Origin of the sequence: Sphingobacterium prati (assembly GCF_013167215.1) — a bacterium.
GTDB classification, from domain to species: domain Bacteria; phylum Bacteroidota; class Bacteroidia; order Sphingobacteriales; family Sphingobacteriaceae; genus Sphingobacterium; species Sphingobacterium prati.
This window is the reverse complement of sequence record NZ_JABJWY010000009.1, coordinates 1-230,686: the sequence shown is the minus strand read 5'-3', so window position 1 is coordinate 230,686 and position 230,686 is coordinate 1. Positions and strand designations below refer to the sequence as shown.

Genomic DNA, 230,686 nt, shown 5'->3' with positions numbered 1-230,686 from the left:
AGAAATGTTGGTGGGCAACAAGGCGGCAGAAAAGATGGAAACCTAAATAACTATAAATACAGATGAAAACAATTCTTATGATCTTATGTTCTTTGATTTCGCTTGTAAAAGCGCAAGAAGTTATCAATCTTTACCAAGATACTATTCCAAATGCAACTGACAAAAGCCGGGCTTTCTTGGAAAAGAATATGCCCAAATTATTTGTTTATACTCCGGACGAAAATATAGCTAAAAATATTGGCGTGCTGGTTATTCCGGGTGGCGGATACTCACATATTGCAATGGATCATGAGGGGCATGCAGTTGCTAAGGAACTGGTGAGTAATGGATACTCGGCTTATGTATTGCAGTATAGATTGCCCTCGCCTAATATTATGCGGGATAAGAGTATCGGACCGCTTCAAGACGCCCAACAGGCAGTTCAACTGATACGGACTCTTAATCCTCAGATTAAGAAAGTAGGTGTTATCGGTTTTTCCGCGGGCGGTCACCTGGCATCAACCTTAATTACCAAATTTAAGAAAGATTATATCCCAAATCCCACTCACATATCCCTGAGACCAGACTTTGCAGGATTGATATATCCGGTCATATCTATGCAGAATGATGTGACGCATAAAGGATCAAAAAATAATCTTATTGGAGAAAGTCCATCAAATGAGCTCGTTCAATTATTTTCTTCTGAGCAACAGGTATCACCTGAGGTATGTCCCGTTTTCTTTGTACATGCCAAAGATGATACAGCTGTCCCAATTGAAAATAGTTACAGAATGATGGCTGCACTGGATAAAGTCAAAGTCCCAAATACGCTCTATGTCTTTGAGAAAGGAGGACATGGTTTTGGGTTAATTAATAAAACTTCGGACAAAAAGTGGTTTGATGCCTTTCTGTCCTGGATGTCTACCTTAAATTAATCAATCGAAAGGGATCCAATTGGAAATTGTTAAATCAACAGCTTGATTTTTTTTTGGGATTAACTGTGAAATGGTCGTGCAATGCAGGTCGATCTCATTATTGGAAATAACGATCTCATAATAGAAACCTCTGAATTTAGTGTCCTTTATAAAAAAAGGTGATTTCTCCGCGGACGTAATAGAAATCCATTCTTGATGGATAGCAATAGCCTTGTCACTTGCTATGCCTAAATTTTGTGCTTGCTCGGGGCGTAAAATATTACTTTTTGCCAGTAGTTGGGCCGTATAAGGATGTGATGGTCGGCTATACAGCAAATGGGGGTTGTTTTGATCCAATATTTTGCCCGACTTCATGACAATAAGATTATCGGCCAAGGCGAGTACTTCGGTGGGATCATGTGACACCAGAATTATCGTAAGACCTGTTTCTTTGACAATGTCTTTTATATCTTGTTGTAGTGTATCTCGGAAAGATGCGTCGACTTGGTTAAAAGGTTCATCCATTAACAATACTTCGGGTTCATTGATCAATGCACGGCAGATGGCAACGCGTTGTTTTTCGCCACCACTGATATCAGCGACTCTTTTTTTTGCCAAATGGTCTATCCGCAAGCGTTGTAAAATCTCTGCTGTTTTATCCTGTTTACGTTTAATATCCGTATTCGGTAATTGTGAAGCCACATTATCCCATACATTAGCATAGGTGTTTAGATCATCGAATCCTTGAGAAACAAGTTTCATGGCATCGTGTCCAGGTATTAATTTGTCTTTACGTGTGGGAACCCGCCAACCTTTGTACCGCACTGCACCAGCTGTAGGTTCCAAAAGTCCATAAATTAATCTAAGTAGCGTACTTTTACCACTTCCAGACTCGCCAATAATAGCGGTTATCCTTCCATTTTCGATATCAAAGGAAGCGTTTTCAACGGCAAACTGTACATTGTTTTCATGAAAGGAAAAACTTAAATGTTCAGCGTGAATCGCTGCTAGCCCTGGTACATGAGTATCGGATGGAAGATATTGACAAGACGATGAATTAGCCATAATGGACTGTGATATGGGTAGATTAATGGATGGATATTTTACGGGTATGCGCATCTATGATGCTGATCTGTATTTCCTTTGCTTCTTCGGGCAATAAATTTGGAATTTTCTCGGGCCATTCGATGAAGCAGTACGCTCCTGAATAGAAATATTCCTCGTAGCCAAAATCGAATGCTTCCTGTTCATCTTTAATGCGGTAAAAATCAAAATGATAGAGTGTTCCATTGTCGGAGTCATATTCATTGACAATGGAAAAGGTAGGACTTGACGTACTATCTTTTACGCCCAGTTGTTCACACAAGTATTTTATAAAAGTTGTTTTTCCTGCGCCCATTGGGCCATATAGTAGAAAAATACGATCCTTTGGAAACCTATGCAAGAGAGTTTGGGCCGCAACAGAAAGATCTGCCGTTGTATTTACGATAATTTCCATGTTGCAAAATTACTATTTCGGGAGGTATGTCGCAAAGGGGATGATCATTTCTTCCAATGAAATTCCTCCATGTTGGAATGTTCCGTTAAAATAATTAACAAATTGATTGTAATTGTTGGGATAAACAAAATAAGAATCTTCTTTCGCAAATACATACGTAGAGCTAACATGGAGTTTGGGCAGTTGCGCATCGTGGGGATTCTTGATTGTAAACACATCTTTTTCAATGTAGTTTAAATTTTTTCCTTGTTTATATCTAAGGTTTGTATTTGTGTTTCTATCTCCAACGATTTTACTTGGTTTTTTGACCCGAATAGTCCCGTGGTCAGTTGTGATAATTACGCGTACTTTTTTCTGTGAAAGCCATTTTAAAGCTTCTAAAAGAGGAGAATGCTCAAACCAGGATAATGTAAGCGAACGATACGCCGCTTCATCATTAGCCAGCTCACGAATCATGGAGCTATCTGTTCGTGCATGGGACAACATGTCTACAAAATTGTAAACTAGGATATTGAGCTGGTTATGCATCATATTTCCCAGATTATCTAAAACGTCCTTTCCTTGTTCGAGGGTTAAAACTTTTGTGTAGGAATGTTTTATCGGTTTACGGTATAATCGTTTAATCTGATCATCCAGAAACTTGTCTTCATACAAGTTCTTCCCCCCTTCATCTTCGTCATTCTGCCATAATTTAGGGAATCGTTTTTCCATTTCCAACGGTGTTAAGCCGCTGAAAATCGCATTTCTTGCATATTGAGTTGCAGTAGGCAAAATCGAGAAATAATTTATCTCCTCTTCCAGTCTAAAATAATCCGTGATTACCTCGTTGATGATTTTCCATTGATCAAAGCGTAAATTGTCTATCAAGACGAAAAAAGTAGCAACATCCTCGTCGAGTACTGGAAATACTTTCTTTTTAAACAGCTGATGGGATAGAATAGGTGCATTTTCGGGATGGTTGATCCAATTGATATAGTTGTTTTCAACAAATTTTGAGAACTGCATATTTGCCTCGGACTTTTGCATCGTCAATATTTCATGCATGTTGTTGTCTTCGAGTTTTTCGAGCGACAGTTCCCAATAAACTAGTTTTTTATAAACTTCTGACCATTGCTTGAAATCTAAGTTGTCGTTTAATATCATGCCTAGATTGCGAAAATCTTGCTGATACGCCATGGAAGTCTTTTCGTTGACAATACGTTTATTTTCAGTAAGTTTTTTTATTGTCATCAAAATCTGCTTGGGATTTACCGGTTTGATTAGATAATCATCTATTTTAGAACCAATGGCATCTTCCATGACATGTTCCTCTTCGTTTTTGGTTACAAGTACGATCGGAACAGTAGGATTGATGGATTTGATGATAGCAAGGGTTTCAAGGCCAGTTAGCCCGGGCATGTTTTCATCTAGAAATATTAAATGAAAAAAACCATTTTTAAAGGCTTCTACCGCATCATTTCCATTATTGACGGTATCGACTTTATACCCCTTACTTTCTAGAAATAAAATATGAGGTTTTAAAAAGTCAATTTCGTCATCAGCCCAGAGAATATGTGTTTTTTGCATCTTGTTATATATGTCTATTATTTAAGAGAGGTTGATAGTGTTACTCAGATTAAATTGTAACAAAAGAAAATACCTCGGTTATTGAATGGATTTCAATATTGCTAACATAAGCAAATATCGTGCTTCAGATTTATTTTTAACATTTCTTAACGATGAACTAACTATCTTTGTCTTAAGTTTATATTAGTGATAACCATGAGTTTGTGTTTTAAAAACTAGGTTTTCAATTTAATATGTTGAAAAGTAGCATTAATTTATCGCCGCATTGAACAAGAATAAAATCATCAATGATCCTGTATATGGGTTTGTTGCCATTCCTACAGGGTTGGTCTTTGACCTTGTACAGCATCCCTATTTTCAGCGCCTTCGTTATATTAAGCAAGTGAGTATGACTCACTTAGTTTATCCAGGAGCACTGCATACGCGCTTTCAGCATGCGATTGGAGCGATGCATCTAATGGCAATGGCATTGGAAACCCTTCGTAGTAAGGGAATAGAAATTTCAGCGCTTGAGGAAGAGGCAGTCTTGGCGGCTATTTTGTTGCATGATATAGGGCATGGCCCTTTTTCTCATTCTTTAGAGCATAGTTTGATTGCTGGCGTTTCTCATGAATTGCTTTCTTCGTTACTGATGGATCGTATGAATCGAGATCTAGACGGAAGATTGAGCCTCGCCATTGCTATTTTTAATAATCAATATGAGCGGAAATTTCTCCATCAACTTGTGTCTAGCCAATTAGACGTTGACCGAATGGACTATTTGAACAGAGATAGTTTTTTTACAGGCGTTTCTGAGGGAGTCATTTCATTTGACCGGATTATCAAGATGTTAAATGTTGTTGGTGACGAAATCGTCGTTGAATATAAAGGCCTTTATTCCGTGGAAAAATTTCTTATCGCACGGAGGCTGATGTATTGGCAAGTGTATTTACATAAAACAGTTATCGGAGCGGAGCAATTATTGATTAAAATTTTACAAAGGGCGAAATATTTGACAGCAGCTGGCGTAAAACTTTTTTCTACCCCAGCGTTCCATTGGTTTTTGAGTCAGCAGATTGATCGGACAAATTTTTTGGATGACCCGTTGCATTTAGACTGGTTTACTCGTTTAGATGATACGGATATTATGTCAGCAATAAAAACATGGGAACAACATGAAGATGAGATTTTGAGTAAAATGTGCCAGCGAATTATGAAAAGGGACCTATATCGCTCAATTATGAGTAATAAACCTTTTTCAGCAGACTATCTTGATCTAGTAAAAAATACGGTCCAACAGTCTTTGGGTATAAGAAGTGAAGATATCCATTATTATGTATTTACGCAAGAAATTCAAAATCGCGCATATAATCCCTCAAACGATCAGATCAAGATATTATTGAAGTCGGGCGAGCTTATTGATATTACCGAAGCATCCGATCTTGGAAATTTAGAAGCATTGTCTAAAAATGTATCCAAATACGCATTATGTTATCCAAAAGAGGTAGGATATATTGCAATTCCTTCTATCGGATAGTTATTTTTTAATAAAAAAACATAGATTTGTACCATGCAATTTACTGCTCAACAAATAGGGACATTATTAGAAGGACGGATTGAGGGGAATCCAGAAGTTACCGTAGGTAACCTTGCCAAAATTGAGGAAGGTAAAAAAGGCGATCTTTCTTTTTTGTCAAATCCAAAATATGAGCATTTTATTTACACAACAGATGCTTCTATTGTCATTGTGAATGAAGATTTGCAATTGGCGCAAGCACCCAAGCCTACATTGACCATTATTCGTGTAAAGAATGCTTATGCGGCTTTCTCTACGATATTGAATATGTATAATGAATTTCGTCTTGATAAAAGCGGACGTGAAGAGCCTTGCTTTATACATCCCGAAGCAACAATAGGGGCTGGAGGCTATATTGGCGCATTTGCTTATATAGGTAGAGGCGCAAAGATCGGAGATAATGTGAAGATCTATCCACAAGTATTTATAGGGGACAAAGTCACTATAGATGACAATACTACGCTTTATCCAGGAGTGAAGGTATATCATGATTGTAAAGTGGGTAAAAATGTGGTTGTTCATTCGGGCGTTGTGATTGGATCGGATGGTTTTGGTTTTGCCCCGCAGGAAGATGGTACTTATAAGAAGGTTCCACAAATAGGTTACGTTCAGATAGAAGACAATGTCGAGATTGGTGCTAATACGGTGATTGATAGAGCTACAATGGGAGCTACTATTGTGCGTGACGGTGTCAAATTGGATAACTTAATTCAGATAGCACACAACGTAGATATTGGTAAAAACACCGTTATTGCCGCACAGACAGGAATTTCGGGAAGTTCAAAAATTGGAGAACATGTGGTTTTAGGTGGACAGGTTGGTGTCGTAGGACATATTGTTGTCGCTAAGGGCTCCCAGATCCAGGCTCAATCGGGGGTTAATAGGTCAATTAAAGAAGAAGGAAAGAAATGGGGCGGAACACCGGTAATGCCCTATCAGCCTCAGTTGCGCTCCAATGTAATATTTGCACGTCTTCCAGAATTGGAGAAAAGGATCCAGGAATTGGAGAAATTAGTAGAATCGAAGTTAAAATAATCTTTTTTCATTGAAATAAACTGTTATTTAATTGTAATGAAGCTATCATGAGCAGTCTTAGATTGCTACTATTTCGATATATTATTATAATCTCATGATGGTTTTGTCAAAAGAAGTTTTGATTTAAAAATATGTTATTAGAAATGAATGTGAAACAGAGAACCATCAAAAACGAGGTTGAAATTTCAGGGGTAGGTCTTCATACAGGAAAGATTGTATCGATGACGATCAAACCAGCCCCGGAAAATCACTGGTTTAAGTTCAGACGTATAGATTTAGAAGGTCAGCCTGAGATTTTGGTTGATGCAGATAATGTCACAGACACTTCCAGAGGAACCACTATTTCTCAAAATGGAGCAAGTGTTAGTACAATTGAACATTTAATGGCATCATTAATTGGTCTGCAAATCGACAACGTTCTAATTGATATCGATGGTCCTGAAATTCCAATATTGGATGGAAGTGCAGCAATTTTTGTGAAATTATTGGAGGAAGCGGGGTTTGAAGAACAGGATGCAGATAGAGATTATTATGAAATTTCTAATAATATTCATTATGCAGAGCCAGAACGTAAAGTTGAGATCTTAGGAATGCCTATGGATGGTTACCGTTTGACTTGTATGATAGATTTTAACTCACCTGTTTTGGGTAGTCAACACGCTGCGATTACATCTATTGAAGATTTCAAAGCAGAAATTGCTTCGTCACGTACGTTTTGTTTTCTGCATGAATTGGAGATGCTTGTGGATCACGGGCTCATCAAAGGGGGAGATCTTAGTAATGCAATTGTCATTGTTGATAAGGAAACTTCTCCCGAGGAACTGCAAAAACTGGCCCATCTTTTTCATAAGGAGACTGTTGCCGTTGCAAAAGAAGGTATCCTGAATAATAATCAACTGCGTCATCAGAATGAACCTGCTCGACATAAATTATTGGACATGGTAGGCGATCTGGCTTTAGTTGGAAGACCTTTGAAGGGCCATATTATGGCTGCCCGTCCGGGACATGCTGCAAATGTTGCGTTTGCAAAGAAAATAAAAGAGCAGATCAAGAAAGATAAAACACGTAAAAAAATTAAAGTTTACGATCCGAATATGCCAGCATTGTATGATACGGTGGAGATTATGAAAATCCTTCCACATCGTCAACCAATGCTCATGGTCGATAAAATTCTGGAATTAACTGAGACACATGTTGTGGGATTAAAGAATGTGACCATGAATGAAGATTTATTTATGGGACATTTTCCTGGAGCACCTTTATTTCCTGGCGTACTGCAAATAGAAGCGATGGCACAGACTGGTGGTATCCTCGTATTAAAGACTGTCCCAGATCCAGAAAACTGGTTGACGTTATTTCTCAAAATCGAGAATGCGCGTTTTAAAGCACAAGTCACTCCAGGGGATTCTGTTATTTTTAGATGCGATTTAATGGAACCGATCCGGAGAGGCATTGCTAAAATGAAGGGTGTGGCCATGGTGGGAGAAAAAATTGTCTGCGAGGCAGAGCTTATGGCACAGATCGTAAGAGTAAATAACAACTAAAGAAGTATAGATGATACAGCCATTAGCTTATATTCATCCAGAAGCAAAGATTGCTAAAAATGTGGTCATTGAACCATTTGTAACCATTTACAAAGACGTTGTCATTGGAGAAGGTACTTGGATTGGCTCAAACGTGACCATTATGGATGGAGCTCGGATTGGAAAGAACTGTAAGATATATCCCGGTGCCGTAATTTCTGGTGAACCGCAAGACTTGAAATTTGATGGTGAGGTTACAACTGCAGAAATTGGTGATAATACTACTATTCGCGAATGCGTGACAATCAATCGAGGTACAAAGGATCGATATAAAACTGTCATTGGTAAAAATTGTTTGATTCAAGCTTATAGCCACGTTGCACACGATTGTGAAGTGGGTGATAATTGTGTTTTTTCCAATAATAGTACACTAGCTGGGCATATTACCGTTGGAGATTATGTTGTTTTAGCCGGAATGGTGGCCGTGCATCAATTTGTGAAAATTGGTTCACATGCATTTGTTACCGGTGGATCCTTAGTACGTAAAGATATCCCTCCTTTTGTGAAAGCAGCTCGTGAGCCGATTTCATACGCCGGAATTAATTCCGTAGGATTGCGTAGAAGAGGCTTTTCTGAAGAACAGATTGCCGAAATTCAAAATCTTTACCGCATTCTATTTGTTCAGAATCGAAATCTAGCTAAGGCAATAGAAATTATTGAAGCTGAATATCAGGCAACGGAAATCCGTGATGAAATTTTAGATTTCATCCGTAATTCTGGTAGGGGTATCATGAAGGGATTCAATAATAGAGCAATGTAATAGCATTACCGAATCGTATAGCTTTGGAAATAACTTTAAAGGATATAGGTCGAAGATATAACAGCGAATGGATTTTCAGGCATATTAATTATCGTTTTGAGTCCGGGAAGAGCTATGCTGTCCTCGGTCAAAACGGTTCTGGAAAATCGACCTTGTTGAAGGTTCTTTCTGGCAGCTTATCACCTTCGCAGGGGGAGTTGCTTTATACCATGGAGACGAATACCATTGGTATAGATGCGGTTTATCAAGAGCTGTCCATTGCAGCACCATATATCGAGTTGATTGAAGAATTTACCTTACGTGAATTGATCGATTTTCATTTTCGGTTTAAAAGTTACCTCCAAGGTTTTGATAAAGAACGTGTTTTGAATTTGCTAGGATTAGCAAGCGCCTTAGATAAAGAAATAAAACATTTTTCATCGGGTATGCGTCAACGGGTTAAATTAGTTTTAGCCTGCTGTTCCGATTCAAAGTTAGTCTTATTGGATGAACCTACAAGCAACCTGGACAGTGAAGGAGAGGAATGGTATCTGGATTTAATAGATCGTACCAAGCTCGATTTTAGATTGTTTATTATTTGCTCAAATCAAAAAAAAGAATACGAATTCTGTGACGAAACTATTTCAATTGCCGACTTCAAAAAGTAACGAATGAAATTTTTATAACACAATTAGTTTTTGTATTTTTGACGACTCAATAATGAGATAACCGTTTAAAGTTCAATTCAAAAAATGGCTAAGGCATCAGAGGTAAAATCAGGAAATATTTTAAGATTTAATGGAGAGCTAGTCTCTGTAGAAGAATATATACACCGTACACCAGGTAACTTGCGCGCATTCTATCAAGCAAGAATGCGTAATGTGAAGACTGGAAAATTAGTTGAATATCGTTTTAGAGTTGATGAGAGTGTAGAGATAGCACGTGTTGAAACGAATGATTATCAATACCTTTACGAAGATGGCGAATTCTTCGTTGTCATGGACAATAATACGTATGAGCAATTCAATATTCCCAAATTTTTATTTGGTGATTCAGCACGTTTCTTGAAAGAAGGAATGACTGTTATTATTGCTTTTGAAAGTGATGAGCCTATTATGGCGGAGGCACCTAAAAGTGTTGAATTGGAAATTACATATACTGAGCCTGCCGTGAAGGGCGATACATCTACAAATGCCTTGAAAAAAGCTACTGTAGAAACAGGAGTAGAGATTATGGTGCCTTTATTCATTAACCAGGGAGAGAAAGTAAGAGTCGATACGCAGACAGGTAATTATATCGAGCGTGTAAAGTAATATAAGATTTTAGGTTTAGGTTGATTATTCGGTCTTGATAGCGCTCGCTACAAGGCCGTTTTTTTTGCTAGTTTCAATTATCTACATTATTATAAACGATAAGGAAAAAGTTAATTCATTTGCTGCTCGCTTTATTGATGAAATAAAAGATATATATTTAGGCATGAAATCTAAAAAGGAATTAAGACAGGAATTTAAAGTGAAAAGATGCCAGCTTTCCAAGGCAGAGGAGGAAAGTCTTAATCGTAAATTACTGTCGCAATTTCAGAAAATTGAACTAGCGAGCGTCAAATATATGCATGTTTTTCTACCTATTGAAAAATATCATGAGCCAGACACCTATTCCATCATAAATTATGTGAAGGAATTTTTTCCGAAAATCACCTTAGTTGTTTCCCGTTCAAACTTTGTGGACTATTCCATGCAGCATTATATTCTTAATCATCAAACGGTATTTGAGAAGAATGAATGGGGAATTCCGGAGCCTGTTTCGGGAACTGCAGTATTGCCATCGCTTATTGATTTTATTGTGGTCCCTTTGCTTGTATTTGATACCGATGGTTATAGAGTTGGTTATGGGAAAGGATTTTATGATCGTTTTTTTGCACAATGTGCTACTAAAGTACAACGTGTAGGACTATCTTTTTTTGACCCGATTGAAAAAATATCTGATAGGAATGAATACGACGTAATACTGACTAAAGCAATTACTCCATCTCATATTTATTGTTTTGATTCCGATGAAAGCAATAGCTCACATGGTGTTTGGTGAAATCAGCACAATGTTTATTTTGTAGATTCAAGGTGTATTTAAAATTATTTTTTATTTTTAGGCTAAAATTCGACTTCCATGCCATTATGCTGAGACTATTTTTTATACTTTTTTTTGCAATTATAATATCCGGTCGTGCTGCTTTTGGGATGGATCTGATGGATTCGAATTCCTCTGAAGAAGAAAAGAATTTTTACGAGACACTTATCCGGGAGTCGCATAAATATCAGACATCAAGTTCAGCGCTGAGCAGATACCTAACACCATATTTCAATCAGGCAATCCGAAAAAACGACAATGCACTGCTTGCAATTTATTATTGCCTGCTAGCGGATCAATCTTTTGATACCGAAGGTGGAAGAAATAGCTTTAGTGACAAATATTATTTAAAGGCGCTCGATCTTGAAAAAGAATATAATTACCAAAATGTCAAATCTTGGGTAAAAGTGATGTACGGGTTTTATCTGTATAGATGTTTAAAGGCATCGGAGGCACTTCCTTTACTATTGGAGGGGGAAAAAGGCTTAGAAGATATACCAAAGGAACTCGTTTTGGAGCTGACGCAGACGTACAAAAAGCTAGGCTATTTCTTTGGATCTTTAGGGGATTATCGGTCGGGAATCAAGTATTTAGAACTCGGCAAGCAGCAGCAGGGGATTTCTCCAAAATTGAAAGCAGAGATCTTAGATAATTTGGGCTTATTAACTTTAAAAAGTGGTGGGGATACTGCGCAGGCAATGCAAAGTTTTGAACTTGCCCAGAAATTGGCACTTTCTGAAAAAGATTCCCTCCGCTACGCGAAGACGTTGGGCAATCAAGCGCTGATTCACGAAGGAAAGAAAGATTATCAAAAGGCACTGTCGCTTTTAGATAAAGATCTAGAAATTTCAAAATCGCTTGGGAATAATAAAAATACCATTTTTGCTTTAATGCTGCGGATTCGCTTAAGTATTAACATGGGATCAAATCGAGCGGTACATCAAATGATCCGGGAAACCGAACGCTTATTGGAAGGTGCCGACGATAAGAAAACTATACTTGAGTTAGAGGGGCATAAGTTGAATCTTGCCATTCAAAATCATGATTTAAAGCAAGAGCTAAATGCACGGCGGCGAATTGAGCAGCTCCAAGATTCATTACGATTCTTAGATGGGGATCCTGTTTTGTCGCAATTAAAATTTATGGCTGACAAGCAAAAATATGTAGATAAGCTCTCATTGGCGCAAGCATTAATTAAGAAGAAACAGGCAGAGACCAGATTGTGGGTGACACTAAGTGTATTTGTATTGATATTATCTTTTTTTATTTATAATACTTTTCGATACCGTGCGAAGAAACGTATACGGGAGTACGAATACCAGTTGTTGAATCTCAAGTATACAAAAGCTGAATTGGATAAGGAATTAACGAGCTCTAAAAGCCAGATAGAAGAGTATATGGTATATCTGAAGCGTAATAATGAACAAATTAATCTTCTTTCTTCTATGCTCGACGAAATGGGTGAGACAAGCGCGAAAGACAGAGATGAACTTAAAACACTTTTGCATTCCCATCTTATAACGGACGAGAAATGGCAGGAATTCAAATTTTTGCTAGCAAAGGAATTTCCAAACGTGCTGCAACATATTCAGACTAAGTTTCCTGATATTACCGAATCTAATCTGCGGGTGATTGTGCTTATGAAGATGGGGCTAAATAATAGGGAAGTCGCTAATGTTTTGGGTGTTACTCCTGATGCTATCAAAAAATCAATGCAACGCTTGAAAAAGAAATTGGGTGGGCAGGCCGAAATGTTGATGGACTATATTTCTGATAAAGAGCTTGTCTAAAGGGTAATTTCTTACTTATCTGGACGCTAAGAATGCTTTGCAGAAAGATCGCGATGCTTGTTTTCGTTTTTTATTACGCAATGACCCTACCAAAGGCACTCGAATCAAACTGGCGCTGATTTTCCCAAAAAATTAATCCATCGATATCAAGCACATATTTTGTCAAGTCGCTTCTTGGGGATGTCTACTGTCGCCCTTCGGCTGTCAAAGGGATCCCATGGGGACCAAGTTAAGACCAGGTTATTACCGAGTTCGCCCTGTAGGCAGGTTCAGTGCACAGTGCGTGCTCGTTGAGTCCACCTTTTAAGGTGCTTTCACTGTGCGTGCACGTTTTTTACAAGTGGGGGGCAGGGCGAGCGTGGGACGAACTTGCCCATAAGCTGTTTACAACAAAGTCCCTTGAAAATTGCAAGATTTACAATTGTCATTTTACCCGAATTTGGACATCCTTAAAAATCAATAAGATGCTTGATAACAGGTCTTTACTGTGGTGTCTTTAGGTATGGGAATAAATGATAATGGATTTATCAGGGGCCTAATCGGTCCGCTGGTAAATAGAAAAGTTGGCAATAAAAACTACCTGCAAAGCAGGCCGTATCGTGTTAAACAGACAGATGATACCAAAAGAGCAGGTAAAGATTATGACCGTTTCAGTTACGAAGACGGTCATATCATATAAAGTATTTAAAATGCTTTTTTGGCACTCAACGAGCTCCTATTTAATCCAAAGGATTTTCTTTCAGATTTTTTTCCCATGCCCAAGCCGAGGCCATCATTTCATCGATGCCCAGTGCGGCTTTCCAATCCAATTGTTCAGCGGATTTGGTCACATCACCGTAAACCTTGATGATATCACCATCCCGACGTGGGCCTATTTCATAATTCAATTTTTGGCCGGAAGCTTTTTCAAAAGCTTTGATGGCTTCAAGTACGGAGTAGCCATTGCCGGTACCCACATTGAATACATCATATTTACCGTTAGGGTTACCTTTTTCCAATAATTTGATTGCAGCGACGTGTGCTTTTGCTAAATCAACCACATGGATATAGTCACGGACACAAGAACCATCAGGCGTATCATAATCGTCTCCAAACACTGTTAGTTTCTCTCTTTTCCCGATAGCGGTCTGCGTAATGAATGGCAGCAGGTTTTGTGGTACACCATTTGGCAACTCGCCTATTAGTGCAGATTCATGTGCACCCACAGGATTGAAGTAGCGTAATGCGATAATGTTATAGTTATCGTATGCAATAGCTGTTTCTTCCAAAATCTCTTCGGCGATCTGTTTTGTATTACCATAAGGTGAAGCCGCTTTTTTAACCGGAGCACTTTCATTAACAGGAAGTGAGTCTGGCTCGCCGTAAACTGTACAGCTTGAAGAGAATACAAAATTAATCGGTTTATTCCGATAAGATTCCAAGATGTTGATCAAGGAGAAAAAATTATTGTGATAGTATTTTAAAGGGTTTTGAACGGATTCACCTACAGCTTTGGATGCCGCAAAATGAATAATCCCTGAAATATCACTATTATTTTTCACGAATTCATTTACTTTATCCGTGTTACAAAGATCGAATTGGTGAAATTCAGGTTTAATCCCGATGATCTTTTCGATTTGATCCAAAATCTTAATATTCGAATTGGAAAGATCATCAATGATTACGGGAATATATCCTGCCTGATGTAGTTCGACAACTGTGTGAGAACCAATATAGCCTGTTCCGCCTGTGACTAATATTTTTTTGTTCATTATTTTTTATTATAGTATGTAAAGTCTTTATGTGATAGGGTTTCCAATGGAACCTCCCTGTAAAAATCTATGGTTTTTTCTAAACCGAGTTTCCGGTCTATTTGAGGCTGCCAATTTAACTTTGCCTTTGCCATACCAATATCTGGTTTACGTTGTTTCGGGTCGTCTATAGGTAATGGTCGGTGGCTGATCTTGCTTGAGCTGCCTGTTAGATGTACGATCTCCTGAGCAAGCTGTAATAACGATATTTCGTCGGGGTTGCCTATGTTTATCGGTTGTATACAATTGGAATGCAACAACCGATAAATGCCCTCGATTTGATCATCGATATAACAGAATGATCGTGTCTGAGTGCCATCGCCAAAAATGGTAATGTCTTCACCACGAATAGCCTGGGCTATAAAAGTGGGAATAGCACGTCCGTCATTGAGGCGCATTCTTGAACCAAAGGTGTTAAATATCCTTACAATGCGTGTATCAAGCCCATGCGCATTGTGATAGGCCATGGTAATCGCTTCCTGAAATCGTTTGGCTTCATCATAAACCCCTCTTGGACCGACAGGATTGACATTGCCCCAATAGTCTTCAGACTGTGGCGAAATCAAGGGGTCACCATACACTTCTGAGGTCGATGCTACTAATATGCGGGCTTGCTTTGCCCTTGCCAGGCCTAGGAGATTATGGGTGCCTAACGAACCAACTTTGAGTGTTTGGATCGGGATTTTGAGATAGTCAACGGGACTGGCCGGAGAGGCAAAATGTAAAATGTAATCCAGGTGTCCCGGCACATATACGAATTTTGAAACATCGTGATGGTAAAAGTCAAAATTTTCGAGTTTGAACAAATGTGCGATATTCTTTAAGTCTCCGGTGATCAGATTATCCATCCCGATAACAGCGTAATCTTCGGCAATAAACCGATCGCAAAGATGGGAACCAAGGAAGCCGGCTGCTCCTGTGATCAAAATCCGTTTGCGATGCTTATTTTCCACTCAATGGTTCCTTATTAATGAAATGGGTTTGATATCTTTGACTAAGATAAACATTATTTTAACAACATGCGTTTGCTTTATTCAATTGGAATCTTTCTTTATGGACTCTTATTGCGTATTTTGGCCCCTTTTCACGCCAAAGCACGCCTCATGGTAACTGGACGAAAAGATTGGTATTTACGGATGAAACAATCGGTTGACTCTAGCCAAAAACATATCTGGTTTCACTTCGCTTCATTGGGCGAATTTGAGCAGGGTAGACCTGTTTTGGAGGCCGTAAAAAATAATTATTTAGATCACAAAATAATTGTAACATTTTATTCTCCTTCGGGCTATGAGATCAGAAAGAATACCAATCTGGCAGATCATGTTTTCTATTTACCTTATGACACGGCTCAGAATGCACGACTGTTTTTAGACCTGATCAATCCCTCATTTACAGTCTTTACAAAATATGAATATTGGTATTATTATTTTGAAGGCTTACACAGCAGGTCTATTCCATTATTTCTTGTTTCGGCAATTTTTAGACCGGAACAGATTTTCTTTCAGGCTTATGGTACTTTTTTTCTGAAAATTCTGGGCTTTGTGACTTATTTCTTTGTTCAGAATGAGGAAAGTGTGCGTCTATTGAAGGAATATGGAATTCGAAATGCGGGATTAGCAGGTGATACACGTTTTGATCGTGTGATTGACCTGCCTAAGGTTCGAAAAGAAATACCGTTGATAGCGGCTTTTGTGGAAACAGCTCCTGTTTTGGTGGCTGGAAGTACGTGGCCTGAGGATGAGAAATTATTGAAAGATCTGCTCCAACGGTTTCAAGAATATAAGCTGATCTTAGCGCCACACGAGATTAATGAGGGCCATATTGTCAGCATATTAAATTTGTGGCCTGCAGCGCTTCGTTTTTCAAAAATGTCGGAATATGACAGGGCGACTTTAACGGAAGCAAAGGTATTGATCATAGACAATATTGGACTTTTGTCTTCTTTGTACGGTTATGGTCAGCTCGCCTATATCGGCGGCGGATTTGGTGTAGGTATACATAATACACTGGAAGCGGCAACCTATGGAATGCCTGTGCTGTTTGGTCCCAATTTTAAGAAATTTCAGGAAGCGAAAGATCTGATAGAACAGGGAGGAGGCTTTTCATTTGCTGATAGTAAGGGACTTATGGATGTCTTTGAACGATTGCAGGATCAATCAAAACGTATAGAGGCCGCGAAATCCGCCCGCCAATATGTACAGCAAAAAGCGGGAGCAACACCTATTATCATGAAATATTTGAAGAATGCCAATTTATAAAAATATAAAGAAAGCTGCTTCAAAAGTAAAAGCAAACTATCCGGGAATTGAATAGCTGAAAAGGAGACGCTAAGAGTGGACGAACGAAAGTAAAGAAAAATAGGGTGTCCGATCCTTTTGGATACCCTATTTTAATAAAGAAAATGGGATTTTAATAGTACGTATATCTTCTTACACCTGCAATATGCCGCGATAAACGCATAACTTGATGGGAATAGCCATACTCATTATCATACCATACATAGAGTACAATATTTTTACCATCAGCTGAAACAATAGTGGCTGGTCCATCAATGACAGCGGCTGCTGTTGTACCTATAATATCTGTAGAGACAAGCTCATCATTACTTGAGAATTTAATCTGTTCTACGAGATTGCCTTCCAATGCACTCGTTTTTAAGAGTGTGTTTATTTGTTCCAAAGATATGGCTGATGTCAACTCTAAATTCAATATGGCCAGTGATCCATTAGGTACCGGAACCCGGATAGCGTTGGACGTCAATTTATCGGTTAATGTTGGAAGGACTTTTGAAACAGCACTTCCTGCACCGGTCTCAGTAATGACCATATTCAGCGCCGCAGCACGGCCTCTTCTGGATTTTTTGTGCATATTATCAACCAGATTTTGATCGTTCGTATAGGAGTGTATGGTTTCTATATGACCTTTGATGACGCCTATTTTTTCTTCGATAACAGACAAAACCGGGGCAATTGCATTCGTCGTACAGGAGGCTGCTGAAAAATAGCATGTTTTTCCAGATCTATCGTGCTTTCGTTTACGCCGTAAACAATGTTGGGTACCCCTTTGCCAGGTGCCGTCAACAATACTTGAGAAGCGCCTTTAGAGGCTAAATGGCGTGCAAGTTCGTTTTCATCACGAAAGGCACCTGTATTATCGATAACCAATGCATTATTGATGCCGTATGCTGTATAATCAATATCTTCAGGTTGCTTAGCAGAGATGACGTTGACCGTGATACCATTAATAAGTAGCGCATTTTTTTCAGGGTCTGTATAAACTTCACCCTCAAATTCGCCGTGTATAGAATCGCTTTTTAGGAGAGCAGCCCTTTTTAACAATGATTTGACATCGTTGGGATCCCTAGTGACTATTGCACGTAGACGAAGTTGCTTGCCAGAACCCGATTTACTAATAAGTTCGCGTGCCAGCAGACGGCCGATCCGACCGAAGCCATAAAGCACAACATCCCGGGGCTTTAGTTCCTGATAATCATGAATTCCTTTTAATTCATTAAAAATAAAGGCAGATAATTCCCGTCCATTGACACCCTGTTTGATGCTTTCTGCAGTAAGTTTGCCAATATCAATTCGAGCGGGAGGGAGGTTTGAATTTGCTAATACCCGGGCAGTGTTTAAAACGTCAGATATGCTCAGTGTATGGCTGGTAAGGATCCTAGTTTCCCGAATGTGGTTGAGAATCACACTGATCTTTTCATCAACGAGCTGCTCTCTAAATAAAACGAGTTCAACAGCTTGATTATACCAAAGGCTACTAACAATTTGAACGAGTTCTACGGCAGCATTCTGCTGTTCTTTGTACCTTTTGATTTCTACATCAAAAGAAGGACTATGTAACATAATATTTTATAATAGATTATGGTACAAACATAGTATAAACGGAACTATAAAAACGATTTGATTTTCATTTTGGTAATTATTTAAATAATTATAGGCTAAGTTTTGTTATTTTTATAATTTTTAACGCATTTTTTCTAATTATTTTCAATTATAAATAATTCGGACATAATATGATCCGCCATCAATTTTCCCGTATCAGTCAATTTTAATTTATTGTTGTCTAAACTTACTTGCTGCTTCTCGACAAATACGGCGGCATCCTCCACAATTTTATTTTTGACAGAATAGCCAAAACTCTTTTCTAGAAGATCAAGATCAAGCCCCCACATGGTGCGCAGTGAGGTCATAATACACTCGTTAATCTGATCGCGGACGGATAGATGCTCAATTTCCAAGGGAAGCTGGTTGGTCTGTATGGAGCCGATATACTTGGCGTTATTGGCGATATTCCAAGATCTGGAATGACCATCGAATGAATGGGCCGAAGGGCCGATACCTAGGTAATGTTTGCCTTTCCAATAGTTTGTATTGTGACGTGCATATAAACCCTTTTTAGCAAAATTGGAAATTTCATATTGTTCATAGCCCGCACCTTTCAATGTTTCGATCAGCATATTCATCTGATCGGCCGCCTGATCTGAATCAATGGCCGGACTCATGCCCTTCTTAATGAAATGATCTAGTGCTGTTTTGGCTTCCACAGTCATTGAGTAAGAAGAAATATGGGGGATTGCAAAATCGATCAGTTGTTGCATATTGTAACGCCATTTTTCATCCGTCAACAAGGGGTAGCCATAAATAAGATCACAGGTGATATTCTCAAATCCTGCATCCTGTACACGCATGATTGCTGCGGATGCTTCCTGTCTGGTATGCGCCCGATTCATCCATTTCAGATCTTCCTCAAAAAAAGACTGTACCCCTATACTGAACCTATTCACGGGAGTTGATCTTAATGCATTCACTTTTTCGGCATTAAGATCATCTGGATTAGCTTCCAGCGTAATTTCAGCGTGATCACTTATATCAAATTGTTTGGCAACAGCATCAATGATCTTTGAGATTTCGTCCGCCTCCAACAGCGAGGGAGTCCCACCACCAAAATAAATGGATTCAACTTTTTTGTCTTCCAAATACGGAGACCTAAGTTCGATTTCTCGCAAAAGGGCATTTACCATTTCAGCCTTATATTGCAGTGAAGTACTAAAATGGAAATCACAATAATGGCAAGCCTGTTTGCAGAATGGGATATGGATGTAAATCATGGGCACAAATATACCAAGACTGGTCCAACTTCGGCGTTTATTCACATTTTTTCTTCCATTTGAGGGTCGTTTCCCCCATCCTTGGATATTTTTATTGGCGGGCAAAACCCCGTGTTATGTCACGTCGATGTTGAATGGGGGTTATTTTTAGAATTGGTCTTTTAAAAATAGGAGATAAAGAGTTTGACAACAAAGGAGTTATTTTCTATCTTGATGGTCAGATTCATTTTACATAATCAAAAACCAATCTTATGAAAATATCTTCCCGTCGTGATTTTCTGAAAAATGTCATTGGCGCATCGAGTATGCTACTGCTTTCACAGCAAGGGTTTGCGGTGAATAATCGGTATGAAGAAGCATTTATCGATAAGTTGCTCCCAGCACCAAAGGGAGGCGGATTTGCGATGGCAGATTATTGGATATGGGATCCTTCAGTCATTAAGGGGGAAGATGGTAGATATCATATGTTTGCATCACGTTGGAGCAAAAAATATGGCTTTGGTAATTGGGTGACCAATTCCGAAGTCGTGCGAGCGATTGCTGATACACCGGAGGGACCCTATGAATTTGTCGAAGTGGTATTGCCTGCCCGTGGGAAAAAGTATTTTGATGGTTGTACAACCCACAATCCTCGGATTGTTAAAAATGGTGACTATTATGTGCTTTATTATTTTGGAAACAGTTATGAGGAGCCCAATCCTAGTTATTCTGAGAATGTTTGGGAATCGGGCTTGGGACAGAAGGCCTGGATGCATAAACGTATTGGAATGGCTTATTCAAAGTCGATATCAGGCCCTTGGAAGCGCGTCTATCAACCGATATTGAATCCGAGGCTCGGCGAATGGGATAATTCCATAACATCCAATCCTTCTCCGGTAGTTTTGCCCGATGGCAGCGTATATCTGATCTATAAATCATCACCTGTGAATTATAATCCCCCTTTGCTATTGGGGGCAGCGCAAGCAGATTCGTTCTTGGGACCATATCTTCGTTTGTCTGATAAACCTATTTTTTCTTTCCATAGCGATCAAAATCATGAAAATGATGTGGAAGATCCTTTCGTATGGCATAATGGTCAGCATTTTGAATTGATTATGAAAGACCGCTATGGCAAAATCTGTGGGGAAGAGGGTGGCGGCATCCATGCATATTCGAAAGATGGAATCGATTGGCATTTGTCAAAAGCCGTCAAAGCCTATTCCAAGACGATCCGTTGGAATGATGGTTCTATCAGCCATCAAGCTAATTTTGAACGGCCGTTTTTACTATTTGAAAATGGAAAACCGACACATCTTTTTGCGGCTACAGGAGATGGAACGGAGTCTTATCAGTTTGAACGGACCTGGAATATGGTCATTCCTTTGAAGGTATCTTAGCATGAGATCACAGAATATTCTTTAATCAATGGTAATGAACTAAAAAGCTTCAATAAATTGAAATTTATTGAAGCTTTTTAGTTCATTACAATATCATTCACAGCAATCTGCTTATAGATGCTTATTTTTTAGTGTTTAAATTAGTGTGTAAGGCTATTGTTCGTCGATTCCACATCCGCAAGCCGAAGCGATGGATCTATTGTGATTGTTTTTGGTGCCTTATTGACTGAAATTTTATATTCAGGGTTCGTCCAGAACCAATCCTTCAGTACTGTGCGTTTTATACCCTTGTAGATCTCAAAATTTTCCTCCGGTTTTTCACCTCGCATTTCACGTAAAGGTATGTAAAATAGCTCTTTACTTCCATCTTTATATTCAACAAGGATATCAAGTGGCATGGCAAAGTTTGATTTATTGAGCAGTTGTATTTCTGTATCAGTAACATTGCCAATCGCATAGTCAATTTGCCGTGTTGTATTGATAAATAAATTGAAATACCACTTCAGGTTTATTCCGGAGACATCTTCTGCAACACGTTTAAAATCATTTGGCGTCGGGTGTTTGAATTTCCAGATGTCATAGAATTTCAGAAAGGTTTTCTCCAGATTTTCCTGGCCGATAATGTAACCTAATTGTTCGGCCAGCACAGCGCCTTTGTTATAAGCTTCATTACTATACCCATAGTTCGTATTGTAATAGTCGGCAAGTAGGCTCATCGGTTCTTCTTTACCCGAAAGTGCGAGTTTATAATAAGCCCTATAAGCATCTATCAGTGGGTTTGATGCAATGGCTCCCCTTTTTTCGAAGAGATGCTGCATGGCTAGTTCTTCCACATAGGACGTAAATCCTTCATCAAACCATTCGTCTACGGTTTCATTGATTCCGAACAAATGCTGATACCAAGAGTGGGCAGATTCGTGGAAGATGACACCAACAAGGCTTTTGAGATTACGGCCTCCAGTAATCAGGGTTGCAGTTCCATATTCCATACCACCGTCACCGCCTTGGATAATGGTATACGTAGGCCAAGGATAGGTACCGAACTTAGTGCTGCAGAAATCGAAGAATTCGGTTGATAAGCCCAGAGCTGTCTTCCAATTTGAAATGACCTCTTTGTCAGTAGGAAGGTAAACTGTATAAACTTTGATTCCATTTTTGCTAGCAGCCGAGTCTACAACAAATTTCGGGTCAGCTGCCCATACAAAATCATGGATATTTTGGGCCTTGTAATGCCAGGTTGCTTTGTCCTTATTGGTTTTTATTTTGGCTTTTGCTTGATATCCTTTTACTTCTTTCGGATTTTGAAGAACACCCGAAGCACCCACCACATAGTTTTTGTTAAGGTGTATGGTAACGTCAAAGTTGCCGAAAGGAGCGATAAACTCGCGGCCGATATATTCATCGAGATGCCAGCCGAATTCATCGAACTGTGCCATCTTCGGATACCATTGAGCCATGGAAAGGGCTACACCTTCTGCCGAATTGCGGCCTGATCTCCGGATCTGTTCGGGCACCTGCGCCGTCCATTCCATATTAAAATTTGCTGTTTCGCCATCTGCAATCGCGGTGGGTAGGGTGACTTCTAAGATCGTACCATCAATCTTATAGCTTGTATTGACCCCATTCATGCTGAGACTTTTGATTTTTTGGTAACCGATTTGATTGGGTCGCAGGGTTTCGATACGGCTCTGCAATATTGGTTTTTCTTTGGTGCCAATGTTTGACACCATTCGTTTATCCGGGTCACTGATATTTTTCAACCTGTAATCCATCATTGATCCTGGCTGAAATGCATTAAAATACAAATGAAAATAAACTTTTTTTAAGGATTGGCCTGAATTGTTGCTATACTTCAAGGTCATTTTCCCATCATATTGATAAGCCTTTTCATCCACGTTGACGTCCATTGTATAGTCAACTTTCTGCTTCCAGAATCCTTTTCTCTGGGCCTTTAGCTCTTGTCCCCAAATATTTATTACACATAAAAGTGCAAAAAAGGATAATATTTTGATTTTCATGTTCCAAACTTACAAAATTGTCCCAAGAAATGGCGATTAATCGCTCCAATCGAACTAATTGTCATCAAATCTTGACGAAATGTGATTTGGCAGGTGATAATTGGCGTGGTTTTGGCTAAGAAAATTTATCTGTTAAGTTAACAAATATTTACACATAAATTTATGGAAAATCTGTATTATAAGCCTTCGGGGAAGGTGCCTGCTTTAGCATTAATCGGTTCACTTGTATTAGGTATTGTCGGGGCAGTTGTCCTGGCCATTCTCTACATCGCCTTACAATGGTTTATTCCAATCGTCTATTTCAATGTATTTATTACGCTAGGCTTTGGAGCGGGACTGTTTTATCTGCTTAATTTTTGTTTTAAACAATGGAAATTGAGAAATAAAGGCGTTGCTATTATTATTACGCTGATCGTTGCCATCGTTGGTTTTTATGCACAATGGGCGCTGTTCGTTTCACTGATGTATAATGCTGAGGGTACCATGGGCGGTGATACCTGGGTCAAATCTTCTTTTAGCCTCGAAGGTTTTAAAGCATTTTTTCTGCACCCATCTTTTATCTGGGAGGCGCTGCAGGGCTTAAATGAGGTCGGTACGTTCACATTGAAGAAATCGCCTGTTTCCGGAGCAATGCTCTGGGCCGTATGGGCTATTGAAATGGCAATCATACTTATTACACCCATCATCATGGCTTTTCGCGGTATTACCATTTATCCTTTTTCTGAGAAAGACGAAGTTTGGATGAATAAGCGAATTTTGCCTGGAAGATTAAAATTTATTGAGGACAAAGATACCATGGCGAATACACTGGCAAATCATGATTTTGCGTACGTTTATGATCACCTCTCCGATGAGGAGGAACATTTCTCGTTTGCGACTGCGGAAGTGTACGAGTCGGATACCGATGACCATCAATATCTGACCATCTATAATCATCAATTTATCGAGAAGAAAGGGAAAATGGAGGAGAAAAAGGATGAGGTTATTGAATTCCTGCGAATTAACAGAAACAGCCTATAAAAGCTCCTTATGACGACGATAATATAAAGACAAAATAGCTCCAGCGATAAATTCTGGAGCTATTTTGTTCAGCAGTCTATTTAACCAATATGCCACCTCTTGCTTTCCAGTCATTGACCGATGCGCTGTATATTTTAACGTCTTTAATTCCATGTTTAGCTAAGATCGAAGCTGCAATTGTCGCCCGGTCCCCAGATTGGCAATGCAGGTATAATTCTTTGTTTTGATCAATCTTGTCCAAATTGTTTTCAATTGTTCCTACGAAGAGATGTGTGGCATTGGGCAAGTGTCCTTCGGAGAATTCTGTAGCGTTCCTTACATCTAGGATTTGAACGTCGGGATTTTTAAGTTCCTTATTCATTTCCTGGAATCCAATGAGCTGCTGTTGTTCCAGAGGAATTCTGAGTTGAGGAATGGTTTCCACCGAAATATAACCCACAACATGATCAAGACCAATGCGCATTAACTTACGCGCAATTTCATCCTTATCCTTTTCATCTATGATAAGGACAAAAGGCTGCTTGTAATCCAATATCCAGCCAGCCCAGGTATTGAATGTTCGGTTATGCTGAATGTTGATGCTGCCCGGGAGAAAACCTTTTGCAAAATCAAATTTATGTCGTGTATCGATGACGGTGGTCCCTGACTGATACAGTCTGGTAAACTCTTCCATCGAAAGCTTGGGATACTGAGGTACGCTTGTCTGTAGCGGACGCATGATTTTGTTGAGTTTCTTCATCATGGCAAAATAGCGCGGCGGCTCAGGCTGTCCTTCTAAAAGTTCCGCAACAAAATCACTTTCATTATTTTGATATTGAAACGCCCAGTTGCGTATCCGTTCATAACCAACGGTTGAGCTAGGTACAGCACCCAATGCTTTACCACATGCTGATCCAGCGCCATGGGCAGGCCACACCTGGATATAATCTGGTAAAGTCAAAAAATGCTGTAAAGACTTAAACATCTGCTGTGCACCAACTTCCTTGGTACCAATGAGGCCAGCGGCATTCTCCAAAAGATCTGGACGGCCAATATCTCCAACAAATACAAAATCACCTGTAAATATCATCACCGGATCCATTGTTGCTGGCGTATCAATTAAAACAAAACTAAGACTCTCAGGAGTATGTCCAGGGGTATGGAGCACCTTAAAAATTAGATTTCCAAGATGAATCTGATCACCGTCTTTTAATCCGATATGGGGAAATTCATATTGCCAATCCTCGCCTCCTTCGTCGGAAAGGTAACATTGGGCGCCTGTTAGTTCGGCTAATTCCAATGTCCCGGAAAGATAATCAGCATGGATATGTGTTTCGGCAATATGTGTAATTTTTAAATTGTTTTTTGCTGCAATCTCTAAGTACGTGTCGACATCTCTTTTGGGGTCAATTACCATGGCAACACCCTTGGCCTGACAGCCAATTAAATAACTTGAATGTGCTAAAGATGACTCAAAAATGTGTTGAAAAAACATAATATATGATTTTTTAGTGATTTACAAATTGAATGATTTCGAAAGTAAAAATTAGGATACCGATACTGATCAGGAAATAACCAAAGATCCCCTGTAGTCGTACCACCTCCAATCTATCTTTCCATTTTGAACCGATCTGGAGACCTATTAACGTGATTAACGTAAAGATAAGCAATATAGGCCAATTCATGTGGTTCAAGAGTTGGTAGTTTGCAACCAGACCAAAGGAGGCGTTTAACCCAATGATGAATAGCGATGTTGCGATAGCCTGTTTTAATGGAATTCCCAAAAGGAGCACCAACGACGGTACAATAATAAAGCCGCCGCCGGCACCGACAAGTCCTGTCATGACACCCACCAGCAGACCCGCGATAATTATTTTGAGGACTTGACCAATATGCAGCGTGACAGCTGGTATTTCGACCTGTTTCCTTCTGCGGATCATTGCCAGTGCGGAAACGAGGATAACAAACGAAAACAACAACATAATGACGTGGTTCCTTGAAATCGATAGCTCCGCAATATGGAATTGAGCTGGTATGGCGGTCAAAAGGTGGCGCTTGGTCAGGTAGACTGACACTAAGGAAGGGATCAGGAAGATTGCTGTGGTTTTTAGATCTACCTTACCTTTGGTCACTGGCTCGACCGAACCTATCAGGGCCAGTACGCCAATGGAGAACAGGGAATAGTCAAGCGCATATTGTGGTTCAATATGAAATAGATACACGAAGATCGGTAGTGTTAAAATACTGCCGCCACTGCCCATCAAACCCATGGATAGCCCGACCAAAATGGCCAACAGAAAGCCTGTTATAAATAGTAATTCCATTCGCTCTAAATCAAATGCTTTCTTTAAAATGGACCTTTGAAGGGGATTATCAGCTTTTCCCGATTCAAGTACAGCGCTGTTAGGAGTAAATCAAAACTCAATGGGGTAATTTGTTTCTCAGCAGACCATAGATCCATGTTCCCAAGATGGCAAAGAGCAATACAATCCCCAATGTCCAATAGCCAGAACCGATCAACGCAAACATAGGGCCCGGGCAGGCTCCAGTCAATGCCCAGCCCAGTCCGAAGATGGTCCCCCCCGCCAAATAGCGTGTGATACTTTTGTCCTTGTCCAGAAAGGTAATCAGCATGCCATTGCTGTCTGTGACCTGTTTGCGCTTTATAATTTGTACAAGGATAATCGCTGTTGCAAGTGCAGTGCCGATCATACCATACATATGAAAGGAGCGGAACTGAAACATTTCATAAATCCGATACCAGGAGGCCGCCTCTGATTTGTATAAAATAATCCCAAATAAGATGCCGATCAATATAAATTTTATTGCTTTCATTTATGCGAAGATTAAAGGAAATAAGAAATGAACCATGATGATACCTCCGAGGAAAAAGCCAATGACAGCAATTAAAGAGGGGAGCTGGAAATTACTGAGCCCTGAGATAGCATGTCCGGAGGAGCAGCCTCCGGCATATCTTGTCCCAAAACCTATCAATAATCCACCAATGCTCAGTATTAAAAGCTGAAACCAGGATCCATTAAAAATGAAAATAGATTCGGGAAGGTAGCCCTGTAGCTGATCAAGTATCCCAAGTTGCTTTAGATCGGCAATACTCTCCGCATTGATCTGCGCAGCAGAGCCGTCACTTAAAAAATTATGAGCAATAAATCCTCCGATGGCCGTTCCAAGTACGACAAGGAGATTCCAGGATTGTGTCTTCCAGTCGAAGCGGAAAAAAGAGGATGACTTGCCCGCTCCTAATATCGTGCACATCGTCCGCAGATTGTTGGACATGCCAAAATCTTTTCCCTGTTTTAGCAATAGGTACATGACTAGCGCAATTAAAGGCCCTGAAACATACCAAGGCCAGGGTTGTTTGATGTATTCCAATATCATAGCTTATTATCCTTAAGTTATAAAACAAAGGTACGTACTGTTCTTGCAAAAGCCTGTAACAAATGTTACCGTAGGATGTAAGCCATTACATATCGTAATACTCAATGTTGGCGTCCTTGAGAGCCTCGACTAATAATGGTAGGTCATCTTCTTTTTGGAATAATTTATTGCGCCAGGTGCGAAAAGCGGAACCTTTATTTTGGTTTATAATAATCAGATTCCCGCCAGAGCGTCTGAGATTTCGGATATGTGAAATGTTGCTCAGGGGGAATTCAATAGTTTTCTTTGAATTGCTGATGTGGAGTGCATCCGCCTCTAATCGCCATGTTGATTCGAGCGTGGAACACTTGATCGCCAAATAAAGCGCCAAGGGAACCATCAGAAGAGCTATAATGATTTTATATATTTCCTGAATCGGGACTTTAGACATTCCTATCCCTATCAGTAAGATCGAGGTTAATAGAATAAACATGTATTTCCCGCGGTGCAATGTTGAAAGATAGAATGTTTGTGGATTACTCTGCATACTTTTTTATAAACTTTCCTTTTGCATTAATATAATAAAAATTCTCAAGGTCTTCGCTGACCAGCGCTAAACCATTTTCAAAGGCCTGTGCATTCTGGAATTTAAATGGAATGACGACTTTTCCATTGTAGTCGATATACCCATATACGTTGTCTTTAAAAGACAATAGTAATTTTTCACCAGCAAATGATAAGAACTCCTGATCTCCAGGAAGTAGCTTTTTGCCCGATTTGTCAATAAGCTGATAGGCTTGGTCTTCAATAATCAGTGCCAGGTTGTCACTGTATTCAGCTATTGTTTCATATTTTGCGGGGATCAATATATTGCCTTTCAGATCGAGCACGCCGGTATAATCCCCTTCGGTGTACAGCGCGTGGCTTAAGCTGGGAATGGTGATAAAATCATATTTTGCAGCGAGCAGTAGTTTTCCTGTATTGTGCAATAGGCCATACTTCTGGTCTTTCATAAAGACTAACGGTGCGCCTTCAGTATCTAAACTTAACGATTCATATTGACATGGGATAACTTCTTTACCTTGCAGGTCGATCAGGCCAAACATCTGGGCCGCATCGGTGACGATTGCGTAATCACCCACATAGGCGTAGATGGATCCATATTTTGCAGGAGTGAGTTTATTGCCTAAGCTATCCTGTACGCCAAAATATTCAGTAGTGGGGTCCTGATACCAAGATAAATGGTCATTTAATGCAGAGTCAGCTGCGGCTTCTTCGGATTCCCCTTCTTCATAACCTTCTGGAATTTCGAATAATGCCGTATCGTAAGGGACTTCTTCAACTATGGTCGCCTGAATGCCTAAACCTTCTGCGCCAATATAAAGAGCTGCTCCGGGCACCTTTTCGAGATAGTCATAAGTCCCCCAGTATAATTTGGGCAATTGTTCTGCATACCAGACCGTGATTTCAGTTGTTTTATCTTTACTGCCAGCCAGGTTGAATATCGCCTTTTTGCAGGGCAAGCCTGCGATAATTTTCTTTTCATTCGGGACTAGACTGATTTCAAAATCACTTGAGTAAGCGTAATCTCCACCCGCTGATGTTTCAATAAGCTTACCGGAAGCAAGATCCGTTGAAGTATATGTTTTGCTATTTTCGTCGATCAGATAGGAAGTCTCTTCTTTTATATTACTAATCTGTACTGATTTTCCAAAAAGTAGCGTTTCTACGCGCATCTGATCGTTGCAGATATAGGCATGCATCAATGCCTCACTGTTGCTAGTCAATATTTTGATAAATTCAGAACTTGATGTGTCTGTACCTGTTTCGGGATCTGCAAACTGATAGGTTATTTTGAATAGTTTTTGTTGCGCCGAACCGGTTTTAACAAAAATTAATGTGAAAAACGCTATGCAAAGGAAAAAATGTTTCATTAGGAATATAAATTAAAATACGAATGTATTGAAATTTGACTGGTTTGTGAAATAATCTTTTGTCATTTGAGAAAAATCATGCAAAAATTTTGATATTATTGTACGCAAATGCCATTTTGTAAAATAGGTAATTAAAAATGACATCAGAGGTAACTCTGCTGCTTATATCATCATAAAAAATATCATATAAAAGTCAAGAAAAAGCGAATTTCATGATAGACAGCCGTTTATCTAAGACCTATGCTGATATTTTTGTATTTTACAAACCTTAAATTTACTTTTTAAAACAATATCTGTGGAACTATTGCTTATAGAAGACGAACCGTCGGTCATATCATTAATAGAAAGAGGGCTAAAGGAAGAAGGCTATAACATTAGCATTGCAATGGATGGCTATACTGGGTTGAAAATGGCCGGATTAAATCATTATGATCTCATTTTGCTCGATGTAATGCTGCCTGGGATGAATGGTCTTGATGTTTGCAAAAACATCCGTATGTCCAATAATGAAATTCCGATAATTATTCTAACGGCATTAAACCAAACAGAAGATATTGTTGCTGCTTTTGAACGTGATGCTGACGATTATCTCACCAAGCCGTTTCGTCTGGAAGAACTAAGGGCTAGGATCAATCGCTACAGCCGTAAGTCCAAAACCGTTAGTGAACAAAAGAATGTGCTGACGTTCGACGATCTGCAACTGGATCGGGACAGTAAATCGGTACAACGAGAAAATACGCCCATCATACTCACAGCTACAGAATTCCGTTTGTTGGAATTTTTGATGCTCAATCGCAATAAGGTATTGACACGGATAGATATTCTGGAGGAAGTATGGGGGATGGACGTCGATCTAAGTACGAATGTTGTGGATGTGTATGTCAATTATCTTCGGAAAAAAATTGACAAACAATTTGCACGTAAATTAATCCATACGGTTATCGGTATGGGCTACGTCATCCGTCATGAAAATTAGGACCAAGATTGTACTCTTATTTTCAATTATCAGCACGCTTTTGCTTGTTGTCTTTGCCTTCTATGTCTCTTATTTTACCTACGATAGTTTGCAGACTAAGTTTTTTCACCGACTAGAAGAAAATGCAGTTATCGTCGGCGATCATATTGTCCACCAAAAGGAAGAAAACAAAGAATTATATATTCAGGTAAAACGCAAATACCTCAAGCAGCTGTCCGAAGGGACGGACCATTTGCTACGGGTGGTGAAAGGCAGCGACAGTATTCGGTTTAAACCTAACTTGCCTATGCCCATGAGCTTCTATAAGGATGTCATTAAGAATGGCAAAGGTAGGTATATGGACAACGAAACTGCCTTTGTTGCGGTATTCTTTAACGACAATCTCCATCATGACAATCTCATCGTCGTATCCGAAGGCATAGATGAGTATGGGCATGACGAGCAGCGTCATTTAGATCGTACCCTGATTACAGGTGGGTTTTTAGCCATTTTACTGATTATCCTCATGTCATTTTATTTTGCGGACCGACTGCTCAAGCCAATAAAGGATATCAACCGTGATTTAGGGAAGGTGGATATTTCAAATCTGGACTACAGACTTTTCAGTAAATTCAGTAATGCCAAAGATGAACTGGGGATACTGATCGCGAACCTGAATTCTATGCTTAATCGCCTGGATATTTCCGTGCAGTCCCAACAGAGTTTTATCGGTAATGCGTCCCATTCGCTAAAAACCCCTTTGACAATCATTGGCGGTGAAGCAGAGCTGGCGCGGAATCTTATCCCTAGAGAACACGAAGCGTATTACTCGTTAGAGACAATTGCAAAATATGCCGATAAAATGGAACTTATTATTAATAATTTGCTCCAATTGTCCCGTATGGGCTTTAAAGGGGAAGTAGATAATAAAGTATTCATCCGTATTGATGAATTGCTCTATGAAATTTATAAAGCCGAACGAAGCATCTATAAGGATTTTCGGCTGTCTTTTGATCTTACCCAGATCCCCGAGGATAGTGATGAACTAACTGTCTTTGCTAATCCTGATTTATTTTATATTGCTTTTAGCAATATCATCTCCAATGCATATAAATATGGTAAAGGGGAGCAGATACAGATTGCCATCAGCTGTGATGACCAAAATATTACAGTTAAAATATTTGACAAAGGCATCGGAATTCCTCAGAAAGATCAACCCCATATTTTTACTTCTTTTTATCGTGCTTCCAATGTTGGGGATATCTATGGAAATGGCCTTGGACTTGTTTTAGCCAAAAATATCTTTGATCTACATGGTGCGGAGCTAATCCTAATCTCAGCCGAAGGACAAGGTACCCAAGTGCTTGTCAAGTTGCCAAAAATTGTGTTCTAATCTGATTTTAATCTCATCCTTATTCCATTTTTAAGTTGCTGTGATATACTTGTACACGAATTAGGTATATCATATGAACCATCATGATTTATTCAAACATATAAACGAATAAATCTGATCGCTTCATCACGAATAAAAAGCGATTTAAACGGATGAAAAAAACACTTTCACTTATTACAACCTTTGGTTTGGGCGTTGTGACATTAAATGCACAAACTCAGGCCCCAGTGGATTCTATTCCCGCAGAAAGAAATAGCTTATTATCCAGAAGTAGTTTATTGTCAAAAGAACCTGTTAGGGCAAAATCATTCCAATTGGATGTTATGTTGCGCGCTGGTCTGCAATCTGATAATGGGGATGGCTCCGGCCAGGCAAAGGCAAATTTGGATGATGCCCGTATTTTGATGAGCGGTGACTACAACGAGCAGCTTTCCTATAAAGTACGCTTTCGGTTGAATAGATCATTTGCACCGACCAGTCAGGACAATGGTTCAAGGGCATTGGATATGGCCTACATCAAATATAGGTTCGGTAAAGATCTCAGATGGTCGGTCACAGCAGGTAAACAGAGTGCTATTGTAGGGAGCTACGAGTTTGAAAACAATCCAATTTACGAGTATAAATTCACGGATTATGTCGATCGCATCCTGAATTTATTTGTAGTCGGTGGAACATTGTCCTACGAAGTTAATCCCAATCATTCCTTACATGCGCAAGTATATAATACCACAAACGACAGCTTTATGGATGTGCACAGCAAAAATGGTTTTGCAATAGGTGATCTGGAGCGTTCTGACGTACCAATGGGGGCTTATTTTACTTGGATAGGTGCCTTTATGGATAAAAAAATAAACACAAAATGGTCCTATAACATCTCTCAGTTTGCAAAAGGACATACCAATCATTCCGTTTCCTTGGCAAACAAGCTTAAAACTCCGAAACAGATGCTCTATTTAGACTTGCAGTACTCCTATCTGGGTGTTGACCATGCGTTGATCGCATCATCCGCCATCAATGACTTTTACGGACGTACGGGTACGGGACGCGTTTTGGCAAAGGATGTCAGCTATACCTCCGCAATCCTGCGGTATGATCAATTTTTGAGTAAAAAATGGGAGGTAGCGCTGAAAGGTGGTTATGAGACAGCGGGAGCAAAAGATGATGATGAAGTTGGCAAAAATTTCCGCCAGAACTGGACCTACTTTGCAGCCCTGCAACATAAGCCTTTTCATAATCAGGATCTGCGATTTTACCTTGGTTACGTAGTTAATACAGTGGACTACAAAGGATACATGAAAATCGACAAGAGCCAATATAACCGTGTTGCTTTTGGAGCATATTTTACGATCCCAGTTTTGTAATAATCCTTTAACAAAAATAACAAACAAATATTTTTTATGCGTTTAACACCGAGAGAAACCGAAAAGCTGCTATTGCATTTAGCAGGAGAATTGGCTGCAAAGCGACTAAAGCGTGGGGTAAAATTGAATTACCCCGAATGTATTGCCTATATCAGTGCGCAGATTATGGAGGAAGCAAGAGATGGAAGATCCGTTGCGGACTTAATGTCTTACGGTACGACCTTATTGAAAAGAAGCCAGGTGATGGAAGGTGTCCCTGAGATGATCCATGATGTGCAGATTGAGGTTACTTTTCCGGATGGTACCAAGTTGGTCACTGTTCATGATCCTATTCGTTAATAAATCTTAATCATATGATTCCAGGAGAATACATTTTAAAAAAAGAAGAAATCAAAGCTAACGTGGGACGTAGAACCACTAGCGTTGTTGTAAAAAATGAAGGCGATAGACCGATTCAGGTGGGTTCGCACTACCATTTTTTTGAAGCGAACAAATTGCTTTCGTTTGACCGCGAAAAAGCATTTGGTATGCGCTTGAATATTCCTGCAAGTACGGCGGTACGGTTTGAACCGGGTGAACAGAAGTCTGTTGTACTGGTTGAATTTGGAGGAAGCAAAGAAATTCACGGTTTCAATGGATTGACAAATGGTAAGTATACTGATCAAAATGTCAAATCGAAAGCCGTTGAGAAAATGAAAAAATTAAAATTCAGACAATCTAAATAATATAGAATGGGAGGATGGAATAGACGCGAATGGATTAAGGTTGTAGGACTCACGACATTGGGATCTACCGTTGGTCTACATGCGCTTGGTTTAGATAAACTAGGTTTAGACAAATCATCTGTTAAATATATTGATGGGGAGCTTTACATCCCTAGAGAAAAATATGCTGCTCTTTTTGGCCCGACAACGGGTGACAAGGTGCGTTTAGCTGATACGGAACTGTTTATAGAAATTGAAAAAGATTTCAATGTATATGGCGAAGAAAATAAATTTGGTGGCGGTAAGACGATCCGTGATGGCATGGGGCAATCTGCCCGTGCCCTGCGTGATGAAGGCGTTTTAGACTTCTGTATTACCAATGTGATCATTATCGACCACTGGGGTATTGTGAAAGCTGATGTTGGTATTAAGGATGGTAAAATTGTTGGTATCGGAAAAGCGGGTAACCCTGACGTGCAGGATGGTGTAACCGAAGGCATGATTATCGGAGCTTCTACGGAAGTACACGGTGGTGCAGGTTATATCCTTACTGCTGGCGGTATCGATACACACATTCACTTTATCTCTCCACAGCAGATCGAGACCGCATTGTACTCAGGTGTTACTACATTTATTGGCGGTGGTGCCGGTCCAGCAGATGGTACACTTGCGACAACTGTTACATCGGGTAAATGGTATATCGAGCGTATGTTTGAAGCGTTTGAAAATCTACCGATCAACGTTGGTTTCTTCGGTAAAGGTAACGTTTCGACAACCAAGCCGATTGAAGAGCAAATTGAAGCTGGTGCATTAGGGGTGAAAATCCATGAGGACTGGGGTGCTACACCTGCGACGATCGATGCAGCATTAAAAGTTGCTGATAAATATGATGTACAGGTGGCTATACACACAGATACGTTGAATGAAGCTGGTTTCTTGGAAGATACAGTTGCTGCCATCGATGGTCGTGTTATTCACACCTTCCATACCGAAGGAGCTGGTGGTGGACACGCACCTGATATCATTAAAATCGCTATGTATCCAAACATTCTCCCTGCGTCGACAAATCCAACGAAACCGTTTACGGTGAATACTGCAGAAGAGCATCTTGATATGTTGATGGTCTGCCATCACTTGGATAGAAATGTAAAAGAAGACGTAGCCTTTGCAGATTCCCGTATCCGTCCGCAGACAATTGCCGCTGAAGATATCCTTCAGGACATGGGTGTATTCTCCATTATGAGTTCGGATAGTCAGGCCATGGGTCGTGTGGGAGAGGTGATCTCGCGTACGTTCCAGACCGCACATAAAATGAAAATACAGCGTGGACCGTTGGCTGAGGATAAGGGTAAAGATAATGACAACTTCCGCGTAAAACGTTATGTGTCTAAATTTACAATCAACCCTGCAAAAGCGCATGGTGTTGATAAATATATCGGATCTATTGAGACAGGTAAATATGCCGATCTGATCTTGTGGAAACCAGAGCTGTTCGGGGTGAAGCCAGAGTTGATTATCAAAGGCGGTATGATTTTAGGTGCTAAAATGGGGGATGCAAATGCTTCTATTCCTACACCACAACCGATCATTTACAGACCGATGTTTGGAAACTACGGTAAAGCGGTATCAAAATTGTGTTTCAACTTCGTTTCCAAAATATCCATAGAGAATGGAAATATCCAGAAATTGAATTTATCACGTAAATGTTTGCCGGTAGAAGGTTGTCGTACAGTGATGAAAAAGGATATGGTACATAATCATGCCACACCAAATATCGTGGTCAATCCAGAAACGTATGAAGTAACAGTGGATGGTGTTTTAGCTACTTGTGAGCCATTAAAAGAGCTTCCAATGGCACAACGTTACTTCCTGTTCTGATTCAGAATATATGATTTTAGCAAGAGACATTAAAGGCAATATTTGGGCATATGGCAAAGAGCAGGATGCTGCTGAGCTTGATTTTTTAGAACTTGAATGGTTCGATACCGAAAGACGTATTATCCGCGGATTTACCGTTCAAGGCCGAGAGATCGGATTTAAAAATCTGGGTGAAGACTCTTTGTTCGATGGTGATATCCTATTTGAAACAGAGGAACTCCGTATCGTTGTCCGAATATTGCCCTGTCCTTGTTTGGTTGTACGACCAAAAAATGCATTGGATATGGCAAGAATATGTTTAGAAATAGGCAATAAGCATATCCCTGTTTTTATCAACGCAGCTCATGAAATCATAGCGGCCTACGAAAATCCGCTGTGGGAACAATTACAGCGGGCGGGATTTACACCAACGAAAGAGTCACGGGTAATCGAACGCACGCATACATTGCGCATACATCAGTATGCCGTAGTGCAAAATAAAATCACACTAGCAAAGGGGGTATAATATGAATCCATTGTTGACATTGATGCAGATCAATGATTCCGTTTTTCCGATTGGAGGATTCACACATTCCTATGGATTGGAAACCTATATAACCAAAGGGTTGGTACATGACTCAAAAACAGCCAAGGAATATGCACAGACCCTGTTGGAGCATAGCTTCTATTACAATGATGCTGCTTTTTTTCATAAGACCTGGCAATTGTGCGAAACAAAGGCAACGAAGAAGAGGGTGGCTGAATTAGATGCCTTGATCACAGCCTTTAAAGCACCTTATGAAATTCGGGATGCGAGTAAAAAATTGGGCATACGCTTCCTGAAGCTGACTGAAAAATTGCAGCCAGTTAAGCGGTGTTCAGCTTATTTAAAAGCAATAAATACACAAGAATTGCATGGGCATTACGCTATGGCATTTGCCATGTTTGCTCATGCGCAAGGGATTAGCTATACAGATGCATTGAGTGCTTTTTATTATAATTCACTCAATGGTATTATGACCAACTGCGCGAAATTGGTCCCTATCAGTCAAATGGATGCACAACAGATTCTGTTTAAGTTACAGCCATTAATCAATAAGTTGGTTATCGCGCAACCAGCGTTGGAAGAGGATTTAATCGGTAATTGTTGTATCGCGCAAGATATCCGTTGTATGCAACATGAAAAGTTATATACACGTATCTATATATCGTAAATGCAAGATTACTGCTATACTTAAAATTTATTTTATCAGTCCCCATCTCATCGATGGAAAAAATAAATAAGGATGAAACCGCCGAAGGCAGCATGAACCGAGTGAAACGAGCTCATGAATACCATTGAGAATAAGTACTTATGAATAATGCCTTAAAGAGAAAATTGGCGACATGAATAAACAAATTGATACAGATGAAAAAGACGTCAAAAAGAAATTATGTAAAAATTGGTGTTGCCGGACCTGTTGGATCGGGTAAGACTGCATTGATCGAACGATTGACACGTTCGATGTCCGCAGATTACAGCATCTGTGTTGTTACAAATGATATTTACACACGTGAAGATGCGATGTATCTACAGCAAAATTCGGCACTGCCGGCTGAACGTATCATTGGTGTAGAGACTGGCGGATGCCCACATACCGCAATCCGTGAGGATGCATCGATGAATATTGAAGCCGTAGAAGAATTGGCTAACCGTTTTGAGGATGTAGAGCTTATTTTCGTTGAAAGTGGGGGAGATAACCTGACAGCAACGTTCAGCCCAGATCTAGCGGATTTAACCATCTTTGTCCTTGATGTTGCCGAAGGAGAAAAAATGCCGCGTAAAGGTGGTCCCGGTATCACACGCTCAGATTTGTTATTGATCAATAAAATTGATTTGGCGCCCTATGTACATGCAGATTTGGAGGTTATGCGCCGAGATACATTGCGCATGCGTGGAGAACGTCCTTTTATTTTTACGAATCTGATGACATTAGAAGGGTTGGAAGATGTAAAGAAATGGATCAAGGAATATGCTCTATTAGAACAAGTAGGCTAAAAACAATAGATATGGATAGTAAGATAGTATTAAATGTAGCCAAAGAGGACGGTAGAAGCAGGCTGAAAGAAAGCTACCATAATGCACCTTATAAATTGACCCATTATGGAGCAGCGAATCTAACTGACCATCTGGAAATGATTATCATGAGTGCATCACCTGGTATTATGGATACAGATCATCTTCATATTGATGTCCATGTAAAGGAAGAGGCCCAATTAAAGCTGTTTACGCAGTCTTTTAATAAATTGCACCCGATGAAAACTGGTGCCAGCCAGCATACAGATGTACAGGTTGCTTCGGGCGGTATATTGCATTATATTCCGCATCCCGTCACGCCTTTTAAAGATTCCATATTCAAGGCGACCAATCATATTCATTTGGCAGAAGATGCGGTTTTGATGTGGGGTGATATTATCAGTGTCGGGCGGATCTATATGAAAGAAGCATTTGAATTTGATCGTTTGCATACCCAGACTAAGATTTTCAGATCAGGAAAACTGGCCTTTATTGATAATCAGCTGTTGCAACCCAAAAAGCAGCCCATCCAGAAGATGCTCTTCTTTGAAGGCTACACCCATCAAGCGACCTTTATATTCTCTGCTGTTTTTGCGCAGGAATTAAAGAACGAGCTTGACGAAATATTGACGGTAGAATATAATGACATCTCCTATGGATTTACACGGGCTTCATCAGATGTCATTATTCTACGAGCGCTAGGTTCCGATGGTGAATTGCTCTATGATTTTCTGCAAATGTTGGGGCAATTATGCTGGGACTTTACCATGCATAAGCTGTCGGAGTCAAAAGCAGCTGAAGTCATCGAAAATGAAGGGGCTGAGTCTTCATCAGTTGTGGTAGAAACGGTTTTGGCAGAATCGATTGCGACAGAAATTGTGACAGGGGCAGTTGCCGCTAAAAAGAAAAGAACAGCCAGTCCACTGAAAAAGAGGGTAGTCAAAAGTAAAACGGAGGAAGGACTGAAATATGCGTAAATCGAAAGAACCTACCGAAATCCTCATTGAATCCATTCACAATTTTGAGCAGATCAAATTCAATCGAGAATCGGACATCTTGGATCTTTCCTATTTTGAAGTGAACAAGCGGGTCATCCATCGAAAAACGCGAAAGGGTAATACCGTAAAAATACAACGGGATGACAGCATCTCACTGCAGTCTGGACAATGCATTTATCACAGCGAGGATCTATTTATCCAGGTGAATATCTTGCCTTGCCTATGTGTATTGCTCGACAGTCAGGACCTTTCCGTGGTTGGGGAATTTTGTTTTGATGTAGGCAATCGGCACCTACCTGTGTATCTGAAATCGGATGGGCGCTTTGCGGTATCCTATGACGGGCGGCTATATCAGGCGTTAAAAGAAAAATATAATGGTTCTATTAGTTTAGAGAATGCCATTCTGGAACCGGATGAACAGATTACTTCTATTCGCAACACAAAAAAATAACACTTACTATGAGTACAGAGGATGATTCTTCAAATTTAATCCTGGCCGCCTGTCTTTTTTTGGCTGCTTGAAAATGCTGAAAAATTGTGCATTTTTGTTGCTATGATATTTGGTGCGGAATTGCAGGCGTGGTATCAACAACATAAGCGTGATTTACCATGGCGGGAAACAAAAGATGCCTATAAGATTTGGCTTTCGGAGATTATCTTGCAACAGACTCGTGTAGAGCAAGGTTTACCTTACTATTTGCGGTTTGTCGAGCGGTTTGAAACGGTCGTTGACTTTGCTGATGCCGAGGAGGATGATATTTTACACCTTTGGCAGGGGCTGGGTTATTACTCAAGGGGACGAAACATGCATAAGGCTGCACGGATCGTCCGCGACGAATATAATGGTGTTTTTCCAGTAGATTATAAAACTCTTCTAAGGCTTCCTGGAGTTGGAGAATATACCGCTGCTGCAATATCATCTTTTGCCAATAACGAAGCACAGGCCGTATTGGACGGAAATGTATTCCGTGTGCTGTCGAGATACTATGGAATAGATACGCCAATTAATTCCAGTGAAGGGAAGAAAATTTTTTCGGCGCTTGCCCAAGAAAATTTGGATCAGGATCATCCCGCATTGTATAATCAGGCCATTATGGACTTTGGTGCGATTCATTGTAAGCCAAAACAACCGCTGTGTATCACATGCGTATTTAATACGTCCTGTTACGCTGTCCTTCAAGGCGACGTGGATCGGCTGCCGGTTAAGCTTAAAGGTAAAGCAAGTAAGGAGCGGTATTTTAATTATTTTATCGTTAGGGACGATACACAAATTTTGATGTCAAAGCGTGGGGAAGGAGATGTCTGGCAGAATTTATACGAGTTTCCTTTAATTGAATCCGATCGATCCTTAAATATTCCAGAGATTCTCATAAATGCGCAATTTGTTCAATATTTTGGAGAAAACGCGGAGGTGAAGATCTTGCAGAAGCAGACAAAACATATTCTCAGCCATCAAAATATCTATGCGACATTCTTTGAAGTGCGGTTAAAGGGCAATCTAAATCAAAAAAAATCCAATTGGGATTATGTATTTTTAAAAGATTTAGATAAATTAGCTAAACACAAGTTGATCTTTACCTTTTTGGAAAGATCAAATTTTTAACCATTTATGCTTTTAAATTATGTCAGGAGTTAACAAAGTTATTTTAGTGGGGCACCTTGGAAAAGATCCCGAAATTCGCTATTTAGAAGGTAATGTTTCCGTTGCCAGTTTCCCATTGGCAACTTCAGAAACGTATAACAAGGACGGAAAACGAGTCGAACAAACTGAGTGGCACAATATTGTCATGTGGCGCGGTTTGGCGGATGTGGCGGTAAAATATCTTACTAAAGGCAAATTGGTCTATATAGAAGGTCGATTACGTACACGCACGTACGAAGACAAAGAGGGTATCAGACGTTATGCTACTGAAGTAGTTGCCGAGACATTTACTCTTTTAGGACGAAAATCAGACTTTGAACCAAGTGGAGCTACTAATGCAGGAAATGCTGCAAATCCCCAAGCGCAGAAAGCCGAGGATAAAGAAATCGAAGTTGATTTTACCGAAAACGACCAAGAAGATAATCCGCTTCCATTTTAATTGAACTTAACATAATTTTGAATATTGGGCAGATATTATTTTACAAGAATATAGTTATGGGCAAAGAGCAGATGAATTTCTGCTCTTTTTGTTTTTGGTATATTCTTGCTTTCCTTTGACACGGATGCCAAAATCATTACTATCAACGTAAAGAGTTAACTGAAAACAGCTTTCCGTCTCATTTTTATTGAAATTTTATTAATAGGAGCGCTTTCGACACCGTTTGAGAGATCGCTGAAATTTCTTTTTAGCGGAAATTTTGGCTATGTTTGTCGTAATTATGTTGCAAGATAAAATTACGCAGTATACTGAAGAAATTAAGGCGTTTGTGCCATCTTCTTCAGCCGATGTAGAAAATTTCAGATTGAAGTTTTTGGTTTCCAAGGGAATCGTAAAAAACCTTTTTGATGAATTCAAAACAGTTACTCCTGAAGAAAAGCGGACTTTAGGAAAAGTATTGAATGAATTTAAACAATTGGCAGAGCATACATTCAAAGAATTTCAAGAGAAATTTGGTGCTGGTGAGAAGCAGAAATCCCAACAAATTGAAGGTGATTTAACATTGCCGGGTAATGGGTTTCAATTAGGGTCCAGACATCCAATCTCATTAGTCCGTAAAGAAATCGTTGAGATCTTTAAGAAATTGGGATTTGTCGTTTCGGAAGGACCGGAGATTGAAAACGACTGGCACAATTTCTCCGCGTTGAATTTTCCCCCTGAGCATCCGGCGCGTGATATGCAAGATACATTTTTTATCAAAAAGCAAGAAGGTAACGATATTACGCTGCGGACACATACATCTTCTGTTCAGGTTCGGCTTATGGAAGCTGGCAAACCACCTTTCCGGTCGATCATGCCTGGGCGCGTGTACCGGAATGAAGCAATCTCTGCACGTGCACATTGTTTCTTTCACCAGGTGGAGGGGTTATATGTTGATGAAAATGTGTCATTTGCTGATTTAAAGCAGACCTTATATCACTTTGTTCAAGAAATGTATGGCGAGGGTACTAAGGTACGTTTCCGTCCTTCTTATTTCCCATTTACAGAACCTTCTGCAGAGATGGATATTTCTTGTACGATCTGTAAAGGCGCTGGCTGTAATCTTTGTAAATATTCGGGTTGGGTAGAGATTTTGGGTTGTGGTATGGTGGATCCGAATGTGCTTGAAAATTGTGGCATTGATAGTGAAAAATATTCGGGTTTTGCTTTCGGTATGGGTATCGAACGGATCACAAACCTTAAATATGTGATTAAGGATTTGCGCCTGTTTTCCGAAAATGATACGCGTTTCTTGTCTCAATTTGAGACTGAATTAATATAAATCTATGCGAATAAAGGCTGTAAAAACCATCACATTATTGTCATTCGCCATGCAAAATTTATCTTGCCTGAAGATTGTCGGTAATGTGATGTGTGGTAGTCTTATCTGAAGAATAATGGAACCAGATCATATCATTGAATCCATAAAAAGAACAGCACGGGAACTCTTTCGTCAAAATGGTTATCATAAAACCAGTGTAAACACATTAGCTAAAAAAGCCAAGCTTGCCAAAGCAACTGTTTATAAATATTTTGATAGTAAAGAGATGATCTTGCACGCCATCTTGATGGATTATCTTCGGGCAAGTTTGCAAGATATTTTAACAACGGCAAAATATGAGGATGATATGGCTTCTTTTTTGGCGTTCACCATTCTTCGTGTCAGCCGATTGACTTATACAGCTTGCAATGAGTTGATTGGCTGGGAGTTTATTCGTGAGTCTGCAAATGCGCAGGAGTATCTAAAAACTCTTTCTGAAGATCTTGAGTTTTTGCTCTTGAGTACATTTATTCAGAATGAAAAAATTAATGAGGCGATCAGTGAGGAAAAACTGACATTTTTGATCAAATCAAGTAAGAGCATAGTGTTTTCCTTTGCTTTTACTGCAGTTTCGGATGCTGACGTTCGTAAAAACTTTATTTCTTTTCAAAAAGAGATTCTTCCGTATCTCGTGCAAGCAACGATGTTATAGATAACTATACATTTTATTTGTTATTACCTGCCGATTTTTAAATAAACTTTTATTTTTTTGGTGTTTACTTATGGTCTCTTCCTTAATTAAGGAGAGTGTGCAGCAGCATAATACATAGTGCCCTAGTAGTAGTTCTATATACCTGAATAATTTTAGATTTTTCTAAGACAATCTAGCCCAGTGAGAAATGATTATAAAAAATTGTATTTTTGCGAACTATGAGTAGAAGAATTCCGCAAGAAAAGAAGTTCTTGAAAGATATCGCAATCATTGATATTGCCGAAGAAGGTAGAGGTGTAGGGAAGACCGATGATTTGGTTTTGTTTGTAGAAAAAGCTGTCCCTGGTGATGTTGTAGATGTAGAGTTAATGCGCAAGAAGAAGAATTTTGCTGAAGCTCGGGTGACGAGTTTAAAAGAAGCTTCTACATATCGCGTAGATCCTTTTTGTGCGCATTTTGGCGTCTGCGGAGGCTGTAAATGGCAACATATGAGCTATGAGGCTCAGTTAAAATTCAAACAACAATCTGTTGATAACGCCTTATCGCGTATTGGGAAAGTAGATACATCTTCGATGGAAGATATTTTGGGGTCAGTACAAACGGAATATTATAGAAACAAACTAGAGTATACCTTTTCGAATAAGAAATGGTTAACCTCTGTTGATGAGGATGCATCGCAATTGGAGATGAATGCATTGGGTTTCCATGTGCCGGGACGTTTTGATAAAATTTTGGACGTAGACCATTGTTTTCTTCAGGAAGACCCTTCCAACGAAGTTCGGAATACCATACGGGATTTTGCGCTAAGCAAGGGAATGACTTTTTATGATCTGCGCGAACATACCGGAGTATTACGCAATCTGATCATCCGTATTTCGTCTACTGGTGAAATGATGGTGATTGTGGTGTTTGCTTATCCGGAGGAAGGCCAGGTGGAATTATTGATGAATTTCATCAATGAAAAGTTTCCCCAAATTGCTTCGCTCCTGTATATCGTGAATCAAAAGCGTAATGATACCATCTTTGATCAGGATATTCACGTGTATGCAGGTCGTGATTTTATTTATGAGGAGATGGAAGGTCTTCGATACAAGGTTGGACCAAAATCATTTTATCAGACCAATTCAGCACAGGCATATGAACTTTATAAGATTACACGTGATTTTGCGGGTCTAAAAGGAAACGAGCTGGTGTACGATTTATATACGGGTGCGGGTACAATTGCAAATTTTGTTGCTAAGAAAGCAAAAGAAGTAATTGGGGTGGAGTATGTACCTACTGCCATTGAAGACGCGAAGGTCAATTCAGCGATTAATGATATTCACAATACAAAATTCTACGCTGGGGATATGAAAGATGTGTTGACACCCTCATTTATTGCGGAACATGGTAAACCAGATGTGGTGATTACTGATCCTCCAAGGGCAGGTATGCATGCAGATGTTGTGGCTCGTTTATTGGAGATGGAGTCTCCAAGAATTGTTTACGTCAGTTGTAATGCTTCGACGCAGGCGAGAGATTTAGTCCTATTGGCAGAAAAGTATGATGTGAAGCGTATTAAGCCGGTGGATATGTTCCCGCATACGCAACACGTTGAAAATGTTGTTCTATTAGAACTAAAAAAATCATAATATTATGGAAGTAGAGGATTTATTTTCGGGCAGTGCAAGAGAGGAATCAGCGCAATCTACTGGACCGAGCCCATTGAAAAGTTTGCAGATTGATCTTGATTTTTATAGTGAGTCGATCCGTGAAGTTGCGATGCAGATCATTGAGGAAGGTTATTCTTCCTATCCGATTTTTGTGGCACATCAACATGAGGTTTCCGTGGGAGAAGTGATTTTGGACCGTGTAGAGCTGGACACCAATTGGACAATCAATGCATCCACCGTGGAAGAGTTTATAGAAATGGATATCATTCAGGAGGATCGTAAAGCTACTTTTATTCAAAATTATAAATCCGCTAAGGAATATATGTGTTTGTTTGTCGTTGTTGCTGAAGGGGCCAATTTTGTTTTTTATCCTTATAAGTAGACAAGGAATATTTAAACTTTTTTAACAATACAATTGTCAAACTATTACTATTTTTAGCGAAATGGGCTTGGAGGCGTGATGGATTCAAAGGAGCTGATTTATTTTATCGCCCTCAAAAACGCTAATGGCAATACTAGATGTCCAATAAATTGGCGTGACAATAAGAATATATTCCAATGAAGAGAATACACATACATATAGCAGGGCTATTAGGCATATTGATGTTGCTTTTGACAGCATTCGGAGCAAAGGCGCAACATATACAGAAAGTGTCAGGTATGGTGATGCAGAAGGGGACTGCCAATAGAATTGGAGATGTTGTGGTACTGAATTTACGTACGAGTAGATCGGCGTTGACAAATTCTTTTGGTGTCTTTACGATCGATGCTTCTGTAGGAGATTCTCTTTCGTTCACTAAGGTGGGTTTTTCACCTGTAAAGACTGTTTTGACAAACCTGAACGAGTTTTACATTGAGATGCAGGAAGGCATTAAGCTCGAAACAGTGATCGTAGAGCGGAAGTCGAAAGAGGCTGAACTGAATGAGGCGATGGGAAATTATTCCAAGAAAGGAGTTTATAACGGCGGGAAAAATAAATTTGGAACCTATTTGGGGAGTCCTGCTACTGCACTTTATAATCTATTTGGACGGGAAGCAAAAAATGCGAAACGTTTTGGACGTTTTATGGATCGGGAGAAGGAGGAATTGCAGGTAGATCGTATTTTCTCACGCGCGGCGGTCCAGAAGTTAACAAAATTAGATAGTGCAGATCTAGATGCCTTTATGGTACGTTATCGCCCCTCATTTGATTTAGCTGAACATTGGGGTCAATATGATTTAATGCACTATGTGCAACAGTCGTTGGAGGATTTCGAGGCAAAGGGGCGCCCAAAAGGTTCATTGTTGCCAGATATTGAGGTGAAGACCCAAGAGAAATAAAAACAATTTCCTTTCCTTGCTGTTACTTCTTGTGAACAGTGACTATCGGTATTATTTGTAGTAGATCGTCCTCATTTCTACCGGGCGTAATGCTTTTTTTTGAGTATCGTAACAAAAAAGTTGAAAAAGAATGCTTTTGGCACTTTGTTTGATTTTAACATGAACAGTATTTAGTTTGAATTTTAAAAGTCTTAGATAGATATGAAAATGAATAGAAAATTAGCTGTATTTGGTTTGACTGTTGCGACCTCAGCTATGTTATTTGGAAGTTGTTCTACAATCCAAAATACAAATAATACGACCAAAGGCGGCGTAATCGGTGGTGTTGCCGGCGGTGCCTTGGGTGCTTTAATTGGAGGTAAAGCTGGTAATACAGCTATTGGTACATTAGCAGGCGCGGCAATTGGTGGCGCAGCGGGTGTATTGATTGGTAAGAAAATGGATAAACAAGCTGCAGAGATCTCTAAAACCGTAGAAGGTGCCGAAGTAACACAATCTGCAGAAGGTATTGTTGTGAAATTTGATTCAGGTATTTTATTCGATTTCAATAAATCTGATTTGAAAGCCACTGCAAAAGATAATATTGCCAACTTGGTGACAACCTTAAACAAGGAACAAGGAACTGAAATTTTGGTCATTGGACACACGGATAACGTAGGTACTTTAGCTGCGAATGACAAAGTTTCGTTGGACCGTGCTAATTCGGTACGCGCATTTGCTGTATCTAAAGGCTTAGCTTCTTCACGCATTAAGACTGAAGGAAGAAACTTCTCTGAACCAATTGCAAGTAATGATACTGAAGCTGGACGTGCACAAAACCGTCGTGTGGAGATCGTTATTGTTGCTGGTGATCAAATGAAGAAAGAAGCAAAACAACAAGCTGGTCAATAAGGAAGCTGAACAGTTTGTTCCTTTGGGATGCGATACTGTTAACGCTTGGTAGAAAGTTTTGTTGAATTTCAAAATAATATAGGCACGGAAACTCATCCGTGCCTTTTTAATATCCGTGATAAGGGAATGCGAATGATTGCTAAGCATCTAGCAGCAGCCATAAATCAACAATGACAAGCGGACCAAATAAGCTGGGAATTCCTTGGGACTTTTAAAAGACGAAATGTTTAAGCAACATAAATCTTATTGCGAACACACATAAACGAATAGGTTAATTGCTTATAAAATTTGACAAAGTATAAACCATATTTCTGGCTGACAAACTGTCATTATATGGATTTTAATTTCTAACTTTGTAGTCTTTGAAAATTGAGCTATGCTAGATTTAACACATACAACTAAGGAACACGACGAATCTCGTCAGGGTGAGGCATTGTTATTGGAACAGGATCCAAAGATCAGTAATGGACGCAAATTGTATATTGAAAGTTATGGTTGCCAAATGAACTTCTCGGATAGCGAGATCGTTGCTTCGATTTTGTTGGATAAAGGTTTTGAGACGACAAAGAATTATCAGGAAGCGGATGTTGTCTTTATTAATACTTGTTCAATTCGTGAAAATGCAGAGCAGCGTGTTCGCAATCGACTGAAAGAATTTGAGGCAGCGAAGTCCAAAAATCCTGGAATGATCGTTGGGGTGCTAGGCTGTATGGCTGAGCGTTTAAAGTCCAAATTTCTTGAGGAAGAAAAATTAGTTGATGTTGTGGTAGGTCCCGATGCGTATCGTGATCTTCCTAATTTAATTGATAAGGTAGATGACGGTGCAAAAGCAGTGAATGTATTGCTGTCACGTGAGGAAACTTATGCAGACATTAACCCGGTGCGATTAAATTCAAATGGCGTAACGGCTTTTATTTCGATCATGCGTGGTTGTGACAATATGTGTTCGTTCTGTGTGGTTCCATTTACCCGGGGACGTGAACGTAGCCGCGATCCACATTCTATTGTCAAAGAAGCGCAAGATCTATTCAATGCGGGCTACAAGGAAGTAACATTGCTAGGGCAAAATGTGGATTCCTACAAGCATACAGTAACGGTTGCAGAAGGTGAAGCTCCTGCTGAGACGGTAACTTTTGCTAAATTGTTGGCTATGGTGGCGGAAGTCAGCCCGCTTTTACGGGTTCGTTTCTCCACATCACACCCAAAAGATATTACGGATGAGGTCTTACATACGATCGCGTCATATGAAAATATTTGCAATTATATCCATCTCCCAGTGCAATCTGGTAACTCTAGGGTATTAGAGCTCATGAATCGTACTTATGATCGGGAGTGGTATATGGAGCGTGTAGACGCTATCCGTAAAATTATTCCGGATTGTGCAATTTCTACTGATGTTATCACAGGATTCTGTACAGAAACCGAAGCAGAACATCAGGAAACATTATCGATGATGGATTACGTGAAATATGATTTTGCTTATATGTTTGCTTATTCTGAAAGACCGGGCACATTGGCCGCAAAGCGCTATGAAGATGATATCCCAGAGGATGTTAAAAAACGCCGTTTGACGGAAGTAATCAATAAACAGCGTGACCATAGCTTATATCGTTACCAGCATTTTGTTGGAAAGGTATGTAAGGTACTTATAGAAGGTTTTTCAAAAAGATCTGAATTTGATTTTTGCGGTCGTAATGATCAAAATGCCTTGGTTGTATTTCCGATAGACCCTCGTTATAAACAGGGAGATTACGTCAATGTACGTGTCGAATCATGTACCTCAGCAACCTTGTTAGGTAAAATTGTCGATTAAGAAAACTTAATATAAATTTATTTCCAACTGGAAATTTATGGATAATCAAGATATTAAAAATAGGTTTGGAATCATCGGTAACTCACCGTTGCTAAATCGGGCGATTGATATTGCCCGGCAGGTGGCTCCAACTGATATTTCTGTATTAATACAAGGTGAGAGCGGTAGTGGTAAAGAAGTTTTTTCGCATATTATCCATCAATTGAGTTCCCGCAAGCATGGGCCATTTATAGCGGTCAATTGTGGCGCAATACCAGAGGGGACAATAGATTCTGAATTATTCGGGCATGAGAAAGGTTCCTTTACCGGTGCTCACGAAGCGCGCAAGGGCTATTTTGAAGTGGTGGATGGTGGAACAATTTTTTTGGATGAAGTAGGAGAATTGCCTTTAGGTACGCAAGCCAGATTATTACGTGTTTTGGAATCTGGAGAGTACATTCGTGTAGGGTCATCAAAGGTCCAAAAAACTAATGTACGCGTGGTGGCCGCGACAAATGTCAATATGTTTGAAGCGGTCCAAAAGAGTAAATTTCGCGAAGATCTGTATTATCGTCTGAACACTGTTCCTTTACGGGTTCCCTCACTTAGAGAACGACCTGAAGATATTAATTTATTATTTCGGAAGTTTATTGTAGATTTTTCAGAAAAATATCGCTCTCCGGGTGTTCAATTGACAGAGGATGCGCAAAATATGCTGCGTAATTACAGCTGGCCAGGAAATGTACGCCAGTTAAAAAATGTTGCTGAGCAAATTGCTGTTTTAGAGAAAGAGCGTATTGTTAACGCACATACGTTACAAAACTATTTGCCAAATGAATCACGTACCAGTTTACCGGCCATTGTTTCATCGACTAATAGTGCAAAAGAAGATTTTTCTGAAAGAGACCTGCTTTACAAGGTTTTGTTTGATATGAAGAAGGATATGGTGGATCTGAAAAAGCTTGTCGTGGAGCTGATTCAGAAAGGTGTAGACTCTTCTACATTTGATCAAAACTCTCCTTATATCAATCAACTCTATCAGGAGATTGAACCACAAATGAAATCGGAGTCCGAGGGCTACGGTGTTGCCCCGACATTGACAATACATTCACCTAACAATACAGCAAATGTTTTGAAGAATCCTGTTAAAGAGGATGATTATTTACAAGATGCACAGGAAGTAGAAGAATCCTTATCTTTGGTAGATAAGGAATCAGATCTGATCAAGAAAGCCTTAAAAAAACATCGTGGTAAACGTAAGGCTGCGGCGCAAGAACTGGGAATTTCCGAAAGAACTTTGTATAGGAAAATTAAAGACTTAAATTTAGACTAAGGTTTCGCACATGTCGTCAAGAAGAATTTTATATACCTTTCTCACAACCGCTTTTCTATTCATTATGAATAGTTGTGGCGTGAAATATGGATTTACAGGAGGGTCCATTCCAGAGGGGATGAAAACAGTTAATATTCAATATTTTGAAAATATAGCCCCTTTAGTTTATCCGACTTTAAGTCAAAACTTTACAGAGGCTTTAAAGGAACGTATTCGAAATCAATCCCGATTAAGTCAGGTCAACCAGGATGGTGATGCTACTTTTGAAGGGTTTATTACAGATTATACAATCAGTCCAGCCGCTGTTGAGGCGGGAACAGATCGCGCGGCGATGAATAGAATGACCATTACCATTAAAGTGTCCTATCATAATAAGATTAATCCAAAAGACGACTTTGAACAGCCTTTTACGCGTTTCAAAGAATTTGCTGGGAATCTTCAGAGTGTACAGGAAGAGACCTTGGGTAAGGAAATTATTCAGATGTTGACAGAGGACATTTATAATAAGGCATTTGCCAATTGGTAATCCTATTCCAAAATGAATATTACTATGCCATTATCGAATAGCGAGCTTTTTTTTCAAGCAATCAATCATTCAGAATCTGTCGATGAAGATATGATTTTGGCTTTGATCGAAAAGTATCCATATGCGCAAAGTTTACGATTTATATACGAACGTAAAATCTTTGACGAAAGTAAGCCTGTTCAGAATCTATCGGCGACATTACTTTATGCACCTTCTCCGAACTGGTTATATGAATTTATGCATAGCAAGGGGACAGTGGCGGTAAACGAGATAGAATTGGATGATATATTGGTGAGTGAAGAGGCAACTGAGGTAACTGTAGCGACAGAATCTGAAGTTGAGGAAGTAGGGAAGACGGATGAATTGGATCGTTTGATTCAGGCAGGGGTAGCCCAGGATTATTTTCGTTCAAGTGAAGTGCAGTCACAGGTAACCCTTGTTGAGGAATCCGAAATAGAGGAGCCTCTTTCTGCTGAAATTGCTATTCAGCCGCTAAAGGACGGACATGAGCGTGTTACGGTCTATGATGATGATACAATGCCCTATAGCTTCTTATGGTGGCTACACAAGACAAGACTTGAGTATGCTGAAACATACCAGCCTTACGTTAAATCCCCGTTAGGGCCAATGGCGCCATCAAACGATGATATCGCAAAGATTCACGAAAAACTGGATAGTCAGCTATTGGATCAACAAATCCGGGAAAATATTTTCCATTTGCAATCACCGGAAGCGAAGCTCAGCGATGAAGTAAAAACAACAATTTCTTTCCAGATTCCACGTAAGACAGATGAGGTGATTGAAAAATTTATCCGCGAGGAACCTGTGATCCAGCCTTTGCAGGCTGAAAAATTAGATTTGGAAAATAAGGCGCGAAAAAGCTCGGAAGATCAATACTCACTGGTTACGGAAACCCTTGCAAGAATATATACCGAACAAGGTTTATATCCTAAAGCAATAGACGTTTACAAAAAATTAGTTTTGAAATATCCAGAAAAAAATGCTTACTTTGCGGCACGCATAACAGAATTAGAAAAGAAATTAAATTAATTATATAAAGAGATGCAAGGATTATTAATTGGTCTTATCATATTAGCTAGTATTATTTTAGCATTTTTGGTTTTAATCCAAAATCCGAAAGGTGGCGGTTTATCATCTGGTTTTTCTGGAGGAACAAACCTTATGGGGGTCAAACGCACCGGAGACTTTTTGGAAAAAGGTACATGGATCATGGTTATTGCCATTATGATCTTTAGTTTAGGTGTTAATATTATGGGGACATCGCCAAGTACATCAAAAGGTGGACTGGGAGGTCAAATTGAAGCACCTGCACAACCACAGGGCCCCTTGAACTTAGGGACACCGGCACAGCAACCTTCTGGTACTCCAGCAGGGAAAGAACAAGCTACTCCAGCAAAAGCAGAGCAAAAAGCTCCTGCTACAGCGCCAGTAACTAAACCAGCTGAAGAGGCTAAAAAATAGTAGCCAACAAAGAAATTCAAGAGGCCTCGTCTACGTATTAGACGAGGCCTCTTTTTTGTTATGCGCAGTTTGTCAGTTTGCTTTTTACAAGGTAGGATTGGAATGACGGGCGAGGGATTGTAAGGTTGTCAGACAACAATGACAGTGTGACAGCAAAATGTGATTTTATTTATTGAAATATTAAGTTTTTGGTGAAAAATTGTCTTATACTTCTGCTTATTTACAATTGGCATAAAAGATGATGTGTCTATAACGATTATAACATAAAAATAAATTCAATAACAGATAAAAAGTAAAATTAATTATGGCATTAAGTATCAAACCTATCGGAGACAGAGTAGTCGTAGAAGCTGCTCCAGCAGAAGAAAAAACAGCTTCAGGGTTATATATTCCTGATACAGCAAAAGAGAAACCATCTCAAGGTACAGTGGTTGCTGTAGGTACTGGTAAAGTTGACGAGCCGTTGACTGTAAAAGTAGGGGACAAAGTATTATACGGAAAATATGCAGGTACTGAAATTACTTATGAAGGAAAAGAGTACTTAATTATGCGTGAGTCTGATATTTACGCTGTTATCTAATTAAAGGTCAGAAATTTCAAATGAGCTCACTGTAGCTCGAATCAAAAATCAACAAGTTATTGTATTATTGAGTTGGTAATGTTATTTAAGCTCGATACTAAACACTAAAATAAAATGGCAAAACAAGTAAAATATAACGTTGAGGCTCGTGAGGCCCTTAAAAAAGGTGTAGACACGTTAGCAAATGCGGTTAAGGTAACATTGGGTCCAAAAGGACGTAACGTAATTATTGAAAAGAAATTCGGTGCACCAGTAATTACTAAAGATGGTGTTTCAGTTGCGAAAGAAATTGATTTGAAAGACGCCTTAGAAAATATGGGTGCTCAAATGGTGAAAGAAGTTGCTTCCAAAACTGCTGATCAAGCAGGTGACGGTACAACTACTGCTACTGTATTGGCACAAGCAATCGTTGCTCCAGGTATCAAATCTGTAGCTGCTGGTGCTAACCCAATGGACTTAAAGCGTGGTATTGACAAGGCTGTTGCAGCTGTCGTTGCCAACTTGAAATCTCAATCTCAAGAAGTTGGTCAAGACAATAACAAAATCAAACAGGTCGCATCAATCTCTGCGAATAACGATGAAGTAATCGGTTCATTGATCGCGCAAGCGATGGAAAAAGTTGGTAATGATGGTGTTATCACTGTTGAAGAAGCAAAAGGTACTGAAACAGAAGTAAAAACTGTAGAGGGTATGCAATTTGACCGTGGGTACTTATCTCCATACTTTGTTACAAATTCTGACAAGATGGAAGCGGAATTGGATAGCCCTTACATTTTGATCTATGACAAGAAAATCAGCAACATGAAAGAGTTGTTGCCTATCTTAGAAAAACAAGTTCAAACTGGCAAACCATTATTGATCATTGCAGAAGACTTAGATGGCGAAGCGCTTGCAACATTAGTTGTTAATAAAATCCGTGGTTCACTGAAAGTAGCAGCGGTAAAAGCACCAGGTTTTGGTGACCGTCGTAAAGCGATGTTAGAAGATATCGCTATCTTAACTGGTGGTACTGTAATCTCCGAAGAAAGAGGTTTCAAATTAGAGAATGCTGAATTATCTTACTTAGGTCAAGCGGAAAAAGTTCAAGTTGACAAAGATAATACAACGATCATCAACGGTGGTGGTAATGTAGAGGACATTAAAGCTCGCGTTGCTCAAATCCGTTCACAAATCGAGACAACTACTTCAGATTACGATCGTGAGAAATTGCAAGAGCGTTTGGCAAAATTGTCAGGTGGTGTTGCTGTATTATACGTAGGTGCGACTACCGAGGTAGAAATGAAAGAGAAAAAAGACCGTGTTGATGATGCTTTACATGCAACGCGTGCTGCAGTTGAAGAAGGTATCGTTGCTGGGGGTGGTGTTGCTTTCATCCGTGCTACAGAAGCTTTGTTAAATCTTAAAGGTGAAAACGAAGATGAGCAAATCGGTATCGATATTATCAAACGTGCAATCGAAGAGCCTTTACGTCAGATCTGTAATAACGCAGGTATTGAGGGTGCAGTTATCGTTCAAAAAGTGAAAGAAGGTACAGGTGACTTTGGTTACAACGCTCGTACTGACCGTTACGAGAACTTAATTGCAGCAGGTGTAATCGATCCAACTAAAGTATCCCGTGTTGCTTTGGAAAATGCAGCTTCAGTTGCTTCTATGTTATTGACAACAGAATGTGTATTAGCTGACGAAGCTGAAGAAAACCCTGTAGGTGCTGGTGCTCCTCCAATGGGTGGCGGTATGGGCGGAATGATGTAAGATCATCCAAACTATCTGATATAAAAAAGCTCATTTGGTATTCCAGATGAGCTTTTTATTTGAGGTCTAATATCCTTTTGCCGTATCATCTCCACGTGGATCGGCGCCGGTCTGCAATTTGCCGTTTGGAAGGATAAGGATGTTTTCTACACGCCCGATATTTCCTCTTGGGTTTATTATATAGCCATCCTTTATTAATTTGTCCCGAAGCGTCATATCAATAGCATCCTTTTCAACATCAATATGGTCCGGGAGCCATTGATGGTGAAACCGGGGTGAACTCACGGCGGATTGTGCATTTTGACCAAAATCGATCACATTCAGTATTGTCTGGAAAACAGAGGTAATAATAGTCGAACCTCCCGGAGTCCCCACAACCATAAATAGTTTACCATTCTTTTCCAGAATAGTTGGAGTCATTGAACTTAACATTCTTTTCCCTGGTTGGATTTCATTCGCCCTTTCTCCTGTCAGCCCATACATATTCGGAACACCAGTTTTTATCGAAAAATCGTCCATTTCATTATTCAGGAGAAATCCTGCCCCATTCACGAAGACACCCGATCCATAAGAGTCATTTAGTGTCGTGGTAATAGATACAGCATTTCCTTCTTCATCAACAATGTTGAAATGTGTTGTTTGTTCGCTTTCATAGCCCGGAATGACATCAGCATTGACATTTTTACTTAATGTCGCCTGACGGAAATTAAAAGGGTTAAGTTTAGCCGCGTTTGTAGTGGAATCCACCAGTTGCTGTACAGGAACATTGATAAAATCAGGATCCCCTAAATACTTTGCCCTATTTGCATACACATGACGTTCCGCTTCTACGATAACACGTATTGCCGAGTCTGTCTGGAATCCCCAACGCTGCAGAGGGAACTGTTCGACTGACTTTAACAAAGCGATTAAAGATGTACCTCCGCTCGATGGCGGGGGCATCGAAACGACTTTGTGTCCTCTATAGCTTGATGCAATCGGGGCACGCCAGAGTGCCCGATAGCTCGTTAGATCCTCATGTGTAATAATGCCTTTGTCCTTATTCATTTCGGCAACGAGAAAATCAGCAGTTTTTCCTTTATAAAAACCATCCCGGCCTTCATTGGCGATTCTTTCGATGGTGCTGGCTAGATCTACCTGGATAAATAGATCGCCTGTTTTCCATGTTGTATTTTTTATAATTGCTGCGCCGGTGGGGTTTAACCTTACAAATCTTTCTTTGTGACTCTCAAATTCCTTAGCTTGTCTTTCGCTGATCTCAAAACCTTTTCTTGCAAGGTCAATTGCTGGGGTCAGCAGATCTTTCCAGGCCAGCTTTCCATATTTCTGATGTGCTTCCCACATTCCGGCAACAGAACCTGGAATACCTGACGCCAACCGGCTGTATAAGCTCAGATTAGGAATAACATTCTTTTGTGCGTCCAGATACATGTCCCGATGAGCCTTTTTGGGGGCAGTCTCCCGAAAATCCAATGCATCGTATTGACCTTGGTTATTGCGATATAGCATAAATCCACCTCCACCAATATTGCCTGCATTGGGATAGACAACAGCAAGGGCAAATTGTACTGCAACAGCCGCATCAATAGCATTTCCGCCCTTTTTCAAGATCATTACCCCGACTTCGGAAGCCAAGGGATGGGCAGTGACCACAGCTGCTTTGTTAAATGTATCCGGATTGGTCTTATAAGCCCCCAATTGCCTACGTGTAGTGGAACAAGAGGTGAATAGGAAACCTGTTATTAGCGAATAAATAAATAGTTTATTCATCATGTCTACTTTAAAATGGTGCGTCACCTTGTTATTAAACCGTTAACGCAAATAAAATATAATGGTATTATTTTAGCTTCTGGTTGTTTTTATGACGCTCTGCATCCCGGATGGATTTTTTTTGAAGGTTCTTTTCCAATGCTTCAGTAAGGTCTATACCGGTTTGATTCGCGAGGCACATTAAGACAAACAATACATCGGCCATTTCGTCAGCCAGATTAACTTCTTTATCTGATTTTTTGAATGATTGCTCACCGTATTGTCTGGCCATGATCCGTGCAACTTCGCCAACCTCCTCCATAAGCATCGCCGTATTTGTCAGCTCGTTAAAATAGCGTATGCCTGTTGTATTGATCCATTTATCAATTACTTCCTGTGCTTCTTTGATTGTCATTTTTTTGGATTAAGTAGTTTAAAAATTGTCCTTATCTTTTGTATCCATCATTATGGTGACGGGGCCATCGTTCAATAAATTGATTTTCATATCGGCTCCAAATACGCCGAGCTGAATAGGCTTATTGATCAGCTGGGAAAGCAGTTTGGCCATTTCCTCATAAAGCGGCTTGGCAGTGTCAGGTTTGGCTGCCCGAATGAATGATGGTCTATTTCCTTTTTTTGTCTGAGCAAATAAGGTGAACTGAGAAATTAATAAAATATTGCCGTCGATATCCTGTATGGATTTATTCATTAGTCCTTGCTCATCTTCAAAAATCCGGAGGTTAACAAATTTTTGTCCCAACCATTTTAGGTCTTCCAATGTATCGGCTTCTTCTATTCCCAATAGTATCATTAAACCTTTTTCAATTTGTCCAGTGATCTGTTCGTCAACTGTGCAGGATGCATGTTTTACCCGTTGTATTACTGCGCGCATAATGAAATTTATAAAACCAAAGTTAAAAATTCCAATCGTGAATCACGATCCAATGTAGCATTTACCTATATCAAATAAAAAGCCCCCTTATCTTAAGTAGAAAAGGAGGCTTTTATATGAATATTTTGTTAACTGTTAAAATTTGATATTTAAGCCCAACATAAAATTTGTAGGTGCCTGTGGAAAGTAAAAATTGTAATATTTTCTGGCATCACCTTCCATCCAGCCAAAGGTATAGCCGTTGGTTTCATATTTTTCATTCAGTAAGTTATTAACCTGTAAACTTAGGTTAATGTCTTTGACGCCGAGCGCTGAAAAGTTGTAATTCGCTAATAGATTGTTAACAAAGTAGGAAGAGATGCTTCTTTCCTTGGCAGAGGAATTATCGAGATATTGTTGACCGACATACTTTGATAGCAATGAAAATGTGATCGACTCAATAGGGCTATAGGAGAAATTGCTGGATATAATAGTATTTGGAGACAGGGCGATATCGGTCTTTGGATAGAAAATTTTGGTATCTGGGCTGACTCCGTCTATATCTTTCACAATTTCTTCAAAATTGTTAATTCTGTTTTTACTGAAGCTGGCAGTCGCCTTCCAGTTCAATTGCTTATTGATATTCCATGCCCCATCAAATTCCACCCCGATTCGATAGCTGTCTTTCACATTTTGTCGGATAGGAGCGCCGGTATCACTGATTTCACCTGTTGGAATCAATTGATCTCTATAAAACATCCCATATCCATTCAATCCGATAGTGAACTTCGTATCGGTGAATCTATAGCCAAGTTCAATGTCCTGCATTTTTTCTGGCGTTGGATCTGGCAGCTTGCTATTTTTCTCTATAAAATCTTTCCGTACAGGCTCTTTTTGTGCAAAGGCGTAGGAAGCATAGATATTTGCATAATCATTTAGCAGAAAGGTTGCACCAACTTTGGGATTCAGAAAATTGAATTTTGGATGGTAGTTGTAGTTTTTAACTTTATCATCATCACCGTACATATGGTAGTCTACATTTCGGTATTGTACATCGGCCATCAAGATCCATTTGTCCAATTTGTAATCTACCTTTAGGAAATTGCTGAAGTCATTTTTCTGGGATTTTCCAAAGTAATATTTGTCATCCAAAAATCCCGTTGATGCGTATTGTGCCCAGATTACTTCGCCATAATGCTTTCCGCTATATTGGTTGTACGCACCACCCCATATAAGTTCAAGTTGATCATTGGGTTTGTAGTTTAATGAATAAGTCATTCCATAAAAATAATTATCAAGCCATCTCCGTCTGACTAAGTCTGTTGTCTTTATGGTATCTTTTCCTATCGTCACATTTGGCAGTCCGTATTTACTCAATTTGTCAGCCTGCCTAAATTCTTCATAGTAACCGTAACCTCTTGTATAATGTAAGGCAGTGTTCAACGTCAGTTTATCACTGAGGATATTTGTGTAATGAATCTGGTGATGTTTTTGCGTGTAGTTGTCCGTTTGGTTTTTGTAGGTATATAGATTGTAGTTCCTTCCTGCATTCATAAAGCGGTCTTTCTCTGTTCCGGATACAGCGAGTCCATAATCCGCATAGTCATCCATACGAGATCTATCACCTGTGATCAGTGGTTCCGGCACCCCATTCCAAGCTTGGTAAGTCTTTTCTTTTCCCCAGAATACGATTCCTTTTAAAGTATGCTTCTTACCATAGTAGCCCCCGTCGATATAAAAGGACTGCAAGTCAGAAGCACCTCTTTCGATATAACCATCACTACTGATCCGGGATAATCGGGCATTGAAAGCAAATTTATCGTTGATCAATCCCGAGCCGAACTTTACGGTATTCTTCCATGTATTATAAGATCCGAATGAATTATTGAGCTCGGCATAGGGTTTTTCGGCCAGTGTATTTGATTGAATATTCAAAGAAGCACCGAAGGATCCAGCTCCATTTGTGGATGTTCCAATTCCACGTTGCACTTGGATGCTTTCTGTGGATGACGCAAAATCTGGGAGATTGACAAAGAATGAGCCCATGCTTTCAGCATCATTTAGCGGGATGCCGTTTAGTGTCACATTGATGCGCTGATTATCCGAACCCCGGATCGTCATATTTGTATATCCTATACCAGCGCCAGCATCGGAGCTTATCTGTACAGAGGGAGTCTGATTCAGGAGGTAGGGGATATCTTGTCCTAAATTATTCCGGGTGATCTCATCTTTTGAAATGTTCTTGAATGTAGTTGGTGCATTCTTTTTTGCTCTGGTAGATACCACAAGCACCTCTTCCGTACGAATTGTTTTTGGATCAAGTTGAACGGTCAATTCCATATCTCGCTGAATGTTTAGATGTTGAGTCGAGGTTTGATATCCCACAAATGAGACCTGGACGGTATGCCTTCCATCCTCGATATTATATAATTTGATCAGACCATCTTTGTCCGATTTAGTTGTAAAAGAAGTTTGGCCGTCAATGGATATGGATGCATTTTGTAGGGGGCTTTGTGTATCCCTGTCTACAGTTTTAATCGTCAAATTGTGCTGGGCAACAGCAATTTGTACAGAAGTAGTAGCTAAAGCGCTACAAATCAAAAATTTGATCATGTTGATGTATTTTGTTTAAGTTAAACAAATCATAGAAAGGGGTAACTATGATCGTTCTATTTAACTAACCTTTCCCTCCGCCAGCATTACCTGGATCAGGTGCACAGAACTTAATCTGTTGGGTATGATCTCAGCCTTTATTTGTGTTTCTGACAAAACAAGGCACCCCTAATCGATGGCGCTAATATATAAATTAAAATCGGAATGATCTATAGTGATGTTATTTTTGACAAAAAATAAGCTTAGTGAAAAATATGTTAAAATTTCTTTTTGATTTAAAATATTGCATTTAAGGTTGTTTTTGGTATTTATTGTTCTTTTTAGGTACCTTGGCATAGAATTTTCTACTGTTAGTATGTATTCATATTGGTCAAAAATTTTTTAGTTACTAATTTGAGAGTGAGGAGATAAAATGTTAAAGTATTTAAGCGCAAACTATGTTCTACCGATGACTTCAATGCCAATAAAAGATGGCATTGTAGCGATCGATGAGGAGGGGATAATTCAAGGAGTCTATGACCCTGCTACGTTTACACAAACTGATAAAACCAAAATCGAAAGGTATGAAGGAGTGATTATACCAGGTTTTATCAATGCCCATTGCCATATTGAATTGTCACATATGAAAGGAGTCGTGCCCAAAGGCACGGGGCTTCCGAACTTCTTGAGCCAAGTGATGACCTCACGTGGGGCGTCGATGAAAAAAATGGATGATGCGATGGCAAAAGCGGATAGAGAGATGTATGAAAATGGTATCGTGGCCGTGGGGGACCATGCGAATACGGATAATTCTTCTAAACTGAAGGAGGACTCTAAGATACTTTATCATACGTTTGTGGAGGTGATGGGTGTCGAACCTGAAGAAGCTGATTTTAAATTAAAAGAAGCCAAATCTTTAACACAAGAGTTTAGAAATGGACATGTGTCTATTACGCCACATGCCCCTTATTCCTGTTCGAAAGTTCTTTTTAAGAAATTTAAAAAATCAGTACCCGAATCTAATATCATTAGTATTCATAATCAAGAGAGTGACGAGGAGAATAAGTTATTCCGATATAAAATAGGAGCTTTCCTGGATTTCTATGCGAGCATTGGGAAAAATGCAGATTCTATTAAAGCGCAAGCCCGGAATTCTATCCAGTCTTATTTACCTTATTTACCTTATCCAAATAAGTTGTTGTTAGTTCATAATACTTATACTTCATTAAAAGATTTGGATTTTGTGGAGCGTATGGATCGGGATGTTGTGTGGTGTTTGTGTCCAAAAGCAAATTTATATATCGAAGGTACCTTACCTAAGGTTCATAATTTTATAAACGCCGGACAACGTTTAGTTATCGGAACGGATAGTCTCGCGTCGAATGATACACTTTCCGTATTGGAAGAGTTGAAGGTATTGCATGCACATTTTGATGATTTAGACTTTTTGCAAACAATTCAATGGGCAACGATCAACGGAGCTATTGCATTGAATATCCAGGACGAATATGGATCTTTGGAAATCGGTAAAAAACCGGGGATTATTCTGCTAGAAGGAATGGAACATATGCGTCTAACAGATAAAGTTAAAATCAAACGTTTAGCATAGTATTTAATTCCACAAAAACTTCTGTACTTTTGCTCTTATGAACCTACCGTGACTATAGTAATGAAACTATAGTCACGGTAAGCGCCATCAGTCAGATGGAAGAAAAAATAAAATACAGATGAAACATTTGAATATTTCAATAAGAGGTAAAGTACAAGGCGTTTTTTTTCGATTGACAGCCAAAGCCGTTGCGGATCAGGTTGGTGTAAAGGGCTTTGTGCTCAATCAAAAGGATGGGTCTGTCTATATTGAGGCCGAAGGGGACGATTTTGCACTTGATTCACTGCTGGACTTCTGCCAGGAAGGTCCGGATGAGGCAAATGTTGAAGCTGTTGAAGTTAAGGAAGGCGAGTTGAAAGGCTTTTCTAATTTTGAAGTGATTAAAAGAGTTCAATCCTAAGCCTTTCCGTTTTGTCAGTACTAAAGAAATTCGCCGGGCAGACCATGATTTATGGCCTGAGTACGATTATAGCACGCATGCTGTATTTCGTCATGACGCCATTGTATGTCCTCAAATATCCACCGGCATCCTACGGAATATTTACCAATATGTATGCCTGGGCGTCCATGATCAATGCTGTTCTGGCATTTGGAATGGAAACTACTTTTTTTCGGTTTCTTCAAAAAGTAGAAGAAAAAGATAAAAAACAGGTTTTCAACAATAGTTTTATCGTTATAGCCTCATTGGCGACATTATTTTTTATAACGGCCATTGTCTTTGCAGGTACAATAGGCAGTTGGTTAAATAAAGGTGTTTATAATGCGGATTATGAGAGCTATGTGAAGTATTTTGCGCTGATATTGGCATTGGATGCGTTAGCTATCGTTCCTTTTGCAAAATTAAGATCTGAGGGAAGACCTATCCGATTTGGAGCTATTAAATTAGCTAATATCGGTATTATGGTTATTCTGAATTTATTCTTTATTGCTTTTGTTCCCTATTTAATCAACGAAGGGGGGGCTTTGGGAGTTTGGTGTACCAGTTGGTACAGAAATGAATGGATCGGTTATGTTTTTATTTCCAATATTGTGGCAAGCGCAATGACTTTTCTATTACTGCTACCTGAAATGAGAGGATTCTATTTTAAACCAGAAAAACAGCTGATTTTAAAGATGCTATCCTATAGTTTTCCAATTTTAATTGCCAATATTTCCTATATTATTAATGAAAACTTAGACAAGATTGTACTGCCGATCTATCTGCCGAAAGACATTGGGGATCGCGATTTGGGTATATATGGGGCGGTTGGAAAACTAGCTATGTTTCTGAGTATTTTTGTTCAGGCTTTCAGACTGGGGGCCGAACCATTTTTCTTTTCTTACGCAAAGAATGCAAATGCAAAGAGGACCTATGCGTTGATCATGGAGTATTTTGTGATAGCCATGATGTTGGTCATGCTTGGTATTACAGCGAATATTGACTGGTTGAAATATTTTATTAAAGGAAATATGGAAACGCGTGATTTATATTGGTCTGGACTTTTCATTGTTCCTTTACTACTGTTCAACTATGTCCTGCTAGGGATCTATATGAATCTTTCGGTTTGGTATAAGCTTTCTGACCAAACGCGGTACGCTTTGTATATTTCACTTGTAGGCGCAGGAATAACCATTTTGGCGAACTACTATCTGATTCCTAAATATAGTTATGTGGGGGCATCGATCGTCACATTTATGGCCTATTTTTCTATGGTTGTCCTATCTTATGTTTGGGGACAAAAACATTATCCTATACCCTATAAACTGGGAAAAATATTAACATATATTTTAGTGGGGATCGTATTTTCTTATTTATCCTACTTTGTCTTCCAGCACAATGTGTTCATTGGAAACGGTTTGCTGATTATCTATATAGGTGGCGTATTTCTGATGGAACGCAATCAGCTAAAGCAATTCATTAAAAAGGGTGCTTAATGAAAAAGGAGCTATTCAAAAAATAAAAACAAACCCGTTTAGCATTGCAAATCCTTGGAGAAGCTATAAGGCAGATACGAATGAGATAAAAGAACAAGGTCGCATTGAATTTGTATCAATGTGACCTTGTTTATCGTTGAATCTTACACCATTTCGGCTGTAAAGTTGTGTTCAATATCATGTAGGACATCTAAAATTTCATCTTGTGTCTGCAAGCTGACCAGTTTCATTCTACATTCTTTGAAGTTTGGAATTCCTTTGAAATAATTTGCATAATGTCTACGCATTTCAAAGATTCCCAATTTATCCCCTTTCCATTCAATGGATTTATTTAAGTGTGTCCGGCAGACTTCCACACGTTCGGCAATAGTAGGTCCTTCCAAGCGCTCCCCAGTATGGAAGAAATGCTTGATTTCTCGAAAGATCCAAGGGTAGCCAATCGCGGCACGGCCGATCATAATGCCATCCACCTCATATTCTTGTCTCCAGGCCGCTGCTTTTTCGACAGAATCCACATCACCATTACCAAAAATTGGAATCTGAATGCGTGGATTGCGTTTGATATCACGGATCATAGACCAGTCTGCCTCGCCTTTGTACAGTTGTGCACGGGTACGTCCGTGAATCGCCAATGCTTTGATACCGACATCTTGCAGTCGCTCCGCTACCTCGTAAACATTTTTGGTATTGTCGTCCCATCCAAGACGTGTTTTTACCGTCACAGGTAGATGTGTTGCTTCGACAACAGCTTTGGTCATTGCAACCATTTTATCAATGTCCTGTAACAAAGAAGAGCCAGCGCCCTTACATACCACTTTCTTAACCGGACAGCCATAATTGATATCAATCAGATTCGGATTCGCTTTCGTACAGATTTCAGCTGATTGACGCATACTTTCAATATCTCCACCAAAGATCTGGATACCAATGGGGCGTTCATATTCAAAAATATCAAGTTTTTGAACAGATTTGGCCGCATCACGAATCAATCCTTCCGAAGAAATGAATTCAGTATACATTAAATCAACACCATTTTGTTTGCAAACATACCGAAATGGAGGATCGCTGACGTCCTCCATCGGAGCAAGTAGCAAAGGGAATTCACCCAAATCAATATTTTCACCAATCTTGACCGACATCTCAATTTTTTTTACAAAGGTACAAAATTGATATTAAAACAAATATTGTGAAACAGCTCTCTATATCAACCTATTCCGCTAATTGAATTTATAATGCCCTAACAAAATCTTTGATTGCTTTACCCGGATCCGCAGTTCTCATAAAGTTTTCACCGATTAAAAAGCTTTGAAAACCTGCAGATTTTAGCGCTTTAATAGTTTTGGGGTCTGAGATGCCACTTTCGGAGACTTTAATATATTCGGATGGAATCTTATCCAAGAGATCATAGGAATGTTGTAGATCTACTGTGAAATCTTTTAGGTTTCTATTATTGACACCAATGGCATCAATGTCGTCAAAAAGATTATCTAAAAGTTCCTGTTCATTATGTACTTCAAGTAATACATTGAGTCCGATCTGATGGGCATATGCCGCAAATTCCTGAACTTCTTCCCTTGTGAGGCAAGCTGCTATCAAGAGAATCACATCGGCACCATAGGCTTTAGCCTCAGTTATCTGATATTTGTCGACAATAAATTCTTTGCGCAAAATAGGGATATTAATTGCTTCCCTTGCTTTGGAAAGATCTTGAAGATTGCCCTTGAAGAAATCAGCGTCCGTTAGAACAGAGACTGCTGAAGCACCAGCTTCTTCATAGGCCCTGACGACATCTTCGACTTTTGCTGTACTGTTGATATTTCCTTTTGATGGTGATGCACGTTTATATTCAGCAATAATTCCTGTCTTTTCAGGATCTAATATCGATTCGCGCAAGGAGAGACAAGCTACGCTAAAATAGGGGTAGTTCAATAGATCTTCGGAAGGAACCAAAGCTTTGGCCTTTTCAACCTCTATTCTTTTTCGTTCAATGATTTTATCGAGTATAGTCATTTGTAGTATTAAGATATTAGTATTGAGTATTGAGATTTTAGTACTTTAAGCCTTCGGCTGACAGATTTTCTCTATTTTAATTTTTTAGTATTGCAGTTTAAGTCTTGAGATACTAAACTAGCCAGTTTTCAATTAATTTTTTTCCATTTGTTGTGAGTACTGATTCCGGATGGAACTGCATTCCACGCACATCATATTCCCTATGCGTCAGTGCCATGATGATGCCATTTTCATCCACAGCCGTAACTTTAAGTGTATTCGGCAATGTATCTTTATTCACCGCCCATGAATGGTAGCGACCAATTTTGGAGTCTTTTGGGAAATCCCGAAATAACTTTTCGGATTCATCCGTTACAATAATGCTTGTTGCGACGCCATGCAAAGGCTTTTCCATATTAAATAAGGTGCCGCCAAATACTTCGGCGATCGCCTGTTGGCCTAAACAGATCCCCAATATACTTTTGTGCGGAGCATAGGTACGGATCACATCAAGCAATAAACCAGCCTCCTCAGGAATTCCGGGGCCAGGGGAAAGAAGGATCTTATCAAAAGCTTCCAGCTCTTCCAGTTTGAATTTATCATTTCTCAACACCACGTAGTCTTGTCCCAACTCCTGGAGCAAATGAACCAAATTATAGGTGAATGAATCGTAATTGTCGATGACAACGATTTTATTGTTGCTCATAACCTCTTGTTGTATAGTCCTGATTAAAGTAATTATCTATTTCCTGAAATATAGCTTGTACAAATTCAACCGGCAGATCGAATTTCTTGGCTAGTGTCGCCTGATTGCTGCCGATATTTTTAACAATATGTTGCTCAGTATCTGTATGATCATCCAATGTTTTCGCCTTATTGAGATATGTTTTCCGTAAGGCCAACAGTTCAACGATGCGGTTGTCGATGGTGTCGATCGAAACATTGATATGTTGGGTATTGACACAGTATTCTAATGGTCTTATCATAACGTTTCTGCTAATTGTAATGCTTTTCGCAAAGCAGCTATTTTATTATTGACTTCCTGAAGTTCCATTTCCGGATCGGAGTCCAGTACAATTCCGCCACCCGCCTGATAATGCAGGGTATTTTGTTTGCTCAGGAAGGAGCGGATCATGATGGCATGATTGAAATCTCCATTGAAACCCATAAAACCGATTGCTCCCGAGTAGAAAGAACGTTGTAATCCTTCATAACGATCAATGAGCGTCAGGGCCATATGTTTTGGTGCTCCGGACAATGTTCCGGCAGGATAAGTATCCCCTACAATGTCGAAGGGGTTGATATTGTCCTTCAGGACGCCAGTTACCTTCGATACCAGATGGATGATATGGGAATAATATTGTGGTTCCATATAGGATTCAACCTTTACCTGGGTGCAGTGTCTGCTCAGATCATTCCGGGCAAGGTCTACCAACATCACATGTTCGGATGTCTCTTTTGGATCTTGCTTCAATCTTGAGGCAATTTTTTGATCTTCTTCCATGTTTCCGGTTCTTTTGAACGTTCCGGCAATAGGGAAGATAGTCGCCTGTTTGCCGTGGATGCGCAACTGCGCCTCGGGCGATGATCCGAATAATTTAAAATCACCATAATCAAAATAGAATAGGTAAGGCGAGGGGTTGATGGAACGCAATGCACGATAGACATTAAATTCGTCTCCCGAGAAAGGTGTTCTGAACCCACGGGAAGGAACAATCTGAAATACGTCACCACGTTGGATATGTTCCTTCATTTTTTTTACCAATTGACGGTGCTCCTCATCTGTCCGATTGGAACGTTCTTCACCAGCTAATTTAAATGTATACTCCGGAAAGTTTTTGTTCTGGATCAGGAATTGTATACGTTCCAGTTCCGACTCTTCATCTTCCAAAAGGTGTTCAAAGATATAAAGCTGGTTACGAAAATGGTCAATGGCAATCACGTACTTGTAGACGTGATATTGCATAAATGGAATTTTCCGCGCCGGATCGGCAGCTGTGGTCAGCTTGATATCCTCAAAATGCTCAATGCAGTCAAATGTAAAGTAACCGAATAGACCATTGGAGGTTAAATTCAGTTCGGCGATCGTTGAATCTTCAAAAGAATTCCGAAAATCTGAAACCTCCTGGCGCAAGTCAATTTCATATGCATTTTTGACAATCCGTTCTTTTCCGGGATAGGTTAAGGTCAGTTCCCGCTCGTCGAGCTGAATACCTGCGATAGGCTGGCAACAGATATAACTGATGTTATTGTCACGACTGTGGTAGTCCGAACTTTCCAATAGCAGTGAATTTGGAAAGATATCCCGTAACCGAAGATAAATACTCACCGGTGTTGTTGTATCGGCGAGCAACTTTCTGCTCTGTGTTTTGAATTTATACTTCATTTTATTCTTTTCTTCGCTGTGCTAATTTTATACATAAAAAAACCCGATACTGTCTAGCATCGGGTTTGGAATTTCCATAAATGGTTTTGGTTGATTATGAAATATTTTGACAATACCAATTAGTTCCCGATGCTTATTGCTTCAGGCCACCACCAATTTGTATTTGTATATCTTCGTGTCATTATTACACAAATTTATAAAAAAAAATAAATAAGCAAACTTTTTGTGATAAAAAAACAAAAATTCCCCATATTTCTTAATCATTTAATAAATCTGGGCGTCTTTCCTGCGTTCTTTTCAACTGTTGTTCATGCTTCCAGGTGGCGATATTTGCTTCGTGTCCGCTGAGCAGAATATCGGGTACTTTGTGCCCTTTCCAGTCTGCGGGGCGCGTATAGATCGGTGCATCCAATAAACCATCTTGAAAAGAATCCGAAAGTGCAGAGGTCTCATCGGATAAAACTCCGGGGATCAGGCGGATGATTGCGTCTGTAACAATTGCTGCTGGAAGTTCACCCCCAGATAGCACATAATCACCTACCGAGATTTCCTTTGTCACGTAGATATCCCTGATGCGCTGGTCTATGCCTTTGTAGTGACCGCAGAGAATCATCATGTTACCCTTTGTCGAGAGCCTATTTGCGATATCCTGATTGAAAGTTTCACCATCGGGAGTCATATAGATGATTTCATCGTATGCCCGTTCAGCCTGCAATTGTTCAATGCACTTGGCAAAGGGCTCGATCTGGAGTACCATGCCGGAGCCACCGCCATAGGGGTAATCGTCTACACTTTTGTGCTTATTAGTTGAGTAATCTCTTAAATTGTGTACATATATCTCCGCGAGGCCTTTATTTTTTGCACGTTGCAAAATAGAGTGTGCAAATGGACTTTCCAAAAGGTCTGGTAAGACCGTAATAATATCAAAACGCATGGCACAAAGATACACAAAAATGCTCCATTGTCTATTTATAAGATTGATTCGCTTATCTTTGTGGCAAATTTAAGTGTACATACAGTGATTGACGTAAATAATATTTCTGTTTCCTTTGGGGGAACAACTCTTTTTTCGGATGTATCATTCTCCATCAATGAGAATGATAAGATTGCATTGATGGGTAAGAACGGTGCGGGTAAATCTACCTTGCTGAAAATTATCGCCGGGGTGGGTAAGCCTACGACGGGGAATGTCGCTGGCCCTAAAGATGCGGTCATTGCATACCTACCACAACATTTGTTGACACAGGACCATGTAACGGTTTTTGAGGAAACATCCAAAGCTTTTGAGGAGGTGTATGGGATGCGGGATGAATTGGAGCGTCTGAACGAGCAATTGAATATCCGTACAGATTATGAATCGGATGATTACATGCTGTTGATCGAACGGGTGTCGGAACTGAGTGAGAAATTTTATTCGATCGAAGAGGTCAATTACGACGCGGAAGTAGAAAAGGTATTGAAGGGGCTTGGTTTCGAACGTTCTGACTTTACCCGACAGACCTCGGAGTTCTCAGGAGGATGGCGCATGCGTATCGAGCTGGCCAAGATATTATTGAAAAAGCCCGATCTGATTTTGCTTGATGAGCCTACCAACCACATGGATATCGAGAGTATCCAATGGCTGGAGGATTTCCTGGTAAATTCAGCCAAGGCAGTTATTGTTATTTCACACGATAGGGCATTTGTTGATAATATCACCAACCGTACCATTGAGGTGACGATGGGTCGTATTTATGACTATCGAGCTAAATATAGCCACTATTTGGAACTGCGTCAGGAAAGACGTCAGCATCAATTGAAAGCTTATGAGGAACAGCAGCGTTTTATTGCTGACAATCAGGAATTCATTGATCGCTTCAGAGGCACTTATTCCAAGACCTTACAGGTACAATCGCGCGTAAAGATGTTGGAGAAATTAGAGGTTATCGAAATTGACGAAGTGGATACTTCGGCCTTGCGCCTAAAATTTCCACCTTCACCTCGGTCGGGGCAATATCCAGTCATTGTCGAGGACCTTACTAAAGCTTATGATGAGCATGTGGTATTCCAAAAAGCCAATATGGTGATTGAACGTGGAGAAAAGGTTGCTTTTGTCGGTAAAAATGGAGAGGGTAAATCGACCATGATCAAAGCCATTATGGGCGAGATAGATTTTGAAGGAACGCTAAAGGTAGGTCATAATGCCAAGATTGGTTATTTTGCTCAGAATCAAGCGGCCTTGCTGGATGGTGAACTGACTGTTTTTGATACCATTGACCAAATCGCGGTAGGCGATGTGCGTGTAAAAATGAAAGATCTTTTGGGCGCTTTCATGTTCAGTGGAGACGACACGACCAAAAAAGTTAAGGTATTATCCGGGGGTGAGCGTACGCGTCTAGCGATGATAAAACTTCTTTTGGAGCCTGTGAATGTGCTGATTCTGGATGAGCCTACAAACCATTTGGATATGAAGACCAAGGATATTATAAAGGATGCCTTAAAAGATTTTGATGGTACATTGATCCTCGTTTCACATGACCGTGACTTTTTGGACGGTTTAGCGGAGAAAGTATTCGAATTTGGCAATAAACGTGTCCGTGAACATTTTGAGGACATCAAAGGATTCCTGGAATATAAGAAAATGAGCAATTTGAAGGATATTGAGCGATAGCATCTAAATCAACGGAGTGTAATGTATGCTGTTAGTCTATCACATATAATCATACATTACAATTTTTTGCTCGAATCCCGATATTTGCAGTACAGAAATCATGAACTTTATCTGTAAACGAAACCTTTTTAGCTCAGCTGGTAGAGCAACTGACTTGTAATCAGCAGGTCATTGGTTCATCCCGATAGGAGGCTCAGTTATAAAAAGCGGCTTTATATAAAAAAGCCGCTTTTTTGCGTTTTAAACGAAGATTAAATCGAATCTTCAAGCTTTTGTCCCTTAATGCCAAAGTGTGTGAAAGATACCTTCCTGATCAATACGTTCATAGGTATGTGCGCCAAAATAGTCTCGTTGTGCTTGTATTATATTTGTAGGTAATTTTTCCGATCGGTAGGCATCAAAATAAGAGAGTGCGTTTACGTATCCGGGTACGGGTATCCCGTTTGCGATAGCATCTTTCAATACCTCGCGAAGGCTGGCCTGCGTGCTCAGCAACTTGTGTGCAATGGCGCTATCGAGTAGGATATTACGCAAGTCCGGATTGGCCGCATAGGCTTTTCTAAAGTCCTCGAGCAAAGCCGCGCGAATAATGCAGCCGCCACGCCAAACTTTGGTTACCACCTGTAAATCTAGCTCATAGCTGTAGCTTTCAGATGCAACAGTAAGCTGTGCCAAACCTTGCGCATAGGTCGTGATGATCACAAAGTACAATGCATCTTTTAAGCGAGCGATGAGCTGTTGTGGGGAGATCAACAGCTCATCGCTCCCAATGAAGTAATTTTGCTGCCTCCAAACGCTCGGGCTTGTATTTGGACATATCGCGCATATTGACCGCTGCGTCAATCACCGGCACCGGCCGACCCGTTGCCTAAAAATTCCGCACAGGGCTCGCCTATTACCTTGGCCGAAACCGCCTCAAATATTGGCCTTAGCCTTTCGTATGCCTTTCTGTCGCCACCGGGCATCAAACTCGGCCCACGACGAGCACCATTTTCTCCTCCAGATATGCCCATTCCGAAGAAATGTATACCCATCCCGGAAAGCTCATTAAATCTTCTGTCTGTATCCGCAAAGTACGTGTTTCCGCCGTCGATGATTATATCTCCTTTATCCAAAAGCGGAACAAGACTGGCAATTGCCATATCAACCGGCTTTCCGGCTGGCACCAAAAGTATAATTGCTCTGGGTTGTTGCAAAACTCCTATAAACTCTTTTACTTGGGTCGTCACTTTGATGCGGTGTCCTTCACTTGCTTCAGCTTCCAATGACTCAGTTTTCTGTGGATCAAGGTCTAATCCTGCTACCGCGAAACCGTTGTCGGCGATATTCAGCAATAAATTACGTCCCATTACGCCAAGTCCAACAATTCCAAAATCGTAGTTATTTATTTTATCTATACTCATTCGTTTAATACCGTTTTTCTAAGATGAAATTTACCATTTTTGTTGATACTATGTGAGACAATTATCAGCAGATCGGTATGAGACGCTTTTCTCGCTCCAATTACTTCGCTGGTATTGAATCTTTTGTTGTAAACCAACAGATAATCCGTATATTGAACTCTCCTAAACATCAATTTTATTTATGATTATTGGATTAGACATTGGGACATCATCTGCGAAAGCTGTTGCATTTGACTACGAAGGTAACATCTTGTCGCAGTATAGTATACCTTATCCCATATTAAACCCGTCGGAAGGCTGGTATGAGCAAGATCCGGAGATTGTTTATGGGGCATGTATTGAGTCTATTATGCATGTAATGATTAGCTTAAAGCAATCTAGTGCCGAGATACCGAAACCCGTATGTATTTCGGTGAGCAGTGCTATGCACGGACTAATAGCTGTTGACTCGGCGGGCAAGCCACTTAGCAATTGCATGATATGGGCAGATCGCAGAAGCGAGGATATTGCGGTTGCCTTGGAGGCAAGTGAGGCAGGCAGGCTGCTTTATCAGCAGACGGGCACACCCATACATCCCATGTCTTTGCTCTGCAAATTAATGTGGATAAAGTCGAACGATCAAAAATTATTTGCGCAGTCGCACAAGTTTATCGGTATCAAAGAATTTCTTTTTTACCGGCTCTTTGGCGTTTATGTGGTCGATCATTCCATTGCATCTGCAACAGGGCTTTTCGACATACATCAGCTAACATGGTCTGATCAGGCGTTAAGATTGACGGGCATATCGGAAGAGCAACTAGCATCACCAGTTCCGGTCGATTATATTTTAAATATGCCTAGCCGAGAAATTGCGGCTTTGATGCACATCCCTGAAGATACCCCTTTTGTTATAGGTGGCAGCGATGGATGTTTGGCTAATCTCGGGGTAGGGGCTATAAGCCCTGGGGTGGCTTCGGTAACTGTCGGTACCAGTGGAGCTATTCGCGTAGCAAGTGCGCAGGCAAATCAAGAAAAAAAACAAAGGCTATTTACTTACCTACTGAGACCCAATGAATATATAATTGGTGGCGCGGTTAACAATGGCGGTGTATTACGGAACTGGTTTCGGGATAACTTTTTGCATGAATTTATCCAAATGGAAGCGGGTGGCGATCCTTCCGCGTTGTTAGATGATTTGGTCGACTCCGTCGTTCCCGGGGCAGAGGGCTTGATATTCTTGCCCTATCTAACCGGCGAACGTGCACCTCATTGGAATTCCAATGCAAAAGGCGTTTATTTTGGAATACAACTACATCATGGCAGGGCGCACTTTGCACGGGCCATGATGGAAGGGATGTTGTTTGCAATTTACAGTGTAGGAATCGCATTAGAGGAGAACACCGGCCCCATTCATACGATCTTTGCAAGCGGCGGCTTAGCGCGTTCATCGTTGTTGGTGCAAATGCTTGCAGACATTTTCAATAAACCTGTATTCACCAAAAATACGGTAGAAAGCTCTGCATGGGGAGCAGCATTGATAGGCTTGGAAGCATTGGGTATACACAGGGGAGAGCCTACCGTAAAAAACAAGCAAACGGAGGGAACGCAAGATACAGAGCACTATTACAAGCCGAGTGCCGAGAATCACGCCGTATATATTAAAAACTTCCAGAAATTTGAACACCTGTACCACATATTGGAAGGTGAGTTTTAACTAGATATAAATTACTAATGCCTCTAATCATCGTTATTTTAGGAGTAGCTTTACTACTTCTTTTAGTCACTGTCGTCAGGTTAAACACGATCTTTTCCTTACTGATAACCTCTGTTGCGGTCGGTTTTGCTATGAATATGAATGCCGCCGATATCCTTAAATCTGTTGAAACCGGAGTGAGTGGTACCATGGGCCAGTTGGCACTTTTGTTGGCTTTCGGATCTTTACTGGGTAAATTGATGGCGGAGGGTGGTGCTGCAGAAAAGATTACAACGGTGTTAACGTCTGTTTTTGGCAGAAAGAACTTGCCTTGGGCAATGGTTCTCACGGGCTTTTTAGTAGGAATTCCCTTATTTTACAATGTCGGTTTTATCGTCTTAGTACCATTTGTTTTTATGGTATGTGCTTCCAATAAAATGCCTTTGCTTTACGTAGCCATTCCGCTGCTGGCAGCCCTATCCGTGACGCACGGTTATTTGCCGCCGCATCCAGGAGCTACGGCCATAGCGGTTACCTACAATGCGGACATAGGTTTGACAATGGCCTATGGCATTGTTGTGGCAATTCCTGCCATAATTATCGGTGGACCACTCTTTGGCAGGACCCTTAAGCGTATTCCGACGAACCCACCGGCCGAGTTTTTTCCTGAACGCAATCAAGCAGATAGGAAAGAGCTTCCCGGATTTGCAATTAGTATATTTACGGGATTGTTTCCAATAATTTTAATTGCTTTTGGTTCATTTGCACATCTAATATTCCCAGAAGGCTCCTCTTGGCTGTCGGCACTACGTTTCTTGGGCGACCCGGTGATGGCTTTAATGATAGCATCGCTAGTGGCGATGTACACGATGGGTATCCGCCAAGGTAAAAGTTTGCGGGAGCAGTCAGAAAGTGTGGAAGAAGCAATCCGCGGGATAATGATGATCCTTTTTATCATTGCAGCATCAGGCGTCTTCAAGCAAATTTTGGTAGATAGTGGTGTAGCGAACTACATCGCTGACATAACCGCAAACTTGAGCTTGTCTCCTATTGTGCTTGCATGGTTAATAGCCGGTATCATTCGCCTAGTTATCGGTTCGGCTAGTGTTGCTGGGCTGACAGCAGCGGGCATTATGCTTCCCATTGTGCAAGCGGGAAATGTTACTCCTGAATTAATGGTGCTAGCGACGGGAGCAGGCAGTCTCATGTTCTCACACGTCAACGATCCAGGGTTTTGGATGTTTAAATCTTATTTTGGAGTGAGCATGAAGGATACGTTTCGCTCATGGACGGTGATGGAAACGCTCGTTTCTGTTATTGGATTGATCGGCGTCCTGATTTTACACTGGCTTGGTCATTGACAGCGATAAACAGGCCCGCGTACTGTGGCTGTAGCTCAACAAAACGATTATATAAAGTAATTGCTAGGATACATTAATGGACGGAGAGTCTGAAACGAATATTGAATTATATAAGCCCATAATCGGTTGATTATGGGCTTTTTTTTGATGAAAACCTTTGTTTGATTTTTTTTTCTTAATATCGTGAGAATGAACCAAATTTTGTTGGTTGAGTTATTCTAGAAAAATATGCATAGATCACATCAACTCTATATCTTCCTTTTATTTTGGCTAGGCTGCTGTTTAAATGCTGTTCCGGTATTGGCTCAGTATACTGTGGATAATGTAGTTAGTCCGAAGCAGAAAGGGCAAGACTATTTTGTCTCCAATCCCGATGGGATCTTATCCCCGGGTACTGTAGCTGAACTGGATGGTTTATCCACACAGATCGAAGCGGCTACCAAATGTGAGTATGCCATTGTATTGCTCAATGATTATGTCGGTGACAGCGATTTCGAATTTGCACTTAAACTATTTAACAATTGGGGTATCGGTAAGAAGGAGAGTAACAATGGTCTATTATTGTTTATTGCCAAAGACCGGCGGGAGTATCGTTTTATTACGGGATATGGGATGGAAAGTACCTTGCCTGATGCCTATTTAAAGCGGATAGGTGAGAAGTATCTGGTACCTAATTTTCGAAATGGAAATTATGACCAAGGAGTTCTTGAGGCCTCACAGTTTATCAAAACCATTCTAATGTCGCCCGACAGCAGGGCTGAGCTGGAACGCTTAATGCCTGAGGCAACTCCTATCTGGAACTTTCGGAGTCCTATCATGCGAAATTCTCTGTTGGTGTTGGCGTTATTTACCATCTGTTATATCTGGCTGAATGAGGTAACCCGGGCGATCAAGGGAAAGCTGACCAGAAAAAGTAAATATTTTCCGCCACTGGTCAGCGGCTGCGGTTGTATGGGATTGTTGCTATTTGCGAGTGTATTTATATGTGCTTTTGCGTTGAACAACTTCGAAGTCGTCTATCAATGGAAAAATCTGCCCTACTTTATCTTTATATTTGGGAGTATTACGCTAGCGATGAAATACAATGCTAGCCGGACGCAGATTGTCAATTCCTATCGGGATGAGGAGAATATCCAGCAAGCCTTGCGTAAGTTTCGTGTATGGGGACTAGTTCCTTTATTTTTAAGCCCTTTAGCGCTGTTTGATCTCTTTGGAATAAATAAACGTATCCGAAGGAACGAACTTCGGCTAACTCCCCCGAATGGCTCAGGGCGTTGGTTGCGCATGAATAAAGATGATGCCGCTACCCGGGAAAGCGCATACTTGGATCAAGGACAGCTGTTGGAAGAAAAAATTGGCAGCCGATCATATGAAATTTGGGTAGATGAGGCAAGCAATGAAACGAAGTTAGTTCCCTGGGATGAAAATGTGGGCTATGTTGACTGCCCCCAATGTCATTACCGTACGTTTGAAACAGGGCTTTCGCGGACGATCCGCTCTGCAACATACAGTTCACAGGGTTTGGAGGAACGGTTTGACAAATGTAAAAATTGTGGACACCGTGTATCCCATGGTGAACATACTATACCTGTTAAGGTACGATCCTCATCGAGCAGCTCTGGGGGTGGTGGGTCAAGCAGTAGTGGCGGAGGCAGCTTTGGCGGCGGATCTTCAGGTGGTGGTGGTGCTGGCGGAAGATGGTAACATGTGATTTAGGAGCAAAAAAAAAGGTTTTCAAACGGGGAGAATGAAAACCTTAAATAACCAATTATAAACCTAAATTATGATGACACAAATATAGTGTATTTATTACACTATGCAAAATTTTTTTTTAAAAAAATCAAAAAAATAAGTTACATAGTGCATATATGATTTCTGTTTATAAATTAAAACCAAAGTTTCAGCAGTTATTGATGCCGATTCTGACATTCTTACATCGGAGGAAGATAACGGCCAATCAGATTACCATAGGCTCGGTGGTCTTGTCTTTGCTGATCGCGGTGATGTTCTGGTATGCGGACCGGATGCCAATTTTATTTTTGGCACTACCGATCGGTTTATTCATGCGAATGGCTTTCAATGCGCTGGATGGCATGATGGCGCGTCTTTTTAATCAAATGAGCAAAAAAGGGGAAGTCCTGAATGAAGTCGGCGATATCCTGTCAGATGTGGTGATCTTTTTCCCATTGCTGAAATTTCATTCTGAGAGTTTATATCTGGTGGTTGGCTTTATTGTTTTAAGTGTGATCAATGAATTCTGTGGGCTGATTGGAAAGGTTGTCGCCAACGATCGCCGTTATGATGGGCCGATGGGGAAAAGTGACCGCGCGCTGCTGCTTGGTTTATATGGGATTTTGAGCTTATTACATATTTCGATAACGGCGATTTCGGTCTATCTGTTTGCTGTGTTATGTTTATTATTGGTGTTGAGTTCAATAACGCGATTGAGAAAGGCATTGGTGGTATATGAATGAAGTCAGTAATCCAAATGGTAAGTTTGCCGATGTGCCTGTCCGCGTCAGAAGCTGGGGGTATATTGTACTTGTACTGGCGCTTGCTTTCGTCCCTCAGACAACATCTTTGCTATTTGTGTCCTGGCTCACATTTCAGGGGATGCGCGAATTTATGAAGATGTTTGTCCCTAAATTTAATGAGGCGCTGCCTGTTGCCGTCGTTGTTAGCCTCGTACAGCTTGTTCTTTTATACAGCTGTTCATATGGCGCTTATTTATCGTCAGCCGGACTGCTGTGCATTGGAATTGGGCTTTTTTTTGGGTTGATACAGAAAACAGCGAAAGTAGCTACGATCGGAATGACTTTTGGAGCAGCAGCCTGCCTGCTTGCTTTCAGCCAGCTCGCTTTTATCAGGGCAGTAGAGATCAATATCGAGGCGCTGATGGGGCTGAAGCTTGTGGCTTATATTGTTGTTTTAACGGAGTTAAATGATGTATTTCAATACCTGATGGGTAAATTTTTTGGTAGGCGGAAGATCGTTCCCCGCATCAGTCCAAACAAAACTGTGGCTGGATGTGTGGGCGGTATTGGGCTGACGATAATGCTGAGCAATATCTTGGGGTATTTGTTCTTGCCATTCGGGGATTTTATCTGCTTTTCGGCCCTTGGTCTGCTCTTTGGTATTTTGGGCTTCTGTGGTGATGTGCTATTCTCCTTTCTAAAACGCAAGACAGGGGTCAAGGATACAGGTACATTAATTCCAGGGCATGGTGGACTACTGGACCGCATAGATAGCTTGCTGTTCAATGCACCTGTTTTCTATGGAGTGATCTGCCTGGTGTCGCAAAACCAGCATCTCATGGCTCAAATCTCTTATCTCAAATCTCATTAAATGAATTATCAACGGGCAGCATTGTTTTCAGGAGGGGGGACACGTTTTGGTCTGTATTTGGGCATGTATGCTGCTTTGGACGAACTGGGATTAAAACCCGATTTGCTGATTGCTACCTGTGGCGGATCGTTGGCGACAGCGATTATTCAGGCTTTTGCAACGGACGCGGAACGGAAATCTTATCTTCAATCCGAAGAGTTTTATCGCTTTTTCTGTAGGCATCAGCTGACCGGGCAACGTCACTTGAATAAATTGGGATGGCATGTGCTAAAAAAGCAATGGGACAAAAGACCGGCTCCCTTTCTCGAAGATGTTTTTGATCGTTATCTGGTTCATATGGAACATGATCTGTCATCCTTGTTACCGGCTTTGAATCTCTCTTTTTCGGAGGAAATCCCGTCGATTATCATTGGGTCGAGAATACTATTTGAACGCTCGGCGGCTGGAGAGCGACGAGGGGAGAGGAAGCTCTATCAGAAAGTACTGATGGGAAGTGCAACTGCACTATCGAAAGTAGATCTGGATAGCATCCAGATTCAAGGTGAAAATTATAGACAAAGTGCGGTTGCCGAAACTATCGGGATAAACCCAGAGATAACCTTATTGGACGCCGTCCGTATTTCCATGTCCGATATGTTTTATATTGAGCCAATACAGCGGAAGGGGGAATATTATGCCGGTGGGGCCATCGATCTGGTACCTGTGGAGCTAGCGCAGTCTTTGGCGGCGGAAGTTATCTGTGAGCGCAAGCAGACGTATAAACTGCAGGAAGAGGGGTTGGTCAGGGCCGTATTGGGCTTTAGCGGAAATCAACGCCTGCGGGATATTGATCAGCAATATCAGGGGATTCGATGGATCGATACGGCTGATGCTGCTGAACAATTAAAAGGAAACTATTGCAAAAAAGACATAGATTGGCGTAGATTTGAAATAACATTGTCCCTTCCGGCAAGTCTGGATGAATTTGCGAACGCTATGGAAGCACAGTGGAATTACGGATATTGGAAGACATTGGAGCTCCGTATAAGGTAATAAAGATGCATCGGGATAATGGTAGTTAAGAGGCCTAGCGCTGGCTAATAGATCATATATGGGACACCTTATATGGCAAAGTTTAGAAGAGTTTGGAACCGTATATATGGTTTATTCAGGTTTTTTTGGAGAGTGAAGTGGGAGAAATTGAAGTTTTATTTGTTTGATAAGATAAACCGATCGACGGATAACATAATCGCTTTATTTTTTTATAGATGAAAGTATTTATTGCAGGTGGAACAAGCGGAATAGGTCTAGCATTAGCGCAATGCTACCTCCGGCAGGGGGCTGAAGTTGCTGTATGTGGCCGGGATCTTTCAAAGTTGACCAATCAGCCAGAGTATAATGGGCTCATCAAGTTTGAAGTAGATGTATGTGATCAGGATGCTTTGGCTGACGCCGTTGGATCTTTCTGTCATCATCTGGCTCTGGATCTTTTTATCAATTGTACGGGAAGCTATGCCGATGATGTGGCCCAGCCGGTCAGTTATGAACGGGCAAGTGCCATGCTCCGGACAAATATGCTGGGCACCCTAAATTGTTTTGAAGTAGCCTGCGAGACCATGCGTGGACAATCTGCGGGGCAGATCGCCACAATAGCATCCGTCTCTGGGACTTTAGATTTTCCGAATTCAAGTTTGTACAGTAAAACAAAGCGGGCGGCAATCCAGGTGGCTGATGCCTACCGGAGGGCATTACTTCCGTATGGGATTGCCGTGACAGTCATTGCGCCGGGCTATGTGGATACAACCAAATTGCGTGAACTTAATCAGCAGGATCTTTCGAAAAAACCTTTTTTGATCAGTGTGGATGAGGCGGCACAGCGAATCTTAAAAGCGATACAGCAAAAGAAAGAAATCATGGTTTTTCCGAAGCGTATGAAATGGCTGATGGGATTTTTGGGCATGCTTCCCCATGTATTGTTAAGTAAAATCATGTTTAGGAAAGCCAAATGGATGAAAAGCGATTAAAAGGGGTGGGCAGGAAGCTCCTTGTTGCTATCTACTGCCTGTTACTTTTTCAATTTACCTATCCCTTGACCGCAGCCTATGCCTCCACTTTAGCTGCAGTGACTTCCGTTGTGTTTGATTTTGAACAGCACATTCCGTTTATCCCATGGATGATCCTGCCCTATATGAGCAGTGGGTTGTTTTTTTGTATTATACCGTTTTACTGCCAGCAAGAGGGGCAGCTCTTGCGTTATGCGAAGCGATTTACGTTTATTACACTTTTTGCGGCACTGTGTTTTCTTCTTTTTCCACTGCGGTTTTCTTTCGAGAGGCCGATTGTCGAAAATCAATTGCTGGCGATTTTCTTTTCTTTCCTAAAGCAATATGATTCGCCTTTTAACCAGGCGCCATCTCTACATGTGGCTTATGCCTGTCTTTTTTGGTCTGTGTTACGCGGACAGTTCAGCGGATGGAAGAAAAGAGCCTTAGGTGTCTGGCTCCTATTGTTGGGTGTAGGAACACTGACCGTATATCAGCACCATGTTATCGATGTCCTTACGGCGCTAATACTGGTTCAGGTAAGTTTTATGCTCTTTCCGAATAGGGAGGAAATTGGGAATCATCAACAGAGGGGATTTGGAGAAACGTTTGGCCCGTTGAACGCTAGCGATGATGAAAGTAAGAATCGTAAACAGACGCAGTCAGCACTAAAGTTTGGCTGTAAAGAAACGAAAAGAAATCTGCAGCTAGCGAATAGCTATTACCTCATTGGATGGCTATGTGTACTAGTGGCATTATGCTGTGAAAGATACGTATTGCCTGTGATTGTTTGTGCTTGGGTAGCCTTCGTCTGCTTTGCTGTTGGTTACAACTACCAGCGCGGCAATGCGCTATTTTTAAAGGATAGATCGGGAAAGATACCATTGATAAAGAAAGTATTTTATGCGCCTTACCAATTTGCTTACTGGTTGATCTGGCGTTTTTTTAGCAAGCGAAACAATCCGCCGATGATGGAAGTATTACCGCGCTGTTATGTGGGACCGAGGTTGAAAACTTCGGAACTTGTAGCCTTGGGACTAGATCGTAATTTAGTTGTTTTTGACCTCGCAGCTGAGCTCGAAGAAGTAAAACTGCTAGGTTCCATGCAAAAATATCATTCTTTTCCTTTACTGGATATTGCTGAAATAGATGTGCAAGATGCGCGCGTTACCGTAGCCGCCCTTGTATCTGCTTACCGCGCATTGGAAGCGCCGGAAAATATGATCATTCATTGTACAATGGGTTATAGCCGGAGCATGATTTTTGCTGTTCTGATGATACAGGAATTATTATCTTTAGATTTAAATAAAGCTATTGATCGGGTGAGGTCGATCAATAGGCATTTGCGGTTACATGATCATGCGATGCGGCTGATGAAAATTATCGACGGTGGCAAACAGGGATAGTAGTCGGTGGCCTGGTCTTTGCCTTATGGCATAGCTAAATAGAAACTAAAAATTACATACGCCATTGTATTGATGGAATAATTATAAAAAGATGAAATCAGGTTATTTTAAGAGTTTCGATCAAGGGGAACTGCTCTATCGTGTTTGGAATTATCAAAAAGGACAAAAGGCCTTAATTGTATTGCATCGTGGACATGAACATTCGGAACGCCTACAGGAGATGGCTACTGATCCGCAGTTTGCTGGTTATTCCATCTTTGCATTTGATTTGCGTGGTCATGGTTATACAAAACTGGCTGTATCACCGATTTTTATGGATAATGTGCGCGATCTGGATTGTTTTGTAACTTATATCCGCGCCGAATATTCTGTTGACACGAAGGATGTCTTCGTTATTGCTAATAGTATTGCAGGGGTGATTGTGAGTGCTTGGGTACATGATTTTGCGCCTCCAATCGCAGGAATGGCCTTATTGGCGCCCGCATTTGAAATCAAACTATATGTGCCCTTGGCTAATCAGATGATTGCCCTAGGAACAAAATTGAAAAAGGATCTTGTTATCCAAAGTTATGTCAAGGCGAAGGTATTGACGCATGATGTCGAACAACAGCAGGCTTATGATGCTGATCCATTGATCTCAAAATCCATTAACGGTGCCTTATTGGTTGATTTATTGAAAGCTGGAGTGCGTATCGTTGACGATGCTGCAGCGATTGATATTCCTGTGATCGTGCTATCCGCTGAAAAAGACTATGTGGTTAAAAACTCGGTGCAAAAGCAGTTCTTCGTATCCATCGCCTCCAAGCTAAAGACATTTATTACCCTGCGCAACTTTTATCATGGTATCCTGTTTGAATCCAATAGACAGAAAGTTTATACCTATTTAAACGATTTTATTACAAAGGCCTATGCACGGCAAAAGCCTGACCAAGGGCTGGAACCTGACGAGTTTTCAGTAAAGGAATATGAGAAACTGTACCATAAGGTGATGCCTGCAGCCGAGAAGCTAAATTATGCATTCCAGAAATGGACATTGGGTAAGGTAGGATCATTGAGTCATGGGATGAACCTGGGTCTCCAGTTTGGTTTTGATTCAGGAATCTCGTTGGATTATGTATACCGCAATGAGCCAAAAGGAAAGAATCGTTTTGGCCGTATCCTTGATCGTGGTTATCTAGATGCGATTGGCTGGAAAGGGATTCGTATTCGAAAGCAACACCTGTTGCAGCTGTTGGAGGAGAATATTGAGCAGGTTAAGTCTACTGGTCGGCCTGTCAAAATTCTTGATATCGCTGGCGGGACAGGAAACTATTTGTTTGACATTAAGGAAAAATATCCGGAGGTGGAGATTGTGATTAACGAGTTCTTATTGCCCAATATTGCGGTAGGGGAGAAAATTATCAAGAAGAAGGGATTCAAAGGAATAAGGTTTAGCAATTACGATTGTTTTGATCCGGCTACGTACAGCAAACTGGAATTTGAACCTAATATTGTCGTGATCTCTGGTATTTTCGAATTGTTTGGCGACAATAAAATGGCCAGTAGAGCGGTTCATGGGGCGACTTCTATCTGTGAACAAAATAGTCATCTGGTCTATACCGGACAACCATGGCATCCACAGTTAAAGATGATCGCTTATGTGCTGAACAGCCACCAGAAGAAAGACTGGGTCATGCGCCGGCGGTCGCAGCAGGAACTGGATCGGATTATGGCCTATAATGGTGTGGTGAAGGAGCGGATGCTTATTGACGATTATGGGATATTCACCGTTTCATCAGGTTCGTTAAAGGCAGGATAAGCATATTCCAAATGTTTTACCGTCAGAATTGTAGCCAAGTAAGCTTTTAAATTATTTTCACGTGCTTGGTCAATAGGATTATACGTATGGAATAGAGTAGGGGGTCAAATCGCGCCAAATAGATAGTGTTTAAGCTATGAATTTGGCGCAATTTGACCCCCTGTTTAACCAAAACGCCCAATTTTTACGCTCCATTGCTCAGAAATGCAGATCTAATCCGTTTAACAAAAATACTTTTTGGTTTAACAAATTGTTCTTATTGCAGACATAAGGTCGTCATGGTATAACAAAAAGGTGTTTTGGTTTTACTAATCGTCTTTATTGCAGGCATAGTGAAATCATGGTTTAAAAAAAAGACTTTCCGGTTTAAGAAATTGTCCTTATTGCAGACGTATCAGCGTTATGGTAAAACAAAAGTTTTTTTTTGCTTTATAAATTGTTTTTATTGTAGGCATAAGGCCGTTATGGTATCACAACAAAGCGTTTTGGTTTAGGGAATCATTCTTATTGCAGATATGATGATAATACTGGCTGCTTAGTTGTTTAAGGAATCGAGATTATCTCAGATATGCGCACATAATGATAGCATAAAATAACCGGATGCCGGGAGAATGGCTCTTTCGTCTAATAGAAGACATCCTAAATATTAGAAGATAGGTTCCTGCCGATTGTCCCAAAAACATAGAACAACAACTTGTTCGCCCATTAACTTATACAATAAGGAACAGTTTTTATGTAATAAGCACTTTCTGATTTCTGTTGTTTCAACTACAATGGGATACAATTCAGGATTCTCCGTGAGTGTATTGAGAACTTTTTCTAACCGATTTTGCAACTTAAATACGTATTTTTCGCCCCATTTGTTAAACAATTGTTCGATTACAGACGTATAAGTGTCTTCTGCTTCGGGAGTAAATCGTAATTCAAATTTCATTTTCGGCGGAAATGTTTTTCTTTGAAAGCCTCCAAAGAAATGGAATTTCCTGCGCTGAATTGATCCATACTTCGTTCAATACTTTTTTCGATATGGTTTGGAATACTAGTTTCCTTAGATTCGAAAGGCACCTTTAAAGCTTTTAAAATTGCTTTGACTGTTTCAAGTTGTTCCTGAGATTCAGGATGTATCGTAAGAGCTCCCATAATTATGATATTGACTCTAACAAAGATAATGCTATTATCTATCCATTCAAAGTATTGAGTTGTAGTTTAGAGAAGAGGAGGCAAAAGAATGGTGGAATTCGGCTTTTTTGACCAAGAACATCAGCAAGATCATTCTGTGTAAAATTAAACTGCTCCACTCTGAATTTGATTGCCTCAACAGGATCACTCTCAATATTTTTATGCTTATAACAAATTCAATAAATAATTCCCAATTCGGGAACTTTTATTGAAATAACTTTGATTTCGCTTACCTCAGTTTTTTTGAAAACCAAGATAAGCAAAATGGATATTTAATTCTTATACTCGCGGATTGCCTGAATAATGCCTTCCAGATTTTCATTGAAGTCCAGTAGCTGGCCGAAGACTTTATCATCTTTGGCTAGTCCACCGTGTTTGTTGTTCTTGAGGAAGATTTCCTTGATGGTTTCCCAACGCTCCTGTTCAACAGGGTTCAGCAGTCCGGCAAGCTCTTTTAGTTTTAATAGGTTGCTTTCGGTATCCGCTGTCAGTGTTTGTGATTCGCTCTCATAATGGGCGAGAAGAATCTGGTCAATTTCCTTTTCATTCATCATCGGTACCACCTGCGCTACAAGCTTACTCATGTTCCGATACGATCCCTGCATTTTGAATGGTGGTTCGGTGCGGTAATTGTCTTGCATTGCGGCACTTTGGATATAGTTCTGATTAACCTTGATCACCACATTCCTGATTTTCAGTACATGGCGCAGCACGGCGATAAAGTCATCAATATCCTGTTTCAGGTAGTTGCCCTCTAAATCGGGCAGTTGATCCATAACAGACTGTGCATAATTGACTAGGGTGTAGAAGTCGTTGAACGATTTGCTTGCAATTTTTTCGAGGTAACTGTTTTCAATAGCCGCATTTTCAATCAGACTGAGGTTGAATAATGCTTCGGTATCACCGATCACATCGCCGAGATTGTACACATCGGCACGGTTGGCAAGCATGTCGGGGATCTGGAACTTCGAACCGCTCTCTGTGTAGGGGTTCCCTGCCATCACGATGCAGAAGCGTTTGCCACGGAGGTCATAGGTCTTACTCTCGCCCTCAAAAATACCATCAATCTTACGTTGGCCATCGGCAAGGGAGATGAACTTCTGTAAGAACTCTGAATTTAAGTGCTGGATGTCGTCCAGATACAGCATGACGTTGTCTGCCATCTCAAATGCAAGATTGATCTTCTTGAGCTCTTCCCGTTCTCCGGATGTTTTGGCTTCGATCGGGTCAATGGAGGTGATCGAATGGCCAATGGTTGGTCCATTGATTTTGACGAAATGTAAGCCCATTGTCTTGGCCAGATATTCCATTAAGGTGGTCTTACCGTAACCCGGCGGCGAGATCAAGAGGAGCATTCCCATGCGGGCGGTGCGTTTGTTGTCTCCAGCAGCTCCCAGTTGTTTGGCGAGGTTGTTTCCGATCAGTGGAAAATAAACTTCATTGATCAGTTTGTTACGTACAAACGAGGTCAGTACTTTTGGCTCGAATTCACCAATCTTTAATTCTTTGGCATAGGATTTCGCAAGCTGTTCTTTCAATGTGGAGAAAGCCACAAAACGAGGTACATTATGATTGCTGAACTGTGCCAGACGTGCTAAAAACTCATGATATTGGATGTGTTCCTCCCCGTTGTTGAGGATAGTATGGTTGCCTTTTAATCCGCTGATATGTGCTTGGTCTTTGGCTATAATTAGGTGATATCCCTGCGTCGGATAGAGCAACATGATCGCTGTTTCCTCGATGTACTTGCGTAGTGTCAGATATTCCGTATGCTCGTCGACAAACGCATTGAGCCAATTTAAAGTCAGGTAAAAGCGATCTACCACGCTAAATTGTTCGTTCTGAATATCTGCTTCAAAAAGCTTATGGCTTTTCTTGGATTCCAACAATCGAATAAATGCCTTTTTCAGTTCATCGGACTGTTCACTGACGACAAAGGTATTGTAACACGTAAAGGTCTGGAAAAGGTAAGTTGCCAAATCACGGTCATGAAGGGCGGCGCGATCCAAATGTGTCTCCCAGGCATTGAACAACTTGCTGAGTTCATCAATGACGGACTGGTAGCGATTTGAATTTGGAAACGTTTTCAATATCGTGTAAGTCGAGTGTATCAGCGCTAGCTGTTTTGTACGCTGATCATCAGAAAGTGATTGCCAAAATAGTTGAGCCATTGTACGCAAAGAGGGATTATAGCGTAGCAGATCCAATTTGGTGTCCAACTGTTTGACCGTGTCATAGATCAATAGCGCATCCGCATTGTGAACCCCTTTGACATAGCCTTCCGAATAACTTTGCTCCACGGTCTGCGTGATGAACAGTGCAGCATCAAAATCTTGTTGTCCTTTCGAAGCCAGGAATGCTTTGTATGCAAGATATTCTGCACGATAGACCTCCTTATTTTCGGATACAAGCTCCTGATCCCAGATATCCTGAAACCTGTTGATCTCCTCGACCTGCACTTTTTGATAGAAGCTTGTACCTGTCAGGTGGAAATAGAGCTCGTCGTTTCTGCGCAACAGGGTTAAACTGAGGGATTGGTTATTGACGGCAAACTTATGCTTGCCCAACGCAATGATATTCTCGCCATCTACAAAAAGATCGTTTTTGTCCCGTAATACCCGTAAGGCATCTTCCTGTGATTTCTTTAACAGATTTTCAAGATTTTCTGCTTTTGAAACATCTTGTAGCGTCTTTAACTCCTGTACGAGCTGTCTGATTTTGTCGATCATCAGATCCGAGGCAAAGAAGCTGAGGATCTCTTCCCGGCTTGCGAAAGTCTTGGATTTATTTTCAATATTCTTTAATACACGAAGACCGATCTGTTCAAGCGAGGAAGTCCGCTTGTTGATCTGTTCAACGATTTGCTCCCTGCGGGAATTAAATGCCTTAATGACTTCGTCACGCTTGTCTGCGATCTTGAGCGCAAAATCTTCGAATTCGGAAAACTTACTTTCGAGTTCTTCCAGCTGAACGATGACTTTAGTGTAATATTCGTCTACTTTTTCGGTTGTCGTTGACAGTTCGAGGTAGTTGGTGACGGATTGCTCCAACAGAGTCAGCTGTGCCGAAAACTCGGCAATTGCTTCAGTACTCTTCAACGAATTGAGTTTTCGTGTGAGCTGTGCACGAACTTCATTTAAAGAGGAGAAAATAACCGAAATTTTCTCGATAATTCTGGTCGTCTGCGTGGAGTCGTCAATTTTTAAGCTATTGAGGATATCTATCAATAGTTCCAGTTCGCTTGAAATGGCCGAATTGGCCTCCTCGATCGCTTTGGCATCGTATACTTTCGCAATGGCCTCCACATTCTTTTTCTGCTGTTCTACCTTTTGTTCGTAAGGAAGCAAGGCTTCATCGCGTAGGAGAAAAGCAATTGTTTTTTCGGCCAGCTCGGAGGTGATGCCCTGTAATTTTTCCAACAGGTTATCTATGCTGACCGTATCAATATATTTTACATTTTTAAGGTCGATGATTTCACCCTGAAGACGACGGGCATCGGCCAATTGGTGGACGAGCTGATCGAGTTTCTCCACAACGGTGCTATTGATGGAAAAGCTGAGTTCTTCCATCTTCTTTTTTGCAGCCAGATTTAATTCCGCCGCATGCTTGCGCTGCGCCTGTACTTTGACAAATTCGTCAATAGCGGTGTTGGCGACTTCCTTAATCTGTGTTAAGGGCTGTCCAAGATTTAACAAGGCCTCATCTTTGATCCAAAAATACGAATCGATTAAAACCGTAGACTTTTTGAGGATATCTTCGTATAAACCCTCGTAACTGTCCTCTTTGTTGATGAGCTGTATGACCTCCTGTGCTTCGGCCATCGCCTGCACGATCTGTTTATTGCCTACCTTATAAAGGGGATCATCTTTCTTTTGCTCATTTTCTTTGAGCATGGCCATATAGGGTGTTTCCCAGATCTGAACCTGATGATGTCTGGTGGCTTCTGCCTCAGTGCGGAAATAAATTAAGCTACCATCTTTGAATAGGGTAAATCCGTTGCAGATAATCGGGGTCTCGACATGCTGCTGAATGATGTTATATGACAGTAGGATATAGGTATTGGTTTCTTCCTGACAAAAGATATACAGAAAATCTTCGCCATTGGGGGAAGCTATCCTGCGTAGGAAGGATACCTTCTCAAACTGGGCATCAAAAACTTTGTGTGTGCCATTTTGTAAATAGTACCCATTGGAGAAAATAATCCCCTGATTGTCAGGTAATAATATTGCTGATTCATTCAGTGATTTGAGATTGACCACTTCCTTCGTCCGCTGGTTGTAGACAAAAGCCCTGAAATCTTCCTGGTAAGGTTTGATACGTACCGCAATAAGGTTGCCGAGATCCGCAAAGTAATAATCAGCATCGTCCAATTGCTGGTCTGCATTGACCACTTTTTCGGAATAGATCCCTTTGCCGCTGTCTGTATTGTTCTCGATCTTGAAAGTGATGTCGCCATTGATCGCCTCAATAAAAATCTTATCCATGATGGATATATGCGGGTATTTTCCCAAACGACGGTCTTCGAGTGTCGTTTTCGTCCAGTCAAATTCAAATTGATTGGGCAATTTGACTTCATGGATGCTGCGGTCATCCTGATACTGTAACTTACCGTCTTTGATTAACCATTTGAATGCTTTGAGATCAGCCGGATTTTTGCTGGTCTGAAAGATCATGTACAAGTAGTTCTCTGTACGGCGGAATTTGGAGAAGATGGAATCTCTGTAATACTTATACAGGTTTTGGTAATCTGAGACGAAATTTTGATCGTTGATCAGATCGAGGGACTGCGGAATAAATTGATTATTCTCAAATGCATAAACACTGAAAACATCTTCCAGCTTGATCTCGGTACGCAGTCCAAAATGCACATTATATCCAAAAATACATTGATTATCCAAGGCCAGGATGCCACGGGCAACACAGTTGTTTTCTGTGGTAATCCGTTGATTGGCTTTGAGGACAAAGCTCGTGGAATTGAAGACTTCTTTACGGGCTTCATTCAAACTTTGAAGCCTTGTTGCTAATTCATCTTTTTGTGTAAGAAGTCGCTTTCGGATAATCTCATATGCACCTTGGTCAAGGCTGTCGTTCTGATTTATTACGTTTTCTTCTGGCATAAAATGAGCGTTCTCTACTGGATTGTTGTGACAAAATCAATTTTAACTACCCGCAAGGACCGTTTTGAAATGGTCTTGCGGGTAATATAGTAAGCTTAAGATGTCTTAAGACAGCTTTTTGTTGGAAATGCCTAAGTTTTTTGCTAATCCAAATAAGGAATTGATAAAACCGGCATCTTCACCGTTCTCGGCATCTGTGGCTGCCTGTTGCAGTTTGATCAACGCCGCAGAAACTGTTAGGTTTTTGATGTCATTAGACGAGATACCATATTTATCTGCTAGCCCGCGTACTTTTTCGGCGAGATCACCTTTCCCGTCTGGACCCAATAGTGAATTTTTGATATCAGTGGCATGTTTCGAATTGTCGATCAAATGGTCAAAACCCTTGGAATTGGACACCTGGCGTACAATGTTTTCGAAGAACATGGTTTCACCACCGACGATATCAATTTTCGCTGTTTTAAGTGCTTCGGACAATACACTTGCCTGCGCTTGGGCAATATCTTTTTGGATGTTGATCTGTGCAAGTTCGATGTCACGTTCTTTTTGCAATTGTAATTTGAACTCTTCGTGATCCTTGCCCACACCATCCAGTTTTTTCATGGCTTCGGCTTTCTCTTCGATACCTTTTGCTTCGGCAAGAGCTTTCTCACGGACAACCTCGGCCTGTGCCAGACCTTCTTTGCGCATGGCTTCGGCTTTTTTCTCAATAACGTTAGCCGCAACAGTACCCTGCTTCTCTTCCGCTTCGGCTTTTGCGACCATTACTTCGGCTTCTGACAAACCTAATGCGGCTTCCTCTTTCGCTTGTGCTTCCGCTATGATCTTGCGGCTTTCGGCTTCTTTGAGTGATGCTTCTTTTTTCGCTTCGGCATCTATCAATAATTCCTGTGCACGTTTTTCTGCAATCTTACGCGCTGCTTCGGCGTCGATTACTTTTTTCTCTGCCTCTTGTTCTGCCGCAATTTTTGCTGCTTCAGCGGCTTTAACTGTAGAAATTAATTTCTCTTCCGCTTCTTGTGATGCTGCAATAACGCCAGCCTGTTTCTTCCGCTCTACTTCACGGAATACTTCAATATCTCTGACACCTTGTTGCTCTTCGATAACGCCTTTTTCCAATTGGACACGCTCTTTGATGACCCCTTGGATACTTTTCTTTTCGGTCTCGATCGAACGCTCTTTGTCAATCTGGGCTAAGGTAACAATACGCTCACGTTCGGTTTGTTCCAATGCGCGGTCTTTCTCTACGCGTTCGGCTTCCACAGCATCTGTACGTTGTTTGTTTTTCTCGGCAATAATAATCTGACGCAGCTTATTTTCTTCTTGTACGGCCAATTGCTCTTCGGTCGAAATGCGGACGCTTTCATATTTTAAGCGTTCTTCTTCACGTACTTTTGCGATCTCTGCTTCTTCACGGGCTTTGATATTATCAATTTCACGCTTTTGCTTTTCTTCTTTTTCAGCAAGCTGACGATCCAATTCTAAAATCGCTTCGCGAGCTTCGACGTTTTGCTTTTTGATCAATTTCTCTTCGTCGCGACGGATGAAGTTGGCATTGATGTTTTGTTTTGCTGTCAGCTCTGTGATTTTTTTGATCCCTTCACTATCTAGGATATTGCTGGGGTTTAGATGCTCGATATCTGTCTGCTCCAGATAATCAATCGCACAGTCATCCAAAATATACCCATTTAAGTCTGTACCAATGATATCGAGGATCTCATCGCGAAATTCACGGCGTGCTTCATAGAGTTCGATAAAGTCGAATTTCTTACCTACGGTTTTTAGCGCTTCAGAAAATTTGGATTCAAAGATGCTCTTTAATGTTTCGGGTTCGCTAGCACGGTCACAACCCAGGTTTTGGGCAACGTTGATCACATCGTCCACATTTTTGTTGACACGGACAAAGAATGCTACTTTGATATCAGCACGGATATTGTCTTTACAGATCAGTCCTTCGCCCTGCATACGGGCTATCTCAATTTTTTTGATGGAGATGTCCATGATCTCCATCTTGTGGAATACAGGGACGACGTACATCCCCTTGTTGAAGGCGACTTTTGTTCCGCCGACTCCTGTCCGGACAATCGCTTTTCCCTGTGGGATTTTTTTATAGAAAGCACTCAGTACAACGAAGAATGCAAAGATTAGAAAGACAGCTAAACCGACAATCAGCAATATAATTCCGTTTAAGCCACTTAAAAATAAAAGAGGTTGATATAGCATATTGATTAGTATTTATTTAGATTTTAGTATTTATATATGAGTATTTGGAATTTAGTTGAGCAAAACTACGGCTTACCTATCAAGTCTTTAACCCTTGCTCCTTGTTCTTTTTTATTTTTCGATTAAATATTGTCAATGGTGATTTCCTTGGTGACATAATAATATTTTTTGTCCTTGGATTCATCCACAATGATGACATCATCGCCATAGCTGATCTTCTCGCCGTTATGACTTACAACATTAAGACGAATTGGGTCTTGTTGGACAATAAATTCAGCAGAACCTATTTTTTTGCCATCAATACTTGCGCGCATTTTGCCCATGCGGCCGAGGAAATCATGGCTTTCTTCGCCATTGTAGCCAATATTTTTGAACATTCTTACTAAGGGTTTGGTCAGAAAATGCATTAAAAAGAACGTAACGATAAAAACAGGAATTAGGATCAATACCGATTTTATACCCCAGGAAGCGATATTAATAAACAACGAGGATACGATGGTGATCGCCCAGCCAACGAATTTAAACATGGTTACAATAAGCATAATCGGTACTTTACCAACATTGATATAATCCATTGCTTTCGCAAAAAAGCCCGGTTCGGAATGCGTATCGGAATCTGTATGATGATGCGGATGATCTGATCCATCGGCATCAATGTCATGCGAGCCATCTACGTCACTGACGTCGGGAGTAGGGTGTAAGTCCACATCGGTATCCGCATCAAATAGATGCAGGCCATCGCCCATTAAAAACATAAATAACCAATACAACACAGACAGGCCTGTCAGGACGGTCATAATGCCATTTGACAATGGGTTGAATAAGATATTGATTAATTCTGTCATCGTATTTTCTTTTAAATTTTTTCTCTTTTGAAGGTGTAATGAAATGACCAGGAATTACCGTTCATTTCAAGGTCCTGCATAGCGACCAACTCCCAGCCCTGATTACCGAGATCGTTCAGAATCTTGTCGATTTTGTCCGAGTCCAATTTGGTACCCCAGAAGCCTTGGGGTTCAATTTTGACTGTTTTATACTCAAATTTCCGCATCGCCATTCAATTTTCGTTTTAATTCTTCCAGTTCACTGTTGACGGAATCTGAACCACCGATGGATTCATTGATTTCATCTACCTTGCTTTTGTTGCCCGTTGCGATTTCACCATACGCTTTCGCCAGTGCCTCGTCCTCTTCGACCTTTTCTTTCATGCGCTCCAACATGGAAATCGTGCTGTTAGAATCAATGTTGGCCAGTTGCCGGTTGACCATTTTAGCTGCATTGGAAACCTTGACCCGTGCTTTCAAAGTTGACAATTCACTTTCCCATTTAGCTATATTGAATTTAAGTATATCCACATTTTTATGTAATTCCTCTGCTGAGCTCTGATGAATCGTCGCTTGTTTTTCCAATTCAGTCGCCTCGATCAATAATTGTTTTTTCAGTAATAGGGCCTCTTTGGCTAAGCTTTCTGCCTTTTCGGTAGAAAGTTCTCCTTTTTGAGCCTTTTGCAACAATAAAATAGCTTTGTTCTCAAATTCATTGGCTTCTTCTTTTTTCTTTTCACAGTTATTCTGCGTGCGTATGGCTAACGCTTTTACTTTTGCATAAGCCTCTAACGATTGCTCCAGGTCTTCTTTCATCTCACGGATACCTTGCTCCGTCATTTTGATGGGGTCCTCCATTTTGTCCACTACAGCGTGGATTTCTGCTTGACCGATTCTGAAAATTCTCTTAAAAATATTCATTATTCTATAATTTTGAAAAACTTATTAACTGATTATAATATTCACTGATCAAAAGACTAAGTGAATTGATGGCTGCATCAAATTCATTCTGATCCAGATTATGTATCTGCAAAGTATATCGGAATATGACCTTTCTGCCATCCTCCGTTAAGGCAAATCCGCCATGTATGATATCTCTATTTTTTATGAGCAACGATCTGAGCATGTCCATGTTCTCGTTGTTTATGGTAAATAGATACTGCTCGAAAATTACGATGGGTTGTGCTATACCCACAATGAGATTGCGAATACCATCATCTTCGTTTTCAATTACAAAGACACCTTCTTTTTCATCCTTATGGGTAATATTATAACCGATGTTGGCGATATAATTTTCAATTTTTGAGAAGTACATAATCAAGTTTTTTATATATTGCACATATTCTTTGCATAAAGATAGTAAATTGCAAAAATATTTTGCAAGAAAAAATTAATTTTTTTTTAAAATGAGTAACGTCGGGAATAATATAAAAAAGCTGAGAAAGGTGAAAGGATTGAGTCAGCAGGCTTTTGGAGATGTTTTTAATCTTACCAGGGGGAATATTTCATCTTACGAAGAGATGCGTGCCGAACCAAAAATAGAGATTGTTCTAAAAATTGCAAATTATTTTGGCATTCCTGTGCAGCATTTGATTGAAAAAAATCTTTCCGTTAATGAGATTCTCAATTTTAACGATTATTTTCAGCCCGATACGCCTGCGGTGGAGGGCAAGCGATTGGCACAGGTTCCGTTATTGGAACGGGAGGCCTTGCTCGATGCCTGTACTTATGTATCAAAATTGAATGAGCTTCCAGTCATTGAGTTTCCGTTGCAGAGCCGCAACCGTTTTATTGCGATGGAATATATGGATGCTATACCCGCACCGGGTGATTTCATTGTAGCACCGCGCTCAATTCTGTTTTTTGAAGAAATTGATATTGAAAGTTTACATACGTTAAATAACGCCTTTGGATTGTGTTTTTCAGCGGAGGAATTCTTTATTGGAAAATATGTGACGGAGGAGCGGGAAATAAGTCTGGTGTTAAACGCCTGGAAAAAAGTCGACTTTATATTGTCCGAGAAAGGGAATTTTTGGAAATTGTATGGTAAATTCGAGCGAATATAGGCAATTACCCAGATCTATGTTTTTGTTACAATCATATTTTTATATGGTGGTGATTTCCGATGTTTAAATGCAAATGGAACAGTCAAATTGCAGATTTTTACAATTTACTTGTTTTTTATGAAAAAAAATATTTGGATTATGAATTAAAATAATTCAATTTTAAGTAGGTAAATAATTTTAATTTATTATAAACTTATTCGTTTCATGAACCCTTCATAATTTATTCAATCCTTTTTGGAGTGAATAAATCTGATCGCTTCATTACAATTTAAAAAACAAATTTATACAGATGAAAAAAATGGCATTATCTGCGGCAATTGCTGCACTTTTCTTTGCTTCTTGCAATAATGCGGACAGCAAAAAAGTAGAAACAAAAGATACAGTCACAACGGCTGATACACAAGGTGGTGTGGCGCAAACAACAACTACGGAAACAACAACAACGACAGCAGTTCCAAAATTTAGTTCTCCAGAAGCGCAACAGTTGGCAGACGATTATACAAAATATGTAAATGAGTATGTAGCTGCAGCAAAAAGTGGAGATGCAACCAAACTGCAGGAATTGGTTGGAAAACAACAAGAATGGGCTACAAAAACAGCAACAGCTGCTTCTAAATTAACACCGGAAGATGCCAAGCTATGGTCAGAGTATGCTCAAAAGTTGGCAGCAGAGTTAACTGCTAATGCAACAAAATAATTTAGATATAAGGGTATTTAAAAGAAAGTAGGGCAACAAGAGATGTCCTACTTTCTTTTAAATCTTTGAATCAGAACGGTAAATCGTCCTCCTCCTCTTCTGGTAATGCTGGGACATCATCTTTTGATCCACTTGGATCTGATAGAATCAAAAAGCTTTCGACTTTAATCTCCGTAATATATCTTTTCACGCCGTCAGCACTTTCGTAGTTGCGATAGGTGAGCTTTCCTTCGACCATCAACTTGGTTCCGCGGCTACATTTCTTTTCAATGGTATTGTTTTGGTTTCCCCAAATGACAAGTGTATGCCATTGCACTTCTTCGACCCACTCACCAGCCTTGTTTTTGAAAAGATCATTTGTAGCAAGACGTAAAACAGAATAGCTAGTTCCTGTTGATGTGGTTTTGATGACCGGATCATTCCCTAAATGACCGATTAATTGTACTTTGTTTCGTAATGTACTCATTTTGTGTAATTTTTAAATGTTTCTAATAATTCTTATTTTAGTCATTGGTCATAGCCTTTAATCGCGTTGAATGACCTTGAGCAAAGATGAAAAGGAGATGAGGTTATAATCGTCTGTTTACCATTTGTATTCGACTATAGTCGGTTGTAACCGTTTGTTGTCGCTTAACTTAGATTAAATACCATGGAAAAAGTCTGTTTGGAATGTGGGCAAAATATACGGGGGAGATCGGATAAGCGTTTTTGTGACGATTCTTGTCGAAATGCTTATAACAATAAACTGAATAGCGATCAGACCAATTTGATCCGTAATGTGAATAATATCCTGCGAAAAAACCGTCGTATTTTGTTGGACCTATTAGAAGGCGAGGGGATGATAAAAGTGCCGCGGGAGAAACTAAAAAGACAGGGTTTTGATTTCAAATTCCATACCCATACATTTGCCAATAGTAAGGGGCAGGTCTATAGTTTTATTTATGAGATGGGTTACCTTGTTCTGGAAAATGACTGGATATTGATTGTTCAAAAAAAGCCGCTTTAATCCATATTAATAACGTATTCCTTCGATGAATGCCTTTCTTCTCATATCAATAATTCTTTGTAGAAATGAATGCTACTGAATTTTGGAAAAAAGACTATTGACGTAACGGATTTTCCAGTATGCTCTTTCCGGGAAACTTCGGTCTGAGCAAACTGAATACTAGTTATTCTCAACTTACATCGGATCCTTTTATTCTAAAATAGTTTACTATTGTGAAGATGATAATCGCGGCATAATAGCACATTGGGATGAGTAGAAAAAGCCAGCTTTTAAAGATGTAATGTAAAGGCGAAGGTAGTCGGAAATGAAAAAAATCTGCTGCAAGGAGATAGCCTATAAAAGCTCCGAGAAATAAAAGACCGGTGGCATGTATGATGATAATCTTTTTTAGATGCCTGCTGTATTGTGCATCTTTATTTTGCTTGGTGTAGCCCATAATGGCCGGCACCAATAGGCCTAATAGTGGGTTGACCAGAAAAGTTAGGGAAGCTAGATAAAGGGCCTTTATGCTTCCGCTTTGGTTTTTGTCGATACTGATTTGATTTACATTTGGCATAATTAGTTGTTCTAAAGGAATTTCTAAAATCTGACTGATTTGTCTTAAACTAAAACCACTGATCTCTTCCGTTCCTTTTTCTATGCGTTGTACCGTTCTTAAAGATAGACCGGCTTGATTAGCAAGATCTTGTTGTGTCAGTCCTTTGCGCTTTCTCGATTGTTTGATAAGTTGATTTACTGTTTGACTTTCCATGAAACGAAAATGGTTAAAAGGTTGATGATTTTAAAAAAAACAATATGACAATAATATGCCAATGATATTTCAGATTCGTAAGTTATTAATAATCAAATATTTTGTATTATGAAAAATATTTTGAATCTTTGTAATCAATAAAATAATAATATAAATTAAAAAAACGGAAGAATATGTTTGCAACAATAAAAAACCCAGCTTCGTCCTCAAAGAAGAGCCTTGGGCATATTCTTCGGAATACCGCACTCTCCTAATCTTCTTTTCCAGACAATTTACTGGCGCTTGGACAGGACATCGTATTGTGATGTTTAACTCAACGACCATTTTGAAATGGTCTAGCCGATAAAAAGAAATGGTATCCTAGTGTGACTGGAGTTAGTCACCGGGAGCCTAATACAGATCATGTTTAAAAAAATTTATGAATTCAGTGAATAAATATGTCCTTCAGGCCCTGGATAATTATCCATATTATCTGGAGGATACGTTAGAATCCCTGTCTTATGCCTTGTCATACGACGAATCCAATACCATGGCATTGTGCTTAATGGGCCGGGTTTATTCGGAACAACTATTGGATTATGAGCAGGCAAGGAAATATTTCCAGGAAGCTTTAACTCACAATGTGAATGCCTTGGAAGTTTACCCTTATTTTATACAGACCTTGATTGACATGGGTGATTATGAGGCGGCAAAGAAGACTATAAAATATGCATTGACATTGCCCGGGATAGCCCTGACAGTAATCTTGATTAAGAAAGTACTGTTGCTTGAGAAATTAAAGAAGTATAAAAAGGCTTTAAAAGTTCTCAAAATGGCCAAGTTGGATAATATGTGCAGCGAATTATCCTCAACCTTAAAATCCATCGAAGATCGGATCAAGGGAAAAAAGGAAATGAGCAAGACAAGTAAAAAGCGAAGTAATTAATGATAATATACTTATTTCGGTTAAAAGGTCAAAAAATAAGCCCAAGATGAAATCTCATCTTGGGCTTTTATCAATATAGTTTAAGAATTATTCTGCTCTTAAGATTTTCGCAGCATCAACCATTGATTCTAAAGCGGCTTTAGTTTCAGGCCAAGCGCGTGTCTTCAAGCCACAGTCTGGGTTAACCCAAAGCTGCTCCGCAGGAACTACTGCTTTTGCTTTGCGCAATAGGTCTACCATCTCATCTTTACTTGGTACACGTGGGGAGTGAATATCATATACACCCGGACCGATATCGTTCGGGTATTTGAAATCACCGGCGAATGCATTTAATAATTTCATCTGAGAACGTGAAGTCTCAATTGTGATTACGTCTGCATCCATTGCTGCGATATCTTCGATCACATTGTTGAACTCAGAGTAACACATGTGTGTGTGGATCTGTGTGTCATCTTCTACATTGGATGAAGATACACGGAAAGCACGAACTGCCCAGTTCAGGTAATCTTTTTGATCAGCTTTGCGTAATGGTAAGCCTTCACGGATTGCTGGTTCATCAATCTGGATGATTTTGATTCCTGCTTTTTCCAAAGCTTGTACTTCATCCAGGATTGCCAATGCGATTTGGTAAGTTGTTGTCGAACGTGGTTGATCGTTACGTACGAAAGACCATTGTAAGATTGTTACAGGACCAGTCAACATCCCTTTAACCGGGCGGTTTGTCAAGGATTGTGCGTAAGAAGACCAGCGTACAGTCATATCTTGTGGACGGTATACATCTCCGTAGATAATTGGAGGTTTCACACAACGGGAACCGTAGGATTGTACCCAACCGTTTTGAGTGAATGCATATCCCGCCAATTGCTCGCCAAAATATTCAACCATATCATTACGTTCGAATTCACCGTGAACCAATACGTCGATATCCAATTGTTCTTGAAGACGTATTGTGTTTTCAGTTTCTTCAGCAATTGCTTTATCGTATTCTTCTTGTGTGATCGCTCCTTTTTTCAAATCAGCTCTCCATTTACGCACATCTTTAGTTTGTGGGAACGAACCGATCGTTGTTGTAGGGAATGCTGGCAAGTTGAACTTCGCTTGTTGTGCTGCTTTACGGTCAGCAAATACCGATGTACGCTTAGCATCGTCATCAGTAATATTGCTTGTACGTGTTTTAACTTCTGGTTTGTGGATCAATGGAGAAGTACGACGGCTTTCGGCGGCAGCTTTGTTTGCTTCAAAACGTTTTGCTGTTTCGGCATCAACTTCACCTTCAGCTAAGATCGCTAGATCTTTTACCTCTGCTAATTTTTGTTTTGCGAACGCTAACCAGTTTTTTACTTCTGCAGGTAATGATTGCTCATTGTGCTCATTGTCCAAATCAAAAGGAACATGCAACAAAGATGAGGAAGGGGCAACCCAAATACGGTCTTTTCCCAATGCATCAACCGCTTGTTTGATTTTAACCAATGATTTTTCATAATCATTTTTCCAGATGTTACGGCCCTCAACAATACCCAAAGATAATGTCAACGAAGCAGGAACTTTAGCTAAAACTGTATCCAATTGGTTTTCACCACGTACTAAATCCAAATGCAAAGCATGGATCGGTAAGTTAACCGCGATATCTTCGTTGTCTTTTAAAGCTTCGAAGTAAGTAGTAGCGATTAATTTGATATTTTTTGCAGCAGCAGCTAATTTCTCAAAAGTAGGTTGGTATAATGCTTTTACTTTTGCATCCAGATCCAAGGCCAAGAAAGGTTCGTCAATCTGAACATATTGTGCACCAGCTTCTGCCAATTTAGACAGGATTTGCTCATACACCGGAACCAATTTGTCCAATAGGTCGATACGGTCGAAACCAGCTTCTTTTTCTTTACCGATCAAAAGGTAAGTGATTGGGCCAAGTAAAACTGGTTTTGTCTCAATACCTAATGATTTCGCTTCGTTGTATTCGTTCAAGAATTTCTCGGAAGTCAATTTGAATTCTTGGTCCTTTGTGAATTCGGGAACCATATAGTGGTAATTGGTATCCAACCACTTGGTCATTTCCATTGCAGTCACGTCAATTCCTTCTTGCTGGAAACCGCGGGCCATAGCAAAATATAAGTCTAAGCTGTAGTTGTTGTCAACTTTATTCAATAAAGAATGATAACGAGCAGGAATAGCACCAACAGTAAGGGTTAAATCCAATACTTGATCATAAAAAGAGAAGTCATTGGAAGGGATCAAATCTATTCCAGCATCTTTTTGTGTTTTCCAATTGCCTTCACGAATCTTTTTTGCTGTGTCCAATAATTCCTCAACAGAAGATTTTTTAGCCCAATAGGCCTCATTGGCTTTTTTCAATTCGCGGAACGCGCCCACACGAGGGTAACCTAAATTGTTAGTCAATAACATAATAATGTTTTTAATATTTCTTTTTCAACTATATTTCTTGCTAGAGAGAAGGACACACTAGAATTCGGTGACTTCGGCTTATCATTCCCTATCGTGTAGGGTAGAATTTAGCACCTTGTCAAGGGACAGGTTGCTAAGGCTTCATCGGGTCTATTCCCTCTGCCTTTCTCTATAAGCGACGCTAAGTTAGCACATTTTTTTTTGATATGCAAATTTTATATAAAAGTGCATTTATTTTTTATATTCTACTAAGGATAGAAATGTTTTATTTCTTTCTTTTCATTGGAAAGCAGGGTGAAATCGATAATTAGTATTCCACCCCATCGCCTTTAGCTCACCAAGAGTTTGTAACCTTTTCCATGGACGTTGACGATTTCGACCTTGCTATCTTCTTTTAAATATTTCCGAAGTTTGCTAAGAAATACGTCCATACTTCTTCCCGTGAAATAATTGTCGTCATGCCATATTTTCAATAAAGCTTCTTCACGGGTCAATACATCATTCTTTTTTAAACAGAGCAAACGAAGTAACTCGGCCTCTTTGGTTGATAGTTTTTGCATCTGACCCTTATAGGAAATTTGTTGGCTTGTATAGTCAAAGAAGTAATCTCCAATTTCAAACTTATCTGCAACTACTTCGTCTTCTTTATCTCTGACACTTCGTTTCAATAAAGCATTTATCCGAAGAAGTAGCTCCTCAACACGGAATGGTTTAGTAATATAATCATCCCCACCTAATTCAAATGCTTCAGTCTTGTCTTCCATCATGCCCTTTGCAGTGGCAAAGATAATCGGTACTGTGCTATTTGTTTTTCTGATTTCACGGCCTACGGTAAAACCGTCTTTTTTAGGCATCATGACATCAAAAATGCATAAGTCATAATCATTTTTTTTGAACTGGGAAACGGCTTCTTCACCATCTGTACAGAGTGTAACGTCAAATTTTCCCTTTAATTCGAGATAATCCTTTAAAAGATCCCCCAAATTGGGATCATCTTCTGCTAATAATATCTTTTGCATAATGAATCTATTAATTTTCACTAATGTTCCTTGAATATACAAAAAAGGAACGTGTTATTTTTTTACGGGCAAAATTACTTCGAAGGTTGTGCCCTTATCTTTTTCACTTTTTACAGTGATCCTTCCATTAAGTCTTCTCAATATATCCTGGACATAACTGAGGCCCAGGCCAAAGCCTTTAACATTGTGGACATTTCCGGTAGGAATGCGATAAAATTGATCGAATATCTTTTGTAGGTGATCCCGGCTCATTCCGATTCCGTTGTCAGCAATGGTGATAACAATATTATCGCCAACATTTTTGGAATTAATATTCACATGTAGATCTCCTTTACTATACTTAATCGCATTATCCAATAGGTTGTAAAACACGTTTGAAAAATGCAGTTCATCCCCCACAACGATATCTTTTGTTGCTGCAAGGTCAACACTGAATTGCCCGCCTATATTCTGCATACGTAATTGCATACTGTCTGTCACTGCTGAAACGAGGTCATTAATATGTACATCGTCACGGTCAAGTTTTAGGGTTTCTTTCTCAAGTTTTGCTAGATCTAATACACGTTCGATATGATTTCCAAGGCGAACATTCTCATCGTAGATGATATTGGCGAGTTTCTGCACACGATTGTGGTCCGCATTGATATCAGGGTCCTTGAGCGATTCACTGGCAATCATGATCGTAGCCACTGGGGTTTTAAACTCATGTGTCATGTTGTTGATGAAATCGGTTTTCATTTCAGACACTTTCTTTTGTCTGAAGATAATAATAAGTGTATAGGCAAAACATCCGACCAAAAGGAACAGTAGCGCTAGCATAGGGAGTAACAAATAGCCCATGTTGTCCGCTATGATTGCTTTTTTATTTGGAAAGTATATGGTTAACTTTCCCGGAGCAGCGCCAATATCGCCTTTAAATAGCGCTGTGGAATATTTTGTGGTGTTTTTAGGAGTGTTTAATTCCGCTTCGTTGAGAATATTATTTAGCAAAATATTGCTTGTGCTCCATATTTCAATATTAAACGGTACTTTGATATCACGTTGAGCCAATTCTTCCTTCAGGAGTTCTTGAACGATAATAACGTTTAATCGATCCTTTAATGGTCTTTTGGCAAGTTCCATTCCGATGGCGACGTCTTCGATGTAGTCGGCTTTTTTGCCGCCAAGCATCGCGACGGAGTCATAAACATTGAAACCATAGCCTGCATTTTTTTTGGAAAGCCTGTTTAATTTGGTTTCTAGTTCAAAAATTCGTTTGGATAGCTTAGGATTGGATCTTGGCGGGAGTGCTACGATACTCTTGCCAAGTAGCCGCTTAAAATCATCGATATGTACGATCAAAAATCGCGTGCTGTCGTCTTTAGCTTCGATACGAGGAATTGTTTTTGTCGCTGAAACAATAACATCCTCTTGATAATATAGCCCATTTGTTGGCGTTTTGACAATATTGATTTCAACGAGATCCTGATATTGGGTTCTTTTGACGTAAGTCTCGTAGAACCAATTTTCAATGTTAATAATGTTTGGATAGGTTGCCTTTAATCTATCTTCTTCAAGTTTGTACTTTTGATAGATTTGATCCAGCTTGGCCCTAAGATTTTCAATTTGGGTTTGAAGCTGGAGCTGCTCTGTCAATTGCTGTTGTTTAGCTTGCTCGCGTTTGGACTTTTCGATATTACGTTCTTGTTGTACCTTGGCGAAATCTACGACCTCACGACGCTCGAGCTTCCCCGCAACAGCTGTAAGTGCAGCATTGACTGATTCATCAAAAAGCTGGGATTTTTGACGATAGGAATCCCGCAGAAAATAGAATTGCATGGCCAATACCCCAATCAACGCCAAAGACATCAGTCCAATGATTAATACAATACTATTTTTCTTCATTTAAGTTATGTTTTGCAAATGAATATTCTCAAGGGCATCAGCCCATAAACACTGAATTGCAGGGCTATTCTCTTAACCAATATCGTTGTTTACTTGAACTGTTACAAATATAAAGATGCTAACTTGTTTTGAAGCTGTTTTAACAATGTTTAACAGCAATTGCTTTAAATCTTGGTTATGTTATTGTAAATTAGGAGTTAAAATAGATTATGTTATGAAAACTTATGTATTATCATTGGCATTATCTTTTACAGTGGGAATTGCCATTGGTCAAATTAAGCAAAAAGAGTACCGTCCTTTATTACAGGATAAACACTCCAAGATGCCCGTTCTGGGATTAGATACGGCCTCAGCAAAGTATAATATGCCCGTTCAGAAATTCAAAAAGCTGGATAGTCTAGCGCCTATGCCGGGGACAGAGAAAATACCCAAGAGAAAAAAATCACAGCGTGACTCATTAAGGTTTAAGCTATTGGAAGATAGTTTAAAAAAAGAAAGGCATTCGCGTTAAGAGAATGCCTTCCTTATTATGATCCTATTTCTTATAGCTGAGAAACGCGGATTGTATTTGTTTTGCCTTTTTCAATTAACGGTGTAGAGGCTGTGTTAATGATAATTGATCCTGGTGTAACGTAGTTGTTTTTTACGATAAATCTATTGACATCATGGATAGAGCCATCTGTACTTTCGAATTTGTCGTAAATGAATGTTTTTACGCCCCAAAGCAAACTCAACTGTTTCAGAAGTGTCTGCGTGCCTGTAAACACCAAAATATCTACATTTGGTCTATAACTTGTAATTTCAAATGCCGTTGCTCCCGAAGAGGTTAATACAGCGATTGCCGAAGCATTAGTTTTTTGAGCAAGATATACTGAAGAAGCGCAAATAGCGTCTGGAATAAGGGTTCCATCGTGAATTTCACTAACTTTCTCATTATAATAAGGATAAGAAGTTTGTTCCACGTGGATAATAATCTTGCTCATTGTTTCGATCACGATCTCTGGGAATTCACCTACCGAAGTCTCTCCACTTAACATCACTGCATCTGCACCATCCAATACTGAGTTGGCAACATCGTTTACTTCCGCACGTGTAGGGCGGGGTGTAGTAATCATGCTTTCCAGCATTTGTGTAGCGATAATGACAGGTTTTGAAAGGTCTCTACATTTTTGTACAATGATCTTTTGAAGTCCCGGTACCTCTTCCATTGGAAGTTCAACACCCAAGTCACCACGAGCAACCATAACAGCATCGGTAGCTTCGATGATGGCATCGATGTTTTCGATTGCTTCAGGTTTTTCTACTTTCGCGATTACACGTGCATGGCTTCCTTTTGCAGCAATAATTTCTTTACATTGTGCAATATCTTCTGCCGAACGAACGAATGACATTGCAATCCAGTCAGCTCCGTGGTCCAATGCAAAGTTTAAGTTATCTAAATCTTCTTCAGTCAAGGAAGGAATGGATACTTTTGTGTTTGGTAAGTTTACGCCTTTACGTGAAGTAAGAACACCGCCATGCACTACTTCACAGGTAACAGTGTCTTTATGGTTGGTCTCTAAAACACGAAGTTGAAGTTTTCCGTCATCAAGTAATATGATTTCGTTGGCTTCAACATCGTTTGGAAAGTTTTCGTATGTAATGTAGATTCTGTTTTCATCTCCAATGAGTTCATGTGTTGTGATTTCTACTTTTGAACCATTGACGAGAACAGCACCGCCTTCTTTCATTTTTCCGATCCGAATCTTTGGACCTTGTAAGTCGGCTAAGATGGCAACATTGAATCCGGTTTCATTATTTATTGCATTTATGGTTTCGATTACCTTAAGGTGATCTGCCTGGCTGCCATGAGAGAAATTCAACCGGCACACATCAACCCCTTTGGCAATCATGTTGGTCAAAACTTGTTTGTCTGCCGAAGCAGGGCCTAATGTTGCGACAATTTTAGTCCTTTTTTGAACTTTTTCCATCTGTTTATTTTGTATTTTTAATGTTCTTCAATTATGACAACAAACAGCAAGCCGTATTGTTGTCTTTTGTAAAAACTAAATCGACTTAATTTAGATTTTAAGTTGGGTGTATTTGCTACACTAACCTACAGTCTGCTAAAATATGAGATTTTCTTTAGATTTCAATATTTTTGGAGATATTTCTTTTGCGATGACCACCTCTGGTAATTTGCTGATCCTTTTGATTATATATTCGACATCGTCTTCACAGATGTAATTTTTAATGATGACGAAGAAATCAAAATGGGGATTTTCGGGAATTAAAAAGGTTCCCTCAATACTTTTGTTATTAATGAGAAAATACTCTGTATCCGAATCAGGACTGAGGTAATGAAAAGCGGTGAAGTGGTAGCTTATTTTTTTCTTAGCATCAAAGATGATATGATATTCAAGCTCTTCTTCTGATTTATTTTTTGGACGGCCATCGTGATCATATTTGCTCTCTTTGCCTCTGGAAAAATCCAAATTTGTCACTTTGTTGATAAAATGGCAGAGACGGTAATCTTTCAGTGGGCAGGTGATGGCGAGTAGGGTGAAATCTAACTCTTCATCCATGTCCATATCTAACCTTGCTACTAACTTATTGACCACTTTTTTCCTAAAATATATGTTCTTATACGAACGAAGGTACTAATAATTTTAAGGTAGGAATATACTTTTTGTGTAAAATTTGAGTTAATTAGCTGAGTGTTTGGAATACAAAATAATTTTTGTTATACTTGAACTAAGTTAATATAGAGTGGGTTAGCTAGTATAAGACGCGAATAAGTTCGGTCGCCTAACATGGTGACTTTCATCTTAATATCGATTTAGGTTTGAATTTTGATGAAATTTATTTTTCTTTGCACAGATTTATTAAACAATTAAACTATAAAATCATGTCAGATATCGCTTCAAGAGTAAAAGCAATTATCGTTGAAAAATTAGGTGTAGACGAAAACGAAGTAACACCAGAAGCTTCATTCACTAATGATTTAGGTGCTGATTCACTTGACACTGTTGAGTTGATCATGGAGTTTGAAAAAGAATTCAACGTTGCTATTCCTGATGATCAAGCAGAAACTATTGGTACTGTTGGTCAAGCAATCGCTTATTTAGAAAAAAACGTTAACTAACTAATTTAATTAGGCTAATCGTAATAAATGGAGCTTAAAAGAGTAGTAGTAACAGGATTAGGCGCCCTTACACCAATTGGTAATACCGTCTCAGCTTACTGGGAGGGATTAATAAATGGTGTAAGCGGAGCTGCTCCTATTACGCATTTTGATGCGTCAAAATTCAAAACTCAGTTTGCGTGTGAGGTAAAGGGGTTTGATCCACATGATTTTATGGATCGTAAGGAAGCTCGTAAAGTCGATCCTTTTGTACAGTATGCAATTGCGTCTACTGATGAGGCAATTAAAGATGCTGGCTTAGATTTTGAAAAATTAGATACAAATCGTATCGGAGTGATTTGGGGCTCAGGAATTGGTGGGTTGACAACTTTCACAGAAGAAGTTGCCAACTTTGCAAAAGGGGATGGAACACCACGTTTCAATCCTTTCTTTATTCCTAAGATGCTCGTTGATATTGCTCCAGGACATATTTCAATGCGTCATGGCCTTCGTGGTCCTAACTTTTCGGCAGTGTCGGCCTGTGCCTCTGCTACCAATGCAATGATTGATGCTTTCAACTATATTCGTATGGGAAAAGCAGATGTTATTGTTACCGGTGGATCAGAAGCGACAGTCAACGAAGCTGGAATCGGTGGATTCAATGCTATGCATGCTTTGTCTACAAGAAATGATGATCCCAAAACAGCTTCTCGCCCTTTTGATAAAGACAGAGACGGTTTTGTTTCGGGAGAAGGTTCAGGTGCCTTGATCTTAGAAAGCTTAGAACATGCCTTAGCACGTGGTGCAAAAATCTATGCAGAGATTGCCGGTGGTGGAATGAGTGCTGATGCGCATCATATCACAGCTTCGCATCCGGAAGGGTTGGGCGCTAAATTGGCAATGACAATGGCTGTCAATGATGCAGGTATGGATTTCTCGGATATTGATTACATCAATGTCCATGGAACATCGACACCGGTCGGCGATATCAGTGAAACGAAAGCTATTGTTGACCTGTTTGGTGAACACGCATATCAATTGAATATCAGTTCAACTAAATCAATGACGGGACACCTTTTGGGTGCTGCAGGGGCGATAGAGACTATTGCTTCTATCTTGGCTGTGCAAAATGATATTGTCCCACCGACAATTAATCACTTCACAGACGATCCGGAAATTGATAATAAATTGAATTTTACATTCAATAAAGCGCAAAAACGTATCGTTAATGCAGCGTTGAGTAATACATTTGGATTCGGTGGGCATAACGCTACCGTGATTGTAAAAAAATATAAAGCTTAATGTTTGATCCTTCAAACATGGTTTGGTAATATGAGCTAGCGACAGGTTCTTTAATTAGAACTTGTCGCCTTATTTTTAGATGAGATGCCTTTTTCAAGGATATACAAGTTATATGTTTCACCGGATCGGGAATATGTTAGGAAACTAAAAAACCTACTTGGTTTTATTCCCGGGAATGTGCATTTGTACAAGATGGCATTCAGACATAAGTCTGTTGCGGTAACGATCAAAGAAGGGGCGAAGAACAGTAATGAACGTTTGGAATTCTTGGGTGATGCTGTTTTAGGTTCGGTCGTTGCCGAATTGTTATTCAAGAAATACCCGTATAAAGACGAAGGTTTCCTGACCGAAATGCGTTCCAAAATTGTCAGCCGTGCAAACCTGAATCAGCTTTCCAGAAAATTGGGATTCAACGAAATGATACAGTTTGATGCCCGGATGATTAGCTTTCCAAATAAGCAGGGATCACTATTAGGTGATGCTTTTGAGGCATTGATCGGCGCGGTGTACCTTGACAAGGGCTATGTATTTACGAAAAGTTTTTTGCTGAACCGAATTATTAAACCACATGTTGATATCCAATTATTGGAACAAACTGAGACGAATTTCAAGAGTCGGTTGATCGAGTGGTGCCAGCATACAGGAAAAGAAATCCTATTCCAGCAAACGGACAATCCAGAAGGTGAATCTTCAAAAATGTTTAGCATCGAGGCCGTTGTGGATGGGGTGGTATGTGGCTTAGGCCGTGATTTTAATAAAAAGTCAGCTGAAAAGCTGGCTGCGGAAAAAGCCTGCGAATTTCTTAAAATTCTTGAAGTAGAATAAGAGATTTTTATTCTTTAATGTATTTAGTACGCCGCTAAATATTAACTTTGCCAAATATGGCAGTAGTAAAACCTTCTTTGGCGAAAGGAACCCGAGATTTTTCGCCTTCCGAAATGATCAAACGTAATTATATTTTTGACACATTGAAAGCTGTGTTTAAAAAATATGGTTACAATGAAATACAAACCCCTTCATTTGAGAATTTAACAACCTTAACCGGTAAATACGGTGATGAGGGCGATAAATTGATCTTTAAGATCCTCAATTCTGGAGATTATTTGGCAAAAGCTCCGGATAATCTACTTCATGATAAAAATTCGAATAAACTAATCCCACATATCAGTGAAAAAGCGCTTCGATATGATCTGACGGTGCCTTTTGCGCGTTACGTTGTAATGCATCAAAATGATATCTCTCTACCGTTTAAGCGTTTTCAGGTACAACCTGTTTGGCGTGCAGACCGCCCGCAAAGAGGGCGATACCGAGAATTTTATCAATGTGATGTGGATGTGGTGGGCTCGGAAAGTTTATTGAATGAGGCGGAATTTGTGCTGATTTATCAGGAAGCTTTTGAGCATTTTGGGTTGAAGGATTTTAATATTAAAATCAATAACCGGAAGATCCTTTCCGGTATTGCGGAAATTATTGGAAAACCGGAGCTTATTGTCGATATGACGGTCGCTATTGACAAATTGGATAAGATCGGTCTTGATGGCGTCAATAAAGAGTTGCTTGAAAAAGGCTTTACCGAAGCTGATTTAAACCTGTTGAAACCTATCATCTTATTGGAGGGCTCAAATGAGGAGAAGCTTTCTTCGCTAAAATCTGTCTTAGCAGCATCTTCCATTGGCTTAACTGGAGTTGCAGAAATTGAGGAGGTCTTTGAGTATATTGCCAAGTTGGGCACCAATACTGAATTATTGACCCGTATTGTGGACTTGGATATTACATTAGCCAGAGGTCTGAATTACTATACAGGTTGTATCTTTGAGGTGAAAACAAATGAAGTTACCATGGGAAGTATAGGTGGCGGTGGACGCTATGATGATCTTACAGGCATGTTTGGTCTGAAGGGACTGACAGGTGTAGGTGTTTCCTTTGGTGCTGATCGTATATACGACGTATTGGAAGAACTGAATTTATTTCCAACGGGCAAAGCGGATTCTACTAAGCTTTTGATCATTAATTTTGATAAACAACTTGAAACCTATACATTGAGTTTGCTCAATAAACTTCGTAAAGAAAATATTGCAGTAGAATTATATCCTGCGCCAGTGAAGCTGAAAAAGCAAATGGGGTATGCTGATGGGAAGGGCATACCTTATGTCCTATTGGTTGGTGAAGAAGAGGTCTCCTCGGGTGAATTGTCCCTCAAGGACATGGAAAGTGGGGAGCAGGTGAAGGTTACGGAAAACGAGCTTATCCAAAAACTTCGTTAGTAAATAATTTGTATAAAATAGATTAAGCCAAATGATTATTAAGTCCTTTGGCTTTTTTATTTCATAAGTTTTTGATTTATTTGATTGTGCCGTTCATTTATTTGTTAAAAAATGCTATATACTTTAAATCAAATGTCTTAGAAGTGTCTTAAAGTAGAAATAAAATTGATTTTTGACCAAGGAAATTCATCCAAAATTATTAGATTTGTAGTCTAGAATTGTAAGAAAATCAAAACTTTGAAATGAGTTCAACACCTATAACAAAAGAGACATATTTGGAGTGGTATAAGTCTATGTTACTTATGCGTAAGTTTGAAGAAAAAGCAGGTCAACTTTACGGACAGCAAAAGATTCGTGGTTTCTGTCACTTGTACATAGGACAAGAGGCAGTAGTCGCTGGGACGATGTCGGTTATCAAACCTGAAGATTCTTTAATCACTGCTTATCGTGATCACGCCCACGCTTTGGCTAAAGGCGTTTCTGCAAATGCTTGTATGGCTGAATTATATGGAAAGATCACAGGTTGTTCAAAAGGTAAAGGAGGCTCTATGCACTTCTTTTCTAAAGAACATAAATTCATGGGTGGCCATGGTATTGTCGGGGGTCAGATTCCTTTAGGTGCTGGCATTGCATTTGCTGAGAAATATCTTGGTACAGATAATGTAAATATCTGTTATATGGGCGATGGAGCTGTACGTCAAGGTGCATTCAACGAAACACTTAACATGGCGATGTTATGGAAACTTCCTGTTATCTTCGTTTGTGAAAACAACGGTTATGCGATGGGTACTTCTGTACAACGTACGACCAATATGCAAGATATTTACAAAATGGGCTTAGGTTTTGATATGCCTTCTGCTCCGGTAGATGGAATGGATGTTGTGGCTGTACACAACGCAATGGACGAAGCTGTTCAACGTGCCCGTGCTGGCGAAGGCCCTACATTCTTAGAAATCCGTACTTACCGTTACAAAGGACACTCGATGTCTGATCCTGCAAAATATCGTACAAAAGAGGAATTGGAAGCGTATAAAGACCGTGATCCAGTATTGTCTACTAAACACGCTATTTTGGAAAATAACTATGCAGATGATGCTTGGTTTGCTGAGGTTGAAGCTGACGTGAAGAAAGTAGTTGAAGAGTCAGTGAAATTTGCGGAGGAATCTCCATATCCAGATGCTGATGAATTGTACAAAGATGTCTATGTACAACAAGACTATCCATTTATTTTAGATTAATACTCTTTAACTTGATAATATAATACAGAATGGCTGAAGTAGTAAGAATGCCGAAAATGAGCGATACAATGACCGAAGGGGTCATCGCAAAATGGCACAAAAAAGTTGGTGATAAAGTAAATTCTGGTGATCTGGTAGCTGAAATCGAAACGGATAAAGCTACAATGGACTTTGAGTCTTACCAAGAAGGTACACTTTTATATATTGGCCCGAAAGAAGGTGAAGCAGTAGCTATAGATGCTGTTATCGCTGTTTTGGGAGAACCTGGTGAAGATTTTCAGGCTTTGTTGAGTGGAGACGCTCCAGCCGCTGAAAAAGCACCGGAAAAAACCGAAGAAAAAAAAGTAGAAGAAGTTTCTGGTTCAGAATCTTCGGCTAGCAACGTAACTCCTGAGGAATTGGGATGTACTGTAATTACAATGCCATTGTTGAGTGATACGATGAAGGAAGGGGTTATCGCACAATGGAACTTCAAAGTCGGTGATACGATTAAATCGGATGATGCTATTGCTGATGTCGAAACAGATAAAGCAACAATGGAAGTTACAGCTTATGCAGATGGTACATTGTTATATGTCGGTCTTGAAGCTGGAGAAGCTGCAAAAGTAAATGATATTATAGCAATTGTTGGTCCTGCTGGCACTGATATTACACCTTTGTTAAATCAAAAATCTGCTCCAGCGAAAACAGATACTGCGGAAGCTGCTCCTAAAGCTGATTCCGCTCCGGCTGCAACTGCTGCCCCGGTTTCATCTGCTACTAGCGACGACTCTCGTGTGAAAGCTTCACCTTTGGCACGTAAGATTGCAAAGGAAAAGGGTATTAACTTGAGTGATATAAAAGGTTCAGCCGATGGTGGTCGTATCGTGAAAAAAGATGTGGAATCTTTTGTTCCGGCTACAGCTAAACCAGCTGAAACAAAAGCTGCTGATGCGCCTGCAACAGAAACAAAAGCAATTACTTTACCTACGTATGTCGGTGAAGAACGTTATACAGAGAAACCTGTCAACCAAATGCGTAAGACAATTGCACGTCGTTTGGCTGAGTCATTGTTCACTGCGCCGCATTTCTATTTGACAGTGTCTATTGATATGGATAATGCCATGGCGGCCCGTGCTCAAATTAATGAGATCGCACCAGTAAAAGTGTCTTTCAATGACATCGTTGTGAAAGCTGTTGCCGTAGCATTGAAAAAACACCCAGCTGTGAATTCTTCATGGCAGGGAGATAAAATCCGTTTCAACGAACATACCAACATCGGTGTTGCTATGGCTGTTGAAGATGGCTTGTTAGTTCCTGTCGTACGTTTTGCGGATGGTAAATCATTATCGCATATTTCTGCTGAGGTGAAAGATTTTGCTCAAAAAGCGAAAGCGAAGAAATTGCAACCGGCAGATTGGGAAGGATCTACCTTTACGGTTTCTAACCTAGGTATGTTCGGAATTGACGAATTTACATCTATCATTAATTCTCCTGATGGAGCTATCCTTTCTGTAGGAGCTATCCAGGCGGTTCCTGTTGTGAAAAATGGTGCTGTAGTTCCCGGTAACGTAATGAAAGTAACTTTGGGCTGTGATCACCGCGTGGTTGATGGTGCAACAGGTGCTGCATTCTTACAGACTTTAAAAGCTTTGGTTGAAAATCCAGTTAGATTATTAGCATAGATTTTATAAACCAATAAAATATTAGCCACTTTAGAAATAAAGTGGCTTTTTTTGTGCTAAAAATTCGTTTTTTTATACTAAAATCTTCATTTTAGCATTATTATCTTTACACTAGGTTCTTTATTAAAAATCAAAGAGAATACACATTCATTTAGTGCAGACATGAGATAATTGCGGTGAATAAATCGTATGACAATTAAGTAAAGACGCCCTTATTAAGACGGGAAAACATAACACAAAAATAGAAATCCAGGAGACGCAATACGTGAAATTATTTTTTTTAAAGGGAATGGTAGCTCTTTTGTTGGCATCTACAGTTGCCTGTAGTTCAAAAGAGAAAAAACAAAAAGAAGCGGCAATAGCACAGGCAAAAATAGATAGTACAAGACTTATTTACAATCCGCAGCATGCAGATCCCAAGATCGATGCTTTTATGAAAAACCTGCATTCAAAGTCCGCTTTTAATGGAAATGTGCTGGTGGCAAAGGATGGTAAAATTCTATATCAAAATACATTCGGCTGGGCCAACTATCTAAAACGTGATAGCTTGGAAATTGATGATAAGTTTGAATTGGCGTCAGTCTCCAAACCCTTGACCGCTGTTGGTACATTGAAGCTGGTCGAAGCAGGAAAATTACGTTTGGATCAAACAATTAATGATTTTTATCCAGATTTTCCTTATCCTGGGATTACGATCAAAATGCTATTGACTCATCGGTCAGGGTTACCGAACTATGTTTATTTTTCGGAGAAACATTGGCCGGACCGCAAAAAAGGGATGACCAATCAGGATGTTATGAAAATGCTAACTGAGTTTAAACCTAATCGATATGGGGCTCCTGGTGGGCGGTTTTTCTACAATAATTCCAATTTTATGGTTTTGGGAGCAATAATCGAGAAGGTATCGAAACAGGACTACGCAACATATATGAAAGACAGTGTTTTCAATGTTGCAGGAATGACTAATACGGCTGCGTTGTCAAAGGCTGTATACGAAAAGATACCGACCAATGTCATCGGACACGATAAGATATGGCGAAGATCGGTGGTACAGAATTTTCAGGATGGACCGTTGGGAGACAAAGGAATTTATAGTACGGTAAGAGACCTTTACCGTTTTGATTTAGCACTTCGTGATGGGCGCTTATTAAAACAATCGACGTTGGATTCGGCATACCGGGGTTACCCTGATGCAAAGAAAGGTATTTTTAGCTATGGATATGGGTGGCGTACTTTTGAACATGGCAATGATCATATTGTTTATCATACCGGATGGTGGCACGGTTTTCGTCATATCTATGTACGGGATTTGAAAAGAAATATTGTTATTGTTTTACTTTCAAATATGACAAATGGTAGCTTGGTAAAATTGGACGAACTCTATAAAATTTTAGGTATGCCTGTTTTACGCAAGAATGCTTATAGCACCCATGGTGACTTTATTATAGATGAATAATTTTATGCTTATCAATAATAAAACGAGCGGATAATTTTGCTTCAGTCGTTAATAATTGGGTACTCGGTATTGAAGAAAACAATATGCCTGTCCTTAAAAGATAAATCATTATTGAACAAAGAAGTATAAGGATGAAAAAGACATTAATATTAGGAGCTAGTACAAACCCTTCGCGCTATTCAAATAAAGCAGCGAATATGTTGCGTAAACACGGACATGATATCGTTAACATCGGTTTGAGCGGGGGGGAAGTAGCGGGTGTTCCTATCGAAAAGAAGGGTGACATACACAGCGATATTGATACGGTAACGATGTATCTCGGCGAGCCGAATCAAAAAGAATATTATAATTATATTTTGGATACAAGACCAAAGCGTATTATTTTTAATCCGGGTGCGGAAAATGCTGAATTGGAGCAATTGGCCATGGAAAATGGTATTAAAACTGAAAGAGCCTGTACTCTTGTATTATTGAGTACAGGTCAGTTTTAGATTTTGGATTTCTGGATCAATTCGACTGACAGATATTTTGTGATAAAATAGTTTGTCAGACCGATCGTATTGCTATCTAGGGTCAAACTTGATACTTTTATATCGCAATGTTCTTTTAAGATCGCCATCGTATATGAATTGATTGCTTGTTGTATAGGGATTGTAATTAATTCATTAGCTTTTGCAATTTTGCCACCCAATACAATCAATTCAGGATTGAGCAGCTGGATCAGCGATGCAAATGCTTTCCCCAAGTTTGTGCCCAGTTTGGAGATTTGGTTTATTGCAAATTGATCACCTTTATTAGCCGCTTCGATAACGTGAGTTGGTGTTAGGTGGTCTAACTCTTCTTTCTGCAACTCATTAAGTTTAGTCAGTTCACCTTTTTGGATCTCCTGTTTTGCATTGTTGACCAAGGCAATTCCGGAAGCGACGGTTTCAAGACATCCTCTTTTGCCACAGTAACACAATTCCCCATTATCAATGAAAGGCATATGTCCTACTTCGCCGGAATAGCCATCCCGTCCGAGATAAACTTCACCATTGGAAACTATTCCAAGACCTATTCCCCAGTCCATTAAGATAATTAGGCTATTTTTGGTGTTTTTAGCTAAACCAAATTTTAACTCTGCATATGCAGCCCCTTTTACATCGTTGAGTATATATACCGGTTTTTTGTATTTGTCTTCGAAGTAAGCTGTAATAGATTGAGATGCATCGTGTAAAAATGTCTCATTTGTTCCTTCATCAGCGTTAATTAACCCCGGCATACTAATAATTAAGCCAGTTAGATTCGCAGTATCTACAGCTTTTTCTAGCAGATACTGATCAATAATTTGAGTAATATCACGCAGATTATCGGCATTGCGGGATAGTTCGTTGTCCAGTTCAACAGTTTCCGCAACGATATTGTGGTTGTTGTCCATGATACTCAATGTAATGGAAAACCGCTGGAGTTCTACGCATAGTACTTGGAACAGTCCATCGCATAGCCGATAGAGATTTGGTTTGCGGCCACCGATAGATTCTCCCTTATCAAACTGACGTACGATGTTGTCCTCCAATAGTTCTGCGATTAGGCTGTTGACTGTTGGAAGACTTAGCGAGAGATTTTTTACGATGTCATTTACTGATACAGATCCTAATTCGGCTATTAATTTTATAATAGAAAGTTTGTTGAATAGATTTTTCTTCTCAGGCTTGCTATCCAATTTTTTGTTAATCAGTAGGTTTACGGCTTTAGTCATAAAACATCATATTTTGAATTAGAGTCCTAGTTCCTTAATTTAATAAAAGTTTTTGGAATCATTCGGTTATTTTTCTCACTTGTCACACAAGCCGGTCTTTTGGAAAAAAGGGGATAAGCCATTTTATCCCCTTTTTTTGCACTTCAGAAGACTATTTAAGCCTTTTTACACGAATGTCTTTGAAGAATACTTCAGTTCCATGTCCTAAGAAACCAATATGGCCATTTGCACGTTTTAGACCGGGATGCTTTTTGCCATCCAGTGTTCCATTCTTACTTGCCTCAGCGATATCGGCATCAACAATGACAGTACCGTTTAAAGTTACCTTAACGCGATTACCTTTTACGTATATTTCTTCAGAGTTCCACTCACCCAATGGTTTTAAATAGCCTTTTTTAGCCGTAACTACACCATAGATAGAACCGTGGTATTGGTAAGGTTTTAAATCTTTATACACATCCGCGCCATCATCGAGTACCTGAATTTCCATTGCTTCATAAGCGGCATCACCTTCTAATGGCGCACGGATGCCTACACCGTTATTCGCTCCGGGAGTGAGTTTGAAGTCAAAACGATAGATAAAATCAGCATACTCTTCTTTTGTATATAAGTTTCCGCCAAATTTCGCATTGGGATAGACCCAGATGTAACCCTCATCGTTAATTACATAGGCTTTGTTTTCTGTCCATTTGTCGAGATTTGTTCCATCAAATAGGACATCGAAGCCTTCTTTTTTCTCTTGTTCACTTAGTTTAAAGACCTGTCTCCTTGGAAATTCTTTAATAAAAAGATCTCTATAATAAACAACTGAACCATGCGCCTGAAGTTCAATTTGTTCGGTCGGGAAAATGGATTGATTTCTGTCCCAATAATTTTCAAGTGGGATATTATCAGTTACCAATTGTCCATTTAACCAAACGGAGACATTTTCACCTTGCATTTTTATTTTAAAAGTATTCCATTCTCCCGTGGCATTGTCAGCCACTTTCAACGGTTTGCTTTCATTTTTTTGATTATTGTACAATCCGCCTGATCCGACTTGTGCACCTACCCGAGTATTGGCAATATCCCAGATCTGAACCTGTGGAGTGCCTCTTAAATAGATACCGGCATCACCCTCTATGCCTCCATAGTTCTCCAATTTCCAGTCTACTAACATCTCGAAATCTCCGTATTGCTTGATTGTAGCCAAATTATCTCCTTTTCCACTAAAGACGATCTCGCCATTTGACGCTGACCAGCCCTTACGCATGATCTCGTCTGCTTTCGCTTGTTCGGCTGCCAAAGTTTTGGTACTCATTTTACTCCGTTTAATCGGATCAGCGACCAATCCTTTCCAGCCACTTAGGTCTTTGCCATTGAAAAGCGATACATAACCCTCTTTTATTGGCATTTCGGACAAATAACGTACAACAGCTTCTTTGAGGTAACCACTTTCACTGCCGGATAATTTACCGATGACCTGTTCCAATACTTCCCTTACTTTGCTGCCATAATATTTATTATCCATGGAAATATTCATGGCGGTATTCGCAGCAGTTTCACCTAATTGTGGATCGGCCATTTTGTCCGCAGCAAAAATAAAAGCTTGGTAGGTGCCTGTTGGTTGTAAAGCTGCAAGTGCGGCTTTCTTCTGTTCTATCGTTTTTGCAACACTAAATGCATCACGTAATAACAGTGTTTTTTGATCACCAGTATTTGCTGAAGCGGAAATGGATTTGATTAACCCTTTGTAAATGGTATTGAATAGCTTCTCATCTTTTTCCGTTCTTGATAAAGATATCAGTTCAGGGAGAGCATTAGCAGATGACCAGTTTGCCAATGATGTAATGGCTACTGCTCTTAATTCAGGATTGCTATTGTTCACATAATTGCTGACAGCCTTTAACGATTGATTATCTCCGAGCCCGGCAAAAATAGGGAAGTATTTTGCAGCGCTGGGTGCAGCGGATCTTGAGATATTTGCAGCCAGTTTTCCTGTTAAGCCGTTGGCATTTGGGCTTGACTGAACTACATTGACAATTGCTTTTTGCAATAATGAAGCAGATTTTGGATCTGTAGTGTGGTTCAATCTATTGAAAAGTTCTTCGAGATCGGATTCCAGAGCGACATTGGGCAACGCTTTATTTACCGCTTCCTCAACAGCAGGATTTGTTGTTTTAATTGCCAACACGGCTTTTGATGACGCGTTATTGGAGCGTTTACTCAAGATATCCAGTAACTGAATTTTTTTGCTGTCATCAACAGTTGCGAGCGCGTTATTGACATCATTGATTACATTCGCGTCCCTGGAAGAAAGGATAAGTGCCTTAACCGAATTATTGAATTCTTGATCCGCATCAAACGCCTGAATTAAGGTATTGGTTTCTTTGCCTTGCGAAAGCGTATTGATCGCACTTAATCCAGCTAATTTTGTGACTGGAGATGTCGCTTTGCCTACTAATACCTGGATTGCTTTTAAACTACTTGCAGATCCGTTATGTGCAAGGTAGTTAAGTACACTTTCCTGTACTTCTGGTGTGCCCTTGCTCGCTAAAGCGAGAAGGCTCTTCGCATCAGTACCTTTGCCATATTTGCCTAATAATTGTAATGCAAGATTACGATAGGCACCATTATCACTGTTTATAGCAGACATTAGATTTTTTTTCTGCTTATTTGGATCGATGGCGGCCAGGATCTTCAATGAAGCAAATTGCCCGTTGATGGATTTTGCTTTTTGTGATTCTTGAAAGAATTTGTTCAGGAATTTGATCGCATCTTTATCATGCTTATTGTCGATCAGCGATTGTGCATAGTCAATGCCTAGCCCGATCGCATCGAATTTGTCGTAGCTGTACGCCGCATCGTTCAATTTATTCTGAAATAAAGAAGCAGAGGCTGTGCCGCCTATTTTACTGAGTGCAATAAGTGCAGTGCGTTGGAAAGGGTCTGAATTATATTTTTGCGTTAAATTTAAAATTGCATTCTCTGCAGTTTTAACCTTTAAATCACCTAAGGCAGTAACGATAGCGATCGCTGTTTTTTCGGTTGTCGAAGCTGTCAGGGCTTTTTCCAGCGCTGCAGCAGACTCGCTGGTACGGATAGATACTAACGTTCTGGCGGCTGCGTCAGCAAGGTAATCGTTTGTTAAACAGTTTGCAACAGCTGGAATTGCCGAATTATCCGCGCATTGGCGAAGTAAACGCAATGCAAAAACTTGATTTGTAGGTTCGCTCAGTTGGGCGATGGATTTTGCCAATCCTTCAACAAATACTTTTTTTTGCTGTTCTTTTCCGGGCTGATTGACATAAAAGGAATAACTGTTTGCAGCAAATTCAATTGGTGCATTATTACTTCCGGGAGCTTTTAGACCTTTTAGGAAAGCAACGACGTCGTCTGCACTAAATCCTTCCAGCTCATGCATGGCGAGTAGGAATTTCTCTTTTTCCTCTGCTGGCTGTTGGGCTAGCACATCAGCTATTTTGGTAGCTGTGGTTCTATTTTGGGGCTGCTGGGCGTATGAAGCGCTCGAGATAAGAAGCAGTACAGCCAGCGAATTAAATATCTTTTTCATCCGTTTAAATCTGTTTATTCATTAGTCAATTTTCCCTTTAAGGCATTATTCATAAGTACTTATTCTCAATGGTATTCATGAGCTCGTTTCACTCGGTTCATGCTGCCTTCGGCGGTTTCAATTGTGATGAAGCTATCAGATTTATTCATTTCGCTAGGTAATTGAATAAATCATGATGGTTTCATTGAGATTATTTATCTTTTATCGGTATGAAGCTCCATGACTTGTTTCTGTCCATCTTTGTTAGGATGTTTTCTTAAGCATATGATGTTTCATCGGATCATAATTGTTAGATGGACCAAGGGCCTCTCATGGGCTGATGAATCAAACGATTTGCTGCGTCATCATCGATAAACTGCTCGTTTTGAGAATCGTATTTTAATGATCGGTTAAGGCGCAACGCTGCCAGTCCCATATTCACCAAAGTACAGGAACGGTGTCCATTTATTTCATTTAGAGCAAACTTTTCACGTGTCCTGACAGATTCCAAGAAATCGGTGATTTGTGGTGTCGGCTCAGGATATTGTGCAAGTTTCCTTTCCAAATCTGGAATATCAGAAGCAAATCCTTTGTACAATTTACCTTTAGGGCCTTCGATATATGCTGCTTTCTCATCTTTGGCTTCACCATCTAAAATGATTTGACAACCATCCGCATAAGTAAAGGTAATACGTCTCCAAGTACCTACCGCATCGGGGTGTTGCTGTGGTGCGTCCACATCAACGCTTACTGGGCTTTCATTGTCCTTACCCAGGAAATATTGCACGGGATCCATGTAGTGTTGTCCCATATCCCCCAATCCACCACCATCGTAATCCCAATATCCTCTAAAAGTAGTGTGCGTACGATGTTTATTGTATGGCTTATAGGGGGCTGGCCCCAACCAAAATTCATAGTCCAATTCAGCTGGAACTTGTTCCTCAGGAAGGTTCTCTTTCCCTACCCAATAGAATTTCCAGTCAAACCCTGTATGCTTGCTTATCGTCACTTTCAATGGCCAACCCAACATGCCTGTATCCACTAGTTTTTTAATTTTGCTAACAGGTACATTCATTCCATAAAAATCATCTTTAAAACGAAACCAGGTGTTCAGACGGAACATATTTCCATGCTGTGCAATAGCTTCTTTCACTTTCTTACCTTCGCCTATAGTACGTGTCATCGGCTTTTCGCACCAGATATCTTTTCCAGCTTTGGCAGCTTCAATAGACATGAGGCCATGCCAATGCGGTGGAGTAGCGATATGAACAATATCTACTTCTGGAGATTTAATGAGTTCTCTGAAATCATGGTATTCTTTGATTCCACCGCCCAAGTCTCTTTGTGCAGCCGCGAGATGCCTTGTGTCAACGTCACAAATGGCAACTGTTTTTGTTCCGGCATAACCAAAGTGACCTCTACCCATATTCCCGACGCCAATTACTCCTTTGGTTAAATGATCACTCGGCGCAAGATAGCCCTGGCCTCCAAGGACAAAACGCGGTACAATAGAAAATGCCGCAGCACCTACCACTGATTTTTTAATAAAATCACGCCTTGATGAATTCTGTTCTTTCATGTTGGTTGGATTAGTTGTTTTATAATTGATCCATTTAGGCTGTTAAAAAATAACCACAATTGGATATTGAACTTAAAAATAGATAAAAAACTGATAAATATAAAACTGATAACTAAAATTTTACGTATTGTTTGCTTATGTTTTATGAAAAAATAATAAAAGAACAATTCTAAATCCGGTTGTTTCATATGTAATGTTTGATTTTATTGTTCTCGCGCATCACAGTGATATAAAATTGTTACATAAGGATGCTATACAGCGTTATCGTTCAAAACTGGAGGCTTTTTCGTATCGCGATCTACTTTTTTACGAGTGGACAGGTAGGGAGCATATCTGAGGATTTTGAAGGGACAGAACTATTATTGGCCTATATTTTATACCTATCGTGGATGTTCAGTTCGTTTTGCTGTTCATTCGTCCGTATAGAGATAGAATTGTATGAAACCGAAAACACTCAATCGTTTTCGTAAAACAAGCTTGATTATCCTTAGAGAATCCGAGATCTTTATGGGGCCTTCGATAGAGGAAAACCGATATGACGCGACCAAGGATACTATTATTGATTATTATTTATACGATCATCTTATATCATAAGGGATTTGGACAATTTAAGGTTGTTCCGCTTGGAAATACCATATATGAAGGGGTATTTACGGGGAATGGTTTATTGGGAACTATGACTTACCTATTGGATAATAAGTCAGTACGTATTGACATCGGCAGAACGGATGTATATGACCATCGTGCGAATTCGGAGGACAAGTTGTTCGAGAAGGCCCGCCTGTCATTAGGTTATTTTAATCTGGAGCTTGAGAGTTCAATAGCAAAAGCCAAAGGTGATATTTATTTGAAGGAAGCTTATGCTTTGGCTACCGTCTCGACTGATCAAGGACAGATCGAGGTAAAGACCACGACGCTTTCCAATGTAGACGTCATTCTATTGGAGGTCTTGAAAAAGAACTTTAAAGGGAAATATACGCTCAACTGGGTAGCTGATTCCGCGATTAGTCCACGCATGCAGTTTAGCTATACTCAAATGCCGAAGACTTACCTTGCCAATCCAGTAGGAGTGAAGGGCCGACAAGATAATATAAATTTCTTTGAGCAGCCGTTGACAGCAGGAGGCGGTTATACGACTGCTTACCTACTGCGCTCATCTAAAGATATTGACACCTATGTGATTACAGTTGGCTACAGTCAGGCTGGAAAGGATTTTACAAAAAAAACACTTGACTATCTCCAAAAGTTTGATGAAAGAAAAATAACCAAGGCTTTGGCGGAGCATCTGCAATGGTGGGACAACTACTATAATGCATCTACACTCGAATTGCCCGATGAGGTTTATCAATCTTTCTACGATATGCAATTGTATAAGCTGGCAAGTGCTACACGCTCGGATAAGCCTGCCATGGATCTACAAGGACCATGGACAAGTCCAACCCCCTGGCCTGCTTATTGGCTTAATTTGAATATGCAACTTGCCTATTCGCCGACATTTAAAGCCAACCATTTGGATATTGCGCATTCTTTGATCCAGATGATTGATCGAAATAAGGAAAACTTACGCTCGAATGTTCCAGTGCCTTATCGTTACAACAGTATCGCTGTAGGTCGTTCTTCGGCTGCTGATTTATGGAGTCCGGTACTTCTGCAGAAAGGTGTCAGCTTGGAAAAAGCGGCAGATGGCGAGAAGGAACTTGGTAATCTGTTATGGCTGCTGCATAGCTACTATCAGTTTTATCGGGCAACGTTGTCGCAAGAGGTGTACGATCGTCTCTTTGTACTTTTGAAAGAAGCGGTCAACTATCATTTGCATTTACTGGAAAAAGATCAAACCGGAAAATATTACATCGCTGTAAAAACCTATTCCCCTGAATATTCCAAGGGATTTGCTTATAATACCAATTACGACCTGTCCATCCTAAGGTGGGGTTTAAAAACACTTTTAGAACTGGATAATGAACGGGCAGGAAAGGATTCGCTCCATGCTACATGGAAGGATGTGCTACTGCATCTGGTTGCATATCCACAGGATAGTAATGGTTTTATGATCGCCAAAGATGTACCATACGATGAATCACATCGTCATTATTCACACCTCATGATGATTTATCCCTTTTATGATGTGAATTGGGATCAGACTGAGAATAGGGGATTGATCGAAAAGTCCATCGCACATTGGCAGAGCAAAAAGCAATGGCTCCAAGGTTATTCATTTACGGGTGCTGCTTCCATGTATGCGATGATGGGGCGCGGCGATTCTGCTTTAGCTTCATTGGATGTTTTGTTGAATAAATATATTAAACCAAATACCTTATATGCCGAAAGCGGCCCTGTGATCGAAACTCCGCTGGCTGCAATGGCAAGCATTCAAGAACTCTGTATACAATATTGGAATGGGATATTACGTGTATTCCCGGCAGTTCCCGGCAGATGGAAAGATGTTTCGTTCAGTCATTTTTTGGCCGATGGAGGCCATTTGATTTCCGCACGACGACAAAATGGAGCCACATTAGCTGTTGAGGTTAAAAGTCAATATGGAGGATCATTAAAACTCAAGCTTGATATGGCGAACCCATCCGTTAAAATACATGGAAAAGGACGGTATACGAGACAATTGGATGGGTTGATCACATTAAAACTCAAAGAAGGTTCCACAGTCGCTATCCGTGAAAACGACTAGCGCAAAAAGCATTCAATCAATAACGTAAAAAAGGGAATATAAATAATGAGACTTAAAAAGCAAATTTTAATGATTTTATGGACTGCTTTGGGAACAAGTAGTGTGGTTTATGGGCAAACAGCAAAATTGAAGCTGTCGAAAGAATTTGTTCAGCAGCAACTTGACGGCGCTGCCAAGCAGATAAAAGTTTTGGATAAGGAAACGCCAAAGGATAAATTTCCAAAAACATTTGAACATGGCAAGGAAGTTTTTTCATCGTCGAGCTGGTGGTGTTCGGGATTTTATCCCGGAACTTTATTTTATCTGTATGAAGGGACCAAGGACCAGCAACTATTACAGCGTGCTGAAGATAAATTGACCTACCTAGAGAAGGAGAAGAGCAATAAGGGGACACATGACCTGGGCTTTATGTTGTTCTGCAGTTTTGGGAACGCGTTAAGGCTGACTGGAAATACCCAACAATACGAATCAGTTTTGACGACAGGGGCAAATTCGTTAGCATCGCGCTATAGTCAGAAGACAAAAGCCATTCGCTCTTGGGATCACGGATCGTGGGATTATCCGGTCATTATAGATAATATGATGAATCTGGAATTTTTAACGCAGGTTTCTAAAATTACAGGCGATAAAAAATATTATGATATTGCTGTCACACATGCTGAAACGACGTTGAAAAATCATTTTCGAAAAGATTATAGTTCGTATCATGTGATTGACTATGATAAAGATACAGGTAAAGTGCGATCTAAAAAAACACATCAGGGTGCTTTTGATGAATCTGCATGGTCGCGTGGCCAAGGCTGGGCTTTATATGGTTACACAATGATGTACCGTGAAACAAAGAAAAAGGAGTTTTTAAAACAAGCGCAACAAATAGCGAAATATATCCTTGACAATCCAAACTTACCCTCAGACCTGATTCCTTACTGGGACTTTGATAAGGATAAAATCGCTGTCTCTGACAAGATGTATCCGAATAAAGATTTGAGAGATGTATCGGCAGCAGCGTTGTATGCCTCGGCGTTATTAGAGCTTTCACAGTATACAAAAGGTCAGGAATCTGCAAATTATCTGGATAAAGCAGAAATGATGATCAAGAATTTATCGCAAGCACCTTATTTGGCTGCTTACGGACAAAATGGGGGTTATATTCTTCAACACAGTGTGGGGGCACTTCCTTTAAATTCGGAGATTGATGTACCGTTGACTTATGCTGACTACTATTATGTAGAAGCACTAGTGCGCTATCAGCGATTGTTGGCCGGCGAGCCAATGATTAAGGAAATCGCAAAATAAATAGACATCACATACGATATGAAGCCACATTTTTAGCCTAAAATGTGGCTTCTCTATTTAATGCCCCCTGTTTAAAATAAGGTTTCAGTTGTCTTGCTCTGGTTGTGAAATTTCTTCAGACGGGTTATGTCCAAATTGTTTCTTGAATTCCCTGCTGAAGTATTTTCTTTCGGAAAACCCAACAGCATAGGCGACCTCACTGATATTCATTGACGACTTCAACAACGTTTTGGCTTTATTAAGTCGGTACATCTTTACATAATTGTTGATAGACAAGTTGGATATGGCCCGGAGCTTACGATAAATAATCGGCGCACTCATTCCCATATTGCGGGAAATAAAGTTGACGTCAAAATCAGCTGATTGGATATTCGCTTCGATCAGTTGATCCAATGTCGCAATAAATTGAGCATCCAGTTCATTGTCGAAATCTGTTTTTTTAACATGAAATTCACGGCTCTTTTTGTGACTGATCGCCAGGAGGTTTTGCACAGATAGAAATAACTGCCTATTATCAAAAGGTTTTGTTAGGTAGATGTTCGCTCCGTATTGCAAGGCTTGGGTCTGAGAATCGCTATCTGTCACCGCTGTCAGTAAGATAACTGGAATATGACTGGTTACAATCGTTGTTTTTATGGCCTGACATAATTGAGCTCCATTCATATAAGGCATCATAAGATCTGATAAAATCAAATCTGGGATATATGCTTGTGCCTTTGATAATGCATCTTCGCCATTGACGGCTGTGATGATGGTGTAGCTCTCCTGAAACAGGCGGACAATGGTATCCAATAGTTCTCTATTGTCTTCGACAATAAGGAGAGTCTGCCGCAAGGAGTTATCGAGCACGAAAGGCGTTACAGGGGTTGGATCTTCAGTCGTGCTTGGGAAGGGCTCTTCCAGGGAGATTGCTTTGCTGTCTGATTTAGGTAAATGCACGCTGAATACGGTCCATTTCCCTTTTTCATTTTGTGTTGTGGAACAGTTTACTTCGCCTTGATGCTGTTGGACAATCTGTTTGGTTAATGCCAATCCGATTCCGGTGCCTATGGTATCATTTGCTTGTTCCTCCCGATAATATTCTTCAAAAATCTTGAATTGATTCTCTGTAGCAATTCCGATTCCATTATCAACGATGTTAATAATGGTATTATCTTTGTGATCAATAAGTTCTAGGTAAACGGTGCCATTTTCTGGGGTATATTTAATCGCATTTGACAAAAGATTGAACATCACTTTATCAAATTGTACCGTATCGATGAACTGGAGTCCAACACTATCCAGTTGCCGAATATAGTAGTTAATGTGTTTATTCTGCGCGAGATCGTTGAGGAGGTAAAAGGTATCTTCTATATATTCCCTGAAAGGGATGTAGTTTGGCTTCAATGCGAAATGTTTGTCATCAAATTTTTTAAAATCAAGTAGTTCGTTTACAACACCCAGTAATTTAGTGGCATTCTTTTTAATACGTTTTATTTTAGATTGGGTAGACGATAAGTTTGCTGTTTCGGAAATAATTTCATCTAAAGGTGCTGTTATCAAGGTCAGCGGTGTACGGATCTCATGTGAAATTTGTGTGAAAAATTTTATTTTCTTTTCATGGTCGCGTTCGGAATTGATCAGCATCTGCCGTTCGACGACAAACTTAATAATAAAGTGTATTCCGAGCGCAAATAGCCCTGCATATAATAGATAGGCCCACCAGGTCCTCCAGAGAGGGGGCTTGATATCTAGGTGTATCTGAAGGGGAGTATCGCTCCAGATTCCATCATTATTGCTTGCGTAAATGGTTAAGGTGTGCTGTCCCTCTGGGATATTTGTATACCTGACGCTGGGTGTGCTGGTTTCTATCCAATCTTTATCAAAGCCTTCGAGTTTATAACGAAACCTGTTTTTCAGTGGTTTAATAAAATTGGAACTTGAAAAATTAACTGTGATGAAGTTTTCGTCATGGCGTAATTGCAGCTGATAGCTGTTGGATTTCTCATCTTTTTGGAGACGTCCGTAATTTAAGGGGCTGTCCTCAAGAAATATATTTTGGAATAGGACATTAGGTTTTGCCTGGTTGAAGGTAATTTTTCGGGTATCGATGGAAACCAGTCCGTTCAGTGTCGTGACAAATAGCATACCGGCTTCGCTTTTATAAACCTTGGCCCCTTGCATATTTTTGACAGGCATGCCATCATATTGATTGAGTGTTGTTGTGTATTTTGTTGTTGGATTAAAAAAGATCAGTCCATTTTTGCTGCTAATCCAGAAATGCCCATCGATCATGATAGGCCAGCCTAGGGTATTATTAGGGAAACCCATTGTAAGGGTCAAACGATCTTTAAGATCGAAGTGATATAAATCTCCTTTTGAAGTAATCCAAACATTGCCATTTGGGGCTACGTAAAAGCCATTTATGTAAAGTGAGTTAACTTGCTTTATGGGGTGGATAGTAGCACTAAAATTCTTTTTCCGAAATAGCTTTCCTGATTGGAGGAAATAAATCTGCTGTTTATCATCTGCCTGTATCTCATCTATTGTGTTTGTTGCGAGCGAAGAATCAAACTGTGGTGGTTTTTCATGTTCCGCAATGTAAAGTCCCTTATTTGTACCTAAATAGATTCGTTGTGCTGGATCTACATAAATACTGTAAATATTGTTTTTCAGATTTAAGAGGTCCTTTTCGAGGAAGAAATTTTTGTTGTTGCCTGATTTTAAGTCAATGACGGAGTAGCCACCACCATATTGTGCGGCGTATAATTTTTCATCCCGAATATAGAGATCTTTTATAAGGTTTGATCGGGTAAATTTGGGCTGCGGACTTGTATTCCCTGTAATTTTATCAATTTTATTGATTCCTTCTTCTTCAGTCCCTATCCAATCGGCATTCTTGGAATGAGCAAAACTACCAACAATATCGCTATTCAGCCGTTGATGTAACAAGGATCGTGTAGAATAAATTTGTATGGGGATCAAATCGGGATAAATTGCGTTGATACCCCCAAAATATGTTCCCAGCCAGATCACTTTTTGGTTATCCATAAAGATATCATAAATTGAGTTCTGACTGAGGGAATTTTTGATGGATGTATTATGTTTGTAATTTGTGAAAACAGGAGACCCGTTGAAAACGGAAAGACCTTTCAATGTTCCAATTAATAGTTCTCCGTTTGTGTTTCTAATGATCTTACGAACATTATTGCTCAAGAGGTTACTATTTTCTTCTCTTAGATTTCGCCAATTTTGACTGGAAAAATTAAATAGAAATAGACCATGTAGTTTTGTTCCTACCCAGAGGATGTTGTCTTTAATATACATTGTACTAAAGATTCGTTCCTTTAGCGGTAATAGGGGAAATCCCAGGTTATGGGTTTGAGATATTCGTTTGTTTTTATAGGTAAATGATTCGATACCGTCGGAGCTAGCTATCGTATACGAATCTAGTCCTGTTTGAACGATAGTCTGCGTATGGGGGCGATCTAAAATTAATTTAAAATCATAAGATCCTAAAGCTGGAACAGCTACGTATAAGCCTCTGTTTGTGCATAGAAAAATATGACCGGAGAGAATTTGTATATCCGAGACAACGAGTTTTTCGATAAAAGGCTTTCCTCTTTTTAATACAGCCTTTCGTTTGTCTATGTTGAAAATAAATAGTTGAGTTGCGGTAGCAATGAAAAGATCATCTTTGTCGTTTATACAAATTTTATTAATATAATCTAATTTGTTGAATATGTTATCCTGAACACGAAGATTTATAATAGTTTGTGAGTCGTAAACAAACAGATTGTCCCCTCCTCCAAACCAAAGTTTCCCTTTTTTATCCTGAGCGATAGTCAAAACTGCCTGCTTATCTAATACATTGTCCTGTGTTAATGTCTCAAAATTGAAGTTCTGAGCCAAACAGGAAATAAGTGGACAAAATAGCCATACAATAATGACCATGTGTTGGATCTGCTTTACGAGGAAATTCATAGATAAATAGCGGTTACAGTTCAAATTTAAGATTTTACCCCTTAATATTTATAAAAATCACCCTATTAAATAGTTACTCTTGCTCAATTTTGATACTGTTAAGCAACCAATTTTTAATTTATAAAACCAATTTCCTAAAGTATGGCTAAGTTTTACGTAATTGGATTGTCCGCTATGACATTATTTGCTGTTGGTGTCGCTAACGCCCAACAGAAAGTAAATGTTACAGGACAAATCAAAGACAGTCAAGGAACACCATTATCAGGTGTTACAATTCGAGAAAAGGGAGGGACACTCTCAACCTCCACAAATGGATCGGGAACCTATTCGTTGTCCGTCAGTCCCAACGCAACACTAGTAATTTCTTATGTGGGTTACCAAAACCAAGAAATTGCCCTCAACGGACGGAATGTCGTTAATGTAACTATGGATGGTACGAGTTCGGTTATTGACGAAGTTGTCGTTGTAGGGTACGGGAAGCAGAAAAAAGAAAAACTTTTGGGATCTGTAAGTACAATTGATGCAAAACAAATTGAAAATAGGCCCGTAACAAATGTCTCTACAGCATTAAGCGGTGTTGCTGCAGGTGTACAGGTGAAACAAAGTACGGGGCGTCCAGGCGCGGACGGTGCAACTATTCGTGTACGTGGTATCGGTACGATGAATAATGCGGAAGCACTGGTTGTGATTGATGGAATTGTGGGGACAATGGATGCCGTAAATCCTAATGATATAGAAACAATCTCAGTATTGAAAGATGCTTCTTCGGCCTCAATCTATGGTACGCGTGCTGCCAATGGAGTTATATTGATAACAACGAAAAAGGGCAAAGCGAATCAAAAGACACAATTGGCTTATTCAGGAATTCTATCGAAGACTAAACCTATGGGAACACCTGAGTTTGTATCAGACTATGTGCGCCATATGGAGTTAATGAATGAGGGAACATTTAACTTGGGAAAACCGGCAAAATATGCTGAATCTAGTATCGAGCAATGGCAAAAAGCAAATGCAGATCCAAATGGTGTTTTAGCACCTTCCGGTTTACCAAATTATATAGCTTATCCAAATACCGATTGGACAGATTGGATTTATAACTCGAGCTGGCTTCAAAGTCATAATATTTCAGCAACAGGTGGATCAGAGTCTACTAATTATATGATTTCAGGACGTATCTTGGACAATCCAGGTATTATGAAAAATACGGGTGCCAAGAAGTATGAATTGAGGACGAACCTAAGTACCAAAATTGGAGACCGATTAACGATTGGAACAAACACTTTTGCCTCAACAGAAGATAGAAAAAAGGCAAATGTGGACAACTTGTATAATTTCTTACGGCAATCGACACCTGGAGTTTATCCGATGTATGATGGAAAATTTGGCGGCGCTGTAGCAGCAGAAGAGTCTGTTCAGTTGAACAATTTGATGCAGTATCTATACGAGCCTCAGGGGATGGACAAAGTATCGAATTTTAATTCCACAATTTTTGCTAATGTGAAAATTATCAAAGGATTAACGTTTGAGACTAAATTTAACTATTTGACCCGCTTTAGAGAGCAGACAGGTAGCAGTATTCCTGTAGATAAATATAATTTTGCAACTGGTGCAATTGTCTTTCCTGCTGGCGTAGCGGCAAATTTGACACTCTCCCAAAGCTATGAAAATCTTCGTACGTTAACATTTGATAATGTACTCCGTTATGAAACAACAAGAGGAAAGCACAATATTGGGGCATTATTAGGGCATAATGAATTCCAAACAAAATGGTACATATTCTCAGCATCAAAAAGGGGAGTTATTGATCCAACGATTTCCAATATTAGTACAGCAAATGAGATGAACAGCATTGATGGTAACGAATATGAAACCAGTATGCGTTCCTTTTTTGGACGGGTGAACTATGATTTTGATGGGAAATACCTTGTTGAATTCAATCTACGCCGAGATGCATCGTCAAAATTTGGAAAGGATAAGCAAGTTGGCTATTTCCCGTCTGTAGGTTTGGGTTGGTTGCTTTCCAAAGAGTCGTTTATGAAAGGTCTAGAACCTTATGTTCAAAATGTTAAATTACGTGGGTCTTGGGGTAAATTAGGAAATGATCGAAATAATGGGGATCCAAATAGTGAGAATTATTTTCCGGCACTTGCTTTTTATGGAAACGTGGGGTACTCTTATGGCGGAGCACAAGTTAGTGGTTTAGAACGGAGCAAATTCGGGAATAGGCTATTAGCTTGGGAAGAAAGCGAAAATAAAGAGGTCGGGTTGGAATTTTCTACTTTCAAGAGTAAGGCTTACATTGAGGTAAATTACTATAATAAACTCACCTCTGGAATATTGGTTCCTGAACAATTGCCACTCACAACTGGTAACACTTCAGCCCCAATTGTCAATTCTGCTGCAATGCGTAATAGCGGTATTGAACTTAATCTGACCTGGAAGGATAAAATTGGTGAAGTTAGCTACAATATCGGCGGTAATTTTGCCTACAACAAAAGTAGAGTGACTAAACTCAAGGGGCAGCTGTTAAGAGGTTGGAATGACCTAAACGGTACGAATACCTATAGTACTAATATTGGACAAGTATCAAATGCTGTCGGAACTAACCAACGCAACTTGGAAGGTCATCTATATAGAGAGTTTTATGTAAGAGAACGATATAAGGGTGATGGCAGTTACTATTCTAATGATGGATTAGTCAATCCGAATGGAGGGCCGCGAGATGGTATGATCCGCACCGAAGCAGATTATAAATGGGCGGAGGATATGAAAACTGCAGGGTACAGTTTCTCTCCGGTAAATACGCTTGGCAAAGAACAGCTTTATTACGGTGATTTTCTTTACGCAGATTTAAATGGAGATAAGATCTACGGAAATGAGAATGATCTTGATTTCACAGGAACTTCTGATATTCCGAAGTATATTTATGGTTTTAATTTGGGATTTTCCTATAAGGGATTTGATCTGCAAATGCTGTGGTCAGGGGAAGGGAAATTACAATATTATTGGAATGATGAGGGTTACAGCAACAATATTGTGCGTGATGGAAATGGCATTTCAAAACGGGTAGCAGATGACCATTATTTCTATGATCCTGCTAATCCTAGCGATTTTCGGACAAATATCACTGGATCTTATGCTCGCTTAAAATATAATGGCGAAACTATCAATAACGTAGCAAATAATTATTACCTCTACGATGCAGACTTCATCAAATTGAGAAACTTGCAGATAGGTTATACCTTTAATAATAAGCTTACAGAACGTTTGCATGTGCGCAATCTACGCGTATACTTCTCTGGTGAGAATTTATTGATGTTTACAAAATTCCCTGGAGCTGACCCAGAAATCGGAGCGGGTGCTAAGTATCCGACGATGAAACAGTATGCATTTGGTTTGAATTTTGGATTTTAATACTAAGACAAATGAAGAAAATATTAACGATAGGTGTGCGTAGATTATATATGCATTACAAACAATATAATAAATGCTTAGGACATATTTCCATGTTGGCTATTGTCTTAGGTACAATGGGATCATGCAAAAAGGATTTATTGGATATTACCTCAAATACGCAAGTCCCTGAGGATAAAATGTGGACAACCGATAATTACACTGATCTTGGCGTAAATGGTGTGTATCAGGCATTACGTTTTGGATATGCTACAGGAGGAACAAATAATCGCGAGCTTTATCAATATGACCGTCTGTCTAATACACTAATACCAAGGGGCGGCGATCCGTTGCTAAATGCAACCGCCAACACTTCTTCAGGGATTTTTGCGGACGTTTGGAAGGAACTATATGAAAGTGTACATCGCGCTAATGATGCGATTTATGGGATAAGTAACATTTCGCCTTCCGCACCGGAAAAGAAAGCACGGTTATTGGCCGAAGTGAAATTTTTGAGGGCATTTTATTATTACAGATTAAATCAATTGTATAAAGGAGTACCCCTATATGATGCGCCAACAAATTATAATGAGGCAACTAAACCTAGAAATACAGAAAAGGAAGTTTGGGATTTTATTATAAAGGACCTTAGTGATTGCATTGGCGAAACTAACCTGCCGACAAAATTTCCGGCTGGAAGTAAGGAGTTCGGCCGTATCACAAAGTCTGCGGCTTATGCTTTGCGCGGTAAAGTGTATATGTATTTGCAGGATTGGGATAAAGCGATAGCAGATTTTCAGGCCGTTAAAGATGCGGGGCATCAACTGTTTCCTGACTATAAAACGCTATTTACTGCTGTGAATGAGAAATCTGACGAAATGATTTTCTCTATTCAGAACATTGCACTGGATAATTATGGATCGACCATGCAGTTCTACTTTGGTAGCCGTTCTGCGTTTGGATCCAATTGGGATAGTTATTTGGTTAGCCCCGATTTTGTTGATTTGTATGAAAATAAAGATGGTAGTAAATTCAATTGGGATGATATTATCCCAGGCTATAACGCTATGGCTCCAGCAAAAAGAGAAATTTATTTCATCCGCGATAACGTACAGCAAGTAGCTCAGGCTAATAACAAACCTGCTAAATACACGGATTTGGTCGATCCAAAACGTGGGCTCGATTTTGGACTTTATCTGCAAAATGGAAATGAGGCTCGTTTAAAGAAAGCTTTTGAAAATCGAGATCCACGTTTAAGTGCGAATGTTATTTTACCTTACTCGACTTTTGTGGGAATGAACGGTACTTCCGATCAAACTTTCACTTCTCGATGGCCTCATATCGAACAGTTGAACAATGTTTTTGATTTAAGAACGGATATTGAAAGCCAGTATTTTTACTTGCCACGCAAATTTGTATATGAAGGAGGTAAACCTCCTATTCCAAGCAGGGTCGCCGGTGACATAGATTATCCAGTAATACGTTACGCAGATGTTTTGTTGTTGTGGGCAGAAGCCTTAAATGAAAAAGGACAAACCGGACTTGCGATTGACAAAGTAAACGAAGTCCGTGCCCGTGCTAAAGTGGGACTGCTAAATAGTTCTGCGGCTACCACTGTTAGTGATAAATCTGATTTAACCAGCCGAATTCGTAATGAACGCAGACGAGAGTTTTTTGGCGAAGGTGTTATTTATTTTGATGAGCTGAGATGGAAATCATGGAAGGATCAAGTGTTTGGTGGTAATGCTGGAAATAAACAACCATGGGGTGCAATCGTAGACAAATACACCTACTTAGGGGATCAGCTTTATACCTGGCCTATTCCTGAACTGGAAAGACAACGAAATACAAGCTTAACCCAAAATACGGGTTGGTAGATCAGTCAGATCCTTTTGTGTTACGTAAAGAAGTTGTTATCAATCGCTCGTGCAATCGTTTGCTAGAGTGATTGATCCTTTTTGGTTTGTTTTTTTATATTAAAATAAAGATTTTTAATGTTTGGTGTAATACTTAGTGTTTAAGTAGAGCTACCTATAAACCGTTTTTGATGAAAAGAAGAGTCTTATTAAAACTGCTAGGTGGAGCTGGTCTGGGTGCATTTGCAACATCCTTGGCTGTGGAAGCAAAAGCTAATGATAGTACTTCCGCAAACCGATACTATAGCGATAATGATCGTGCCTATTGGGTATCTATCCTACACAAGATGGCCACGCCTATATTGAGCAATATCAGTAAGCAGCAATGGCGTAAAAATATGCCAATGGAGGTGAGCCCAACTTTTGATAGTAGAGATTCTGGGGTCGGGTATTTGGAAGCTTTTGGCCGATTATTGGCTGGTATGGCTCCTTGGCTAGCATTACCGAATGATGCGACAGCGGAAGGTAAATTGCGTAAAAAATTATGCGATCAGGCATTACTTGGGATACAATATGGTGTCGATCCGAAATCTCCGGATTATTTTACCTGGCGGGGACCTTCGTCACAAACTCTCGTGGATGCAGCACATCTTGCTCTCGCTTTCCTGAGAGCACCAAAAGCGTTGTGGGACCCATTGGAAGAGGTAACCAAAAAACGCGTTGTAGAAGAATTTAAGCTATTGCGCAAAATCAAACCCAATGAAAGTAACTGGTTGCTTTTTGCAGCAATGACCGAGACATTTCTGTATAGTATAGGAGAAGAGTGTGCCCGTGAAAAAATAGATTATGCGGTCAATAAATTTGACCAGGAATGGTATGTCGGTGACGGCTGGTATAGTGATGGGGCTCGATTTAGTTTTGATCATTACAATGGCTATGTGATCCATTGCATGCAAGTCGAATCGTTGCGCCATAATATTTCAGCTGGTGGGAAATATAAAGAAATGTATGAACGGGCTTATAAACGTATGCAGCGCTATGCGCATCATCTAGAGCGGATGATATCCCCAGAGGGACATTATGTGGTTGTGGGGCGTTCGTCTACCTATAAGAATGCGGCTTTCCAGCCCTTGGCAGCGGTAGCTTTAGAAGATAAATTGCCAGAAGATATCTCAAAAGGTCAGGTTAGGGCTGCGTTGACAGCGGTACTCAGGCATATCTATATTGATAAAACTTTTGCCCCTTCGGGATGGCTTCGCATGGGCGTGGTAGGGGACAAACAAACGAATCTAGCAGATTACTATACAAATGCGGGTTCGATGTATGTGGCATCGCTGTCATTCCTCCCGCTGGGATTACCTGCTACGGACGAGTTCTGGACATGCGCTCCACAGAAATGGACATCGCAAAAATGTTGGGATGCAGAGCAGTTTCCCAAGGATTACTATGTTAGCTATTAAAAAGAGCAAAGATTAGGGGATGGCTATGGCAAGTTGCAGGTTCGTTAAATAGAGTACTGAGCCCCTTCTTCTTAATCTAAATACTGGAAAAAAAATGTACTTAAATAAGCCGAAGGTTTGCATTATGTGCATCTAAATACTCAATACTAAAAAATGAAGATACAATACTATATTACAGGTGCTTTACTGGTTGGGCTGGGAATACAAGGAATTTCCTGTTCCAGTCAGAAAAGCTTAGGGTCGATTAAGTTAGAGCTTGACAAAGAATTCGTTCATTCCAATTTGGAGGATGCTCGTAAACAAATTAGCTATCTTGCTGAATCGATCAGTGAATCAGATATGCCGACGACTTATAAGGATGGCAAATATGTGAATTGGGGTTCGACCTGGTGGTGTTCGGGATTTTATCCCGGTACGGTGTTATATCTATACGAATATAGCAAGGATGAAAAGTTATTGGTCGAAGCAAAACGTAAATTAAAACATCTTGAAAAAGAAAAGAATAACAAAGGAACCCATGATTTAGGGTTTATGTTGTATTGCAGTTTTGGTAATGCCTTGCGATTGACCGGAGATTCAGTGGCCTACAAGGAAGTTTTAAGTACAGGTGCAGCTTCATTGGCAACACGTTTCCATGAGGCTCCAAAGACTATTCGTTCATGGGACGGTGGCAAAAACTGGGATGGTCAGCCTTGGACCTATCCTGTGATTATCGATAATATGATGAATTTGGAGTTTTTGACGGAAGTTTCTAAAATGACGGGCGATAAGCGATATCGGGATATTGCCGTGCGGCATGCCAATACAACGATGATCAATCATTATCGAAAAGATTATAGTTCCTACCATGTCGTGGATTACAACCCGAAAGATGGAAGCATTATATCTAGAAAGACCGCGCAAGGTGCTTTTGACGAGTCCGCATGGGCCAGGGGACAGTCTTGGGGACTTTATGGTTATACAATGATGTACAGGGAGACTGGTGACAAGAAATATCTAGAACAAGCACGTCATATCGCCCAATTTTATTTGAATCATCCCAATCTACCGAAAGATTTAATTCCATACTGGGATATGGATCAAAATAAGCTTACTCCAGATAGTAAGTACTATAGCCAAAAGGATCTGCGTGATGTATCTACCGCTTCGGTTACTGCTTCAGCACTATTAGAATTGGCACAGTATACTCGTGGTAGTGAAAGCCAACTGTATATTGTGAAGGCAGAGCATATGTTGCGGTCACTCTCGTCAAAACCATATAAAGCAGAGTATAAGGAAGCGGGTGGTTATATTTTGAAACATAGTGTCGGTTCTATTCCACATAAAACCGAAGTCGATGTACCATTGACTTATGCGGATTACTATTATGTTGAAGCATTGATCCGATATGATCGAATGCTCAATGGAGAAAAAGTGATCAAGCAATAATAATGATGTCTCCTGAGACTTTTAAACAAAATAAATCACGATTCGAAGTGTTGGATCGTGATTTTTTGCTTTGTTATGTAGTTGATTAGTCCTTATGATTTTGCTTAAAAACATGGAATAACTTGTACCTTTATCCTTATGACCGACATTCAGAAAAGATTTGATCGTATACTCGCTATTTATATGCATCTGCAGGCAAAGCCTGTGGTAACTGCTGCTGCGTTGGCAGAAAGATATGAAGTAAGCCTACGGACGATCTATCGTGATATCCGATCGCTGATGCAAGCTGGAATCCCTATTTATGGTGAAGCAGGAAATGGCTATTCACTAGTTGAAGGATATAAAATGCCGCCCCTGCAATTTAGCAGGGAGGAGGCATTGAGTTTTGTTGCAGCAGAAAAATTGGTTGAGAAGTATACAGACAAGAATCTCGCCCACCATTTTACGACAGCTATGCTCAAGATGAAGGCTATTTTGAGAGGGAACGAAAAGGAACATGTTGCTTTGTTGGGTGACAATTTTCTCGTTCGAGGCGGCCGCCATCAGTTTAATGAAAAATTGACGCACGGAACCAATACGCTTATCGAGAGTATAGCTGCAAAAAAATGCGTGGAGATTTATTATTCCAAGCCTTCGGATAAGGTACCAGAAAAACGCGAGATCGAAGCAGTTGGTATTTTTGTAGAGAGTAAGTTCTGGTATATACTTGCTTTTTGTAAACTCAGGAAGGACTATAGACAATTTCGTCTGGATCGGATCAGTAATATCCGAATGCTTCCTGACAATTTTGGAAAGGAACATCCCGAGCTTTCTTATTTTCTAAACAAGCGCCATGAAATGCCAACCACGAAAGTGGTAATCCGGGTAGATAGGGAGATGGCGCGGTATATGGAATGGGATCGTCACTATTTCGGGTTTCAGAAAGAGGTGGTGACAGATAATTATGTAGAAATGCATTTTGAAAGCATTAACGTGGAGGGTGGATTCGCACGCTGGTACTTGATGTTTGCTGATAAAGGAAAGATTATCGAGCCGGAATCGCTAAAAGAAACCGTAAAACGATTGCTGGCGGCAGCAATCGAACAGGTTTAATCTGAGGTTAGGGGGGCTTGGGGGGGCGTCGAGAGATTACTAAAAAGAATACTTGTCCGGTGTCTGAATTGAACCCGAACAAGTATTTTTATATGATATAGATTTTAAAATGTCAGTGATAATAATGTGGCAGGTCTCCAATATTATAAAGAGCGTCTTCGACTAGTAATACTAGAATCTCCCATCTCAAATCTAATATCTCTCATCTAACAAGTTAATCCCGCTCCCAAAAAAATGGAGGCTGGATACCCAACAAGCGTAAATAGACAAATCCTTGACCACGGTGGTGGATCTCATTATCGATGAAATAGAATATACTGTGGATGATCGGCGAATTGTATTGTCCGAACAGGTTAAATTCTTCGGAGAAACGTCCTGTTGGAATCTTGTCGAATAATGCACTGATCTGTGGAGTAGCCTCATCCCAGGCCTGTAATAGTTGAGCTTTGCTCGTATAGTTAAACTTCTCATTAAGTTCGCCGCTTTTATTATTGACAATTTCCTGTAACCCTGGGACAGCAATACCCAAAAGCTCTTGGATCATTTCAGCAAATGTCCTCATGCCTTCTACTTTATAATTGAAAAGTGCTTCTTCTGGAAATTTTTCGATCACTTGTCTTGTTAAGTTTCTGTGGCCTAACCAATGTACAAGTAGTTCGTTCTTGGAAATGATTTCTGTTTTCATGATTATCGTATTTAAAGAATTTAAATTTTAGTCTATTCTAAACGTCTTACCTTGTTAAGACATGTCAAAATTAGGTGAACCAATGACAGCTGTATGGCAGTAGGAAAATAGAAATCTTGTTTTTTATTTTTTTCGGAGGGCTATCGTGATCGGGAAAGAGAGCCGTGTGATTGGATGAATACTAACTGGAGATAGAATAAAGTAGAAAATAAAAAAAATAATTCACTAATTATTTGACAGTTATAAAAATGTTTTTAACTTTGCAGTCCCTTAATGGGAATAGTGTGTCTTGAGCGAAGCCCTACTGCTTCGAAGGACTTTTAATTAATTAATTTACAACATGTCAGGTATTATTGGAAAAAAAGTAGGAATGACGAGCCTGTTTAACGCTGATGGGAAAAATATTCCTTGTACAGTGATTCAGGCCGGGCCGTGCGTGGTTACGCAGATACGTACGGAAGAAAAGGATGGCTACTCGGCAATTCAACTTGGTTTCGACGAAGCTAAGGAGAAAAACACGACAGCTCCTTTGAAAGGGCACTTTGCGAAAGCAAACACAACGCCTAAGCGTAAGTTGGTAGAGTTTAAAACTTTTCCAGATGCAAAACAACTTGGTGACGTAGTTGACGTTACACTTTTCGAGGAAGGCGAATTCGTAGATGTAGTTGGTACTTCAAAAGGTAAAGGTTTCCAAGGTGTAATGAAACGTCATGGATTTGGTGGTGTAGGTGGTGCGACTCACGGTCAGCACAATAGATTACGTGCTCCAGGTTCATTAGGTGCTTCATCATGGCCTTCACGTGTATTTAAAGGTATGCGCATGGCTGGTCGTACAGGTGGTGACAGGGTTAAAGTTCAAAACTTACAGGTGTTGAAAGTTTACGCTGAGCAAAACCTTATCGTTGTTAGTGGTTCCATTCCAGGAGCTAAAGGTTCTTATGTAATCGTAGACAAATAGTAGAGATGGAAGTTAAAGTTTTAAATTTATCAGGTAAAGAAACAGGTGCCAAGGTGCAACTTCCTGAGTCGGTATTTGGGTTAGAGCCTAACGATCATGCGATCTATTTGGATGTGAAACAATACTTAGCGAACCAACGCCAAGGAACTCACAAATCTAAACAACGTAATGAAATCGCGGGTTCAACTCGTAAATTACACAAACAAAAAGGTACTGGTGGTGCTCGTGCGGGTTCTATCAAATCTCCATTGTTTAATGGTGGTGGTCGTGTATTCGGTCCTCAACCTCGTGACTACTCGTTCAAATTGAACAAAAAATTGAAACAAGTAGCACGTAAATCAGCGTTGTCTTACAAAGCAAAAGATAATAATATTGTGGTATTGGATGAAGTAAAATTCGATGCTATCAAAACTAAAAACTATGTTGCTTTAATAAATGCGTTGAACGTAGCTGATGAGAAAACATTGTTGGTATTGCCAGCTTACGATGAAATTGTTTATAAATCAAGCAGAAACTTGAAAAAAGCAAAAGTTATTGTTGCTTCTGATTTAAATACATATGATGTATTAAATGCAACAAAATTATTGTTAACGACAGATTCTGTTAAAACTTTGGAGGAAGCATTAGCTAAGTAATATGGAAATTATCAAAAAACCTATCTTGACTGAGAAAGCTTCATTGTTAACGGAAAAATTAAACCGTTACGCTTTCAAAGTAGATCACAGAGCAAACAAAATCCAGATTAAATCAGCTGTTGAAGCTATGTTCGGTGTGACAGTTCTTGCTGTAAACACTGCAGTTGTAGCAGGTAAAGCAAAAAGCCGTTACACAAAAGCAGGTTTCGTATCTGGTAGAGCTCCTAAGTATAAAAAAGCTATCATTACTATTAAAGATGGCGAAACTATTGACTTTTACAGTACTATATAATTTAAGATGGCAGTTAAAAGATTCAAACCGGTAACCCCTGGTACTCGTTTCAGAATAGGCGCAGATTATTCTGATGTTACTACAAACGTTCCTGAAAAATCGTTAGTAGTAAAAATCAACAAGAAATCAGGTGGTCGTAATAACTCCGGTAAAATGACTATGCGTTATCTCGGTGGGGGACATAAAAAAGTATACCGATTAATTGATTTCAAACGCGATAAAAAAGATATCCCTGCAAAAGTAGCTACTATTGAGTACGATCCAAACCGTACTGCTCGTATTGCATTGTTGCACTACGTAGATGGTGAAAAACGCTACATCATTGCTCCAGCTGGTTTAAAAGTTGGTCAAACTGTAGTAGCAGGTGACAAAGTTGCCCCAGAAGTTGGTAATACATTACCATTAGCAAACATTCCATTGGGTTCTATCATCCACAACATTGAATTAAATCCTGGTCAAGGTGGTTCAATTGCTCGTTCGGCTGGTACTTATGCTCAATTGTCTGCTCGTGATGGTAAATATGCCATCATCAAATTGCCTTCAGGCGAAACACGTATGATCTTATTGACTTGTGTTGCTACAATTGGTTCAGTATCGAACCATGAAAGATCTAACCAAGTGTTAGGTAAAGCAGGTCGCAAACGTTGGTTAGGTCGTCGTCCAAGAGTTCGTGGTGTTGCAATGAACCCAGTAGATCACCCAATGGGTGGTGGTGAAGGCCGTACTTCAGGAGGTCACCCACGCTCACGTACAGGTGTATTAGCTAAAGGCTTCAAAACACGTTACAAGAAGAAAACATCGAATCGTTACATCATTGAGAGAAGGAAAAAATAATGGCTCGTTCAATTAAAAAAGGTCCTTATATCGATCACAACTTAGAAAGAAAAGTTCTTTCTATGAATGAAACTAACAAAAAGTCAGTTATCAAAACATGGTCTCGTAGATCAATGATTTCACCTGATTTTGTTGGCCATACCTTCGCAGTGCACAACGGGAATAAATTTATCCCTGTTTATGTAACAGAAAATATGGTAGGTCACAAGCTTGGTGAATTCGCGCCTACGCGTACATTCAGAGGCCACGCAGAAAAGAAAAAATAATAGGTAATGGAAGCAACAAAAAAACTTAAAAAGTCTGTCTTAATTAGACAACGCAAAGAGCAAGAGAAAGCTCAACAAGGTGGAGCTTCGGATGCCAAATTATTGAACTGCCCTACTTCGCCTCGTAAGATGCGTTTAGTGGTAGACTTAATTCGTGGCCAGCGTGTTGAAAATGCATTATACATTTTGAAACACTCTAGTAAAGAAGCTGCTGCTCGTGTAGAAAAATTATTATTATCTGCAATCAAAAACTGGGAAGCCAAAAACGAAGGTAAATCAGTGGAAGAAAGCGAACTTATTGTAAAAGAAGTATCAGTAGGTGGAGGTCGTCAATTGAAAAGATTGCGCCCAGCTCCTCAAGGTCGCGGATACAGAGTTCGTAAACGTTCAAATCACGTTACGTTGGTAGTTGATAGCAAATTAAACGTTGAACAAAACTAATTTATTGAGAAATGGGACAAAAAGCAAATCCAATAGGTAGCAGATTAGGAATCATCAAAGGTTGGGATTCTAACTGGTTCGGAGGTAAAAACTATTCCGATAAATTAGTTGAAGACGAAAAAATCAGAAAATATCTTTCTGTTCGTATCGCAAAAGGTGGTGTAGCTAAAGTTGTTATCGAAAGAACTTTAAAACGTATCACTGTTACAATTCACACTGCTCGTCCAGGTATCGTTATCGGAAAAGGTGGTCAAGAGGTTGACAAAATCAAAGAAGAGTTGAAAAAACTGACTAAAAAGGATGTTCAAATCAACATTTTCGAGATCAAACGCCCTGAGTTAGATGCTAAGTTAGTAGCTGAAGGTGTCGCTAAGCAATTAGAGGCGCGTATTTCATTCCGTCGTGCAATGAAAACTTCAATCGCTTCTACCATGCGTATGGGTGCAGAAGGTATCAAAATCATGTGTTCTGGTCGTTTAGGTGGTGCTGAAATGGCGCGTACTGAACAATACAAGGAAGGAAGAACTCCTTTACACACATTGCGTGCTGATATCGACTACGCTTTAGCTGAAGCATTGACTACATACGGTAAAATTGGTATCAAAGTTTGGATCTGTAAAGGTGAGGTTTACGGTAAACGTGACTTATCTCCAAACATTGGTCAAGCATCTGGTGTAAAATCACGTGGCAACCACGAAGGTGGTGGCGAACGTCGTGACAACCGTAACAAAGGTGGTCGCGGTGGAAACAGTCGTGGTGGAAACAACCGTGGTGGAAATAACCGTGGTCCGAAAAAAGATTAATAGAGTTTATTTAGATTACAACAAAAACCTGCTGAGGAAGCAGATTTAAAAAGTATACGAACATGTTACAGCCAAAAAGAACGAAGTTCAGAAAGATGCAGAAAGGCCGCATGAAAGGTAACGCTTCTCGTGGAGCGGAGTTAGCTTTCGGTTCTTTCGGTATCAAAACAATGGAGCAAGCATGGATCACTAGTCGTCAAATCGAGGCAGCTCGTATTGCGGTTACACGTTATATGAAACGTGAAGGTCAAGTTTGGATTCGTATTTTCCCTGACAAACCTGTTACGAAAAAACCTGCAGAGGTACGTATGGGTAAAGGTAAGGGTGCTCCAGAATACTGGGTAGCAGTAGTACGCCCAGGCCGTATGTTATTTGAAGCAGAAGGTGTGCCTTTGGAAATTGCCAAAGAAGCTTTACGCCTTGCAGCTCAAAAACTTCCGGTTCAAACTAAGTTTGTGATTCGTAGAGACTACGTTGAAGCATAAAAATCTTGGTAATGTCATCATTTAAGCGTTAGGGCCGTTACCCCTAACGCTATATATAAACGGATGATAACCCAAATAACAACTGAAAAAACATGAAAAATTCAGAAATTTTAGAATTATCTAATGAGGACCTTGCAGCTCGTCTAGTCGAGGAGAAAACGGCCCTTACAAAATTGAAATTTGCACATGCTGTTTCAGCTATTGAGAACCCTAACGTGATCAAAGCAGCACGCAGAGCTATCGCTCGTATTAGTACGGAGATCAGTGCACGCAAAGCTGCAGCTAAAAATGAAACAGCCTCTGAGGCATAAAATTAAGTCGAAATGGAAAGAAATTTAAGAAAAACAAGAATCGGCTTAGTAGTTAGCAACAAAATGGACAAGTCTATCGTGGTAACTGTTGAACGTAAAGTTAAACACCCTATCTATGGTAAGTTCGTTAAAAAAACTACTAAATTTAAAGCTCATGACGAAACTAATACCTGCGGTATCGGCGATACGGTATTAATCATGGAAACTCGTCCGCTGAGTAAAACAAAAAACTGGAGATTAGTTGAAATTATAGAAAGAGCTAAATAACATGGTACAACAAGAATCAAGACTTAATGTAGCTGACAATAGCGGTGCTAAAGAAGTTTTAGTAATCCGTGTATTGGGCGGTACGCGTAAGCGTTATGCATCAATCGGAGATAAGATTGTTGTATCAGTGAAAAGCGCTATGCCTTCAGGAAACGTGAAAAAAGGTTCCGTTTCTAAAGCAGTAGTAGTTAGAACGAAGAAAGAAATCCGTCGTAAAGATGGTTCTTATATCCGTTTTGATGACAACGCCGCTGTATTATTAAATAATAATGATGAGCCACGTGGCTCACGTATCTTTGGCCCTGTTGCCAGAGAATTGCGTGAGAAACAGTTCATGAAAATTGTATCACTAGCACCGGAGGTTTTATAATTATGGCAATCAAGAAAACAAAAACGACTACGCACAAAATCAAAATTAAAAAAGGTGATTTAGTGAAAGTTATCGCTGGTAACTCTAAAGGTGTTCAAGGAAAAGTATTAACTGTTTTAGTGGATAAAAATAGAGCTATCGTTGAAGGCGCTAACATCGTAAAAAAACACACTAAACCAAGTGCAGCTAATCCTAATGGTGGTATCATTGAGAAAGAAGCTGGTATTCACATCTCTAATTTAGCTGTTATCGATCCTAAAACGGGTGAAACTACTCGCGTAGGTCGTAAGTTAAATGCAGATGGTAAATTAGTTCGTTACGCTAAAAAATCAGGGGAGGAAATTAAATAATGACTTACGTACCAAGATTAAAAGTGAAATATGCGGAGGAAATCCGTAAAGCACTTCAAGAAAAATTTCAGTATAAAAGTATTATGCAGGTTCCTAAACTTGAGAAAATCGTTGTTTCACAAGGCGTAGGGGCTGCAACAGCTGACAAAAAATTAATCGATAATGCTATCGCTGAATTGACTTTAATTACAGGTCAACAAGCTGTTGCTACAAAATCGAAAAAAGATATTTCAAACTTTAAATTGCGTAAAGGCATGCCTGTAGGGGCACGCGTTACTTTACGTGACAACAACATGTTTGAATTCTTGGATCGTTTGGTAGCAGTATCGCTTCCACGTATTCGTGACTTCCGCGGTATCAACGATAAAGGTTTTGACGGACGTGGTAACTATAACTTAGGTATCACTGAACAAATCATTTTCCCTGAGATCAACATTGATAAAATCAACAAGATCCAAGGTATGGATATCACTTTTGTGACTTCTGCTCAAAATGATGTTGAGGCTTTAGAATTGTTGAAACAGTTCGGTTTACCATTTAAAAATCAAAATACTAATAACAATGGCTAAGGAAGGATTAAAAGCACGCGAAGTAAAACGCGCTAAATTGGTAGCTAAATATGCGGCAAAACGTGCAGAATTAAAAGCTGCTGGTGATTACGTTGCATTAGATAAATTACCTAAAAATGCTTCTCCGGTACGTTTACACAACCGTTGTAAATTGACTGGCCGTCCTAAAGGATATATGCGTCAATTCGGTATCTCTCGTGTAACTTTCCGTGAGATGGCTTTAGATGGCAAGATCCCAGGGGTGAAAAAAGCTTCTTGGTAATTAAAAAAAAATACTTAATTTTGCCCGGGCAATTCTACTGAGGATTGCCGGGGTTTTTGCATTTTAAAATTGTTTAACAGATAGAAGGTCCCATACCAATGGTTGGGAGGGAAACCGCTGTCGCAAATTTTCATATATAATGACTACAGATCCAATTGCGGATTACCTTACACGAGTAAGGAATGCCATCAAGGCCAACCACAGGGTTGTTGAAATTCCTGCATCGAACCTAAAAAAAGAAATCACTAAAGTTCTTTTTGATAAAGGTTACATTGCTAATTACAAATTCGATGAGAATGGCGTACAGGGTACGATCAAAATCGCATTGAAATATAATCCAATTAGCAAAATTCCGGCTATTCGTACGTTGACGCGTGTGAGTAAACCTGGTTTAAGAAAGTATGCAAGCGTTGATACTATGCCTCGTGTTTTGAATGGTTTAGGTATTGCTATCTTGTCAACATCGAAAGGTGTAATGACAGATAAAGAAGCTAGACTTCAAAATGTTGGTGGTGAAGTTTTATGTTACGTTTATTAATCTAGGTAAAAACACGAAGAAATGTCAAGAATTGGAAAAGCGCCTATCGCTATCCCTGCAGGGGTAACTGTTACTATTTCGGACAAAAACTTAGTTTCAGTAAAAGGTCCTAAAGGCGAATTAACACAACAAGTTGACCGTGACATCACGATTGCGCAAGAAGAAGGCAATATCGTAGTTACGCGTCCAACTGATCAAAAGAAACACAAAGCATTACACGGTCTATACCGTTCCCTGTTGAACAACATGGTTCAAGGTGTGACTGAAGGTTACAAAACTACTCAAGAGTTAGTTGGTGTAGGTTACCGTGCAACAAGTACAGGTAATGTATTAGAGTTAACTTTAGGTTTCTCTCACCAGATTGTTTTTGTATTGCCAAAAGAGGTTAAAGTATCAACTACTGCTGAAAAAGGTAAAAATCCTACAATTACTTTAGAATGTGCTGACAAACAATTGATCGGTCAGGTAGCGGCTAAAATCCGTGGCTTCCGTAAACCAGAACCTTACAAAGGAAAAGGTATCAAGTTTGAAGGTGAAGTATTGAGAAGAAAAGCAGGTAAATCAGCTAAAAAATAATAATCATGGCAGGACAAAAAGCATCTCGTAGAGAGAGAATCAAAAAAGGAATCAGAAAAAACCTTGCTGGAACGTCTGAACGTCCACGTTTATCGGTTTTTAGAAGTAACAAAGGTATCTATGCGCAAATCATTGACGACAATGCAGGTAAAACATTAGTTGCTGCATCTAGTTTGTCAAAAGAATTTGTTGCATCCGGTAACAAAGTTGATCAGTCTAAAGCTGTCGGTAAATTAGTTGCTGAGAAAGCAGTAGCAGCAGGTATTAATAAAGTAGTTTTTGACCGTAATGGGTACTTATACCATGGCCGTATCAAATCTTTGGCTGAAGGTGCTCGCGAAGGCGGTTTAGACTTTTAATCATAGAAAGAAATGGCATTAAGCAATATAAAAAGAGTGAAATCAAGCGAAATTGAATTAAAAGATCGCTTAGTAAGTATCCAACGTGTAGCTAAAGTTACTAAAGGTGGTCGTACTTTCAGCTTCTCTGCAATTGTTGTAGTAGGTGATGAAAACGGTATTGTTGGTTACGGTTTAGGTAAAGCTAAAGAGGTAACTGAAGCAATCACTAAAGGTATCGACGACGCAAAGAAAAATTTGGTAAAAGTTCCTGTAATCAAAGGTACTGTTCCTCACGCACAATATGGTAAATATTCTGGTGGTTCAGTTTTGATTAAACCAGCTGTTGGTGGTACAGGAGTTTTGGCAGGTGGTGCAATGCGTGCAGTATTGGAGTCTGCTGGTATCAAAGACGTATTGGCTAAATCATTAGGTTCTTCTAACCCACACAACGTGGTAAAAGCAACTGTAACTGCTTTAGCAAACATGCGTGATGCATATACAGTAGCACAACACCGCGGTGTCGATTTGAATAAAGTATTTAACGGTTAATTATCATGGCAAAAATCAAAATCACCCAGATAAAGAGCGTTATCGACAGAAGCGAGCGCCAAAAGAAAACTATTGAGGCATTAGGTTTGAAAAGAATCAACCACTCAGTAGAAGTTGAAGCTACTCCATCTATTATTGGAATGGTACGTAAAGTAAACCATTTAGTAGCTATCGAAACTATTTAATATTAGCATATGGAAAGGGTCTTTGGGCTCTTTCCATTACTTGTTATTAATAATAATTATTTTTTAATCGCTAGTACCTGTTTAGTGAGAGCGAAGGGCTAGCACAATTTAGTTTAAAAATGAACTTAAGTAATTTAAAACCTGCAAAAGGTGCAGTAAAAGGTAGCAAACGTATCGGTCGTGGTACTGGTTCTGGTCGCGGTGGTACTTCTACACGTGGTCACAAAGGTGCTGGTTCCCGTTCAGGTCACTCTACGAAAATCGGTTTCGAAGGTGGTCAAATGCCTTTGCAACGTCGTGTACCTAAATTTGGTTTCAAAAACATCAACCGCGTTGAGTACAATGGTGTCAACTTGGATACTTTACAAGCGTTGATCGAGAAATTCAATTTGACAACTGTAGATTTCGATGCATTGAAAGCTCATGGATTAGTGTCTAAAAATGACAAAGTAAAAATCTTGGGTCGCGGTGAATTGAAAGCTAAAGTTGAAGTAACAGCGCACGCGTTTACTGCTTCTGCTCAAAAAGCTATCGAAGCTGCAGGCGGTTCTATCGTTAAAATTTAATAAATGAAGAAACTAATCACAACCTTAACCAATATTTGGAAAATCGATGATTTACGTACGCGTATTTTAAATACCTTACTTTTTCTTTTGATTTACCGTATTGGATGTCACGTGGTATTACCAGGTGTAAATCCTCACGCTTTGGCTTCTGGTCAAAAGGAGGGTTTATTAGGCTTATTAGATATGTTTGCGGGAGGCTCGTTCTCTCGTTCAGCTATCTTTGCTTTGGGGGTAATGCCATATATCTCGGCATCCATTGTTGTTCAATTGTTGGGCATCGCGGTTCCTTACTTCCAAAAGATGCAGAAAGAAGGGGAAAGTGGTCGTCAAAAAATGAATCAAATTACTCGCTATTTAACATTAGGGATTACTTTGCTTCAGGCTTTTGCTTATGTACGTACTCAAATCGAGCCAAGTGCTAAGACAATCGCGGACCCATTATTCACTATTCTAACTGCCATAGTTTTGACAGGCGGTACTTTATTTGTGATGTGGTTAGGGGAAAAAATTACGGATAAAGGTATCGGTAATGGTATTTCTTTGATCATTATGACAGGTATTATCGCTCAATTGCCAAGTGGTATCACTGCGGAATGGGTTTCTAGAATGGCGAAAGGTGGTGGTGGTCCAATTCCATTGTTGCTTGAATTTGTGGCTTTGTTCTTCGTTGTGATCTTTACGATCTTGATCGTACAAGGGGTTCGTAAGATCCCTGTACAATACGCGAAGAAAATTGTTGGAAACAAGCAAGTCGGTGGAGTACGTCAGTATATACCGTTAAAGGTAAATGCTGCAGGTGTAATGCCGATCATTTTTGCACAGGCAATCATGTTTGTGCCAATGAGTTTAGGACAGTTCTTTCCAAATCTTCAGTCGGAGTTTTTGACTTCGTTGAGTAACTATACTTCTGTAGCGTATAACGTGACTTTTGCGGTGTTAATTATCGCATTTACGTTCTTCTATACAGCGATCATGGTTAATCCGCAACAGATGTCAGATGACATGAAGAAAAACGGAGGTTTTGTCCCAGGTATTAAACCGGGATTGGAAACTAGTAATTTTATAGACCGCGTAATATCAAATATTACATTTCCAGGTGCAATTTTCTTAGCGATCATTGCTATTCTACCTGCTATTGCAAGTTTGTTTGGTATTAATAATCAATTTGCACACTTCTATGGAGGTACGTCATTATTGATTTTAGTAGGTGTGGTGTTGGATACTTTGCAACAGATCGAATCTCATTTGTTGATGCGTCATTATGATGGATTAATGAAAACAGGTCGTATTAAAGGTCGTTCGGCCGCGTCTGTTGAGGGAATGGATCATTCGGCAATTTAATTTCTTTAGATGTCTAAAGTATTTTATAAGTCAGCAGATGATATAGAGCAATTGCGAAAGTCAGCAGATGTGCTTTCGCAATTGCTTGGTGAAATCGCAAAAGTGATTAAACCTGGGGTAAAAACTATATCTCTTGATAAATTAGCTTATGAGTATATCCATGATAATGGAGGGACGCCAGCGTTCTTAAACTATCAAGGATTTCCATACTCTTTGTGCATCTCTGTCAACGATCAGATTGTACATGGTTTTCCTAGCGATTATGAAATTAAAGATGGTGATCTTGTTTCAGTCGATGGGGGTGTCAATTTGAATGGGTTTATTAGTGATTCGGCCTACACCTTTGGTGTTGGTGAAATTTCTGAGGAAGCGCAGTTGTTGTTGGATGTAACAAAGGAATCATTGTACAAAGGTGTTGAACAGGCTGTGGCCGGTAAACGTGTTGGGGATATCTCCTCCGCGGTTCAAGAGTACGTGAGCAAGTTCGGTTTCGGAATTGTACGCGAACTGGTAGGGCATGGAGTTGGATATCATTTACATGAAAAGCCAGAGGTTCCGAATTATGGGAAACGTGGTGCAGGTCCGAAATTGGAAGAAGGTTTGGTCATTTGTATCGAACCCATGATCAATGCGGGACGCGCAGGTGTTCGTTTTTGGGACGATGGTTGGACAGTAAGTACAGTAGATGGGAAGTTATCGGCGCACTTCGAACAAATGGTTGCAATCCGAAAAGGTGAGCCAGATGTGTTGCTGACATTCGAACATGTGGAGAAAGTTTTGAACAAAAAGTAGTTGGTTTTCAATTATTTTTATTTATCTTTGCACTCCTGTTCGCAGGCTTTTAAATTAAATTTAATCGAGAATATATGGCTAAACAAGCCTCAATAGAACAAGACGGTATAATTAGAGAGGCACTTTCTAATGCTATGTTTAGGGTAGAATTGGAAAATGGGCATGAAATCATTGCTCATATTTCTGGTAAAATGCGTATGCACTATATCAAAATTTTACCTGGGGATAAAGTTAAATTGGAAATGTCTCCGTATGATTTGACTAAAGGAAGGATTACTTATCGCTATAAATAGTCGTAAGCCTTTTAACTAGCGCAAGCTTTTGAAAAAATAAATATCATGAAAGTAAGAGCATCAATTAAAAAACGTAGCGCGGACTGTAAGATCATCCGTCGTAAAGGTAAAGTTTTTGTAATCAACAAAAAGAATCCTAAGTTTAAACAACGTCAGGGTTAATTCATTAAAAATAATAGCTTAATATTATATGGCAAGGATAGCAGGTATTGATTTACCTAAAAACAAAAGAGGTGTGATCGGCCTTACCTATATTTTTGGTATCGGTCGTACAAGAGCTCAATATATCTTGGAAAAAGCTGGTATCAGCGAAGATGTGAAGGTACAAGAGTGGAATGATGAGCAGTTGGCAGCAATTCGTAGCATCATCAATGATGAATTGAAAGTAGAAGGTTCATTGCGTTCAGAAATCCAATTGAACATCAAGCGTTTGATGGATATCGGTTGTTACCGTGGATTACGTCACCGTAAACACTTACCAGTTCGTGGTCAACGTACTAAAAACAACTCACGTACTCGTAAAGGTAAACGTAAGACAGTTGCAAACAAGAAAAAAGCTACTAAATAATAAATAAGAAATGGCTAAAACTAAAAAAGCTGCAAAAAAGCGTATCGTTGTTATCGAACCTATAGGTCAGGCTCACATTAACGCAACGTTTAACAATATCATTGTAACTTTGACTAATAATCAAGGACAAACTATTTCTTGGTCTAGTGCTGGTAAAATGGGTTTCCGTGGTTCTAAAAAGAACACTCCATATGCTGCTGGTCAGGCTGCACAAGACTGTGGAAAAGTTGCTCATGACTTGGGTTTACGCAAAGTTGAAGTGTTTGTTAAAGGACCTGGTGCTGGTCGTGAATCTGCAATCAGAACATTACAGACTGTAGGAATCGATGTGACTACTATTAAAGACATTACACCACTTCCTCACAACGGTTGTCGTCCTCCAAAACGCAGAAGAGTTTAATTGATTTAAAGATAAGATTCATTGGCTATAGGCTGATAGATACTTTAATTGTAAAAGAAAATGGCTAGATATACAGGACCTAAGTCCAAAATTGCCCGTAAATTTAGAGAGCCGATCTTCGGCCCTGATAAAGCGTTAGAAAAGAAAAATTACCCTCCTGGACAACATGGAGCTTCTAAACGCAGAGGTAAACAATCTGAATATGCTATTCAGTTGTTAGAAAAACAAAAAGCGAAATACACTTATGGTGTACTAGAGCGTCAATTCGCTAACTTATTTGTTAAAGCTTCCTCTAAACAAGGTATTACAGGTGAGATCTTCTTGAAATTATTAGAAGCTCGCTTGGATAACGTAGTTTACCGCTTAGGTATCGCTACTTCTCGTGCTGCTGCTCGTCAGTTAGTATCTCATAAACACATTACTGTTAACGGAAGTGTTGTTAACATTCCATCATATAGCTTGCGTCCAGGTGACGTTGTAGCAGTTCGTGAACGTTCTCAAACTCTTGAAGCCATCACAAATTCAGTTGCAGGCCGTACTGTAAATAAATTTTCTTGGTTAGAGTGGAATGCGAAAGAATTGACAGGTACTTTCTTAAGCTATCCAGAAAGATCTGATATTCCTGAAAACATTAAAGAGAACTTAATCGTTGAGTTATACTCTAAATAATAAATAAAATAGAAGTATGCATAGTCCAATTTTGGGGTATGCATCTTTCTGTTGTATTACAATTATTATTACAAATAAAACATTAAAAGAAAATAAATGGCAATTTTAGCATTTCAAAGACCGGATAAAGTTATCATGCAGAAATCTACGGATTTTGATGGTACGTTTGAATTTCGTCCATTGGAGCCTGGTTTTGGTGTAACCATTGGTAATGCTTTGCGCCGTATTCTATTGTCCTCGTTAGAAGGATATGCAATTACGTCGATAAGGTTTTCTGGCGTTTCGCACGAATTTTCAACGATCAAAGGTGTTGTTGAAGACGTAACTGAAATTATCTTGAACTTGAAACAGATCCGTTTCAAAAAAACAGGTGAGATTGGCGACAACGAAAAGGTATTTGTAGTAATCAATGGTCAAGAACAATTCTTAGCTGGTGATATCACAAAATTCTCTAATAACTTTACTGTCTTAAATCCGGACTTAGTAATCTGTAATATGGATAACGCAGTGACAATTGAGTTGGAATTGAGTATTGCTAAAGGTCGTGGATATGTAAATGCGGACGAGAATAAAGTGACTGATGCGCCAGTAGGTGTTATCGCTATCGATTCGATCTTTACTCCGATCAAGAATGTTAAATATACCATTGAGAATTACCGTGTAGAGCAAAAAACTGACTACGAGAAATTGTTGTTGGATATCTCTACAGATGGCTCAATTCACCCCGAGGAAGCTTTGAAAGAGGCTGCTAAGATCTTAATTCAACACTTCATTTTATTCTCTGATGAGAATATGCTTCTTGAGTCACAAACGAAGGAAGAAACCAAAGTTGTAGATGAAGAAATTTTGCATATGCGTAAGATTTTGAAAACGGAATTAGTAGACCTTGATCTTTCAGTGCGTGCATTGAATTGTTTGAAAGCTGCTGATATTCGCACATTGGCTGAGTTGGTAACTTACGATGTAGCTGATATGTTGAAATTCAGAAACTTCGGTAAAAAATCGTTAAGTGAAATTCAAGAATTGGTTAAATCGAAAGGTTTGTCATTTGGAATGAACTTAGCAAAATATAAATTAGACGAAGAATAATAATTTATTAAGCGACCACTAGTCGTAATTCCTTTTGGCTGTCTGAATAGGTGATGTTCACCTATTTGAACTATACAAAAACGGTACGGTTAGTATAATAAAATCAAAATGAGACACGGAAAAAAAGTAAATCACTTAGGCCGTACGGATAGCCATAGAAAAGCAATGTTGGCTAACATGGCAACATCATTAATCCTACACAAACGTATCACAACTACTTTGGCTAAAGCTAAAGCGTTGCGTACATATGTGGAGCCTTTGATTACTAAATCTAAAAACGACACAACACACTCTCGTCGTACAGTATTCGCTTATTTGAAAGATAAAGACGCAGTTTCTATCTTGTTTCGCGAAATTTCTGAAAAAGTAGCTAACCGTCCAGGTGGTTACACTCGTATTATCAAAATGGAAAACCGTTTGGGTGATAACGCGGAAATGGCGTTCATCGAGTTAGTTGATTACAACGAAATCTACGGTAAGAAAGCTGCTGCTGCTGAGAAGAAAGCTACTCGTCGTCGTGGTGGTGCTAAAAAAGCTGCTGCTCCTGCTGAAACTGACGCTCCTGCGGAAGTGAAAGCTGAAGTTGAAGGCGAAGAAAAAGTGGACGGAGAATAATATTGATCCGTTATAAAATAAAAAAAGTCCTCTTTTTAAGGGGACTTTTTTTATTTTATAATCATTCCTACCGTTATAACTGATATATTTGTAATGCTAAAATTTGATAGCTTTTCTATTACAAGCTATTTCGTTTATCAATCTATAATTCATTAAGATGAAACCATTTGATGTTTATCCCATTAATCCCATTAACATAGTGAAAGCTAATGGATCAACGGTGTGGGATGCCGAAGGAAATGCTTATTTGGACTTGTATGGTGGTCATGCCGTAATATCAATCGGACACACGCATCCACATTATGTGCGACGTATTACAGAACAATTGAACCGTATCGGATTCTATTCCAATTCTGTTGAAATTCCTATTCAGCGTGAACTTGCACGATTGCTCGGCGAAGTATCTGGTAAGGTTGATTATGACTTATTTCTATGTAATTCAGGGGCAGAAGCGAATGAAAACGCATTGAAACTTGCTTCTTTCTATAATAAAAGAAAGAAAATCATTGCATTTTCGAAATCTTTTCACGGTAGAACTTCGCTAGCCGTAGCTGCTACGGACAACCCAAGTATTGTTGCTCCTGTTAACGAAACAGAAAATGTTGTTTTTCTTCCGTTTAACGACGAGGAAGCCCTGAAGGAGGCATTTGCGGTATATGGAGATGAGATTTCTTCCGTTATTATTGAAAGCATACAAGGTGTCGGTGGGATTAAAGAAGCATCTATTGCTTTCCTTCGCTTGATTCGTTCGCTTTGTGATCAATATAATGCAGTATTTATTGCTGATGAAGTGCAATGTGGCTATGGTAGAACAGGCTTGTTTTATGCTCAAGACTATTCTGGTGTAAGCGCGGATATTTATACGATGGCGAAAGGAATGGGAAATGGTTTTCCTATTGGTGCGATCAGCATCTCTCCTAAGTTTAAAGCTACACACGGTAGTTTAGGAACTACCTTCGGGGGCAATCACTTGGCCTGTGCAGCGGCTATGGCGGTATTGGAAGTGATCCATCAGGACAATTTGATGGCGAATGCGAATGCGGTGGGACAGTACCTTATTGATGAGCTAAAGAAAATTGATGAAATTGTGGAAGTCAGGGGGAGGGGATTGATGATAGGAGTTGAACTTCCAGCGTCTTTTGGACATGTAAAAAAGGACCTTTTGTTAAAAAATCGAATTTTTACAGGGGAGGCTAAACCTTTTGTTATTCGATTGCTTCCTGCATTGAATATTACCAAAGAACATGCTGACCAATTTTTATCAGCATTGAAAGAACATATAAAAGCGGCTGTGGCCGTATAAAGATAATAGATGAAATTGTGATGATGGAACTCAGGTATAACGGAGTATCCATCAAAATTGTTTTATCAACATAAATGAACAAAACGGGTAGCGCAGTTTATTGCGTGAAACGATACTCGTATAAAGATTTACATAGATGAAAAAATTTTTCTCTGTTAATGACGTATCCAATGTAGCTGACGTTGTCCAAGAGGCCTTAGCCTTAAAAGCTGCTCCTTATGATAATCAAGATCTTGGTAAACATAAAACCTTGGGGCTTGTATTTTTAAATCCTAGTTTGCGTACGCGTTTGAGCACTCAAAAAGCGGCAATGAATCTGGGTATGGATGTAATGGTCATGAATATGGACAAAGACGGTTGGGCCTTGGAGACTCAGGATGATGTTGTAATGAACGGCAGTACAGTTGAACATATCCGCGAGGCAGCAGCAGTCATGGGGGAATATTGTGATATCCTTGGCTTACGATCTTTTCCAAAGCTCAAAGACCGAGAAGAAGACTACAGCGAGGATCTGTTTAATAAATTTATTAAATATTGTGGAGTACCTGTAGTATCTTTGGAAAGCGCAACACGTCACCCTTTACAAAGTTTGACGGACATAATCACCATTACTGAACATAAAAAGACAGCCAAGCCAAAGGTTGTTTTGGCTTGGGCTCCGCATGTGAAAGCTTTGCCACAGGCGGTTCCGAACTCTTTTGCAGAATGGATGTGTAAGGCGCAAGAGGAAGGGCTTGTTGAGTTTACGATTGCACAACCTATGGGCTATGAACTTAGTAAGGACTTTACAAAGGGGGCGACAATATCGACGAATTTAAATGAAAGTCTGAAAGACGCTGATTTTGTTTATGTGAAAAACTGGTCATCCTATCAGGAATATGGCGAGGTATATACGGTAGACGAGGATTGGATGATGGATAATGAAAAACTGTCTTTGACAAATGACGCGAAAGTCATGCATTGCTTGCCAGTCAGACGAGACCTGGAACTATCTTCTGAGATTTTAGATGGACCAAACTCGTTAGTTATTAAAGAGGCAAGTAATCGTGTATGGGCTGCACAGGTTGTTTTAAAACGAATGCTGGAAGATCTAGTCTAAGACAGGGTCTTTTGATTATTGAGAAACTATTTTTATTTGGGAAAAGTTGCGTAATGGCTAATAGTGTATTAAATATTATAAAAATTGGCGGAAATATTATCGATGATGAGGATCTATTGGATTCTTTTTTAGAGAAATTTTCCGCACTGTCCGGGAAGAAAATCCTCGTGCATGGCGGTGGCAAAATTGCGACCCGTCTAGCAAGCGAACTTGGCTTTCAGGCCCAGATGGTTGAAGGACGGAGGGTGACTGACGAAGATATGTTAAGGGTGGTTACTATGGTGTACGCCGGATTAACAAACAAAACAATTGTTGCCAAATTACAAAAATTAAAATGTGATGCTGTGGGGTTATCAGGGGCTGACGGGGATGTAATCAAGGCTATAAAACGTCCTGTCAAAGATGTTGACTATGGTTTCGTAGGAGATTTACTGCACGATTCAGTTAATACATTGGCGATAAAAAAATTCTTGGAAGCAGGTTTTGTACCTGTATTTTCTGCCATTACACACAATGGTTTAGGACAATTGCTCAATACCAATGCCGATACCATTGCGTCATCCTTGGCAGTTTCTTTGGCATCCTTATACGAAACGTCATTGGTCTATTGCTTTGAAAAAAATGGCGTATTGCGAGATGTGACGGATGAAAACTCCGTCATACCGACGATTAAATCTGAGGAATTTGAATTTCTCAAAGAATCCGGAATAGTCAATGATGGTATGATTCCAAAGCTACAAAATGCATTTAATGCAATAAATAAAGGTGTTCAGGAGGTATATATTGGGCATGCCAACAATTTACACCTGTTCCAACAGGGGCAGTTCGGTACCTGTTTGACATTGAAGTAATAATCTAATCTAAACCAACTATGAAAAAGGTCACTATTATTGGGAGTGGGAATATCGGTCTCTCTTTGGCAAAAGGGCTTGTAAAAAGCGAGTTTGCCAGCGCTGCGGATATTACATTAACCCGTAGAAATCTAAATGCTTTGGCTGACGAAGCGAGCCAGGGGTTCTCGGTTAGTAACGATAATATAGCTGCTGTTAAAGGCGCCGATATTGTCGTGTTCGCCATATTACCACAGCAGTTAAAAAAGGTATTGGTTGAAGTCGCTCCCGAAATAGACAAGAAAAATCAGATTTTTGTTTCCATTGTATCTGGTGTTTCTTGTGCTGATTTGAAAGCTGTGTTGGGTGAAGATGCGACGGTAATACGTGCCATGCCGAATACAGCGATTGCCATTGCTCAATCAATGACCTGTATTGCCAGCGATAGTGCTTCGGATAGTAGTCTTGCCGAAGTCGAGAAAATGTTTGAGACTGTTGGTTCAGTTGTGATTATAAATGAAGATCTGATGACTTCGGCAACAGCCCTGTGTGCCTGTGGGATCGCATTTTTCTTACGTGCTATACGTGCTGCATCACAAGGTGGAGTGGAAATAGGTTTCCACGCTCATGATGCCTTAAAAATGGCTGTTCAAACGGCTAAAGGTGCTGCGGACTTATTGTTGCATACGAATGCGCATCCAGAGGGCGAGATCGATAAAGTAACTTCACCAAAAGGATGTACAATAGCGGGGTTGAATGAAATGGAACATCATGGTTTTAGTTCTGCATTTATCAAAGGAATAAAATTGTCTGCAGATAAAGCAGGAGGACTATATCATGAAGGATAAGGATAGCTTATTCCAGGATAGCCTCGCTTTGTTAAAACAGTTGATTTCCGTTTCATCCCTAAGCCGGGAGGAAGTATTGACAGCGGCAATGATTGAGGAATTCTTCAAAAAACGGCGGATTAAGACCTTTAGGAGAGGAAATAATATTTGGGCATATAATGCACATTATGATCAAAATAAACCCACTATTCTGCTTAATTCGCATCATGATACAGTGAAACCAAATCCTGGATACACTCGTGATCCATTCAACCCCACTGAAAATGACGGAAAGCTCTATGGTTTAGGTAGTAATGATGCGGGTGGATGTTTGGTATCCCTGATTGCTACCTTCTTGTATTTTTACGAGTGCGTAGATTTAAAATATAATTTTTGTCTTGTAGCGAGTGCTGAAGAGGAAATCTCAGGCAGAAATGGGATTGAGTCCGTATTGGAAGATATCGGACCCATTGATTTTGCAATCGTTGGCGAACCGACATTGATGGACTTAGCAATAGCGGAAAAGGGTCTGATGGTATTGGATTGTCATGCAACTGGAGTAGCAGGTCATGCTGCCCGTAACGAGGGGGATAATGCTGTTTATAAAGCGATAGCTGATATCCAGTGGTTTAGAGATTATACTTTTGAAAAAGTATCACCAACCTTGGGCCCGGTTAAAATGTCGGTAACAATGATTCAGGCGGGATCGCAGCACAATGTTGTGCCTGCTGATTGCAGTTTTGTGGTCGATGTACGGACGACTGACGCTTATACGAATGAAGAAACACTGGCGATTATCAAATCTCATGTATCCTCGGAGGTTTCGGCTCGGTCGACCCGTTTGAAAGCTTCGTCTATTCCGGAAGAACATCCCATTGTACAGGCAGGGATAGAACTTGGGCGCAAGTGCTATGGATCTCCGACAATGAGCGACCAGGCGCTTATTCCAGTACCTTCTTTAAAACTGGGGCCTGGAGACAGTGCTAGATCCCACATCGCCGATGAATTTATTTATATTGATGAAATCAGGGAAGGAATAGAATTGTATATAGCGATGCTCCAAAAAATAGTATAAAAAAAGCTTCCAATTCTGGAAGCTTTTTTTATACTAGACTAAGCTGATCTGACGCTTAATACTTTCTTCGAGCGAGATGATCGTTTCTGTACGCTGGATACCAGGCACCGATTGGATATCTTCATTCAACACTTTTCTGAGATGGACAGTGTCCCTACAGATGATTTTTGCAAAGATACTGTATTGGCCAGTACAATAATGTAGCTCAACCACTTCTTTGATTTCTTTCAATTTATCTACTGCATCTGCATATTGTGAACCTTTTTCTAGATAGATACCGAGAAAGGCAGTAATGTCAAATCCAACTTTTTGAGGGTTGATAATAAGATTTGAACCTCTGATGATACCTAACTCTTCCATCTTCTTCATTCTAACGTGGATGGTACCGCCTGATACAATTAGCTTTTTTGCTATTTCGGTATAAGGAATAGAAGCATCATTCATTAGAATAGACAGGATTTGGATATCCAAATTGTCTAGATCATAGTTTGCATATTGATTTTCCATTAACAATGGGTTTTGTGTTTCATTCATTGGTCGTAGATCAAAATCTGACCAATAGCCAAGATAATTAAATTTATTTCAAAATTACTAAGAATTTTCGGTTTATAGATGTAAATTTAATAAAAAATACTTGTTGATATTGATAATGTTATATGTTTTTGTTTAAAAGTGCTTATAATTGTTTTAGCGGTGATTTTATTGTAAGGTTATCGGATTGTTTCGTTATCTTGTTATTAAAGTCAGGAAGACGATAAAGAGATAGGACAAAGATCAAAAACAAAAGACAGGTAAGTAAGTTGCAGGTGATTAGATCAAAGTATCAATATGCATATCTAATATCTCAAGATAAAATAGAAATGGAAGAAGTTCAAGATGTAAAGATTTCGCGGAAGAAGCCAATTTTTGAGGTAGGGGAAGGGCTTCATAAATATCTTAAAATGTATCAACGGGATGAAAAGCTGCCTATTGGTTATAAGGATCTATTAAATTTTACCGAGACTGTGCCGGTAATGGATAAATTTGGTCATGATACTTTTTGGGAAACGCCACTTTATCCACAACATGTGATCGACCAATTATATGACGGATTAAAAGTCATCTATGCCAAGCTTAAAGCGTCCGGTAATACACGAATTGTACAGCACAAATATATCGATCGCGTCGAGTATTGTGGTTTTGGCAATACAAGACCATTCCGGATTCGTATAGTAAACCGATTGAATGACGTCTACGATTATTTTTATATCAAACAGGCAGACGCATCAAGGATCTATGGTTTGGAATTGGAGGAAATATTATCGCCCAATCAGGTGAATTATATGGTGGATCAGGATACATTGGTTGAGGAACATATTGTTGGTATTCCAGGAGATGTATTTTCTCAAACCAGAATGTTTACGCCTGATTACAATTTGACGCGTATTTCGAAGGAATTTGTGAAGTTTAATGAACGTTGTATTATCACTTTGCTTGGAGATATGCGTGCCTATAATTTTGTCATGCAGATTACGCCCGATTTTGACGATTTTCAGTTCAGGATCAGAGCGATTGATTTCGATCAGCAATTTTATGAGGGCAATCCTAAGGTATATATGCCACAGTTTTTTAAAGAAAATTATCCATATGTTAAACTTGCGATGGAGCATTTGACTGAAAAAACCGTGTTGCAATATCAACAGGAGGAACGCTCTTCCATTGTACATAGGGTGCGAAGTGAGCGACACCGGATCGCTGATCTCCGGGACGCATCACAGATGCAAGTTCTTTCAACAGCAGAGAATATCAAGCAACTCCGCGAGGGCTATGCTGAGTTTTACCAAAACAATTCTTACCTGAAATGTAAAACAATGACGGATATTGTAGAATTAAATGTAAAAAATGTTATTCGGCAAGTGCAAATGTAGCTACTTGATCCGGTCTTTGTTGTCTTTGATAAAAGACGACCAATCTGAGTAGGATTTTCCACCGCCTGAGGTACTATTTTTTTGAAATGAATGACAAACTGCAATTGCTAACCCATCTGTTGCATCCAAAAATTGTGGAGTTTCTTCAAATTTTAGGAGATTTTTGAGCATGGCTGAAACCTGTTCTTTGGTAGCATTTCCATTTCCCGTGACTGACTGCTTTATTTTTCTAGGTGAATACTCAAAGATCGGAATATCCTGCGCCAATGCTGCAGCCATTGCAACTCCCTGTGCCCGCCCGAGTTTGAGCATAACCTGAATATTTTTTCCATAGAAAGGAGACTCCAGTGCAACACAATCCGGATTATATTCTTGCATTAATGCAGAGGTCTTTTTGAAAATGCGTTGTAGTTTTAGCGCATGGTCATCGAGATGCCCCATTTTGATTACACCCATTGAAATAAGGGATATGGTATTGCCGACTTCTCTGATAATTCCGTACCCAAGTACTACTGTACCGGGGTCTATCCCCAGAATAATTCTTTCTTTCGCCTTTTCCTTCTGCATGTACAATATTACAAATTTTGCTCTTTATAAGTGGATTGATGTGTACAAAACTTAATCATTTGGCTAAAATTTAGTAACATTGCTCTCTAATTATCAAAAGTTGACTGGGAGACAAAAAAAATATATCAGTCTTTTATTGAAGATACTCGTTTTTGTATTTGCGACATGGTACATCATTGCCAAAGTATCTGATAAGAGCAATATCGGTAAGTTTAAGACTTTAATCGTAGGATTAGAGCAGCATTCTGTCGTCTTGACATTGATCTTGATTGTCGTTTTAATGCTCGTAAACTGGCTTTTGGAGGTTGTTAAATGGCGCTATCTTGCATCCAAGCTGGAACAAATATCGTTTTGGAAAGCATTTCAATCCGTTTTTTGTGGGCTTACATGGGCTATTTTCACACCAAACAGGATTGGTGAATATGGTGGAAGGGTTTTGTTCCTCCAACCTCAAAATAGGGCAAAGGGCGCTGTTGCGATGGGGGTGGGGCTATTTGCCCAATTGGTATTGACAAGTGTGACAGGATCACTGAGCATTGCCTGGTTTATCTGTAAGTTTTTATCCACACCTTTATCCGTTCAATTTGCCGTTTGGTTGCTTGCTATTATTTATGCTATTGGATTTGTTATATTGTACTTTAATGTGAGATGGGTGGATATACTCGTTGGTAAAATTAAATTTTTGACAAAGATTAAGCCGTTTTTTGAAGTCCTTGAACATTATTCAGCACGTGAACTTAGTATTGTCTTGATAAATTCATTGGCCAGATTCATCATTTTTACTTCACAGTATATTATTTTGATGAAGTTGACTTTACCTGAGTTGCCACTTCTGTCCATGATCTTGATGATTTTCATTCTTTTTTTCGTCCAGGCAGCATTGCCTACCTTGGATATTTTTGATTTTAGTGTCCGTAGTTTTGTTGCAAGTAATCTTTATAGCTATATTACAACACAAGAAATTGCAGTGATGGCGATCGTATCCTGTATTTGGTTTGTTAATTTGATTCTACCCGCGGTATTTGGTTCTATTTTTGTTTTTAAGATTAATTTTTTCGGTGATACAAATTCTTAGCTATTTATTGATCAGTTTTGCTTGTGTGTACGCAATTTTGGTATTGTGGATGCGTAAAGGCTGGACTACCATCCAAGCTCCCGTCAGTCCTTTAGTTTGTACGAAGACTGTATCGGTAATTATCGCTGCGCGTAATGAGGAGCTAAATATACGGCGAACGATAACGTCAATATTGAATCAAAATTTTCCGGAGGAACTTCTTGAACTCATTATCATCGATGACCATTCGGACGACAATACCTCAGCGATTGTTAGAGAATATACTGAAAATGGTGTAAAATTGATCCAGCTTAATGAGAATGGACGAATGAATTCTTATAAAAAGTTGGCAATTTCACGAGCAATTGACTGCTGTAGGGGGGAGATTATTATCACCACAGACGCAGACTGCCGAATGGGACCAAATTGGCTAGCTACCGTGATCGGAACGTTTGAAAAAGAAAATGCTTATTTATTGTCTTCTCCTGTAGTCTATTCAGAGGAAAAGAGTTTTTTCGAGCGCTTGCAGACCTTGGAATTCCTTTATCTCATAGGTCTTGGAGCAGCGGGAATAGGCAATAGAAAACCAACGACCTGTAATGGAGCGAATTTAGCGTATCGAAAAGACGTTTTTACGCAAATGGGCGGTTTTAAAGGAATTGATGAACTTGCTTCTGGGGACGATGAGTTATTTTTGCATAAGGTAGCGGAAAAGTTTCCAGAACGAATTGCGTTCTGCAAATCCGAGGAGGCGATCGTGTATACCGATGCTAAGCCTGATCTTAGCTCATTTATTAGCCAAAGAAGACGTTGGGCTTCTAAAAGTACAAAGTACAAAAATAAAGGTGTTATTGCTTTAGGAATCGCTATCTGGCTATTTAATGTGCTGTTGTTGGTCGTAGCGATTCTTGCGGTTGTAGCTGTTAAAATCCTTGCTGGGGTTGTCCTCTTTGCATTTTTGCTTAAAATGACAGTCGAATTTTTCTTTATCCAACCGCTAACAAAGTTTGCAAGGCGCAGTAATTTGCTCTGGTATCTCCCAGTCCTGAGCCTTGCCCACATTTTTTACCTCGTCTATATTGGAATATTAGGAAATATTGGCAAATATGATTGGAAAGGTCGGCAAGTCAGATAATACAATTTAATTTTCCACTTTTTGCTTAATCTTCTCTTCAGCTAATTTTACGATTTCCTCAATATTTTTATTGCTTGTATCCAAAGGATCCAGTACTTCCCATGTCATATGTAGAAAAGGTGTTAGGGGATACATACCATATTGGACCATTTCGTAAGATCCTTTGATTGCAATCGGAACAACCAATGCATTGGGATTTTTCTTTAACAGCGTCGCAATACCTCCAATGTGAAAAGCTTTCATCTTACCTGTTTTAGAACGGGTCCCTTCCGGAAAGATAAAGGCAGACCAGTTCTTCGTCTTCATATTGTTGGCAAGTTTGAGAATTTCTGCGATTGACTGTTTGGGATCATTGCGGTCTATATTGGCGGCTCCACCATGTTTAAGATTGAATGAAATACTTGGTATACCACTGGCCAGTTCGATCTTTGAGATAAATTTTCCATGAAATCTTCGCAGAAAATAGATTAGTGGGGGAATGTCAAAGGTACTTTGATGATTGGCAACAAAAATAATAGGTTGGCCCAAAGGGATGGATTTGTTGTCAATAAAGGTAACTCTATTGAATAATGTATAATAAGATGCAACCAAACAGGCATTTAATATATCCACGCTTTTTTTGTGCGCACGATAGCCTCCCAGTTTTAAACATAGCCATTGAATGGGATGAAATATCACAAGGGACAAACCAAAACAGAACCAAAATAAAATAGATAGGATATAGCCTAAAAACTTTTTCATACACTTTGTTTAATGTTTACAAATATATCATTAAGCGATGATTTTGGAAAATATTAATAATATGTTATTCTATATTAATATTATTACTACTATATTTAACAATGTTAATATTTATATTACGAAATGAAAAAGATACCCGTAAATTGTCCATGTTGTGATGCGAAGCTAAAAGTCTCTAAGTTGGTCTGCGATTCCTGCAACACGGAAGTTGTCGGTAAGTTTACTTTACCCCTGCTTATGCAACTGACTATTGATGAACAAGAATTTGTCCTGAATTTTCTTAAGTATTCCGGCAGTTTAAAAGAAATGGCCAACCAAATGGGTAAGTCTTATCCAACTGTTCGTAATATTTTGGATGATCTGATCCATAAATTAAATTCGCTTGCTAATATGAACAATGTTGGTGCAAATAGGATGATTTAGGTAGCCTTAAGTATTGAAGCATTGATATACAAAGCAATTACTCAAGATGAGAAATAATACACTTTATAACGAGAGTCAATCATTTTTTAGTTGGTGGCTATGTCTGATCCTTTTATCTGTTAGTGTAGCTAGCATTTCTGCTCACTGGCAGGATATTTTACAGTTCAATTTTGCTCCTCTGTTTAGATTAGCTGGATTCTGGATAAATTTAGCCTTGTGGTGTTTATTTGGCGTGCTTCGTTTAAAGACCACTATTCATGAGAATGGGATTGAAGTCTATTTTTTTCCATTTAATTTCTATCAAAAAAGGATTGCGTGGGGTGATATAACTACAGCTGAAGTACGAAAATATAGTCCAATTGCAGATTTTGGAGGCTGGGGCCTGAGAAGAGGAAGTAGAGGAAGAGCTTTTTCAGCTCAAGGTAATATGGGCTTGCAACTTACCATGAGAAATGGGAATGTACTGCTCATCGGAACTCAAAATCCAGCGGAGATCGAACAATTGAATTTATCCAAATTCTTAAACAATGAAATTTAAACAGCTATTTCTAAACCCATTTGAAGAGTTTTCGGAATGGAAACTATTTTTTGCAGGCACCATTGGTTTTTTGCTATCGAGCTATTTTGTCTATTTATCAGGGGAGCAGTTCAATGGTTTTATGCACTTCTATCGACCAGAGATAGCAGTCTCTTTCGTTTCTGTTTTAAGACTCCATGCTTATATGGTTTTGGCTCCTTTAGCCTTATTATATATCGTAGGTCTTATATTATACGCCAAAACAAGGCTTATTGATGTATTAAACGTGATCCTGATTGTGCCATTTCCGCTTTATTTAGCACTTCTTTTGGGAAGACTATTGCATCAGGATAAGTTTACCAAACAGCTGGATGAAGCATTAAAAAGTGGTGACCATACTTTGTCGAGTATAGACAAGAGCCAAATGATCCAGTTTGGTATATTCGGATTATTGGCTTTGTTTCTTCTGTTTTATCAGTTTTATTTATTGGTGAGAGGAATGAATATAGCCGTTAACAATAAAAAGATTTGGGTTAGTATACTGTTTGTGGCACTATATTTTATGCTTGATGTGGGTATACAGTTTTATTTTTAATGGAAAGGAACTTATGAAGAAAATTCTCTACTTGTTTTTAATCTGTTTACATTTTTCATGTGCAGACGCACAGTCGTTTGATGGGTCGTGGAAAGGTGAGGTGAGCGTGTCCGGGCAGAAATTACTTTTGGTATTCAATTTACAAAAGGATAGTGCTAATAACTGGGTGGGAACCTTTGAAAGCCCCATGCAGACCTCGCTGAAGTTTCCAGTTGATATGATAAAAACGAACAAAGATTCGATATCGATGGAGGTCAAAGCGATTGGTTTATTTTATAGAGGCTACTTGGACCGCGACAAAGATGTGATGAAAGGCGCCATGAAACAGGGCAGTTTTGAATCCGCGATGATACTGGTGCGTAGTGAGAGTGAGCACAGTGGGCTTTCACGCAAGCAAGATGTCTCCCCGCCCTATGATTACATCGAGCAGGAAATCTCATTTCAGAATGTAAAAGGTAGTGCTTCGCTTGTCGGAACCTTAACATATCCAAAAGGAGGGGGATCTTTTCCGGCTGTTGTCCTGGTCAATGGTAGCGGACAGCAAAATAGAGATTCAGAAGTTTTTGGACACAGACCATTTAAAATATTAGCGGATCATCTTACTAAAAAGGGCTTCGCTGTGCTGCGTTATGATGACCGTGGTATTGGAAAGTCTAAAGGAGAAGTTAACTTGGCTACGACGATTGATTTCGCATCAGACGCAAATGCAGCCGTGGATTTTCTGAGCAAGCAGCAGATGGTCAAAACAGGAAAGATTGGTGTCATTGGCCATAGCGAAGGTGCTTTAATAGCGGAAATGGTTGCAGCAGAAAACAGTAAGGTCAATTATATTGCGCTTTTATCTGGTCCTGTCCTCAAAGGAGATTCTTTATTGATTCTACAGAGTTATGCGCTCGGGAAAGTCGCAGGGTTGTCTGAGCCAGCATTGGAATTGAATAAGGCTAATAACAGAAAGCTATATGACATTCTTTTGAGAGACGAGCCGCCAAAGATTTTGTCGGAATTATTGGAAGAAGAACTTATTCGGCAAAACAATGGAAATGTATTAACATCGGATATGAGAATCAAATTAAGTCCGATGTTAATGCCTTGGTTTAAAACTTTTCTCCGAATCGATCCAAGTTACTACCTTAAGCAAGTAAACGTACCTATTTTTGCTTCTTTTGGAGGAAAAGATATTCAGGTGCCTGCTAACGAAAATATTTATGCACTTCAACGTTTACGTCTGAAGACGACAGATGTGACGATCAAAGACTACCCAAATTTGAACCATCTCTTTCAAAATGCACAGACGGGGAAAATTGAAGAATATTTTGAAAATTCAGAAAGTTTCAATGAGCAATTGATGGATGATCTTACGAAATGGCTTAAATTGAAAACAAAATAATCGAATCTTAAATTTGGTCGTTACGGTATTCGCTTTTGGCAACTTAACATAAGTTTTCGGAATCGGAGAAAAAATTAAATTCCGATGTCAATGATCAGCAACAACCTGTTGCCTTTAAGCGCTCTGTTATGGTGTCGTATTGGCGACAGGTAGAATTTTGCCATTGAAATATTGGTGCCCGTTCTGAGCAAACTCCGCAATGTACCGACCCATTTCAAAGGCTAGCGTGCCCGCTTGTATACCGGGAAAAGCTGCTTCAAACATTTCAGTTTGTGACGAGCCTAATGCTAAGCAGTTGACCTTAATTCCCTTTTCCTTAAATTCTTCAGCGAGACATTCTGTTAAAATAGCCAAAGCACCTTTACTGGTAGAATAGGCTGAAAGTCCCGGAAATTTCATTGAGCCCTGGAAACCTCCCATGCTGCTGATGTTGACAATATGGGAACCTTCGTGCATGAATGGAACAACGTGCTGTATCATATTGACGTGTCCCATAATATTTGTCTGCAGCATTTCTGCAAAATCCTGCCCACTGGTCTCCATGAATGGTTTATTAATTAATGCACCGGCATTGTTGATCAAGATGTCGACGCTGTCAAATTTCGATTGAATAAAAGGAATTAGTGTTGTGTAATCATCATAGACAATATCAAATTGTGCGGGGAAAAGCGTACCCCCGTCATAATTAAGCTGACTAGCTATTTCATGAAGCTTCCTCAATTTGTCTGCAGATCGAGCCAATGCGATGACTTTGTTGTCCTTTTTTGAGGTCAAATCAAGTACAGCCTCAAATCCGACGCCACTGCTTGCTCCTGTTATAATAATATTCGCCATGTTTATTCCTCTAATTTTTGACTTTGTTCAACTTCTTCGACAGAAGGTAGTTTATCCTCACCAATTGCTTTAGGATTGAAGATAAAATAAATTCCGGAGAGTGCGACCATCGCCGAGATAATATAAAATAACAATGTGATCAACACCGCATTGTGTGAGTCTACCTGAAATATGCCTGCTCCCCACATGATCACAAGCTCACGCATACCCAATCCCCCCACAGAGAAAGGAATGATAGAGACTAACGAAGAGGCCAAAAATAGAAATAGGTAAGGGGAGAATTTCCCGTTAAATCCTAAGGCATAAAGAATTAAAATCGCTGCGATCACTTGCATTGACTGTACGCCGATAGCTTTTAAGTGTGCTTTTAAAAAGGTAGATTTATATTCGCTGAAAAATTTTGTAACAACAAAATAATAGAGGATGCTCCCTGATACAAACAGGATGAACGTCAAGTAATTTGGTATTCCTAGTTGTGGCATGTAGGTGACTAATGCTGCAATGATTAGGCATAAGGCCCATAAACCACTTAATCTATCTAAGAATAATGCTGTAAATAATTTCCTGCCTTTGATACTGAATCTTTTTCGAAGGAAGAATATTTTGTAACCATCCCCGCCCACTCCACCAGGTAAAATGAGGTTATAAAACAGCCCCAATTGGTAAAGCTTCAAATTATATTTTTCAGATACGTCTAAGCCAATAGCCCCCAGAAATGTTAATAAACGTGATGAGGATATAAAAATTGAACTACTATATGCTAATAAAGCTAGAAATAAATAGAGGGGATTTGAATGAATTACAGCTTCTTTGAGATCTTTTAGTGAAACTTTACTGAAAACCCAGTAAAGGGCTCCCACCGTAACGACAATCTTCAATATATTTTTTAGGATCTTAAAACCTTTTTTTTTGTCCATAGAAGTTTATTTTTCCAATCTTAATCATACCTATTAGCGATTTTGGAAAATTCAAAGTTAGGAACTTTGTCGAATTGTGCAATTGAACTTATGCGATAGTTGGGTAAATTCTTGAATACAATAATATCAAGTATAAAATACCGAATATTGTCGCAAGAGAAAATAGCCAATTTAGGTCAATTCTATTATATTTGTGTTTTAGCACAGCAATCATTAATCCGACGATAAAACAAAATAGTAAGATAGGGGCAATGAAAGCAACCTTATTTGTGAACGCAAGGCTGATTTGGTTTAATTTCGTCTTTGCTTCCTGTCCCAAAAAAAGAGGGTAGGTGGCGAAGGCTAAAAGAATAATGAATAACCTTAAAAGAGTTTTTGCGATTATTTTGCTTATGGTATGATTTTTGGCTGTAATCTTCATGATTTGTGGATTAATTTACCCCAAAAATACAATTTGAAATTAAAACTAGACATATGAATCGATTCGTTTTATCATTAGCAACAGTTTTTGCTACGGTGACCTTGTTCTCCTGTGGTGCACAAAAGCAAGGTACATCTACTGGAAATCCTGGTTATGGGTCTTCCAATACAAGTGCAACTTCGGGACCTAGCGCCTCAGAATGGAAATCTGCTGTGAAGGGAACTTGGACACTAAATTCAATCGATAGAGAAAACTTACCTTCGACATTCACCATTAAAAGTGTATTTGAGGAAGCTCCTGCGGAATGTTTTGTCGGTAGTACATGGAACTTCATTGGAAATGGAAAGGGATCAATCACGTTCAATGCCCAAGGTACTTTATGTGCTCCGGGTGCATCGCGTGAGATCTTTTGGTCGATATACAATCCTGGAAAAGGTTTAGGCGAACCGCAATTCCAATTTAAAAAGATCTATGCAGGAGACAAAGCAAAGAATGTAACAACAGGTTATCGTTTAGATCTGTCTTATTCTGATGGCAACAAATTAGTTATGAAAATGCCATTGACAGTATCTAATGGTGAAGCTTACTTGGTGTTGAATTTTTCGCGCGTAAACTAAGCTCAATCGAGAAAAAAAGAATAACGAGAAGCTATAGGAAATCCTATGGCTTTTTTTTGTGGAAAATTTAATACTTTTACACGCTGAATCCATCATGATTTATTCAAACTTGAAGTGTGAAGTGATGAATACAAAAAGCGGAAGCTGTATGAATAATTGCTTTTGAGACGAATAAATCAGATAGCATCGTTACCTTAGAAAACAGATTTATCAGATGAAAAATAGCATGATTCCCAAGGCTTAAGCTTGGAACTGCTTAATATAGATAGAAATATGGCTGAACAAAACACGAAAACTGCATTGATAACAGGTATTACAGGGCAAGATGGCGCCTATTTAGCAGAATTCCTATTAAAAAAAGGATATAGGGTTCATGGGCTAAAACGCCGTAGCTCCCTATTCAATACTGATCGTATTGATCACCTTTATCAAGATCCCCATCTTGACAATAGAAATTTTACATTGCATTTTGGTGATTTGACAGATTCAACCAATTTGATCCGTGTCATTCAGGAGACTCAACCGGATGAAATCTATAATCTAGCGGCTCAATCCCATGTTAAGGTGAGCTTTGATACGCCCGAGTATACGGCCAATGCTGACGGTATCGGTACGCTTCGTATATTAGAGGCTGTCAGATTATTAGGAATGATCGAGAAAACACGTATTTACCAAGCCTCAACTTCGGAGCTATATGGTCTTGTGCAAGCGGTACCACAAAGTGAGACGACTCCTTTTTACCCAAGAAGTCCATATGCTGTTGCCAAAATGTATGGCTATTGGATTACTGTTAACTATCGTGAAGCTTACAATATGTATGCCTGCAATGGGATTTTGTTTAATCATGAAAGCCCTGTCAGAGGTGAAACATTTGTAACGCGTAAAATAACCCGAGCCGTTGCAAAAATTGCGTTGGGATTGCAGGATAAACTTTATTTGGGGAATCTTTCGGCTCAGCGTGACTGGGGACATGCAAAAGACTATGTTGAAGCGATGTGGCTGATCCTACAACAGGAAAAACCTGAGGATTTTGTCATCGCAACGGGAGTTACAACAACGGTTAGAGATTTTGTCCGTTTGGCCTTTGCTGAATTGGGAATAGAAATTGAATTTAGTGGGAAGGGCGAACAAGAAAAAGGAGTAATTATTGATGTTGATGAGGAGCGTTTAGCTGAATTAAATATTGATAAATCACTTATTAAATTTGGACAAACTGTCGTTAAGGTAGACCCTGCCTATTACAGACCGACGGAGGTCGATTTACTTATTGGAGATCCTACCAAAGCGAATACCAAACTAGGTTGGACACCTAAATATAATCTTCAGATGCTGGTAACAGATATGGTACAATCCGATCTTCATTTGATGAGAAAAGAAGAGTATTTGAAACAAGGTGGTTTTCAGACGTTGAACTATTTTGAATAATTCATAAATGATAATGAAAAAATAAAACTGGAATAATTTTTGTTTAAACATTCATTGTATGAATACATCAATTCATACAATGAATATGATAGTGTATTATGATGAATTCAGAGGTTGTTTCGAGCAAGAAGGAAGAAGAGAAGAAGAAAGATACTTCTAAAGTTTATTTCTTCATCATTGCGATAGCAGCGTTACTAGCAACGAATATATATTTTTATGTTAAGTTTAAGACAAATGGAGAGAAAGTCTATGCCTTAACTGTGGAAAAGGAAAATCTTCAGGTACAGATCGACCGGATAGAGGCCGAGTTGGACAAGATCGATGTAGAAAATGTTCAATTGACTCCCGAGATGACGGTGCAAAAAGATGATTCGCGAGCGGAAATTGCTGAACTAAGAAAAAAACTTGAAAATAAGAGTATAACTCCTAAAGATATTGATGACGCTCAGCGTAAAATCAATTTGTTAAAAAAGCAGGTTGATCATTATCGGGTAGATGTTCAACGCTTGGTTCAGGAAAATCAGATTTTATCAAAGCAGAATTCAACTTTGAATGAATCGGTTGTCGAGAAAAATAAGCAAATTAATTCTCTGACAACAACTAATGCTGAATTAAAAGAAAAAGTGACGACAGCATCTGCTTTGAAGGTTTCAAGTATCAGCATCAATGGTCTTGAAGTCAAAAAGAACGGTAAGGAGTCAGTTGAAGAGCGTGCGAAACGGGTGGATAAATTGAAAATTAATTTTACCATAACTGACAATTCATTGGCTAAAAGTGGTGAACGCGATATTTTTGTGAGAATCATTGATCCTCAGGGGAATCTTGTGATACAAGGAGATAATATTTTCTTTGTACATGGGGAGAAGTTACAGTATACCTTTAAACATAATATCTTGTTTACGAATAAAGGTGAAGATTATGTGGTGTATTGGTCTGCTGAAAACGGTTTTACCAAAGGGGCGTACACCGTCTTGCTTTATGAAGACAATGCTATAATGGGTAGATCAACAGTTGTATTGCGTTAGACAGATAGCGTATGTTCTCTCGCTGCAAGTCGTAAGGTAGAGCCTGTAATGTTTTTCAACAGATGAATATAAAGTAGAGCTTTTTTGTTCAGGGTACTGTTTCATAAAGTGTGTAAGTTATAGAAATGCGAAGTTCGAAAGGACTTCGCATTTTTTATTATTTACTGAACTTTATAATAGTAAGACAGAGGGGACCGATGTGTTAGCCGATATCGTAGGATTTGCATTGCATCAATACGCATTGGATAGATTCGCTATTGGTTTTGCCTTTTCCTTCGCGAAAAAAGCCATTAAAGTTGCTGCAGTTTTTCAGGAGCTATCCAAAGAGGATATTTTACCATAAAATACTATGGAGTTCTTTTATGAAATGTGACAATAAAGCATTAAGATTCTGTTTGTTGTAATGGAAGTAATATATGAAAGGTAGTTCCTTCTCCTTCTGTTGTCTCAAAATATATCTGTCCATTACTAGCTTCGATTGTTTTCTTTACCAATACCAGACCTAAACCATTTCCTGAGCTTTTTGTAGTGAAGTTGATCTGAAATATTTTATCTTTCATTCCTTCGGGGATTCCATAACCATTGTCTTTGACATCTATCTTTACAAACTTGTCGGAGTAACGTTCGATGGAAATTTCTATCTTCATATTTTTTCGCCCATACCCGCCTTCAATAGCGTTTTTTATCAAATTATTAAATGTACGCAATAGTTCATTTCCATCTGCTTTGACAATCAATGTTTTTTGATCGGCATTGTTTATTAGTCGGATGTTGACATTAGGGGTGTTATTATAAAGAGATATTGATTTTGCTATTTTTTCGACGATATTGATATTTTCCATCACAGTTGTTGGAAATTTTGCAAAATGGGAGAACTCCGAAGCAATTTGTGTCAACGCATCTATTTGTTCAATAAATGAAGTAGAGAACTTATTGAAACGATCAGGGAATTTAGGATCATCGTCTTTATAGGATCTCCGCAGCTGTTGTATGCCCAATTTCATTGGCGTTAGCGGATTTTTGATCTCATGAGCAATCTGCTGGGCCATCTCACGCCAGGTTGATTCACGTTCGGTATCCTTTATTTTATTGGCATAGTCCTCGAGTTTTATGATCATGAGGTTATACTCTTTGATCAATGTCCCAATTTCATCATTTCTTTGCCAGAATAAAGGTTCATTGGGCTGTCCTAGTCGAAGTTGGGAGATCTTTTTACTGATTATACTAAGTGGGTTGGTCACACTGTTGGCGACGAAAGTTGCATAAAAACCGAAGCCGATGATGATCAAAGAGTAAATGTTGACAATCGTGTTCAGTAGCAAGTTTTTGTTGATATTCTCCTCTTTTTGAAGTGAGAAATTCGGAATGCCAATATAGGCCAATGTACTGTAGTTTTTATCCCTTATTGTCGCATAGCTTGTTTCAAATTGGAAAGTTCCGATCCGTTCATCTTCAATCGTTTCTGATTTTTTAAGCAGGGAGAGATTTTTGAGCGCTGCCGGATTGATAAAAGTGGAAAAGAGTTCCAAGTCATAAATCCTGCGTTGAGAACTGTACAATAACCTGCCCGATTTTGAGTATAAATTGAAATCCTTGGATATCGTCTCGGATAAAGTTTTTAAAATACTAATGAGTTGGTTTTCATTAGAGACTTCGTCGGTATAAGTGAGCATATTTTCCATCCGTTTGCCCAATTCAATAATGAAACGCTCTTTGCTATTTCTATTGTTGTTGTAAAGCTGTTTATTGATGCTGATATATGAAATCACTGCGGATATTAGAATCGCTAATATAACAGAGGAAATAATTGAGGTCTGTATACGTGTAGAATATTGTATCTTGTTGATAATTTTATAAAACTGATATTTCAAGTTGCGGAATGTAAGCTTCGTGTTCTTCAGAAAGATATAAAACGATGCTGCATAATGAAAAAGCATGAAAATCATGAAAAATACCAAAAACAGGAAAGAAGTTGTGGCGACATAGTCCCAAAAAGAAGGTTTCTGTTTGCTAATGACATAAGTCGAGAACGTATTGGCAATATAAGCCATGTGAAGATATGAATCTCGATCCAATACTTCAATGTATTCTCCCGGTTGGCCCTTTAGTCCTCGAAGGTTATTTTCGTAAGTATATTTGCCAAATTGAGTAACAAGTGATCCGCCTTTATATAGAGCAATTGAATATTCACCTTTATTATAATATTGCGAATTATTGATCCGCATATCTGTCAATATTTCAGGGTAGGGCACGGTGTAACTGAAATCCTTGTTGGATAAATTAATAATTACGTTAACAACCCTGTTTTGATCGATCCTCACTGGAATGATCGAAAAATATTCATGAGTCCCTAATTCGGCGCTAGCACGGTAGAAATTTTGTGTAACTTTTATCGACTTATTGATTACTTTTTCTCTATATTCATTGATTCTGTTTTGACCATTTGGATTTAATGGAATATTATTTTGATCATAGTAATACGCCTTAAATTCATATTTCGAAAGATAGCCACTGAAATATTTTTTCTTGATAAAATCATTGATCCCCTCTGTATTTGTATACGGTAGGCTGATGTTAAACAAATGTTTTAGTTCTTTATCATTGGTTATCCCCGTCTCAATGTCTGAAAATAATGACACTGCATTCACGTCGTCTTCTGACTGCAGATTGTTCAGCAATATCTTCATATCGATGAGGTCTCGCTCCTGATAGAAACGTGCATGGGTAATTGTACTGATGATTGCCCAAAGGATAAGAACGGCAATATAATTGGTCAATAGATGTCTATCGAAATATTTTTCTCCAAAGGATTTGATTAGAATAATCAGAGCCAGAAGCAAATTTACCAAACTATTTTTCTCAATGTAGATTGAAATAATAAGAATGACAAAAATAACACTGGCTAATTGAATATTTAATAGTTGGGTAGGTTTTAGTTCTAACTTTTTAAGAAAAAATAACACGAGGTCTATGTAAATATTTAGGGACAGAATTCCTAATCCGATAATACCAAGATCCACCCAACTTAGAAAGTGCAGATCAACAAGTTTGGTGAAATCAAAATAGATGTTATTTGAATGTGTCACCAATGTTCCCGCAATATCATATAAAAGCGCAAAGGATAAATATATGCTTAGTATGAGGCCTATCGCAAGAGGTAATTTAAAGAGCCTAATATTTTTGACCTTGTCAAAATTGAGTTCTTTTCGAATAGAATAGATAAATACCATCCACCATAGAATCAATATTGTCGTGGACAATACAGACCAAATATTAGGAAAGAAACTATTGTAGGCATAGTTGCGGGAATCAAATATAGCGAATGTAGCATTTTCTGAGAGTAGATTCCATTTCAAGTCTGCAAATTTGACAAGGGTAAATACACCAGCAAGCATTGTTATAGCCCACCAAGCTCTTTTGGTCTTAGCCAGGTGTAGACAAAGGCTGTTAAAAAAAATTAACAGTGCTATCCAAGCTAGTAACCAGCAAAAGAATTGTAAGATGGTATAGATATTTTCATGATTGCCGTCTTTGAGTTTCACAGAAAACAGATAAGAACCCTCATTACTATAAATGTTTTTGATAGCTACGGTATCTGTATAGAATGCTATGTCAATGTTTCGTGTATCAAAGAGATTACGTCGCAGTGAAGCATTTAAATAAGGATTGTTATTGTTGGTATAGGGTTTAACTAGGATATATGCAAGTATGCTGATATTTCCAATTGTTTTTTTACGAACAATATACGAACGGTTGTCATCTTGTACGAAATTTGATTTTTCCAAAAAGCCTTGGTCGGTGATGGGAACAAATAAATTTGTACTCCATAGTTTTGGCTCGTGATCCTTAAAGAGAAATAAATAAACCTTCTGATCATTTTTATACCTTTCAAAGGCCTGATAGACTGCGATAGGGTACTGATCAAAGTTCTTAAATGTTTTGAGCAGCAACGAGTCCTTAAAAATACGATCTACTTTTTTCTCTTGTTCGACAATATAGTCATTGAGCGATTTGGTATCGATGTCGAGTATTTCCTTATTTGTAACAGATTCTTTGATGGTAATAGCTGTTCCTATAAAGCAGAGTGTTAAGATCAGTAGAAGTAAACGAATTTTTATACCAGAATTCACGTTAGTCAATTTACATTAGTGTAAATATAAAAAAAATCCTTGCTTTCTTAGGGCAAGGACTTTTATATTATTTTATTCTAAAAATGCTTATACGTGTGGTTCCTCTTGTCTGAATATTTTAGCAGTCAAGTACTCACGGTTTAAACGCGCAATATTAGTTAATTTAATACCTACAGGACATTCAGCTTCACAGGCACCTGTATTGGTACAGTTACCGAAACCTTCAGCATCCATCTGATCTACCATTGCTTGAGCACGTTCGTAACGTTCAGTCTGACCTTGTGGTAACAAGGCAAATTGAGATACTTTAGCCGATACGAATAACATAGCTGAAGCATTTTTACAAGCTGCAACACAAGCACCACAACCGATACATGTAGCCGATTCGAATGCTTCATCCGCGATACGTTTAGGAATGGGGATAACGTTAGCATCAGGAACACCGCCTGTATTGATATTTACATATCCACCAGCTTGTTGAATGCGGTCAAAAGCAGTACGATCAACCGCAAGGTCTTTCAATACTGGAAATGCAGCAGCTCTCCAAGGTTCGATTACGATTGTTTGTCCATCGTGGAAGCTACGCATGTGCAATTGACATGTCGTTGTACCTTCTTTAGGACCATGGGGGCGACCATTGATTACTAACGAACACATTCCGCAAATACCTTCACGGCAGTCGTGGTCGAAATATACAGGGTCTTCACCTTTACGTGTCAATTCCTCATTCACAATATCAAGCATCTCTAAGAAAGACATATCATCAGCGATGTCCTTTGCCTGATAAGTTACAAATTGACCTTTATCTTTATCATTTTTTTGACGCCAAACTTTCAGCGTTAAATTCATATGTTGTGCCATGATAATTTTCCTTCTTATTTATAACTTCTTTGCGTTAACTGAACGTTCTCGAATACCAAGTCTTCCTTGTGCAACTCCTCAGGTACGTTGTCCCCTTTGTATTCCCAAGCGGATACATAAGCAAATTCTTCATCATTACGTTTTGCTTCACCTTCTTCAGTCTGGCTTTCAAGACGGAAGTGACCACCACAAGACTCAGCGCGTTGTAATGCATCAACAACCATTAATTCACCCAATTCCAAGAAGTCAGCTACACGGCCAGCTTTCTCTAAGGAAAGATTGAGTTCTTCGTTCTCACCCAGAACTCTAACATTTGTCCAGAATTCTTTTTTCAGCTCTTGAATCAAACCTTGTGCTTTTTGCAATCCTTCAGCTGTACGAGCCATTCCACAGTATTCCCACATGATGAGACCTAATTTTTTGTGGATATCATCAACAGTTTGTGTACCATTTAGGGATAGCAATTTATTGATTTTCTCTTCAACCTCTTTACGTGTAGCTTCGAAAGCAGGGTGGCTATGATCTACTGGTGCGAAAGAACCTAGTTTAGCTAAATAATCACCGACAGTGTAAGGGATCACGAAATAACCATCAGCAAGACCTTGCATCAACGCCGAAGCACCTAAGCGGTTGGCGCCGTGGTCAGAGAAGTTACATTCCCCTAATGCATACAAACCTGGGATTGTCGTCATCAAGTTGTAGTCAACCCATACACCACCCATTGTATAGTGAACAGCAGGGTAGATACGCATTGGTTGTTTGTAAGGGTTCTCGTCAGTGATTTGGTAGTACATGTCAAATAAGTTACCATATTTAGCACGTACAGCATCTTCACCAAGACGGCTGATAGCTTCTTTGAAGTCCAAGAATACGGCGAAACCAGTTTTACCAACACCACGACCATCATCAACGGCTTCTTTCGCATTACGTGATGCTACGTCACGAGGTACTAAGTTACCAAATGAAGGGTATTTACGTTCCAAGAAGTAATCTCTGTCATCCTCTTTGATGTCGTTAGCTTTGATTTCACCTTTGCGTAATCTTTCGGCCATTTCTTGCGTCTTAGGAACCCATACGCGACCATCGTTACGTAAAGACTCGGACATCAGCGTCAATTTAGACTGGTGATCTCCAGTTACAGGAATACATGTAGGGTGAATCTGTGTATAACAAGGGTTAGCGAAGTAAGCGCCACGTTTGTGTGCTCTCCAAGCTGCAGTAACGTTACATCCCATTGCATTTGTAGACAAGAAGAATACGTTACCGTAACCACCAGTGCACATCAAAACTGCGTGTGCTGCGTGCGTTTCGACTTTACCAGATACCAAGTCACGTGTTACGATACCTTTAGCATGACCATCGATCATAACTAAATCCAGCATCTCGTGACGTGTATATGATTTTACTTTTCCTTTTTTGATTTGACGGTTCAATGCTGAATAAGCACCTAACAACAATTGTTGTCCCGTTTGGCCACGTGCGTAGAACGTACGGCTTACTTGCGCACCACCGAAAGAACGGTTGTCTAATAAACCACCATATTCACGTGCAAAAGGAACACCTTGCGCAACACATTGGTCGATGATGTTTACAGATACTTCAGCCAAACGGTAAACGTTTGCTTCACGTGAGCGGTAGTCACCACCTTTGATTGTATCGTAGAATAAACGGAACACGGAGTCACCATCATTTTGGTAGCTCTTTGCTGCGTTAATACCACCTTGCGCCGCAATGGAGTGCGCACGACGAGGTGAATCTTGGTAACAGAAGGTAATTACGTTGTATCCTAACTCAGCTAATGATGCTGCTGCAGATGCACCAGCAAGACCTGTACCAACAACGATAACGGTAAATTTACGTTTGTTAGCAGGGTTAACCAACTTAAGATTAAATTTATGATTTGACCACTTTTGGGCTAATGGGCCCGCTGGTACTTTTGAATCTAACATATCTCTTAATTTTATATTGATCGATAAAGCCTGAGCTTTACCTTAAAAGATTCTGAATTATTTAAAGAAGAAAAACAATGGCATTATTGCAAAGCCAATTGGAATTAATACCCCAAATACCCAAACTCCGATTGCTCTGATAATTCCAATATATCTTCTGTGGTTAAAACCTAAAGTTTGGAATGCAGATTGGAAGCCATGAATTAAGTGGAAAGCCAACGCTGCCATTGCAATGACGTATAAAGCGACTAAGGCCACATTTTTGAAGGCAAAGTCAACTTGCTTGTACAAATCTCTTGCTTTTAAGATTTGAACATTGTTTTCTACCGTTTCTTGGTAGTCGTGGAATTCAGAAGCTTGAAGTTCTCTCGCTGTTGTCTGTCCTGTTGCCAAATCAGTACGGTATTCGATGTAGGGTACTTCATCATTGTGAAACTTCCACCAAAAATTAGACATGTGTGTAGCTAAGAATACTAAAATGACAGTACCTAAGATACCCATGTTGCGTGAATTCCATTTACTGTTTGCTTTACCATCATATTGGGCATAACCAATAGGACGTGCGGCTTTGTTTCTCATCGACAATGTAATGGCGTAGATGACGTGAACGATTACCGAAGCGTACAATAAGTAGGAAACAACTTTGATTGGTGTAAAGTGAGTCATGAAATAAGCGTATTTGTTGAACGCTAGACCCGCATCATCTTTAAATAATTGCAAGTTACCAACCAAGTGAACAACTAGGAATAAACATAGGAAGATTCCTGTTAAGCTCATGATTAGCTTCTTCCCAATCGAAGAACTGAAAACTGGCTTTGATTTACTCATTATCCTTTGTAATTTAATTTTAATTAGGCAAATCTACTATTTGCTATTAAATATGATACCATTTTGACAAGAAAAAGCAGCAATTTAGAATCTTTCTAAAGTTTATTAAAACAAAAAGTCCGTTTTGGATAAAAACGGACTTTTAAATACGGGATTTACTATGGCTAACGGTCTATAGGATACTGAATAATCTATAGCCTAAACCAATGCTCCACATGTTGATTTTTGGGTTTGCCTGGCTCTCATTGTTAACTTTATTCAAGCCCATTTCGTAACGTACATCCACGCGTAGACTTGAGATATCAGCACCTACACCAAATGCCCATGATGTGCCATTTTTTTTGTAGTTATTTGGATCTAAATTGGCAATCACCTTATCTTGTTTGTCATCTACTTTAAATGAGAATATTGGGCCGGTTTGAATTCTAGCACCGATTGGGCCTAAGCCAAAACGCTTACCTAATAACACTGGGATATCAACAGTGGTAAATTTAACGTCTGTCGATTCACCTTCTGAATTAGTTACTTTTGTGTTTTTTCCAGTTAAGTAAATCTCAGGCTGAACATGGAATCCTAAAACGCCAACACGACCATAAAGACCTGCTTGATAACCCGCTTTATTGTCTGAATTGAAATATTTGCCATCGCTTTTGAATTTTGAAAAGTTCAGGGCTCCTTTTAAACCGACCTCAAATCCAGGCAGAAGCTGCGCTTGTGCCGTTGCTACGCTACCACAAATCAAGAGTAATGCTGGTAAAATCTTTTTCATAATCTTTTATTTATGTATATATTGTATCTTTAAACAAACTTTCACAAGTTTGTTAAAGATATACAAATTTTATACCTAAATCATAGTTATGCTGAAAATTAACGAAGAACAATGGCAAATTGCCAAAGAAAAACTCCGTCGCAAGTACAATCATTTGAGTGACGAAGATCTAGCTTTTCAAGCAGGTGAAGAGGATAAATTAATCAATAAATTAGCGCAGCGCTTAAGGCGGAATCCCTCTTACATTTTATTCACAATAGGCAAAGAGATTCAGGATATTAACAGCAATAGATTATGAGTGACAACATCAGCTGGACAGATTTTGAAAAAGTTGATTTGCGCGTAGGAACTATTTTGGAAGCACAGGACTTTCCTAGGGCTAAAAAACCAGCTTATCAACTGAAAATTGATTTTGGAAGCGAAATCGGAACATTACAAAGTAGCGCCCAGATAACAGTACATTATAGGAAGGAAGAATTGATCGGAAAACAGATTGTTGCAGTCGTGAATTTCCCAAAGAAACAGATTGCTAATTTTTTCTCCGAATGTTTGGTCACCGGCTTTGCTGATGAGCATGGAGCTATTATTTTGACCTCTGTGGACAGAAAATTACCAAATGGATCGAAACTTAGTTAAGTTTGTGGCATGACATTTATAGATTTTGAAGGAACACAATTAATTGATAGCGATGAATCGTTTATGCGCATGGCATTAAATGAAGCAAGGAAAGCTTTCGAAGAAGGAGAGGTTCCTATCGGTGCGGTAGTCGTACATAGGGGACGTATTATCGGTAAAGGGCATAATCTTACCCAACGCTTGAATGACGTAACTGCCCACGCCGAAATGCAGGCTTTTACAGCCGCGGCAAATTATCTTGGCGGCAAATATCTGGATGATTGTACATTGTATGTGACGATTGAGCCTTGTATTATGTGTGCTGGTGCAGCTTACTGGACCCATATCAGTAAAATTGTCTATGGGGCAAGGGATGAAAAACGTGGTTATTCTCATTTTCACGATAAGATATTACATCCGAAGACAGTCGTTACCCAAGGTGTTTTGCAGGAAGAATGCGCCGATTTGGTAAAATCATTTTTTCGTCAAAAACGGTAAGTAAATATCGAATTTATTGTAACACATAAAAACATAACAAGCTATATTGTGTTATATTTGTATATATAAACGAAGTAATAAACATTTAAATTAAAATAGTTATGGCATTTGAATTAGAAGCGTTACCATACGCAGCCGACGCATTAGAACCACATATCGACAAGACTACAATGGAAATCCACCATGACAGACATCATCAGGCATACGTGGACAACTTAAATAAAGCAATCGCAGGAACAGACGCTGAGAACCTGTCGTTATTGGATATCATCAAAAACGTAAGTAAATATTCAGCAGCAGTACGCAATAATGGTGGTGGTCATTACAATCACTCTTTGTTCTGGAAAGTGTTAGGTCCAAATGCTGGTGGAGCTCCAACAGGTGAATTAGCAGAAGCAATCAACGCTACTTTCGGTTCATTTGATGAGTTGAAAAAACAACTTCAGGCAGCTGGCGCTACTCGTTTTGGATCAGGATGGGCATGGTTAATCGTTGGTAATGACGGTAAATTAGCTGTTACTTCTACGCCTAATCAAGATAATCCATTAATGGATGTGGCTGAGGTAAAAGGAACGCCAGTTTTGGGTATCGACGTTTGGGAGCACGCTTATTACTTGAAATTCCAAAATAAACGTCCAGCTTATTTGGAAGAAATCTTTAATGTTATCAATTGGGATGCCGTAGCAAAAAATTATGCTGCAGCTAAATAATTGATTCTTTGATAAGAATGAGAAAGCGACAATATGAATATATTGTCGCTTTCTTATTTTAGTAATGGTTACATACTAACCAATAGTTCTAAAGTAATTGTACGTCGATGAAATATGTTATTATAGTTTTTGCGGCTATCTTTTTGTTGAGTCCTTGTCAGCTCCAAAGAGCAGTTGGGAAAGGTCCGGTTTTCTATTGTCGCTTTGAATAAGGAGAAAGTTTACGGGGGGCGATTGTGACGGAGGTGGTACCAGCGACAGCGTTTTATCCTGCAGAAGACTATAATCAGGATTATTATTAAGTTAATGGTAAGGAGCGGTATTGCCAATTGGTTATTAAACCGAAATTGGAAAAATTTAAACGTATCTTTTCCAAGGTGCTTAATGAAGGTGAGTAACTTTGGGTATTCGTAAAATTTAAGGTAATTTTACTCCTATTGGTATCATTTAGTGTGGTGCTAATAAGTTGAAATATAAATAATTGTAATATGTCTAAAGGATTTTTTACAGTGCCTGTTCCTACGAACGAGCCGGTGTATACTTACGCTGTCGGAACGAAAGAACGTAAGTTGTTGAAAGCAGCAATTGATGAGGCACGTTCGAAACAAATCGATATCCCAATGTATATTGGTGGTAAAGAAGTAACTACTTCTAAAAAAGTAACTATAGCTCCTCCACATGACCACCAACATATCTTAGGTCAATACAATCAAGGCGAGAAATCACATGTAACCGATGCAATCAATGCAGCGCTAGCTGCTAAAAAGAATTGGGAAAATCTGGCATGGGAAGATCGTGCGGCGATATTTTTGAAAGCAGCAGAATTGATTTCAGGGAAATACCGTTATGAGTTGAATGCTGCTACGATGTTGGGGCAATCAAAGAATCCCTATCAGGCGGAGATTGACTCGGCTTGTGAGATTACAGACTTTTTGCGCTTCAATGTGCAATATATGAGTGAAATCTATAAGCAGCAGCCACCGGTATCAGGAAAAGGTGTATGGAACCGAGTTGAACAACGACCTCTCGAGGGTTTTGTGTTTGCGTTGACACCATTTAACTTTACAGCTATCGCCGGTAACCTGCCTTCATGTGTTGCAATGATGGGGAACGTTGTTGTTTGGAAACCATCCAACACACAGATTTATTCTGCGAATGTATTGATGAAAATTTTCCGTGAAGCCGGACTTCCAGATGGTGTCATCAATTTAGTGTATGTATCAGGGCCAGATGCTGGTGATGTTATTTTCCAACATCCTGATTTCGCTGGTATTCACTTTACTGGTTCAACAGGTGTATTCCAGGATATCTGGAAAACTATCGGTGATAATATCCACCGTTATAAGACTTATCCACGTATCGTCGGTGAGACAGGTGGTAAAGATTTTATTGTTGTACACCCTTCTGCGGATCTCAAGACGGCAAATACAGCTTTGGTTCGTGGAGCTTTTGAGTACCAAGGACAAAAATGTTCAGCAGCCTCACGTGCATATATTCCAAAATCATTGTGGCCAGCATTGAAAGAGTCAATGGCTAATGATGTGAAGTCATTTACAATTGGTGGAACGGAGGATTTTACAAACTTTATCAATGCGGTTATCGATGAGAAATCATTTGATAAATTAGCAAAATACATCGATCGTGCGAAAGAATCCAATGAGGCAGAGATCGTAGTTGGTGGTACTTATGATAAGTCTAAAGGCTATTTCATTCATCCAACGATCATTGAAGCTTCAAAGCCTGATTACGAAACAATGGTCGAAGAATTGTTCGGTCCAGTATTGACCGTATATGTTTATGAAGACGCTAAGTTCGAGGAAACACTGGATATCGTCGATTCAACATCTATCTATGCATTGACAGGTTCTATTATCGCACAAGACCGCTATGCTATTAATTTAGCCACAGATAAATTGAGACATGCTGCGGGTAACTTCTATGTGAATGATAAATGTACTGGAGCTGTGGTAGGTCAACAGCCATTTGGTGGTGCGAGAGGTTCAGGTACAAACGACAAAGCTGGATCCATGATCAACTTGTTGCGTTGGGTATCTCCACGTACAATCAAAGAAACCTTCAATCCGGATACGGATTACAGATATCCTTTCTTAGAAAAAGGCGAATAAAATAAATCGAATTATCCTGTACGGATGGTAACCATAGTTTGGTTTCAAGCTCTACCGACGATAGCGGATACATTCAACATAATAAAGGCACTCCGCTATGGAGTGCCTTTATTATTTTTTAAACAGTCCTAATTCAGTTCCATCGTCACGGGTCATTCGGATAGCCAGTGATTTTGCGGACCCCGAAATATCGATGATTGTCCTTTTGCCAGCTTTTGGACCACCGCCGATAAATATCGGATAACGATGGTCTTTATCGGCGGGGTAGTATCCATATTGATGCGTATGCCCAGAGATCATCGCATCTATTTTATATTTCTGAAATAAAGGATGGAAGCATTCTCGATTATGCAGTGTACCATGCCAATCGTCTGAATGGAATATAGGGATGTGGCTGATAACCACGGTATGTTGTGCAGATTTTCTTTCTTTGGATTGTAAGACAGTTTCCAGCCATTTTGCCTGTTCTTTTCTATAATTGTCATAATCTACGGTGCCGGCATATACTTCATGATTATCCGGTTTGTCTTCACCACTGTCCAGCATGATCCAGAAGATAGGGCCCCTTTTGAAAGCTTGATAGTATTTATTATTGGGATAGCCAAAGTACCGTTTGAAATTCCGGGCGAAAGAGCCTCTCGTTTCGTGATTTCCGCGGTTCATAATAAAAGGTTTTCCGGTAGCAAAGAATTCAATAGGCTTCAGTAATTTTTCTGTAATATCCTCCTGATCGGTCACGTAATGAAAGGAGTCTCCATTTAGAACAAAGAAGTCATAGATTGAGGGATCATGATTGGGTATGAGATCCCGATAGCTGCTTTTCTCCTCATGAACATCATTATACACCAGACAACGAATTTGTTGTTGATTGTTTTCTGCCAGTTTAGCTTCAAAAATTGGTGTTTGGATTTCTTGCGCATATATGATCTTATAGGGGTCAAATTTTTGAATTTCTTTTGCCCTGATGCGATAGCGGAATGACCGTGGTGCTTCTGCGATGGAAAAGTGGAAGAAATCTGTATTCGCATTAATCATACCATCTTCGGATTGATAGATCGTTTGCTGAATATTACCCGTACTGTCAAGGATTTCCAACCAGGCTACTGCCGGTTTACTCAGGATTGTAAAGATGTTTATGCCTGTTGCTGTTTGATTCTGTAAATAAGCAGGAACTAAAAAACGAAAATCTCCTTCTGCATCTTCCGTTTCTTTTTCTTTGGCAACACTAATCGTGGGTAAGGTAATTCCCATCAATGCCAATGCTTCTAAAAATCTTCTTCTATCAAAATTCATGATGGGCTATTTAATGTCGATTTCAACATATAATGGACGGTGGTCACTCGCATATTTCTCTTCAAGAACGCGGTGGTTGGAGAATTTTGGATGCGATGCGGTATTAACCATAATATAATCTATTTCGGTATTTGGTTTATCTTCGGGAAAAGTAAATCCATTACTGATCGTGCTTTTTGCGAATACTTTGGCAAGTTCTTTTAGCGCAGGGTCATTAGGCTCGGAGTTTAAGTCACCCACGAGTATCGCAGGTAATTTTTCATTCTTGAAACGTGATGTGATGAATTTAGCCTGTTTGATTTTATTTTTGTCTTTTAAGTCCAGGTGTGTGTTCGCAAATAGGATTTTCTTTTTGTCGATAGTCACTTCAACAATAGATAAACTTCGGCGCTCACTTTCAACAGGAGAAGGAAGGAAATGTTTTTCTACACGTTCTATAGGTTGTTTTGATAGTATTGCCGTGCCGTACTGTCCTTTCTCAAGTTCTATTCCTTTTGAAAAAATATAATGCATTCCAGTTAGTTCAGCCAATTTTCTTGCCTGATCTTCATTGTGGGAGCGTCCCAAGTTAACATCAATTTCCTGTAGTCCGACAAGATCTGCGTTGGTATTTTTAATAATTTGAGCGATAGTGTCGAGATTGATAACAGATTCATTTTCTGAAGGTGGATTTCCATGATGAATATTGAAGGAGAGCACGCGGATTTTTTGTGCACTGAGATGAGATATTGATCCGAAAAGGATCAAAATAAAGGCAATTAACTTATTGTTCATTTTTCAAAATTAAGTTTAGAATGAAGTTGGTAATTATATTCGACCTGCTAAAAATACTAAAATCTTGGAGTTCAAATCCAAAACTCTGGGCATGTAACAAAATAATCATTCAAACTTAATCTTGGTTATATTAAATTGGCGAAAAAAAATAGCCATCCCTTTAAGGATGGCCACCTACATTATACTAATTTTTACAGCAATTAGTCTTCATTTTCCTCTACTTGAAGCATCGGATCCTCTCCTGTTACTTCAGCACGGATTTTTGCCTCAAGTTCATCCATAAGATCTGGATTGTCAAACAATAAGCTTTTAACGGCATCTCTACCTTGTCCTAATTTGGTTTCACCATAGCTAAACCATGAACCGGCTTTTTTAATGATACCATATTCCACACCTAAGTCAATGATTTCGCCGACTTTTGAAATCCCCTCACCAAAGATGATATCAAACTCCGCTATACGGAATGGAGGTGCTACTTTATTTTTTACAATTTTAACTTTGACACGGTTACCAGATACTTCGTCGGAATCTTTAATCTGTGATGTACGACGGATATCCAAACGTACAGAAGCATAGAACTTCAGTGCATTACCACCGGTTGTTGTTTCTGGGTTACCAAACATTACACCAATTTTTTCACGCAATTGGTTGATGAAAATACAGCAACAGTTTGTTTTGGAAATTGTTCCAGTTAACTTACGTAATGCTTGAGACATTAAACGAGCCTGAAGACCCATTTTAGAATCACCCATTTCACCTTCAATCTCACCTTTCGGTACCAATGCTGCGACAGAATCAATAACAATCACATCAATGGCACCTGAGCGAATTAAATTGTCTGCAATTTCTAAACCCTGCTCACCATTATCTGGTTGAGAAATTAATAAGTTTTCTACATCAACGCCTAGCTTTTGTGCATAATACTTATCAAACGCGTGCTCAGCATCAATAATTGCTGCAATACCACCTTTTTTCTGAGCTTCAGCAACAATGTGCGTTGCCAATGTTGTTTTACCTGAAGATTCAGGTCCATATATTTCAATGATACGTCCTTTTGGAACACCGCCAATTCCCAAAGCGATATCCAGACCCAAAGATCCTGTAGAAATCGCCTCGATAGGCTCAACAGCTGTATCTCCTAATTTCATAATCGAACCTTTACCAAAGTTCTTTTCCAATTTATCTAACGTCAGCTGTAACGCTTTTAATTTATCTGTGTTGCTCATATTTTTAGTATATATTTGTCAAAATTAAAAATAAAAAATAATAAACCAAATGTTTTCACTAAAAAAATTAGTTTTTTATTTCTATCGCGCTTGGAGCACTCTTTATGTGATAGGTTTTTTCAAAGTATTTACACATGTAGGTAATCGGGCATTTTTCACAAAGCGGCTTTCTGGCCAAGCAAATATATCGTCCATGCAAGATCAACCAATGGTGCGCAACGGCAATGGTCTCTTTCGGGAGATTTTTGACTAATTGTTTCTCTACGGCCAATGGTGTCGTCGCACGATAGGTGAGCCCAAGTCGGTTCGCCACACGAAACACATGCGTGTCTACCGCCATTGCTGGGTTATGATAGACGACGGAGGAAATGACATTGGCGGTTTTTCTACCGACCCCGGGCAGCTTGACCAAATCTTCAATCTGCTCTGGAACGACATTGTGAAATTTTTCAATAAGCATTTGTGCCATCCCGACCAGATGTTTGGCCTTGTTATTTGGATAACTTACGGAGCGGATATAGCTAAATACCTCATCCACACTGGAAGCTGCTAAAGTATACGCATCGGGGTAACGTTCAAATAGCTTCGGCGTAATCTGATTAATTCTCTTGTCTGTACATTGGGCAGAAAGAATAACGGCGACAAGTAATTCATAAGGATTACTATAGTTGAGTTCTGTCTGCGCATCGGGATTATTTTTGGAAAAATATTCCACAAAAGCCTTGTATCGTTCTTGTTTTAACATCACCTCAAAACTAGCCAAAATTTCCATCAAAAAAGAAAAACTTAACCTTACACATTGCTTATCTCACTGATTATTCTGGGATACTTAGGTAGCAATAATAGGTGGGCAGCTGTTATGACTCATCGTGTATTTTAGAAATACTATAAGGTTACTTATCTGCTATAGATAATGGGGAAAAAGCTTATGTTATTTCATAAATAAAGCCTAATCTCCAGATTAGGCCTTTCTTTTTTCCATTTGTTTGGAATATTCCATTATATTCGCAATACATTTTTTGCTTGGATGAAGCAACATTTTGGGTGATTGAAGTTTCAATTCATTTTCTATATCCTCATCAGTCATTACCTTCTCGTTTTGGGTTAGTAAATTTTGAACTTCGTTTTCTGATTGGGTAAAGTTTTCTACCATAAGCATCTTGAGTTTTGTCTCTGTAAGTTAATTAATTAAACGGACAAAAGATGGTTTTGGTATACAAAAAATGAGAATATTCTTTATTTTTTCTTCTTACTATTGAATTCTTCAGCCATTAGAATTGCATTATATGCGTTGACAATCCCGCCAGTTACCGAAATATCCGCTAATTTGACCATTTTTGTTGCATCTTCACCAATTTTTACCTGGACCATTTGCTCCGGTTTTTCCACAGATTCCAGAATGATCTGTTTGGTTTCTACAGCAGAAAGGTTCGGATAGTAAGAGCGTATCATAGCGGCCAGCCCGGCAACTACAGGGGCAGCCATACTTGTTCCTTGTTCCTCTTTATACTTTGAATCCGGAATAGTGGAATTGATTCGTATACCGGGAGCGAAAACGTCTACTGTTTTTTTACCATAATTGGAAAAATCGGCTAAAAGCTCATTGTCAGGGTATAATCCTGTCGCCCCCACTGTAATCCAGTTGTTTGCAATACCTGTGGTATCTCCCTTCGCATTGGTGTAGTATTTCATTGGGAAATTTGGTTCCACATCGTTGTCCTCACTGTCATTCCCCGCTGCATGTACCAATAAGACATCCTTTGATTCGGCATATTTAACGGCCTCATCCACGGTCTGCTTGTTGTGCACATAGCTTTTCCCGAAACTCATGTTGAGAACTTTTGCTCCGTTGTCTACTGCGTATCTAATTGCATTTGCGACATCCTTATCGCGTTCATCACCATCAGGAACTAGACGTACCGTTAGAATTTTGACATTGTCTGCGACGCCATTGATACCAATATTATTGTTGCGATTGGCGCCAATAATACCTGCGACATGGCTACCATGAAGTGCATCTGGCCCTTTTACATCCGAATTTCCATAATGGCATTCAGAAGCGTCCTCGTAATTGTCGCCAACAATGGGGCGGGAATCGTATTCTTTGTTCAAATGGTATTCAACCTGATTGTTGAAATATGTTGCTCCCTCAGTGATGTCATCATAAAATTTGACAAAACCATTTGTTTGAATTTCGTCTTTTGCATAACCGAGAGCGATACGTTGATTATTCGATTTTGGGTTAAAGTTCTCAAGATCGGCCAATGTGATTTCTCCAGGTTTTTTACCTATTTCGCGAACCACAGCATCCAAATTACGCTTAAGCGCATCGTAAGAAAACTGCCCCATTTTGGCTTCTTCCAGCTTGTTCTTGTATTTCACCACCATCTTCTGATAAGCCAAAAAGGCTTTTCTATCCGCTTCATTCAGTTCTGTCGCTGGGGTAACATGGGCAAATTTCTTATCTAAAATCCTTAATTGCCTCGTGAGCTCTAGATTGTCAAATTGAACATCTTTCCCTTCAGCATTCCCAATAAAATTCCAGCCATACTTGTCGTTAATATACCCATTTCCATCGTTATCCTTCCCATCGGAAATGCTGTCTTTGGGATTGATCCAGACGACATCCTTAAGATCCTCATGGAAAATATCTACACCACCGTCCAAAACACCAACAATGACCGGGGTTGATTTTTTCCCCTTTAATAAAGTTTTGTAAGCTTTATCTGTACTGATTCCCATGACACCATCCGTGTTGTAATCTAAGTTATACCAATTTAACGGAACAGCTTCTGCTTGAGCAAACGAGGTTAACGGTAAAACACCTAAGGCAATCAGATATAGTGATTTCTTTAAATTCATAAAATTTTCTCCTAGAATAGTAGCAAAGATAATGTTAATGCCCCTGTTGAATTGTTAATTTTTATTAAAAGTGACTTTTAGCCAGGATAAATGGATGGAATAGTTAGTTAAACAAAACGGTCACAAGATGATAAAGATGTCTTAGATCAATTTGTTTGTATCGGTTACATCGTTTTGATATTTCTGGAGAAATGCGTTAATTGACTTCTCTTTCCGAATTATGGAGCTGAGGTTAGAAATGTAATACGTATTGTTTTAATCAAAATGGATATTTAGAGAATTCACATATATATGCAACATAACGAAAATGTACACTGGCCTGAGATTTCAGCTCCAATAGCTGCAGCGTATCCACACAAGAGACAAATTCATGGTGATACTGTCATTGACAACTATTATTGGATGATTGACTATTTTAAAAAAGGACCAAGATCTGAGGAGGTTATCAATTATCTCAACGACGAAAACGCCTATACTGCCGCCATGTTAAAAGATACGGAATCTTTTCAGGAAGATTTGTTCCAGGAAATGAAATCCCGTATCAAGGAAAAAGACGAATCTGTGCCCTACTTTAAAAATGGCTACTATTATTACAGCAGAACCGAGGAGGGCTATCAATATTTTAAGTTTTGCCGCAAGAAGGGGACATTGGACGCTGATGAAGAATTATTATTGGACATTGATAATCTAGCACAGGGGTATGCCTATTACACAGCAATGGGTTTCTCCATCAGTCCGGACAATCGTTTGCTGGCCTTTGGTGTAGATACAGTTTCCAGAAGGGAGTACACCATATACATCAAGAATCTGGAGACAGGTGAGATCTATCCTGATCGTATTATCAATACCGAAGGCATCGCTATTTGGGGAAACGATAATCAGACCCTGTTCTATACCGCCAAAAATCCAGTGACGTTGCTCAGCGAAAAAATTATGCGACATACACTTGGTACAGAGGTTTCGGCGGATCTATGTGTATATGAAGAGCACGATAATACAAATTATATTGCTGTCGGTAAATCAAAAAATGGCAAATATATTATCATCAGTTCAGAGGGCACCTTGTCCTCCGAAGTTTGGTTATTGGATGCTGATCATCCTAATAAAGATTTTAGCATTTTTCAGCCGCGTAAGCACGATGTGCTTTATACCGTAATTCCTTTGGAAGATCGTTTTTTGATATTGACCAATGATGATGCTATTAACTTCCGGATTATGCAATGCCCGCTGGACAAAACAGGACGGGAACATTGGACTACATTTATAGGCCATCGTCCGGACGTTTTGGTAAGTGATATCGAAGAGTTTAAGTCTTTTTTGGCCATAGCCGAACGAAAAGATGGGCTGACCCAGCTGGCGATCTATAATTTGGACAGTCAGGAGCAGCATTATCTGGATTTTGGAGAAGTTGCCTATACAGTATATCCGGGGATAAATGTCGAATACAACACTGAAAAACTGCGTTATGGATACACCTCATTGGTCACCCCCAGTTCTGTATATGACTACGATATGGGGGGGCGCAGCAAAACATTGTTGAAACAACAGGAAATTTTAGGGGGGTATGATCAAAGTGCCTACAAAACGGAACGTATTTATGCCACGGCGAGGGACGGTGTAAAGGTGCCTATTTCCCTTGTGTACAAGAACGGCACTCAATTAGATGGTACGGCGCCATTGTTGCAATATGCATATGGTTCCTACGGTGCATCGATGGACCCGAGTTTTTCCGGTAATAGGTTAAGTTTGTTGGAGCGTGGTTTCATTTACGCATTGGCGCATATCCGTGGAGGTGAAGAAATGGGACGGCAGTGGTATGAGGATGGAAAAATGATGCGTAAAATGAATACTTTCCATGATTTTGTGGACTGCGGGAAGCATCTTATCGAACAGCGGTATACATCGGCAGGGCATCTTTACGCACAAGGGGGGAGCGCGGGCGGCCTATTGATGGGGGTTGTTGCGAATATTGCAGCTAAGCAATATCATGGTATAATAGCACAGGTGCCTTTTGTGGATGTCGTTAATACCATGTTGGATGAGACAATACCGTTGACGACGAACGAGTATGATGAATGGGGAAATCCCAATGAATCTGACGCCTATTTTTATATGAAAAGCTATTCTCCTTACGAGAATATGGAGCCGAAAGAATATCCGAATCTATTGGTCACAACCGGACTGCACGATAGTCAGGTGCAATATTTTGAACCAGCGAAATGGGTAGCAAAATTACGGTCCGTCAAAACTGGAAATTCCATCCTGCTATTGAAAACAGATATGGATTATGGACATGGTGGCGCATCTGGAAGGTTTGACTATTTGAAGGAAATTGCGTTGGAATACGCTTTCTTGTTTAAACTAGAGAGGATCGACTCTTAAAATAAACTATTATTACAACAATAAAAAAAGCGGCATTGCCGCTTTTTTTATTGTTGAGCATGATTGATGCTGTCCTGTTGTTTTTGTAAACGTTCTTCGCGTTCAATTTCTCTGGAATCGATTTGATGTTGTTGATAATTGTCCATCGCAACTTTGCTGGCTTTCTGCGATACATAGATCGCTAGTATGGCAACTACAGTGATAATTGCAAGTCCCCAGGCATACTTATGTTTGTCCTGTTTGACAAGCCAATACATAAAGATGATATAAGGTACAGCAAAAATAATATAGAAAATTAAACTCGGTGACATGCTATTTTTTTCTAATGATATCTACAAAAGTATCGTTTTTCTCCAAGAAAAAGAATCATAAGAATCAAAGATAAGTAAAACTAGTGAACCAGCCCCGATGGTTCTATCCCGATTTCACGGATTTTTCATGTATTTTTATGCTGATATGTTGACAACGTCAAAAAATAGATCATGGGATTTTACGATCTTAACAAGGAACAACGCCTTCAACTTGTTGACACTTCATGGTATCGAGCTCCGTGGATATTTTACCATTACTCAAAGAACTTCAGTATGACAAAACAGCAAGGGTCAGGCATACTTTGGTGCATGTTTTAGGGCAAATTGCTTATAAAAAAGGTTGCATAGAGACTGTCGTTCAACATCTGAAATCCTGGGATAGCAAAGAGCTAGTATTACGGGCATTAATGAAATTGTTGACGTTCATGATGGGTACATCTCGGTGCTGACACAACAGCAGGCCATCGATTATATTGACAGCCATTACAGCGGGAAGACAAACTAAAATTTTAAATTGACAAAGCTTTAAACCTTTATCAGTTTTATTGTCAAATTAATATCGGAGATAGTGTGTGGACATGATTGCCTTGGTGAGAAGTAAATGCCTGAAAATGAAGGTTACAAGCGGAGTTTGAGGCCTGATTGTAATTTTTTGACTTTTGCAAAAAATCAATGATAATATTATAGAAAAGAAAAAAATATTTTTATACATTTGCAACGTCAGAAACAATTGACAGAGAAATAAAATGAAACAGCGCAAAAAGAACGACTATTCTTATACTCAAACTTTTGAGAAGTTTATGAGAAAAGTATTCTGTGCGTTCATTTTCGTAGAAATACCTGTTTTACGCTTCCGACGACCCATACTACCTCGGGCTTGATTTGAGGTAGTGAATCTTTTCAAACAAGACCATGATTGTCCGGTGGTTTTGAATCCATTATTTTAATTTATTCAGTAACAAAACACGACGGTAGTTGTTGTTTTATTATTAGGGTCGTAAGTCAATGACTATATCAGATTTTTTAATTATTCCGGCTAAACCTGAGCATGCGCATTATGCCGAGGTGATCTGCAACGAAATGTTCGAGTCAGCAAAGGCTCGTGGTACTGGTATTGCGCGTCGTAAACCAGAGTATGTTGCCAACAAAATGAATGAAGGTAAAGCGGTGATCGCTTTGCACAGAGATGGTCGATGGGCTGGGTTTTGTTATATTGAAACTTGGGGGCATGGCGACTATGTGGCGAATTCAGGACTTATTGTCAATCCCGAATTTCGAAACGTGGGCCTAGCAAAAGCCATTAAGAAAAGGGTGTTTGATTTGTCCCGTGAGAAATATCCCAAGGCAAAGATATTTGGCTTGACCACCGGTTTTGCTGTCATGAAAATTAATTCGGAACTTGGGTACGAACCGGTACCTTATTCGGAACTGACCAACGACGATGAATTCTGGAAAGGATGTCAGAGCTGTGTGAACTACGAAATCTTAATGAGCAAAGACCGTAAGAACTGTATGTGTACAGCTATGCTCTGGGATCCCGAAGAAAAAGAACGCGAGCTGAGAGAAAAAATCCAACGTAAGCATGAAGCAAAGGAGCGTTTGGAAAGAATCACGCAAAAACAGTCTTTATTAAAACGAATACAAGCGAAGTTCTGGAAATCGGCCAATAAATTCGTTGCCGTCAATTTTCCAAAACATAATAAAGTTGCAAAAGGATTTTAATAACTTTAAACTGGAGAAACCATGTGTTGTGCATTTTATCTCTATAGCATTCCTGGTATGCCAGCTGGCAGCGGAGCCATTGAAAATAATAAATAAATGAACAGACGATGAAACTAACTTAACACTCAGGGCTTGGATAAAGCTGGATCGGTTTGCCATAGTTTCACACAATAAAAAACAATTTATCTCAATGAAAAAAGTAGTTTTAGCATTCAGCGGAGGATTAGATACTTCGTTTTGTTGTATTTATCTTACGCAAGATTTAGGTTTGGAGGTTCATTCCGTAGTCGTAAATACAGGTGGTTTCTCGGATGAAGAATTGAAGAATATTGAAGCACGTGCGTATGCATTAGGCGTAAAATCACATACAGCGATTGACGAAACAGAAGACTATTACCGCGAAACTATTAAATACTTGATCTTCGGTAATGTACTGAAAAATGCAACTTATCCATTGTCGGTATCTGCCGAACGCGTATGCCAGGCTACCGCCATTGCAAACTATGCAAAGAAAATCGGTGCTGAATGTGTAGCACATGGATCCACAGGTGCCGGAAACGACCAAGTGCGTTTTGACATGATTTTCCAAACCCTGATTCCGGGTGTTGAAATCATCACACCTATCCGTGATCTACAGTTATCCCGTGAGGCTGAGATCGAATACTTAAATAAACATGGTGTTGAATATTCGGCAGAAAAAGCTAAATATTCAATCAATAAAGGTCTTTGGGGTACTTCTGTCGGTGGAGCCGAAACATTGACATCCAATCAATACCTACCTGAATCGGCATGGCCGACTCCGGTGACCTCCTCCGAGCCTCAACAAATCACTATAGATTTTGAAAAAGGGGAGCCCATTGCATTGAATGGAGAGAACATGTCGTCTGTTAAAGTGATTCAGGAATTGCAGGCTATTGCGCAACCTTATGGTATCGGTCGGGATATCCACGTAGGTGATACAATTATCGGTATCAAAGGCCGTGTGGGTTTTGAAGCCGCAGCTTCAGTAATTTTGATTAAAGCACACCACACCTTGGAAAAACATACCTTGACCAAATGGCAATTGTCCTGGAAAGATCAGATTGCTGCTTTCTACGGAAACTATATGCACGAGGGACAGATGCATGATCCTGTCATGCGTGATATCGAGGCGTTTTTGCAATCATCCCAAGAGACCGTCAGCGGGCGTGTGATCGTTGAATTGCATCCTTACCGTTTTGTGGTCATTGGAATAGAATCGAATCACGATTTAATGTCCAATAAATTTGGTAGCTATGGTGAGATGAACAAAGGTTATACCGGTGAGGATGTAAAAGGCTTCTCCAAAATTTTTGGAAACCAAACCATTATCTGGCATAAAGTAAATCAAAAATAAACCGTGTTTTGGAGTCGGTCCTGTCTTCGCATAATCTAATTTGAGGTCGGGATAGGGGGGTAAATCTCACACCAAACAATAAAATTAAAAAAAATGATAAGAGTAGGCATAGTTGGTTCAGCAGGATATACAGGTGGCGAATTATTGCGCGTTTTGATCTACCATCCTGAGGTGGAGATCATATTCGCTAATAGTGCTTCCAACGCTGGAAACAAATTATATGAAGTACACAATGATTTATTCGGAGATACTGAGCTGACCTTCTCTTCTGATTTTCATTCGGATATTGATGTATTGTTTTTATGCGTTGGGCATGGCGATGCACGCAAATTTTTGGATGCCAACCCTGTTGCGGCATCTGTAAAGATTATTGATCTTTCGCAAGATTATCGTCTTCGCGCAAATACCGCTTATCAAGGACAGCAATTTGTATATGGACTTCCGGAGTTAAACAAAGAAGCGATCAAGACGGCACAATATATTGCTAATCCAGGCTGCTTTGCGACAAATATACAATTGGCTTTATTGCCACTTGCAAGTGAAGGTCTATTGCCGGATCAGATCCATGTCAATGCAACGACCGGATCAACCGGAGCAGGGCAGAAACCGGGGGCGACTACACACTTCTCTTGGCGTAACAACAATCTTTCAGCTTATAAATCTTTTGAGCATCAACATTTGCAGGAGATTTCAGAATCGCTGGATCAGCTGCAAAAAGGCTTTTTGCCTGCTTCTCAGGGGTTACTGTTGCAACGAGCTGCGGAGAAAATAAATTTTGTTCCACAACGCGGAGATTTTGCACGGGGAATATTCTCTGCAATTTATGTAGAATCTGATTTGACAGAAGAGGAAGCATATGCGTTATATGAAGACTATTATGCAGCACATCCATTCACACATGTGAGCCGAAAAAATATAGATCTCAAACAAGTGGTCAATACCAATAAAAGTATCATCCACTTGGAAAAACACGGCAATAAGCTACTGGTCTTAAATGTTACCGATAACCTGTTGAAAGGAGCCTCGGGACAAGCCGTACAAAATATGAACTTGATGTTCGGTTTGGACGAACGTGCAGGGTTGAATCTGAAAAGTATTGGTTTTTAGTTGTTTATGATCTGTTTAACAGTGTGAGAATAAGCTAGAAGGATAAAGCCTTAATAATACAGTTATTAACGCTGTGTGGAAAAGTGGAGAATTGAAGTTCTTCACTTTTTTTGTGAAAGGAATTGTCGGTACATAGATCAACGTAACTATTACTATAAATAGAATAGGCTGAGAATGGTTCAAGTAAATCTACTTTCCCCATCATTCACTAACTTTGCGGGTCTGCTCAAATGAAGAGATTATACCGAGTCTCAATTTGGCTTGTAAAACGAAGATAAGAAACTGAAAATTTGAACATGGTAAGTATTCTCTGAATAACTATTAGAAAATGGCTACCGAATTGGCTTTCATAATAGAGGAAGTCGTGGCTATTTTTTTACACAATCGATTGATATAAATTTGGTTTCTTTTCCTGACAATCTAAGTTATATCTTCATGAAAATAATCAAGTTTCCCTGCCTGGTTATCAATCAGTGTTGCAGCTTAGAGCCAGGGCCAGAAAAGTGATTATAGAAGAAGAATTGGGCACAACCCATTAAATTATACCCAAATGAAAAGAAAAAACTTTATCCAGTACCTCTCAATGGGGGCCTTATCCTGTCTGTCAATAGGGAGTATCGCGCAGACAGCTGGGCAGACCTATGCAGTCCCACTTGCAGGCAATGCTTTTATTACAGCGGGACAGGCAGGCGCTGCGGAGATTTCTGGTCACAATGGTCTGGTCAAATGGTCCAGCGACAAAGAAGTAGCATCGGTTTATTTTAGAGCGCAAAAGGCTGGGAAATTGCTGTTGAAACTAAAAGCTAAAAGTGAAGGCAACGGTAAATCTAAAATAGAAATCTCTGCATGGGGAAAAAAGGCTATTGTGGATGTCGAAGGTGCTGAAATATCGGAAACAGCTCCCTTATTAATTGATGTAAAGACTCCAGGTTATGTACAGGTCAACTTAAAAGGAATCAGTAAATCGGGCAGTAATTTTGCCAATGTTACGGATTTGCTTGTCAGTGGTGATGCTGCATCGGATGGACTTATTTACTCCAATAATTCTGAATACTACTATTGGTCTAGAAGGGGCCCTTCCTGCCATCTAAATTTTACAGTACCTACCGAGGGCAATGTCAGTTACTACTATAATGAGGTGACTGTCCCAAAAGGTGAAGATAAAGTTGGGTCTTATTTTATGGCGAACGGTTTTGGAGAAGGCTATTTTGGTATACAGGTAAATTCAGAAACGGAGCGGCGGATCTTATTTTCCGTTTGGAGCCCCTTTCATACAGATGATCCGAAAAGCATTCCGGACGAGCAAAAAATCCATTTGCTGAAAAAAGGGAAAGATGTGCAGACTGGTGAATTCGGCAATGAAGGGTCTGGAGGACAGAGTTATCGTAAATATTTTTGGAAAGCTGGTGTAACGTACAAGTTTCTTTTGAAAGGCGTGCCGGATGGAAAAGGAAATACAGACTATACAGCCTGGTTTTTTGTGCCGGAGGAAAATGCCTGGAATGTAATCGCAAGCTTCAAGCGGCCGCAAACGAATACTTACCTGAAACGCTTCCACAGTTTCTTGGAGAATTTTATGCCACAGCAAGGCTATTTGGGTAGACAGGTGGAATTTGGCAATCAGTGGGTATATGATGGACAATGGAAGGCTGTGCAGTCCGCTTCGTTCAGTGTTGATAATACTTATCGCGCCAATCAGCGTATTGATGCCATCGGTGGTACAACTAAAAATGGATATTTTCTTAGAAATGGCGGTTTCTTCAATGAAATTGTTAAGCCGGGAAGTAAGTTTGAGTTTATTAATAAAAACAGAGCCCCAAAAATTGATTTTGATAAATTGCCTTAATGGCTAAATATGTCCCTGAAGCCCGGATATGTAGCATGAAAAACGAAAGAGTCGCATTTTAGTGCGACTCTTTTTTGTTATGTTATGACCTCTATTTATTTCTCAGCGAGTTTGATATCTCGTTCTATAGATATGTTATCTCCTGTAATGGCATTGCCTTCTTTATCGACCAACGTTAGTTTGATCTTATTATTTCCCATTGGCAAACCTTTTATTTCGTATGGACCCCATTTATCCAATGTAAATGTCTGTCCATTGATATCTGCGGTAATTTTATTTCCGTCTGGAGCAATACTGGTATTGACTAGATAGAAATCTAGGAGTAAATTTTTTGTTTCATCGCCTTTGTATTCGCCTTTAGGACGGGAGTAAAATAGAGATGGTTCTTTTGGGGTTGGCTCCTGTGTTAATTTTCCTGTGGCATCTATCTTGAATTTAATCAATTTTGAGGCTTCACTTGTTTTAATGGATTCGTGGTAAGACCGCGACAAAAATGAAAGTAAATAGTGCTCCGAATTTAAAGCCAAAGTAACGGAGTGTTCAGGTTTATATAATGCTGTATAGGGCTTATTATCCAAAATAAAGTGGATATGTTGTCCATCATGCGAGTTGGCCATGTGAGCAGCATGCGCATCTTCTGTCATTTCCGTCAGCTTGAAGTTCTTTACATCATATTTCACGGTGACTTTTGCAGAGTCTACACCTACTTTTTCTGCAGTTATGGACGCAATCTCAAGGTTTGCTCCGGGAAATTGTTTTGAATCTGCAATTGGTCTGACAGAAATAGAATCCATTTTTTGTGCAGTAGTCGTATCGGTGTCACCCATGGAATCAGTATGGTCAGCACCTTTATTGGACGAATTATTACACCCCACAACAACCCCTATCAAAAATGCTATTGCAGCAGTAATGCCTGTAATTCTGTAGTACTTCATAATTTTCTTTATTTAAATTTTGCCGTTCAGTATCTTAGTATAACAACAGTTCAGCCATTTTGTTTGTAATAATGCTAAAACAACTAACCAGTTGGTGAGCAAGCGGTATATAAACAAGAATAATCCTGTTTATATGCTTTCTCAACACGAAAGAATAATGTGTTTAATAACCTGTTATTTGAATAAATGAATATTTAAAAAAATATTCATATTAGATGTAATGAATCATCAAGTTGAAATGTCTTGATTATGTGACGAAGCTATGGAAGAGATGCGGGCTAGTTACTACTAAATACTAAAAATGAACCAAGAACAATTTAAAAATGCCGTTTTCGTCCATAAGGATAAGCTATTTCGCTTTGCGAAACGGATCTTGGTTGATGACGATGAGGCCTTGGATGCTGTGCAGAATGTCATGATGCGGTTGTGGAAATTGAAAGATCAGCTACATCAGTATAAAAATGTCGAAGCTTTCTGTATGCAAAGTGTAAAAAATGAAGCGTTGAACCGGATTAAAAGAGATAAAGTGAGGGCAGACTACGTTGATCAATATCAAGTAGTTTCGATGACGGAGAATACGGTTGGAAATACCAAAGAAATTATTCTGGAGATGATCAATTCCCTCCCCGAAAAACAACGTCTGGTTATGCATCTGCGCGATGTGGAAGATTATGATATTGATGAAATCGTTGAAGTATTGGATATGGGTGAGTCGGCAGTTAGAGTCAATTTAATGCGTGCGAGACAGAAGGTAAAAGAGCAGTTGACAAAGTTATTCGATTATGAAAGAACGCGAGTTTATTCAGATAAAAAATAGATCCTGTAGTTTCATAATTATACAAAATAAGATAGGTGGTGATGAAAGATAAAAAATTAAGGGAATTAGAAGACAAGTACTTTAATGGCCAGTCGTCGTTAGAGGAAGAAGGCGAGTTGAAAAACTCGGATCATGTTTTTTTTCAAACATTGAATCAAGAAAAGAATGTTAAAATGGACTGGTCCTTTAATGACTTCGAAAGTCAGATCAATGCGGATAAAAAGCGTATTGTACGGTGGAAATATAGCTGGGTGAAATATGCGGCAGCAGCGGTTCTTTTAATGACCATTGGAATCGCACTATTCCTGAACCAGGAGTCAACGATCGAGGAGCCGGTGCTCGTAGAAAAGAACATGAAAGATTTAAAACCTGCGAAAAATAAGTTTATCGAACATCAAAATACGGAAGCAGCGAATCCCAATCCTAATGATAGGATATTGTCAGATGGAAGTCGGAAGGCAATGCAAACAGCAGAAACTTTCAAACGTCCAAAAATTAAAAAACAAGCCAAAGATTGGACAGCGAAGAAGGAAGTAGTGACTGAAAATTTGGAATCAGCCACAGGACAGGCTTATCGGGAAGATTATGTTGTCTTAAACGGTAAACCAGTTGCGAACGAAGAGGAAGCTGTTGAATTGACGCTGAAGTCTCTGGGCCTTTTGGCAAATAATCTGGAAAATGGTGTAGATAAAGCAATGAATATAAAACAAATGTCAATAACGATTAACTAAAATAATATGAAAGGTTTTTTAATAGTTTGCCTTCTACTTGTAGCAAGTATGGCAAATGCACAAATTTCTAAATTGGATAAGCTTTTTGAACAATATCAAGGAAAGAAAGGTGTAACGACACTTAAAATCGGAGCACCTATGTTCAAGCTGTTGGGGAACTTAAAAATTGATGATGAGGATATGCAGAAAATTACGCCTTTACTCAAAAACGTAAAGTCCTTGCGGATGCTGATCGTCGAGGATGGCGAGGACAAAAATTTGACTTCAGTCATTCGGAGTGCAGTCTCCAATCTCAAGTATGAGGAATTGATGACCCTTAATAGTGATGGCGAGGATATCCGTTTTCTGGTTGAAAATATATCCGCAAATTCTGATATTCTCAATAATTTGCTTTTGACAATCAATGGTGATGGCCAAAACTTGTTCATGATTTTGGATGGAGCTATACCGTTGAAGGAAGTGACTGGTTTGGTGAACGAAAATAACAATAAAAAGTAAACATTATGAAAAGATTACTAACATTGTTATGCCTAATTGGAGTGCTTTCTTCATTGCAGTCCTGTATGATTAGAAAAGGATCCAATATGGATTACGTGAGAGGATCCAATATTTCAAATAACGCGGAGATTGTTGCCATAAATTTGCCGATGTGGTTAACGAAACCGTTTATCAAAAAAGCATTAAAGGATGATAACGACGAGGAATCACGAGCGATGGCTGCAATCGTCAAAAAATTGAAAAAATTCAGGATGATGACATTATCAAATAATGATCAGGAAAAAAATGCATTGATTTTGGAGGATTACCACAAGTACCTAAAAAAGAATAAATTTGAGGAATTACTGGTAATCAACAGTGAGGGGGAGGAGATATCAGTTAATGCACGCATTGACAAAGATTATGTGATCAGCAGGGTTTCACTTTTGGTACATGACGAAGGCGATGAAAGCGTATTTATGGATATAAAAGGTGAATTTTCACTGGATGAACTTATTCAGGGATTGAATAAAATAAAATCGAAGGATAAAAAGTTATCCACTAAATTGGCTGATACCAATAGTGTAATTAAACAGGGACTTTAAGTCAGGCAACAATTCCGCGATCCAGCTAAATAAAAATTCCCTAAAAACAGAGATAGTTTTTAGGGAATTTTCTTATTACTTGTTTCGTTTGTTTTATGACTGAAAGACGATGTCCAACGCGTCAAAAATGTGTGTTTTTACAGTATTTAAATCCGTGTCGGTATGTGCAGCTGAAACGAAGCCCACTTCATAACCCGATGGCCCGAAATAGACGCCTCTATTTAGGAGTTCGCGGTGCATAATCTTATATGATTCCATTGAAGCCGGATCAATTTCACTGGCTTTTTTGATATCTTTTTGCTTAGTAAATGCAAACCAGAAAATAGACGCAACATGGAATAATTGTACTTGATAACCTTTTTCTGCGATATAAGTACGAATATCTTGAACAAATGCTGCGGTTTTAGCATTTAAGTTTGTATAAAAATCCTTTTGTGCCAATACAGTCAAGGCTGCTATACCTGCTGCCATGGCTACAGGATTTCCTGATAATGTCCCGGCTTGATAAACAGCGCCATCAGGTGATATACAAGCCATAAGCTCTTTGGATGCTCCATAGGCTCCCACGGGCATTCCGCCACCTATGATCTTACCATATGTGATAATATCAGGCTGGATTTCATAGTAAGCTGAAGCTCCCTCAAAACCAACACGGAATCCGGTGATTACCTCATCCATGATCAGCATGCTGCCATGTTCTTTGGTGATATCACGCAAGAAATGCATATATTCTTTTGATTGCATCAACAGCCCATTATTAGCCGGAATTCCCTCGATGATTACTGCGGCAATTTGATCTTTAAATTCAGCAAAAGCAGCTCGTAGTGCGTCTTTGTCATTTAATTCAATGACAATTGTTTCATCCGCAAAAGCTTTAGGTACACCGGCAGAAGATGTTTTTCCAAATGTCACCAAGCCAGATCCAGCTTTTACCAAAAGAGAATCAGAGTGCCCATGATAGCAACCATCAAATTTGATAATCTTATCACGTTTGGTATATCCTCTTGCCAAACGGATCGCGGACATGACGGCTTCAGTACCTGAACTGACAAAACGGATTTTCTCGATAAATCTATTGTTTTCAATAATCAATTCAGCCAGCTGGTTTTCCAACGCAGTCGGTGCACCAAAACTTAAACCTTTGCCCAACTGTGCTGCTACGGCCTCTCGTACTTGATCATTATTATGCCCCAAAATCAATGGCCCCCATGAACAGCAGAAATCGATGAATTCATTGCCATCAGCATCCCAAAGGCGTGCTTTATCACCACGTTCAATAAATAATGGAGTCCCATATACCGATTTAAATGCCCGAACTGGAGAATTCACGCCACCGGGGAAATATTGTTTTGCCTTTTCGAATAATTCAGCAGATTTTGCTCTTGAAATATCAGGTGTTTGCATTGTCAAATTGAAAAGTAAAAATTATCTAAAGATGAGCTCGCTATTGCTCGTTAAAAAGTAGAAAAAAGAGACACTTGTGAGCCGCAGGCTTCCACGGCTATAATCTAAATGCTCTTATCTCAATACTAAATACTAATATATCCTTTTTCCAAAACTTCTTTGGAATGGTATGATAAAATTGCTGTTGCGCCTGCACGTCTGAAACTTAATAAAGTTTCCAAGATGACGCGTTCGTCTAACCATCCATTTTGAATAGCAGCTTTTAACATAGCATATTCACCACTGACATTATACACAGCGATTGGGAGGTCAAAATTATCTGCAAGAAGTTTTACGATATCTAAATACGGAAGACCCGGCTTGACCATCAGGAAATCTGCTCCTTCTTGTGCATCTAAGTGTGCCTCGATAAGTGCCTCCTTCGCATTTGCTGGATTCATTTGATAGGTTTTCTTATCCCCATGTTTTGGAGCTGAGCCCAGGGCATCTCTGAATGGTCCATAATACGCCGATGCATATTTAGCGGTATAAGACATTAGAGATACGTTTGTGAAACCATTTTGATCCAACAGCTCACGGATATAACCAATGCGTCCGTCCATCATATCTGATGGTGCGATAATATCGGCCCCGGATTGAGCGTGTGCGAGCGCCATCTTGCCTAATACTTCCAATGTTTCGTCGTTTAGGATCTCGCCATTCTCGACAATTCCATCGTGACCATCGCTACTGTAAGGATCCATTGCTACATCTGTAACAACACAAGCTTCTGGAAAATTTTTCTTTACGGCTTCAATGGCACGTAAATATAAACTTCCATTACGGTAACTCTCCGTGGCATACTTATCCTTCAATGACTCTTCGATATTGGGAAAAAGATCAAATGAGCGCAAGCCTAATTTGAGGCAGCTTTCCACTTCTTTCAATAAATTGTCTATTGAATAGCGATAGATACCTGGCATTGATTTAACCTCAGTTTTTTGATTTTGGCCATCTACGATAAAAAGTGGAAAAATCAAATTTGACGCGTCTAAACGTGTCTCTTGAATCATGTCGCGAATCACGGCAGATTTACGATTTCTTCTCGGACGTTGTAACATTTATATTTAATTTATTTATGATCTAGTGATTTCGTATTGATCAATCACAAAGGTTGCAAATTCGTTTGCAAACATCTAAATACGCAATACTAACTATGCAATACAATTTTAATATTCCAGGCCAAAAACAGCTTCTGAGAGACCGATCTCGTCTGGGGAATATGGAAGTGTATAAGGAACATTCATCTCATCAAACTTCGCCCCGGTTGAACGGCCTATACAAATGACTTTTTGCCCTGGTTCTAAAAGATTGTCAGCAAAATAAGCTTCAACATTACTTGGGCTCGTAAATACCAGCACTTCTGCATTGGATGGGTCTACGTCCTCTTCCAATACGGTTTCGTAGACAGGAATATTAATGATTTTTGTCTCTGGACTTAACGCTTTCTGAATAGTCTCCAGTGATTCCTTGGCACGTGGAATAAGTACCGTTCCGCCATTTGCCAGTTCGGCAAATTTCTTGGCGATTTCGTCCATGTTAATGCCTTCGCTATCACCAGAAAAATCAGCTACGCGATCGTACTTGCGTAATATTTCTTCTGATCCGCGCCCGATAACGCCTATTTTGGTCTTTTTACTTAATCGGGGCTCTAGATTGAAGAAGTGCTCAATCCCGTTTTTGCTTGAAAATATGATCCAATCCACATGTTTCAGGATAAAAGGGTCCAGCTTATTGATGATCGGAAATATTTTGATCAATGAACGGCCTTCGATTGAAATGTTATGTTTGGCCATCGCACGGGCGAAGTAAGAATTTTCGTCTACTTCTCTGGAAATAAAGACAGATTGTGGCAACTTACGGTCTTTGGCATACTTGTTAAAAATACGTTCAGCCAACTGGATCGGATCAGTATCTCTCAAGTATACGCGATCAGGAAAGTCTTCGCTGGTATCAGCAATGGAAGCCCAGGCTTCATATTCATCACCGCTTTTGCGGCAATAACATCCTAATGGTGCGTGACATCCGGCATCAAATTTGTTCAATACAAGACGTTCTACAGCAATGGTTTTCGCTACTTCGTCGTTATTAAGTGGTTGTAACGCTTCAAACAGTTCCTTGTCGACTTCACGAATCTGAATAGCTAATACGCCTTGAGCCGGAGCGGGAATAATTTCGACAGGCGGAATTTCTTCAACATGAAAATCTGTGATATCCATCTCAATACGGCTGATACCAGCTTTTGCCAGCACAATAGCATCGTATTGTTCATCTCGCAGCTTTTGCATTCTTGTTTGGAGATTACCCCTTAGATCGTCGAATTCCAGGTCTGGACGCAATGCAGATATCTGTGCCTTTCTGCGATTAGAAGATGTTCCGACAGTTGCATTATGTTTTAAGGACAGACGTTTCTTGATGTCTACGCAATCCTTGTGGATAATCAATAATTCGGAGGGATCCTCCCGTTCGGAAACTGCCGCAATAATCAATCCCGGCGGATTTATTGTAGGTAAATCTTTATGTGAGTGTACTGCTAAATCAATGGCCCCATTTAATAATTCCTCCTCAAGCTCTTTGGTAAAAAATCCCTTACCTTCCAATTTATCCAAACGGAGATGTTGAATAATATCACCTTGAGTTTTGATGACTTTTAACTCTGCTTCTATACCAATTTCCTGTAATCGGTCTTTCACAAAATTTGCCTGCCACATTGCAAGAACACTTCCCCGGGTGCCAATAATTAGTTTTCTATTCACGTTATTTTACTTTACCTATTAAAATGTGTTTAATACCATTTATCGAAGCAAAAATAAATAAATAGGTGGAATATGTTGACACGTTACTGTCATTATCTATAGGGAAATGATTGATAAGCCGAAAATTAGAATAGGGGAAGGGACGCTGTGAAAGAAACATAATTACATAGGATCGCCACTTTTGGACGTATGTCAGAAAAGCAGGAAATCTGTTTTTTCCCAAGCAATGATTGCGAAGATATATTGCAGTTAGTTTTTTTCGGTCTCCGGTGTTTTAACCAAAATCTCTTTCGCCATAACCATTGGAACTTTGATGTATTTCTTTTCCATATAGTTGATGACTTTTTCCAAGACCTCCCTTGCTTCAGGTGTCAACGCCTGTACTTCTTGAGCAAAGACTTCGTTTAAAGCAAAAGACTTGATTTCTTTGATCTTTTCAGGAACTTCACGCATAGCAACCTCTACACGTCGTTGTTTGATCAGTGGTAAAAATTCTTGAATATTGTCCTGGATGATTTTTTCTGCACTGTCCAATTCATTATAACGTTCTTGGATATTTTTCTCGGCAATAGCTTGCAAGCTACTGACTTCAATATAATGAATCGGATTGTTTTTAATTACTTCAGCATCAATATCATTGGGGACAGCCAAATCGATGATGATTTTCTTGTCTGTTTCACCGTTTAATAGTGATTGATACAAGGAATTGTCAATGATTGATGTTGGTGCACCCGTACAGGTAATCAGGATATCGAAGCCTTCTTTGTATGCACCGATTTCAGCAAGAGGGTGAGCCTCCGCATTTAGCTCTTCTGCTAATGCCTTTGCGTTTTCAAGTGTACGATTAAATACAATAAACTTGGCTTTTTGATTTTTCTGGAAATATTTTGCTAAGTTTTGATTCGTTTCTCCTGATCCGATAATAAGAATTCTAGGGTTTTCAACCAACTTTAATTCACGCAATTTACGGTATGCAAGGGAGACTACAGAAATCGGATTTCGGGAAATTTTTGTATAGGTATACACTTCTTTTGCAGTCTTTACAAGCCGATCCATCATTAAACGAAGGAAGTCTCCTGTAAAACCTGCTTCTCTGCAGCGATCATAAGCTCTACGCACTTGCGCCAGGATTTCTTTCTCGCCGACAACAAGACTCTCGAGAGAGCAGGACATTCGAAGCAAATGGTGTAAAGCGTCCATCCCTTCATATTTGTTGACCTGACCCAAATAACATTGCAGTCGCTCCTGCGGAACACAGAAATTCAATTTTCCCATAAACTCCGCAATAAATTCGTTGGTCAATTCGTGAGCACCATAAAATACAAACTCTACTCGGTTACAAGTACCAATGTAAAAGATCTCTGGAATATCTAGGCTGTGCTTCAAGTTAATGAGGCGACTTTCTAAATCCTCATTGCAGATCACTAGATTGCCTAGATCTTTTAGTTCGACATGTTTATGAGTAAACGCTAATACTTTAAGATTTTTCAAAGCTCTAATCCCTCGCTTATATTTAACGGTACAAATGTAGCTTAAAAGCTTTGTGCTTGTGTCAAAAATCTGTCAAACGCATTAATTTAGAAAGATTTTAAATAGTTGTTTTTTGTTATTAATTCACTGTATTTCAGATTTTTAATTATTACTATTCGATTGAGTGATTTTCATCGCGCGGACGCGTGATGAAAATTTCAATGTCTTGAAGGCATTAAACTATTCATTATCGCCTGTAGTTGTTTGCGCTGAGTCTACAGTTATATCTTCCAATTCCTCTACGTAAGGACCTTCTTCAGTAGTCGTCGCCTCCTGAATTTCATCGTCATTATATTGATAATAGTTGTCAAAAGTCTTTGTCCCTTTATTGTAAATCAAAGCATATTTAGAACTTTTGTTTTTGACAATAATCCCGTCAGCTGGGGCGGGAACTAATTTCATCTCATCCATATAGATCTTTTGTCCCTTTTTAAAGCTATTGATCAAAGGGAGTTCACTGGAATACTCTTTCCAGAATAGAATATCTCCTTTTGCGGAAATAATCCAGATGGCACTACTTTGATAGTCATTTTTTTCCACTAAAAAAGCCATTTCTTTATTCCAATTATCCGCATCGTGACGATCGGTAAAATTGCCGTAGCAGAATACCGATTTTGCACGGTCTTTTATACGGGTAAATTTATAGGTGGGTTTATCACCGGAAGGCACCAGATAATTATTATCCATAAAGATTTTTGTAATGCCTCTGCGGTACCGTAATGGAATATTGTCATATTCGGGGATTGTAAAGATGGCATTGTTCCAATGGGCGTAGTCCTCAATCGAGCTCCATCCATCTGCCTCTTCGAGATCCTTTGGATCTGCATGTTCAAACCCTATAACGGCAGTTGCACTGTCTACTGGCAGGTTCTCTAAATCCTGTTGTTTCATATAATTGAAATATCCACCCCCGGCAAGTAAAGCCAATACCAAGATAATTCCTATAATGATGTATACTTTTTTCTTTGATTTTTGTTGTGGTACCTGCTCTGTCGCAGATCCTTCAAAGGCTCTTTTCATGTTTTATATATGGCTTAAATTTAAAATCAATTTTCAAGTATCGATTCTTTTAAATACTTTTTATAACTCAATTTCCAAGCGATCAATTTTATTCAATTTCAACACATCTTTTCTGTTATTGTTATTTTTCCGGAATTCTGTACGAGAATTTCGTTTTAAAAATAGAACAATTTTCCAAAAAATGGAATACAAGTTATATAAGTGGCAATATTCAACTTATATTCGTGTCAATTTTAAAGTAATTTGAACCATGGTTATCATCAGGAAGTATTTTGCCATTGTTGGACTAATCATTTGTTTTTTGTCCAGTATGACACCGTTTTTAAAGGTTCCCATTAAGGGGAACTGGAATCTTTATCAGGTGGATGCCTATTTATTTTTTATTACCATGTTGATCTTGGGAATAACAGCGTTGTTATTTTTTGTTCGTACGGTACGCGCTTATCAGTGGATGACCAGATTGGCCGCTTGCTGGTATCTTTTAAGTATTGCTGCTGTATGGTTTAAAATCAATAACTATTTTGGTTGGGGATTCGCGGATAAATTGCTATCCAAATCGCTGCACATGCGCTGGGGATGGATGGTCTATTTAATTGGTGTCCTACTGTTGCTATTGAGTACGAAGAAAGTTGTATCAACAAGCGAGTAGTGGATATAAAAACGAGTCTTGTGCAAAAAATAAGCTAGATACTTGATCTAGCTTATTTTTTGTTTGGGCGATGCGGTAAAAAATGTGATTTTAGTTTATCTAGCCCTAGGTCTTCTTCAATTTTATCCAACTCATAAGACCAAATTTTTTCATCCAAAATTTCATGCAGTACCTTTGGATTGGTCAGGTCTACAGGACGTACACGCTGTTCTTTATTGATCGGATTGGTCAATTCTTGCAAACTGCTGCTATGCCTAATGATTTGAAAACGGAATGTCGGCCATTTCCCGACATTGGCGAAGTTTCCCGTATAAAACTGGATCGAGTCATGCGGTGGTATTTTATTGCTAAAAAGCCCTTTCACTTTATTCGCTGTGGCTTCGGAAACCGATACCAGGAGTTCATAACTTGTCTCATTGACGATGTGTAACTTAGCCAATCCATCTTTATGATCTCCAGAAATGGCTAGCAAAATGCCCTTTTCAATAAACCGGCTTGGGGTCAATGGGCTAGCATGTTGATCAAGTTCGTCATCCGCTCGGCGCATATTTCCAAAAACGAGCGTTATTTTGTCCATGGGAACAGGAATTTCAAATCCTGTTTCATCCGTTACTCCTACAATATTGTTGGCTTGCATGGAAGTGATATGTCCCTCAATGGGTTCATCCACAAACCTGACTAAGTCGCCTATTCTAAATTTCATGGTTATTTTACTTTTGTATCTATAATATGTAATAGTTTTTCAAGATCCGTATGGTCATTGTAGAGGTGGAATCCGATACGGATACCCGAGCCGCGGGGAAAACATTTTATACCCTCGTCTAACAGGAGTTGAAAATTGTTGGGATTGATCTGTATATTGAATATATTACTTTGCGGGCGTCTATTTCTGACGCTATCTAGGAGTAGCCTTCTATTGGACAGTTCGACTCGGGCATGTCCAACCAGATCCTGTGTATAGGAAACTGTCGCTGCATAGTCCCATTTCTCAAACTGTAGTAATGCCTGTTGTAAGGTGCCGTGAGCTAAGGTGTCCAGGTGTCCCGGTTCAAAACATAACTGTACCACAGATTTATTCATCCACTGATTGTTGAGGTAGCTATAGTTTTTCTGTATATCAGCATAGAGAAGTTCTTTAAGTTGATCGCTGAGGAGAATAAAACCATTTCCAAAGCCGGCCATTAACCATTTATAGCCGCTGCTTAACACAGCGTCAAATCCGGCATTACTAAAGTCAAAAAGGTCAGTTCCTAAAAACTGGGTACCGTCACCTATAATCAACAAGTTAGGATGCAGGTTTTTTAATTCCTGTATAAAAGAAAGGTCTATTTTTAAACCGGAAATGTACTGAACAATGGATAGAATAAGTACGTTGGGTTTAAAAGTTGCTATGGTATCCAGAATATTCGCTTCAAGCTGTTCGTCCATATTGACAAAGCTATGCTCAAACCCACTTATTATTGTTGGGAAATTTACCGAGGGATAATCATTGTCCAAAAGCAGCACTTTATAATGTTTGGGAAGACCAGCTAATAATGCATTGAATGCAAAAGAGAAACAGCTTGATAAAAATACGTTGGAAGTTTGGCAATTAAAGAATTGGCCAAGTGTGTTTCTGCAAGAATTCAGCGTGGCGGCCTGTTGCTCGCGTAGCGTTGTGTTGGACTCATGGAATTCTTGATCTCGTTGCTGACGCCATTGTTTTGTTTCACGTGAAAGTAAACCTGAGCCAGGAGTAGTCAAGTAGGTTATAGCGGCGTCAATGTCGAAATGTTTGCTATAAGGGCTGTTCATATCTTGGGTTTGTTAGAATTGCTAAATAATCAGAAAATGAAAGATATTCACCACCCATGCTCTCCAGATGGGGGGTATGAAATTGGCAGTCTATCAACCGTAGCTCTATTTCTTGTGCGAGATAAATCAGTGCAGCTTTGGAAGCATTGGGTACTCTGGAAAACATGCTTTCACCGCAGAATACACCATTAATCAGTACCCCATAAAGCCCACCAACGAGCAACTCACCTTGCCATACCTCAACAGCGTGTGCATAACCCATTGTATATAATGTTGTATAAGCCTTGATCATATCTTTTGTGATCCATGTACCCTGTTGATCCTTTCTATTGATAGCGGAACAACTTTTAATCACTGCATCGAAGTCTCGGTCTACCGAAATCGAAAACGTGTTTTTCCGGATACAGGCGGCCATACTTTTACTAACTTTAATTTTGGATGGATAAAGGACGAAGCGTGGATTAGGTGCATACCATAATATCGGCGTATCATCACTAAACCAAGGGAAAATACCATTGCTATAAGCCAATAGTAGGCGGTCTGCCGATAGATCACCACCGATTGCCAATAGGCCATCTTCTTCTGCGTAGCTCGGATGTGGAAATTCCAGCTTTTTGCTATCCAATTCAAACACCATTGATCCGATAAGCCAATTTAACTTGCATTATTCTTCTGGTTGACGGGGCTCTTTGCTTATTTCCTCAAACAATTTGTCCATGTGCTCTACATACTCATTCGTGTCATCCAGGAAAAATTCAAGCTGTGGGACAATTTTTACCTGATTTTTAATTTTTGCTCCTAACTTGTAACGTATCTCGGATGTTTTGGTGCGAATAGTTTTAATATCCTCCTGTGCGGTCTTTGTGTTTAGAAAGCTTAAATAAACTCGTGCGATTGCCAGATCAGGAGTAACTCGAACACGTGTAACCGTAATGAATGCCCCTGGAGCCCATGAATTGCCATCTCGTTGAAATAATGCTGCTAGATCCTGTTGAATGACCCCAGCAAAACGTTGCTGTCTCTTGCTTTCTGTTCCCATCGTATACGTTTTATGTTGAATATTCTCAATATGATACACAAAGATAAGTATTTTAGGCAAGAATCATATGCATGGGTCTAGACTACTCGACGTTATGCATAAGAAAAAAGGCACATCTTGGTTTGACGTGCCTTTAAATTTCGATTCACAATTGGTTAGGTAATTTCTTTCAAGTTTTAAGACGTTGGGGTCTATCATATTTGGTTTTAAATTCGGTGTATTTAAAGTGGTAAGTATTTACTAACCTTACCTGCTTTTATTTTTTCATCTCCCTTACACTACAAACATAGCAATACTTAAAAAACTGACAAAATAACTTTTAAAAATAAAGTGAGTGGTTACTTATTAAATGTGTTTATTGCGATTTAACAAACTTTTAACATTTGTTTTTTTTTGTAACACGTTTTTTTTCGTGTCAAAAATTTTACTTTTTACCGTTCCTGTTAAGATTCCTGAACCTAAAATAGCTTGGCATTGATATAACCATTTGCAATTGGTATTTTTGTCTGTTAATAATTAAATGCTATTCTTATCACTCGATCATTTTTATAATCGCGATAGTGCCTATGATAGCTTCAGGTGTGGAAACAATCGTGTATAGGGGTGTAGGGCTATAGCAGCTTAATCGTTGCTGGGCATAGTAATGTTTTTAAAGAGTAGATAACTTATAAATATAAATTAATAAAGAAATTATTATGAGCTTTGACAATTCATAAAATCGAGATGAATAATTGGCTCATCATACTTTCGTTATCATAAAACAAAAATATATTAATGAAAATCTGGCAAAAAAATATAGATGTTGATTCGTTTGTAGAATCGTTTACAGTAGGCAATGACCGTTTGATGGACTTGCAGCTTGCTGCGGCTGATGTATTGGGCTCCCTGGCGCATACACGAATGCTGAATAGTATCAATCTCATGACTGATGATGATCTTGCCTTGGTACAGAAGGAATTGAAAAATATCTATAGAGAAATTTTGGCGGGAGATTTTCAGATTGAAGATTCGGTAGAAGATGTTCACTCACAGGTTGAGATGCTGCTTACACAACGTATCGGGGAGGCCGGTAAAAAAATCCATTCAGGCCGCTCCCGCAACGATCAAGTACTTGTGGATTTAAAATTGTATTTCCGCACAGAAATTCAACACATTATCCAAAATACGGAGGCTTTCTTTAATGTATTGATTCAACTTAGCGAGCGTTATAAGCATATTCTGATCCCGGGGTATACACATCTTCAGATTGCAATGCCCTCATCTTTCGGTTTATGGTTTGGCGCCTATGCGGAAAGTTTGGTCGATGATTTAGAAATGATGAAAGCTGCATGGAAGGTCTGTAATAAAAATCCGCTGGGTTCAGCAGCAGGTTATGGTTCTTCTTTTCCGTTGAATAGAACGATGACAACGCAGCTGCTGGGCTTTGAAGATTTGAACTATAACGTGGTTTATGCGCAGATGGGTAGAGGGAAGACCGAACGGATTTTAGCGCAAGGGATGAGCTCAATCGCAGCCACATTGGCAAAGTTTGCTATGGATGTGTGCTTATATATCAATCAGAATTTTGGCTTTGTATCCTTTCCCGCACATCTGACAACTGGGTCTAGCATTATGCCGCATAAGAAGAATCCGGATGTTTTTGAACTGATCCGTTCCCGTTGCAATAAAATTCAGGCGTTGCCAAATGAAATCGCCTTAATGACAACGAATCTTCCTTCCGGTTACCATAGGGATCTCCAGTTGCTTAAGGAGAATTTATTCCCGGCATTTAAATCACTTAATGAATGTCTGGAGATAGCAACCTTTATGTTGGAAAATATTTCCGTAAAAGACAATATCCTTGATGATCCAAAATATGATTACCTGTTTTCGGTTGAGGTGGTAAACAATGAGGTGCTGAAGGGCATACCTTTCCGTGAGGCTTATCGGACTATCGGAATTGATATAGATGAAGGGCGTTTCAAACCATCCAAAGAGGTTAACCATACACATGAAGGTAGTATCGGAAATCTTTGTAACGATCAGATTCAACGGATGTTTGAGCAGGTAAAAGCGACTTTCGGATTTGAAAAAGTAGAAAAAGCTTTGGAAGAATTAGTGAAATAGGGGCGGTTTTATTTTTGATACTTGGAAAATAGCAACAATATTGTCTAGGACATTTTATATAAAAAAGAGCTGTGATATCTTTATCACAGCTCTTTTTTATTTTTTTATAGAAAACTTAAAGTGTGTCTCTGAATCAAAGGATTCACCAGCTTTTAGTAATGTCGTGGGAAATTCCATTTGATTGGGGCTATCGGGAAAATGTTGTGTTTCAAGACAAAATCCGGCATATGGTAGATATTTATTACCTCTTTTGCCTACGTCATTCCCTGTCATCCAGTTCGCAGTATAAAGTTGTACCCCAGGTTCGGTCGTGAATACATCCAGTTGAATTCCGGTGTTTTTTGAATAAACCGTTGCACAGGGCTGGGAGATGGGTTTATTATTAACGTAACAATGGTCATAGCCTTTGGCGGCAGTCAGCTGTTCATCATTTTCCGTGATATCCTGAACGATCTTTTTGGGGGTCCTAAAGTCAAATGGGGTACCTTCTACAGGTACGATCGCATTGGGGACCTGATTTTCGTCTACAAACAGTACTTCATCCGAATTTATTTGAAGCACTTGTTGCAATACATCCCCGCTTCCTTCTCCATCAAGATTGAAGTAGGTGTGATTCGTCAAATTGATATGCGTGTCAGCATCTGATTGTGCGTGGTATTTGATAATGATTTCGTTGTTTCTCGTTAGGGTGTAAGAAACCATTGTCTTTAAGTTTCCTGGAAATCCCTCCTCTCCATCTTTAGAAACATAGTAAAATTCTACATGAGACTGGTACGTGACTCTACGGTCCCAAACTTTATCATGGAAGCCTGAGATTCCACCATGCAGACAATTCTTGCCATTGTTTTGCGGGAGTGTAAACTGTTTCCCATTTATTTCAAATTTGCCATTTGCGATACGGTTTGCAAAACGGCCTGCAGTACAGCCATGGTATTTTTCGTCTGATTCCAAATAGCTCTGGATAGAATCAAAGCCGAGCGCCACATCAACGAGGTCGCCTTTGTTATCTGGGACTAAGATACTGACAATGCGTGCACCATAATCAGTTAGGAGCACTTGCATACCGCCCTCATTTTTTAATAAAAGTAAATGGGTGTTTTTCCCCTCAATAACGCTTTCAAAATGTTTTGGAATGAGTGATTGGTATTTAGTCATGATTGTTCCTATTGGTATTGAATGCTAAAGATACAGAATATAACCTTTATAAAAATAACATAGACAACACCTGCTTGTAAAATTTATCATTTTGAGATTTGGTTCAGACCAATTATTGAAGAAATGGTATATTTGCGTTATGTCTGAAAAAATGAACTGGAAAGATTTGCTTTCTGCAAAACGCTGGGGTTATGAAGATAGAACAGCTGACAGCTACCTTGTGGCTCGATCTGAATTTCAACGGGACTATGATCGATTGATCTTTTCTTCCCCATTTCGAAGATTACAGAATAAAACGCAGGTTTTTCCACTTCCAGGGGCCGTGTTTGTACACAATAGGCTCACACATAGCCTAGAAGTAGCGAGCGTAGGACGTTCACTTGGCCGTATGTTCTATGCGCAGTTAAAGGAAGAAAATCCCAATATAGATACTGAATATCCATTTCTACAGGAAGTTGGAAATATTATTTCTGCAGCCTGTCTGTCTCATGATCTGGGAAACCCTGCATTTGGACATTCAGGGGAATCTGCGATATCGACCTACTTCACCGACGGCGACGGGCGAAAATATCAAGAACAAGTAACTGCCGAAGAATGGGCAGATCTGACTCATTTCGAAGGTAATGCCAATGCTTTGCGGATTTTGACGCATGCTTTTCAGGGAAAAGATCCAAAAGGATTTGCGTTGACCTATACTTCATTGGCATCCATCGTGAAATACCCTTGTTTAGCGATAGATGGTCATGTCAAAAAAAGTCATCACCGCAAAAAATATGGGTTCTTTACAGAAGAGCAAAAAGCATTTGAAAAAATTGCAAACGAACTGGGGTTGTTAAAGGATCCTTCAAATCCCAAAGGCTATTTAAGGCACCCTTTGGTATACTTAGTTGAGGCTGCTGACGATATCTGTTACAATATTATTGATTTAGAGGATGCACATCATCTGAAAATATTATCCTACCAAGAAGTGGAAGAGCTTTTATTGCCGTTATGTGGTTCCGAAAATCTCCGCGACCGACTGGATGGATTGCTGGATACGCCGAGTCGCGTGGCATTATTGCGGGCTAAGGCGATCAACACCCTGATCAAGGGTTGCGTTGATGTATTTGTTCGTGAGCAAGAGCAATTTTTATCTGGGACTTTTTCATCCGCATTAATGGATGCGCTGGATGACAATATTGTAAAGCAAATGAACAAAATCTCAAAGATATCCATTGCGAAGATTTATAATGCCCCAACAGTAGTCCAGATTGAGATCGCCGGTTATCGTGTGATGGATGCCTTATTAAAGGAGTTTGTACCTGCATATCTCAAAAAGAACAAAAATAATTACGATAAAAAGTTAGTTGCTTTAATTCCGGAACAGTTTTATACCGACAAACAGGATTCGTATTCTAAAATACGCTGTGTACTGGATTTTGTTTCGGGTATGACCGACGTGTATGCTATCGAGCTTTATCGTAAAATTAAGGGAATAACAATCCCTAGTATTGAATAAGTTTGTGAACTATTTATTTTGTTAGCCAGTCTTGCTTAACGAAGTTATAAAGACCATGCTTAATTTTGTAAGCTATCTATTCAAAGTAAAAATGAAAGTACTTGATAAAACAAGAGCTTGTATAGGTAGTGTCTCAAATCTCAATACTCAAATCTCAAAATGTTAAAATGAAAGTTGTAATAGCTGAAAAGCCCTCTGTGGCACGTGATTTAGCCCGTGTAATGGGAGCAAAAGAAGTCAAAGATGGCTATATTGCCGGGAACGGCTATGCTTTTACCTATGCATTTGGACATTTGGTTCAACTATGCACGCCTCAGGCTTACGGTTACAATAGCTGGACCATTTCAAACCTTCCTATCATACCCGCAAATTTTAAACTGGAATCAAAGAAAGTGAAGCGCGATGGAAAGCAGATGGATGACACTGGTGCGGTCAAACAGCTTAACACGATAAAATCACTATTAGAGCAGGCAGAAGAAATTATTGTGGCAACGGATGCGGGGCGTGAAGGAGAATTAATCTTTCGCAATATCTATTACTTTTTGGGATCAAAGGTGCCGTTTAAACGTTTGTGGATTTCGAGTCAGACGGACAAAGCCATCAAAGAAGGCTTTGCCAATTTAAAAGAAGGCACTGAATACGATAGCTTATATATGTCTGCCCGCTCGAGATCGGAATCGGATTGGCTGATCGGCATCAACGCTACGCAGGCAATTACTTTGGCGGCAGGCAATAAGGGGCTTCTTTCTTTGGGTAGAGTTCAGACACCCACCTTGGCAATGATCTGCTCGCGTTACCTGGAAAATAAAGATTTTAAACCACAGGCCTTTTATAAAATTCAGGCGGGCTTTGAAAAAGATAATATTAGCTTTAAAGCCACTTCAAACAAAATAGATAAAAAAGATGTTGCTGAACAGACCATCGACCAATTGACTGTTGGAACAAATGCCCGCGTTGCTAAAGTTGAAGCTAAAGAGACAAAGGAGCAACCTCCTTTATTGTTTGACTTGACCTCCCTGCAACAGGATGCAAACAAAAAATACGGCTACTCGGCCGACCAAACCCTGGGTATTGCGCAGACACTTTACGAGAAAAAGGTCATCACCTACCCACGTACGGGATCCCGTTATATCGGCGAAGATGTCTTCGAACAAATTGAAGAACTTTTTCAGCATCTCTCCGATCATGCGGAGGAATCTATTGCTTCCATTGCGAAGAATTTAATCGGGGCAAAGTTAAATAAGCGTTCTGTTGACGATAAAAAAGTAACCGATCACCATGCGCTACTGGTTACGGACGAGAAGCCCGGCCATATGTTGAAAGAACAGCAAAATATTTACAACATGATTGCCAAACGTATGGTCGAGAGTTTCTCTGAAGTCTGTATTAAGGATATCACTACGGTCACGATAGATGCACAGGGAGTAGAGCTGATCGCAAAGGGAACGGTCATCAAACAATACGGCTGGCGTCTATCTGCCGAGCAGATAGAAGCTCCGGATGAAGATAAGAACAACGATGACCAAGACAATGAGAATGCTCAGTTACCTAAATTGCTGGCGGAGGAATTATTACAGATACTGACATTGGAACTTGCTGAACGTTTTACCAAAGCACGTCCGATTCATACCGAAGCTTCACTCTTAAAAGCAATGGAAACTTCAGGTAAAGAAATTGAGGACGATGAAATGCGTCAGGCGATGAAAGACTGTGGGCTGGGAACACCAGCTACCCGTGCGGCAACGATAGAGACGCTTTTTCAACGGGAATATATCAAACGGGATAAGAAAAAATTGATTCCAACAGAAAAAGGTCTCGCCGTATATAACCTCGTTAAAGATCGCTCGATCGCTAAAGTAACGCTGACGGGAAAATGGGAGCAGAAGTTGGAAGAAATGCGGGCTAATAAAGTTTCTTATGATGTTTTTATGAAGCATATTAAGGATTATACGGCGAAAATTACCAAAGAGTTATTGACATTGCGTATTTCATTGGCGCAAGAGGAAGTCAAACCACAGCAAAAGGGAAAAATCAAATGTCCTAAATGTGAGAAGGGCTTAATCCTGCTCTATGATCGGGTGGCACAATGTGATCACTATGCCCGCGGTTGTGATTTTAAGATCTGGCGAACATTGAACGGTATTTTTCTGGAGGAAAAGGAGATGAAGAATCTGTTGGAAAAAGGGAAGACTTCGGAATTTAAGGGCATTAAAAATAGTGATGGCGCCATCGTAAATGCACCTCTTGTATTTGAAAACTTTAAAGTCAACGTGGGCTAGCTAAACCTATCCCACGTTGTTGCTAACACTGGATATGTTTATTTTTCTGCTAAAATGTCTCCTAAAGCAGTTGAAATCGTCGGAAATTTAAATTCAAATCCATTATTTTCTAATTTTTCCGGTACCACCCAACGACTTTTCAAGAGCAGTTCAGTTTCCGTCCCAATCAGTAATGCACCTATTTCCAATAGCCATTTCGGTGAGGGGAGACCAATTTTTCGATGCATGATGCTTCGAAAGGTCTCCATAAGGATTTTATTCGTAATCGGATTGGGGGCTGCACAATTTATGATGCCATCTATTTCGCGATGTTTTTGTATAAATAATATAGTCTGGAAGAGGTCTTCAATATGTATCCAACTAAAATATTGATTGCCATTCCCTTGTACACCACCTAAACCGAAGCGAACAAGATTTTTAAAGGGCTTTATCACTCCACCATTGGCTCCGAGGACAATAGCCATCCGAAGAGCAACCTGTCTGGTCAGGGGTAAGTGGAAATCGAAAAATGTCTTCTCCCATTTCTTTGCGACCTCGACGGAAAATCCTGTCCCGATCTCACCGCTGCTTTCGCTCATTGGTCGATCCTCCGCATGACGGTAGATTGTTGCGGTACTTGCATTTAACCAAAGGATGGGAGGGTGGCTACAATTTTCAATTGCCTTACCTAAAATGCTTGTGGTTTCTGTTCTTGAAGAAAATATCTGCGCTTTGTTGCTGGCATTGTAACGACAATTGACGGATTTTCCGGCGAGATTGATCAGCATTTCAGCATTTTCAAGTGCGGCGGAAATACCATCCGTATCGGTCCATAGTATATTTTTTTTCTGTCTACCAATAAGGATTACCTGATATCCCATTATTTGGAATCTTTTGGAAAGATATTGTCCGACAAAACCTGTTCCACCTGCAATAATTATTTTAGGCATGATAACATCATTTTTAGAGATCGGTTTTATTAATCAATTGTTGTTGGAGTATTTCTTCTTTGTTTTGCGATTCTTTTGCCTCGAAAGAATAAAAACATATTTAAGAAAAGCATGATACCTAGATAAATGCTGAATCCACCGATTTTATAACTGAGGCGTTCTATAATTTCTTGTACACTACTGGGTTTATTTAAGCTTATTTCGAGGATGTAAAGCGCAAACCCTAGGTTCAGCAAATAAAAACCGATACGGAAAAGATTATTTGTGGCATTCGCGACTTCCGGTCGCCCTGCAAAAATATCATTTATGTATCGATGCTATTTTTGAAAAGCACATACGCAACATAATAGGTCAGTGCGATTACGATGGGTAGATAAATGAAATACCCGATAACTGTTAGATTTCCCATGATATTAAGATTTAATGGTAAATGAATTTGTCTTTTTAGCGAAGAAATAAATACCGAGCATATTGAAATAGTGCATGATAACAAGGACGAATAATAACCATCCTGTTTTTAACGCAATACTGCTAACTAGTGCTTCGCATGTTTGGATTTGTTCCCAGTAACTGAATTGGATAATGGCATAACCAATATTGAGCAAGTAATATCCCGTAAGCAATAAGTTGTTTGTCGTGTCTGTTAGTGCAGCGTTGTTCTTAAACAGCGAAAGAATAATAACTCGACCGTTTTTGTGAAACAAACGGCCTATCCAAAAGATAATATAACAGGTCAGTAAGCCATATATTGTGTAAGCAAGGATATTAAAGTTCATCGTGTTATATCATTAGTTTGATCAATTTTAGCAATAAATCTCCACCACTGGTATTGAATAGTTTATTCGCGATGGTTTCAAGTTGATCGGTCAATCCCTGAATATCTTTTACCGTCTTATGAAACTCTTTGCCTTCCGGCGTTTTATCTTTCTCGGTATTTTTGCTGATTTCTCTGAGAATTTCCATGACCGGATCAAGTTCTTTTTGTTTGCGCATAACAGCAATTTTCATTGCCCATTTCAATACGTTCTTTTCAGCAATGAAATATTCCTTTCGGTCACCTGCAATATGTTTTTTGTAAACAATTCCATAGTCGATTAATTGACGAATACTCATATTGGCATTCCCTCTGGAGATAACAAGCTTCTCCATGATTTCGTCTGTAGACATGGGGTTGCTCGCGGAAAGGAGTAATGCATGTACCTGAGCAACCGATTTGTTGATTCCCCATTCGGAACCCAACGCTCCCCAAGTATCTATAAATTGCTGTTTTGCTTCTTGTAATTCCATCTTCATTTTTCTTTCTTAATCAAATTTATATATAGTTTTTGAATTTTCAAAAATTTCTGAAAATAGAATAACTTAAATAAAACAAGTCACCATATCGTAATAAGGTTTTGCTTTTCTTGTGTCATTTTTGATTTGTATTAACTTTGCTGGCATTATGGCAACAACTTTGTATAACCCATTCAAACAATTTCAGTTTGATCCTGCTATTTGTTTTTTAACGGGCAATCAACTTCAATCTGAAGAAGAGAGCATTCAGGTCTTTCCAGTCTGGATGATGAAATCTTTTCAATTGGAGGATAAGCCGTTCAAAATGTTGGATGAGAATCTCGTAACCTATAAGTCCTTGAAACTTCCATGTTCCATTCATGCGGCTGAAGCAATAGAGCAGATGGAACTTGCCGTTGAGCAGTCATTTGAGCAAGGGTATGAAGCGGTCCGACAATTAGACCCCTTGCTGCTCTTTCAATGGATGACAAAGATCATCTATGGGGTTGTTTATAACGAAATTCTTGCTGGAATCCGCCAACAGAAAGCCTCAGGAGAGGATATGAATTTTTCACAGGCTTTGGCGCAGCGTTTTACCAACCTGCATGCCATGTTGCAGTCGTTGGTTGTTCCAATGGAATTTGAAAATACATTCCCATTTTCCCTCGTTGTTGTGCCCGTGGAAAATGCGCCGGATACCTTCATGTATCGTGATGAAATCAATACCCTGATTTTTTCTATTCGAATGAAAGACTTCGCTGTTGTCGCCTGCCTTCAGGATAACGCCACAAATAATATTTACCACGAGGAAATATTGAAGGCTATTGAAGGGAAGAAACTGCATCCGATACAGTTTGAAGAATTATGTGCCCGCTATTTCTATTCAGCCTATTTATTTAATCGTTTACCAGATTATACATATTTAAATACACCGCAGAAAGTGTATGTTGAACCAATGCCTTTAGCAGATATGTCGATGAAACCAATATTTGATCATTGGCAGAACAAGACGTATGGGCAGGTATTGGAAAACTTCTGGAAACCTTGGGGGTTGACCTTATTTGAAATTATTAAAAATCCAGAACATCCAATCAGCTTTTTGTTGGATAATCAAGGCAATTTTATCAACAATGTCCAAATGCCGCTAAATTAAACTGATGAACGTAAAGCAATAAGTTGTCGCAAATATGCGTTAAATGGTATGATTATGGATAGGATCAGGTATGTATTCACCAAATTTTAACATTACTGTTTTATCAGTCCTATTTTTTATCGTTTGTTTGACTTCAAAGGCGCAGACTGGTGTTGTTCGTAACATTCCAGCAGATAGCTTAGTTCAAAATGTGGATAATTTTCCTTATTTTAAGGGTGGGATAACGGCATGGTCGAAGTTCTTGCAAAATAACCTCGATCTAACGCGTACAGCAGTTGCTATGGATAGCATTGCCTATGTAAAATATGGCTCCAAGCAAATGGCTATTCTCAATTTTATCGTTTGTGAGGATGGCGCGATTTGTAATATCGAAATCGAGAACCCAGAAAAGATAAGTCCTGAATTTGCTAAAGCTGTACTAGCAGCAATGCGGAGATCTCCGCAATGGATGCCGGCCCTAGTGAAGGGGCAGCCGGTCAAAACAAGATTTCGGCAACCCATAGTTGCTGTTATTGAATAAATAAAATACAAACTGTAATCTGAAAATTTAAACATTTATTCGTATAGTATGTCATTTTGGGATAAAGTCAAAAAAATCATGAGTGGCGAAGAGGACGAATCTTCCACTGAAAAGAAAGATGTTGAAATTACCGCTGGAGGTTCGACTGTGTATCGTTATGAAAATCAACCTGAGGAAAAAGATCCAAAAGACCTATTCCCCGAAGTACAATGTGTTTATTTGGAAGAGATAGAAGAGCATTTAGCAAGATATATCGCTGAGCCAGATTTGGTTTTTCACGAAATTATATCTGAATTGGTGCATATTGATGTGCATTGGATAAAACCTAGCGCGAATTATCCGTACAATATCTTGGTAACATCCGGTATGAGTGACCTACCAATGAATGTTCCAGAAGAGATAGACGATAAGGAGGCTTATGAGCGAGCCGAATTGATGGTGGTACTTCCCGCGGATTGGAAGATAGGAGATGAAGAGTTTCAGGATGATAATAATTATTGGCCAGTTTATTTTTTAAAAAGGCTAGCGCGGTTTCCGCATGAGTATAAAACCTGGTTAGGTTACGGACATACTATTCCTAACGGGATGGAGGCGGAGGAGATTGCAAATACCAGCTTTGGCTGTATGCTTTTATTGCCTCCGATGTTGAGTTTTGATGAGGAATTTTTAGAACTTACAACAAAAGATGGGAAGATCATTAATTTCTATGCAATGATTCCAGTCTATAAAGAAGAGATGGATTATAAATTGGAGGAGGGGACAGATGCTTTATTGGATCTTTTTGATGAATATGGGATTTCAGAATTGGTCGATATCGATCGCCCTAATGTTTGCAAAAGATAACGGATATAATTATTCTGTTTGAAATGCAGTATTGTCAAGGATTAAACTGCTGACAATACTGCATTTTGTCTTATAGGCTGTTTTCAATGATCGCCATTGTTTTGTCGATATCTTGCTTACTGACGTTAAGGTGCGGTCTGAAGCGGATGCTTTTCTCGCCGCAGCCTAACATGATCAACTTATTGGCATAAGCCCGTTTGATAAACGCATTACGCGAATTTTCAGAATCAAAATCCAGGGCGACAAATAATCCTTCTCCCCTTAGGTTACTGAGCTGCGGTTTATCGTTCATCAGTTCCCGCAGCTTATTTTTAAGATATATTCCCTTTTCGGCGGCATTTGCCAATAGATTCTCCTGTTCAATGACTTCCAAAATTAATTTAAAACGGAGCATGTCTACAAAATCTCCGCCAAAGGTGGAGTTGATCCGGCTGGATTCTTTGAACACATGATGCTCTACCTGATCAAATTTTTCTTTATTCGCTAATATTCCACAAACTTGGGATTTCTTTCCAAAGGCTAAGACATCGGGTATAACACCATAATGTTGATAAGCCCACATTTTTCCGGTAATACCCAAACCTGTCTGTACTTCGTCGAATATAAGTAAGATTTCATTCTCATCGCAGATCTGACGCAGTTGTTGAAAGAATTCTTTTCGAAAATGATTGTCGCCACCTTCACCTTGTATGGGTTCAATAATAATGCATGCAATATCATTGGGATTATGATGGATGGCCTGATTGATCTCTTCGATCGCTTTTTCTTCCAGGTTTACTGTTTGGCTTATATGCTCCGGTGTTAAAGGGTAGGTAAGCTTGGGATTAATTATCCGTGGCCAGTTAAACTTTGGAAAATACATATACTTCCTGGGATCCTGTGTGTTTGTTAGGGAAAGCGTATAGCCTGATCGGCCATGAAAAGCCTGTTTAAAATGGATGACCTGGCTGGCTTCTTTTTGTATTCCTTGTGCGAAATTAAGTCTTGTTTTCCAATCAAAAGCCGCTTTTAAGGCATTTTCCACAGCCAATGTTCCGCCCGAGATGAAGAATGTGTAAGGAAGTTCTTTTGGTATGGCCACACGGTCGAATGTATCCACAAAATCTGCAAATTCTTTTGGATAGATATCCGACATCGCCGGTTTGTTGACTGCCATTTTGCCGAGAAAATCACGATGTTTAATTAAATGAGGATGGTTATAGCCAACAGCCATGGAGGCAAACATGCTAAACATATCCAAATATTCATCCCCATTTTCGTCGACAACATAAGAGTCGTGTGATTTTTCCATGTCCATGACCAGTGGAAATCCATCTGCCAATATATGTTTACTTAGTCTTTCATGTACGTTGCTCATAATTTCGAGTCTGAATGGTTTATAAATCGAATTTTATACCCTGTGCTAATGGTAGGTCTGTTGTATAATTAATAGTATTCGTCTGGCGACGCATATATGCTTTCCATGCATCGGAGCCGGATTCTCTCCCTCCTCCAGTATCTTTTTCTCCGCCGAAAGCACCGCCAATTTCTGCCCCTGAGGTACCGATATTGACGTTTGCTATGCCACAATCCGATCCGGCAGCACTGAGAAATAGTTCTGCTTCTCTCAGGTTGTTTGTCATGACGGCCGAGGATAGCCCTTGGCTGACGCCATTTTGCAGGGCAATGGCTTCACTTAGGTTGCCCTGATATTTTATTAAGTATAAAATTGGAGCGAAGGTTTCATGTTGTACGATCTCATAGTGATTTTCAACTTCCGCAATAACAGGCTGTACATAGCAGCCGCTTTCATAACCTTTACCTTCCAGTACTTTTCCTTTGATAAGAAGTTTTCCCCCTTGTGTTTTAATCTTATCCAGTGCGTTTAAATATGATTTTACGGCGGCCTTGTCAATCAATGGTCCTACATGATTTTTGGTGTCCAAAGGGTCGCCAATTTTTAATTGTCCATAAGCTTTTGTCAGTTGTTTCTTTACTTTGTCATATATACTTTCATGGATAATAAGTCTTCGTGTGCTGGTGCAACGTTGTCCCGCGGTACCTACGGCACCAAATACGGCACCGATGATCGTCATGTTGAGATCGGCATCGGGAGTAACAATAATTGCGTTGTTACCGCCGAGTTCCAGCAGCGTTTTGCCTAAACGCTGCGCAACGGTAACAGCCACCTCTTTTCCCATTCTTGTCGATCCTGTTGCTGAAATTAAAGCAATGTGGTTGTCAGCAGCAAGCCATTCGCCAACTCCTTTATCACCCATGACCAGATTGGAGATACCTTCCGGTAATCCGTTTTTATGCAAAATATCGGCTAATATTTTCTGGCAGGCGATCGCACATAATGGGGTTTTCTCACTGGGTTTCCATACCACTGTGTTTCCGCAAACCAAAGCGATGGCTGTATTCCATGCCCATACGGCAACGGGGAAATTAAATGCGGTAATAATCCCAACGATGCCCAAGGGATGATATTGGTCATACATGCGATGCCCGGGACGTTCGGAATGGATGGTATTACCATAGAGTTGTCTGGACAGACCAAGAGCAAAATCACAAATGTCTATCATTTCTTGTACTTCTCCCATTCCTTCCTGATACGATTTACCCATTTCATAAGACACTAATTTTCCTATGATCGGTTTGAGCTCACGGAGTTTGTCTCCTAATTGACGAACAATTTCCCCCCTTTTTGGTGCAGGGATAAGCCGCCATTCTTTGAATGTATTTTCAGCCGTATTAACGATCGTCTCATAATCCCTTTGGTTGCTACTTAATACTTTTGCAATGAGCTTCCCATCTACCGGAGATAAGGATTCGAATACCTCACCACCGGAAAACCATTTTTGGCCTGTTGACGAGCCTAAATTCTGGGAGGTTATGCCGAGTATTTTAAGTTCTTTTTTTATCATAATGGTTTATTTTATTCGTTAATTATCCTAAATATAAGGAATAAAATTCTGTTTAACAAGTTGTGAATGAATATTGTTCAGTTTGAAAATATTTTGTTATCTTAGATTAGCTAATGTAGGCTATACGATGATGAAACAAATAAATGTAGATTATTTTCAGGTAGACGACCTTTTGTCTGAGGAGCACAAGCTGGTTCGTCGTGCCGTTCGCGATTTTGTCCGGTCAGAAATAAGACCTGTTATAGAAGATGCGGCACAGGCACATCAGGCAATAGACGGATTGATGCCCAAACTTGGCGCGATAGGGGCTTTAGGACCTTATATACCCGTAAAATATGGTGGTGCTGGATTAGATCAGATTTCCTATGGTTTGATTATGCAGGAGTTGGAGGCGGGCGATTCTGCTGTCCGTTCGGCAGCATCGGTGCAATCTTCTTTGGTGATGTATCCGATATATACCTATGGCAGCGAGGAGCAGCGCTGTAAATATCTGCCGAGACTTGCTTCTGGTGAGCTTATAGGCTCATTTGGATTGACCGAACCGAATCACGGATCTGATCCGGGAGGTATGGAAACACGATTGACGGCTAAGAACAACGGTTTTCTATTAAATGGAGCAAAGATGTGGATTACAAATTCACCGATATGTGATCTAGCTGTAGTCTGGGCACGGGATGAGGTAGGCAAGGTTCGCGGCGTAATTGTTGAGCGTGGAATGGAGGGCTTCGAGACACCGGAAACATTACATAAATGGTCTTTACGAGCTTCTAAAACTGGCGAGTTAGTTTTTCATGATGTCTTTATTCCCGCTGAAAATATATTGCCTGAAGTGAATTCAATGCGCGGGCCCTTATCCTGTTTGAATTCTGCACGGTATGGAATATCTTGGGGGGTGATAGGCGCAGCGATAGATTGTTATGAAACTGCTGTTCAATATGCCTTAGAGCGGGAGCAATTTGACCGACCAATTGGCGGCTTTCAATTACAACAGAAGAAATTAGCCGAATTTCTAACGGAAATTACGAAAGCGCAGTTATTATCATGGCGCTTAGGTGTCTTAAAAAATGAAGGTAAGGCCACTCCACAACAGATTTCGATGACCAAAAGGAATAATGTGCATATGGCATTACAGATCGCCCGTGAATCCCGGCAGATTTTGGGAGGAATGGGTATCGTAGGAGATTTTCCAATCATGCGGCATATGATGAATCTTGAGTCGGTTATTACTTATGAGGGAACTCACGATATTCATTTATTGATTACTGGGCAGGATATTACAGGGATCAATGCGTTTTCTTCTTAGGTTTGATAGTAATTATAACATGCGACACCCAGTTGTTCAAAATAAACAAAACTTATAGCTAGTCTATTTATCATAGCTTGATCCTGCTACGGTTAGGCTATTTTAATTTGTATTTGTAGTTTTTTCTCGAAAACTACAAATACAAAACTTTTACCTCGTTTTAGCAGAACTATCGCCAATATTTTTTTAAGTTTCATGATTTTCTGAAACCAACCCGTCTTTGGGCTGGAGCAGGGCCGTCCCTTTTTTTAAAATACTTATTGTCTATCGGTTACAACAATAATTGCCTTATGTTTAGAAGTGGAATTCATTGTTACCTTTGACTGACAGCTATTAAACCCTTGTTATATTCATTCATTTAACTGCCGAGCGGATGAAATAGACGGTTGTGGGGACAGGACTGTCTATTTCTTTGATCATATCAGATCTGATTTTTCATATGGATAAGTCTAATATTAAGATAGTAATACGATAGTTCTAAGTTAGGTTTAATTTAGGTATTCACTAGCATTTGCCTAAGTAATACCTAAGCTAAACCTAAACTAAACCTAAACAAAACCTAAGTTAACCTGATATAGATACTTATATTTGTCCTACTTCCATCTGCTTCGCCCACCTCTCTGCATTTGTTCTTTATGTTCAGGTTACTTCCGGGGCTCTTTACATCGGGATTCCTATTCGCCACGGGCCGCGACTTTTCCTACCACTGTATCATAGCGATAGCGGATGGAATCATGTTCCCCGCAA

General features: G+C 39.5%; 219 protein-coding genes, 1 tRNA gene and 1 riboswitch. Of the genes, 140 read left to right on the top strand and 80 right to left on the bottom strand.

Annotation, left to right across the window (positions count from 1 at the left end; all coding sequences use genetic code 11):
• Positions 1–62 precede the first annotated feature (62 nt).
• Complete coding sequence (locus tag HPC41_RS02395; protein ID WP_172392384.1) at positions 63–914, top strand: alpha/beta hydrolase; 852 nt, start codon at positions 63–65, stop codon at positions 912–914.
• Here the strand turns inward: HPC41_RS02395 and HPC41_RS02390 are convergent, their stop codons facing one another.
• The 3 genes from HPC41_RS02390 to porX are packed head-to-tail and all read right to left on the bottom strand — an operon-like array spanning position 915 to position 3,957.
• On the bottom strand, positions 915–1,958 hold the full coding sequence (locus HPC41_RS02390; protein WP_172392383.1) for an ABC transporter ATP-binding protein: 1,044 nt from the start codon (positions 1,956–1,958) through the stop codon (positions 915–917).
• Positions 1,959–1,980: 22 nt separating this feature from the next.
• Positions 1,981–2,391: a tRNA (adenosine(37)-N6)-threonylcarbamoyltransferase complex ATPase subunit type 1 TsaE gene (gene tsaE / locus HPC41_RS02385; RefSeq protein ID WP_172392382.1), complete on the bottom strand. Its 411-nt coding sequence runs from the start codon at positions 2,389–2,391 to the stop codon at positions 1,981–1,983.
• A 12-nt stretch (positions 2,392–2,403) separates the two neighbouring features.
• The gene (gene porX, locus HPC41_RS02380; RefSeq protein WP_172392381.1) at positions 2,404–3,957 is read right to left on the bottom strand and encodes a T9SS response regulator signal transducer PorX; all 1,554 of its coding nucleotides are present in this window, start codon (positions 3,955–3,957) and stop codon (positions 2,404–2,406) included.
• 265 nt (positions 3,958–4,222) lie between these two features.
• Between porX and HPC41_RS02375 the strand changes: the two genes are divergently transcribed.
• The 9 genes from HPC41_RS02375 to HPC41_RS02335 all read left to right on the top strand — a co-directional run bounded on the left by HPC41_RS02375 (position 4,223) and on the right by HPC41_RS02335 (position 13,462).
• Positions 4,223–5,473: an HD domain-containing protein gene (locus HPC41_RS02375; RefSeq protein ID WP_172392380.1), complete on the top strand. Its 1,251-nt coding sequence runs from the start codon at positions 4,223–4,225 to the stop codon at positions 5,471–5,473.
• Positions 5,474–5,506: 33 nt separating this feature from the next.
• A complete protein-coding gene (gene lpxD, locus HPC41_RS02370) occupies positions 5,507–6,547 on the top strand; it encodes a UDP-3-O-(3-hydroxymyristoyl)glucosamine N-acyltransferase (protein ID WP_172392379.1) in 1,041 nt (346 codons plus the stop codon).
• 143 nt (positions 6,548–6,690) lie between these two features.
• A complete protein-coding gene (locus HPC41_RS02365) occupies positions 6,691–8,091 on the top strand; it encodes a bifunctional UDP-3-O-[3-hydroxymyristoyl] N-acetylglucosamine deacetylase/3-hydroxyacyl-ACP dehydratase (protein WP_172392464.1) in 1,401 nt (466 codons plus the stop codon).
• 10 nt (positions 8,092–8,101) lie between these two features.
• Entirely contained in the window at positions 8,102–8,890 is a 789-nt protein-coding gene (gene lpxA / locus HPC41_RS02360) for an acyl-ACP--UDP-N-acetylglucosamine O-acyltransferase (RefSeq protein WP_046674771.1), read from the top strand.
• Positions 8,891–8,913: 23 nt separating this feature from the next.
• The gene (locus tag HPC41_RS02355; RefSeq protein WP_172392378.1) at positions 8,914–9,537 is read left to right on the top strand and encodes an ABC transporter ATP-binding protein; all 624 of its coding nucleotides are present in this window, start codon (positions 8,914–8,916) and stop codon (positions 9,535–9,537) included.
• 84 nt (positions 9,538–9,621) lie between these two features.
• Positions 9,622–10,182, top strand: coding sequence for an elongation factor P (gene efp, locus HPC41_RS02350; protein WP_077438233.1), 561 nt, complete (start codon positions 9,622–9,624; stop codon positions 10,180–10,182).
• A 163-nt stretch (positions 10,183–10,345) separates the two neighbouring features.
• Positions 10,346–10,954, top strand: a complete 609-nt coding sequence (locus tag HPC41_RS02345) for a 5-formyltetrahydrofolate cyclo-ligase (RefSeq protein WP_172392377.1) — start codon at positions 10,346–10,348, stop codon at positions 10,952–10,954.
• 86 nt (positions 10,955–11,040) lie between these two features.
• On the top strand, positions 11,041–12,783 hold the full coding sequence (locus tag HPC41_RS02340; protein ID WP_172392376.1) for a hypothetical protein: 1,743 nt from the start codon (positions 11,041–11,043) through the stop codon (positions 12,781–12,783).
• A gap of 502 nt (positions 12,784–13,285) precedes the next feature.
• Positions 13,286–13,462: a hypothetical protein gene (locus HPC41_RS02335; RefSeq protein WP_172392375.1), complete on the top strand. Its 177-nt coding sequence runs from the start codon at positions 13,286–13,288 to the stop codon at positions 13,460–13,462.
• 40 nt (positions 13,463–13,502) lie between these two features.
• Here the strand turns inward: HPC41_RS02335 and galE are convergent, their stop codons facing one another.
• Positions 13,503–14,534: a UDP-glucose 4-epimerase GalE gene (gene galE / locus HPC41_RS02330; RefSeq protein WP_172392374.1), complete on the bottom strand. Its 1,032-nt coding sequence runs from the start codon at positions 14,532–14,534 to the stop codon at positions 13,503–13,505.
• A complete protein-coding gene (locus HPC41_RS02325; protein ID WP_172392373.1) occupies positions 14,534–15,526 on the bottom strand; it encodes a UDP-glucuronic acid decarboxylase family protein in 993 nt (330 codons plus the stop codon). Before HPC41_RS02325 ends, galE begins: the two co-directional genes overlap by 1 nt.
• 66 nt (positions 15,527–15,592) lie before the next feature.
• On the opposite strand from HPC41_RS02325, the gene HPC41_RS02320 reads away from it, so the two are divergent.
• A complete protein-coding gene (locus tag HPC41_RS02320; protein WP_172392372.1) occupies positions 15,593–16,831 on the top strand; it encodes a 3-deoxy-D-manno-octulosonic acid transferase in 1,239 nt (412 codons plus the stop codon).
• Positions 16,832–16,982: 151 nt separating this feature from the next.
• Here HPC41_RS02320 and HPC41_RS25250 read toward each other — a convergent pair whose 3' ends face one another.
• From HPC41_RS25250 to hemW, 3 genes are all read right to left on the bottom strand, one after another.
• Positions 16,983–17,531, bottom strand: coding sequence for a hypothetical protein (locus HPC41_RS25250; protein ID WP_246250291.1), 549 nt, complete (start codon positions 17,529–17,531; stop codon positions 16,983–16,985).
• Positions 17,507–18,430, bottom strand: a complete 924-nt coding sequence (locus HPC41_RS25245) for a glyceraldehyde 3-phosphate dehydrogenase NAD-binding domain-containing protein (RefSeq protein ID WP_246250288.1) — start codon at positions 18,428–18,430, stop codon at positions 17,507–17,509. The genes HPC41_RS25250 and HPC41_RS25245 overlap by 25 nt, the downstream gene beginning before the upstream one ends.
• A 134-nt stretch (positions 18,431–18,564) precedes the next feature.
• Positions 18,565–19,800 carry a radical SAM family heme chaperone HemW gene (gene hemW, locus HPC41_RS02310; RefSeq protein ID WP_246250284.1) on the bottom strand — a complete coding sequence of 412 codons (1,236 nt, stop codon included), beginning with the start codon at positions 19,798–19,800 and terminating at the stop codon, positions 18,565–18,567.
• Positions 19,801–19,946: 146 nt separating this feature from the next.
• On the opposite strand from hemW, the gene HPC41_RS02305 reads away from it, so the two are divergent.
• The gene (locus HPC41_RS02305; protein WP_216660630.1) at positions 19,947–21,071 is read left to right on the top strand and encodes a glycoside hydrolase family protein; all 1,125 of its coding nucleotides are present in this window, start codon (positions 19,947–19,949) and stop codon (positions 21,069–21,071) included.
• A 140-nt stretch (positions 21,072–21,211) separates the two neighbouring features.
• Here the strand turns inward: HPC41_RS02305 and HPC41_RS02300 are convergent, their stop codons facing one another.
• On the bottom strand, positions 21,212–23,089 hold the full coding sequence (locus HPC41_RS02300; protein WP_172392371.1) for a M1 family metallopeptidase: 1,878 nt from the start codon (positions 23,087–23,089) through the stop codon (positions 21,212–21,214).
• 162 nt (positions 23,090–23,251) lie between these two features.
• On the opposite strand from HPC41_RS02300, the gene HPC41_RS02295 reads away from it, so the two are divergent.
• Entirely contained in the window at positions 23,252–24,109 is an 858-nt protein-coding gene (locus HPC41_RS02295; protein ID WP_172392370.1) for a hypothetical protein, read from the top strand.
• A 76-nt stretch (positions 24,110–24,185) separates the two neighbouring features.
• Here HPC41_RS02295 and HPC41_RS02290 read toward each other — a convergent pair whose 3' ends face one another.
• The 6 genes from HPC41_RS02290 to HPC41_RS02265 form a co-directional block, all read right to left on the bottom strand.
• Positions 24,186–25,583: an MBL fold metallo-hydrolase gene (locus tag HPC41_RS02290; protein ID WP_172392369.1), complete on the bottom strand. Its 1,398-nt coding sequence runs from the start codon at positions 25,581–25,583 to the stop codon at positions 24,186–24,188.
• A gap of 13 nt (positions 25,584–25,596) precedes the next feature.
• Positions 25,597–26,412: a sulfite exporter TauE/SafE family protein gene (locus tag HPC41_RS02285; RefSeq protein WP_172392368.1), complete on the bottom strand. Its 816-nt coding sequence runs from the start codon at positions 26,410–26,412 to the stop codon at positions 25,597–25,599.
• A gap of 97 nt (positions 26,413–26,509) precedes the next feature.
• The gene (locus HPC41_RS02280; protein ID WP_172392367.1) at positions 26,510–26,923 is read right to left on the bottom strand and encodes a DUF6691 family protein; all 414 of its coding nucleotides are present in this window, start codon (positions 26,921–26,923) and stop codon (positions 26,510–26,512) included.
• A complete protein-coding gene (locus tag HPC41_RS02275) occupies positions 26,924–27,484 on the bottom strand; it encodes a YeeE/YedE family protein (RefSeq protein ID WP_216660629.1) in 561 nt (186 codons plus the stop codon).
• 85 nt (positions 27,485–27,569) lie between these two features.
• Positions 27,570–28,010: a hypothetical protein gene (locus HPC41_RS02270; RefSeq protein WP_172392366.1), complete on the bottom strand. Its 441-nt coding sequence runs from the start codon at positions 28,008–28,010 to the stop codon at positions 27,570–27,572.
• Positions 28,000–29,397, bottom strand: a complete 1,398-nt coding sequence (locus HPC41_RS02265; protein WP_172392365.1) for a WG repeat-containing protein — start codon at positions 29,395–29,397, stop codon at positions 28,000–28,002. Before HPC41_RS02265 ends, HPC41_RS02270 begins: the two co-directional genes overlap by 11 nt.
• A gap of 295 nt (positions 29,398–29,692) precedes the next feature.
• Here HPC41_RS02265 and HPC41_RS02260 point away from each other — a divergent pair, with 295 nt between their 5' ends.
• From HPC41_RS02260 to groL, 26 genes are all read left to right on the top strand, one after another.
• Positions 29,693–30,373 (top strand): response regulator transcription factor, encoded by a 681-nt coding sequence (locus tag HPC41_RS02260; protein ID WP_172392364.1) that lies wholly within the window; start codon positions 29,693–29,695, stop codon positions 30,371–30,373.
• Positions 30,363–31,745, top strand: coding sequence for a sensor histidine kinase (locus HPC41_RS02255; protein WP_172392363.1), 1,383 nt, complete (start codon positions 30,363–30,365; stop codon positions 31,743–31,745). Before HPC41_RS02260 ends, HPC41_RS02255 begins: the two co-directional genes overlap by 11 nt.
• A gap of 152 nt (positions 31,746–31,897) precedes the next feature.
• Positions 31,898–33,106, top strand: a complete 1,209-nt coding sequence (locus HPC41_RS02250) for a porin (RefSeq protein WP_172392362.1) — start codon at positions 31,898–31,900, stop codon at positions 33,104–33,106.
• Positions 33,107–33,142: 36 nt separating this feature from the next.
• Entirely contained in the window at positions 33,143–33,445 is a 303-nt protein-coding gene (gene ureA, locus HPC41_RS02245) for an urease subunit gamma (protein WP_046674789.1), read from the top strand.
• Positions 33,446–33,459: 14 nt separating this feature from the next.
• On the top strand, positions 33,460–33,831 hold the full coding sequence (gene ureB, locus HPC41_RS02240; protein ID WP_172392361.1) for an urease subunit beta: 372 nt from the start codon (positions 33,460–33,462) through the stop codon (positions 33,829–33,831).
• A gap of 6 nt (positions 33,832–33,837) precedes the next feature.
• Entirely contained in the window at positions 33,838–35,688 is a 1,851-nt protein-coding gene (ureC, locus tag HPC41_RS02235) for an urease subunit alpha (RefSeq protein WP_172392360.1), read from the top strand.
• A 10-nt stretch (positions 35,689–35,698) separates the two neighbouring features.
• On the top strand, positions 35,699–36,193 hold the full coding sequence (locus HPC41_RS02230) for an urease accessory protein UreE (protein ID WP_172392359.1): 495 nt from the start codon (positions 35,699–35,701) through the stop codon (positions 36,191–36,193).
• Between the two features lies 1 nt (position 36,194).
• Complete coding sequence (locus tag HPC41_RS02225) at positions 36,195–36,881, top strand: urease accessory protein UreF (RefSeq protein WP_172392358.1); 687 nt, start codon at positions 36,195–36,197, stop codon at positions 36,879–36,881.
• Positions 36,882–37,075: 194 nt separating this feature from the next.
• On the top strand, positions 37,076–37,705 hold the full coding sequence (ureG, locus tag HPC41_RS02220; protein ID WP_120261827.1) for an urease accessory protein UreG: 630 nt from the start codon (positions 37,076–37,078) through the stop codon (positions 37,703–37,705).
• An 11-nt stretch (positions 37,706–37,716) separates the two neighbouring features.
• On the top strand, positions 37,717–38,700 hold the full coding sequence (locus HPC41_RS02215; protein ID WP_172392357.1) for an urease accessory protein UreD: 984 nt from the start codon (positions 37,717–37,719) through the stop codon (positions 38,698–38,700).
• A complete protein-coding gene (locus tag HPC41_RS02210; protein ID WP_172392356.1) occupies positions 38,693–39,172 on the top strand; it encodes an urease accessory protein UreE in 480 nt (159 codons plus the stop codon). The genes HPC41_RS02215 and HPC41_RS02210 overlap by 8 nt, the downstream gene beginning before the upstream one ends.
• A 102-nt stretch (positions 39,173–39,274) precedes the next feature.
• Positions 39,275–40,324, top strand: a complete 1,050-nt coding sequence (gene mutY, locus HPC41_RS02205; protein ID WP_172392355.1) for an A/G-specific adenine glycosylase — start codon at positions 39,275–39,277, stop codon at positions 40,322–40,324.
• Positions 40,325–40,343: 19 nt separating this feature from the next.
• Positions 40,344–40,802: a single-stranded DNA-binding protein gene (locus HPC41_RS02200; protein WP_172392354.1), complete on the top strand. Its 459-nt coding sequence runs from the start codon at positions 40,344–40,346 to the stop codon at positions 40,800–40,802.
• A 280-nt stretch (positions 40,803–41,082) separates the two neighbouring features.
• Positions 41,083–42,123, top strand: coding sequence for a phenylalanine--tRNA ligase subunit alpha (gene pheS, locus HPC41_RS02195; protein WP_172392353.1), 1,041 nt, complete (start codon positions 41,083–41,085; stop codon positions 42,121–42,123).
• Positions 42,124–42,238: 115 nt separating this feature from the next.
• Complete coding sequence (locus HPC41_RS02190) at positions 42,239–42,814, top strand: TetR/AcrR family transcriptional regulator (protein WP_172392352.1); 576 nt, start codon at positions 42,239–42,241, stop codon at positions 42,812–42,814.
• Between the two features lie 218 nt (positions 42,815–43,032).
• Entirely contained in the window at positions 43,033–44,445 is a 1,413-nt protein-coding gene (gene rlmD, locus HPC41_RS02185) for a 23S rRNA (uracil(1939)-C(5))-methyltransferase RlmD (RefSeq protein WP_172392351.1), read from the top strand.
• Positions 44,446–44,449: 4 nt separating this feature from the next.
• A complete protein-coding gene (locus HPC41_RS02180; RefSeq protein WP_172392350.1) occupies positions 44,450–44,848 on the top strand; it encodes a hypothetical protein in 399 nt (132 codons plus the stop codon).
• A 176-nt stretch (positions 44,849–45,024) separates the two neighbouring features.
• Positions 45,025–45,786: a hypothetical protein gene (locus tag HPC41_RS02175; protein WP_172392349.1), complete on the top strand. Its 762-nt coding sequence runs from the start codon at positions 45,025–45,027 to the stop codon at positions 45,784–45,786.
• A 201-nt stretch (positions 45,787–45,987) separates the two neighbouring features.
• Positions 45,988–46,677 carry a YiaD family glycine zipper/OmpA-like lipoprotein gene (locus HPC41_RS02170; RefSeq protein ID WP_172392348.1) on the top strand — a complete coding sequence of 230 codons (690 nt, stop codon included), beginning with the start codon at positions 45,988–45,990 and terminating at the stop codon, positions 46,675–46,677.
• Between the two features lie 376 nt (positions 46,678–47,053).
• Positions 47,054–48,490: a tRNA (N6-isopentenyl adenosine(37)-C2)-methylthiotransferase MiaB gene (miaB, locus tag HPC41_RS02165; protein ID WP_172392347.1), complete on the top strand. Its 1,437-nt coding sequence runs from the start codon at positions 47,054–47,056 to the stop codon at positions 48,488–48,490.
• A 37-nt stretch (positions 48,491–48,527) separates the two neighbouring features.
• Positions 48,528–49,802, top strand: coding sequence for a sigma-54 interaction domain-containing protein (locus HPC41_RS02160; RefSeq protein WP_172392346.1), 1,275 nt, complete (start codon positions 48,528–48,530; stop codon positions 49,800–49,802).
• Between the two features lie 10 nt (positions 49,803–49,812).
• Positions 49,813–50,328, top strand: a complete 516-nt coding sequence (locus tag HPC41_RS02155) for an LptE family protein (RefSeq protein ID WP_172392345.1) — start codon at positions 49,813–49,815, stop codon at positions 50,326–50,328.
• Positions 50,329–50,352: 24 nt separating this feature from the next.
• Positions 50,353–51,378 (top strand): hypothetical protein, encoded by a 1,026-nt coding sequence (locus HPC41_RS02150; protein ID WP_172392344.1) that lies wholly within the window; start codon positions 50,353–50,355, stop codon positions 51,376–51,378.
• Between the two features lie 12 nt (positions 51,379–51,390).
• Positions 51,391–51,810 (top strand): preprotein translocase subunit SecG, encoded by a 420-nt coding sequence (gene secG / locus HPC41_RS02145; RefSeq protein WP_172392343.1) that lies wholly within the window; start codon positions 51,391–51,393, stop codon positions 51,808–51,810.
• Between the two features lie 304 nt (positions 51,811–52,114).
• The gene (locus tag HPC41_RS02140) at positions 52,115–52,390 is read left to right on the top strand and encodes a co-chaperone GroES (protein ID WP_028070710.1); all 276 of its coding nucleotides are present in this window, start codon (positions 52,115–52,117) and stop codon (positions 52,388–52,390) included.
• 114 nt (positions 52,391–52,504) lie between these two features.
• Positions 52,505–54,142, top strand: a complete 1,638-nt coding sequence (gene groL / locus HPC41_RS02135; RefSeq protein WP_172392342.1) for a chaperonin GroEL — start codon at positions 52,505–52,507, stop codon at positions 54,140–54,142.
• Between the two features lie 66 nt (positions 54,143–54,208).
• Here groL and ggt read toward each other — a convergent pair whose 3' ends face one another.
• The 4 genes from ggt to HPC41_RS02115 all read right to left on the bottom strand — a co-directional run bounded on the left by ggt (position 54,209) and on the right by HPC41_RS02115 (position 59,375).
• A complete protein-coding gene (gene ggt / locus HPC41_RS02130; RefSeq protein ID WP_343043781.1) occupies positions 54,209–55,915 on the bottom strand; it encodes a gamma-glutamyltransferase in 1,707 nt (568 codons plus the stop codon).
• Between the two features lie 64 nt (positions 55,916–55,979).
• A complete protein-coding gene (locus tag HPC41_RS02125) occupies positions 55,980–56,306 on the bottom strand; it encodes a nucleotide pyrophosphohydrolase (RefSeq protein ID WP_172392341.1) in 327 nt (108 codons plus the stop codon).
• Positions 56,307–56,324: 18 nt separating this feature from the next.
• Positions 56,325–56,783, bottom strand: a complete 459-nt coding sequence (gene dtd / locus HPC41_RS02120; protein ID WP_172392340.1) for a D-aminoacyl-tRNA deacylase — start codon at positions 56,781–56,783, stop codon at positions 56,325–56,327.
• Positions 56,784–56,918: 135 nt separating this feature from the next.
• The gene (locus HPC41_RS02115) at positions 56,919–59,375 is read right to left on the bottom strand and encodes a TonB-dependent receptor (protein WP_172392339.1); all 2,457 of its coding nucleotides are present in this window, start codon (positions 59,373–59,375) and stop codon (positions 56,919–56,921) included.
• 412 nt (positions 59,376–59,787) lie between these two features.
• On the opposite strand from HPC41_RS02115, the gene HPC41_RS02110 reads away from it, so the two are divergent.
• From HPC41_RS02110 to HPC41_RS02100, 3 genes are all read left to right on the top strand, one after another.
• Positions 59,788–60,963 carry an amidohydrolase family protein gene (locus HPC41_RS02110; protein WP_172392338.1) on the top strand — a complete coding sequence of 392 codons (1,176 nt, stop codon included), beginning with the start codon at positions 59,788–59,790 and terminating at the stop codon, positions 60,961–60,963.
• Positions 60,964–61,081: 118 nt separating this feature from the next.
• On the top strand, positions 61,082–61,363 hold the full coding sequence (locus HPC41_RS02105) for an acylphosphatase (protein ID WP_172392337.1): 282 nt from the start codon (positions 61,082–61,084) through the stop codon (positions 61,361–61,363).
• 44 nt (positions 61,364–61,407) lie between these two features.
• Positions 61,408–62,877 carry a lipopolysaccharide biosynthesis protein gene (locus HPC41_RS02100; RefSeq protein ID WP_172392459.1) on the top strand — a complete coding sequence of 490 codons (1,470 nt, stop codon included), beginning with the start codon at positions 61,408–61,410 and terminating at the stop codon, positions 62,875–62,877.
• Between the two features lie 143 nt (positions 62,878–63,020).
• Here HPC41_RS02100 and dusB read toward each other — a convergent pair whose 3' ends face one another.
• The 6 genes from dusB to trmD all read right to left on the bottom strand — a co-directional run bounded on the left by dusB (position 63,021) and on the right by trmD (position 68,186).
• Entirely contained in the window at positions 63,021–64,016 is a 996-nt protein-coding gene (dusB, locus tag HPC41_RS02095) for a tRNA dihydrouridine synthase DusB (protein WP_172392336.1), read from the bottom strand.
• 88 nt (positions 64,017–64,104) lie between these two features.
• On the bottom strand, positions 64,105–64,887 hold the full coding sequence (trpC, locus tag HPC41_RS02090) for an indole-3-glycerol phosphate synthase TrpC (RefSeq protein WP_172392335.1): 783 nt from the start codon (positions 64,885–64,887) through the stop codon (positions 64,105–64,107).
• Between the two features lie 112 nt (positions 64,888–64,999).
• A complete protein-coding gene (locus tag HPC41_RS02085; RefSeq protein ID WP_172392334.1) occupies positions 65,000–65,572 on the bottom strand; it encodes an anthranilate synthase component II in 573 nt (190 codons plus the stop codon).
• Positions 65,559–65,852: a chorismate mutase gene (locus HPC41_RS02080; protein ID WP_172392333.1), complete on the bottom strand. Its 294-nt coding sequence runs from the start codon at positions 65,850–65,852 to the stop codon at positions 65,559–65,561. Before HPC41_RS02080 ends, HPC41_RS02085 begins: the two co-directional genes overlap by 14 nt.
• Entirely contained in the window at positions 65,849–67,252 is a 1,404-nt protein-coding gene (locus tag HPC41_RS02075) for an anthranilate synthase component I family protein (protein ID WP_172392332.1), read from the bottom strand. The genes HPC41_RS02080 and HPC41_RS02075 overlap by 4 nt, the downstream gene beginning before the upstream one ends.
• Positions 67,253–67,508: 256 nt before the next feature.
• Entirely contained in the window at positions 67,509–68,186 is a 678-nt protein-coding gene (gene trmD, locus HPC41_RS02070) for a tRNA (guanosine(37)-N1)-methyltransferase TrmD (RefSeq protein ID WP_172392331.1), read from the bottom strand.
• 84 nt (positions 68,187–68,270) lie between these two features.
• On the opposite strand from trmD, the gene HPC41_RS02065 reads away from it, so the two are divergent.
• Positions 68,271–69,902: an ATP-binding cassette domain-containing protein gene (locus tag HPC41_RS02065; protein ID WP_172392458.1), complete on the top strand. Its 1,632-nt coding sequence runs from the start codon at positions 68,271–68,273 to the stop codon at positions 69,900–69,902.
• 123 nt (positions 69,903–70,025) lie between these two features.
• Positions 70,026–70,096 (top strand) — tRNA-Thr (locus HPC41_RS02060).
• A gap of 85 nt (positions 70,097–70,181) precedes the next feature.
• Here the strand turns inward: HPC41_RS02060 and HPC41_RS25240 are convergent.
• Both HPC41_RS25240 and HPC41_RS25235 read right to left on the bottom strand, forming a co-directional pair.
• Positions 70,182–70,655: an NADP(+)-dependent, decarboxylating phosphogluconate dehydrogenase gene (locus tag HPC41_RS25240; RefSeq protein ID WP_246250280.1), complete on the bottom strand. Its 474-nt coding sequence runs from the start codon at positions 70,653–70,655 to the stop codon at positions 70,182–70,184.
• A gap of 86 nt (positions 70,656–70,741) precedes the next feature.
• Positions 70,742–71,305 carry an NAD(P)-binding domain-containing protein gene (locus tag HPC41_RS25235; RefSeq protein ID WP_246250277.1) on the bottom strand — a complete coding sequence of 188 codons (564 nt, stop codon included), beginning with the start codon at positions 71,303–71,305 and terminating at the stop codon, positions 70,742–70,744.
• A 181-nt stretch (positions 71,306–71,486) separates the two neighbouring features.
• On the opposite strand from HPC41_RS25235, the gene HPC41_RS02050 reads away from it, so the two are divergent.
• From HPC41_RS02050 to HPC41_RS02010, 9 genes are all read left to right on the top strand, one after another.
• Positions 71,487–72,998 (top strand): gluconokinase, encoded by a 1,512-nt coding sequence (locus HPC41_RS02050; RefSeq protein ID WP_172392330.1) that lies wholly within the window; start codon positions 71,487–71,489, stop codon positions 72,996–72,998.
• A gap of 17 nt (positions 72,999–73,015) precedes the next feature.
• Positions 73,016–74,338, top strand: coding sequence for a gluconate:H+ symporter (locus tag HPC41_RS02045; protein ID WP_172392329.1), 1,323 nt, complete (start codon positions 73,016–73,018; stop codon positions 74,336–74,338).
• Positions 74,339–74,566: 228 nt separating this feature from the next.
• Positions 74,567–76,042: a TPM domain-containing protein gene (locus HPC41_RS02040; RefSeq protein WP_172392328.1), complete on the top strand. Its 1,476-nt coding sequence runs from the start codon at positions 74,567–74,569 to the stop codon at positions 76,040–76,042.
• A 164-nt stretch (positions 76,043–76,206) separates the two neighbouring features.
• Positions 76,207–76,812 (top strand): CDP-alcohol phosphatidyltransferase family protein, encoded by a 606-nt coding sequence (locus HPC41_RS02035; RefSeq protein ID WP_172392327.1) that lies wholly within the window; start codon positions 76,207–76,209, stop codon positions 76,810–76,812.
• Entirely contained in the window at positions 76,805–77,683 is an 879-nt protein-coding gene (locus HPC41_RS02030; protein ID WP_172392326.1) for a phosphatidate cytidylyltransferase, read from the top strand. Before HPC41_RS02035 ends, HPC41_RS02030 begins: the two co-directional genes overlap by 8 nt.
• Positions 77,684–78,715 carry a patatin-like phospholipase family protein gene (locus tag HPC41_RS02025; RefSeq protein ID WP_172392325.1) on the top strand — a complete coding sequence of 344 codons (1,032 nt, stop codon included), beginning with the start codon at positions 77,684–77,686 and terminating at the stop codon, positions 78,713–78,715.
• Positions 78,716–78,930: 215 nt separating this feature from the next.
• Entirely contained in the window at positions 78,931–79,686 is a 756-nt protein-coding gene (locus HPC41_RS02020; RefSeq protein ID WP_172392324.1) for an SDR family NAD(P)-dependent oxidoreductase, read from the top strand.
• Complete coding sequence (locus tag HPC41_RS02015; RefSeq protein ID WP_172392323.1) at positions 79,668–81,110, top strand: hypothetical protein; 1,443 nt, start codon at positions 79,668–79,670, stop codon at positions 81,108–81,110. Before HPC41_RS02020 ends, HPC41_RS02015 begins: the two co-directional genes overlap by 19 nt.
• A gap of 91 nt (positions 81,111–81,201) precedes the next feature.
• Positions 81,202–82,908 (top strand): bifunctional alpha/beta hydrolase/class I SAM-dependent methyltransferase, encoded by a 1,707-nt coding sequence (locus tag HPC41_RS02010; protein WP_172392322.1) that lies wholly within the window; start codon positions 81,202–81,204, stop codon positions 82,906–82,908.
• A 646-nt stretch (positions 82,909–83,554) separates the two neighbouring features.
• Here HPC41_RS02010 and HPC41_RS02005 read toward each other — a convergent pair.
• The 8 genes from HPC41_RS02005 to HPC41_RS01970 all read right to left on the bottom strand — a co-directional run bounded on the left by HPC41_RS02005 (position 83,555) and on the right by HPC41_RS01970 (position 93,566).
• Positions 83,555–83,842 carry a type II toxin-antitoxin system RelE/ParE family toxin gene (locus HPC41_RS02005; RefSeq protein ID WP_172392321.1) on the bottom strand — a complete coding sequence of 96 codons (288 nt, stop codon included), beginning with the start codon at positions 83,840–83,842 and terminating at the stop codon, positions 83,555–83,557.
• Positions 83,839–84,048, bottom strand: coding sequence for a DUF2683 family protein (locus tag HPC41_RS02000; protein WP_172392320.1), 210 nt, complete (start codon positions 84,046–84,048; stop codon positions 83,839–83,841). Before HPC41_RS02000 ends, HPC41_RS02005 begins: the two co-directional genes overlap by 4 nt.
• 311 nt (positions 84,049–84,359) lie before the next feature.
• A complete protein-coding gene (locus HPC41_RS01995) occupies positions 84,360–89,204 on the bottom strand; it encodes a DNA repair ATPase (RefSeq protein WP_172392319.1) in 4,845 nt (1,614 codons plus the stop codon).
• 105 nt (positions 89,205–89,309) lie between these two features.
• Complete coding sequence (locus HPC41_RS01990; RefSeq protein ID WP_172392318.1) at positions 89,310–91,427, bottom strand: flotillin family protein; 2,118 nt, start codon at positions 91,425–91,427, stop codon at positions 89,310–89,312.
• A gap of 122 nt (positions 91,428–91,549) precedes the next feature.
• Positions 91,550–92,272, bottom strand: a complete 723-nt coding sequence (locus HPC41_RS01985; RefSeq protein ID WP_172392317.1) for an OB-fold-containig protein — start codon at positions 92,270–92,272, stop codon at positions 91,550–91,552.
• Positions 92,273–92,283: 11 nt separating this feature from the next.
• Positions 92,284–92,478 carry a DUF4177 domain-containing protein gene (locus HPC41_RS01980; protein WP_172392316.1) on the bottom strand — a complete coding sequence of 65 codons (195 nt, stop codon included), beginning with the start codon at positions 92,476–92,478 and terminating at the stop codon, positions 92,284–92,286.
• Positions 92,465–93,172 carry a PspA/IM30 family protein gene (locus HPC41_RS01975; protein WP_172392315.1) on the bottom strand — a complete coding sequence of 236 codons (708 nt, stop codon included), beginning with the start codon at positions 93,170–93,172 and terminating at the stop codon, positions 92,465–92,467. The genes HPC41_RS01980 and HPC41_RS01975 overlap by 14 nt, the downstream gene beginning before the upstream one ends.
• A 4-nt stretch (positions 93,173–93,176) precedes the next feature.
• Positions 93,177–93,566: a YbjN domain-containing protein gene (locus HPC41_RS01970; RefSeq protein ID WP_172392314.1), complete on the bottom strand. Its 390-nt coding sequence runs from the start codon at positions 93,564–93,566 to the stop codon at positions 93,177–93,179.
• A 91-nt stretch (positions 93,567–93,657) separates the two neighbouring features.
• On the opposite strand from HPC41_RS01970, the gene HPC41_RS01965 reads away from it, so the two are divergent.
• Positions 93,658–94,317, top strand: a complete 660-nt coding sequence (locus HPC41_RS01965) for a helix-turn-helix domain-containing protein (protein WP_172392313.1) — start codon at positions 93,658–93,660, stop codon at positions 94,315–94,317.
• A 289-nt stretch (positions 94,318–94,606) separates the two neighbouring features.
• A complete protein-coding gene (locus HPC41_RS01960; protein WP_172392312.1) occupies positions 94,607–95,014 on the top strand; it encodes a hypothetical protein in 408 nt (135 codons plus the stop codon).
• Between the two features lie 70 nt (positions 95,015–95,084).
• Here the strand turns inward: HPC41_RS01960 and HPC41_RS01955 are convergent, their stop codons facing one another.
• Positions 95,085–95,480, bottom strand: coding sequence for a single-stranded DNA-binding protein (locus HPC41_RS01955; RefSeq protein ID WP_172392311.1), 396 nt, complete (start codon positions 95,478–95,480; stop codon positions 95,085–95,087).
• Positions 95,481–95,663: 183 nt separating this feature from the next.
• Between HPC41_RS01955 and HPC41_RS01950 the strand changes: the two genes are divergently transcribed.
• Positions 95,664–96,020, top strand: a complete 357-nt coding sequence (locus tag HPC41_RS01950) for a hypothetical protein (protein WP_172392310.1) — start codon at positions 95,664–95,666, stop codon at positions 96,018–96,020.
• Between the two features lie 169 nt (positions 96,021–96,189).
• On the opposite strand, the gene HPC41_RS01945 is transcribed toward HPC41_RS01950, so the two are convergent.
• Positions 96,190–96,771, bottom strand: coding sequence for a helix-turn-helix domain-containing protein (locus HPC41_RS01945; RefSeq protein ID WP_172392309.1), 582 nt, complete (start codon positions 96,769–96,771; stop codon positions 96,190–96,192).
• 418 nt (positions 96,772–97,189) lie between these two features.
• Here HPC41_RS01945 and HPC41_RS01940 point away from each other — a divergent pair, with 418 nt between their 5' ends.
• Entirely contained in the window at positions 97,190–97,696 is a 507-nt protein-coding gene (locus HPC41_RS01940; RefSeq protein WP_172392308.1) for a tetratricopeptide repeat protein, read from the top strand.
• 87 nt (positions 97,697–97,783) lie between these two features.
• On the opposite strand, the gene metE is transcribed toward HPC41_RS01940, so the two are convergent.
• From metE to HPC41_RS01925, 3 genes are all read right to left on the bottom strand, one after another.
• Entirely contained in the window at positions 97,784–100,096 is a 2,313-nt protein-coding gene (gene metE / locus HPC41_RS01935) for a 5-methyltetrahydropteroyltriglutamate--homocysteine S-methyltransferase (protein WP_172392307.1), read from the bottom strand.
• A 75-nt stretch (positions 100,097–100,171) separates the two neighbouring features.
• Positions 100,172–100,274: riboswitch (SAM riboswitch) on the bottom strand.
• A gap of 151 nt (positions 100,275–100,425) precedes the next feature.
• A complete protein-coding gene (locus tag HPC41_RS01930) occupies positions 100,426–101,115 on the bottom strand; it encodes a response regulator transcription factor (protein ID WP_172392306.1) in 690 nt (229 codons plus the stop codon).
• A 54-nt stretch (positions 101,116–101,169) separates the two neighbouring features.
• Positions 101,170–102,999, bottom strand: coding sequence for a sensor histidine kinase (locus HPC41_RS01925; protein WP_172392305.1), 1,830 nt, complete (start codon positions 102,997–102,999; stop codon positions 101,170–101,172).
• A 214-nt stretch (positions 103,000–103,213) separates the two neighbouring features.
• On the opposite strand from HPC41_RS01925, the gene HPC41_RS01920 reads away from it, so the two are divergent.
• Positions 103,214–103,510, top strand: coding sequence for a hypothetical protein (locus HPC41_RS01920; protein ID WP_172392304.1), 297 nt, complete (start codon positions 103,214–103,216; stop codon positions 103,508–103,510).
• Positions 103,511–103,541: 31 nt separating this feature from the next.
• On the opposite strand, the gene pyk is transcribed toward HPC41_RS01920, so the two are convergent.
• Entirely contained in the window at positions 103,542–104,969 is a 1,428-nt protein-coding gene (gene pyk, locus HPC41_RS01915; RefSeq protein WP_172392303.1) for a pyruvate kinase, read from the bottom strand.
• Positions 104,970–105,104: 135 nt separating this feature from the next.
• Positions 105,105–105,599 carry an IPExxxVDY family protein gene (locus tag HPC41_RS01910; protein WP_288813155.1) on the bottom strand — a complete coding sequence of 165 codons (495 nt, stop codon included), beginning with the start codon at positions 105,597–105,599 and terminating at the stop codon, positions 105,105–105,107.
• A 287-nt stretch (positions 105,600–105,886) separates the two neighbouring features.
• On the opposite strand from HPC41_RS01910, the gene HPC41_RS01905 reads away from it, so the two are divergent.
• From HPC41_RS01905 to HPC41_RS01870, 8 genes are all read left to right on the top strand, one after another.
• Positions 105,887–106,123, top strand: a complete 237-nt coding sequence (locus tag HPC41_RS01905; protein ID WP_028070665.1) for an acyl carrier protein — start codon at positions 105,887–105,889, stop codon at positions 106,121–106,123.
• Positions 106,124–106,150: 27 nt separating this feature from the next.
• Positions 106,151–107,404, top strand: a complete 1,254-nt coding sequence (gene fabF, locus HPC41_RS01900; RefSeq protein WP_172392302.1) for a beta-ketoacyl-ACP synthase II — start codon at positions 106,151–106,153, stop codon at positions 107,402–107,404.
• Positions 107,405–107,488: 84 nt separating this feature from the next.
• Complete coding sequence (rnc, locus tag HPC41_RS01895) at positions 107,489–108,229, top strand: ribonuclease III (protein ID WP_172392301.1); 741 nt, start codon at positions 107,489–107,491, stop codon at positions 108,227–108,229.
• Between the two features lie 56 nt (positions 108,230–108,285).
• The gene (gene hisS / locus HPC41_RS01890; protein ID WP_172392300.1) at positions 108,286–109,668 is read left to right on the top strand and encodes a histidine--tRNA ligase; all 1,383 of its coding nucleotides are present in this window, start codon (positions 108,286–108,288) and stop codon (positions 109,666–109,668) included.
• A gap of 242 nt (positions 109,669–109,910) precedes the next feature.
• Positions 109,911–110,906: a pyruvate dehydrogenase (acetyl-transferring) E1 component subunit alpha gene (pdhA, locus tag HPC41_RS01885; RefSeq protein WP_172392299.1), complete on the top strand. Its 996-nt coding sequence runs from the start codon at positions 109,911–109,913 to the stop codon at positions 110,904–110,906.
• Between the two features lie 29 nt (positions 110,907–110,935).
• Positions 110,936–112,570 (top strand): pyruvate dehydrogenase complex dihydrolipoamide acetyltransferase, encoded by a 1,635-nt coding sequence (locus tag HPC41_RS01880; RefSeq protein ID WP_172392298.1) that lies wholly within the window; start codon positions 110,936–110,938, stop codon positions 112,568–112,570.
• 265 nt (positions 112,571–112,835) lie between these two features.
• Positions 112,836–114,026, top strand: coding sequence for a serine hydrolase domain-containing protein (locus HPC41_RS01875; protein WP_172392297.1), 1,191 nt, complete (start codon positions 112,836–112,838; stop codon positions 114,024–114,026).
• A 131-nt stretch (positions 114,027–114,157) separates the two neighbouring features.
• Positions 114,158–114,517 carry a CoA-binding protein gene (locus tag HPC41_RS01870; RefSeq protein WP_172392296.1) on the top strand — a complete coding sequence of 120 codons (360 nt, stop codon included), beginning with the start codon at positions 114,158–114,160 and terminating at the stop codon, positions 114,515–114,517.
• Here the strand turns inward: HPC41_RS01870 and HPC41_RS01865 are convergent.
• The 3 genes from HPC41_RS01865 to HPC41_RS01855 all read right to left on the bottom strand — a co-directional run bounded on the left by HPC41_RS01865 (position 114,514) and on the right by HPC41_RS01855 (position 120,875).
• Complete coding sequence (locus HPC41_RS01865) at positions 114,514–115,764, bottom strand: ROK family protein (protein ID WP_172392295.1); 1,251 nt, start codon at positions 115,762–115,764, stop codon at positions 114,514–114,516. The genes HPC41_RS01870 and HPC41_RS01865 overlap by 4 nt on opposite strands.
• A 151-nt stretch (positions 115,765–115,915) precedes the next feature.
• On the bottom strand, positions 115,916–119,317 hold the full coding sequence (locus HPC41_RS01860) for a DUF1080 domain-containing protein (RefSeq protein ID WP_172392294.1): 3,402 nt from the start codon (positions 119,315–119,317) through the stop codon (positions 115,916–115,918).
• A gap of 289 nt (positions 119,318–119,606) precedes the next feature.
• Positions 119,607–120,875: a Gfo/Idh/MocA family oxidoreductase gene (locus HPC41_RS01855; protein WP_172392293.1), complete on the bottom strand. Its 1,269-nt coding sequence runs from the start codon at positions 120,873–120,875 to the stop codon at positions 119,607–119,609.
• Between the two features lie 535 nt (positions 120,876–121,410).
• Between HPC41_RS01855 and HPC41_RS01850 the strand changes: the two genes are divergently transcribed.
• Positions 121,411–123,558 (top strand): glycosyl hydrolase family 95 catalytic domain-containing protein, encoded by a 2,148-nt coding sequence (locus HPC41_RS01850; protein ID WP_172392292.1) that lies wholly within the window; start codon positions 121,411–121,413, stop codon positions 123,556–123,558.
• A 69-nt stretch (positions 123,559–123,627) separates the two neighbouring features.
• Complete coding sequence (locus HPC41_RS01845; protein WP_246250274.1) at positions 123,628–124,854, top strand: glycoside hydrolase family 88 protein; 1,227 nt, start codon at positions 123,628–123,630, stop codon at positions 124,852–124,854.
• 84 nt (positions 124,855–124,938) lie between these two features.
• Here the strand turns inward: HPC41_RS01845 and HPC41_RS01840 are convergent, their stop codons facing one another.
• On the bottom strand, positions 124,939–128,817 hold the full coding sequence (locus HPC41_RS01840; RefSeq protein WP_172392290.1) for a hybrid sensor histidine kinase/response regulator transcription factor: 3,879 nt from the start codon (positions 128,815–128,817) through the stop codon (positions 124,939–124,941).
• Between the two features lie 141 nt (positions 128,818–128,958).
• On the opposite strand from HPC41_RS01840, the gene HPC41_RS01835 reads away from it, so the two are divergent.
• The 5 genes from HPC41_RS01835 (at position 128,959) to HPC41_RS01815 (ending at position 138,046) form a co-directional block, all read left to right on the top strand.
• Positions 128,959–132,231 carry a SusC/RagA family TonB-linked outer membrane protein gene (locus HPC41_RS01835; RefSeq protein WP_172392289.1) on the top strand — a complete coding sequence of 1,091 codons (3,273 nt, stop codon included), beginning with the start codon at positions 128,959–128,961 and terminating at the stop codon, positions 132,229–132,231.
• 11 nt (positions 132,232–132,242) lie between these two features.
• Complete coding sequence (locus tag HPC41_RS01830; protein WP_172392288.1) at positions 132,243–134,087, top strand: RagB/SusD family nutrient uptake outer membrane protein; 1,845 nt, start codon at positions 132,243–132,245, stop codon at positions 134,085–134,087.
• Between the two features lie 170 nt (positions 134,088–134,257).
• Entirely contained in the window at positions 134,258–135,526 is a 1,269-nt protein-coding gene (locus HPC41_RS01825) for a DUF2264 domain-containing protein (protein ID WP_172392287.1), read from the top strand.
• A gap of 153 nt (positions 135,527–135,679) precedes the next feature.
• The gene (locus tag HPC41_RS01820) at positions 135,680–136,954 is read left to right on the top strand and encodes a glycoside hydrolase family 88 protein (RefSeq protein WP_172392286.1); all 1,275 of its coding nucleotides are present in this window, start codon (positions 135,680–135,682) and stop codon (positions 136,952–136,954) included.
• Positions 136,955–137,092: 138 nt separating this feature from the next.
• On the top strand, positions 137,093–138,046 hold the full coding sequence (locus HPC41_RS01815; protein ID WP_172392285.1) for a helix-turn-helix transcriptional regulator: 954 nt from the start codon (positions 137,093–137,095) through the stop codon (positions 138,044–138,046).
• Positions 138,047–138,260: 214 nt separating this feature from the next.
• Here HPC41_RS01815 and HPC41_RS01810 read toward each other — a convergent pair whose 3' ends face one another.
• Entirely contained in the window at positions 138,261–138,731 is a 471-nt protein-coding gene (locus tag HPC41_RS01810; RefSeq protein WP_172392284.1) for a DinB family protein, read from the bottom strand.
• Positions 138,732–139,071: 340 nt separating this feature from the next.
• On the opposite strand from HPC41_RS01810, the gene rplC reads away from it, so the two are divergent.
• The 34 genes from rplC to HPC41_RS01640 all read left to right on the top strand — a co-directional run bounded on the left by rplC (position 139,072) and on the right by HPC41_RS01640 (position 159,230).
• Positions 139,072–139,689 (top strand): 50S ribosomal protein L3, encoded by a 618-nt coding sequence (rplC, locus tag HPC41_RS01805; protein WP_104385215.1) that lies wholly within the window; start codon positions 139,072–139,074, stop codon positions 139,687–139,689.
• 5 nt (positions 139,690–139,694) lie between these two features.
• The gene (gene rplD, locus HPC41_RS01800) at positions 139,695–140,324 is read left to right on the top strand and encodes a 50S ribosomal protein L4 (protein ID WP_070570413.1); all 630 of its coding nucleotides are present in this window, start codon (positions 139,695–139,697) and stop codon (positions 140,322–140,324) included.
• Between the two features lies 1 nt (position 140,325).
• Positions 140,326–140,616, top strand: coding sequence for a 50S ribosomal protein L23 (gene rplW / locus HPC41_RS01795; RefSeq protein ID WP_120261737.1), 291 nt, complete (start codon positions 140,326–140,328; stop codon positions 140,614–140,616).
• 6 nt (positions 140,617–140,622) lie between these two features.
• The gene (rplB, locus tag HPC41_RS01790; RefSeq protein WP_172392283.1) at positions 140,623–141,450 is read left to right on the top strand and encodes a 50S ribosomal protein L2; all 828 of its coding nucleotides are present in this window, start codon (positions 140,623–140,625) and stop codon (positions 141,448–141,450) included.
• A complete protein-coding gene (rpsS, locus tag HPC41_RS01785) occupies positions 141,450–141,716 on the top strand; it encodes a 30S ribosomal protein S19 (protein WP_002997495.1) in 267 nt (88 codons plus the stop codon). The genes rplB and rpsS overlap by 1 nt, the downstream gene beginning before the upstream one ends.
• A gap of 6 nt (positions 141,717–141,722) precedes the next feature.
• Positions 141,723–142,157, top strand: a complete 435-nt coding sequence (rplV, locus tag HPC41_RS01780) for a 50S ribosomal protein L22 (RefSeq protein WP_077438121.1) — start codon at positions 141,723–141,725, stop codon at positions 142,155–142,157.
• Between the two features lie 11 nt (positions 142,158–142,168).
• Positions 142,169–142,960, top strand: a complete 792-nt coding sequence (rpsC, locus tag HPC41_RS01775) for a 30S ribosomal protein S3 (protein WP_108636201.1) — start codon at positions 142,169–142,171, stop codon at positions 142,958–142,960.
• Between the two features lie 62 nt (positions 142,961–143,022).
• Positions 143,023–143,445, top strand: coding sequence for a 50S ribosomal protein L16 (rplP, locus tag HPC41_RS01770; RefSeq protein ID WP_046674870.1), 423 nt, complete (start codon positions 143,023–143,025; stop codon positions 143,443–143,445).
• Between the two features lie 92 nt (positions 143,446–143,537).
• Positions 143,538–143,756: a 50S ribosomal protein L29 gene (rpmC, locus tag HPC41_RS01765; protein WP_108636200.1), complete on the top strand. Its 219-nt coding sequence runs from the start codon at positions 143,538–143,540 to the stop codon at positions 143,754–143,756.
• A 12-nt stretch (positions 143,757–143,768) separates the two neighbouring features.
• Positions 143,769–144,023 (top strand): 30S ribosomal protein S17, encoded by a 255-nt coding sequence (gene rpsQ, locus HPC41_RS01760; protein ID WP_153844936.1) that lies wholly within the window; start codon positions 143,769–143,771, stop codon positions 144,021–144,023.
• Position 144,024: 1 nt separating this feature from the next.
• Positions 144,025–144,393: a 50S ribosomal protein L14 gene (rplN, locus tag HPC41_RS01755; protein WP_104385212.1), complete on the top strand. Its 369-nt coding sequence runs from the start codon at positions 144,025–144,027 to the stop codon at positions 144,391–144,393.
• A gap of 2 nt (positions 144,394–144,395) precedes the next feature.
• Positions 144,396–144,743 (top strand): 50S ribosomal protein L24, encoded by a 348-nt coding sequence (gene rplX, locus HPC41_RS01750; RefSeq protein WP_104385211.1) that lies wholly within the window; start codon positions 144,396–144,398, stop codon positions 144,741–144,743.
• Complete coding sequence (gene rplE, locus HPC41_RS01745) at positions 144,743–145,312, top strand: 50S ribosomal protein L5 (protein ID WP_046674875.1); 570 nt, start codon at positions 144,743–144,745, stop codon at positions 145,310–145,312. Before rplX ends, rplE begins: the two co-directional genes overlap by 1 nt.
• Entirely contained in the window at positions 145,305–145,574 is a 270-nt protein-coding gene (rpsN, locus tag HPC41_RS01740) for a 30S ribosomal protein S14 (RefSeq protein WP_028071569.1), read from the top strand. Before rplE ends, rpsN begins: the two co-directional genes overlap by 8 nt.
• Before the next feature lie 139 nt (positions 145,575–145,713).
• A complete protein-coding gene (gene rpsH / locus HPC41_RS01735; RefSeq protein WP_046674876.1) occupies positions 145,714–146,112 on the top strand; it encodes a 30S ribosomal protein S8 in 399 nt (132 codons plus the stop codon).
• A gap of 21 nt (positions 146,113–146,133) precedes the next feature.
• A complete protein-coding gene (gene rplF, locus HPC41_RS01730) occupies positions 146,134–146,688 on the top strand; it encodes a 50S ribosomal protein L6 (protein WP_172392282.1) in 555 nt (184 codons plus the stop codon).
• A 5-nt stretch (positions 146,689–146,693) separates the two neighbouring features.
• Entirely contained in the window at positions 146,694–147,047 is a 354-nt protein-coding gene (gene rplR, locus HPC41_RS01725) for a 50S ribosomal protein L18 (protein WP_088160091.1), read from the top strand.
• 12 nt (positions 147,048–147,059) lie between these two features.
• The gene (rpsE, locus tag HPC41_RS01720) at positions 147,060–147,578 is read left to right on the top strand and encodes a 30S ribosomal protein S5 (protein WP_104385209.1); all 519 of its coding nucleotides are present in this window, start codon (positions 147,060–147,062) and stop codon (positions 147,576–147,578) included.
• 5 nt (positions 147,579–147,583) lie between these two features.
• A complete protein-coding gene (gene rpmD / locus HPC41_RS01715) occupies positions 147,584–147,763 on the top strand; it encodes a 50S ribosomal protein L30 (protein ID WP_046674880.1) in 180 nt (59 codons plus the stop codon).
• 119 nt (positions 147,764–147,882) lie between these two features.
• Positions 147,883–148,329, top strand: coding sequence for a 50S ribosomal protein L15 (gene rplO, locus HPC41_RS01710; RefSeq protein ID WP_104385208.1), 447 nt, complete (start codon positions 147,883–147,885; stop codon positions 148,327–148,329).
• A 3-nt stretch (positions 148,330–148,332) separates the two neighbouring features.
• Complete coding sequence (secY, locus tag HPC41_RS01705; protein WP_046674882.1) at positions 148,333–149,670, top strand: preprotein translocase subunit SecY; 1,338 nt, start codon at positions 148,333–148,335, stop codon at positions 149,668–149,670.
• A 9-nt stretch (positions 149,671–149,679) separates the two neighbouring features.
• Entirely contained in the window at positions 149,680–150,462 is a 783-nt protein-coding gene (gene map, locus HPC41_RS01700; protein WP_172392281.1) for a type I methionyl aminopeptidase, read from the top strand.
• Positions 150,463–150,536: 74 nt separating this feature from the next.
• Positions 150,537–150,755 (top strand): translation initiation factor IF-1, encoded by a 219-nt coding sequence (gene infA, locus HPC41_RS01695; RefSeq protein WP_002997456.1) that lies wholly within the window; start codon positions 150,537–150,539, stop codon positions 150,753–150,755.
• Between the two features lie 45 nt (positions 150,756–150,800).
• Positions 150,801–150,917, top strand: coding sequence for a type B 50S ribosomal protein L36 (gene ykgO / locus HPC41_RS01690; protein ID WP_013665024.1), 117 nt, complete (start codon positions 150,801–150,803; stop codon positions 150,915–150,917).
• Positions 150,918–150,945: 28 nt separating this feature from the next.
• Positions 150,946–151,323, top strand: coding sequence for a 30S ribosomal protein S13 (gene rpsM, locus HPC41_RS01685; RefSeq protein ID WP_108636195.1), 378 nt, complete (start codon positions 150,946–150,948; stop codon positions 151,321–151,323).
• A 10-nt stretch (positions 151,324–151,333) separates the two neighbouring features.
• Positions 151,334–151,723, top strand: coding sequence for a 30S ribosomal protein S11 (rpsK, locus tag HPC41_RS01680; protein ID WP_108636194.1), 390 nt, complete (start codon positions 151,334–151,336; stop codon positions 151,721–151,723).
• Positions 151,724–151,783: 60 nt separating this feature from the next.
• A complete protein-coding gene (gene rpsD, locus HPC41_RS01675) occupies positions 151,784–152,392 on the top strand; it encodes a 30S ribosomal protein S4 (protein ID WP_108636193.1) in 609 nt (202 codons plus the stop codon).
• A 96-nt stretch (positions 152,393–152,488) separates the two neighbouring features.
• On the top strand, positions 152,489–153,481 hold the full coding sequence (locus tag HPC41_RS01670; RefSeq protein WP_077438111.1) for a DNA-directed RNA polymerase subunit alpha: 993 nt from the start codon (positions 152,489–152,491) through the stop codon (positions 153,479–153,481).
• A 108-nt stretch (positions 153,482–153,589) separates the two neighbouring features.
• Positions 153,590–154,096 carry a 50S ribosomal protein L17 gene (rplQ, locus tag HPC41_RS01665; protein ID WP_120261728.1) on the top strand — a complete coding sequence of 169 codons (507 nt, stop codon included), beginning with the start codon at positions 153,590–153,592 and terminating at the stop codon, positions 154,094–154,096.
• Positions 154,097–154,253: 157 nt separating this feature from the next.
• Positions 154,254–155,399: an aspartate aminotransferase family protein gene (locus tag HPC41_RS01660; RefSeq protein ID WP_172392280.1), complete on the top strand. Its 1,146-nt coding sequence runs from the start codon at positions 154,254–154,256 to the stop codon at positions 155,397–155,399.
• Between the two features lie 136 nt (positions 155,400–155,535).
• Positions 155,536–156,498 carry a Rossmann-fold NAD(P)-binding domain-containing protein gene (locus HPC41_RS01655; RefSeq protein WP_172392279.1) on the top strand — a complete coding sequence of 321 codons (963 nt, stop codon included), beginning with the start codon at positions 155,536–155,538 and terminating at the stop codon, positions 156,496–156,498.
• Between the two features lie 53 nt (positions 156,499–156,551).
• On the top strand, positions 156,552–157,349 hold the full coding sequence (argB, locus tag HPC41_RS01650; protein WP_172392278.1) for an acetylglutamate kinase: 798 nt from the start codon (positions 156,552–156,554) through the stop codon (positions 157,347–157,349).
• A gap of 20 nt (positions 157,350–157,369) precedes the next feature.
• Positions 157,370–158,176: a pyrroline-5-carboxylate reductase gene (proC, locus tag HPC41_RS01645; protein WP_172392277.1), complete on the top strand. Its 807-nt coding sequence runs from the start codon at positions 157,370–157,372 to the stop codon at positions 158,174–158,176.
• Positions 158,166–159,230, top strand: coding sequence for a M20 family metallo-hydrolase (locus tag HPC41_RS01640; protein ID WP_172392276.1), 1,065 nt, complete (start codon positions 158,166–158,168; stop codon positions 159,228–159,230). Before proC ends, HPC41_RS01640 begins: the two co-directional genes overlap by 11 nt.
• A gap of 33 nt (positions 159,231–159,263) precedes the next feature.
• Here HPC41_RS01640 and HPC41_RS01635 read toward each other — a convergent pair whose 3' ends face one another.
• Entirely contained in the window at positions 159,264–159,737 is a 474-nt protein-coding gene (locus HPC41_RS01635) for an Lrp/AsnC ligand binding domain-containing protein (protein ID WP_046674894.1), read from the bottom strand.
• 353 nt (positions 159,738–160,090) lie between these two features.
• Between HPC41_RS01635 and HPC41_RS01630 the strand changes: the two genes are divergently transcribed.
• Positions 160,091–161,137 (top strand): hypothetical protein, encoded by a 1,047-nt coding sequence (locus HPC41_RS01630; RefSeq protein WP_172392275.1) that lies wholly within the window; start codon positions 160,091–160,093, stop codon positions 161,135–161,137.
• Here the strand turns inward: HPC41_RS01630 and ruvC are convergent, their stop codons facing one another.
• Positions 161,138–161,704, bottom strand: a complete 567-nt coding sequence (ruvC, locus tag HPC41_RS01625; protein WP_172392274.1) for a crossover junction endodeoxyribonuclease RuvC — start codon at positions 161,702–161,704, stop codon at positions 161,138–161,140.
• A 136-nt stretch (positions 161,705–161,840) separates the two neighbouring features.
• Between ruvC and HPC41_RS01620 the strand changes: the two genes are divergently transcribed.
• The gene (locus HPC41_RS01620; RefSeq protein ID WP_246250269.1) at positions 161,841–162,779 is read left to right on the top strand and encodes a flippase-like domain-containing protein; all 939 of its coding nucleotides are present in this window, start codon (positions 161,841–161,843) and stop codon (positions 162,777–162,779) included.
• A 25-nt stretch (positions 162,780–162,804) separates the two neighbouring features.
• A complete protein-coding gene (locus HPC41_RS01615) occupies positions 162,805–163,893 on the top strand; it encodes a glycosyltransferase (RefSeq protein WP_288812201.1) in 1,089 nt (362 codons plus the stop codon).
• A 6-nt stretch (positions 163,894–163,899) separates the two neighbouring features.
• On the opposite strand, the gene HPC41_RS01610 is transcribed toward HPC41_RS01615, so the two are convergent.
• On the bottom strand, positions 163,900–164,634 hold the full coding sequence (locus HPC41_RS01610) for a lysophospholipid acyltransferase family protein (RefSeq protein WP_172392272.1): 735 nt from the start codon (positions 164,632–164,634) through the stop codon (positions 163,900–163,902).
• 123 nt (positions 164,635–164,757) lie between these two features.
• On the opposite strand from HPC41_RS01610, the gene HPC41_RS01605 reads away from it, so the two are divergent.
• From HPC41_RS01605 to HPC41_RS01590, 4 genes are read left to right on the top strand one after another with little or no spacing between them, the layout of a single operon-like run.
• Positions 164,758–165,057: a DUF2089 family protein gene (locus tag HPC41_RS01605; RefSeq protein WP_172392271.1), complete on the top strand. Its 300-nt coding sequence runs from the start codon at positions 164,758–164,760 to the stop codon at positions 165,055–165,057.
• Positions 165,058–165,103: 46 nt separating this feature from the next.
• Positions 165,104–165,595 (top strand): hypothetical protein, encoded by a 492-nt coding sequence (locus HPC41_RS01600; protein ID WP_172392270.1) that lies wholly within the window; start codon positions 165,104–165,106, stop codon positions 165,593–165,595.
• A complete protein-coding gene (locus tag HPC41_RS01595) occupies positions 165,585–166,169 on the top strand; it encodes a hypothetical protein (protein ID WP_172392269.1) in 585 nt (194 codons plus the stop codon). The genes HPC41_RS01600 and HPC41_RS01595 overlap by 11 nt, the downstream gene beginning before the upstream one ends.
• Before the next feature lie 13 nt (positions 166,170–166,182).
• Positions 166,183–167,556 (top strand): alpha/beta hydrolase family protein, encoded by a 1,374-nt coding sequence (locus HPC41_RS01590; protein WP_172392268.1) that lies wholly within the window; start codon positions 166,183–166,185, stop codon positions 167,554–167,556.
• 126 nt (positions 167,557–167,682) lie between these two features.
• Here the strand turns inward: HPC41_RS01590 and HPC41_RS01585 are convergent, their stop codons facing one another.
• The gene (locus HPC41_RS01585; RefSeq protein WP_172392267.1) at positions 167,683–168,390 is read right to left on the bottom strand and encodes an SDR family NAD(P)-dependent oxidoreductase; all 708 of its coding nucleotides are present in this window, start codon (positions 168,388–168,390) and stop codon (positions 167,683–167,685) included.
• A 2-nt stretch (positions 168,391–168,392) separates the two neighbouring features.
• The gene (locus tag HPC41_RS01580; protein ID WP_172392266.1) at positions 168,393–169,307 is read right to left on the bottom strand and encodes a lysylphosphatidylglycerol synthase transmembrane domain-containing protein; all 915 of its coding nucleotides are present in this window, start codon (positions 169,305–169,307) and stop codon (positions 168,393–168,395) included.
• A gap of 474 nt (positions 169,308–169,781) precedes the next feature.
• Between HPC41_RS01580 and HPC41_RS01575 the strand changes: the two genes are divergently transcribed.
• The 3 genes from HPC41_RS01575 to HPC41_RS01565 all read left to right on the top strand — a co-directional run bounded on the left by HPC41_RS01575 (position 169,782) and on the right by HPC41_RS01565 (position 172,795).
• On the top strand, positions 169,782–170,345 hold the full coding sequence (locus HPC41_RS01575) for a lipocalin family protein (protein WP_172392265.1): 564 nt from the start codon (positions 169,782–169,784) through the stop codon (positions 170,343–170,345).
• Positions 170,346–170,618: 273 nt separating this feature from the next.
• Positions 170,619–171,770, top strand: coding sequence for a GDP-mannose 4,6-dehydratase (gmd, locus tag HPC41_RS01570; RefSeq protein WP_172392264.1), 1,152 nt, complete (start codon positions 170,619–170,621; stop codon positions 171,768–171,770).
• A 98-nt stretch (positions 171,771–171,868) separates the two neighbouring features.
• Positions 171,869–172,795: a hypothetical protein gene (locus HPC41_RS01565; protein WP_172392263.1), complete on the top strand. Its 927-nt coding sequence runs from the start codon at positions 171,869–171,871 to the stop codon at positions 172,793–172,795.
• Positions 172,796–173,178: 383 nt separating this feature from the next.
• Here HPC41_RS01565 and HPC41_RS25660 read toward each other — a convergent pair whose 3' ends face one another.
• The 5 genes from HPC41_RS25660 to HPC41_RS01540 all read right to left on the bottom strand — a co-directional run bounded on the left by HPC41_RS25660 (position 173,179) and on the right by HPC41_RS01540 (position 181,332).
• Positions 173,179–176,925: an ATP-binding protein gene (locus tag HPC41_RS25660; protein ID WP_172392262.1), complete on the bottom strand. Its 3,747-nt coding sequence runs from the start codon at positions 176,923–176,925 to the stop codon at positions 173,179–173,181.
• An 87-nt stretch (positions 176,926–177,012) separates the two neighbouring features.
• Positions 177,013–177,786, bottom strand: coding sequence for a succinate dehydrogenase/fumarate reductase iron-sulfur subunit (locus HPC41_RS01555; protein WP_172392261.1), 774 nt, complete (start codon positions 177,784–177,786; stop codon positions 177,013–177,015).
• Between the two features lie 14 nt (positions 177,787–177,800).
• Positions 177,801–179,735: a fumarate reductase/succinate dehydrogenase flavoprotein subunit gene (locus tag HPC41_RS01550; protein WP_172392260.1), complete on the bottom strand. Its 1,935-nt coding sequence runs from the start codon at positions 179,733–179,735 to the stop codon at positions 177,801–177,803.
• 57 nt (positions 179,736–179,792) lie between these two features.
• A complete protein-coding gene (locus HPC41_RS01545) occupies positions 179,793–180,563 on the bottom strand; it encodes a succinate dehydrogenase cytochrome b subunit (protein WP_172392259.1) in 771 nt (256 codons plus the stop codon).
• A 172-nt stretch (positions 180,564–180,735) separates the two neighbouring features.
• The gene (locus HPC41_RS01540) at positions 180,736–181,332 is read right to left on the bottom strand and encodes a porin family protein (RefSeq protein ID WP_172392258.1); all 597 of its coding nucleotides are present in this window, start codon (positions 181,330–181,332) and stop codon (positions 180,736–180,738) included.
• Between the two features lie 88 nt (positions 181,333–181,420).
• Here HPC41_RS01540 and HPC41_RS01535 point away from each other — a divergent pair, with 88 nt between their 5' ends.
• The 6 genes from HPC41_RS01535 (at position 181,421) to pruA (ending at position 185,281) form a co-directional block, all read left to right on the top strand.
• Entirely contained in the window at positions 181,421–181,630 is a 210-nt protein-coding gene (locus HPC41_RS01535; protein ID WP_172392257.1) for a hypothetical protein, read from the top strand.
• Positions 181,627–181,968 (top strand): tRNA-binding protein, encoded by a 342-nt coding sequence (locus HPC41_RS01530; protein ID WP_172392256.1) that lies wholly within the window; start codon positions 181,627–181,629, stop codon positions 181,966–181,968. Before HPC41_RS01535 ends, HPC41_RS01530 begins: the two co-directional genes overlap by 4 nt.
• A 9-nt stretch (positions 181,969–181,977) precedes the next feature.
• Positions 181,978–182,445 carry a nucleoside deaminase gene (locus HPC41_RS01525; RefSeq protein WP_172392255.1) on the top strand — a complete coding sequence of 156 codons (468 nt, stop codon included), beginning with the start codon at positions 181,978–181,980 and terminating at the stop codon, positions 182,443–182,445.
• A 101-nt stretch (positions 182,446–182,546) separates the two neighbouring features.
• The gene (locus HPC41_RS01520) at positions 182,547–183,155 is read left to right on the top strand and encodes a superoxide dismutase (protein WP_172392254.1); all 609 of its coding nucleotides are present in this window, start codon (positions 182,547–182,549) and stop codon (positions 183,153–183,155) included.
• 233 nt (positions 183,156–183,388) lie between these two features.
• Positions 183,389–183,457 (top strand): hypothetical protein, encoded by a 69-nt coding sequence (locus HPC41_RS25015; protein WP_420240201.1) that lies wholly within the window; start codon positions 183,389–183,391, stop codon positions 183,455–183,457.
• Positions 183,458–183,643: 186 nt separating this feature from the next.
• Positions 183,644–185,281, top strand: a complete 1,638-nt coding sequence (pruA, locus tag HPC41_RS01510) for an L-glutamate gamma-semialdehyde dehydrogenase (RefSeq protein ID WP_172392253.1) — start codon at positions 183,644–183,646, stop codon at positions 185,279–185,281.
• A 111-nt stretch (positions 185,282–185,392) separates the two neighbouring features.
• On the opposite strand, the gene HPC41_RS01505 is transcribed toward pruA, so the two are convergent.
• The 6 genes from HPC41_RS01505 to HPC41_RS01480 form a co-directional block, all read right to left on the bottom strand.
• A complete protein-coding gene (locus HPC41_RS01505; RefSeq protein ID WP_172392252.1) occupies positions 185,393–186,574 on the bottom strand; it encodes a metallophosphoesterase family protein in 1,182 nt (393 codons plus the stop codon).
• Between the two features lie 6 nt (positions 186,575–186,580).
• Positions 186,581–187,348: an endonuclease/exonuclease/phosphatase family protein gene (locus HPC41_RS01500; RefSeq protein ID WP_172392251.1), complete on the bottom strand. Its 768-nt coding sequence runs from the start codon at positions 187,346–187,348 to the stop codon at positions 186,581–186,583.
• Between the two features lie 200 nt (positions 187,349–187,548).
• Complete coding sequence (recA, locus tag HPC41_RS01495) at positions 187,549–188,574, bottom strand: recombinase RecA (protein ID WP_172392250.1); 1,026 nt, start codon at positions 188,572–188,574, stop codon at positions 187,549–187,551.
• A gap of 67 nt (positions 188,575–188,641) precedes the next feature.
• Positions 188,642–189,319 (bottom strand): endonuclease III, encoded by a 678-nt coding sequence (gene nth, locus HPC41_RS01490; RefSeq protein WP_172392453.1) that lies wholly within the window; start codon positions 189,317–189,319, stop codon positions 188,642–188,644.
• A 216-nt stretch (positions 189,320–189,535) separates the two neighbouring features.
• Complete coding sequence (locus HPC41_RS01485) at positions 189,536–189,727, bottom strand: hypothetical protein (RefSeq protein ID WP_172392249.1); 192 nt, start codon at positions 189,725–189,727, stop codon at positions 189,536–189,538.
• 83 nt (positions 189,728–189,810) lie between these two features.
• Positions 189,811–191,436: a S8 family serine peptidase gene (locus tag HPC41_RS01480; RefSeq protein ID WP_172392248.1), complete on the bottom strand. Its 1,626-nt coding sequence runs from the start codon at positions 191,434–191,436 to the stop codon at positions 189,811–189,813.
• A gap of 291 nt (positions 191,437–191,727) precedes the next feature.
• On the opposite strand from HPC41_RS01480, the gene HPC41_RS01475 reads away from it, so the two are divergent.
• Entirely contained in the window at positions 191,728–193,818 is a 2,091-nt protein-coding gene (locus HPC41_RS01475; protein WP_172392247.1) for a S9 family peptidase, read from the top strand.
• 47 nt (positions 193,819–193,865) lie between these two features.
• On the opposite strand, the gene HPC41_RS01470 is transcribed toward HPC41_RS01475, so the two are convergent.
• Positions 193,866–194,129 (bottom strand): hypothetical protein, encoded by a 264-nt coding sequence (locus HPC41_RS01470; protein ID WP_077438077.1) that lies wholly within the window; start codon positions 194,127–194,129, stop codon positions 193,866–193,868.
• A gap of 1,005 nt (positions 194,130–195,134) precedes the next feature.
• Between HPC41_RS01470 and HPC41_RS01465 the strand changes: the two genes are divergently transcribed.
• The 4 genes from HPC41_RS01465 to HPC41_RS01450 all read left to right on the top strand — a co-directional run bounded on the left by HPC41_RS01465 (position 195,135) and on the right by HPC41_RS01450 (position 200,179).
• A complete protein-coding gene (locus tag HPC41_RS01465; protein ID WP_172392246.1) occupies positions 195,135–195,851 on the top strand; it encodes a GNAT family N-acetyltransferase in 717 nt (238 codons plus the stop codon).
• A 190-nt stretch (positions 195,852–196,041) separates the two neighbouring features.
• The gene (gene argG, locus HPC41_RS01460; protein WP_172392245.1) at positions 196,042–197,226 is read left to right on the top strand and encodes an argininosuccinate synthase; all 1,185 of its coding nucleotides are present in this window, start codon (positions 196,042–196,044) and stop codon (positions 197,224–197,226) included.
• A gap of 93 nt (positions 197,227–197,319) precedes the next feature.
• Positions 197,320–198,333 carry an N-acetyl-gamma-glutamyl-phosphate reductase gene (argC, locus tag HPC41_RS01455; protein ID WP_172392244.1) on the top strand — a complete coding sequence of 338 codons (1,014 nt, stop codon included), beginning with the start codon at positions 197,320–197,322 and terminating at the stop codon, positions 198,331–198,333.
• Between the two features lie 550 nt (positions 198,334–198,883).
• Positions 198,884–200,179: a DUF3472 domain-containing protein gene (locus tag HPC41_RS01450; protein WP_216660627.1), complete on the top strand. Its 1,296-nt coding sequence runs from the start codon at positions 198,884–198,886 to the stop codon at positions 200,177–200,179.
• A gap of 95 nt (positions 200,180–200,274) precedes the next feature.
• Here HPC41_RS01450 and HPC41_RS01445 read toward each other — a convergent pair whose 3' ends face one another.
• On the bottom strand, positions 200,275–201,114 hold the full coding sequence (locus tag HPC41_RS01445; protein ID WP_172392243.1) for a hypothetical protein: 840 nt from the start codon (positions 201,112–201,114) through the stop codon (positions 200,275–200,277).
• A 301-nt stretch (positions 201,115–201,415) separates the two neighbouring features.
• Here HPC41_RS01445 and HPC41_RS01440 point away from each other — a divergent pair, with 301 nt between their 5' ends.
• Genes HPC41_RS01440 through HPC41_RS01425 form a run of 4 tightly spaced genes read left to right on the top strand, consistent with a single transcriptional unit; the run spans position 201,416 to position 203,744 of the window.
• Complete coding sequence (locus HPC41_RS01440; protein WP_172392242.1) at positions 201,416–201,931, top strand: RNA polymerase sigma factor; 516 nt, start codon at positions 201,416–201,418, stop codon at positions 201,929–201,931.
• A 41-nt stretch (positions 201,932–201,972) separates the two neighbouring features.
• Entirely contained in the window at positions 201,973–202,662 is a 690-nt protein-coding gene (locus HPC41_RS01435; RefSeq protein ID WP_172392241.1) for a hypothetical protein, read from the top strand.
• Positions 202,663–202,668: 6 nt separating this feature from the next.
• A complete protein-coding gene (locus HPC41_RS01430; RefSeq protein ID WP_172392240.1) occupies positions 202,669–203,160 on the top strand; it encodes a DUF4252 domain-containing protein in 492 nt (163 codons plus the stop codon).
• Positions 203,161–203,165: 5 nt separating this feature from the next.
• Entirely contained in the window at positions 203,166–203,744 is a 579-nt protein-coding gene (locus tag HPC41_RS01425; protein ID WP_172392239.1) for a DUF4252 domain-containing protein, read from the top strand.
• 93 nt (positions 203,745–203,837) lie between these two features.
• On the opposite strand, the gene hemL is transcribed toward HPC41_RS01425, so the two are convergent.
• The 5 genes from hemL to HPC41_RS01400 all read right to left on the bottom strand — a co-directional run bounded on the left by hemL (position 203,838) and on the right by HPC41_RS01400 (position 210,493).
• Positions 203,838–205,148, bottom strand: a complete 1,311-nt coding sequence (gene hemL / locus HPC41_RS01420) for a glutamate-1-semialdehyde 2,1-aminomutase (RefSeq protein WP_172392238.1) — start codon at positions 205,146–205,148, stop codon at positions 203,838–203,840.
• Positions 205,149–205,273: 125 nt separating this feature from the next.
• Positions 205,274–206,248 (bottom strand): porphobilinogen synthase, encoded by a 975-nt coding sequence (gene hemB, locus HPC41_RS01415; protein ID WP_172392237.1) that lies wholly within the window; start codon positions 206,246–206,248, stop codon positions 205,274–205,276.
• Positions 206,249–206,356: 108 nt separating this feature from the next.
• Positions 206,357–207,943: a hydroxymethylbilane synthase gene (gene hemC / locus HPC41_RS01410; RefSeq protein WP_172392236.1), complete on the bottom strand. Its 1,587-nt coding sequence runs from the start codon at positions 207,941–207,943 to the stop codon at positions 206,357–206,359.
• 249 nt (positions 207,944–208,192) lie between these two features.
• Positions 208,193–209,434, bottom strand: coding sequence for a glutamyl-tRNA reductase (hemA, locus tag HPC41_RS01405; RefSeq protein ID WP_172392235.1), 1,242 nt, complete (start codon positions 209,432–209,434; stop codon positions 208,193–208,195).
• 219 nt (positions 209,435–209,653) lie between these two features.
• Entirely contained in the window at positions 209,654–210,493 is an 840-nt protein-coding gene (locus HPC41_RS01400; protein WP_172392234.1) for a flagellar basal body-associated FliL family protein, read from the bottom strand.
• 250 nt (positions 210,494–210,743) lie between these two features.
• Here HPC41_RS01400 and HPC41_RS01395 point away from each other — a divergent pair, with 250 nt between their 5' ends.
• Positions 210,744–211,142 carry a hypothetical protein gene (locus tag HPC41_RS01395; protein ID WP_172392233.1) on the top strand — a complete coding sequence of 133 codons (399 nt, stop codon included), beginning with the start codon at positions 210,744–210,746 and terminating at the stop codon, positions 211,140–211,142.
• Positions 211,143–211,194: 52 nt separating this feature from the next.
• Here HPC41_RS01395 and HPC41_RS01390 read toward each other — a convergent pair whose 3' ends face one another.
• From HPC41_RS01390 to rbfA, 4 genes are read right to left on the bottom strand one after another with little or no spacing between them, the layout of a single operon-like run.
• Positions 211,195–211,845, bottom strand: a complete 651-nt coding sequence (locus HPC41_RS01390; protein WP_172392232.1) for a hypothetical protein — start codon at positions 211,843–211,845, stop codon at positions 211,195–211,197.
• A 2-nt stretch (positions 211,846–211,847) separates the two neighbouring features.
• Complete coding sequence (locus tag HPC41_RS01385) at positions 211,848–212,936, bottom strand: aminotransferase class V-fold PLP-dependent enzyme (RefSeq protein WP_172392231.1); 1,089 nt, start codon at positions 212,934–212,936, stop codon at positions 211,848–211,850.
• Positions 212,920–213,573 carry a leucyl/phenylalanyl-tRNA--protein transferase gene (gene aat, locus HPC41_RS01380; protein WP_172392230.1) on the bottom strand — a complete coding sequence of 218 codons (654 nt, stop codon included), beginning with the start codon at positions 213,571–213,573 and terminating at the stop codon, positions 212,920–212,922. Before aat ends, HPC41_RS01385 begins: the two co-directional genes overlap by 17 nt.
• A 27-nt stretch (positions 213,574–213,600) precedes the next feature.
• Positions 213,601–213,975, bottom strand: a complete 375-nt coding sequence (gene rbfA / locus HPC41_RS01375; RefSeq protein ID WP_172392229.1) for a 30S ribosome-binding factor RbfA — start codon at positions 213,973–213,975, stop codon at positions 213,601–213,603.
• A gap of 774 nt (positions 213,976–214,749) precedes the next feature.
• Here rbfA and argH point away from each other — a divergent pair.
• The gene (argH, locus tag HPC41_RS01370) at positions 214,750–216,081 is read left to right on the top strand and encodes an argininosuccinate lyase (protein WP_172392228.1); all 1,332 of its coding nucleotides are present in this window, start codon (positions 214,750–214,752) and stop codon (positions 216,079–216,081) included.
• Positions 216,082–216,177: 96 nt separating this feature from the next.
• Here argH and HPC41_RS01365 read toward each other — a convergent pair whose 3' ends face one another.
• The gene (locus HPC41_RS01365; protein WP_172392227.1) at positions 216,178–217,236 is read right to left on the bottom strand and encodes an aldose epimerase family protein; all 1,059 of its coding nucleotides are present in this window, start codon (positions 217,234–217,236) and stop codon (positions 216,178–216,180) included.
• A 139-nt stretch (positions 217,237–217,375) separates the two neighbouring features.
• On the opposite strand from HPC41_RS01365, the gene HPC41_RS01360 reads away from it, so the two are divergent.
• Both HPC41_RS01360 and HPC41_RS01355 read left to right on the top strand, forming a co-directional pair.
• A complete protein-coding gene (locus HPC41_RS01360) occupies positions 217,376–218,734 on the top strand; it encodes a deoxyguanosinetriphosphate triphosphohydrolase (protein WP_172392226.1) in 1,359 nt (452 codons plus the stop codon).
• A 167-nt stretch (positions 218,735–218,901) separates the two neighbouring features.
• Positions 218,902–221,013, top strand: a complete 2,112-nt coding sequence (locus HPC41_RS01355) for a type IA DNA topoisomerase (RefSeq protein WP_172392225.1) — start codon at positions 218,902–218,904, stop codon at positions 221,011–221,013.
• Between the two features lie 38 nt (positions 221,014–221,051).
• Here the strand turns inward: HPC41_RS01355 and HPC41_RS01350 are convergent, their stop codons facing one another.
• The 3 genes from HPC41_RS01350 to HPC41_RS01335 all read right to left on the bottom strand — a co-directional run bounded on the left by HPC41_RS01350 (position 221,052) and on the right by HPC41_RS01335 (position 223,229).
• Positions 221,052–221,942, bottom strand: a complete 891-nt coding sequence (locus HPC41_RS01350; RefSeq protein ID WP_216660626.1) for a TIGR01777 family oxidoreductase — start codon at positions 221,940–221,942, stop codon at positions 221,052–221,054.
• A 413-nt stretch (positions 221,943–222,355) separates the two neighbouring features.
• Positions 222,356–222,718 carry a hypothetical protein gene (locus tag HPC41_RS01340; protein WP_172392224.1) on the bottom strand — a complete coding sequence of 121 codons (363 nt, stop codon included), beginning with the start codon at positions 222,716–222,718 and terminating at the stop codon, positions 222,356–222,358.
• A gap of 4 nt (positions 222,719–222,722) precedes the next feature.
• Positions 222,723–223,229 carry a GbsR/MarR family transcriptional regulator gene (locus tag HPC41_RS01335; RefSeq protein ID WP_172392223.1) on the bottom strand — a complete coding sequence of 169 codons (507 nt, stop codon included), beginning with the start codon at positions 223,227–223,229 and terminating at the stop codon, positions 222,723–222,725.
• Positions 223,230–223,383: 154 nt separating this feature from the next.
• Between HPC41_RS01335 and HPC41_RS01330 the strand changes: the two genes are divergently transcribed.
• The 3 genes from HPC41_RS01330 (at position 223,384) to HPC41_RS01320 (ending at position 225,730) form a co-directional block, all read left to right on the top strand.
• Positions 223,384–224,367: a hypothetical protein gene (locus HPC41_RS01330; protein WP_172392222.1), complete on the top strand. Its 984-nt coding sequence runs from the start codon at positions 223,384–223,386 to the stop codon at positions 224,365–224,367.
• A gap of 70 nt (positions 224,368–224,437) precedes the next feature.
• A complete protein-coding gene (locus HPC41_RS01325) occupies positions 224,438–224,887 on the top strand; it encodes an energy transducer TonB (protein ID WP_172392221.1) in 450 nt (149 codons plus the stop codon).
• A 78-nt stretch (positions 224,888–224,965) separates the two neighbouring features.
• On the top strand, positions 224,966–225,730 hold the full coding sequence (locus tag HPC41_RS01320) for a suppressor of fused domain protein (protein ID WP_216660625.1): 765 nt from the start codon (positions 224,966–224,968) through the stop codon (positions 225,728–225,730).
• A gap of 70 nt (positions 225,731–225,800) precedes the next feature.
• On the opposite strand, the gene lat is transcribed toward HPC41_RS01320, so the two are convergent.
• Together lat and amaB are read right to left on the bottom strand one after the other, a co-directional pair.
• Positions 225,801–227,087, bottom strand: a complete 1,287-nt coding sequence (gene lat / locus HPC41_RS01315) for an L-lysine 6-transaminase (RefSeq protein ID WP_172392219.1) — start codon at positions 227,085–227,087, stop codon at positions 225,801–225,803.
• A gap of 19 nt (positions 227,088–227,106) precedes the next feature.
• Positions 227,107–228,636: an L-piperidine-6-carboxylate dehydrogenase gene (gene amaB, locus HPC41_RS01310; RefSeq protein ID WP_172392218.1), complete on the bottom strand. Its 1,530-nt coding sequence runs from the start codon at positions 228,634–228,636 to the stop codon at positions 227,107–227,109.
• Positions 228,637–228,763: 127 nt separating this feature from the next.
• On the opposite strand from amaB, the gene HPC41_RS01305 reads away from it, so the two are divergent.
• Positions 228,764–229,939: an acyl-CoA dehydrogenase family protein gene (locus tag HPC41_RS01305; protein WP_420240199.1), complete on the top strand. Its 1,176-nt coding sequence runs from the start codon at positions 228,764–228,766 to the stop codon at positions 229,937–229,939.
• Positions 229,940–230,686: the final 747 nt, after the last annotated feature.

Excerpts from the sequence above, each read along its gene's own strand:
- HPC41_RS02395 (WP_172392384.1), top strand. The coding sequence starts at position 63 with ATGAAAACAATTCTTATGATCTTATGTTCTTTGATTTCGCTTGTAAAA.
- HPC41_RS02390 (WP_172392383.1), bottom strand. The coding sequence starts at position 1,958 with ATGGCTAATTCATCGTCTTGTCAATATCTTCCATCCGATACTCATGTA.
- tsaE (WP_172392382.1), bottom strand. The coding sequence starts at position 2,391 with ATGGAAATTATCGTAAATACAACGGCAGATCTTTCTGTTGCGGCCCAA.
- porX (WP_172392381.1), bottom strand. The coding sequence starts at position 3,957 with ATGCAAAAAACACATATTCTCTGGGCTGATGACGAAATTGACTTTTTA.
- lpxD (WP_172392379.1), top strand. The coding sequence starts at position 5,507 with ATGCAATTTACTGCTCAACAAATAGGGACATTATTAGAAGGACGGATT.
- HPC41_RS02365 (WP_172392464.1), top strand. The coding sequence starts at position 6,691 with ATGAATGTGAAACAGAGAACCATCAAAAACGAGGTTGAAATTTCAGGG.
- lpxA (WP_046674771.1), top strand. The coding sequence starts at position 8,102 with ATGATACAGCCATTAGCTTATATTCATCCAGAAGCAAAGATTGCTAAA.
- efp (WP_077438233.1), top strand. The coding sequence starts at position 9,622 with ATGGCTAAGGCATCAGAGGTAAAATCAGGAAATATTTTAAGATTTAAT.
- HPC41_RS02345 (WP_172392377.1), top strand. The coding sequence starts at position 10,346 with ATGAAATCTAAAAAGGAATTAAGACAGGAATTTAAAGTGAAAAGATGC.
- HPC41_RS02340 (WP_172392376.1), top strand. The coding sequence starts at position 11,041 with ATGCTGAGACTATTTTTTATACTTTTTTTTGCAATTATAATATCCGGT.
- HPC41_RS02335 (WP_172392375.1), top strand. The coding sequence starts at position 13,286 with ATGGGAATAAATGATAATGGATTTATCAGGGGCCTAATCGGTCCGCTG.
- galE (WP_172392374.1), bottom strand. The coding sequence starts at position 14,534 with ATGAACAAAAAAATATTAGTCACAGGCGGAACAGGCTATATTGGTTCT.
- HPC41_RS02320 (WP_172392372.1), top strand. The coding sequence starts at position 15,593 with ATGCGTTTGCTTTATTCAATTGGAATCTTTCTTTATGGACTCTTATTG.
- HPC41_RS25245 (WP_246250288.1), bottom strand. The coding sequence starts at position 18,430 with ATGTTACATAGTCCTTCTTTTGATGTAGAAATCAAAAGGTACAAAGAA.
- HPC41_RS02305 (WP_216660630.1), top strand. The coding sequence starts at position 19,947 with ATGAAAATATCTTCCCGTCGTGATTTTCTGAAAAATGTCATTGGCGCA.
- HPC41_RS02300 (WP_172392371.1), bottom strand. The coding sequence starts at position 23,089 with ATGAAAATCAAAATATTATCCTTTTTTGCACTTTTATGTGTAATAAAT.
- HPC41_RS02295 (WP_172392370.1), top strand. The coding sequence starts at position 23,252 with ATGGAAAATCTGTATTATAAGCCTTCGGGGAAGGTGCCTGCTTTAGCA.
- HPC41_RS02290 (WP_172392369.1), bottom strand. The coding sequence starts at position 25,583 with ATGTTTTTTCAACACATTTTTGAGTCATCTTTAGCACATTCAAGTTAT.
- HPC41_RS02285 (WP_172392368.1), bottom strand. The coding sequence starts at position 26,412 with ATGGAATTACTATTTATAACAGGCTTTCTGTTGGCCATTTTGGTCGGG.
- HPC41_RS02280 (WP_172392367.1), bottom strand. The coding sequence starts at position 26,923 with ATGAAAGCAATAAAATTTATATTGATCGGCATCTTATTTGGGATTATT.
- HPC41_RS02275 (WP_216660629.1), bottom strand. The coding sequence starts at position 27,484 with ATGATATTGGAATACATCAAACAACCCTGGCCTTGGTATGTTTCAGGG.
- HPC41_RS02270 (WP_172392366.1), bottom strand. The coding sequence starts at position 28,010 with ATGCAGAGTAATCCACAAACATTCTATCTTTCAACATTGCACCGCGGG.
- HPC41_RS02265 (WP_172392365.1), bottom strand. The coding sequence starts at position 29,397 with ATGAAACATTTTTTCCTTTGCATAGCGTTTTTCACATTAATTTTTGTT.
- HPC41_RS02255 (WP_172392363.1), top strand. The coding sequence starts at position 30,363 with ATGAAAATTAGGACCAAGATTGTACTCTTATTTTCAATTATCAGCACG.
- HPC41_RS02250 (WP_172392362.1), top strand. The coding sequence starts at position 31,898 with ATGAAAAAAACACTTTCACTTATTACAACCTTTGGTTTGGGCGTTGTG.
- ureA (WP_046674789.1), top strand. The coding sequence starts at position 33,143 with ATGCGTTTAACACCGAGAGAAACCGAAAAGCTGCTATTGCATTTAGCA.
- ureB (WP_172392361.1), top strand. The coding sequence starts at position 33,460 with ATGATTCCAGGAGAATACATTTTAAAAAAAGAAGAAATCAAAGCTAAC.
- ureC (WP_172392360.1), top strand. The coding sequence starts at position 33,838 with ATGGGAGGATGGAATAGACGCGAATGGATTAAGGTTGTAGGACTCACG.
- HPC41_RS02230 (WP_172392359.1), top strand. The coding sequence starts at position 35,699 with ATGATTTTAGCAAGAGACATTAAAGGCAATATTTGGGCATATGGCAAA.
- HPC41_RS02225 (WP_172392358.1), top strand. The coding sequence starts at position 36,195 with ATGAATCCATTGTTGACATTGATGCAGATCAATGATTCCGTTTTTCCG.
- ureG (WP_120261827.1), top strand. The coding sequence starts at position 37,076 with ATGAAAAAGACGTCAAAAAGAAATTATGTAAAAATTGGTGTTGCCGGA.
- HPC41_RS02215 (WP_172392357.1), top strand. The coding sequence starts at position 37,717 with ATGGATAGTAAGATAGTATTAAATGTAGCCAAAGAGGACGGTAGAAGC.
- HPC41_RS02210 (WP_172392356.1), top strand. The coding sequence starts at position 38,693 with ATGCGTAAATCGAAAGAACCTACCGAAATCCTCATTGAATCCATTCAC.
- mutY (WP_172392355.1), top strand. The coding sequence starts at position 39,275 with ATGATATTTGGTGCGGAATTGCAGGCGTGGTATCAACAACATAAGCGT.
- HPC41_RS02200 (WP_172392354.1), top strand. The coding sequence starts at position 40,344 with ATGTCAGGAGTTAACAAAGTTATTTTAGTGGGGCACCTTGGAAAAGAT.
- pheS (WP_172392353.1), top strand. The coding sequence starts at position 41,083 with ATGTTGCAAGATAAAATTACGCAGTATACTGAAGAAATTAAGGCGTTT.
- HPC41_RS02190 (WP_172392352.1), top strand. The coding sequence starts at position 42,239 with ATGGAACCAGATCATATCATTGAATCCATAAAAAGAACAGCACGGGAA.
- rlmD (WP_172392351.1), top strand. The coding sequence starts at position 43,033 with ATGAGTAGAAGAATTCCGCAAGAAAAGAAGTTCTTGAAAGATATCGCA.
- HPC41_RS02180 (WP_172392350.1), top strand. The coding sequence starts at position 44,450 with ATGGAAGTAGAGGATTTATTTTCGGGCAGTGCAAGAGAGGAATCAGCG.
- HPC41_RS02175 (WP_172392349.1), top strand. The coding sequence starts at position 45,025 with ATGAAGAGAATACACATACATATAGCAGGGCTATTAGGCATATTGATG.
- HPC41_RS02170 (WP_172392348.1), top strand. The coding sequence starts at position 45,988 with ATGAAAATGAATAGAAAATTAGCTGTATTTGGTTTGACTGTTGCGACC.
- miaB (WP_172392347.1), top strand. The coding sequence starts at position 47,054 with ATGCTAGATTTAACACATACAACTAAGGAACACGACGAATCTCGTCAG.
- HPC41_RS02160 (WP_172392346.1), top strand. The coding sequence starts at position 48,528 with ATGGATAATCAAGATATTAAAAATAGGTTTGGAATCATCGGTAACTCA.
- HPC41_RS02155 (WP_172392345.1), top strand. The coding sequence starts at position 49,813 with ATGTCGTCAAGAAGAATTTTATATACCTTTCTCACAACCGCTTTTCTA.
- HPC41_RS02150 (WP_172392344.1), top strand. The coding sequence starts at position 50,353 with ATGCCATTATCGAATAGCGAGCTTTTTTTTCAAGCAATCAATCATTCA.
- secG (WP_172392343.1), top strand. The coding sequence starts at position 51,391 with ATGCAAGGATTATTAATTGGTCTTATCATATTAGCTAGTATTATTTTA.
- HPC41_RS02140 (WP_028070710.1), top strand. The coding sequence starts at position 52,115 with ATGGCATTAAGTATCAAACCTATCGGAGACAGAGTAGTCGTAGAAGCT.
- groL (WP_172392342.1), top strand. The coding sequence starts at position 52,505 with ATGGCAAAACAAGTAAAATATAACGTTGAGGCTCGTGAGGCCCTTAAA.
- ggt (WP_343043781.1), bottom strand. The coding sequence starts at position 55,915 with ATGATGAATAAACTATTTATTTATTCGCTAATAACAGGTTTCCTATTC.
- HPC41_RS02125 (WP_172392341.1), bottom strand. The coding sequence starts at position 56,306 with ATGACAATCAAAGAAGCACAGGAAGTAATTGATAAATGGATCAATACA.
- dtd (WP_172392340.1), bottom strand. The coding sequence starts at position 56,783 with ATGCGCGCAGTAATACAACGGGTAAAACATGCATCCTGCACAGTTGAC.
- HPC41_RS02115 (WP_172392339.1), bottom strand. The coding sequence starts at position 59,375 with ATGATCAAATTTTTGATTTGTAGCGCTTTAGCTACTACTTCTGTACAA.
- HPC41_RS02110 (WP_172392338.1), top strand. The coding sequence starts at position 59,788 with ATGTTAAAGTATTTAAGCGCAAACTATGTTCTACCGATGACTTCAATG.
- HPC41_RS02105 (WP_172392337.1), top strand. The coding sequence starts at position 61,082 with ATGAAACATTTGAATATTTCAATAAGAGGTAAAGTACAAGGCGTTTTT.
- HPC41_RS02100 (WP_172392459.1), top strand. The coding sequence starts at position 61,408 with ATGATTTATGGCCTGAGTACGATTATAGCACGCATGCTGTATTTCGTC.
- dusB (WP_172392336.1), bottom strand. The coding sequence starts at position 64,016 with ATGTCGGTCAAGATTGGTGAAAATATTGATTTGGGTGAATTCCCTTTG.
- trpC (WP_172392335.1), bottom strand. The coding sequence starts at position 64,887 with ATGACTATACTCGATAAAATCATTGAACGAAAAAGAATAGAGGTTGAA.
- HPC41_RS02085 (WP_172392334.1), bottom strand. The coding sequence starts at position 65,572 with ATGAGCAACAATAAAATCGTTGTCATCGACAATTACGATTCATTCACC.
- HPC41_RS02080 (WP_172392333.1), bottom strand. The coding sequence starts at position 65,852 with ATGATAAGACCATTAGAATACTGTGTCAATACCCAACATATCAATGTT.
- HPC41_RS02075 (WP_172392332.1), bottom strand. The coding sequence starts at position 67,252 with ATGAAGTATAAATTCAAAACACAGAGCAGAAAGTTGCTCGCCGATACA.
- trmD (WP_172392331.1), bottom strand. The coding sequence starts at position 68,186 with ATGCGTTTTGATATTATTACGGTCTTACCAGACCTTTTGGAAAGTCCA.
- HPC41_RS25235 (WP_246250277.1), bottom strand. The coding sequence starts at position 71,305 with ATGAGTATAGATAAAATAAATAACTACGATTTTGGAATTGTTGGACTT.
- HPC41_RS02050 (WP_172392330.1), top strand. The coding sequence starts at position 71,487 with ATGATTATTGGATTAGACATTGGGACATCATCTGCGAAAGCTGTTGCA.
- HPC41_RS02045 (WP_172392329.1), top strand. The coding sequence starts at position 73,016 with ATGCCTCTAATCATCGTTATTTTAGGAGTAGCTTTACTACTTCTTTTA.
- HPC41_RS02040 (WP_172392328.1), top strand. The coding sequence starts at position 74,567 with ATGCATAGATCACATCAACTCTATATCTTCCTTTTATTTTGGCTAGGC.
- HPC41_RS02035 (WP_172392327.1), top strand. The coding sequence starts at position 76,207 with ATGATTTCTGTTTATAAATTAAAACCAAAGTTTCAGCAGTTATTGATG.
- HPC41_RS02030 (WP_172392326.1), top strand. The coding sequence starts at position 76,805 with ATGAATGAAGTCAGTAATCCAAATGGTAAGTTTGCCGATGTGCCTGTC.
- HPC41_RS02025 (WP_172392325.1), top strand. The coding sequence starts at position 77,684 with ATGAATTATCAACGGGCAGCATTGTTTTCAGGAGGGGGGACACGTTTT.
- HPC41_RS02020 (WP_172392324.1), top strand. The coding sequence starts at position 78,931 with ATGAAAGTATTTATTGCAGGTGGAACAAGCGGAATAGGTCTAGCATTA.
- HPC41_RS02015 (WP_172392323.1), top strand. The coding sequence starts at position 79,668 with ATGGATGAAAAGCGATTAAAAGGGGTGGGCAGGAAGCTCCTTGTTGCT.
- HPC41_RS02010 (WP_172392322.1), top strand. The coding sequence starts at position 81,202 with ATGAAATCAGGTTATTTTAAGAGTTTCGATCAAGGGGAACTGCTCTAT.
- HPC41_RS02005 (WP_172392321.1), bottom strand. The coding sequence starts at position 83,842 with ATGAAATTTGAATTACGATTTACTCCCGAAGCAGAAGACACTTATACG.
- HPC41_RS02000 (WP_172392320.1), bottom strand. The coding sequence starts at position 84,048 with ATGGGAGCTCTTACGATACATCCTGAATCTCAGGAACAACTTGAAACA.
- HPC41_RS01995 (WP_172392319.1), bottom strand. The coding sequence starts at position 89,204 with ATGCCAGAAGAAAACGTAATAAATCAGAACGACAGCCTTGACCAAGGT.
- HPC41_RS01990 (WP_172392318.1), bottom strand. The coding sequence starts at position 91,427 with ATGCTATATCAACCTCTTTTATTTTTAAGTGGCTTAAACGGAATTATA.
- HPC41_RS01985 (WP_172392317.1), bottom strand. The coding sequence starts at position 92,272 with ATGACAGAATTAATCAATATCTTATTCAACCCATTGTCAAATGGCATT.
- HPC41_RS01980 (WP_172392316.1), bottom strand. The coding sequence starts at position 92,478 with ATGCGGAAATTTGAGTATAAAACAGTCAAAATTGAACCCCAAGGCTTC.
- HPC41_RS01975 (WP_172392315.1), bottom strand. The coding sequence starts at position 93,172 with ATGAATATTTTTAAGAGAATTTTCAGAATCGGTCAAGCAGAAATCCAC.
- HPC41_RS01970 (WP_172392314.1), bottom strand. The coding sequence starts at position 93,566 with ATGTACTTCTCAAAAATTGAAAATTATATCGCCAACATCGGTTATAAT.
- HPC41_RS01965 (WP_172392313.1), top strand. The coding sequence starts at position 93,658 with ATGAGTAACGTCGGGAATAATATAAAAAAGCTGAGAAAGGTGAAAGGA.
- HPC41_RS01960 (WP_172392312.1), top strand. The coding sequence starts at position 94,607 with ATGAAAAAAATGGCATTATCTGCGGCAATTGCTGCACTTTTCTTTGCT.
- HPC41_RS01955 (WP_172392311.1), bottom strand. The coding sequence starts at position 95,480 with ATGAGTACATTACGAAACAAAGTACAATTAATCGGTCATTTAGGGAAT.
- HPC41_RS01950 (WP_172392310.1), top strand. The coding sequence starts at position 95,664 with ATGGAAAAAGTCTGTTTGGAATGTGGGCAAAATATACGGGGGAGATCG.
- HPC41_RS01945 (WP_172392309.1), bottom strand. The coding sequence starts at position 96,771 with ATGGAAAGTCAAACAGTAAATCAACTTATCAAACAATCGAGAAAGCGC.
- HPC41_RS01940 (WP_172392308.1), top strand. The coding sequence starts at position 97,190 with ATGAATTCAGTGAATAAATATGTCCTTCAGGCCCTGGATAATTATCCA.
- metE (WP_172392307.1), bottom strand. The coding sequence starts at position 100,096 with ATGTTATTGACTAACAATTTAGGTTACCCTCGTGTGGGCGCGTTCCGC.
- HPC41_RS01930 (WP_172392306.1), bottom strand. The coding sequence starts at position 101,115 with ATGCAAAAGATATTATTAGCAGAAGATGATCCCAATTTGGGGGATCTT.
- HPC41_RS01925 (WP_172392305.1), bottom strand. The coding sequence starts at position 102,999 with ATGAAGAAAAATAGTATTGTATTAATCATTGGACTGATGTCTTTGGCG.
- HPC41_RS01920 (WP_172392304.1), top strand. The coding sequence starts at position 103,214 with ATGAAAACTTATGTATTATCATTGGCATTATCTTTTACAGTGGGAATT.
- pyk (WP_172392303.1), bottom strand. The coding sequence starts at position 104,969 with ATGGAAAAAGTTCAAAAAAGGACTAAAATTGTCGCAACATTAGGCCCT.
- HPC41_RS01905 (WP_028070665.1), top strand. The coding sequence starts at position 105,887 with ATGTCAGATATCGCTTCAAGAGTAAAAGCAATTATCGTTGAAAAATTA.
- fabF (WP_172392302.1), top strand. The coding sequence starts at position 106,151 with ATGGAGCTTAAAAGAGTAGTAGTAACAGGATTAGGCGCCCTTACACCA.
- rnc (WP_172392301.1), top strand. The coding sequence starts at position 107,489 with ATGCCTTTTTCAAGGATATACAAGTTATATGTTTCACCGGATCGGGAA.
- hisS (WP_172392300.1), top strand. The coding sequence starts at position 108,286 with ATGGCAGTAGTAAAACCTTCTTTGGCGAAAGGAACCCGAGATTTTTCG.
- pdhA (WP_172392299.1), top strand. The coding sequence starts at position 109,911 with ATGAGTTCAACACCTATAACAAAAGAGACATATTTGGAGTGGTATAAG.
- HPC41_RS01880 (WP_172392298.1), top strand. The coding sequence starts at position 110,936 with ATGGCTGAAGTAGTAAGAATGCCGAAAATGAGCGATACAATGACCGAA.
- HPC41_RS01870 (WP_172392296.1), top strand. The coding sequence starts at position 114,158 with ATGAAAAAGACATTAATATTAGGAGCTAGTACAAACCCTTCGCGCTAT.
- HPC41_RS01865 (WP_172392295.1), bottom strand. The coding sequence starts at position 115,764 with ATGACTAAAGCCGTAAACCTACTGATTAACAAAAAATTGGATAGCAAG.
- HPC41_RS01860 (WP_172392294.1), bottom strand. The coding sequence starts at position 119,317 with ATGAAAAAGATATTTAATTCGCTGGCTGTACTGCTTCTTATCTCGAGC.
- HPC41_RS01855 (WP_172392293.1), bottom strand. The coding sequence starts at position 120,875 with ATGAAAGAACAGAATTCATCAAGGCGTGATTTTATTAAAAAATCAGTG.
- HPC41_RS01850 (WP_172392292.1), top strand. The coding sequence starts at position 121,411 with ATGACGCGACCAAGGATACTATTATTGATTATTATTTATACGATCATC.
- HPC41_RS01845 (WP_246250274.1), top strand. The coding sequence starts at position 123,628 with ATGATTTTATGGACTGCTTTGGGAACAAGTAGTGTGGTTTATGGGCAA.
- HPC41_RS01840 (WP_172392290.1), bottom strand. The coding sequence starts at position 128,817 with ATGAATTTCCTCGTAAAGCAGATCCAACACATGGTCATTATTGTATGG.
- HPC41_RS01835 (WP_172392289.1), top strand. The coding sequence starts at position 128,959 with ATGGCTAAGTTTTACGTAATTGGATTGTCCGCTATGACATTATTTGCT.
- HPC41_RS01830 (WP_172392288.1), top strand. The coding sequence starts at position 132,243 with ATGAAGAAAATATTAACGATAGGTGTGCGTAGATTATATATGCATTAC.
- HPC41_RS01825 (WP_172392287.1), top strand. The coding sequence starts at position 134,258 with ATGAAAAGAAGAGTCTTATTAAAACTGCTAGGTGGAGCTGGTCTGGGT.
- HPC41_RS01820 (WP_172392286.1), top strand. The coding sequence starts at position 135,680 with ATGAAGATACAATACTATATTACAGGTGCTTTACTGGTTGGGCTGGGA.
- HPC41_RS01815 (WP_172392285.1), top strand. The coding sequence starts at position 137,093 with ATGACCGACATTCAGAAAAGATTTGATCGTATACTCGCTATTTATATG.
- HPC41_RS01810 (WP_172392284.1), bottom strand. The coding sequence starts at position 138,731 with ATGAAAACAGAAATCATTTCCAAGAACGAACTACTTGTACATTGGTTA.
- rplC (WP_104385215.1), top strand. The coding sequence starts at position 139,072 with ATGTCAGGTATTATTGGAAAAAAAGTAGGAATGACGAGCCTGTTTAAC.
- rplD (WP_070570413.1), top strand. The coding sequence starts at position 139,695 with ATGGAAGTTAAAGTTTTAAATTTATCAGGTAAAGAAACAGGTGCCAAG.
- rplW (WP_120261737.1), top strand. The coding sequence starts at position 140,326 with ATGGAAATTATCAAAAAACCTATCTTGACTGAGAAAGCTTCATTGTTA.
- rplB (WP_172392283.1), top strand. The coding sequence starts at position 140,623 with ATGGCAGTTAAAAGATTCAAACCGGTAACCCCTGGTACTCGTTTCAGA.
- rpsS (WP_002997495.1), top strand. The coding sequence starts at position 141,450 with ATGGCTCGTTCAATTAAAAAAGGTCCTTATATCGATCACAACTTAGAA.
- rplV (WP_077438121.1), top strand. The coding sequence starts at position 141,723 with ATGGAAGCAACAAAAAAACTTAAAAAGTCTGTCTTAATTAGACAACGC.
- rpsC (WP_108636201.1), top strand. The coding sequence starts at position 142,169 with ATGGGACAAAAAGCAAATCCAATAGGTAGCAGATTAGGAATCATCAAA.
- rplP (WP_046674870.1), top strand. The coding sequence starts at position 143,023 with ATGTTACAGCCAAAAAGAACGAAGTTCAGAAAGATGCAGAAAGGCCGC.
- rpmC (WP_108636200.1), top strand. The coding sequence starts at position 143,538 with ATGAAAAATTCAGAAATTTTAGAATTATCTAATGAGGACCTTGCAGCT.
- rpsQ (WP_153844936.1), top strand. The coding sequence starts at position 143,769 with ATGGAAAGAAATTTAAGAAAAACAAGAATCGGCTTAGTAGTTAGCAAC.
- rplN (WP_104385212.1), top strand. The coding sequence starts at position 144,025 with ATGGTACAACAAGAATCAAGACTTAATGTAGCTGACAATAGCGGTGCT.
- rplX (WP_104385211.1), top strand. The coding sequence starts at position 144,396 with ATGGCAATCAAGAAAACAAAAACGACTACGCACAAAATCAAAATTAAA.
- rplE (WP_046674875.1), top strand. The coding sequence starts at position 144,743 with ATGACTTACGTACCAAGATTAAAAGTGAAATATGCGGAGGAAATCCGT.
- rpsN (WP_028071569.1), top strand. The coding sequence starts at position 145,305 with ATGGCTAAGGAAGGATTAAAAGCACGCGAAGTAAAACGCGCTAAATTG.
- rpsH (WP_046674876.1), top strand. The coding sequence starts at position 145,714 with ATGACTACAGATCCAATTGCGGATTACCTTACACGAGTAAGGAATGCC.
- rplF (WP_172392282.1), top strand. The coding sequence starts at position 146,134 with ATGTCAAGAATTGGAAAAGCGCCTATCGCTATCCCTGCAGGGGTAACT.
- rplR (WP_088160091.1), top strand. The coding sequence starts at position 146,694 with ATGGCAGGACAAAAAGCATCTCGTAGAGAGAGAATCAAAAAAGGAATC.
- rpsE (WP_104385209.1), top strand. The coding sequence starts at position 147,060 with ATGGCATTAAGCAATATAAAAAGAGTGAAATCAAGCGAAATTGAATTA.
- rpmD (WP_046674880.1), top strand. The coding sequence starts at position 147,584 with ATGGCAAAAATCAAAATCACCCAGATAAAGAGCGTTATCGACAGAAGC.
- rplO (WP_104385208.1), top strand. The coding sequence starts at position 147,883 with ATGAACTTAAGTAATTTAAAACCTGCAAAAGGTGCAGTAAAAGGTAGC.
- secY (WP_046674882.1), top strand. The coding sequence starts at position 148,333 with ATGAAGAAACTAATCACAACCTTAACCAATATTTGGAAAATCGATGAT.
- map (WP_172392281.1), top strand. The coding sequence starts at position 149,680 with ATGTCTAAAGTATTTTATAAGTCAGCAGATGATATAGAGCAATTGCGA.
- infA (WP_002997456.1), top strand. The coding sequence starts at position 150,537 with ATGGCTAAACAAGCCTCAATAGAACAAGACGGTATAATTAGAGAGGCA.
- ykgO (WP_013665024.1), top strand. The coding sequence starts at position 150,801 with ATGAAAGTAAGAGCATCAATTAAAAAACGTAGCGCGGACTGTAAGATC.
- rpsM (WP_108636195.1), top strand. The coding sequence starts at position 150,946 with ATGGCAAGGATAGCAGGTATTGATTTACCTAAAAACAAAAGAGGTGTG.
- rpsK (WP_108636194.1), top strand. The coding sequence starts at position 151,334 with ATGGCTAAAACTAAAAAAGCTGCAAAAAAGCGTATCGTTGTTATCGAA.
- rpsD (WP_108636193.1), top strand. The coding sequence starts at position 151,784 with ATGGCTAGATATACAGGACCTAAGTCCAAAATTGCCCGTAAATTTAGA.
- HPC41_RS01670 (WP_077438111.1), top strand. The coding sequence starts at position 152,489 with ATGGCAATTTTAGCATTTCAAAGACCGGATAAAGTTATCATGCAGAAA.
- rplQ (WP_120261728.1), top strand. The coding sequence starts at position 153,590 with ATGAGACACGGAAAAAAAGTAAATCACTTAGGCCGTACGGATAGCCAT.
- HPC41_RS01660 (WP_172392280.1), top strand. The coding sequence starts at position 154,254 with ATGAAACCATTTGATGTTTATCCCATTAATCCCATTAACATAGTGAAA.
- HPC41_RS01655 (WP_172392279.1), top strand. The coding sequence starts at position 155,536 with ATGAAAAAATTTTTCTCTGTTAATGACGTATCCAATGTAGCTGACGTT.
- argB (WP_172392278.1), top strand. The coding sequence starts at position 156,552 with ATGGCTAATAGTGTATTAAATATTATAAAAATTGGCGGAAATATTATC.
- proC (WP_172392277.1), top strand. The coding sequence starts at position 157,370 with ATGAAAAAGGTCACTATTATTGGGAGTGGGAATATCGGTCTCTCTTTG.
- HPC41_RS01640 (WP_172392276.1), top strand. The coding sequence starts at position 158,166 with ATGAAGGATAAGGATAGCTTATTCCAGGATAGCCTCGCTTTGTTAAAA.
- HPC41_RS01635 (WP_046674894.1), bottom strand. The coding sequence starts at position 159,737 with ATGGAAAATCAATATGCAAACTATGATCTAGACAATTTGGATATCCAA.
- HPC41_RS01630 (WP_172392275.1), top strand. The coding sequence starts at position 160,091 with ATGGAAGAAGTTCAAGATGTAAAGATTTCGCGGAAGAAGCCAATTTTT.
- ruvC (WP_172392274.1), bottom strand. The coding sequence starts at position 161,704 with ATGCAGAAGGAAAAGGCGAAAGAAAGAATTATTCTGGGGATAGACCCC.
- HPC41_RS01610 (WP_172392272.1), bottom strand. The coding sequence starts at position 164,634 with ATGAAAAAGTTTTTAGGCTATATCCTATCTATTTTATTTTGGTTCTGT.
- HPC41_RS01605 (WP_172392271.1), top strand. The coding sequence starts at position 164,758 with ATGAAAAAGATACCCGTAAATTGTCCATGTTGTGATGCGAAGCTAAAA.
- HPC41_RS01600 (WP_172392270.1), top strand. The coding sequence starts at position 165,104 with ATGAGAAATAATACACTTTATAACGAGAGTCAATCATTTTTTAGTTGG.
- HPC41_RS01595 (WP_172392269.1), top strand. The coding sequence starts at position 165,585 with ATGAAATTTAAACAGCTATTTCTAAACCCATTTGAAGAGTTTTCGGAA.
- HPC41_RS01590 (WP_172392268.1), top strand. The coding sequence starts at position 166,183 with ATGAAGAAAATTCTCTACTTGTTTTTAATCTGTTTACATTTTTCATGT.
- HPC41_RS01585 (WP_172392267.1), bottom strand. The coding sequence starts at position 168,390 with ATGGCGAATATTATTATAACAGGAGCAAGCAGTGGCGTCGGATTTGAG.
- HPC41_RS01580 (WP_172392266.1), bottom strand. The coding sequence starts at position 169,307 with ATGGACAAAAAAAAAGGTTTTAAGATCCTAAAAAATATATTGAAGATT.
- HPC41_RS01575 (WP_172392265.1), top strand. The coding sequence starts at position 169,782 with ATGAATCGATTCGTTTTATCATTAGCAACAGTTTTTGCTACGGTGACC.
- gmd (WP_172392264.1), top strand. The coding sequence starts at position 170,619 with ATGGCTGAACAAAACACGAAAACTGCATTGATAACAGGTATTACAGGG.
- HPC41_RS01565 (WP_172392263.1), top strand. The coding sequence starts at position 171,869 with ATGATGAATTCAGAGGTTGTTTCGAGCAAGAAGGAAGAAGAGAAGAAG.
- HPC41_RS01555 (WP_172392261.1), bottom strand. The coding sequence starts at position 177,786 with ATGGCACAACATATGAATTTAACGCTGAAAGTTTGGCGTCAAAAAAAT.
- HPC41_RS01550 (WP_172392260.1), bottom strand. The coding sequence starts at position 179,735 with ATGTTAGATTCAAAAGTACCAGCGGGCCCATTAGCCCAAAAGTGGTCA.
- HPC41_RS01545 (WP_172392259.1), bottom strand. The coding sequence starts at position 180,563 with ATGAGTAAATCAAAGCCAGTTTTCAGTTCTTCGATTGGGAAGAAGCTA.
- HPC41_RS01540 (WP_172392258.1), bottom strand. The coding sequence starts at position 181,332 with ATGAAAAAGATTTTACCAGCATTACTCTTGATTTGTGGTAGCGTAGCA.
- HPC41_RS01535 (WP_172392257.1), top strand. The coding sequence starts at position 181,421 with ATGCTGAAAATTAACGAAGAACAATGGCAAATTGCCAAAGAAAAACTC.
- HPC41_RS01530 (WP_172392256.1), top strand. The coding sequence starts at position 181,627 with ATGAGTGACAACATCAGCTGGACAGATTTTGAAAAAGTTGATTTGCGC.
- HPC41_RS01525 (WP_172392255.1), top strand. The coding sequence starts at position 181,978 with ATGACATTTATAGATTTTGAAGGAACACAATTAATTGATAGCGATGAA.
- HPC41_RS01520 (WP_172392254.1), top strand. The coding sequence starts at position 182,547 with ATGGCATTTGAATTAGAAGCGTTACCATACGCAGCCGACGCATTAGAA.
- pruA (WP_172392253.1), top strand. The coding sequence starts at position 183,644 with ATGTCTAAAGGATTTTTTACAGTGCCTGTTCCTACGAACGAGCCGGTG.
- HPC41_RS01505 (WP_172392252.1), bottom strand. The coding sequence starts at position 186,574 with ATGAATTTTGATAGAAGAAGATTTTTAGAAGCATTGGCATTGATGGGA.
- HPC41_RS01500 (WP_172392251.1), bottom strand. The coding sequence starts at position 187,348 with ATGAACAATAAGTTAATTGCCTTTATTTTGATCCTTTTCGGATCAATA.
- recA (WP_172392250.1), bottom strand. The coding sequence starts at position 188,574 with ATGAGCAACACAGATAAATTAAAAGCGTTACAGCTGACGTTAGATAAA.
- nth (WP_172392453.1), bottom strand. The coding sequence starts at position 189,319 with ATGTTAAAACAAGAACGATACAAGGCTTTTGTGGAATATTTTTCCAAA.
- HPC41_RS01485 (WP_172392249.1), bottom strand. The coding sequence starts at position 189,727 with ATGGTAGAAAACTTTACCCAATCAGAAAACGAAGTTCAAAATTTACTA.
- HPC41_RS01480 (WP_172392248.1), bottom strand. The coding sequence starts at position 191,436 with ATGAATTTAAAGAAATCACTATATCTGATTGCCTTAGGTGTTTTACCG.
- HPC41_RS01475 (WP_172392247.1), top strand. The coding sequence starts at position 191,728 with ATGCAACATAACGAAAATGTACACTGGCCTGAGATTTCAGCTCCAATA.
- HPC41_RS01470 (WP_077438077.1), bottom strand. The coding sequence starts at position 194,129 with ATGTCACCGAGTTTAATTTTCTATATTATTTTTGCTGTACCTTATATC.
- HPC41_RS01465 (WP_172392246.1), top strand. The coding sequence starts at position 195,135 with ATGACTATATCAGATTTTTTAATTATTCCGGCTAAACCTGAGCATGCG.
- argG (WP_172392245.1), top strand. The coding sequence starts at position 196,042 with ATGAAAAAAGTAGTTTTAGCATTCAGCGGAGGATTAGATACTTCGTTT.
- argC (WP_172392244.1), top strand. The coding sequence starts at position 197,320 with ATGATAAGAGTAGGCATAGTTGGTTCAGCAGGATATACAGGTGGCGAA.
- HPC41_RS01450 (WP_216660627.1), top strand. The coding sequence starts at position 198,884 with ATGAAAAGAAAAAACTTTATCCAGTACCTCTCAATGGGGGCCTTATCC.
- HPC41_RS01445 (WP_172392243.1), bottom strand. The coding sequence starts at position 201,114 with ATGAAGTACTACAGAATTACAGGCATTACTGCTGCAATAGCATTTTTG.
- HPC41_RS01440 (WP_172392242.1), top strand. The coding sequence starts at position 201,416 with ATGAACCAAGAACAATTTAAAAATGCCGTTTTCGTCCATAAGGATAAG.
- HPC41_RS01435 (WP_172392241.1), top strand. The coding sequence starts at position 201,973 with ATGAAAGATAAAAAATTAAGGGAATTAGAAGACAAGTACTTTAATGGC.
- HPC41_RS01430 (WP_172392240.1), top strand. The coding sequence starts at position 202,669 with ATGAAAGGTTTTTTAATAGTTTGCCTTCTACTTGTAGCAAGTATGGCA.
- HPC41_RS01425 (WP_172392239.1), top strand. The coding sequence starts at position 203,166 with ATGAAAAGATTACTAACATTGTTATGCCTAATTGGAGTGCTTTCTTCA.
- hemL (WP_172392238.1), bottom strand. The coding sequence starts at position 205,148 with ATGCAAACACCTGATATTTCAAGAGCAAAATCTGCTGAATTATTCGAA.
- hemB (WP_172392237.1), bottom strand. The coding sequence starts at position 206,248 with ATGTTACAACGTCCGAGAAGAAATCGTAAATCTGCCGTGATTCGCGAC.
- HPC41_RS01400 (WP_172392234.1), bottom strand. The coding sequence starts at position 210,493 with ATGAAAAGAGCCTTTGAAGGATCTGCGACAGAGCAGGTACCACAACAA.
- HPC41_RS01395 (WP_172392233.1), top strand. The coding sequence starts at position 210,744 with ATGGTTATCATCAGGAAGTATTTTGCCATTGTTGGACTAATCATTTGT.
- HPC41_RS01390 (WP_172392232.1), bottom strand. The coding sequence starts at position 211,845 with ATGAAATTTAGAATAGGCGACTTAGTCAGGTTTGTGGATGAACCCATT.
- HPC41_RS01385 (WP_172392231.1), bottom strand. The coding sequence starts at position 212,936 with ATGAACAGCCCTTATAGCAAACATTTCGACATTGACGCCGCTATAACC.
- aat (WP_172392230.1), bottom strand. The coding sequence starts at position 213,573 with ATGGTGTTTGAATTGGATAGCAAAAAGCTGGAATTTCCACATCCGAGC.
- rbfA (WP_172392229.1), bottom strand. The coding sequence starts at position 213,975 with ATGGGAACAGAAAGCAAGAGACAGCAACGTTTTGCTGGGGTCATTCAA.
- argH (WP_172392228.1), top strand. The coding sequence starts at position 214,750 with ATGAAAATCTGGCAAAAAAATATAGATGTTGATTCGTTTGTAGAATCG.
- HPC41_RS01365 (WP_172392227.1), bottom strand. The coding sequence starts at position 217,236 with ATGACTAAATACCAATCACTCATTCCAAAACATTTTGAAAGCGTTATT.
- HPC41_RS01360 (WP_172392226.1), top strand. The coding sequence starts at position 217,376 with ATGTCTGAAAAAATGAACTGGAAAGATTTGCTTTCTGCAAAACGCTGG.
- HPC41_RS01355 (WP_172392225.1), top strand. The coding sequence starts at position 218,902 with ATGAAAGTTGTAATAGCTGAAAAGCCCTCTGTGGCACGTGATTTAGCC.
- HPC41_RS01350 (WP_216660626.1), bottom strand. The coding sequence starts at position 221,942 with ATGCCTAAAATAATTATTGCAGGTGGAACAGGTTTTGTCGGACAATAT.
- HPC41_RS01340 (WP_172392224.1), bottom strand. The coding sequence starts at position 222,718 with ATGAACTTTAATATCCTTGCTTACACAATATATGGCTTACTGACCTGT.
- HPC41_RS01335 (WP_172392223.1), bottom strand. The coding sequence starts at position 223,229 with ATGGAATTACAAGAAGCAAAACAGCAATTTATAGATACTTGGGGAGCG.
- HPC41_RS01330 (WP_172392222.1), top strand. The coding sequence starts at position 223,384 with ATGGCAACAACTTTGTATAACCCATTCAAACAATTTCAGTTTGATCCT.
- HPC41_RS01325 (WP_172392221.1), top strand. The coding sequence starts at position 224,438 with ATGTATTCACCAAATTTTAACATTACTGTTTTATCAGTCCTATTTTTT.
- HPC41_RS01320 (WP_216660625.1), top strand. The coding sequence starts at position 224,966 with ATGAGTGGCGAAGAGGACGAATCTTCCACTGAAAAGAAAGATGTTGAA.
- lat (WP_172392219.1), bottom strand. The coding sequence starts at position 227,087 with ATGAGCAACGTACATGAAAGACTAAGTAAACATATATTGGCAGATGGA.
- amaB (WP_172392218.1), bottom strand. The coding sequence starts at position 228,636 with ATGATAAAAAAAGAACTTAAAATACTCGGCATAACCTCCCAGAATTTA.
- HPC41_RS01305 (WP_420240199.1), top strand. The coding sequence starts at position 228,764 with ATGATGAAACAAATAAATGTAGATTATTTTCAGGTAGACGACCTTTTG.